Annotated in this window: 197 protein-coding genes, 1 tRNA gene, 1 other RNA gene and 39 pseudogenes (2 of these 238 cut by a window edge); 112 read left to right on the top strand and 126 right to left on the bottom strand. The window is 65.5% G+C overall.

Annotated elements, in window-relative coordinates; translation table 11 throughout:
• Nucleotides 1–96 carry the beginning of an NAD(P)-dependent oxidoreductase gene (locus tag M5I08_RS04910; RefSeq protein WP_249763130.1) on the bottom strand. 387 nt of this gene lie to the left of the window's left edge, so only the first 96 of its 483 coding nucleotides appear in the window; its start codon is at nt 94–96; the stop codon falls past the left edge of the window.
• Between the two features lie 220 nt (nt 97–316).
• Between M5I08_RS04910 and M5I08_RS04905 the strand changes: the two genes are divergently transcribed.
• The 6 genes and pseudogenes from M5I08_RS04905 to M5I08_RS04880 all read left to right on the top strand — a co-directional run bounded on the left by M5I08_RS04905 (nt 317) and on the right by M5I08_RS04880 (nt 5,499).
• Nucleotides 317–490: a CsbD family protein gene (locus M5I08_RS04905; protein ID WP_219066724.1), complete on the top strand. Its 174-nt coding sequence runs from the start codon at nt 317–319 to the stop codon at nt 488–490.
• A gap of 129 nt (nt 491–619) precedes the next feature.
• Nucleotides 620–1,267, top strand: a pseudogene (locus M5I08_RS04900) (polyphosphate kinase 2 family protein); the annotation flags it as partial.
• A gap of 61 nt (nt 1,268–1,328) precedes the next feature.
• A complete protein-coding gene (locus M5I08_RS04895) occupies nt 1,329–2,249 on the top strand; it encodes a cation diffusion facilitator family transporter (RefSeq protein WP_219066725.1) in 921 nt (306 codons plus the stop codon).
• 197 nt (nt 2,250–2,446) lie between these two features.
• Nucleotides 2,447–3,238 carry a phthiotriol/phenolphthiotriol dimycocerosates methyltransferase gene (locus M5I08_RS04890; RefSeq protein ID WP_219066726.1) on the top strand — a complete coding sequence of 264 codons (792 nt, stop codon included), beginning with the start codon at nt 2,447–2,449 and terminating at the stop codon, nt 3,236–3,238.
• Nucleotides 3,239–3,326: 88 nt separating this feature from the next.
• Nucleotides 3,327–4,763, top strand: a complete 1,437-nt coding sequence (locus tag M5I08_RS04885; RefSeq protein ID WP_219066727.1) for a cytochrome P450 — start codon at nt 3,327–3,329, stop codon at nt 4,761–4,763.
• A 4-nt stretch (nt 4,764–4,767) separates the two neighbouring features.
• The gene (locus tag M5I08_RS04880) at nt 4,768–5,499 is read left to right on the top strand and encodes a siderophore-interacting protein (RefSeq protein WP_219066728.1); all 732 of its coding nucleotides are present in this window, start codon (nt 4,768–4,770) and stop codon (nt 5,497–5,499) included.
• Here the strand turns inward: M5I08_RS04880 and M5I08_RS04875 are convergent, their stop codons facing one another.
• Nucleotides 5,500–6,852, bottom strand: coding sequence for a cytochrome P450 (locus M5I08_RS04875; protein ID WP_219066729.1), 1,353 nt, complete (start codon nt 6,850–6,852; stop codon nt 5,500–5,502). It lies immediately after the preceding gene.
• Between the two features lie 279 nt (nt 6,853–7,131).
• Between M5I08_RS04875 and M5I08_RS04870 the strand changes: the two genes are divergently transcribed.
• The 8 genes from M5I08_RS04870 (at nt 7,132) to M5I08_RS04835 (ending at nt 25,801) form a co-directional block, all read left to right on the top strand.
• Nucleotides 7,132–7,887 carry a thioesterase II family protein gene (locus M5I08_RS04870; protein WP_373368788.1) on the top strand — a complete coding sequence of 252 codons (756 nt, stop codon included), beginning with the start codon at nt 7,132–7,134 and terminating at the stop codon, nt 7,885–7,887.
• A gap of 410 nt (nt 7,888–8,297) precedes the next feature.
• Nucleotides 8,298–9,620, top strand: a complete 1,323-nt coding sequence (locus tag M5I08_RS04865) for a beta-ketoacyl [acyl carrier protein] synthase domain-containing protein (RefSeq protein ID WP_219066730.1) — start codon at nt 8,298–8,300, stop codon at nt 9,618–9,620.
• On the top strand, nt 9,620–12,733 hold the full coding sequence (gene mbtD / locus M5I08_RS04860; RefSeq protein ID WP_219066731.1) for a mycobactin polyketide synthase MbtD: 3,114 nt from the start codon (nt 9,620–9,622) through the stop codon (nt 12,731–12,733). Before M5I08_RS04865 ends, mbtD begins: the two co-directional genes overlap by 1 nt.
• On the top strand, nt 12,730–19,224 hold the full coding sequence (locus tag M5I08_RS04855) for a non-ribosomal peptide synthetase (protein WP_219066732.1): 6,495 nt from the start codon (nt 12,730–12,732) through the stop codon (nt 19,222–19,224). Before mbtD ends, M5I08_RS04855 begins: the two co-directional genes overlap by 4 nt.
• Complete coding sequence (locus M5I08_RS04850) at nt 19,221–23,639, top strand: non-ribosomal peptide synthetase (protein ID WP_219066733.1); 4,419 nt, start codon at nt 19,221–19,223, stop codon at nt 23,637–23,639. The genes M5I08_RS04855 and M5I08_RS04850 overlap by 4 nt, the downstream gene beginning before the upstream one ends.
• Entirely contained in the window at nt 23,636–24,919 is a 1,284-nt protein-coding gene (gene mbtG, locus M5I08_RS04845; RefSeq protein WP_219066734.1) for an NADPH-dependent L-lysine N(6)-monooxygenase MbtG, read from the top strand. Before M5I08_RS04850 ends, mbtG begins: the two co-directional genes overlap by 4 nt.
• Nucleotides 24,897–25,112, top strand: coding sequence for an MbtH family protein (locus tag M5I08_RS04840; protein WP_219066735.1), 216 nt, complete (start codon nt 24,897–24,899; stop codon nt 25,110–25,112). Before mbtG ends, M5I08_RS04840 begins: the two co-directional genes overlap by 23 nt.
• A 59-nt stretch (nt 25,113–25,171) precedes the next feature.
• Nucleotides 25,172–25,801 carry a GNAT family N-acetyltransferase gene (locus tag M5I08_RS04835; RefSeq protein ID WP_219066736.1) on the top strand — a complete coding sequence of 210 codons (630 nt, stop codon included), beginning with the start codon at nt 25,172–25,174 and terminating at the stop codon, nt 25,799–25,801.
• Between the two features lie 13 nt (nt 25,802–25,814).
• On the opposite strand, the gene M5I08_RS04830 is transcribed toward M5I08_RS04835, so the two are convergent.
• Entirely contained in the window at nt 25,815–28,415 is a 2,601-nt protein-coding gene (locus M5I08_RS04830) for an ATP-binding cassette domain-containing protein (protein WP_219066737.1), read from the bottom strand.
• 1,387 nt (nt 28,416–29,802) lie between these two features.
• Here M5I08_RS04830 and M5I08_RS04825 point away from each other — a divergent pair.
• Nucleotides 29,803–30,633, top strand: a pseudogene (locus tag M5I08_RS04825) (IS630 family transposase).
• Here the strand turns inward: M5I08_RS04825 and M5I08_RS04820 are convergent.
• Nucleotides 30,631–31,798 (bottom strand): annotated as a pseudogene (locus tag M5I08_RS04820) (DUF2232 domain-containing protein); the annotation flags it as partial. The pseudogenes M5I08_RS04825 and M5I08_RS04820 sit on opposite strands and share 3 nt — an antisense overlap.
• A 9-nt stretch (nt 31,799–31,807) precedes the next feature.
• Here M5I08_RS04820 and M5I08_RS04815 point away from each other — a divergent pair.
• A complete protein-coding gene (locus tag M5I08_RS04815) occupies nt 31,808–32,038 on the top strand; it encodes a hypothetical protein (protein ID WP_249763128.1) in 231 nt (76 codons plus the stop codon).
• Between the two features lie 40 nt (nt 32,039–32,078).
• On the opposite strand, the gene M5I08_RS04810 is transcribed toward M5I08_RS04815, so the two are convergent.
• The 4 genes from M5I08_RS04810 to M5I08_RS04795 are packed head-to-tail and all read right to left on the bottom strand — an operon-like array spanning nt 32,079 to nt 36,110.
• Entirely contained in the window at nt 32,079–32,465 is a 387-nt protein-coding gene (locus tag M5I08_RS04810; protein ID WP_249763127.1) for a hypothetical protein, read from the bottom strand.
• A 5-nt stretch (nt 32,466–32,470) separates the two neighbouring features.
• Complete coding sequence (locus tag M5I08_RS04805) at nt 32,471–33,979, bottom strand: glycoside hydrolase family 130 protein (RefSeq protein ID WP_370328575.1); 1,509 nt, start codon at nt 33,977–33,979, stop codon at nt 32,471–32,473.
• The gene (locus tag M5I08_RS04800) at nt 33,976–34,998 is read right to left on the bottom strand and encodes a glycosyltransferase (RefSeq protein WP_249763082.1); all 1,023 of its coding nucleotides are present in this window, start codon (nt 34,996–34,998) and stop codon (nt 33,976–33,978) included. Before M5I08_RS04800 ends, M5I08_RS04805 begins: the two co-directional genes overlap by 4 nt.
• Nucleotides 34,995–36,110, bottom strand: a complete 1,116-nt coding sequence (locus tag M5I08_RS04795) for a glycosyltransferase (protein WP_249763081.1) — start codon at nt 36,108–36,110, stop codon at nt 34,995–34,997. Before M5I08_RS04795 ends, M5I08_RS04800 begins: the two co-directional genes overlap by 4 nt.
• Before the next feature lie 224 nt (nt 36,111–36,334).
• Here M5I08_RS04795 and M5I08_RS04790 point away from each other — a divergent pair, with 224 nt between their 5' ends.
• Complete coding sequence (locus M5I08_RS04790; RefSeq protein ID WP_249762759.1) at nt 36,335–37,135, top strand: transposase family protein; 801 nt, start codon at nt 36,335–36,337, stop codon at nt 37,133–37,135.
• Nucleotides 37,136–37,548: 413 nt separating this feature from the next.
• Here the strand turns inward: M5I08_RS04790 and M5I08_RS04785 are convergent, their stop codons facing one another.
• From M5I08_RS04785 to M5I08_RS04765, 5 genes and pseudogenes are all read right to left on the bottom strand, one after another.
• Nucleotides 37,549–37,869, bottom strand: a complete 321-nt coding sequence (locus M5I08_RS04785) for a type II toxin-antitoxin system RelE/ParE family toxin (RefSeq protein WP_249763125.1) — start codon at nt 37,867–37,869, stop codon at nt 37,549–37,551.
• Nucleotides 37,866–38,093, bottom strand: a complete 228-nt coding sequence (locus M5I08_RS04780) for a ribbon-helix-helix domain-containing protein (protein ID WP_249763079.1) — start codon at nt 38,091–38,093, stop codon at nt 37,866–37,868. The genes M5I08_RS04785 and M5I08_RS04780 overlap by 4 nt, the downstream gene beginning before the upstream one ends.
• A gap of 154 nt (nt 38,094–38,247) precedes the next feature.
• Nucleotides 38,248–38,643 (bottom strand): hypothetical protein, encoded by a 396-nt coding sequence (locus tag M5I08_RS04775; RefSeq protein ID WP_249763078.1) that lies wholly within the window; start codon nt 38,641–38,643, stop codon nt 38,248–38,250.
• Between the two features lie 183 nt (nt 38,644–38,826).
• Complete coding sequence (locus M5I08_RS04770; protein WP_219069107.1) at nt 38,827–39,129, bottom strand: helix-turn-helix domain-containing protein; 303 nt, start codon at nt 39,127–39,129, stop codon at nt 38,827–38,829.
• Nucleotides 39,126–39,514, bottom strand: a pseudogene (locus M5I08_RS04765) (type II toxin-antitoxin system RelE/ParE family toxin). The gene M5I08_RS04770 and the pseudogene M5I08_RS04765 overlap by 4 nt, the downstream one beginning before the upstream one ends.
• Before the next feature lie 940 nt (nt 39,515–40,454).
• On the opposite strand from M5I08_RS04765, the gene M5I08_RS04760 reads away from it, so the two are divergent.
• Entirely contained in the window at nt 40,455–41,417 is a 963-nt protein-coding gene (locus M5I08_RS04760; protein ID WP_219069105.1) for a hypothetical protein, read from the top strand.
• Nucleotides 41,418–41,560: 143 nt separating this feature from the next.
• On the opposite strand, the gene M5I08_RS04755 is transcribed toward M5I08_RS04760, so the two are convergent.
• Nucleotides 41,561–42,046: a hypothetical protein gene (locus M5I08_RS04755; protein WP_219069103.1), complete on the bottom strand. Its 486-nt coding sequence runs from the start codon at nt 42,044–42,046 to the stop codon at nt 41,561–41,563.
• 249 nt (nt 42,047–42,295) lie between these two features.
• Here M5I08_RS04755 and M5I08_RS04745 point away from each other — a divergent pair, with 249 nt between their 5' ends.
• Nucleotides 42,296–43,114 carry an ExeA family protein gene (locus tag M5I08_RS04745; protein ID WP_370328616.1) on the top strand — a complete coding sequence of 273 codons (819 nt, stop codon included), beginning with the start codon at nt 42,296–42,298 and terminating at the stop codon, nt 43,112–43,114.
• A gap of 473 nt (nt 43,115–43,587) precedes the next feature.
• Here the strand turns inward: M5I08_RS04745 and M5I08_RS04740 are convergent.
• The 4 genes and pseudogenes from M5I08_RS04740 to pgm form a co-directional block, all read right to left on the bottom strand.
• Nucleotides 43,588–43,663: transfer RNA gene (locus tag M5I08_RS04740), tRNA-Ala, on the bottom strand.
• A 66-nt stretch (nt 43,664–43,729) separates the two neighbouring features.
• On the bottom strand, nt 43,730–44,965 hold the full coding sequence (locus M5I08_RS04735; RefSeq protein ID WP_219069102.1) for an NAD(P)/FAD-dependent oxidoreductase: 1,236 nt from the start codon (nt 44,963–44,965) through the stop codon (nt 43,730–43,732).
• 38 nt (nt 44,966–45,003) lie between these two features.
• Nucleotides 45,004–45,616: pseudogene (locus M5I08_RS04730) on the bottom strand (MFS transporter); the annotation flags it as partial.
• 92 nt (nt 45,617–45,708) lie between these two features.
• Complete coding sequence (pgm, locus tag M5I08_RS04725; protein WP_219069100.1) at nt 45,709–47,343, bottom strand: phosphoglucomutase (alpha-D-glucose-1,6-bisphosphate-dependent); 1,635 nt, start codon at nt 47,341–47,343, stop codon at nt 45,709–45,711.
• 38 nt (nt 47,344–47,381) lie between these two features.
• On the opposite strand from pgm, the pseudogene M5I08_RS04720 reads away from it, so the two are divergent.
• Nucleotides 47,382–47,596: pseudogene (locus M5I08_RS04720) on the top strand (CrcB family protein); the annotation flags it as partial.
• A 450-nt stretch (nt 47,597–48,046) separates the two neighbouring features.
• Here the strand turns inward: M5I08_RS04720 and M5I08_RS26295 are convergent.
• The 3 genes and pseudogenes from M5I08_RS26295 to M5I08_RS04700 form a co-directional block, all read right to left on the bottom strand.
• Nucleotides 48,047–48,247 carry a PIN domain-containing protein gene (locus M5I08_RS26295; protein WP_370328615.1) on the bottom strand — a complete coding sequence of 67 codons (201 nt, stop codon included), beginning with the start codon at nt 48,245–48,247 and terminating at the stop codon, nt 48,047–48,049.
• A gap of 213 nt (nt 48,248–48,460) precedes the next feature.
• Nucleotides 48,461–48,670: a type II toxin-antitoxin system VapB family antitoxin gene (locus tag M5I08_RS04705; protein WP_219069098.1), complete on the bottom strand. Its 210-nt coding sequence runs from the start codon at nt 48,668–48,670 to the stop codon at nt 48,461–48,463.
• Nucleotides 48,671–48,988: 318 nt separating this feature from the next.
• Nucleotides 48,989–49,998 (bottom strand): annotated as a pseudogene (locus M5I08_RS04700) (amidohydrolase family protein); the annotation flags it as partial.
• Between the two features lie 60 nt (nt 49,999–50,058).
• Here M5I08_RS04700 and M5I08_RS26120 point away from each other — a divergent pair.
• Nucleotides 50,059–51,331 (top strand): annotated as a pseudogene (locus tag M5I08_RS26120) (aromatic ring-hydroxylating oxygenase subunit alpha).
• Nucleotides 51,315–51,746 (top strand): TetR/AcrR family transcriptional regulator, encoded by a 432-nt coding sequence (locus M5I08_RS04685; protein WP_249763123.1) that lies wholly within the window; start codon nt 51,315–51,317, stop codon nt 51,744–51,746. The pseudogene M5I08_RS26120 and the gene M5I08_RS04685 overlap by 17 nt, the downstream one beginning before the upstream one ends.
• Before the next feature lie 38 nt (nt 51,747–51,784).
• Here M5I08_RS04685 and M5I08_RS04680 read toward each other — a convergent pair whose 3' ends face one another.
• Nucleotides 51,785–52,201 (bottom strand): DUF4267 domain-containing protein, encoded by a 417-nt coding sequence (locus tag M5I08_RS04680; protein ID WP_219069094.1) that lies wholly within the window; start codon nt 52,199–52,201, stop codon nt 51,785–51,787.
• A 118-nt stretch (nt 52,202–52,319) separates the two neighbouring features.
• Between M5I08_RS04680 and M5I08_RS04675 the strand changes: the two genes are divergently transcribed.
• The 7 genes and pseudogenes from M5I08_RS04675 (at nt 52,320) to M5I08_RS04645 (ending at nt 57,896) form a co-directional block, all read left to right on the top strand.
• Entirely contained in the window at nt 52,320–52,991 is a 672-nt protein-coding gene (locus tag M5I08_RS04675) for a hypothetical protein (RefSeq protein ID WP_219069092.1), read from the top strand.
• Complete coding sequence (locus tag M5I08_RS04670) at nt 52,988–54,172, top strand: PrsW family intramembrane metalloprotease (RefSeq protein WP_219069090.1); 1,185 nt, start codon at nt 52,988–52,990, stop codon at nt 54,170–54,172. Before M5I08_RS04675 ends, M5I08_RS04670 begins: the two co-directional genes overlap by 4 nt.
• A gap of 485 nt (nt 54,173–54,657) precedes the next feature.
• On the top strand, nt 54,658–55,143 hold the full coding sequence (locus M5I08_RS04665) for a peptidoglycan recognition protein family protein (RefSeq protein ID WP_249763122.1): 486 nt from the start codon (nt 54,658–54,660) through the stop codon (nt 55,141–55,143).
• Nucleotides 55,144–55,157: 14 nt separating this feature from the next.
• Nucleotides 55,158–56,462, top strand: a pseudogene (locus tag M5I08_RS04660) (cytochrome P450).
• Nucleotides 56,463–56,619: 157 nt separating this feature from the next.
• A complete protein-coding gene (locus M5I08_RS04655) occupies nt 56,620–56,817 on the top strand; it encodes a hypothetical protein (protein WP_219069112.1) in 198 nt (65 codons plus the stop codon).
• 118 nt (nt 56,818–56,935) lie between these two features.
• Nucleotides 56,936–57,373, top strand: coding sequence for a hypothetical protein (locus M5I08_RS04650; RefSeq protein WP_249763121.1), 438 nt, complete (start codon nt 56,936–56,938; stop codon nt 57,371–57,373).
• Nucleotides 57,360–57,896 carry a hypothetical protein gene (locus tag M5I08_RS04645; RefSeq protein ID WP_249763120.1) on the top strand — a complete coding sequence of 179 codons (537 nt, stop codon included), beginning with the start codon at nt 57,360–57,362 and terminating at the stop codon, nt 57,894–57,896. The genes M5I08_RS04650 and M5I08_RS04645 overlap by 14 nt, the downstream gene beginning before the upstream one ends.
• Nucleotides 57,897–58,016: 120 nt before the next feature.
• Here M5I08_RS04645 and M5I08_RS04640 read toward each other — a convergent pair whose 3' ends face one another.
• A complete protein-coding gene (locus M5I08_RS04640) occupies nt 58,017–58,166 on the bottom strand; it encodes a hypothetical protein (RefSeq protein ID WP_249763469.1) in 150 nt (49 codons plus the stop codon).
• On the opposite strand from M5I08_RS04640, the pseudogene M5I08_RS04635 reads away from it, so the two are divergent.
• Both M5I08_RS04635 and M5I08_RS04630 read left to right on the top strand, forming a co-directional pair.
• Nucleotides 58,144–58,963 (top strand): annotated as a pseudogene (locus M5I08_RS04635) (ATP-binding protein). The gene M5I08_RS04640 and the pseudogene M5I08_RS04635 overlap by 23 nt on opposite strands.
• A 95-nt stretch (nt 58,964–59,058) precedes the next feature.
• Entirely contained in the window at nt 59,059–59,934 is an 876-nt protein-coding gene (locus M5I08_RS04630) for an alpha/beta fold hydrolase (RefSeq protein WP_219069087.1), read from the top strand.
• 525 nt (nt 59,935–60,459) lie between these two features.
• On the opposite strand, the gene M5I08_RS04625 is transcribed toward M5I08_RS04630, so the two are convergent.
• The 4 genes from M5I08_RS04625 to M5I08_RS04610 all read right to left on the bottom strand — a co-directional run bounded on the left by M5I08_RS04625 (nt 60,460) and on the right by M5I08_RS04610 (nt 62,000).
• A complete protein-coding gene (locus M5I08_RS04625) occupies nt 60,460–60,768 on the bottom strand; it encodes a plasmid mobilization protein (RefSeq protein WP_219069085.1) in 309 nt (102 codons plus the stop codon).
• Entirely contained in the window at nt 60,765–61,070 is a 306-nt protein-coding gene (locus M5I08_RS04620; RefSeq protein WP_219069083.1) for a transposase, read from the bottom strand. The genes M5I08_RS04625 and M5I08_RS04620 overlap by 4 nt, the downstream gene beginning before the upstream one ends.
• Before the next feature lie 419 nt (nt 61,071–61,489).
• The gene (locus M5I08_RS04615; protein WP_219069081.1) at nt 61,490–61,750 is read right to left on the bottom strand and encodes a ribbon-helix-helix domain-containing protein; all 261 of its coding nucleotides are present in this window, start codon (nt 61,748–61,750) and stop codon (nt 61,490–61,492) included.
• Between the two features lies 1 nt (nt 61,751).
• Nucleotides 61,752–62,000, bottom strand: a complete 249-nt coding sequence (locus tag M5I08_RS04610; protein WP_219069079.1) for a hypothetical protein — start codon at nt 61,998–62,000, stop codon at nt 61,752–61,754.
• Nucleotides 62,001–62,362: 362 nt separating this feature from the next.
• On the opposite strand from M5I08_RS04610, the gene M5I08_RS04605 reads away from it, so the two are divergent.
• From M5I08_RS04605 to M5I08_RS04590, 4 genes are all read left to right on the top strand, one after another.
• Nucleotides 62,363–62,662 (top strand): PE family protein, encoded by a 300-nt coding sequence (locus M5I08_RS04605; protein ID WP_219069077.1) that lies wholly within the window; start codon nt 62,363–62,365, stop codon nt 62,660–62,662.
• 49 nt (nt 62,663–62,711) lie between these two features.
• Nucleotides 62,712–63,884 carry a PPE domain-containing protein gene (locus M5I08_RS04600; RefSeq protein ID WP_249763119.1) on the top strand — a complete coding sequence of 391 codons (1,173 nt, stop codon included), beginning with the start codon at nt 62,712–62,714 and terminating at the stop codon, nt 63,882–63,884.
• Between the two features lie 203 nt (nt 63,885–64,087).
• Complete coding sequence (locus M5I08_RS04595) at nt 64,088–64,588, top strand: hypothetical protein (RefSeq protein WP_219069073.1); 501 nt, start codon at nt 64,088–64,090, stop codon at nt 64,586–64,588.
• A gap of 8 nt (nt 64,589–64,596) precedes the next feature.
• A complete protein-coding gene (locus tag M5I08_RS04590; protein WP_249763118.1) occupies nt 64,597–65,187 on the top strand; it encodes a hypothetical protein in 591 nt (196 codons plus the stop codon).
• Between the two features lie 5 nt (nt 65,188–65,192).
• Here M5I08_RS04590 and M5I08_RS04585 read toward each other — a convergent pair whose 3' ends face one another.
• The 4 genes and pseudogenes from M5I08_RS04585 to M5I08_RS04570 all read right to left on the bottom strand — a co-directional run bounded on the left by M5I08_RS04585 (nt 65,193) and on the right by M5I08_RS04570 (nt 70,073).
• Nucleotides 65,193–65,564, bottom strand: a complete 372-nt coding sequence (locus tag M5I08_RS04585) for a hypothetical protein (RefSeq protein ID WP_219069069.1) — start codon at nt 65,562–65,564, stop codon at nt 65,193–65,195.
• 587 nt (nt 65,565–66,151) lie between these two features.
• Nucleotides 66,152–67,542: pseudogene (locus M5I08_RS04580) on the bottom strand (IS1380 family transposase).
• Nucleotides 67,543–67,552: 10 nt separating this feature from the next.
• The gene (locus tag M5I08_RS04575) at nt 67,553–68,353 is read right to left on the bottom strand and encodes a transposase family protein (RefSeq protein WP_249762759.1); all 801 of its coding nucleotides are present in this window, start codon (nt 68,351–68,353) and stop codon (nt 67,553–67,555) included.
• Between the two features lie 331 nt (nt 68,354–68,684).
• Nucleotides 68,685–70,073: an ISL3 family transposase gene (locus M5I08_RS04570; protein ID WP_249763296.1), complete on the bottom strand. Its 1,389-nt coding sequence runs from the start codon at nt 70,071–70,073 to the stop codon at nt 68,685–68,687.
• A 104-nt stretch (nt 70,074–70,177) separates the two neighbouring features.
• Between M5I08_RS04570 and M5I08_RS04565 the strand changes: the two are divergent.
• Nucleotides 70,178–71,080, top strand: a pseudogene (locus M5I08_RS04565) (cyclopropane mycolic acid synthase family methyltransferase).
• Between the two features lie 562 nt (nt 71,081–71,642).
• Here the strand turns inward: M5I08_RS04565 and M5I08_RS04560 are convergent.
• The 4 genes and pseudogenes from M5I08_RS04560 to M5I08_RS04550 form a co-directional block, all read right to left on the bottom strand.
• The gene (locus M5I08_RS04560) at nt 71,643–72,890 is read right to left on the bottom strand and encodes an ISL3 family transposase (RefSeq protein WP_249762939.1); all 1,248 of its coding nucleotides are present in this window, start codon (nt 72,888–72,890) and stop codon (nt 71,643–71,645) included.
• A 218-nt stretch (nt 72,891–73,108) separates the two neighbouring features.
• On the bottom strand, nt 73,109–73,480 hold the full coding sequence (locus tag M5I08_RS26115; RefSeq protein ID WP_440271475.1) for a transposase: 372 nt from the start codon (nt 73,478–73,480) through the stop codon (nt 73,109–73,111).
• A 94-nt stretch (nt 73,481–73,574) separates the two neighbouring features.
• Nucleotides 73,575–73,997: pseudogene (locus M5I08_RS27265) on the bottom strand (transposase); the annotation flags it as partial.
• 556 nt (nt 73,998–74,553) lie between these two features.
• Nucleotides 74,554–74,778: a transposase gene (locus M5I08_RS04550; RefSeq protein ID WP_219070866.1), complete on the bottom strand. Its 225-nt coding sequence runs from the start codon at nt 74,776–74,778 to the stop codon at nt 74,554–74,556.
• 739 nt (nt 74,779–75,517) lie between these two features.
• Here M5I08_RS04550 and M5I08_RS04540 point away from each other — a divergent pair.
• A protein-coding gene (locus M5I08_RS04540) for an IS3 family transposase (protein WP_370328484.1) occupies nt 75,518–76,953 on the top strand; the annotation gives its coding sequence in 2 pieces (ribosomal slippage) (nt 75,518–75,878 and nt 75,878–76,953; 1,437 coding nt in all).
• 40 nt (nt 76,954–76,993) lie between these two features.
• On the opposite strand, the gene ssrA is transcribed toward M5I08_RS04540, so the two are convergent.
• The 9 genes and pseudogenes from ssrA to prfB form a co-directional block, all read right to left on the bottom strand.
• Nucleotides 76,994–77,361: a transfer-messenger RNA gene (ssrA, locus tag M5I08_RS04535) on the bottom strand.
• Nucleotides 77,354–78,028, bottom strand: a pseudogene (locus M5I08_RS04530) (maleylpyruvate isomerase family mycothiol-dependent enzyme). The gene ssrA and the pseudogene M5I08_RS04530 overlap by 8 nt, the downstream one beginning before the upstream one ends.
• 21 nt (nt 78,029–78,049) lie before the next feature.
• Nucleotides 78,050–78,898 (bottom strand): EamA family transporter, encoded by an 849-nt coding sequence (locus M5I08_RS04525; RefSeq protein WP_219068366.1) that lies wholly within the window; start codon nt 78,896–78,898, stop codon nt 78,050–78,052.
• Nucleotides 78,895–79,371: an SsrA-binding protein SmpB gene (gene smpB, locus M5I08_RS04520; RefSeq protein ID WP_219068367.1), complete on the bottom strand. Its 477-nt coding sequence runs from the start codon at nt 79,369–79,371 to the stop codon at nt 78,895–78,897. The genes M5I08_RS04525 and smpB overlap by 4 nt, the downstream gene beginning before the upstream one ends.
• Nucleotides 79,372–79,374: 3 nt before the next feature.
• On the bottom strand, nt 79,375–80,268 hold the full coding sequence (gene ftsX, locus M5I08_RS04515; protein ID WP_219068368.1) for a permease-like cell division protein FtsX: 894 nt from the start codon (nt 80,266–80,268) through the stop codon (nt 79,375–79,377).
• Nucleotides 80,269–80,958: a cell division ATP-binding protein FtsE gene (gene ftsE, locus M5I08_RS04510; protein WP_219068369.1), complete on the bottom strand. Its 690-nt coding sequence runs from the start codon at nt 80,956–80,958 to the stop codon at nt 80,269–80,271.
• Between the two features lie 386 nt (nt 80,959–81,344).
• Nucleotides 81,345–81,845 (bottom strand): Rv3103c family proline-rich protein, encoded by a 501-nt coding sequence (locus tag M5I08_RS04505; RefSeq protein WP_219068370.1) that lies wholly within the window; start codon nt 81,843–81,845, stop codon nt 81,345–81,347.
• Nucleotides 81,842–82,807: a mechanosensitive ion channel family protein gene (locus M5I08_RS04500; protein ID WP_219068371.1), complete on the bottom strand. Its 966-nt coding sequence runs from the start codon at nt 82,805–82,807 to the stop codon at nt 81,842–81,844. Before M5I08_RS04500 ends, M5I08_RS04505 begins: the two co-directional genes overlap by 4 nt.
• Nucleotides 82,797–83,912: a peptide chain release factor 2 gene (prfB, locus tag M5I08_RS04495; RefSeq protein WP_219068372.1), complete on the bottom strand. Its 1,116-nt coding sequence runs from the start codon at nt 83,910–83,912 to the stop codon at nt 82,797–82,799. Before prfB ends, M5I08_RS04500 begins: the two co-directional genes overlap by 11 nt.
• A 75-nt stretch (nt 83,913–83,987) precedes the next feature.
• On the opposite strand from prfB, the gene M5I08_RS04490 reads away from it, so the two are divergent.
• On the top strand, nt 83,988–85,358 hold the full coding sequence (locus M5I08_RS04490; RefSeq protein WP_219068373.1) for an FAD-dependent oxidoreductase: 1,371 nt from the start codon (nt 83,988–83,990) through the stop codon (nt 85,356–85,358).
• On the opposite strand, the gene M5I08_RS04485 is transcribed toward M5I08_RS04490, so the two are convergent.
• On the bottom strand, nt 85,355–85,675 hold the full coding sequence (locus M5I08_RS04485; protein ID WP_219068406.1) for a hypothetical protein: 321 nt from the start codon (nt 85,673–85,675) through the stop codon (nt 85,355–85,357). The two genes, M5I08_RS04490 and M5I08_RS04485, sit on opposite strands and share 4 nt — an antisense overlap.
• A gap of 102 nt (nt 85,676–85,777) precedes the next feature.
• Nucleotides 85,778–86,935, bottom strand: coding sequence for an RNA-guided endonuclease InsQ/TnpB family protein (locus M5I08_RS04475; protein WP_440271472.1), 1,158 nt, complete (start codon nt 86,933–86,935; stop codon nt 85,778–85,780).
• A gap of 112 nt (nt 86,936–87,047) precedes the next feature.
• Here M5I08_RS04475 and hisN point away from each other — a divergent pair, with 112 nt between their 5' ends.
• The 3 genes from hisN (at nt 87,048) to M5I08_RS04460 (ending at nt 90,580) form a co-directional block, all read left to right on the top strand.
• Entirely contained in the window at nt 87,048–87,830 is a 783-nt protein-coding gene (hisN, locus tag M5I08_RS04470) for a histidinol-phosphatase (RefSeq protein ID WP_219068374.1), read from the top strand.
• An 89-nt stretch (nt 87,831–87,919) separates the two neighbouring features.
• Entirely contained in the window at nt 87,920–89,338 is a 1,419-nt protein-coding gene (locus M5I08_RS04465; protein ID WP_219068375.1) for an acyl-CoA dehydrogenase family protein, read from the top strand.
• Between the two features lie 33 nt (nt 89,339–89,371).
• Complete coding sequence (locus M5I08_RS04460; protein WP_219068376.1) at nt 89,372–90,580, top strand: acyl-CoA dehydrogenase family protein; 1,209 nt, start codon at nt 89,372–89,374, stop codon at nt 90,578–90,580.
• Nucleotides 90,581–90,661: 81 nt separating this feature from the next.
• Here the strand turns inward: M5I08_RS04460 and M5I08_RS04455 are convergent, their stop codons facing one another.
• On the bottom strand, nt 90,662–91,102 hold the full coding sequence (locus M5I08_RS04455) for a hypothetical protein (protein ID WP_219068377.1): 441 nt from the start codon (nt 91,100–91,102) through the stop codon (nt 90,662–90,664).
• Here M5I08_RS04455 and M5I08_RS04450 point away from each other — a divergent pair.
• The 4 genes and pseudogenes from M5I08_RS04450 to M5I08_RS04435 form a co-directional block, all read left to right on the top strand.
• Nucleotides 91,088–91,214: pseudogene (locus M5I08_RS04450) on the top strand (EVE domain-containing protein); the annotation flags it as partial. The gene M5I08_RS04455 and the pseudogene M5I08_RS04450 overlap by 15 nt on opposite strands.
• Nucleotides 91,215–91,257: 43 nt before the next feature.
• A complete protein-coding gene (locus M5I08_RS04445; RefSeq protein ID WP_219068378.1) occupies nt 91,258–91,464 on the top strand; it encodes a CopG family transcriptional regulator in 207 nt (68 codons plus the stop codon).
• Nucleotides 91,461–91,637 (top strand): annotated as a pseudogene (locus tag M5I08_RS04440) (type II toxin-antitoxin system death-on-curing family toxin); the annotation flags it as partial. The gene M5I08_RS04445 and the pseudogene M5I08_RS04440, both read left to right, overlap by 4 nt.
• Nucleotides 91,638–91,829: 192 nt before the next feature.
• Complete coding sequence (locus M5I08_RS04435) at nt 91,830–92,801, top strand: NADPH:quinone oxidoreductase family protein (RefSeq protein WP_219068379.1); 972 nt, start codon at nt 91,830–91,832, stop codon at nt 92,799–92,801.
• A gap of 18 nt (nt 92,802–92,819) precedes the next feature.
• Here the strand turns inward: M5I08_RS04435 and tnpC are convergent.
• Nucleotides 92,820–94,270: pseudogene (gene tnpC / locus M5I08_RS04430) on the bottom strand (IS66 family transposase).
• Nucleotides 94,271–94,391: 121 nt separating this feature from the next.
• Here tnpC and M5I08_RS04425 point away from each other — a divergent pair.
• The 7 genes and pseudogenes from M5I08_RS04425 (at nt 94,392) to M5I08_RS04395 (ending at nt 99,740) form a co-directional block, all read left to right on the top strand.
• Entirely contained in the window at nt 94,392–95,597 is a 1,206-nt protein-coding gene (locus M5I08_RS04425) for a CaiB/BaiF CoA transferase family protein (protein WP_219068380.1), read from the top strand.
• Entirely contained in the window at nt 95,594–96,487 is an 894-nt protein-coding gene (locus M5I08_RS04420; protein ID WP_219068381.1) for a hydroxymethylglutaryl-CoA lyase, read from the top strand. Before M5I08_RS04425 ends, M5I08_RS04420 begins: the two co-directional genes overlap by 4 nt.
• Nucleotides 96,487–97,101 carry a TetR/AcrR family transcriptional regulator gene (locus M5I08_RS04415; protein WP_219068382.1) on the top strand — a complete coding sequence of 205 codons (615 nt, stop codon included), beginning with the start codon at nt 96,487–96,489 and terminating at the stop codon, nt 97,099–97,101. Before M5I08_RS04420 ends, M5I08_RS04415 begins: the two co-directional genes overlap by 1 nt.
• A gap of 215 nt (nt 97,102–97,316) precedes the next feature.
• Nucleotides 97,317–97,532, top strand: a pseudogene (locus tag M5I08_RS26565) (acyl-CoA dehydrogenase family protein); the annotation flags it as partial.
• A complete protein-coding gene (locus M5I08_RS26560; protein ID WP_370328572.1) occupies nt 97,529–97,801 on the top strand; it encodes a hypothetical protein in 273 nt (90 codons plus the stop codon). The pseudogene M5I08_RS26565 and the gene M5I08_RS26560, both read left to right, overlap by 4 nt.
• A pseudogene (locus tag M5I08_RS26555) lies at nt 97,788–98,660 on the top strand (phosphotransferase); the annotation flags it as partial. The gene M5I08_RS26560 and the pseudogene M5I08_RS26555, both read left to right, overlap by 14 nt.
• 156 nt (nt 98,661–98,816) lie before the next feature.
• Nucleotides 98,817–99,740, top strand: a complete 924-nt coding sequence (locus M5I08_RS04395) for a DMT family transporter (RefSeq protein ID WP_219068383.1) — start codon at nt 98,817–98,819, stop codon at nt 99,738–99,740.
• A gap of 27 nt (nt 99,741–99,767) precedes the next feature.
• On the opposite strand, the pseudogene M5I08_RS04390 reads toward M5I08_RS04395, so the two are convergent.
• Nucleotides 99,768–102,068 (bottom strand): annotated as a pseudogene (locus tag M5I08_RS04390) (MMPL family transporter); the annotation flags it as partial.
• A gap of 208 nt (nt 102,069–102,276) precedes the next feature.
• Between M5I08_RS04390 and M5I08_RS04385 the strand changes: the two are divergent.
• The 17 genes from M5I08_RS04385 to nuoN all read left to right on the top strand — a co-directional run bounded on the left by M5I08_RS04385 (nt 102,277) and on the right by nuoN (nt 120,718).
• Nucleotides 102,277–103,515 (top strand): GNAT family N-acetyltransferase, encoded by a 1,239-nt coding sequence (locus tag M5I08_RS04385; protein WP_219068384.1) that lies wholly within the window; start codon nt 102,277–102,279, stop codon nt 103,513–103,515.
• 241 nt (nt 103,516–103,756) lie between these two features.
• Complete coding sequence (locus M5I08_RS04380; RefSeq protein WP_219068385.1) at nt 103,757–104,293, top strand: YceI family protein; 537 nt, start codon at nt 103,757–103,759, stop codon at nt 104,291–104,293.
• A 34-nt stretch (nt 104,294–104,327) separates the two neighbouring features.
• Nucleotides 104,328–104,726, top strand: coding sequence for an Rv3143 family two-component system response regulator (locus M5I08_RS04375; protein WP_219068386.1), 399 nt, complete (start codon nt 104,328–104,330; stop codon nt 104,724–104,726).
• A gap of 283 nt (nt 104,727–105,009) precedes the next feature.
• A complete protein-coding gene (locus tag M5I08_RS04370; RefSeq protein ID WP_219068387.1) occupies nt 105,010–105,387 on the top strand; it encodes an NADH-quinone oxidoreductase subunit A in 378 nt (125 codons plus the stop codon).
• Nucleotides 105,388–105,395: 8 nt separating this feature from the next.
• Entirely contained in the window at nt 105,396–105,950 is a 555-nt protein-coding gene (locus M5I08_RS04365; protein ID WP_219068388.1) for a NuoB/complex I 20 kDa subunit family protein, read from the top strand.
• On the top strand, nt 105,947–106,693 hold the full coding sequence (locus tag M5I08_RS04360; protein ID WP_219068389.1) for an NADH-quinone oxidoreductase subunit C: 747 nt from the start codon (nt 105,947–105,949) through the stop codon (nt 106,691–106,693). Before M5I08_RS04365 ends, M5I08_RS04360 begins: the two co-directional genes overlap by 4 nt.
• Nucleotides 106,693–108,021: an NADH dehydrogenase (quinone) subunit D gene (gene nuoD / locus M5I08_RS04355; RefSeq protein WP_219068390.1), complete on the top strand. Its 1,329-nt coding sequence runs from the start codon at nt 106,693–106,695 to the stop codon at nt 108,019–108,021. Before M5I08_RS04360 ends, nuoD begins: the two co-directional genes overlap by 1 nt.
• Nucleotides 108,018–108,803 (top strand): NADH-quinone oxidoreductase subunit NuoE, encoded by a 786-nt coding sequence (nuoE, locus tag M5I08_RS04350; protein WP_219068391.1) that lies wholly within the window; start codon nt 108,018–108,020, stop codon nt 108,801–108,803. Before nuoD ends, nuoE begins: the two co-directional genes overlap by 4 nt.
• A complete protein-coding gene (gene nuoF, locus M5I08_RS04345) occupies nt 108,803–110,128 on the top strand; it encodes an NADH-quinone oxidoreductase subunit NuoF (protein WP_219068392.1) in 1,326 nt (441 codons plus the stop codon). Before nuoE ends, nuoF begins: the two co-directional genes overlap by 1 nt.
• Nucleotides 110,129–110,234: 106 nt before the next feature.
• Complete coding sequence (locus tag M5I08_RS04340) at nt 110,235–112,643, top strand: NADH-quinone oxidoreductase subunit G (protein ID WP_219068393.1); 2,409 nt, start codon at nt 110,235–110,237, stop codon at nt 112,641–112,643.
• Between the two features lie 82 nt (nt 112,644–112,725).
• Nucleotides 112,726–113,970, top strand: coding sequence for an NADH-quinone oxidoreductase subunit NuoH (gene nuoH / locus M5I08_RS04335; RefSeq protein ID WP_219068407.1), 1,245 nt, complete (start codon nt 112,726–112,728; stop codon nt 113,968–113,970).
• Entirely contained in the window at nt 113,963–114,508 is a 546-nt protein-coding gene (gene nuoI / locus M5I08_RS04330; RefSeq protein ID WP_219068394.1) for an NADH-quinone oxidoreductase subunit NuoI, read from the top strand. The genes nuoH and nuoI overlap by 8 nt, the downstream gene beginning before the upstream one ends.
• The gene (locus M5I08_RS04325; RefSeq protein ID WP_219068395.1) at nt 114,505–115,326 is read left to right on the top strand and encodes an NADH-quinone oxidoreductase subunit J; all 822 of its coding nucleotides are present in this window, start codon (nt 114,505–114,507) and stop codon (nt 115,324–115,326) included. The genes nuoI and M5I08_RS04325 overlap by 4 nt, the downstream gene beginning before the upstream one ends.
• On the top strand, nt 115,323–115,622 hold the full coding sequence (gene nuoK / locus M5I08_RS04320; protein WP_219068396.1) for an NADH-quinone oxidoreductase subunit NuoK: 300 nt from the start codon (nt 115,323–115,325) through the stop codon (nt 115,620–115,622). The genes M5I08_RS04325 and nuoK overlap by 4 nt, the downstream gene beginning before the upstream one ends.
• A gap of 4 nt (nt 115,623–115,626) precedes the next feature.
• Nucleotides 115,627–117,510, top strand: coding sequence for an NADH-quinone oxidoreductase subunit L (nuoL, locus tag M5I08_RS04315; RefSeq protein WP_219068397.1), 1,884 nt, complete (start codon nt 115,627–115,629; stop codon nt 117,508–117,510).
• Entirely contained in the window at nt 117,504–119,117 is a 1,614-nt protein-coding gene (locus M5I08_RS04310) for an NADH-quinone oxidoreductase subunit M (RefSeq protein ID WP_219068398.1), read from the top strand. Before nuoL ends, M5I08_RS04310 begins: the two co-directional genes overlap by 7 nt.
• A complete protein-coding gene (gene nuoN / locus M5I08_RS04305) occupies nt 119,114–120,718 on the top strand; it encodes an NADH-quinone oxidoreductase subunit NuoN (RefSeq protein ID WP_219068399.1) in 1,605 nt (534 codons plus the stop codon). The genes M5I08_RS04310 and nuoN overlap by 4 nt, the downstream gene beginning before the upstream one ends.
• Before the next feature lie 88 nt (nt 120,719–120,806).
• Here nuoN and M5I08_RS04300 read toward each other — a convergent pair whose 3' ends face one another.
• The 7 genes and pseudogenes from M5I08_RS04300 to M5I08_RS04270 all read right to left on the bottom strand — a co-directional run bounded on the left by M5I08_RS04300 (nt 120,807) and on the right by M5I08_RS04270 (nt 125,892).
• Nucleotides 120,807–121,061 carry a three-helix bundle dimerization domain-containing protein gene (locus M5I08_RS04300; protein WP_219068400.1) on the bottom strand — a complete coding sequence of 85 codons (255 nt, stop codon included), beginning with the start codon at nt 121,059–121,061 and terminating at the stop codon, nt 120,807–120,809.
• A gap of 29 nt (nt 121,062–121,090) precedes the next feature.
• Complete coding sequence (locus M5I08_RS04295) at nt 121,091–121,621, bottom strand: hypothetical protein (RefSeq protein WP_249763116.1); 531 nt, start codon at nt 121,619–121,621, stop codon at nt 121,091–121,093.
• Nucleotides 121,618–122,874 (bottom strand): DUF58 domain-containing protein, encoded by a 1,257-nt coding sequence (locus tag M5I08_RS04290; RefSeq protein ID WP_219068401.1) that lies wholly within the window; start codon nt 122,872–122,874, stop codon nt 121,618–121,620. Before M5I08_RS04290 ends, M5I08_RS04295 begins: the two co-directional genes overlap by 4 nt.
• A 13-nt stretch (nt 122,875–122,887) precedes the next feature.
• Nucleotides 122,888–123,856: an AAA family ATPase gene (locus M5I08_RS04285; RefSeq protein WP_219068402.1), complete on the bottom strand. Its 969-nt coding sequence runs from the start codon at nt 123,854–123,856 to the stop codon at nt 122,888–122,890.
• A 31-nt stretch (nt 123,857–123,887) separates the two neighbouring features.
• Complete coding sequence (locus tag M5I08_RS04280; RefSeq protein WP_219068403.1) at nt 123,888–124,370, bottom strand: hypothetical protein; 483 nt, start codon at nt 124,368–124,370, stop codon at nt 123,888–123,890.
• The gene (locus M5I08_RS04275; protein WP_219068404.1) at nt 124,367–125,305 is read right to left on the bottom strand and encodes a DUF4129 domain-containing protein; all 939 of its coding nucleotides are present in this window, start codon (nt 125,303–125,305) and stop codon (nt 124,367–124,369) included. Before M5I08_RS04275 ends, M5I08_RS04280 begins: the two co-directional genes overlap by 4 nt.
• A gap of 116 nt (nt 125,306–125,421) precedes the next feature.
• A pseudogene (locus M5I08_RS04270) lies at nt 125,422–125,892 on the bottom strand (SRPBCC family protein).
• A gap of 37 nt (nt 125,893–125,929) precedes the next feature.
• On the opposite strand from M5I08_RS04270, the pseudogene M5I08_RS04265 reads away from it, so the two are divergent.
• From M5I08_RS04265 to M5I08_RS04255, 3 genes and pseudogenes are all read left to right on the top strand, one after another.
• A pseudogene (locus tag M5I08_RS04265) lies at nt 125,930–126,577 on the top strand (aminotransferase class I/II-fold pyridoxal phosphate-dependent enzyme); the annotation flags it as partial.
• Between the two features lie 130 nt (nt 126,578–126,707).
• Nucleotides 126,708–128,087 (top strand): 13E12 repeat family protein, encoded by a 1,380-nt coding sequence (locus tag M5I08_RS04260; RefSeq protein WP_249762994.1) that lies wholly within the window; start codon nt 126,708–126,710, stop codon nt 128,085–128,087.
• Between the two features lie 164 nt (nt 128,088–128,251).
• On the top strand, nt 128,252–128,854 hold the full coding sequence (locus M5I08_RS04255) for a class I SAM-dependent methyltransferase (RefSeq protein WP_219070400.1): 603 nt from the start codon (nt 128,252–128,254) through the stop codon (nt 128,852–128,854).
• 36 nt (nt 128,855–128,890) lie between these two features.
• Here the strand turns inward: M5I08_RS04255 and M5I08_RS04250 are convergent, their stop codons facing one another.
• The 3 genes and pseudogenes from M5I08_RS04250 to M5I08_RS04240 all read right to left on the bottom strand — a co-directional run bounded on the left by M5I08_RS04250 (nt 128,891) and on the right by M5I08_RS04240 (nt 130,442).
• On the bottom strand, nt 128,891–129,226 hold the full coding sequence (locus tag M5I08_RS04250; RefSeq protein ID WP_219070399.1) for a VOC family protein: 336 nt from the start codon (nt 129,224–129,226) through the stop codon (nt 128,891–128,893).
• A gap of 84 nt (nt 129,227–129,310) precedes the next feature.
• A pseudogene (locus M5I08_RS04245) lies at nt 129,311–129,574 on the bottom strand (oxidoreductase); the annotation flags it as partial.
• A gap of 157 nt (nt 129,575–129,731) precedes the next feature.
• A complete protein-coding gene (locus M5I08_RS04240) occupies nt 129,732–130,442 on the bottom strand; it encodes a transposase (RefSeq protein WP_249763115.1) in 711 nt (236 codons plus the stop codon).
• A 1-nt stretch (nt 130,443) separates the two neighbouring features.
• On the opposite strand from M5I08_RS04240, the pseudogene M5I08_RS04235 reads away from it, so the two are divergent.
• A pseudogene (locus M5I08_RS04235) lies at nt 130,444–130,650 on the top strand (FAD-dependent oxidoreductase); the annotation flags it as partial.
• On the opposite strand, the gene M5I08_RS04230 reads toward M5I08_RS04235, so the two are convergent.
• A complete protein-coding gene (locus M5I08_RS04230; protein WP_219070392.1) occupies nt 130,640–131,608 on the bottom strand; it encodes an alpha/beta fold hydrolase in 969 nt (322 codons plus the stop codon). The pseudogene M5I08_RS04235 and the gene M5I08_RS04230 sit on opposite strands and share 11 nt — an antisense overlap.
• A gap of 291 nt (nt 131,609–131,899) precedes the next feature.
• Here M5I08_RS04230 and aceA point away from each other — a divergent pair, with 291 nt between their 5' ends.
• A complete protein-coding gene (gene aceA / locus M5I08_RS04225) occupies nt 131,900–134,254 on the top strand; it encodes an isocitrate lyase ICL2 (protein WP_219070390.1) in 2,355 nt (784 codons plus the stop codon).
• Here aceA and M5I08_RS04220 read toward each other — a convergent pair.
• Together M5I08_RS04220 and M5I08_RS04215 are read right to left on the bottom strand one after the other, a co-directional pair.
• Nucleotides 134,251–134,955, bottom strand: a pseudogene (locus M5I08_RS04220) (NAD-dependent epimerase/dehydratase family protein). The gene aceA and the pseudogene M5I08_RS04220 sit on opposite strands and share 4 nt — an antisense overlap.
• 21 nt (nt 134,956–134,976) lie before the next feature.
• A complete protein-coding gene (locus M5I08_RS04215) occupies nt 134,977–136,716 on the bottom strand; it encodes an acyl-CoA dehydrogenase family protein (protein ID WP_219070388.1) in 1,740 nt (579 codons plus the stop codon).
• 129 nt (nt 136,717–136,845) lie between these two features.
• Between M5I08_RS04215 and M5I08_RS04210 the strand changes: the two genes are divergently transcribed.
• The 3 genes from M5I08_RS04210 (at nt 136,846) to M5I08_RS04200 (ending at nt 140,392) form a co-directional block, all read left to right on the top strand.
• Nucleotides 136,846–137,361, top strand: coding sequence for a hypothetical protein (locus tag M5I08_RS04210; RefSeq protein WP_219070386.1), 516 nt, complete (start codon nt 136,846–136,848; stop codon nt 137,359–137,361).
• 97 nt (nt 137,362–137,458) lie between these two features.
• Nucleotides 137,459–138,973 carry a transposase gene (locus tag M5I08_RS04205; protein WP_249762791.1) on the top strand — a complete coding sequence of 505 codons (1,515 nt, stop codon included), beginning with the start codon at nt 137,459–137,461 and terminating at the stop codon, nt 138,971–138,973.
• 414 nt (nt 138,974–139,387) lie between these two features.
• On the top strand, nt 139,388–140,392 hold the full coding sequence (locus M5I08_RS04200) for a glycoside hydrolase family 6 protein (RefSeq protein WP_219069694.1): 1,005 nt from the start codon (nt 139,388–139,390) through the stop codon (nt 140,390–140,392).
• Between the two features lie 152 nt (nt 140,393–140,544).
• Here M5I08_RS04200 and M5I08_RS04195 read toward each other — a convergent pair.
• A pseudogene (locus M5I08_RS04195) lies at nt 140,545–140,937 on the bottom strand (DUF5313 domain-containing protein).
• 283 nt (nt 140,938–141,220) lie between these two features.
• On the opposite strand from M5I08_RS04195, the pseudogene M5I08_RS04190 reads away from it, so the two are divergent.
• The 11 genes and pseudogenes from M5I08_RS04190 to M5I08_RS04140 all read left to right on the top strand — a co-directional run.
• Nucleotides 141,221–141,459, top strand: a pseudogene (locus M5I08_RS04190) (thiolase family protein); the annotation flags it as partial.
• A 265-nt stretch (nt 141,460–141,724) separates the two neighbouring features.
• The gene (locus M5I08_RS04185) at nt 141,725–142,072 is read left to right on the top strand and encodes an ArsR/SmtB family transcription factor (RefSeq protein WP_219069723.1); all 348 of its coding nucleotides are present in this window, start codon (nt 141,725–141,727) and stop codon (nt 142,070–142,072) included.
• A 4-nt stretch (nt 142,073–142,076) separates the two neighbouring features.
• Nucleotides 142,077–142,556, top strand: coding sequence for an NADH-quinone oxidoreductase subunit B family protein (locus M5I08_RS04180; RefSeq protein ID WP_219069725.1), 480 nt, complete (start codon nt 142,077–142,079; stop codon nt 142,554–142,556).
• On the top strand, nt 142,553–144,529 hold the full coding sequence (locus M5I08_RS04175) for a proton-conducting transporter transmembrane domain-containing protein (RefSeq protein WP_219069696.1): 1,977 nt from the start codon (nt 142,553–142,555) through the stop codon (nt 144,527–144,529). Before M5I08_RS04180 ends, M5I08_RS04175 begins: the two co-directional genes overlap by 4 nt.
• 5 nt (nt 144,530–144,534) lie before the next feature.
• Entirely contained in the window at nt 144,535–145,485 is a 951-nt protein-coding gene (locus tag M5I08_RS04170; protein WP_219069727.1) for a respiratory chain complex I subunit 1 family protein, read from the top strand.
• Between the two features lie 10 nt (nt 145,486–145,495).
• Nucleotides 145,496–146,158 (top strand): hypothetical protein, encoded by a 663-nt coding sequence (locus M5I08_RS04165; protein WP_219069698.1) that lies wholly within the window; start codon nt 145,496–145,498, stop codon nt 146,156–146,158.
• Entirely contained in the window at nt 146,158–147,609 is a 1,452-nt protein-coding gene (locus tag M5I08_RS04160; RefSeq protein ID WP_219069699.1) for a proton-conducting transporter transmembrane domain-containing protein, read from the top strand. Before M5I08_RS04165 ends, M5I08_RS04160 begins: the two co-directional genes overlap by 1 nt.
• The gene (locus M5I08_RS04155; protein ID WP_219069702.1) at nt 147,606–149,084 is read left to right on the top strand and encodes a hydrogenase large subunit; all 1,479 of its coding nucleotides are present in this window, start codon (nt 147,606–147,608) and stop codon (nt 149,082–149,084) included. Before M5I08_RS04160 ends, M5I08_RS04155 begins: the two co-directional genes overlap by 4 nt.
• An 83-nt stretch (nt 149,085–149,167) precedes the next feature.
• Nucleotides 149,168–149,524 (top strand): ArsR/SmtB family transcription factor, encoded by a 357-nt coding sequence (locus M5I08_RS04150; protein ID WP_219069729.1) that lies wholly within the window; start codon nt 149,168–149,170, stop codon nt 149,522–149,524.
• A gap of 186 nt (nt 149,525–149,710) precedes the next feature.
• Nucleotides 149,711–151,537 (top strand): phosphoenolpyruvate carboxykinase (GTP), encoded by a 1,827-nt coding sequence (locus M5I08_RS04145; RefSeq protein WP_219069703.1) that lies wholly within the window; start codon nt 149,711–149,713, stop codon nt 151,535–151,537.
• Nucleotides 151,538–151,874: 337 nt separating this feature from the next.
• Nucleotides 151,875–152,198 (top strand): annotated as a pseudogene (locus M5I08_RS04140) (Crp/Fnr family transcriptional regulator); the annotation flags it as partial.
• Between the two features lie 526 nt (nt 152,199–152,724).
• On the opposite strand, the pseudogene M5I08_RS26550 reads toward M5I08_RS04140, so the two are convergent.
• The 8 genes and pseudogenes from M5I08_RS26550 to M5I08_RS04100 form a co-directional block, all read right to left on the bottom strand.
• Nucleotides 152,725–152,831 (bottom strand): annotated as a pseudogene (locus M5I08_RS26550) (hypothetical protein); the annotation flags it as partial.
• 24 nt (nt 152,832–152,855) lie between these two features.
• The gene (locus tag M5I08_RS04130; RefSeq protein ID WP_219069709.1) at nt 152,856–153,068 is read right to left on the bottom strand and encodes a hypothetical protein; all 213 of its coding nucleotides are present in this window, start codon (nt 153,066–153,068) and stop codon (nt 152,856–152,858) included.
• A gap of 487 nt (nt 153,069–153,555) precedes the next feature.
• Entirely contained in the window at nt 153,556–153,969 is a 414-nt protein-coding gene (locus M5I08_RS04125; protein WP_249763113.1) for a methane monooxygenase, read from the bottom strand.
• A gap of 139 nt (nt 153,970–154,108) precedes the next feature.
• Nucleotides 154,109–155,152 (bottom strand): 2Fe-2S iron-sulfur cluster binding domain-containing protein, encoded by a 1,044-nt coding sequence (locus tag M5I08_RS04120; RefSeq protein WP_219069713.1) that lies wholly within the window; start codon nt 155,150–155,152, stop codon nt 154,109–154,111.
• Nucleotides 155,153–155,516: 364 nt separating this feature from the next.
• Complete coding sequence (locus tag M5I08_RS04115) at nt 155,517–155,996, bottom strand: MmoB/DmpM family protein (RefSeq protein ID WP_219069715.1); 480 nt, start codon at nt 155,994–155,996, stop codon at nt 155,517–155,519.
• Between the two features lie 77 nt (nt 155,997–156,073).
• Nucleotides 156,074–157,261 carry a ferritin family protein gene (locus tag M5I08_RS04110; protein ID WP_219069717.1) on the bottom strand — a complete coding sequence of 396 codons (1,188 nt, stop codon included), beginning with the start codon at nt 157,259–157,261 and terminating at the stop codon, nt 156,074–156,076.
• 141 nt (nt 157,262–157,402) lie between these two features.
• A complete protein-coding gene (locus M5I08_RS04105; protein ID WP_219069719.1) occupies nt 157,403–158,995 on the bottom strand; it encodes a ferritin family protein in 1,593 nt (530 codons plus the stop codon).
• A 399-nt stretch (nt 158,996–159,394) separates the two neighbouring features.
• On the bottom strand, nt 159,395–160,801 hold the full coding sequence (locus M5I08_RS04100) for a sigma-54-dependent transcriptional regulator family protein (RefSeq protein ID WP_249763112.1): 1,407 nt from the start codon (nt 160,799–160,801) through the stop codon (nt 159,395–159,397).
• Nucleotides 160,802–161,043: 242 nt separating this feature from the next.
• Between M5I08_RS04100 and M5I08_RS04095 the strand changes: the two genes are divergently transcribed.
• Nucleotides 161,044–162,987 carry a 3-oxoacyl-[acyl-carrier-protein] synthase III C-terminal domain-containing protein gene (locus tag M5I08_RS04095; RefSeq protein WP_370328571.1) on the top strand — a complete coding sequence of 648 codons (1,944 nt, stop codon included), beginning with the start codon at nt 161,044–161,046 and terminating at the stop codon, nt 162,985–162,987.
• Between the two features lie 19 nt (nt 162,988–163,006).
• On the opposite strand, the gene M5I08_RS04090 is transcribed toward M5I08_RS04095, so the two are convergent.
• Both M5I08_RS04090 and M5I08_RS04085 read right to left on the bottom strand, forming a co-directional pair.
• Nucleotides 163,007–163,738, bottom strand: a complete 732-nt coding sequence (locus M5I08_RS04090; RefSeq protein ID WP_219068554.1) for an alpha/beta fold hydrolase — start codon at nt 163,736–163,738, stop codon at nt 163,007–163,009.
• Nucleotides 163,735–165,462, bottom strand: coding sequence for a PHA/PHB synthase family protein (locus M5I08_RS04085; protein ID WP_219068552.1), 1,728 nt, complete (start codon nt 165,460–165,462; stop codon nt 163,735–163,737). The genes M5I08_RS04090 and M5I08_RS04085 overlap by 4 nt, the downstream gene beginning before the upstream one ends.
• 237 nt (nt 165,463–165,699) lie before the next feature.
• Here M5I08_RS04085 and M5I08_RS04080 point away from each other — a divergent pair, with 237 nt between their 5' ends.
• Nucleotides 165,700–171,201, top strand: coding sequence for an ATP-binding protein (locus tag M5I08_RS04080; RefSeq protein ID WP_249763110.1), 5,502 nt, complete (start codon nt 165,700–165,702; stop codon nt 171,199–171,201).
• Nucleotides 171,202–171,327: 126 nt separating this feature from the next.
• Here M5I08_RS04080 and mftF read toward each other — a convergent pair whose 3' ends face one another.
• The 7 genes from mftF to M5I08_RS04050 all read right to left on the bottom strand — a co-directional run bounded on the left by mftF (nt 171,328) and on the right by M5I08_RS04050 (nt 175,656).
• On the bottom strand, nt 171,328–172,686 hold the full coding sequence (gene mftF, locus M5I08_RS04075; protein WP_249763294.1) for a mycofactocin biosynthesis glycosyltransferase MftF: 1,359 nt from the start codon (nt 172,684–172,686) through the stop codon (nt 171,328–171,330).
• A 71-nt stretch (nt 172,687–172,757) separates the two neighbouring features.
• Nucleotides 172,758–173,885, bottom strand: coding sequence for a mycofactocin radical SAM maturase (mftC, locus tag M5I08_RS04070; RefSeq protein WP_219068548.1), 1,128 nt, complete (start codon nt 173,883–173,885; stop codon nt 172,758–172,760).
• Nucleotides 173,882–174,196, bottom strand: a complete 315-nt coding sequence (gene mftB / locus M5I08_RS04065; protein WP_219068546.1) for a mycofactocin biosynthesis chaperone MftB — start codon at nt 174,194–174,196, stop codon at nt 173,882–173,884. Before mftB ends, mftC begins: the two co-directional genes overlap by 4 nt.
• Nucleotides 174,197–174,333: 137 nt before the next feature.
• Nucleotides 174,334–174,546: a hypothetical protein gene (locus tag M5I08_RS04060; RefSeq protein ID WP_219068544.1), complete on the bottom strand. Its 213-nt coding sequence runs from the start codon at nt 174,544–174,546 to the stop codon at nt 174,334–174,336.
• A gap of 236 nt (nt 174,547–174,782) precedes the next feature.
• Complete coding sequence (gene brnA, locus M5I08_RS04055; RefSeq protein WP_219068542.1) at nt 174,783–175,019, bottom strand: type II toxin-antitoxin system BrnA family antitoxin; 237 nt, start codon at nt 175,017–175,019, stop codon at nt 174,783–174,785.
• A complete protein-coding gene (locus M5I08_RS26545; RefSeq protein ID WP_373368821.1) occupies nt 175,009–175,131 on the bottom strand; it encodes a BrnT family toxin in 123 nt (40 codons plus the stop codon). The genes brnA and M5I08_RS26545 overlap by 11 nt, the downstream gene beginning before the upstream one ends.
• A gap of 282 nt (nt 175,132–175,413) precedes the next feature.
• Nucleotides 175,414–175,656: a hypothetical protein gene (locus M5I08_RS04050; RefSeq protein WP_249763109.1), complete on the bottom strand. Its 243-nt coding sequence runs from the start codon at nt 175,654–175,656 to the stop codon at nt 175,414–175,416.
• A 64-nt stretch (nt 175,657–175,720) separates the two neighbouring features.
• Between M5I08_RS04050 and M5I08_RS04045 the strand changes: the two genes are divergently transcribed.
• The 4 genes and pseudogenes from M5I08_RS04045 to M5I08_RS04030 form a co-directional block, all read left to right on the top strand.
• Nucleotides 175,721–177,241, top strand: a complete 1,521-nt coding sequence (locus M5I08_RS04045) for a CoA-acylating methylmalonate-semialdehyde dehydrogenase (protein WP_219068540.1) — start codon at nt 175,721–175,723, stop codon at nt 177,239–177,241.
• A 7-nt stretch (nt 177,242–177,248) separates the two neighbouring features.
• Nucleotides 177,249–178,415 (top strand): acyl-CoA dehydrogenase family protein, encoded by a 1,167-nt coding sequence (locus tag M5I08_RS04040; protein ID WP_219068538.1) that lies wholly within the window; start codon nt 177,249–177,251, stop codon nt 178,413–178,415.
• Nucleotides 178,416–178,429: 14 nt separating this feature from the next.
• Nucleotides 178,430–179,302: a 3-hydroxyisobutyrate dehydrogenase gene (gene mmsB, locus M5I08_RS04035; RefSeq protein WP_219068536.1), complete on the top strand. Its 873-nt coding sequence runs from the start codon at nt 178,430–178,432 to the stop codon at nt 179,300–179,302.
• 111 nt (nt 179,303–179,413) lie between these two features.
• A pseudogene (locus M5I08_RS04030) lies at nt 179,414–179,668 on the top strand (IS1380 family transposase); the annotation flags it as partial.
• Nucleotides 179,669–179,881: 213 nt separating this feature from the next.
• On the opposite strand, the gene M5I08_RS04025 reads toward M5I08_RS04030, so the two are convergent.
• Nucleotides 179,882–180,601 (bottom strand): HAD family hydrolase, encoded by a 720-nt coding sequence (locus tag M5I08_RS04025; protein ID WP_249763107.1) that lies wholly within the window; start codon nt 180,599–180,601, stop codon nt 179,882–179,884.
• 141 nt (nt 180,602–180,742) lie between these two features.
• On the opposite strand from M5I08_RS04025, the gene M5I08_RS04020 reads away from it, so the two are divergent.
• A complete protein-coding gene (locus M5I08_RS04020) occupies nt 180,743–181,420 on the top strand; it encodes a response regulator (protein ID WP_219068534.1) in 678 nt (225 codons plus the stop codon).
• Nucleotides 181,417–182,661 (top strand): GAF domain-containing sensor histidine kinase, encoded by a 1,245-nt coding sequence (locus tag M5I08_RS04015; protein ID WP_370328569.1) that lies wholly within the window; start codon nt 181,417–181,419, stop codon nt 182,659–182,661. The genes M5I08_RS04020 and M5I08_RS04015 overlap by 4 nt, the downstream gene beginning before the upstream one ends.
• 77 nt (nt 182,662–182,738) lie before the next feature.
• Here the strand turns inward: M5I08_RS04015 and M5I08_RS04010 are convergent, their stop codons facing one another.
• Nucleotides 182,739–183,245 (bottom strand): MarR family transcriptional regulator, encoded by a 507-nt coding sequence (locus M5I08_RS04010; protein ID WP_219068532.1) that lies wholly within the window; start codon nt 183,243–183,245, stop codon nt 182,739–182,741.
• A 159-nt stretch (nt 183,246–183,404) separates the two neighbouring features.
• On the opposite strand from M5I08_RS04010, the gene M5I08_RS04005 reads away from it, so the two are divergent.
• Nucleotides 183,405–183,719 (top strand): hypothetical protein, encoded by a 315-nt coding sequence (locus M5I08_RS04005; protein WP_219068530.1) that lies wholly within the window; start codon nt 183,405–183,407, stop codon nt 183,717–183,719.
• 27 nt (nt 183,720–183,746) lie between these two features.
• On the opposite strand, the pseudogene M5I08_RS04000 reads toward M5I08_RS04005, so the two are convergent.
• The 4 genes and pseudogenes from M5I08_RS04000 to secY all read right to left on the bottom strand — a co-directional run bounded on the left by M5I08_RS04000 (nt 183,747) and on the right by secY (nt 186,909).
• Nucleotides 183,747–184,242: pseudogene (locus M5I08_RS04000) on the bottom strand (anti-sigma factor family protein).
• On the bottom strand, nt 184,239–185,039 hold the full coding sequence (gene map / locus M5I08_RS03995) for a type I methionyl aminopeptidase (protein ID WP_219068528.1): 801 nt from the start codon (nt 185,037–185,039) through the stop codon (nt 184,239–184,241). Before map ends, M5I08_RS04000 begins: the two are co-directional and overlap by 4 nt.
• 2 nt (nt 185,040–185,041) lie before the next feature.
• Nucleotides 185,042–185,587: an adenylate kinase gene (locus tag M5I08_RS03990; RefSeq protein WP_219068527.1), complete on the bottom strand. Its 546-nt coding sequence runs from the start codon at nt 185,585–185,587 to the stop codon at nt 185,042–185,044.
• Nucleotides 185,584–186,909 (bottom strand): preprotein translocase subunit SecY, encoded by a 1,326-nt coding sequence (gene secY / locus M5I08_RS03985; RefSeq protein ID WP_219068525.1) that lies wholly within the window; start codon nt 186,907–186,909, stop codon nt 185,584–185,586. The genes M5I08_RS03990 and secY overlap by 4 nt, the downstream gene beginning before the upstream one ends.
• A gap of 285 nt (nt 186,910–187,194) precedes the next feature.
• On the opposite strand from secY, the gene M5I08_RS03980 reads away from it, so the two are divergent.
• Nucleotides 187,195–188,106 carry a class I SAM-dependent methyltransferase gene (locus tag M5I08_RS03980; protein WP_219068523.1) on the top strand — a complete coding sequence of 304 codons (912 nt, stop codon included), beginning with the start codon at nt 187,195–187,197 and terminating at the stop codon, nt 188,104–188,106.
• 14 nt (nt 188,107–188,120) lie between these two features.
• Here M5I08_RS03980 and M5I08_RS03975 read toward each other — a convergent pair.
• From M5I08_RS03975 to M5I08_RS03960, 4 genes and pseudogenes are all read right to left on the bottom strand, one after another.
• A pseudogene (locus M5I08_RS03975) lies at nt 188,121–188,432 on the bottom strand (FGGY family carbohydrate kinase); the annotation flags it as partial.
• Nucleotides 188,433–188,487: 55 nt separating this feature from the next.
• Complete coding sequence (locus M5I08_RS03970) at nt 188,488–188,877, bottom strand: type II toxin-antitoxin system VapC family toxin (RefSeq protein ID WP_219068521.1); 390 nt, start codon at nt 188,875–188,877, stop codon at nt 188,488–188,490.
• Complete coding sequence (locus M5I08_RS03965) at nt 188,862–189,101, bottom strand: hypothetical protein (RefSeq protein WP_219068519.1); 240 nt, start codon at nt 189,099–189,101, stop codon at nt 188,862–188,864. Before M5I08_RS03965 ends, M5I08_RS03970 begins: the two co-directional genes overlap by 16 nt.
• A gap of 124 nt (nt 189,102–189,225) precedes the next feature.
• Entirely contained in the window at nt 189,226–189,378 is a 153-nt protein-coding gene (locus M5I08_RS03960) for a hypothetical protein (protein ID WP_249763106.1), read from the bottom strand.
• Between the two features lie 65 nt (nt 189,379–189,443).
• On the opposite strand from M5I08_RS03960, the gene M5I08_RS03955 reads away from it, so the two are divergent.
• The 3 genes and pseudogenes from M5I08_RS03955 to M5I08_RS03945 form a co-directional block, all read left to right on the top strand.
• Nucleotides 189,444–190,379: a class I SAM-dependent methyltransferase gene (locus M5I08_RS03955; RefSeq protein ID WP_219068517.1), complete on the top strand. Its 936-nt coding sequence runs from the start codon at nt 189,444–189,446 to the stop codon at nt 190,377–190,379.
• 10 nt (nt 190,380–190,389) lie between these two features.
• Entirely contained in the window at nt 190,390–191,307 is a 918-nt protein-coding gene (locus M5I08_RS03950; protein ID WP_219068515.1) for a class I SAM-dependent methyltransferase, read from the top strand.
• A gap of 7 nt (nt 191,308–191,314) precedes the next feature.
• A pseudogene (locus M5I08_RS03945) lies at nt 191,315–191,713 on the top strand (class I SAM-dependent methyltransferase); the annotation flags it as partial.
• 72 nt (nt 191,714–191,785) lie between these two features.
• On the opposite strand, the gene sppA reads toward M5I08_RS03945, so the two are convergent.
• Nucleotides 191,786–193,579, bottom strand: a complete 1,794-nt coding sequence (gene sppA, locus M5I08_RS03940) for a signal peptide peptidase SppA (protein WP_219068511.1) — start codon at nt 193,577–193,579, stop codon at nt 191,786–191,788.
• 65 nt (nt 193,580–193,644) lie between these two features.
• Here sppA and M5I08_RS03935 point away from each other — a divergent pair, with 65 nt between their 5' ends.
• Complete coding sequence (locus M5I08_RS03935; RefSeq protein WP_219068509.1) at nt 193,645–194,403, top strand: LLM class flavin-dependent oxidoreductase; 759 nt, start codon at nt 193,645–193,647, stop codon at nt 194,401–194,403.
• Nucleotides 194,404–194,605: 202 nt separating this feature from the next.
• On the opposite strand, the gene rplO is transcribed toward M5I08_RS03935, so the two are convergent.
• The 14 genes from rplO to M5I08_RS03860 all read right to left on the bottom strand — a co-directional run bounded on the left by rplO (nt 194,606) and on the right by M5I08_RS03860 (nt 205,808).
• A complete protein-coding gene (rplO, locus tag M5I08_RS03925; RefSeq protein WP_219068507.1) occupies nt 194,606–195,046 on the bottom strand; it encodes a 50S ribosomal protein L15 in 441 nt (146 codons plus the stop codon).
• Nucleotides 195,043–195,297 carry a 50S ribosomal protein L30 gene (gene rpmD / locus M5I08_RS03920; protein WP_219068506.1) on the bottom strand — a complete coding sequence of 85 codons (255 nt, stop codon included), beginning with the start codon at nt 195,295–195,297 and terminating at the stop codon, nt 195,043–195,045. Before rpmD ends, rplO begins: the two co-directional genes overlap by 4 nt.
• Nucleotides 195,297–195,995, bottom strand: coding sequence for a 30S ribosomal protein S5 (rpsE, locus tag M5I08_RS03915; RefSeq protein WP_219068505.1), 699 nt, complete (start codon nt 195,993–195,995; stop codon nt 195,297–195,299). Before rpsE ends, rpmD begins: the two co-directional genes overlap by 1 nt.
• 28 nt (nt 195,996–196,023) lie before the next feature.
• The gene (gene rplR, locus M5I08_RS03910; protein WP_219068504.1) at nt 196,024–196,431 is read right to left on the bottom strand and encodes a 50S ribosomal protein L18; all 408 of its coding nucleotides are present in this window, start codon (nt 196,429–196,431) and stop codon (nt 196,024–196,026) included.
• A 2-nt stretch (nt 196,432–196,433) separates the two neighbouring features.
• Nucleotides 196,434–196,973 carry a 50S ribosomal protein L6 gene (gene rplF, locus M5I08_RS03905; protein ID WP_219068503.1) on the bottom strand — a complete coding sequence of 180 codons (540 nt, stop codon included), beginning with the start codon at nt 196,971–196,973 and terminating at the stop codon, nt 196,434–196,436.
• A gap of 10 nt (nt 196,974–196,983) precedes the next feature.
• Nucleotides 196,984–197,382 (bottom strand): 30S ribosomal protein S8, encoded by a 399-nt coding sequence (rpsH, locus tag M5I08_RS03900; RefSeq protein ID WP_219068502.1) that lies wholly within the window; start codon nt 197,380–197,382, stop codon nt 196,984–196,986.
• A gap of 90 nt (nt 197,383–197,472) precedes the next feature.
• The gene (locus M5I08_RS03895; RefSeq protein WP_219068501.1) at nt 197,473–197,658 is read right to left on the bottom strand and encodes a type Z 30S ribosomal protein S14; all 186 of its coding nucleotides are present in this window, start codon (nt 197,656–197,658) and stop codon (nt 197,473–197,475) included.
• Between the two features lie 4 nt (nt 197,659–197,662).
• Complete coding sequence (gene rplE / locus M5I08_RS03890) at nt 197,663–198,226, bottom strand: 50S ribosomal protein L5 (protein ID WP_219068558.1); 564 nt, start codon at nt 198,224–198,226, stop codon at nt 197,663–197,665.
• Between the two features lie 12 nt (nt 198,227–198,238).
• Nucleotides 198,239–198,556 (bottom strand): 50S ribosomal protein L24, encoded by a 318-nt coding sequence (gene rplX / locus M5I08_RS03885; protein WP_219068500.1) that lies wholly within the window; start codon nt 198,554–198,556, stop codon nt 198,239–198,241.
• Nucleotides 198,557–198,925 (bottom strand): 50S ribosomal protein L14, encoded by a 369-nt coding sequence (gene rplN / locus M5I08_RS03880; protein WP_219068499.1) that lies wholly within the window; start codon nt 198,923–198,925, stop codon nt 198,557–198,559. It abuts the gene before it with no gap.
• Nucleotides 198,926–199,125: 200 nt separating this feature from the next.
• Nucleotides 199,126–200,295, bottom strand: a complete 1,170-nt coding sequence (locus M5I08_RS03875; RefSeq protein ID WP_219068498.1) for a Wadjet anti-phage system protein JetD domain-containing protein — start codon at nt 200,293–200,295, stop codon at nt 199,126–199,128.
• A 46-nt stretch (nt 200,296–200,341) separates the two neighbouring features.
• The gene (locus M5I08_RS03870) at nt 200,342–203,752 is read right to left on the bottom strand and encodes an ATP-binding protein (RefSeq protein ID WP_219068497.1); all 3,411 of its coding nucleotides are present in this window, start codon (nt 203,750–203,752) and stop codon (nt 200,342–200,344) included.
• Entirely contained in the window at nt 203,749–204,363 is a 615-nt protein-coding gene (locus M5I08_RS03865) for a DUF4194 domain-containing protein (protein ID WP_370328568.1), read from the bottom strand. The genes M5I08_RS03870 and M5I08_RS03865 overlap by 4 nt, the downstream gene beginning before the upstream one ends.
• Nucleotides 204,360–205,808, bottom strand: coding sequence for a DUF3375 domain-containing protein (locus M5I08_RS03860; RefSeq protein WP_219068495.1), 1,449 nt, complete (start codon nt 205,806–205,808; stop codon nt 204,360–204,362). Before M5I08_RS03860 ends, M5I08_RS03865 begins: the two co-directional genes overlap by 4 nt.
• A gap of 293 nt (nt 205,809–206,101) precedes the next feature.
• On the opposite strand from M5I08_RS03860, the gene M5I08_RS03855 reads away from it, so the two are divergent.
• Together M5I08_RS03855 and M5I08_RS03850 are read left to right on the top strand one after the other, a co-directional pair.
• Nucleotides 206,102–206,335 (top strand): hypothetical protein, encoded by a 234-nt coding sequence (locus tag M5I08_RS03855; protein WP_219068494.1) that lies wholly within the window; start codon nt 206,102–206,104, stop codon nt 206,333–206,335.
• The gene (locus tag M5I08_RS03850) at nt 206,325–206,732 is read left to right on the top strand and encodes a PIN domain-containing protein (RefSeq protein WP_219068493.1); all 408 of its coding nucleotides are present in this window, start codon (nt 206,325–206,327) and stop codon (nt 206,730–206,732) included. Before M5I08_RS03855 ends, M5I08_RS03850 begins: the two co-directional genes overlap by 11 nt.
• Nucleotides 206,733–206,980: 248 nt before the next feature.
• Here the strand turns inward: M5I08_RS03850 and M5I08_RS03845 are convergent.
• Together M5I08_RS03845 and M5I08_RS03840 are read right to left on the bottom strand one after the other, a co-directional pair.
• Nucleotides 206,981–207,304: pseudogene (locus M5I08_RS03845) on the bottom strand (SUMF1/EgtB/PvdO family nonheme iron enzyme); the annotation flags it as partial.
• A gap of 46 nt (nt 207,305–207,350) precedes the next feature.
• A pseudogene (locus M5I08_RS03840) lies at nt 207,351–208,304 on the bottom strand (LamG domain-containing protein); the annotation flags it as partial.
• Here M5I08_RS03840 and M5I08_RS26540 point away from each other — a divergent pair.
• Nucleotides 208,303–208,383, top strand: a pseudogene (locus M5I08_RS26540) (hypothetical protein); the annotation flags it as partial. The pseudogenes M5I08_RS03840 and M5I08_RS26540 sit on opposite strands and share 2 nt — an antisense overlap.
• Nucleotides 208,384–208,580: 197 nt before the next feature.
• On the opposite strand, the gene pstS (M5I08_RS03835) reads toward M5I08_RS26540, so the two are convergent.
• On the bottom strand, nt 208,581–209,672 hold the full coding sequence (pstS, locus tag M5I08_RS03835; protein ID WP_219070796.1) for a phosphate ABC transporter substrate-binding protein PstS: 1,092 nt from the start codon (nt 209,670–209,672) through the stop codon (nt 208,581–208,583).
• 396 nt (nt 209,673–210,068) lie between these two features.
• On the opposite strand from pstS (M5I08_RS03835), the gene M5I08_RS03830 reads away from it, so the two are divergent.
• Nucleotides 210,069–211,664, top strand: coding sequence for an MFS transporter (locus M5I08_RS03830; RefSeq protein WP_249763293.1), 1,596 nt, complete (start codon nt 210,069–210,071; stop codon nt 211,662–211,664).
• A gap of 31 nt (nt 211,665–211,695) precedes the next feature.
• Here M5I08_RS03830 and M5I08_RS03825 read toward each other — a convergent pair.
• Together M5I08_RS03825 and M5I08_RS03820 are read right to left on the bottom strand one after the other, a co-directional pair.
• A pseudogene (locus M5I08_RS03825) lies at nt 211,696–211,920 on the bottom strand (IS110 family RNA-guided transposase); the annotation flags it as partial.
• A 340-nt stretch (nt 211,921–212,260) separates the two neighbouring features.
• Entirely contained in the window at nt 212,261–213,508 is a 1,248-nt protein-coding gene (locus M5I08_RS03820; protein WP_249762939.1) for an ISL3 family transposase, read from the bottom strand.
• A 98-nt stretch (nt 213,509–213,606) separates the two neighbouring features.
• Between M5I08_RS03820 and M5I08_RS03815 the strand changes: the two are divergent.
• The 5 genes and pseudogenes from M5I08_RS03815 to M5I08_RS03795 all read left to right on the top strand — a co-directional run.
• Nucleotides 213,607–214,863, top strand: a pseudogene (locus M5I08_RS03815) (IS110 family RNA-guided transposase); the annotation flags it as partial.
• A 183-nt stretch (nt 214,864–215,046) separates the two neighbouring features.
• Complete coding sequence (locus tag M5I08_RS03810; RefSeq protein ID WP_219070816.1) at nt 215,047–215,409, top strand: DUF6431 domain-containing protein; 363 nt, start codon at nt 215,047–215,049, stop codon at nt 215,407–215,409.
• 67 nt (nt 215,410–215,476) lie between these two features.
• Nucleotides 215,477–215,647, top strand: coding sequence for a hypothetical protein (locus M5I08_RS03805; protein WP_219070817.1), 171 nt, complete (start codon nt 215,477–215,479; stop codon nt 215,645–215,647).
• A gap of 419 nt (nt 215,648–216,066) precedes the next feature.
• Nucleotides 216,067–216,619, top strand: a pseudogene (locus tag M5I08_RS03800) (transposase); the annotation flags it as partial.
• A 16-nt stretch (nt 216,620–216,635) separates the two neighbouring features.
• The gene (locus tag M5I08_RS03795; protein WP_219070818.1) at nt 216,636–217,175 is read left to right on the top strand and encodes an SgcJ/EcaC family oxidoreductase; all 540 of its coding nucleotides are present in this window, start codon (nt 216,636–216,638) and stop codon (nt 217,173–217,175) included.
• A 21-nt stretch (nt 217,176–217,196) separates the two neighbouring features.
• On the opposite strand, the gene M5I08_RS03790 is transcribed toward M5I08_RS03795, so the two are convergent.
• The 3 genes from M5I08_RS03790 to M5I08_RS03780 all read right to left on the bottom strand — a co-directional run bounded on the left by M5I08_RS03790 (nt 217,197) and on the right by M5I08_RS03780 (nt 220,055).
• Nucleotides 217,197–218,114, bottom strand: coding sequence for a transposase (locus M5I08_RS03790; protein WP_249763105.1), 918 nt, complete (start codon nt 218,112–218,114; stop codon nt 217,197–217,199).
• Between the two features lie 42 nt (nt 218,115–218,156).
• Complete coding sequence (locus M5I08_RS03785; protein ID WP_249763104.1) at nt 218,157–218,612, bottom strand: transposase domain-containing protein; 456 nt, start codon at nt 218,610–218,612, stop codon at nt 218,157–218,159.
• Nucleotides 218,613–219,137: 525 nt separating this feature from the next.
• Complete coding sequence (locus tag M5I08_RS03780) at nt 219,138–220,055, bottom strand: DUF4436 domain-containing protein (protein WP_219070830.1); 918 nt, start codon at nt 220,053–220,055, stop codon at nt 219,138–219,140.
• A gap of 290 nt (nt 220,056–220,345) precedes the next feature.
• Between M5I08_RS03780 and pstS (M5I08_RS03775) the strand changes: the two genes are divergently transcribed.
• Complete coding sequence (gene pstS / locus M5I08_RS03775) at nt 220,346–221,446, top strand: phosphate ABC transporter substrate-binding protein PstS (RefSeq protein WP_219070831.1); 1,101 nt, start codon at nt 220,346–220,348, stop codon at nt 221,444–221,446.
• Here pstS (M5I08_RS03775) and M5I08_RS03770 read toward each other — a convergent pair whose 3' ends face one another.
• The 13 genes from M5I08_RS03770 to rpsJ form a co-directional block, all read right to left on the bottom strand.
• Entirely contained in the window at nt 221,447–222,292 is an 846-nt protein-coding gene (locus M5I08_RS03770) for a formylglycine-generating enzyme family protein (protein WP_249763292.1), read from the bottom strand.
• Between the two features lie 46 nt (nt 222,293–222,338).
• The gene (locus tag M5I08_RS03765) at nt 222,339–224,684 is read right to left on the bottom strand and encodes an arylsulfatase (RefSeq protein ID WP_249763103.1); all 2,346 of its coding nucleotides are present in this window, start codon (nt 224,682–224,684) and stop codon (nt 222,339–222,341) included.
• A 171-nt stretch (nt 224,685–224,855) separates the two neighbouring features.
• Nucleotides 224,856–225,293: a 30S ribosomal protein S17 gene (gene rpsQ, locus M5I08_RS03760; RefSeq protein ID WP_219069261.1), complete on the bottom strand. Its 438-nt coding sequence runs from the start codon at nt 225,291–225,293 to the stop codon at nt 224,856–224,858.
• On the bottom strand, nt 225,293–225,535 hold the full coding sequence (rpmC, locus tag M5I08_RS03755; protein ID WP_219069259.1) for a 50S ribosomal protein L29: 243 nt from the start codon (nt 225,533–225,535) through the stop codon (nt 225,293–225,295). The genes rpsQ and rpmC overlap by 1 nt, the downstream gene beginning before the upstream one ends.
• Nucleotides 225,535–225,951, bottom strand: coding sequence for a 50S ribosomal protein L16 (gene rplP / locus M5I08_RS03750; protein ID WP_219069257.1), 417 nt, complete (start codon nt 225,949–225,951; stop codon nt 225,535–225,537). The genes rpmC and rplP overlap by 1 nt, the downstream gene beginning before the upstream one ends.
• Before the next feature lie 3 nt (nt 225,952–225,954).
• On the bottom strand, nt 225,955–226,800 hold the full coding sequence (gene rpsC, locus M5I08_RS03745; protein WP_219069255.1) for a 30S ribosomal protein S3: 846 nt from the start codon (nt 226,798–226,800) through the stop codon (nt 225,955–225,957).
• Nucleotides 226,800–227,342, bottom strand: coding sequence for a 50S ribosomal protein L22 (gene rplV / locus M5I08_RS03740; RefSeq protein ID WP_219069254.1), 543 nt, complete (start codon nt 227,340–227,342; stop codon nt 226,800–226,802). The genes rpsC and rplV overlap by 1 nt, the downstream gene beginning before the upstream one ends.
• A complete protein-coding gene (gene rpsS, locus M5I08_RS03735) occupies nt 227,339–227,620 on the bottom strand; it encodes a 30S ribosomal protein S19 (RefSeq protein ID WP_219069252.1) in 282 nt (93 codons plus the stop codon). Before rpsS ends, rplV begins: the two co-directional genes overlap by 4 nt.
• Nucleotides 227,621–227,649: 29 nt before the next feature.
• Entirely contained in the window at nt 227,650–228,492 is an 843-nt protein-coding gene (gene rplB / locus M5I08_RS03730; protein ID WP_219069250.1) for a 50S ribosomal protein L2, read from the bottom strand.
• Nucleotides 228,493–228,527: 35 nt separating this feature from the next.
• A complete protein-coding gene (rplW, locus tag M5I08_RS03725; RefSeq protein WP_219069248.1) occupies nt 228,528–228,830 on the bottom strand; it encodes a 50S ribosomal protein L23 in 303 nt (100 codons plus the stop codon).
• Nucleotides 228,830–229,516 carry a 50S ribosomal protein L4 gene (gene rplD / locus M5I08_RS03720; RefSeq protein WP_219069247.1) on the bottom strand — a complete coding sequence of 229 codons (687 nt, stop codon included), beginning with the start codon at nt 229,514–229,516 and terminating at the stop codon, nt 228,830–228,832. Before rplD ends, rplW begins: the two co-directional genes overlap by 1 nt.
• Complete coding sequence (gene rplC, locus M5I08_RS03715) at nt 229,516–230,169, bottom strand: 50S ribosomal protein L3 (protein WP_219069245.1); 654 nt, start codon at nt 230,167–230,169, stop codon at nt 229,516–229,518. The genes rplD and rplC overlap by 1 nt, the downstream gene beginning before the upstream one ends.
• Before the next feature lie 14 nt (nt 230,170–230,183).
• A protein-coding gene (rpsJ, locus tag M5I08_RS03710; protein ID WP_003873519.1) for a 30S ribosomal protein S10 crosses the window boundary here: on the bottom strand, nt 230,184–230,200 show its 3' end. The gene runs 289 nt beyond the window's last position; only the last 17 of its 306 coding nucleotides appear in the window; its start codon lies beyond the right edge, outside the window; the stop codon is at nt 230,184–230,186.

The following is a 230,200-nucleotide window of genomic DNA, read 5'->3' as shown; positions in this document are numbered from 1 at the left end:
GTCCATCCCGAACGCCGTCCCGACCCGCGCCACCCGGCTACCGATCCGCCCCAAGCCCAGCACACCCAGCACCGTCCCGCCCAATTGACTACCCAACGACCTCTGCCAGCCGCCGGCGCGCACCGACAAGTGATGTCGGCGCGCGCCGTCGCCCCCGACCAGTCGGCCATGCTCAACGCAACATTGTGGTAGTCGTCGAGGATCGCGACCTGCATCGTGCCAACGTCCCACATTTGGTTTGACGGGGCCCGGGGCCGGGTATTTATCCCGACGCGAAGCAGTCAATGACCACGGCAAAAAAGGGGAGCTGGAACGCATGGGAGCCCACGACAAGGCGAGCAACAAGATTGATGACTTCGCGGGCAAGGCGAAAGAAGCCGTCGGCAAGGTCACCGGTGATGAGGACACCCGGGCAGAGGGAAAGCTCGACCAGGTGAAGTCCAGCCTCAAAGATGCCGGCGAGAAGGTGAAGGACGCCTTCAAGAAGTAAGTCACGAACAAGCCAGCACGCAGGACGGCCACCGGACGACGCGATCCCGGTGGCCTTCCGCCGCCTAGAGCCGTCGCGGAACTACGACCCGCTGACTCCCCAATGCTCGCCCGAGACGTTACTTTCAGCGAATACGAGCGGTTGAAGCGGCGGCTGCAGATCGAGCTGCTGAAGCTGCAGAACCACACCAGGCGCACCGGCGAGCGACATGTGATCGTGTTCGAGGGTCGTGGCGCTGGAGAAACCGAGCGATCGCGAACGAACACAGTGGTATTTCCAGCGCTACATAAACCACCTGCCGGCCGCCGGCGAGATGGTGTTGTTCGACCGATCGTGGTACAACCGCGCCGGGGTGGAGAAGGTGATGGGTTTCTGCACCTCCGAGGAGCATGCCGAATTCCTGTACCAAGCACACTTTTCGAACAGATGCTGGTCAACGACGGCATCTACCTGACCAAGCTTTGGTTCTCGGTTTCGCCCGCCGAACAACGCACCCGGTTCGCCGCCCGGCTCGTCGACCCCGTCCGGCGGTGGAAGTTCTCGCCGACGGACATGGAGTCGCTGACCAGATGGCAGGACTACACCGTGGCGAAGGAAGAGATGTTCGACGAGACCGACACCGACGTCGCGCCGTGGATCGTCGTCAAGAGCAACGACAAGAAACGGGCCCGCATCAACGCCATGCGCCACGTGCTCGCCAAGTCCGAATACGACGACAAGGACCACGAGGTCGTGGGCGAGCCGGATCCATTAATCGTGGGCCGCGCGTTGGCCGACTCAGCTACGGGTGGCCAGAAGGGTCTTGGCTATCCGATCATGGGCAGGCATCCTTGCCGGTATGCATCTGATCAATGGGGTCCGTGACCCGGCGACAAGTTTCCCACTCGCCACTGTCATCGATGATGCGGGCGAACGTCGGCAGGCCAACCGCGCGATCGGGGTCAGCGCCGTCGGCCTGGCACTGACCGGGTTCATTGAACTGGCCATCGCGCTGGTATCGGGGTCGGTAGCGCTGCTTGGCGATGCGCTGCACAACTTGTCAGATGTCTCGACCAGCGCCTTGGTGTTCGTCGGATTTCGGGCATCGCGCCGCCTGCCCACCGAGCGATATCCCTATGGCTACGAGCGCGCCGAAGACCTGGCGGGAATCGGTGTCGCACTGGTGATTTGGGGCAGCGCGCTGGTTGCCGGCTTTGAAAGCGTCGGCAAGCTCCTCCGGCACGGCGGCACCGCCCACGTCGGCTGGGGCGTCGCCGCGGCGGCCGTCGGAGTTGCCGGCAACCAACTGGTGGCCCGCTACAAATTGGCAGTGGGCCGCCGGATTCGCTCGGCGACCATGGTGGCCGACGCCAAGCATTCGTGGCTAGACGCGTTGTCGTCGGCCGGCGCGATGCTCGGCCTGATCGGCGTGGCACTTGGCTGGGTGTGGGCCGACGCGGTCGCGGGCATCGTGGTTACCGGGTTCATCTGCCATGTCGGCTGGGAAGTGACTGTTGACATTGCGCACCGGCTGCTCGACGGCGTCGACCCGCAGATCATCATGACCGCCGAAACCACGGCCATCGCGGTGCCCGGTGTGCAGCATGCGCATGCCCGAGCCCGCTGGACCGGGCGGACGCTGCGTGTCGAAGTGGAAGGCTTCCTGAACCCGCACACTGCACTGGCTGCAGCCGATCAAATCGGTCGCGGCGTAGCCGCCGCCCTGGCGCTACAGATTCCGGATATGCACAGCTTCACGTGGACGGCGCGCGCCGGCTGACGGCCTGTTCGCTGAGGTGCCGAGACTGCGCTGGCGACGACGCCGAGGCGAAAAAGCTAGCGCTGAACGCAGGTTCGACGCCACCAGCGCAGACTAGGCGCCAGCGGCATCTGGCAACAACCCCCGACGAACTTACGGCGGGCCCTAAGCGTCACGGCTACGGTATTGCCTCGGCGCATTTTGGGAATACCTTCGCCATGAGCCTGACAAGCCGCGTCGTGGCCACCCCGGCCTGGAAAGTCTTCGCGAAGTACTACTACCCGTTCATCACCCGTCACGGCGCTGACGACGTGGTGTTCTTAAATCTGGGCTACGAGGAAGACCCGCCGATGGCCGTGCCGCTGGTGGCGTCCGACGAGCCAGACCGGTACTGCATCCAGCTCTACCATCGCACCGCAAGCCAGACGGACCTCACCGGCAAGCAGGCGCTGGAGATCAGCTGCGGTCATGGCGGCGGAGCGTCGTACCTGATGCGCACCATGCGTCCGGCCTCATACACGGGCCTGGACCTGAACCCGGCCGGCATCGAGGTTTGCCGAAGGACGCACAACGTGCCGGGCCTGGAGTTCGTGTGCGGCGATGCCCAAAACTTGCCTTTCGACGACCAATCCTTCGACGCGGTGGTCAATATCGAAGCGTCGCACTGCTATCCGTCGCTGCCCCGTTTCTTTGCCGAGGTGGCGCGAGTGCTGCGCCCGGCAGGCTGCCTGCTGTACGCCGATGTCCGCCGGTACGACCGTTTCGCGCAGTGGGAGGCCGCGCTAGCCGACGCACCGATGCGGATGGTCTCCAAACAGGTCATCAGTGAACAAGTGGTGCGTGGGCTGGAGAAGAATGTGCCGCGGTCGCAACAGATGTTTACGCGCCGTACGCCGCCGTTGTTGCGCGGCCTGGTGCGCGGTGCGGTCGCGGCGTCTCAGGCGAAGATCTGCCGCGGGCTGCAAAGCGGGGAGACCTCCTACCGGATGTATTGCTTCGTCAAGGATTGAAGCCGCGTCCCGGCCCCCTAGCATCGCCAGTAAGCAATGCCCGGTTTCGAGGGCTGCGGTAGCGGGGAGACTTCTTCTGAGGTGTTGGATGACGGCGTCACAAGATACGTTCTGGATAACTCGAAACCCCGTCGGCCGTGCCCGGGATGCGCTGCGGTCGCGGCGGCAAGGCGACGACGCGCCGCGCCCGCCAGGCCCGCGCGGGCGACCGTTCGTCGGCGTGCTTCCCGAGCTGAAGGCAGATCCATTCGCATACCTGCGGCACTTGGGCGGCGTCTACGGCGATGTCTTCCGGCTGCCGTTGCCGTTGTACGACGTGGTGATCGTGAACAATCCCGAACACGTGCGCCACATCATGAAGCACCGTAACGGCGAGTACAGCTTGGTCGGACCGGTCAGCTGGGCCAAATATGTGCTGGGTGCGTCGATGCAGCTGCTGGAAGGTGCCGACTTCCGTCAGCGGCGCAAGCTGCTGTCACCGATGATGGGTCGTGGGCAGCTCGCCAAAGTCGCCACCCCGATCGCCGACGAATTCGCCAACCGTCTGGCGAAATGGGCGCGGTTCGCTGACACCGGGGAACCGATCGACCTGCAGCACGAAATCAACGGTGTGGTCATCCCAGCGTTTATGCGGGCGATGTTTACCAAGCAGCCGTCCGACGACGTGCTCGAGCGACTCGACATCGACATCCGCACCCTGATGGCGAGTGCGTCGTCCCCGCTATTCCTCGGCCCGCCGCCGCGACTGCTCCCCGGAGACGGCAATCCCGTGCAGGCCTGGCTGCGGATGCGCAGGTGGGTGATGCAGCAGATCGAGGAACGGCTCACCGAGAGCACGTCCTACGACGACTTGCTGCAGGCGCTTCTCGACGCGCGCTACGAGGACGGCACGCCGATCAGCCGGCGCGACGCGATCACGGAGGCCATCATGCTGATCGGCGGCGGTTACGAAACCGTCGTCGCCGCGTTGGCGTGGACGCTGGCGTTTCTCCCGCAAAATCCTGAAGCGCAGCAACGGCTGTACGACGAGATCGACGCACTCGAGGCGGCGACGCCCAGCTACGACGATTTGGATCGATTGCAGTGGGCCAAGGCATGCTTCGACGAGGGCCAGCGGCTGCAGGGTCTGCTCTTACAACCACGATTTGCGATGATCGACGACACCATCGCCGGGTATCGCATCCGTCGCGGCAACCTGATCGGGATACCGATCTACAACCTGCAGCGTGACCCCCGGTGGTGGGGCCCCGACGCCGATCGCTACGAACCGATGCGGTTCTACGACAAGGAGATTGCCGCTGCAAGGCCGAACCTCGCCTACCTGCCTTTCGGCGCCGGACCGCACCGTTGCTTCGGTGCGGCGATGGGCTATTTGGAGGCGCAATTCCTACTGGCCCAGATTTTTCAGCGGTTCCGGATCCAACTCCCGCCCGGCTGGACCCCGCAGCACGATTCGGCTGTCGTCTGGCCGGTCAAGGGCGGGGTGCCCGCCGTCCTCACCAAAGTGCCGGCCCGAGCGAAATAACCGGATGAACGAACAGAAAGGATCACGGGGCTTGGGCGGCGCGCTGATGAAACTCCTGGGTGCGGCGGACTACCGCCTCACCGTCACGGGTCGACGGGAGATCAGCCCCCACTACGTCCGGTTGAGCTTCGAGGCCGGCAGGATGCTGAGCGCGCACCCGCCGCACCCCACGATGTGGGTTCGGCTGTGGTTCGCCGACGGGGACAAGCTGCACCAACGCGGGTACACGCTGGTTGACCCCGATCCCGCCGCCGACACCGTGGACATCGAATTCGCGCTGCACGGCGGTCTGGCATCGCAATGGGCGCAGACAGCGCAGCCGGGCGACGTCATCAAGGCGACTGTCCTGGGCAGCAAATTCACCCTTCCAGAGCCGCGCCCGGCCGGTTACATCATCGTTGGCGATACCGCCTCACTGCCGGCGATCAACTCGTTGCTCAACGCGATCGACGACGCGCCCGCTCAGGTCTTCCTAGAGGCGGGCTATGACGACGACAGAAACCTGCCGATCGCGCGCCATGAGGCCACCACCTGGGTTGACCGTGCCGACGACGGAAAAGCGTTGGTGGAAAAGGTTAAATCGGCGGCGTTCGACGCGCGCGGCCACTTCGGCTGGGTGGCCTGCGACAGCCGCACGACGCGGTCGTTGACCCGCGTTCTGCAGAACGACTTCCGCATCCCGCGCAAATCCATCGCGGCGCGCGCATATTGGATGGTCGGGCGCTCGATGGGATGATTATGGGGCTTGGCGCTTACGGACCGTGACCCGACCGCCGTCTTTCGGCAGGAAGCCCAGGCCGCCGGCCCGTAACTTCTCCCCCGGCGCCTGGGTGGTCTCGATGATCATGTTCCGCAGCACGGTCCGGATCAGCACGTTCATTTCCATCTTGGCGAACGCGGCTCCCGCGCAGCGTCGTGCTCCTCCGCCGAATGGGATCCACGCGAAAGGCGATGGCCTGCTTTCGATGTAGCGCTGCGGGTCGAATCGGCCAGGTTCCGGGAAAGCGTCGGGATTGGCGTGGCACTGCGAAATGCTGACGATGATCGAGTAGTCCCGCGGGAGCACCCACTCACCGAGCTCGAACGCGGGTGCCCGCACCCGGCGACCGGAAAAATCGATGACCGACCTGGTGCGTTGCACTTCGTAAATCGCCGCCTGGCGCAGTTCGGAGTCGTCGGCGTCCGCCTCCTGGGCCAACGCGGACAGCACCTGCGGGTGCCGGCTCAGCTGTTCGAAGACCCACGCCAACGTCGTCGCGGTGGTTTCATGTCCGGCAACCAGAAGGGTGAGCAGGTCGTCATGGATGTCCTGCCGTGACATGGGCGAACCGTCCTCATATGCGCTGCGCAGCAGCAGCGCCAGGATGTCGGCGCGGTCCGCCAAGCCAGGATCTGACAGCGCTTTACCGATCATCCGGTCGATGACGGTGTCGTATTTGCGCCGCCATTCGGCCAGCCGCCCCCACGGCGTGTAACGACCATAGGTCCGGGCCGGCATGGGCAGGACCGACAGTCGCGCGCCCAACCTGGCCCACGGCACGATAATGTCGCGCAGCTCGTCGAATTCAGCACCTTCGGCGCCGAAAACCGCCCGCAGAATTACGTTGAGCGTGACCCGCTTCATCGGCGGCAACGTGGCAAACGGCTCGGCCTCGGGCCACCCGGCGATCTCGCGAAGAGTCTCTTCTTCGACGATCCGCTCATAGTTCTGCATATTGCTGGCGTGAAACGGCTGGGCGAGCAGTTTCCGCCGGCGTCGGTGATCGGCGCCGTCCAGCCCGAACACCGAACCCGGCCCCAACAGCCGGCTCAGATTCGGCTTTATGGCCCCGAGATCGTCTGGTCTGCTCGTGAAGACTTGTTTGGCCAACTCCGGGTCGGCCACGACCACAAGCCGCCCGAACACCGGCGCATCCAGCCTGAAGGCCCCGCCATATCGGCGGGCCAGGCTTTCGGTGACTTGCCGCCGCGCCGCGAAGAAAGCGATACCTTGCACCGCTTTGGGGATGATCCGCGGCGCCCCCGGTGGCAACCTGACGGGCGGTGGCCACCGACCTGCCTGACTGTCGTGGATGATCGCGCTACCCATCACAAATCCTTAACGACTACACGTACCGGCTTGCGTCGTGTTGGTGTACCCAAATAGTTCGGGGCCTCAACTCCTAGAGCGGTTTGACCACACATATCTGGATCTTCGGCGGTGCTCGCACGCGGTGGTTACACCGCGGCGATGTGTAACTTGGATGGTCTGCCAGTGGGTCGCCCCGGCCTCTGGCCTTGTCTTTGGGCGTCCAATAGGTTGCGTAGCGGCTGCAGCAGCATTGGTCGCCTAGCGACTGAAACGCAGTCAGGACGGGAACAAATAAACATGGACAAAATGCACGCGCCAAGGAGCTTCGCACCTTGGATCAAGCACATGCCGGGGCCCGACCGGCGCCCCAACAGCGGCGCTATCGTGGTGTTCCCGCACGCGGGAGCGGCGGCTGTCAGCTACCGAAGGCTGGCAAAGGCCCTGGCCGCGGGGGGCGATACGTTTGTCGTGCAGTACCCGGGGCGGGCCGAGCGGCTCCACCACCCGGCGCCGGCAACCATCCATGACCTGGCGCGCGGATTATTCGAGGCTGGACCATGGCGCCAGGCCGCGCCGCTGCGGTTGTTCGGGCACAGCATGGGTGCGGTGGTCGCTTTCGAGTTCGCGCGGATCGCCGAACGATGCGGTGTCGCGGTGCACAAGCTCTGGGTGTCGGCCGCTCCGCCCCCATCCGCGGTTTCCGCGATGCCGCAGCTGCCGACGAGCACAGGGGAACTGCTCGCCGATATCGCAGAGATGGGCGGCACGGACCCTCGGCTTTTGGCCGACGAGGAGTTCGCCGAGCTGCTCGCCAACGCGACGCGCTGCGACTACCAGGCGCTCAACTGTTATGACTGCAGCGACGGAACACGCATTCGCGCCGATATCCACGCCATCGGTGGCCGACACGATCGGCGTGTAGACGCCGAGTTGCTGCACCGCTGGGCCAATCACACCTTGGGGTCCTTTACGTTGTCGCTTTTCGACGGTGGACACTTCTACATCAACGAGCACACCAACACGGTCCCGCGGCGAGTGATCACCGACGTTTAATGTTCGGCCAGCTGATTTGACGCTGGCGGAAGTTATGGCGCGGCCGGTCTTTTGGCGCCCTACGACCAAAGCGAATTCACAGCAAAATGGCGCGGTTTCCCAGTTTTATCCAACCGGCCTAGTCAATTTGGGCGCCGGTGGAAACGCAGCGACAACACCGCCGTGGTCAATGGCATGACGCGTTGTGCATGGGTGTTTACCGTCCCCGGCGGCGGGTATTTCTACCGTCGCGCATGTTTCATGCCTGTGCAGCGGGGGCCGTAGCGAAATCGGCGGGAGGGGGGTAGTGGTGATCGCGTCGAGCGGTGTGGCAGGGGGCAGGGCCGCGCGCAGCGCTCGGTGTGACGCTTGCGGGACCCGCCCAATCGGGGTCTGCAAGCACGACATCGGCGTGGCCAACCGAGTGACCGATGTCTGACCAGCCGGCAACCCCCGTCGTCGGCGATGATCCGGTGGTGATCGTCGGGATGGCGCTTGAGGCACCGGGCGGTGTCGACACCGCCGAGAGCTACTGGGAGCTGCTCTCACAGGGGCGAGAAGGACTTTCGCCGCTCCCGACGAACCGAGGCTGGCCAATCCGTGACCTGTTGACCGGCTCATGCCGGGACGGCTTCAAACGAATCAACGATTGCGGTGGCTTCTTAACCGGGGCAACGACGTTCGACCCTGGGTTCTTCGGGATCTCGCCGCGCGAAGCAACCGCGATGGACCCACAGCAGCGAGTCGCGCTGCGGCTGGCTTGGCGCGCACTGGAAAACAGCGACATCAACCCGGACGATCTGCAGGGCCACAACGTGGGTTGTTACGTCGGCGCATCGATGGCCGACTACGGGCCGAAAATGTCCGAGTTCTCCCGACACAGCGGCCATCTGCTCAGCGGAACCGCGCTCGGGGTTATCTCTGGGCGGATCGCCTACACGCTCGGCTTGGCTGGTCCGGCCCTGACCATCGACGCCTCGTGCGCGTCGGCACTGGCGGCACTGCATGTCGCGATCCAGTCGATGCGCGGCGGAGACTGCGATTTGGCACTGGCCGGGGGTGTCTGCGTGATGGGCTCACCAGGCTACTTGGTCGAGTTCTCAAAACAACAGGCGCTGTCCGACGACGGCCACTGCCGCGCCTACAGCGCACAGGCCAGCGGAACAGTGTGGGCAGAGGGCGCGGGAATCTTTGTGCTGCGGCGCAAATCACATGCGTTGCGCGACGGCCATCGTATTCTCGCGGAAATCCGCGCCAGCGCGGTCAATCAGGATGGTCGTAGCGCGGGGCTCAGCGCCCCCAGCGGGGAGGCGCAGAAGCGGCTCTTCCAACGCGCGATGAGCCAGGCGAGGGTACGCCCCGAAGACATCGCGATGGTCGAGGGGCATGGCACCGCCACACGCCTTGGCGACCGTACCGAGTTGCGGTCACTGGCAGAAACGTACGGCGCGACCGAACCCGGCGGCGGCGCACTGCTGGGATCGGTGAAGTCCAATGTGGGCCACGCGCAGGCCGCCGCGGGCGCGTTGGGTCTGGCCAAAGTTCTGGTATCCGCCGAACACGGCGCTGTGCCGCCGACCCTGCACGCCGCCGAAGCGAGTCGGGAAATCGACTGGGACAAGCAAGGCTTACGGCTCGCCCAGGCACTGACACCGTGGCCCGCCGTGGACGGGCAGCGCCTGGCGGCGGTTTCGGCATTCGGTGTGGGCGGCACCAACGGGCATGCGATTGTGTCGGTTCCGGAGGCGGTGTGATGGCTTCCTCCCGACTGCCGGACCGCCGTATCCCCGTGCTGCTCAGCGCGCACGAGCCGGACTTGATCGCCCAGGACGCCGCGGCGATTCTGGAGTTTCTCGCCCGCCAGACGAATGTGGCCAGCGTGTCGGCGGTGGCCTCCACACTGTTGCGACGACGCAGGCTGCGCCGCCACCGTGCGGTGATACGGGCCGCCGACGTCGCTGAACTGGTCACCGGCCTTGGGGCACTGGCTGGCGGCGACGAGCATCCCCTCGTCGCCAGGGCGTCGGCGAACGCCGTGGCCCGGACAGCCTTCGTGTTTCCCGGGCAGGGCAACCAGTGGTCGTCGATGGGCGCCGACGCCTACCGGCAGCTACCTGTTTACCGGGCCGACGCGGACCGCTGCGCCGAGGCGTTCGTTGCCGCGGGTATGCCCTCGCCGCTGCCCTATCTGCTGGACGACCCGGCCGAGCAGCGCTGGTCACAGGTCGAAATACAGGCTGCCCAGTTCACCCACTCCGTCGGGTTGGCGCAGGTTTGGCGGTCGTGCGGCGTTCTTCCCGATATCACGGTGGGACACAGTCTCGGTGAGGCGGCGGCCGCATATATCGCCGGCGCCGTGGCGCTTCCGGACGCCGTCGGTGTCGTCGGAGCCCGGGCCACCGTCGTGAGTCAGCTGCCGGGCAGCTACGGGATGGCGGTGCTGGGTGTCGATGCGGATGAGGCGGAGCAATTGATAGCGGCAGTGCCGGGCTGGCTGGAAGTCTCGGCCGTCAATAGCGCGTCGTCGACCGTGGTCTCCGGCGATTGTGACGCGGTGGACGGCGTCGTGCGTCTCGCGGAAGAGCGCGGAGTTTTCGCCCGGTCCATCGCCGTCGACTATCCGGGGCACACCAGCGCCCTGGAACCGTTGCGGCCCAGGTTCGAGGAGCTGCTGCCGGCGTCGGCGTTCAATGACGCGCCTGTGGAATTCGTCGGTTCCGCCTTGGGCGCAGTAGTCGGCGCCGGCGCCGATTTCACTGACTACTGGTATCGCAATCTACGCAACACCGTCCGATTCGACCGAGCGGTTGCAGCGGCAATCGAACGAGGCGTCAACGTATTCGTCGAACTGTCGGCGCACCCGTCGCTGCTGTACGTGCTGACTGACCTTGTCAATGAAGCGTCGACCGTGCTCGTCGGCTCCGGGGCCCGCGACGAGCCCATCATCGACCGGCTGTCGGCCAACATCGCTGCCGCCGCGCTGGCTGATTCCGGTTATCGGTGGGCCGACTTGACCGACTTCGATGCCCACCCACCGCTTTGGGCATTCCCCAATGCACCGATGCGTGCAGTGCATTTCTGGGCGAAACCCGAGCCCCTACCGCCGTTGCCCGGCAAAGCCATCGCAGTGGCGTACGAGCGGTGGGAACCCAATGAGGCCGCGAGCACGACGAGGAACGCAAGCAGGCGTGTTGCGGTGATCGAGCCCGGCGAAACCGCAGGCTCGTTAGCGCGGCGGCTGGTGGACGCCGTTGTGGCTCACGATGATTGCGAGTTGGCCAGCCCAGACGACGCCGACATCACCGTGATCATCGCACCGGCGTTCGAGCAACCCTGCCCGGCCGCCGCCGCCGAGGCCCTGATCGAAGCGGGCCCACCGGATTACCGTCGGCTTGTGGGTCCGCGCAGCCGCACGGTGTGGCTGGTCACCGTCTGCGGCGAGCAGGTGCAGGCCGGCGAGCCCGCCGGGTTGCCGGCACAGGCCGGGCTGGCCGCGCTGCATCGCAGCGTCGGCTTCGAATTCCCCGACAAGACATTCGGTCATCTCGACCTGCCCAGCCGCAACATCGCTGCGGAGGAGGCGCTCGACTGCGTCGATGTGCTGCTCGGCGACGTCGACGAAGTGGCGTTGCGCGAGGGTGAGAATTGGGACATACGGCGCTACATCCGCAGGCTGCGTGAAGTTAACGGATCCATGCCGCAGCGCGCACTCGAGGGCGCGGTGCTGGACAATGTCGTAATTACGGGCGGTAGTGGAACCATTGGCCTCGGGTATGCCCGACGCTGCATCGACCAGGGCGCCCGCCGCGTACTCTTTTTGAGCCGCAGGGGCATTGAGCAGGCCGACTTAGAGCGGCTGGCCGGTGGTCACGATGTCGACCTGCGCGCACCCGCGTGCGATATCACCGACGCCGATTCGGTGCGGCTGGCCGCGGCCGAGCATGCCGGTGATGGCGCGTCATTTCTGATCCACGCCGCCGGGACCGCCAATTTCGACCCGCACGATCGGCTCACCAGTACCGGCTTAGCAGACATGTTCGGCGCGAAAGTAACTGGAATGGTGCGGCTGTCCGAGGAGTGGCCGCTACGGCAAGATGTGCGGATCGTGTTGTGTTCATCGGTATCCGGGCTGTGGGGCGGTTACGGACATGGGGCTTATGCAGCGTCAAACCGGATGCTCGACGTGCTGGCCTCTCGGCTGCGGGCCAAGGGGCTGGATTGCGCATCGGTGCGGTGGGGACTGTGGCAGGGCACGAAAATCGCAAGTCCCGACGAGATTGCGCGCATCGAGCGCTCCGGACTGGTCGCGATGGACCCCGACGAGGCCATCACGGCCAGCCTTTGTCAGCATGACGGCGACCCGGTGATAATCGCCGCCGACTTCGACCGGCTACGCCTTTTCTTCGACAGCCAGGGGATTCCAACGCCTTTCGCCACCCCGCCTGCGGTACAGGAAACGGAGCCGGCCGGCGACGACGTCAAAGAGAGAGCCGTCGACCAGGTGGTGTGCACCGAAGTAGCCGCCTTGTTGGGAATCGGCAGCCCGGCGTCGGTCGACTTGGACGCGGCGTTGGTCGATCTGGGTCTGGACTCGCTACTGGCAGTCGATTTACGACAGCGGCTGATCCGAGCGATCGGACGCACCGCTTCCTTGGGGCGCCTGCTTGGCGGCATCACCGGTGCCGAACTGATCGATGTGCTGCAGTCAGCGCAGCCCGACGACGGCGGCTCGCCTGGCCCAGGCACGGCGGTGGCGCCTGAGGCGTCCGCGGGCGTGCCACCAGCCTCCGTGGACGACACCGTGCCTCCCGATGCGACAGGCGTCGCCGGCGGCTTAGGGACGGGGGACAGGGAGGAGCTCGCGTGACTGATTCCGTTGACAGCACGCTAAACGGACAGCGCCTGGAGCTGTTGCAGCGCGAGCTCATCGAACGCGGTCTGGCGCAGTCAACAGCACCGACGGACGGCGCGGCGCCGGAATTGACCGCCAGTCAGATCCGGATGTGGTTCGTGCAATCGATCGACCCCGATAGTGCGCTGCTCAATATCTGTGCGTCCTACCGCATCACAGGCGTCGTCGACCTCGCGCGACTGCACCGGGCCGTCGACGCGGTGGCCGTCCGGCACCCGGTGCTGCGCTCCACCTATCACACCACCGACGACGGGGAGCCACGTCTGGTCGTTCACGATGACCTGCGGCCGGGCTGGGCCGAATGCGACCTGTCGGCTCTCACGGAGCAGGCGCGGCGCCTGCGGCTCGAAGTGCTTGCACAACGCGAGTTTCGCCGGCCTTTTGATTTGACCGCCGATTCGCCGCTGCGGATCATGGCGGTGCGCCTCGGCGCCGATGAACTCACCTTGCTCCTGATTGCCCATTCCATCGCGTGGGATGACGGCTCATGGGCCCCGTTCTTCCGGGACCTCACGCACGCCTACGACGATCCCGAGGCCGTGGCGAGTTCCGAGATGGCGCCGGCCTCCACCGCCGACGCCGATACCCTCGACGAGGATTTGGATTACTGGCGAGCGCTGATGTCCGAACTCCCTGAGCCCCTGGAACTTCCGGGGGCCAACGGTTCGGTGGTGCCTAGCACCTGGCGATCGCAGCGCACCACGCTGCGACTGTCCGCGCAAACCGTAGAGCGCGCCGCTGCGCTGGCCCGCGAAAGTGGCGCCCGCCCATACATGGTGCTGTTGGCCGGCTTCGCCGCACTGGTGCACCGTTGCACCCATGCCACCGACTTCCTCATCGCGACGCCAGTGCTCGACCGCACCGCGGGAACGCAGGACGCGATCGGCTGTTACGGCGACCTCGTGATATTGCGGGCCCGGCCGCAGTCCAGGCAGACCTTCCGGGAGCTGCTCACCGACATCCGTGACACCGCGGTCGGAGCCTTCGCCCATCGGCGCGTCGACCTCGACTGGCTCGCGCGTGAATCCAACCCCGACCGTCGCCACGGCGTCGAGCGGATGACCCGGGTGGGCTTCGGCTTGCGGCCACCCGACGCCGGCGGCTTCGCTCCAGCGGGAGTGCGGTGCGAAAGCGGGGACCTGGGCGGTCAGTTCAGCCAGCTCCCGCTCAACTTCATGGTCGAACCATCCCCCGGCGGCGAGGCCGGGGCGCTCGTCGAGGCGGAGTATCTGGTCGAGGTTCTCGACCAGCCGTTGGCGCGGCAGCTACTGGAACACTATGCGGTGCTGCTCGACAGCGCGTTTTCCGACCCGGACGCGCAAATCGGGCGGCTGAAGCTGATGAGCGATGCCGACGTGCAGTGGCTGCGAACCGTCTCCGCCGGTCCGGAATTCAGCACCCCCGCCACCACCCTGCCGGCGTTGGTCACCCAACGTGCGGCCATGACCCCGAACGCCGTCGCCGTCGTCTACGAGGGCCGCCAGTACAGCTATCGGGAGATCAACGAGGAAGCAAACCGGCTGGCGCGCTGGCTGATCGAGCAGGAAGTCGGCACCGAGGACCGGGTCGCGGTGCTGCTCGACAAGTCACCGGAGCTGGTCATCGCCGCCCTGGGCATCCTGAAAGCCGGGGCCGTGTACCTACCGATCGACCCGACCTATCCCGAGGACCGGCTGACGTTCATCCTCGACGATGCGGACGCCAAAGTTGTTCTGCGGCAACCAGTCACCTGTCTGGCGCGCTATTCCTCCGCTGATCTGGCCGACGACGAGCTGATCCGGCCGCTGTACCCGAACAACACCGCCTACTTGATCTACACGTCGGGTTCGACCGGTCTGCCCAAAGGCGTCCCGGTGCCCCACGCGCCGATCGCCGAATACTTCGTCTGGTTCGGCGATGCCTACCAGGTTGACGAGACGGACCGTTTGCTGCAGGTGGCCTCGCCTGGGTTCGACGTGTCCATTGCCGAGATATTCGGGCTGCTGATCTGCGGCGGGCGCCTGGTGGTCCCGCGGTCTGACGGCTTGCGCGACATCGGTTATCTGACGGAGCTTTTGCGGCGCGAAGGCATCACGTCGATGCACTTTGTGCCGTCGCTGCTGGGATTGTTCCTGTCGTTGCCCGGGGTCAACGAGTGGCGCGCTCTGCGCCGTGTTCCGGTCGGCGGGGAGGCGCTGCCCGGCGAAATCGCCGACAAGTTCCACGCCACGTTCGACGCCTTGCTCTACAACTTCTACGGGCCCACCGAAACCGTCGTCAACGCGACCAGCTACCAGGTGGAGGGCACCCAAGGTACCCGGACTGTGCCGATCGGACGCCCCAAGATCAACACACAAGTGTATCTGCTCGACGCTTCCCTGCAGCCGGTTCCTCCCGGGGTGATCGGCGAAATTTATATCGGCGGAACGCATATGGCGCACGGCTACCACCGCCGGCCGGCCCTGACCGCCGAGCGCTTCATCGCCGACCCATTCACCTCGGGCGGCCGCTTGTACCGCTCGGGCGACCTGGCACGCCGCAACGCCGACGGGGATGTCGAATTCGTCGGGCGCGCCGACGAACAGGTGAAGATCCGCGGCTTCCGGATCGAGCTCGGCGAGATCGCCGCGGCGATCTCGGTTGATCCGAGCGTCGGGCAGGCCGTTGTCGTCGCGACCGAACTGCCGCAGCTGGGAAAGAGCCTGGTCGGGTATGTGACGCCCGCGGACCGCGGCACCGACACCGTCGACGTCGAGCGCATCCGCGCGCGAGTGGCCGCGGCGTTGCCGGATTACATGACGCCGGCCGCCTATGTCGTGCTCGACGAGATTCCGATCACCGCACACGGCAAGATCGATCCGGATGCTTTGCCGCAACCAGAAATCGGGCCGGCGACCGAATATCGCGAGCCGACGACGGCCACCGAGCGCACCATCGCGGGCCTGTTCTCGACGCTGCTGGGCCGCGAGCGCGTCGGCCTCGACGACTCGTTCTTCGACCTCGGCGGGCACTCCCTGGTGGCCACCAAGCTGGCGGCCGCCATCCGGTCGGAATGCGATGTCGAAATCGGTATCCGCGATGTCTTCGAGCTGGCGACGGTCGCGCGGCTTGCCGAACGGATCGACCAGATGGAATCGGGCGCGGCCAGCTTCAGTCGGCCAAAGCTGGTCCGCACGTCCCACGACCGACCCCAGCCGCTGTCCGCCTCGCAGCTGCGCAGCTGGTTCGCCTATCAGATCGAAGGGCCCACCGGCGTCGACAACATCCCATTCGCCGCGCGCCTGCGAGGACCGTGCGACACCGACGCGCTGGCCGCGGCCCTCGGCGACCTCGCGGCCCGGCACGAGATCCTGCGCACCACCTACACCGAGATCGACGGTGTCGCCTACCAAGTGGTCAATCCGGTCGGCGAGTTGCCCGTGCGGGAGGCCTCCGGCCAAGGTGAGCAGTGGCTGCACGAGCAGCTGGATTCCGAACGCCGGTCCTGCTTCGAGCTTGACCGTGAATGGCCGATCCGGGCCGCGCTGCTGCACACCGCCGATGCGCCCCAAGAGCACACCCTGTCGTTGGTGGTGCACCATATCGCCATCGACCACTGGTCGGGCGGCGTGCTGTTCGCCGACCTGCTGACCGCCTATCGCGCCCGCCGGGCCGGCCAGAAACCGTCCTGGGCGCCGTTACCGGTGCAGTACGCCGACTACGCGGCCTGGCAGGGCGCTTTGCTGGCCGAGCCCAATTCAGACGAGCCCAGCATCGCCGCCACGCAGCGTGACTACTGGAAGCGGCAGCTGGAGGGGTTGCCCGAGGACACCGGACTGCGGCCCGACTTTCCCCGGCCACCGGTACCCAGCGGCGCCGGTGACTCCGTCGAATTCCGCATCGACCCGCAGACCCGGGAAAAGCTCGCCGGGCTCAGCCGCGAACTGGGCATCACCGAATTCATGCTGCTGCAGGCCGCCGTCGCCGTGGTGCTGCACAAAGCCGGTGGCGGCGTAGACATTCCGTTGGGCACCCCGATCGCGGCGCGCGCCGAACCGGAGTTGGACCAACTCATCGGCTTCTTCATCAACATCTTGGTGTTGCGCAATGACCTTCACGGCAACCCGACGTTACGCGAGGTGCTGGGTCGCGCACGGGAGACGGCACTGGCCGCCTACGCCCATCAGGACCTGCCGTTCGACCGGGTCGTGGATGCCGTCAGTCCGGTCCGCACCCTGTCCCGCAATCCGCTGTTCCAGGTGGTCGTGCACGTCCGCGACTACTTGCCGGCCGCCGGGGTGATCGACTCCAGCCCGGCCGGCCAGACCACGTTCACCGCGGTGGAGCCGACGTTCGACGTCGCGCACGCCGATTTGAGCGTGAACTTCTTCGCCACCGACGCCGGATACCAGGGCAACATCCTCTACCGCACGGAACTGTATCGTCGAACCGCCATCGAGCGGTTGGTCGGCTGGCTGAGCCAGGTCGTCAAAGCCTTTGCCGGCAACGTCGATCGGACGTTGCGCGACGTGCAGTTGATCGATCCGCTGGAGCGACAGCGGATCCTCACCGAGTGGAGCCGCGGGCCCCGGCCTCCGGTCCAGCGGCCGCTCACCATCGCCGAACTGCTCGAGCCGAGCCGTAACTGGGGCACCGGTCGGATCGCACTGCGCTGCGACGGCGAGCAGATCGATTACCCGGCGCTGCACCGTCGTTCCGACAACTTCGCGCGGCTGCTCGCGTCTTACGGGGTGGGTCCCGGTTCGCTCGTGGGCCTGTCCACACGACGCAACATCGACATGGTCGTGGCATTCGTCGGCATCATGAAGGCCGGCGCCGGCTTTTTCCCGCTGGACCCCGACTATCCGCGGGCACGCAAACAGCTCATGCTCGGCGAGGTCGACCCCCGCGTCGTCGTGGTGACGGCCGAAGCTCTCGACACCATGCCCGAACACCCCGGTATGATGCTGATCTCCCTCGATGACCCGACAGTGTTTGAGGCACAACGTGATTGCACGCTGCCTGCTGCTCATCCGGACGACCCGATGTACCTGGTATTCACCTCGGGCTCCACCGGCAAGCCCAAGGGTGTGCTCGGTACTCACCGGGCTATGACCATCCGACTCAATTGGCAACTATGGAATTATCCCGTGCCTGGCAACGACATTCGGCTGGCGCAGGCCTCCTGGACATTCCTCGAAGGCTGCATGGAGACATTGGGCGGCTTGGCCGCCGGCGCCACCACGGTCCTGGCCAACGACGCCGAACACCGCGACCCCGAAGCGTTGGCGTCGCTGGTGCAGCGCCACTCGGTGGCACAGGTGACCGCGGTGCCCACCCTGGTGTCGGCGATCGTCGACTCATGGCCCGACGCATTCCGTTCCCTGACCCGGCTGGTGTGTGGCGCCGAGCCGTTGACAGCGTCGGTGCAGCAGCGGCTGCTCGCCACGTACGGCGGCGAAGACGGCCCCGAGCTGCTGAACAACTTCGGCGCCACGGAGACGTCCGGGGCGTTGGTCCGCGGGCCGCTGACGCCGCCCGTGCCGCTGCTGGGCACCCCGATGACCGACGCGCAGGTGTACCTGCTCGACGACGGTCTGAACCCGGTGCCGCCTGGCGTGGTTGGCGAATTGTATTACGCCGGTGGGCAGCTCGTGCGGGGTTACTGGAAGCGGCCGGGGCTGACGGCGTCCCGGTTCGTTCCGAACCCTTTCGCCGACGAAGCCGGCGCGCGGTTCTACCGCAGCGGCGACCGTGCCCGCTGGACCGAGGACGGCCGATTGGAGTTCGTCGGCCGCACGGATCACCAGGTGAAGGTCCGCGGTTTCCGCGTCGAGCTCGGCGAAGTCGATGAGGCCCTGAAGGCGGTTGACGGTGTGGCCGCAGCCGCGGCACGCGCATGGGAGGTAGCGGGCAGCACCGCGCTGGCCGGCTACGTGGTACCGCTGCGGCCGATCGCCGACGAAGCCGAGAGGTCGGCCGTCGCCGCCCGGGTGCGCGCCGAGGTCGCGCAGGTGCTGCCGGGATACATGATGCCGTCGTCGATCACGGTGCTCGACGCCATGCCGAAAACGGAGTCGGGCAAACTGAATCGGCCGGCGCTGCCGCGCCCGGCGGTCAGCACCACCGGCCGCGGCGAACCCCCGCGCACCGACACCGAGCGCGCGCTCGCGGAAGTGTTCGTCGATCTGCTTCCCATCACGGGGATCGGGCGCTTCGACGACTTCTTTGCACTCGGCGGTGACAGCATCATGTCGGTGCAAGTCGCGTCGCGTGCACGGGAGGCCGGCCTGCCGGTCAGCCCCCGAATGGTATTCGAAAACCCGACCCTGCAATTGCTGGCCGCCGCGGCGGAGGAAGCGCAAAACACTGCCGAGGCCGCCGACACGGACACCCGACACGCGCCGATGAGCACCTCGAGGCTTTCGGCCGAGGATCTGGCGGCGGTGACCCGATCGTGGACCGCGGCCCAGGACGGCAACGCATGACCGCCGCCAACACGGGTGCGCCGCCGGCCATCGAGGATGTGATGGCGCTCAGCCCCCTGCAAGAGGGCCTGTATTCCCACACTGTGCTGTCCGGCCTGACCGACGGCTCGGGCGACGGGCCGGTTGAGGACCCGTATCTGATCGGGATGACCGCCGACATCACCGGTCCGCTAGACGTGAAGCTGCTCAAGCAGTGCGCCGCAGCGATGTTGGTGCGCCACCCGAATCTGCGGGCCAGTTTCGTCAGCCGCGACATTCCCCGTCCGGTGCAGATCGTGCCGTCGCGCGTGGACCTGCCCTGGCGACAGGTTCGCGGCGAGCCCGAGGACATCGAAAAACTGGCGGCCGCGGAGCGCTCTCGACCGTTCGACTTCGAACGCACACCGGCGATCCGGTTCCTGCTCATCGAATTACCGCATGACCGCTGGCATTTGGTGATCACCGCCCATCACATCGTGATCGACGGCTGGTCGCTGCCGGTGTTCGCCGTCGAGATGATCGCGCTGTACGGGGCCGGTGGTGACCCGAACACCCTACCGGTGCAGCCGCGACCGTACCGCGACTACATCGGCTGGCTCAACGCCCGCGATAGCTCCGCCAGCGAAGAAGTTTGGCGAGAGCACCTTGCCGGTTTGCCGGGCCCGACACTGCTTTCAGCGGCGATGGCCACCGAGGCTTCTCACGCCGGGTTGCCGCGGCGCACCGAGCTGCGAGTCGACCGTGCGGCCACTGACCGGCTGAACGACGGTGCCCGCTCCCGGGGAATCACCGTCAACACCTTGATGCAGATGGCGTGGGCGTTGGTGTTGTCGCGGCTCACCGACCGCCACGATGTGGTGTTCGGCGTTACGGTGTCCGGTCGGCCCGCCGAACTATCCGGCGTCGAAACCATGATCGGCCTGTTCATCAACACCGTTCCGTTGCGGGTGCGGCTGGACCCGGACGCGGGCGTCGGCCCGCAATGCCTTGCGCTGCAACGCACTGCGGCGCTGCTACGGGAACACAGCTATCTCAGCCACGCGCAACTACGGGCGCTCGGTGGTGTCGGCGAGATGTTCGACACGCTGCTGGTCTATGAAAACTTTCCGACGGCGGGACTGGCCGAGCATGGCGAATTGACTGCCGGCGGTGTGACATTCCGGCCGGTGGAGCTGGAAAGCGTGTCGCATTTCCCGGTTGCGCTGGCCGCGCACATGGCCGAAGGCGAGCTGGTCGTGCTGGTGGAGGTGCTCGACGGGGCGCTGGGCGCGACGAGCGCTGAGCTGCTCGGCCACCGGGTGCTCGCGACCGCCGGGCGGCTGCTGTCGCTGTGGGAGCACCGGCTGCGCGAGGTCAGCGTGCTCTTCGACGACGAGACGCGGCCGCTGACCGCCGCCGCTAGGCCGCCGGCGCGCTCGTCAGCGGGGTTTCACACTCGGTTCGCCGCGATTGCGGAGGCCAATCCCGATGCCACGGCGCTGAGTTGGGCCGGCGGCACCATGACCTATGCCGGGTTGGACGCCGCCGCCAACCGGCTGGCGTCGGCGCTGACCGAAAGTGGAGTCGAGCCCGAAACGCCGGTGGCGATCAAGCTTGCCCGCGGCCACCAATACGTCGTTGCGATGCTCGCGGTGCTCAAGGCCGGCGCTATGTGCGTTCCGCTGGAACCCGAGATGCCCCCGGAGCGGGTCAAGTCGATCCTGCGTCAGACCGCCGCCGCGAACGTCATCGATGAGAGCGTAACGTCGTCCGCCGAGCATGCGCCCGCGGATTTCCTGCCCGTCGACGTGCACGCCGAACAAGCCGCCTACGTCGTGTTCACCTCCGGGACCACCGGAGAGCCCAAGGGAGTCATCGGAACTCATGGCGCGCTCGGCGCCTATGCCGACGATCACATCGGCGCGGTACTCCGCTCTGCCGCCGCCCGGTTGGGCCGCCGGCTGCGGATTGCACACGTATGGTCGTTTGCGTTCGACGCCGCCTGGCAACCGCTGGTTGCGTTGCTCGACGGACATGCCGTGCACATCGTTGACGAACACACCCAACGCGACGCCGAGGCGCTGCTGCGCACCATCGTCGAGCACCGCATCGACATGATCGACACCACCCCGTCGATGTTTGCTCAGCTGCGAGCATTCGGCTTGCTCACCGACGTGCCGTTGGCGGTGCTCGCGTTGGGCGGCGAAGCTACCGGTCCGCCGTCGTGGAATGCGGTCCGCGACGAGTGCTTTCGCAGCGGGATGGCGGCCTACAACTGCTACGGCCCCACCGAAACCACCGTCGAGGCAGTGGTGGCCACGATCTGCGACCACAAGGAGCCGTCAATCGGTTGTCCCACCGAGCAGACCCGCGGCTACGTCCTGGATTCCGCGCTGCGCCCGGTGCCTTACGGCGCGGCCGGCGAACTGTACCTCGCCGGCGCCCAGCTGGCTCGCGGTTACCTCGGGCGCACAGCAGAGACCGCCATTCGATTCACCGCCGACCCGTTCGCGTCCGGTGAGCGGATGTACCGCACGGGCGATGTGGTGCGCCGCCAGCCGGACGGCTCGCTGCAATACCTGGGCCGCGCCGACGCGCAGGTGAAAATCCGCGGGTACCGCGTCGAACCCGGCGAGATCGCCGCGGCGCTGCAGGAGCACCCGGGCGTGCGGCACGCCGACGTCATGGTGCGCGAGCATCGGGGCGGCGCCCGGCTAACGGCCTACGTCCTTCCCGTCAACGGCGCAACGCCCGCGCCCGCCGAGCTCCGCGGCATGCTCAGTGAACGGCTGCCCCGCTACATGGTGCCGCAACGGATCGTCCTCGTCGACGAGATCCCACTGACCGCCAACGGCAAGCTCGACGAGGCCGCGCTCGCCGACATCGACGCTGCCGAAACCACGGAGGCCGCGCCCGAAACGGACACCGAATCCGCGCTGGCGGAACTCCTTGCCGAATTCCTGGGCACACCGGACCCCACCCAGGTCGATGTGACCGCCGACTTCGCACAGGTGGGGCTGGACAGCATCATGGCCCTGTCGGTGGTGCAGGCAGCCCGCCGCCGCGGCATCCCGTTGCGCGCCCGGCTCATCCTCGAGTGCGGCAACATCCGCGAACTCGCCGCCGCCATCGACACCGAATCGGCCCCCGCCACCCGCCCCGCCGACGACAGCGATAAACCGATCCCGTTGCTGCCCAACGCTTTATGGCTCTACGAATACGGCGAGCCTCGACGGCTGGCGCAGACCGAGGCAATCCGGTTGCCCGAGAACGTTACCGGCGAGCAGCTGCGGACCGCGCTAACCGCCATCGTCGATGGCCGCGAAGTGCTGCATACCCGGCTCGACCGCACCAGCATGACCCTGATTTCCGCGCCGGCCACCGACGTCCTCGAGGAGGTGGCAGTAACCGGCGACCTTGGCGCAGCGGTCACCTCGCAGGCCAAGCAAGCCTTGGAGGGCCTCGATCCCGAAAAGGGTCGGCTGCTGGCGGCCAGCTGGCTGCGACCGCCCAGCGGAGGAAGCGTGCTGCTGCTGACCGCGCACGTCTTGGCGATGGATCCGGCGTCGTGGCGAGTGGTTGTCGGCGAGCTCGACACCGCCCTGCACGCAGTGGCCGCCGGGAACGAACCTCCACCGATCCGCGAGCACACCAGCTACCGGAGGTGGGCCAAAGCGCTCATTCAGCGTGCTGAAATCCTTGACACCGAGCGATTTTGGGTCTCGCAGCTCGACGGTGAAGATCCAGACTTAGGAGCTCGACGGGTGGACCCCGGACGCGACCGGGCCGGTGATCTACTGGTCCGATCGGCCGCGAGCGGCGCCGAGGTCTCCCGTCGACTAGTGGAGTCGGATGTCCCGATATTCGACCTGCTGGTCGCGGCGGCGGCGCGGACAGTCACCCGGTGGCGTCAGAGCCGCGGCCAGTCGGCTCCACCACCGCTGCTGGCGCTGGAAACGCACGGCCGCGCCGACGCCGTAGTCCAAGGCGCGGGCGACGACGCGATCGACACCACCGACACCGTTGGCCTGCTGAGCGCGATCTACCCGCTACGGGTGCAGTCCACAGACCCACACCGGGTAAGGGATCAGTTGGCCGCGATCCCAGGCGCCGGAATCGATTACGGGCTGCTGCGCTATCTGCGCGCCGACACCGCGCAACAACTCCGCAGGCGCCCGCAACCGCAGCTGCTGCTCAACTACCTCGGTCGGACCGACGTCGGCGACATCGGCACCGGACCGCGGCTCGACCGCGAGCTGCTTGCCGGATTGCCTCTGGTGCCCCAGCCCGGTCTGGCAGTCCGCCATGAACTGACCATCATGGCCGCCCTGGTCGGCGCCGCTGACCAGTACATCCTGTTGACCCAGTGGCGTGCGCTGCCCGACGTCCTCAGCGAAGCGGAACTGTCCGCACTGCAAGCACTCTGGCAGCAATCCCTGCAGGAGACGGTGCCGTGACCACACTCGCGGTGATCGGCGCGGGACCCAAAGCGGTGGCCGTCGCGGCTAAGGCGTCGGTGCTTGGCGACATGGGCATCGACACTCCCGAAGTCATTGCCGTCGAACGTACCGGGGTGGCGGCCAATTGGCAGGCCAGCGGAGGTTGGACCGATGGAGCGCAAAGTCTGGGCACCAGCCCAGAGAAGGATGTCGGATTCCCCTACCGCTCGTCGCTGGTCCCGCGCCGAAACGCCGAGCTCGACGAGCGGATGACGCGCTACACCTGGCAGGCGTATCTGATTGCCACCGGTCAGTTCGCTCACTGGATCGACCGCGGTCGCCCGGCGCCCACTCACCGCCGCTGGGGCCAATACTTGCGTTGGGTTGCCGACCGAATAAACATGAGCGTGGTGCACGGCGAGGTCGACCGGATCGGCGTCACCGGCCAGCGCTGGGCGCTACACACCCAGGACGACACCGTCTACGCCGATGCGCTGATGATCACCGGCCCGGGCCACGCCGAACGGACGCTGCTGCCAGGAAATCCGCGGGTGCTGTCGATTGCCCAGTTCTGGCACCGCGCGGCACAACACGACCGAATCACCGCCGAACGGGTCGCCATGATCGGCGGCGGAGAGACCGCTGCAGCGATGCTCAATGAGCTTCGCGGGCACGCGGTTTCGACGATTACGGTAATCTCGCCGGAAGTCACCTTGTTCACCCGCGGTGAAAGCTTTTTTGAGAATTCCCTGTTTTCCGACCCTACGCACTGGACTGCGCTGACGCTCGACGAACGTCGCAATGCGATCGCACGCACCGACCGGGGAGTGTTCTCGTCGAGCGTGCAGGAGCTGCTGATGGCCGACGACCGCATTCGGCACCTACGTGGACGGGTTGCTCACGCGGTCGGTCGCGACGAGCAGATCCGGCTCACGCTGAGCACCAACCGGGGCAGTGAGAACGTCGAAACCGTTCACGGCTTCGACCTTGTCATCGACGGGTCGGGAGTAGACGCGCTGTGGTTCACCACGCTGTTCAGCCAGGAGGCACTTGATCTGCTTGAACTCGGGCTCGGTGGACCGCTGAGCGGCGAACGCCTGCAAGAAGCGATCGGCTACGATCTCGCCGTCGACGGTGTTGCACCAAAGCTGTTTTTGCCCAACCTCGCCGGACTCAACCAGGGGCCGGGTTTTCCCAACTTGAGCTGCCTGGGACTGCTTTCCGATCGAGTGCTGGGCGCCGAGCTACCCGCCACGAACCCTGCCAGGAGAGACGATGAGCACCAACCCGTTCGATGACGAAACCGCTACCTTCGTCGTGGTGGTCAACGACGAAGAGCAGCACAGCCTGTGGCCAACGTTCGCCGAGATTCCGGCTGGCTGGCGCCAGGTGTACGGTGAAGCCAGCCGCGCCGACTGCCTGCAATACGTCGAGGAACACTGGACGGACATGCGGCCGAAAAGTCTTCGCGATGCGATGCATTCGCGCTAGCGTGCGCTGCGTTACAGATCTTGAGCCAGCTAGGCGAAGCGCATCTGAAAGGGCATGACGTGAGCGATCAGGAGGTGATCCTGCCGCGGGAACTGACCGATCTGCCCGACGAGATCCGCAGTGTCCCCTCGCCGCCTTCCAATCCCGAGGTGCCGACACCGTACGCGTTTCGGCTGGCCGATCCCGATGCCGACGCGGGGATGATGGCGGAATGGATGAGCCGGCCGCACCTGGCCGAAGCGTGGGAGTACGTCTGGCCTGCTGAGCGGTGGCACCGCTACCTACGCGCCCAACTCGAAGGCAGCTATTCGCGTCCATTCATCGCCAGCCTGGACGGCGAAGACCACGCCTACATTGAGTTGTACAGGGCAGCAAAGGATTCCATCGCCACACGTTACGATTTTGATCCCTACGATCTGGGCATACACGCCGGCATCGCGGATTTGGAAATCATGAACAAGGGCATCGCCCAATTCGTCCTGCCTTACTTTGTGGCCAGCGTGCTCAATGCCGAGCCGTTGTGCCGCCGGATCATGTTTGACCCGGACCACCGCAATAAGATGGCGCGGCGGTTCTGCGAGAGCAGCGGCTGCGTTTTTCTCGGGGAACACGACATGGCGAATCGTCGCATGGCGCTATATGCGTTGGCGCGCACGCCCGCCGATGTTCCCCGGCCCCGCGAGACCTGATCGGCGATGACTGTCAGCGGCGCTTGAGCCGGATCTTCCACCACGCGAAGCCGGTGTAGAAGACAGCCAGCATGCCGAGCATGCCCATGTCGAGTAGCCACGCACCCACCGTGTGCTTCCAGTGGCTGTCCTTCGGGCTGAACGGGCCGGGTTCCACGGTGTTCAAGTCGACGGTCGAGGCCGACCCCGCGAAACCCCAACGCGCCGGCGTCAGCCAGGACAGCTGATCAAGCCCGGCCCGGTCGGTCACCGGGATCATCCCGCTGGAGAACACCAACTGCGCCATGATCGCCACCACCAACAGGGGCAGGATCTGGTCGCTCGACCGCGCGAGCGCCGATAGGGCCAGTCCGATAATCGCCGACACGATACAAGTCGCCGCAACAGCGACGAACAGCTCAAAGCTGCTATTGCCGAGCAGCACAGCTCCATGGGTTGGCGCGCCTTTTCCGAGCACTGCAATCAGGGTGGCGATCGCCGCCTGGGCGACCGCAAACCCGGTGAACACAGCGATCTTGGCCATCAGGTAAGCGACGGTCGACAGCCCGAACGCCTGCTCCCGGTGGAAGATGGGACGCTCCCCGACCAGATCTCGGATCGTCAGCGCGGTCCCCATGAAGACGGCGCCTACATCGAGCAAGACCAGGATCTGCGCGGGTTCGGCGGGTGTCTTACCGTGCGGGTCGGCAAGGCCGAAGCCGGTCTTGCCGGGGACCGTCAAGGCAAGTACCCCCAAAATGAACGGCAACACCGCCAGGAACGCGGTGTACCAACGATCGGAGATCACCAGCCGAACCTGGCGGCGCGCGATGGTGCCGAACTGGCGCAGCGCGTCGACGTGCACCGGTTCTCCGAGTTCCCCGGGGGCTGCTGGACTCGGCACGTGCGACTCCGGCCGCTGCTGAGCGAAAAACCGACGTTTAGCTTCGTCGGGATCGGCGCCCACCTTGATAAAGATCTGGGCCCAGTTGGTGGTTCCCATGACCGAGCCGACCTCGTCGGGTGGTCCGAAGAACGCCGTCTTTCCACCCGGTGCCAGCAGCAGCAACTGATCGCAGAGGTCGAGGTAGGACACCGAGTGCGTCACCACCAGCACCGTGCGACCGGCGTCGGCCAACTTCCGCAGCATCATCATCACTTGCGAATCCAGCGCTGGGTCCAGACCGGTGGTCGGCTCGTCGAGGATCAGTAGCGACGGCCCGGTGAGCAGTTCCAGCGCCACCGAAGCGCGTTTTCGCTGCCCACCGGAGAGCTTGTCGACCCTGGTATCGGCCTGCTTGGTCAAGTCGAGTTCCTCGAGGACGTCCGCCACCACCTGAGCGCGGTCCGCTTTGCTGGTGTCGGGCGGCAACCGCAGCTCCGCCGCATAGCCGAGCTCCTGATTCACGGTCAACTGGCGGTGCACGATGTTGTCCTGCGGGACCATCCCGATCCTGGTGCGCAGCGATGCATACTCGCGGTGGATGTCGTGCCCTTCGAAGGTGACCGAGCCGGAGCTGGGGCGGGTGTACCCGGCGATCAACCGAGAAAGCGTGGTCTTACCGGCCCCAGACCCACCGATAATCGCGGTCAGGGTACCTGGCCGAGCAGTCAGCGAGATGTTGTCGAGTAGCTCCTTGCCGTCGATCCTGAAGTGCACCCCGTTGACCTCCAGGCCGCCGGTGCGGGTGCCGGCCTCGCTACGGCGAGTCAAGATTCCGCCGCTGAAGACGAGGTCGAAGTTGCCGATCGTGACCTCGTCGCCCTCGCTGAGCACCGCGGACCCGACGCGCACGCCGTTGACGAATGTTCCGTTGATGCTGTGCGCGTCCCGGATCTCGACACCGACCGGCGTCTCTACCAAGAACGCGTGATGGCGTGACGCCAAGATGTCGGGGACCACTATGTCGTTGTCCTCGGCGCGACCAATCGTCGCGCAACCGGCCGGGTTCTCCGATGCCTCCCTCTCAGGCCACAAAGCTCGGAGCACCTTCGTCGCCAGGTTCGACCCATCCCGCGGCCTATCGACGCCCTGAGCCATCTGGCTGAGTGGCCGCCAATCCCGGGGCGGTGCTGATTGACTCGAGCTCGCCCACGCTCGTGGTTGCTGCGCGCCGCTACTAGACGGATACATCGGTTGTTGGCGGCGGGGCGGGGCGGTATACGCAGGTGGGCCGGGACGCGGTCGCGGTGGCGGTGGCGTGGGCCTGGAGCCATGTTGCGGATGAGTACTGGTCGGTCGCACGGGCGGCGGGTGTGGTGGCCATCTCTCGGGCAGTTCAACGGCGCGTGCCGGTGCCGTTTGCGGGCAGCCTGCGATCTCGCCCTGCGGTTTAACCGCGAACGTCAGGCAGGGCCCATCGGGATCGCCGATGTTAATGCGCTGGCCGTCGTAGATCTCGATCACCTCGGCACGGCGACGCTCGACGAACGTGCCGTTCAGTGAACAATTGTCGATAGCCAGCCACCTGCCGCGATTGAAGCGCAGCAGCAGATGCGCACGAGAAATCAGGGGATGCGTAATGCGCAGGTCTGCGCGCAGGTCGCGCCCGATGACGACATCGTGACCTGCTGAGAAGCTACGCTCGGCTCCGCCCGCCCGGACGGTGAGCACGGGCGGTGCCGCAGTGCCCATCGCGACTAGGAATAGCCACCTGCGCTGGCTTCAAAACAGTGACTACGGGAAGTTACGTCGAGGTGATCGAGGCGGTGCTGACTGCGGAAACGGATCAGGCCTTGCCAACGCCGAGAGCGAACAAGGCAGGAGAACCACGCACGCCGAAGGGCCGAATTTGTTCGCTCTGTTGTGCCGTCCTCCATCTCTGCGAGCAACCGCACAAGACCGCGCTGGCTGGCTGCGTCAAGTCCCGCCAGTGGCTCGTCGCACTGGCGGACCTCCTGGGGCCAATTCGGACTGTCACGGGACCACGCCTCTGAGGAGGCGCTGGTGGAGCTTGAGGTCGGCGGCGTGATTGCATCCCGAATCAGCCCGGTTCTGCTCGAACCGCTGGTGCCGGTCGGCTGGCGCCCTGAACAAGGCCCGCAGCCCATGTCACCCGACTACGGCGTCCGGTTGCCGGAAGGTCTTGTGACCTTCGAGGTCACAGTTTGGCACTGGGAAGCTCACGCAGCCTGGCACCGAATGAACGAGACGATCCACACGGCCTTTATCCGCGCGGATGCGGCTACGCGGTGTCGCGGTGTCGCGCGAAACGTGCGGATTGAGCTGCCGCTCGGATCACTCCGGGAGGCCGTAGAACACTTGTGGAGCCAACAGTTTTGCGACCGGGTGTGTGACACGGAGTCCGGTATGGAGGTATCCTCCAACGGCCTCGTGCCTCGGCCCATCCGAGTGGGATGGCGTCCGATGCTTTACTTCCCCGACGCCGACAGGATCGACTGGGCAGCGGTGGCAGCGAACGGCGGGCCGCCATTCAGCGTGGGACGCAACATCGCGCAGACGTTCGGCTTCACCATCAACCCGTGTATCGACGAGGACGACCATGCCGCCGCGCTTGACTCACTTAGAAAGTCGATTGACTGCAAGAAGCGGCAATGCGATCGCAGCTGCCGCACTTCGTGGTCATCGGATCGACCTTCGCTCGGCTTGCCGTTGGCCCGAACAAATTTGAGAACACCTGGGACGTTTTCGGCCCTCTTATCGAGGAGCGGCTATGGCCAAACTCTCGTCACAATTGGTTGTCAGGAGTGTTGCACCACAGGACCAATCGAGTGGCCGCACCTGGCGATCTTGCCTACCGCCTGAATCACAACCCGAACCCAAATGCCACGTTCCCTGCGCCAGAGAGCCTGGTGCGAGCACTGACCGGCTAAGGCGAGTTTCATGCGACGTGGCAGCGCTCGAGGCGCGCCAGCGCAGCGCCACTGTCGGCGGACAACCCGTGACCCATCGGCCTATTCCCGCCTAGTGTCCTGCGCCGTTAATTCGTTACATAATTGTAATCGATGGGCTTTGGCGCCGTTCCACGACGAATCACGTTGGTGGATGGGATGATTCGTGTATGGCATCACGCGGGCGACCGACGGCGGAGTTGACGTTGACCGAGGAGGAGCGTCAGACTCTGGTTCGGTGGTCACGGCGGGCGAAGTCGTCGCAGGCATTAGCGTTGCGGTCGCGGATCATCCTGGCCTGCGGCGGGGGTTTGTCCAACAGGGCGGTGGCCGCGAAACTGGGCGTGTCGCAGCCCACGGTGGGCAAATGGCGTACCCGGTTTGTCGACAAGCGGCTCGATGGGCTGGTCGACGAGCCGCGGACCGGTCGCCCGCCGTCGATCCTGCTGGACAAGGTCGAAGAGGTGATCGTGACGACGCTGGAGCACACGCCGCCCGACGCGACACACTGGTCGCGGGCCTCGATGGCAAAACGTAGCGGCCTGTCGCGCTCGACGATCGGGCGGATCTGGCGCAAGTTCGAGCTGAAACCGCATTTGAGCGACGGGTTCAAGCTGTCCACCGACCCGCGTTTCGTCGACAAGGTCGTCGATGTTGTCGGGCTGTAGCACAATCCGCCGCAGGAGGCCGTCGTCCTGTGCGTCGACGAAAAGGCGTTGGATCGGTCCCAACCCGTGCTGCCGATGATGCCGGGCATGCCCGAGCGGCGGACCCGCGACTACGCCCGTCACGTCGTGATCGACCTGTTCGCGGCCCTCAACATCGCCGACGGCGCCGTGATTTCCCAGCTCCGCCCCCAACACCGGGTAGAGAAGGACATCAAGAATTGGATCAAGCACTGGAACGCCGGCCCCAAGCCGTTCGTCTGGAAGAAAACCGCCGAAGAGATCCTCGACTCACTCGCCAAATATATTCAACGAATTAACGGCGCGGGACACTAGCAACGCTTCTCGGCCCTGCTGGTCGACCATGCTGGTGACCTCGTCGGCGATGAGCAGCGCCGGCTCCCGCGCCAGCGCAGCGGCCACGGCCAGGCGCTGCAGTTCACCGCCGGACAGGTCGCCGGTGTCCCGTTCGGCCAGGCCGGCCAGCCCGACTTCGCTGAGGAGCCGCTCGACATCGGTGGTCTTGCCGGGAGGCAGCCCCCAGACCACGTCGTCGGCGACTCGCGTTCTCAGCACCTGGCTTTCCGGGTGCTGCATGATGACGGCGGTGCCGCCGAGTTGACCGAGACCCACCGCACCAAGGCGTTGGACCGTGCCGGAGGTTGGCTCGCGGCCGGCCAGGATCAGCATCAGCGTGGTCTTCCCGGAGCCGTTCGCACCGGTGATCGCGACGCGTTCGGCTGGCAGCACATCCAGGCTGACCGCACGCAGCGCGTCGCGGTCCCCGTGCGGCTGGAGGCGTACGTCCTCCAGCCGCACGGGGACCGGCTGGATTGCCCCGGCGCCGGCCAACGCATCCAATTTATGCACATCGGGAATGCCGCCCAGCCGCTTCAGCACGCGCGAGAGCGCCCACAAACCGACCAGCGATGCGCCCATGATTGCGATAACGGCAAATCCGAGGACGAGCAACTGCCAGTAATCCAATGCCTGGGTGAAGATTCGCTCGAGCTCCTGCGCGAGCGGGTGCAGGTGTGGCACCCGCTCCAGGACTTTCGCGATTCCGTCCACGGCGGCGGTGAACGCATGGAACATCACCTGCCGAAGCCGCGCCAGGACCGTCAGCCCGATGATCACTGCGGCACCGACGACGACGCCGGCGCCAAATGATGCCGCGGTCACGGTCGGCGTGCCGTGGCCGCGGCGTTTCACGATCCCAGCCAGACCACCCACGTAGGCGCAGAGCGCGACCGCGCCAAATCCGCTTAAGCCGACTACCAGGAAGCCGGATCACTCCAGCGGCGAACGTCGCGGTGAGCACAACGCGTAACCGATACCGACAGGCCAGCAGCCCCATCGGCACGGCGCCCAACAGACCCAGTCCTCCTGCATGCGGGAGGACGACCGCAATGATCGCGATCGCTGCGCACAGAGCACCCATCACCGATGCTTGCGCCAATTCGGTGGATCGTAGCGATCGAGCCTGACTAAAACCGCTCATCGTTAGTGGGTGACATTCGTCGACATCAACCTGATGATGCGCCGAAACGATTTGCCCTATTTGCCGCGTCACCTGATCAAGCCCGCAGCCCGTGTGCCCGGAAGGCGAAAGCAACCTGTAATAAACATGGGAGCGCCAGCGTACAAACGGGCCGCTGAGGAGTCGTTGAGAAAGTCGCTGACCTCCACGTCGGCCAAGCGCCACGCCATCTCTGAACTGCGGTTATTCCGGTGGGGCTAAGAGCACTCGAAGCCCTCCCCTGACCAGACAAATTACCCGCTTACCTGCAGCCCGGCTGGCGGATCGTGTTGTGCCCGAGCGTGCGATTGTGCATGGGTTCGCGCGCCGACTTCTGGTGTTCGAGCTGCCGGATCAACTCATGCTTGGCTTCGTGAAGGGCGCGGGTGATGTCGCGGTTGTCGGCGACGGCCACGAGCGGCGCGAGACCAGGCAAGGTCGTGCGCAACGTGACCCGCTGCTCCTTGCGACCGCGGTCCTGCAACGAAACTTCCAAGCTGACGTCAGACGGGTCCCACCAGCCCAGATGCGTCTCGAGCGTAGCCAATGCCTCCAGCACGTGCGCACGTTCTTTGGCGACGAATCCCGCACCCATGCGCAGGACGTACTCGCCGAGCGGATTGCACGTTCTGTCGCGGGACCTTCTCATCGTGCTCATCGTGACCTCATCTCGGGCGATCTGGTTTGCTGAACGATCATGGCCAGCAGCTGCGGAAGTGGCACGGTGGCGATGCCGATGGCGCCGTCGTTGATCCCGTAGGGGATCACCAGGGTGTCGGCGTGAACGAGCGCGCCGCAGGAGTAGACGACGTTGGGCACGTAGCCGTTCTGTTCGTCGCGGGCGGGGCTGAGCAGCGGGCGTCGCAGCTGGCCGAGCACCCGGGTCGGATCGTCGAGGTCAAGCAGAATCGCGCCGATGTTATACGTGCGCATGGGTCCGACGCCGTGGGTGAGCACCAGCCACCCTGCGTCGGTTTCGATTGGCGGGCCGCAATTTCCGAGTTGCAGCGCTTCCCATGCCTCGGCCGGCTGCTGGCAGGGCGAGGCGCTCGTCCAGACCGCCAGATGGTTGGCGAAGGCGATGGTGTTGGTCTCGCGGTCCGATCGCGACATGGCGGCGTAGCGACCGTGTATTCGTCGGGGGAACAAGGCCAAACCTTTGTTGGCCGCGGCCTTCCCAACGAGCGGGCCGGAGGTGAAAGACTGGAAGTCCTTGGTCTTGAGCAGTTGTTGGCTGATGTGGGATCCGCTGTAGGCCGTGTAGGTGGCGTAGTAGGTGACCGAGCCGTCGTCGTCGACGAACCGGACGAATCGGGCGTCCTCCATGCCGGCCTGCTCGGCCTGCATCGACGGCCACAGCACGCGCTCGGAAATCGATACGTCGCTGGGGAATTCGATGGCATAGGACCGCACGGCGATCGCGCGGATCAGGGCGGCCGTGCGCTCCCCGTGTGTGCGAGTGCTTAGGTGGGCCCGGAGGTTGTCGAGTCGCGCGTCGAGGTCGGATCGCGTGAAGCGGTCGCCGAGCGTATGTAAGACGTAGTCCGCGGCCTCGCCGGCATCGCCGATGCGGTCGAGTTCGCCGCGGAACACCGCGGCCTCGAGCGGCGCGCCCGACACGCTTCCGGTGGCGGCCAGGCGGGCCGGCTCATCGATCGTGGCCCGGCCCCCGGCGTCGACGACTCCGGTGCGGAACCCGATGGACGAGCGGTGTCCTTCCCCGATCCCCCGCACGCTCATCACGAATCGCAGGCTGCCTGCCGCCACATCTGTCTGGTCTGGGTGGGCCACAATGCTGGGGTTGCACAGCGCCGCCCCCTCGATGGCGTACTCCCTGGTAAAGGCCGCTCCCAGCAACAGTATTCGCGCGTCGCTGAGGCGGATGTGGGGATCCAAGCGGTCGGCGAGCTCGTGGGCGTGCCGACGGAACGTGCCCAGGAGGTCACGGTGCCGTCCGTCGAAGCGGGTGATGACGTCGTCCAGGGACGACCGAACGTCGTCGTCGGTCAGGGCGAGGATGCGCTTTAGCACCACTCCCGCTCGAGACTCCTGAGGCTCGAAGCCCTCCTGGCCGGGCACGAAGAGCTGGGTGATCACCCGCGCCAAATTGGCCGCGACCCGCTGAGGGTCGCGGGTGACAAGCCCGGTGCGCATCAAAGTCATTGTGAGACTAGCGAAAAGCGCTGCGCGTGTTGCAGGGTGGAGATCACCGCAAGGGTCGATTCCGCGCCCTGGTTGAGGTTGACGCACTCGGCGAGCAACCCGTCGAAACCACCACCGGTCTCCGTGTCCCACATGAGCAACCCGGAGTCGTTGGCGCCCTGGAACCAGGCGGCGCACGACCGGATCCCATCCGGCCAGAGCGCCCGCGGATCGGCGGCTGCGGCGCGTGCGCAGGCGTCGGCGAGGGTGGCCACCTCGATCGGCTGTTGATCGAAGGCGGGCCGGCTGTCCTGCCGTCCCCGGCCGCCCACCGGGGTTGGCGACAGGTGGCCGTCAATCGTGTCGTAATCGAGCAGCCACTCCAGCAGATCCAGGCCACGCTGTTTCAGGTCCGGGTCATCCAGCGCGACGCCGGCAGCGATCATCGCCTCAGGAAGAATCGCATTCGCGTAGGTGAGCCTTGGCTCGGGCCATGGCCAGTCGGACTTGGTCTTGGGTCTCGCGACGGTGACGGAGTAGTCGGCGAGGAGTCGCATCGCAGCGGAATTGCCGGGCTCGAAGGTGAGGAGTTCGGCGGCGCCGACGGCGGCGAACGCCATCGCCCGCGGCCACGGCGACCTGGCCTTCGCGGCGCGCTCGAACTGAATCACGGCGAGTCGGCGCACCAGACTGACGCCGCTGCGGGCGGCGGCGGTGCCGAGCCCCCAGATGCAGCGGCCCCAGTGGTCGTCCGTGGTGGGCTGGTCGGTCCAATGTCCGGCGGGGTCCATCCGGTTGCGGCAGGCGCCGTTGTAGGACTGGGCGTCGTTCAAGAACCGCAGGGCCTTGCCGGCAAGGCCCTTCACGGCACCCGGTGCGTCGGGCTCGCGGGTGGTGACGACGAGCACCCTGGCCATGTCGTCGGTGCAGTACCCGTGCTCACGGCGTGGCACGGTCATGCAGGCGTGCTCGAAGGTGGCGCGATGGTCCGTCATTCGCAACAGGTGCGCGAACACCGGATTGGGCGCGGCACCGCTCACGCCGGTGCCGATTGAGTGATCAACAGCCGTTGCGCCACGCCGACGTAGGCGTTGACGACGACGGGCCAGGCAATCGTCGGGGCCAGCCCGCGGGCTTCGGTGGCCATGGAGTCGGCGAGGTGCGGATCGGTCAACACCTGGCGCAGCGCTGCGACCAGTGCGTCGGGATCGTCGTGAGCAACGACGGTGCCCGCTCCGCTGCCGAGAAGCTCGACCGCGTGGGGGAAAGCGGTCGCGACGATCGGGCGGCCAGTCGCGAGGGAGTCGACCAGCACACCGGAGGTGACCTGGTCCTTCGAGTCATAGGGCAGGACGACGACGGTAGCCGTCTGGATGAGAGCGCTGAGCGCTTCCGGGGTGCGGTACACGGCGTCGAACAACACCGCCTCGGCGACGCCGAGGCGTTTCGCTTGCGCGACAAGTGCTTCGCGATACCTTTCCCCCTGCGCAACGAGGACTTTGGGGTGAGTGCGGCCGGCGATGATGTACCGCGGCGGGTTGGGCAGATTCTTGAGCGAAGCCATGGCGTCGATGACCCGCTCGATGCCCTTGCCCGGTCCCAGGAGGCCCCAGGTCAAGATGGTCGGCCGGTCGGGATGCTGCACGCCGTTGGTGCTGGGGAGTGCCGCGCCGTGCGGGATGGTGGTGACCTTGTGGCGGTCGACGGCGAAGCCTGCGCCTAGGCGTCGGCGGGCCACCTCCGACATCACAACCACTTGATCGGCCAATGCCATCACCGATTCGAGCACCGAACGTTGGTGTGGTGTCGGATGTTTGAGCACCGTGTGGACGACGACAATCGACGGGACGCGCAATCCGGCCATGATCTGGACGACTTCGTCTCCGTCAGGACCGCCATAAATGCCGTACTCGTGCTGGATGACGGCGACGTCGCTCTGGTTAAGGAGCTCGGAGGTTGCCTCTACGGACGAAGCCGAGCCGTTGACGAGCTCGCCGGCGACGTTCGGCTCCTCGGAGACGCCACCGTCGGCGATGCGCACGACGTTGACGTCGGCGCCTCTGGCTGTTAGCCCGACTGTCAGTGCCGCGCTAAAGGTCGCCAGACCGCATGGTGTCGGCGAGTAGGTGCTGAGGATGCCAAAGCTCGGCATGTACGAGAAGTGTTGCATCCCAAAGGGAGCAATCAACGGCTGAAACAACGATGGAGCATTCAAAATTATCCCGACTGAACGGTAAAACGATGAGGTTTTCTCACTTGGGGCTCGTGAGTCTGGTGTGACTGGAGTTTTCGGCGTGTCGTAGTGGCTGGGCGTGGGGTCCTTGCTCAAGGATTCGGTTTCGACGAGGAAACCCGCTCCGCTGCAAAGGACCCCACGTGTTCACCTACTCTGCCATCTGCGACGTGCCGGAGGAAACCCTGCTGCATGTGACCGCGCTGCTGCACGTTCACCGGCGCGAGATCAGAACGCGGGCCGGGCGGCGGTCGGGTACGGTGCGCACGCAGGCCAAGCTGGTGCTGCGGTGGTTCCGCGACGACGCCCCGATCCGGTTGTTGGCGATGGAGGCTGGGCTGCCGATCTCCACCAGCTACCGCTATCTGCACGAGGCGATCGACGTGATCGCCGAACAAGCTCCTGACCTGCACGAAGTGCTCGACCGGGCCAAGGCCGAACAGTGGTCGCACGTGACGCTGGACGGGACGCTGATCGCCATCGACCGGGTGGACGAGCGCAACGAGGCCGGCCATCACCGGTGGTATTCGGGCAAGCACAAAACCCAGGGCGGCAATGTGCAGATACTGGCCGACCCGGGCGGGTTCCCGGTGTGGTCGAGCGAGGTCGAGCCGGGCAGCGTGCACGACATCACCGCCGCCCGCGCGCACTGCCTGGGCGCGCTGTACAAGTCCGCGGCCGACGGGGTGCCGACGCTGGCCGACAAGGGCTACGAAGGAGCGGGGATCGGGGTGCACACTCCGGTCAAGGGCCGCGGCCTGGCCGTGGAGAATCAGAGCTACAACATGCTGCTCACCGCGGCGCGTGCCATCGGTGAACGCGCCAACGCCGAACTCAAACAGCGTTGGCGCTGCCTCCGTCGAATCCGCCTGTGTCCAACCAGGATTGGCGCAGTTGTTGCCGCCGCGATCGTACTATCGACTCTCCAACGCGGAAATTACTGAGAAAACGTCGATGTGTCCGGCGTGAGCGGATGCTCGGGCAGATCAGCGTCAGAAGCTGAGCCATTCCGGATCGGCTGGAAGTACCAACACCCCGACGCTACACCCTCACCGGTCGAAATGCGTGGTCGTAAGTGCGCCGAGGTCGAAGAAGCGTTCGTCGAGCGGGCTTCAGCAAGCGGGGCGCGCCTAGAGTTGTCGTCAAACGCGGCGCTTTCGAGGATGCGTCGAAGTGCCGTTTGCACTGGTGGAGCTAAGGGGACTCGAACCCCGCGCCGAACCTGGGGAAACAGGCTCTGAACTGCGGGTTCTGTCTTCCTGCGTCGTTAGGCCGGCCCTCCGTGCGCTGCGGATATGCCCTGGCGTGTTACGCGACGTAACAGTGCTGGACCCTCATTGATACGTGGCCGGGTCGGCTACTCCGAAGCACCCTCTGGATCACTCAGAATCGCCTCGTAGTCGCGCCCGCCGTAGAAGACGCCGATGATCGCAACGGTCTGGTCCAACACAGCGAATGCAATAACGACCCGTCGCCTGAAGCCGATTGTGCGCAGTCCAGACTTGATGTCGTCGCGCGCGCTGCCGCGATGCGGGAATGCGGCCAGCTCCTCGCAGTAAGCGACGATCGCCTCCGTGTAGCGCGCCGCGACTTCGGCCGACCCCGCGGCGGCGATATAGCGGTACAGCTCGGCGAGCTGATCTTCGGCCTCGGGCGTGAAGACGACGCTGGGACTCACACGCTCCCGGCCTGCTCGGCGGCCAGCCGCGCCCGCACCCTCTGCGCAGTGACGGCGCGCGAAGGGTCGGCGACCACGGCGTCGTACGCGGCGGCAACCTCGTCACGAAGCCAGGCTTCAATAGCCTGATCGCGGGCGAACAATGCCCGCAGGCCCTCGCGGATCACCTCACTTTCGCTGGCGTAGTCTCCTGAGCGCACCCGCTCGCGGAGCGCTTCAGCCATGTCGTTTGGGAGTGTGATGCTCAATTGCCGCGTCGTTCGCATGAGCGACCTCCATTGCTGAGTAGGACTGAATCCTACTCCCACCTGCGCGGCGCCGGCGCCTGGGTGCTCAGGCGCGCCGCGAAACACGGATATGGCTGTGATCCAGCGAGGATCACGACCGCGGTGTCGATTTTGCGACGGATGGCCACGACCGCGCCGCGGCGCGGGCGAACGCCACCGCTTGCGATGTGACACGCTCTGGCTTCGCGACTCGACTGTCCGGCGCCAGCAGCCGAAGCCGCCGCAGCACGTCTGTGGTGTTCCTCGTTATGTGCGCCGCCGACGACGTCGTGATCGGTGTACGGTCGCGGTGCTTCCAACCGATGGCGTCGAGCATGGCGGCGACGAACCCGTCGGGGTCGTTCTCGCCGGCCGCGACCGCGATGAGGAAGAGAAGCCCGGCCTGCTCTTCGCACAGATCCTTCGACGTGAGCGGCATACGTTCGGCGAGCTGGAACCACAGCGCCGGCGGGTCGCTGCGTGCGGCCTTGCCCCGCACGGTCACCATGAGGCGCCCACGGTGCTTTCGCAGCAGGCCCATTCGCTGTGCGGATTCCAGGTAACGGCGAACATGTGTTCGCGGCTTGTTGGCTCTCAGTTCCGCACTCGGCCCCCATAGGCCTAAATCGAAGTTGATGCGGTACGCCCCTGCCGTCTCTGCGGACTGCGTCGCGTGACCGTGGTTGTGCTCTTAGGCGATTTGGATGCGTTCGTCGCCGAGATCGACTTCGATGCGGAGCTGGCCGCCGAGGGCGTCGACGTAGCGGCGCAGGGTGTCGACCTGAGTGTGTCCGACCTCGCCGCGTTCCATGGCACTGACGCGGTTTTGGCTAACGCGCAACAGGCCGGCCAGTTGGGTCTGGGTGAGTCCTTGGGCCTCGCGCAGTTCGCGTAGGGCGTAGGCACGTAGTTCGCCGCGCATGCGGGCTTTATGGGCGTCGACGGCGTCGCGGTTGACCGGGCGCTTTTTGAGCCAGTCGTCGAGTGTGGTCATCGGCGTTTGCGTCCTTTCTGCTGCTTGGTGTGTTTCAGTTTGTTGAGGTGTGTGTCGAACAGGTCGTCGGCGATGGGGATGTTTTGGTCGTACCAGCGTTTCCATTGGCCTTGTTTGTTGCCGGCGACGAGCATGATCGCTGCTCGTTGCGAGTCGCAGGCGAACAGTGCGCGTAGCTCGGTTCGGCCTGCGCTGCCGGGTCGTAGTTCTTTCATGTTGTTGTGTCGCGAGCTGGTGACGGTGTCGACGAGGGGCCGTCCGAGCAGCGGTCCCCTTCGGCCAACAGTTCCAGGGCGGCGATCACAAGTTCGTGGCTGCGATCGTCGAGGCCGGCGAGCCAGTCGGTGATCAGTTCCACGTCGACCACCCAGCTCACCTTGACCATCGTACAACCTCGAGGTTGTACAACTCAAGGGTTTTAGAGCGGCTCGCGTTTCTGGGTCGTCATCACCGGCGCACGCAAGCCACTGAGGCACCATACGAGGGGTTTGCCCCAGGCTCGACCCCCCATTACCGCAGTAGCGACACATACCGCAAGACCCGGCAAGTTCCTGTCTCTGGTTGTGCCACAACGTGATGGATCTCTGAGGGTCCGGCAGCCGGACCATTCCGGTGATTCCTGATCGTTAACGTCGTCGAATCAACGATGAGCGATAGGCAGGCGTCCCGTGCCATTCGACCCTCTAGGTTATGACCTGGGCGCCAAGGGTTTTCGGGCGTTCGTGCAGTCTCAAATTCGAAGGTCAAAGGTGGTCGGTGTCTGGCGCGTTCCACCATATCCCACCGATATCGGCCGATTTCACCATGTTTTGTTCCCAAATTTGTTTCCCAAATGAGCCGGCTTGCGAACGGCAGCGACCGCCGGAATGACTAACCGGATTAACAGCCAGAGTCTTCGGCGTCAGGTCCATTCGTCGAGCGCGGTGCTCTGGCGCGACATGCTCGTGGTGCTCGCTCACAGTCACAGCCGGCCGACGTCGGGCGGTGCATGAGCTGCGTCGCGCGTCCGACGGGGCAGCGAAGTCCTAGGGTCAGCCCTGCACCGAGCGATGGGTGCCGGCAATTATCGGGCCCGCGGCTTGAGCATGAGCGGCCCCTTAAAGGTGCACGCCATTGGAGCGCGGGCACTCCAACGCTCGAGTAAGCCTCGGACTCGCGGGGCGCGGTTCCCGGAGCCCGTGAGGCAGCCTTTGGTCTTTTTCATTGAGTACTTCAACGAAACGCCAAGTTCAGCGCACGGTCTGCGTACCCTCAAGACATGCAGGCGCGTGCCGGGGATGCTGGGAGCGTTGGCACGTCGCAGCCATACATCCGAGGGGGCTTCGATGGCTGACTGGGTACCTGGCGATGCGATCGGGGATGATGCCGTCCGGCACCTCGCTTCCTACCAGAAGTGCGTCGGACGCATCCGTGCGGCTTGGCCGGATTTCGCCGAGCGCCGACATGAGCGACTCCAACAAGGCGGACTTTTTGGTCCGCCGGTTGAGAAGATCGCAGAGAACATCCTCGAGGACTTGTTCACGATCGTCCTCGACTGGCCTGTCGCCAACGTCAAGCCGCAGGTCGACCGGGCCGACATCGTCCTGACCAGATTGGGTCTCAAGTGGCTCGTACTAGAAGTAAAGAGGCCAGGTTCGCTGCTCGGGCATCGCGGGGCGATTGAGGCGGCCTTAAGGCAAGCCCGTCGCTATGCCGCGGATCAGCGTGTTAAGGCCGTGGCGGTTAGCGACGCGACCATGGTGTACGCGGCCGACGTCATCGGTGGGGGGCTACGCCATCGAGCGTGGTTGACCCTGGACACCGATCAAGCGCCGGACGATCTATGGTGGTTGTCGGTGCATGGTATTTACCGGCCCTGCCCGAACCTGGTGGTCGAGCTCGGCAGGCTGCCCGAGCGCGATGCCATTCCTAGTTGGGATGGCCACGTGCTTGCCGCCGATGACTTGCATCCGAAATACAAGCTGGCCATGCAGTGCTTCGCGTATGTCGGTGCCGCCAATGACGCGCATAGCTGGAAGCTGCCGTATTTGTTGGCAAACGGCATCACCCCAGACGCTAAGCGGCTGCCGAAGGCGATCCAATGCATCTTGAGCAACTACCGAGGTGCCCAGGTGGACATTCCCGAAGCCGACGTCGGTGATGTCATGGTGCGGCTCGGGATCGCGGCTAAGATGCTGGGCAAGATGCCATGTCAAAACAGATCGGCGGCTAACGCCTACCTCGAAGCCCACCGACTGCTGGAACAGCTGGATCGGCTGTCCGCCGTCGGTTGCTGCGGCAACGAGTAGGGGCTCTGAACGCATCGCCTGATGGCAAGGGACTAATAATCTTTCGATCTTGCAGTCCTGTTGCCGCCTTCTTTCATTGTGCGACAACTGGATTGGCTATCTCCGAGCCTGAGCGGAACCGAGCAATTCCGGTCAGTTCCCGGTCATTGGCGGTGAATAAACGGTGACCGCGGGCGCGCCTGTGTAACCGTTCCATGAAGACACCGCCCGCCACCGCCGCGCGACCTGATCCCGGCCGAAGGGATCTGTCTTAGTTGGGGCGCTTGCCCTGCGGCGGCGGGGTGCGGGATGCCCTCAGCGTTGCAGGTACCGGCGAAACACCGTTCGTCGGCTTCCGCCCAGCGGGATATCCGCCTTTCTTCTCGAAGCCGTCGCCACTGATGACGGCCCTTTCGACGCGCCGTCTCTCGCCGCTCCGGTCGGCGTTCTGTGCCATCGTCGCCGCTCCCGTCATCATCAGGTATGTCCACAAATTCTACGTAGTCGAGTTCGGACCAGCTGATTAAGAGGCCGAAGACCAGGTAGATCGGTTTTCCGTCCTCGTCGGACTGGACCGACCCGACGTCGTCGACCGCGATCTGCTCGGCGATGTATAGGTCCTGGTCTTCGCCGTAGGTGTTCGGGGGCATTCAGGGTGAGCGCATGGGGGTAGGGTTCCGGCGCTGACGGTGGGCAGCGTGTCGAGGTGCTGGACCCCGGTTTGTTGTTCGTGGTGCCGGGGCGGCACGGTGATCAAGTCATTGGTAGGCGACGGCCCTCCCGTCGTCTCTTGGCCGAGTGCTACGGGAGGGCCGCCTGTGTGCGCTTGGAGGCGCAGTGGTCACCGTAGAAGCAGTTGTCGATCAAGTCGAGTGCAGGCTGGCGGCCGGTGAGCTGAGCTGCCCGTCGTGTGGGGGTGTGCTGGCGGGTTGGGGGCGGGCTCGACAGCGGCAGTTGCGCGGCCCGGATGGGCCGGTGGGGCTGTGTCCGCGCCGGTCGCGGTGCACCGGGTGCGGGGTGACGCATGTGTTGTTGCCGGTGAGTGTGTTGCTACGCCGCGCCGGCACTGCGGCGGTGATCGTGTCGGCGACCTCGCCGAATTGAATCGGCTTTTCGCAGCCTGGGTGGAAACCGTCTATCTGCCCGACCCCACCATCGGCGTGCGGGGCATTCACCACCGCATCGTCGCCTCCCTGGGCGGACAACCCCTGACCCATCATGCAACTTTGGCTCCACAAGCCGCCGACGCGCTGGCCGCTGAACAAGCCGAGCGCGGTCGCACCCCCATTTTGGTCGTCGAGGAGGCACATCTTTTGGGCTATGACCAGTTAGAAGCGTTGCGGCTGTTGACAAATCACGACCTCGACTCGTCTAGCCCGTTCGCGTGCCTACTCGTGGGCCAACCCACCCTACGGCGGCGGATGAAACTCGGCGTGCTCGCCGCGCTCGACCAACGCATCGGACTCCGATATGCCATGCCGCCCATGACCGACACCGAGACCGCCAGCTACCTGCGCCACCACCTCAAGCTAGCCGGGCGCGACGACACGCTGTTCTCCGACGACGCCGCCGGGTTGATCCACCAGACCAGCCGCGGCTATCCGCGCGCCGTCAACAACCTTGCGCTGCAAGCTCTTGTCGCCGCGTTCGCCGCCGACAAGGCCATCGTCGACGAATCCTCAACCCGCACAGCAATCGCCGAAGTCACGGCAGACTGAACACCACCGCGACACCCTGAACACCACCGACCCCGCCGGACACCACCCGGCGGGGTCATTTCATAGCCGCACATCCTCACCGCCAATGCCGCCATCATGTTCATCCTGAATGCCGGTCAACAGTAGGCGCCGGCGTACGACGGCGCCTACCAGAGCCCGGCTTTCCAAGGTTGCCCGTCCGCGACTACTCGCGAGAGTTCGCCGCGCAGCGCGGCGCCGCCGGGCTTAAGGCCATCACACTTGACAAGCTGCGGCACTCCAACATCTCGCGCATGCGCGCGGCGGGCATCGCGGCCGATGTAGCCGCGGCTTGGCACGGCCACACCGAGCGCATGACGCAAGCGGTTTACGGGCGTGTGACTGACGGCCGCCGCGGGCGTGTTCTCGGCGACCGTAGGACAGAGTTAGGACAAAAGGGTCGTGATCAGATCCTGTTGGCAAAGAACGCCTGGCCACTGGCCAGGGGTTTCTCCTGGTGGAGCTAAGGGGACTCGAACCCCTGACCCCCACACTGCCAGTGTGGTGCGCTACCAGCTGCGCCATAGCCCCAGATGTTGTGCCAATCGAAGCTACACCACGGCCGGCCGGCCTTCAAAGTCGCTGATCACGACAGGTCTAGCGAAGCGGGTCGAATTCGCGCAGGCCCGGCGGCTGCTTGCCGGTAGCGATCTGCTCGGCCAGCAGCCGACCGGTCGCCGGGCCCTGCTTCATACCCCACATGCCGTGTCCACCCGCGACGAAGACGCGGTTCTCGAGCACCGATCCCACCAGCGGCCGCCCGTCGGGACTCAGCGGGCGCGGCCCAACCCATATCTCGTCACGTTCGGCCCACCGAACCCCGTCGAAGAACTGGGCCGCCGCATCGACAATTGCGTCAACCACCCCAGCCGACACCGGAGCGTCGGGACGACGTAGCTCCATCATGCTGGTGACTCGCAGCTTTCCATTCAGCGGCGTGCACGCCACCCGCACATCCGGCAGATAGATCGGCCCAAAGACTTTGCGCTCCACCGGCACCGTGAACGAGTAGCCGCGCCCGGCCTGCACCGGGACCCGGACCCAGCGCTTGACTAATCCCGGTAACCATGCGCCAGTCGCGATCACCGCCGCGTCGGCCATCAGCGCCGAGCCAGTATGGGGCGCTACAGCGACGCCGTCCCCGACGGTCCGCACATCGGCGACGTCCATGGTCTCCAGGGCCGCGCCCCGTTCGACGACCGACCGGCCCAACGCCTGCACAAACCGTGCAGGGTCGACGAACCGCTGACCGTTGATGCGGACGCCGACGGCGACTGCGCTCGACGCCAGCGGCACCTGCTCACGCAACGCTGCACCGGTCAACTCCGTGGTCGAGCTCGGCTGGCCTGCATCCTGTAAACGCCGCAGCTGTTCCAGCAGGTGTTCGGCGTCTAGCGAAGCGCGGAACAACGCGGTGATGGGCGCATCGGTAATCGGCGCGTCTACGCCGTGGGACACCAGCAGGTCATAAGCGGCCATGCAGTCGTGGTTGAGCGTCAGGTTCGCCCGCACTGCCCGCCGCCACGATGACTCTCGGCAGTTCAGCGCGAACCGCACCAAGAATCGCCACAGCGCCGGATCGATGCTCAGTGAAACCCGCACGGGTGCAGCGTGATTCGGCAATGACCGCAACGCGTATCGCAACGTTTGCGGGTCGTTGAGCGGAATGCTCAGCGCCGGAGCGATCCATCCGGCGTTCCCCCAGGAGGCACCCGCCGCGACGCCCGTGCGGTCGACCACCGTCACCGCAACGCCGCGCTCTTGCAGAAACCATGCCGTCGACAACCCGACGATGCCGGCGCCCACCACAATTGCCGATCGCGGTTGCCTCATCGAAAACCTCCCTCAGGCCAACTCCGGAGCAGCCAGACGGTCGCCAGGGCGCAGGCAAAGAGCCCGCCGACGAGCAGACCGCGCCGGCCGATCCGGTCCGACAAATGACCACTGGGCAGCACCACGACCAGGTTGCCGAGCGCGAAAACGCCTAGAACCAAACCCGTCGTCCGCGGCCCGCGGCCCAATACGTCCGAGACGAACAGCGGCACCACAGCCAGTCGCAGTCCGAACACCGCCCAGCCCGTCGCGAAGTTGGACATCGGCGACCGACCCGATCAGAAACGAGCTGGCGAACAGCCCGGCGACCCGCCCGCGAGCATCGGCCGGGCTGATCCGAATCATCAGACCCAGCACCGATATGAAAAACAACGTCGAGCCGATGCCGCCGATCGCGCGGAATAGCACCAACTGCCAATCGTTTCCGACGAATGCGGACGCCCCGGTGGACACCGCCGCAATCAGCAATCCGGCCAAGTAAACCCACTGTTCCCCCAGCCGCTGCACCAGCAGCCCGGTGGGTGGCGCAAAGCAAAGCCGCATTACCGAGAACACGATGATCGCGAACGTCACCGCGCCCATGCTGACTCCGAACGTGCGCGTAAACGCCGGCAACACAGGCGACACCACACCGTAGCCAAGCGCGGCCACCGCGTTAGCCGCGATCAGCACCCAGGCTTCGCGCGGCAAGCTTGTCGATTGGCGACTCCAGTCGGCGAAGCGAGCGCGTCGAGTGGCGAGAGTCACCCGATGACTTTATCCACAACCTCCTGGGCTGCGTGCTGGACCTCGGCTAAATGCTGCGCGCCCCGGAACGACTCGGCGTAGATCTTGTACACGTCTTCGGTGCCGGACGGCCGCGCGGCAAACCAGGCATTGGCTGTGGTCACCTTCAACCCGCCCAGCGGCGCGTCGTTGCCCGGAGCGGTGGTCAACTTTGCGGTAATTTGCTCGCCGGCCAACTCGGTGGCGCTGACTTGGTCTGCCGACAGATGGGCCAGCCGGGCCTTCTGCTCGCGGTTGGCGGGCGCGTCGATCCGCGCATAGGTCGGTGCGCCATAGTTCGCGGTCAGCTCCGCGTAGCGCTGTGAGGGTGTGGCGCCGGTGACGGCCAGGATCTCGGCGGCCAGCAACGCCGCAATGATGCCGTCCTTGTCGGTGGTCCAGACCGATCCGTCGCGCCGCAGGAACGACGCCCCCGCCGACTCTTCGCCGCCGAAACCGATGGTCCCGCTGATGAGGCCGTCGACGAACCATTTGAACCCGACCGGCACCTCGACGAGCTTGCGGCCAATGCCGGCGACGACGCGGTCGATGATCGACGAACTGACCGCCGTCTTGCCGACGGCGATGCCTTCCGGCCACGACGGCCGGTGGGTGTAGAGATAGTCGATCGCCACTGCCAGATAGTGATTCGGGTTCAGCAGCCCGGCGTCGGGAGTCACGATGCCGTGGCGGTCGGAGTCGGCGTCGTTGCCGGTGGCGATCTGATAGTGGTCGCGATTGGCGATTAATGACGCCATCGCGTCCGGCGAGCTGCAGTCCATCCGGATCTTGCCGTCATGGTCGAGCGTCATGAACCGCCATGTCGCGTCGACCAGCGGATTCACCACGGTCAAGTCGAGACCGTGCCGCTCGGCGATCACACCCCAGTAGTCGACACTGGCCCCACCCATCGGGTCGGCGCCGATACGCACCCCGGTGGCGCGAATCGCGTCGATGTCAACCACACTCGGCAGATCGTCCACATAAGCGTCGAGGTAGTCGTGTCGCCAGGTGGTCCGTAGCGCGCGGGCCAACGACACCCGCTTCACCGCCGACAGGCCATCACGCAGAATCTCGTTGGCACGCTTGGCGATTGCGTCCGTCGCGTCGGATTCGGCCGGGCCGCCGTTGGGCGGGTTGTACTTGAAGCCGCCGTCATATGGCGGGTTGTGCGACGGCGTCACCACGATCCCGTCGGCAAGACCGTCCGCGCGCTCGCGGTTGTAGCTGAGGATGGCGTAGCTGACAGCGGGCGTCGGCGTGTACCGGTCAGCGGAATCAATCATGGCGACGACGTCATTGGCGGCCAGCACCTCCAGCGCCGAAACCCAGGCTGGCTCTGACAGCCCGTGCGTGTCACGGCCGATGAACAGCGGCCCGGTGGTGCCCTGCGCCGCCCGGTGCTCGACGATGGCCTGGGTGATCGCCAGGATGTGCGCCTCGTTGAAAGCGCCGCTCAGCGCCGAGCCACGGTGCCCTGACGTGCCGAAAACCACTTGTTGAGCGACGTCTTCGGGATCCGGCTCGATCGAGTAGTAGGACGTGACTAGGTGAGGCAAATCGACAAGGTCTTCGGACTGCGCGGGCTGACCGGCGCGTGGGTTGGCCACCATGACGCCAATTCTGCCGATGCCATGCCGACGCTGCTTGAGTGCCCGGTCGTGACTCCCGCGAGTTGGCCGCCGTGTTCGCCGGTGGCGCGGTGGGCACTGCGGCGCGCGCCGGCGTGAGCAGCCTGATGGTCGCCGACCCGACGCGCTTGCCCTGGCCGACGTTCGGTCAACATCGTCGGCGCCTTCCTGGTGGGCTACTTCACGACCCGGTTACTGGAGCGACTGCCGCTGTCGAAGCTATCGCCGGCCGTTGTGGCAGAAGCTGATAGTCCACACCAGAGAGGCGACCGGTCACAGCGGTGTGCCGATGCACCGGGCGCTGGTGCACCGGCACCTGGACGCGGGAATGGCGCGCGGCGCGACGGTGTGCACCACATCCGTCTCCGGCAGGCGCCTCACACGACTAGTGTGCAACTCGTCCCGTTGCGACGTTCACTGGAACCCGCCCCGTCACAGTGGGGCCACCTCAAGTTGACATAGCCATGCTGTCGCTTGTGCAGCTTCAACACAGCCAGTCGACCTACCTCACATGTCGCAAACGACACCCATGGCCCTATCATGATCTCCACCAGTCGTTTTCGTCGCCGGTGACGCTAAAAAACGACCGAGACACCTGAGCTTGGTGAGGAGTCGGGAATCTGCCCCCTAGGTACCGCACCCCACCATCGAGCGGAGCGAGCACTGTGAGGAAGGCGGCTCTTCCCTAGTCGACGGTTCCTGGTGGTGCCACCCATTCCGTGGGCTGACCGGTGATCGTCGCTATCCGATCGAAGTCACGGTCGTAGTGCAGCACCACGAGCCGGGCTTCTTCAGCGGCGGCGGCGATGAGCAGATCGCCGAGCTTCACCGTGCGGTGTAGACCGTCCGCAGCGAGCGCCCCTTGCACCTCGAACGCACGGTCCATCACGTCCTGGTCGATCGTCGCCTGCGGCCAGGGTGACCGAGCGTGCAGGGTACGTTTCCAGTCCCGCCCGTTGCGCGGCGCTGACCCCGGCTTCGAGGTCGGTGATGGTGCAACGGGCCACCAGCCCGGCCTCGATCAGCGGGACGAGCCGCTGCGCCACGGCCGGCTTGGTCACACGAGCGACGGCGGAGGTGTCGCCGAGAAAATAGGCTCTCAAGCCCACGCGGACCTGCGCCGCTCGTCGACGCCCAACTCCGCGCTGCCCGCCACCACCTCAGGTTGTAGCAGAGCCTCACGGCGCGCGGCGAGCGCCAACACCTCCGCCAGGGCCTCGTTCACCGTCGCCTTGGCCGTCGACGTGCCGAGCAATAGCCGCACCTGATCAAGCTTGTCGTCATCCACATCAATGAGCCGTTTCGTCATCCGCCGAGTATATCCGATATAGTGGACATGGATATCCAGAAGTGAATGTCACCGGTGAGTTCTGGCGTTGGATTGCAACGAGGAGAACCGGGTGTCGACCGTTCGTGCCAGCAAGCGCGGCTTCATCAACGGATCGACTGAGCTGGCCAAACAAGCAGGCGCCGCCGACCCGCAAATCCCCGAGTGGAGCCGACGCACAATTTGCCCGGCTCCGAGCGACAACCTCAGGCGCGCAACGGATTTGTCGCGGAGAGGCGGGCACAACGAACATCCCAAAACCGCCGAGACTCGTGTGGCCGATGTGATAGCGCAGCGTTGCTAACGCGCGCCGCGCAGCAACCGGCCGTTGCGCGCGCCCGCGTCGGCGCCATCGCGGCGGGCAACGACGCCGTTGACGATTGTGGCGCTATGGCCTGACGAAAAGCCCGAATAGTTGCGCGGTGTCGCGTGACTACGTGCGGATCACATACTCCAGCGGCAGCTGCTCGCCGCGGTGGCGATCGCGCGCCCAGTGGGTCAGCAGGAAGGTGGGATACGACGCGTCACAGATCATGCTGCAGTGTGCACCGTCGGATAGCCCGGCCACACCCGCGGGATGTAAGAGCATCTCTCGGATCGCGTCATGGTTGCCGTAGCAGTAGTTGTAGAAGGGCGACATCAGCATCGACGTGGCGTCGGATTCGAGCATGAGGTCGCAGAGCATTGCCGGTGGATCCTCACCTCGCTCGGCGGCGATTTTCTCCACGGTGCGATCGTCGGTCGGCTCGTAATCGGGGGATCACCCAGCGCGTAAAGCCGGCCAAGCGAGTATTGGGCCAGGGCAAACATGTTGTCGAACAACCGGTTCGGGTCCGGCGCAAGGTCGTGCTCGGACACGATCGCGGCCTTGACGGGCGGGTCGGCCAGCCGCTTCCAGCTGCTCGCGCCAAAGATCCGGGGCGGCGTCACCTGGATCATGCCGAATGAGATCGCCCGGTCGGTCTCAGCCCCGAGGCGTTGCATCCACTCCGGTTCGTTCTTCGGCGCGATGATGTCCTCACCGGCCACTCCCTGCGGGGCCAGCTCGAAAACGGCCTGGCCGCCGGCCGCCATCGCCCGGCCGAGTCCGAACAGCCCTCCATCAGGCCGATCAGCCAGTCTTCTTGTCCCGGCCGCACGGACGCCAACCCGACGCCGCAGTTACCGGCAACAACAGTGGTCACGCCGTGACTGCTGGATGGTTCCAGCTTGTCGTCCCAGCTGATCTGCCCGTCAAAGTGGGTGTGGATGTCGACAAATCCGGGTGCGACGATCTTTCCGGCCGCGTCGGCCGTTTCGGCGACCTCACCTTGCCCAGCCGCTACAGTGGACCAATGTAACACCGTTACAGACGCGACGGGAGTGCCTCAATGACGACACAGGTCACCCCAGACACCCGACGCGAGGATGCGTTCGGCACGCCGCCGCAACGCCCGACCCTGGTGCCCGCGGACCGGTACTACTCCCCCGCATTTGCGCACTTGAGGTGCAGCGGATGCGGCCGAGGGTGTGGCAGGTCGCCTGCACGGTAGACCACGTCGCCGAGCCCGCCGATTATTTCGAATACCGCTGCGGCCCTTACTCGATACTCATCGTTCGCGGCGGCGACGGGATGCTTCGCGCGTTCCAGAACGTGTGCCGCCATCGCGGCAACTCGCTGTGCGCCGGCTCGGGTGCAGGCTTGCGCGAGCTGCGCTGCGGCTACCACGGCTGGACCTGGGATCTCTGCGGCATTCTCAAGCGAGTCCCCAACCGCAAGGGATTCGGGGCGCTTGCCTATGTGTGAGCTGCCACTGGTCGCGGCCCGCGTCGGCACGTGGGAAAGGCTGGTGTTCGTCAACCTTGACGTCGACACCGCTCCATTGGCCGGTTTCTTGGAGGCGGTGAAGTCGACGCGAATTGGAAGACGATGGCCGACGGGTTCAGCGAGACCTGTCACGTCCAGACCCTGCATCCCGAGTTGCACCGATGCATAGGCGCCGTCTATGCCCCGCAGGTGATTTGGGGGCGCGCCGGCAAGTCCGAGCAGCTCTACGGTATGCCGAGTCCGCATCTCAGGCACACACCCACCGACGCTGAGGTGTGGGATGCCTACGTCTGCACCCAGGGGGCCCCGATGGGCGCCGCGGAAGGCACGCCGTTCCCGGGTAACGCACACGGCGAGTCGGTCAAAGCCGTAATCGCCGAGCGCACAGGAGGGTTCGCCGCTTCGCGAGGCGTCGATTGAGCTGGGCCAGTAGCGATCAGGTGATGCGGCTGCACCAGTACAACGTCTTTCCCAACATGGCGCTGCTGGCCAACACTGATCACCTTACGGTGATGGCCGCACGTCCGGGACTCGATCCCGATCACGGCGAGTTTGTCATGTTTTTGTGGACGCGGATGCCGCCGGGCGCGCCGCGGATCAAGCCAGCCGACGCCCCGATGAGCGCGAATGAGGCCGAGCCGGGACTGGTGATGAGCCAGGACATTGACGTGTTCGCCGGACTTCAACGCGGTCTGCACCAGCCAGGCTTCGCGCACCTGACGCTGTCCAACGAGGAACGGCGGATGATCAACATGCACCGCAACCTCGAACGGTATCTCGATCTCCCCGAATCGGATCGGATCATCGGAGGTGAGACCGGTGGCGGAAACGGTTAGCCCTGAGACGATCCTCGACACCGCCCGTCTGACCGAGCTGCACGGCGTCGAGGCATTCACGATGCGGGGCCTCGCCGAGGAACTCGGGGGCGCGGCCACCTCGATCTACTGGCATGTCGGCGGCCGAGACAAGCTCTTCGACAGGCTAGTCGATCGATTGCTCAGCGAGATGGCGCATCTACCCATCGAGGGTGACACCGCCGTGGAACGCATTGCGTCACTGGCGCGTTCGCAGCGCAGGTTGCTGCCCGACCGACAACACCTGCTTGCCATTGCGCATGAACGCGATCGGACGCCGACGCTGTTTCTGCCGATTCGGCAGACGTTGGCAGCGCACCTGGCCGAGTTGGGCGTGACCGGAACGGACGCCGCACTGATCCTGCGAGCGATGCATACGGCCTCAACGCACTGCTGAGTCAAATCCCCTCGAGCGGCAGGTGTTGAGTCCCTGAGCTATTCGCCGGCTAGACAACCACGATCTGTCGGATCTTGTTCCGTCCGCGTTGTCGGGCGTAGCGCGCCCCCGAGTCCGACGCCTACGCCGATGACGGCGCCACCGAGGCCGACCAGCTGTTGCGAGCGCTTCATCCGGTGGTGCATGCTCGCGCCGCCGAGCAGGTCGGCGGCGTCGGCGCCGGCGGACGCGAGGAACCAGCCGCGAGTGTTTCTGCCACGCAGCGCGGCCGCAGCCAGCAAGCCACCGATCACGGCGTCGCGGTATCCCATCGACCGCAATAGCAGTTGCGCCGTCGGCGTCGGTTCGTCGGGATCACCCCAGAAGCGGTTGGCGCGCAGTGGATCGACGAGAAACCAGATGACCGAGGCAAGCCGGATGCTGCCTGCGGCAAGCCCAAAACGATCGATGACCATGGCCCGAAGCTTACGACTGAATCGACCTATTCTGATGTCGCGCCCCGTCGTCACCGTTACTCTCGAAGCCCGACCGATGAAGCGTTGCGGTGCGGCAGAAGGGTTGGTTGGACACGATATGCCCGATCCCGAAACCGACATGATCTCCCCGGCTCCACCACCAAGGTTCGAACCCGACGAACGCTGGGTACCTGCGGACGAGCGACGGTTTGGTCTGGATCGGCGGACCATCCGCCCGACGCTGGCGGTGTTCGCGCTGGCCCTCGTGATGTCGGTGGTGTTGCCCGTCGTCAACACGAGAGTGCCCTACCGCGACATCGTCAAAGCAGGCGATGCGTTGGAACTCCAAGGTGGCCTGACGTTCATTCCGGAGACCGGCTGGGGCATCACCTCGGGTGTCCGCGCCGGCCACCCGCCGTTGTCCGGTGACTATCCGGCAACCGCAACGGTCGAGGACGGGGCCATCAAATTCACTGTTCGCACCGGCCACTTTGACGGAGACGCCAACCAACTACTCGACCAAATCGAGACCACGTCGGAGGCCCTTAACCGTGGCCGCGGCGTCCACGTGACCGGTACACCGACCACCATCGTCACCGATCAGGGCAAACAGGGTGCGCGAGTACGGGTCACCGGACCGCACACCACCGGGATCATCGCCGCGTTCGTATTCGGGGTCCGTGGAGTTGAAACCGTCGCGACCGGACCGTCCGATGTCGGCGCAAAGGACACGGCCCCGGTTTTGCGGATGATCGGCAGCATCAGCCAACCCGGAGAGGGAAAGCGGTGAGGGCAACCACGCTTTCCCAGCTCGACCAGGCACGGGATATAGCGCTCGACCGCTCCGGCTGGGGCAGGCGGTTCGTCTTCTATCAGCCACGCAACTTTGCATTCTGGGGCTATCTGCTGCTGGTCGGCATCGGCTTCTTGACCTTCGTCTCGACGCTGGCCCGCGAGTACGACGCGTACGGCGAGGCGATTGGGCTGGCGGTGACGTCATTCGCCATCTATGCGGCCATCTTCTGGTGGTTCACCCAGCACATCGACCACTACGCCAAACTCCCCGCCAAACTCATGGGCGTCGCGTTTTTGTGGGGCGGCTTCGCTGCGACCGGTGCGATGGCGGCTAACGCCAACGACGCAATCCTCGCCTTATACGGCAAAACCTTTGGCCAAGTGTGGGCACTGAACTGGGGTCCCGAGCTGGCCGCCCCGTTCACCGAAGAATGGGCGAAAGGTTCGGGCCTGCTGCTGCTCATCGCGTTGGCGCAACGGCAGGTAAGAACCGCATTCGACGGATTCGTCCTCGGCGCGTTCATCGGTCTGGGGTTCCAAATCGTCGAGGACATCACGTATGCGTTGACATCCGCCGGCACGCAGTTTGGCGCGAATCAAGTCGGGGCGTCGATAGGCACCATCGTTATCCGAATGATCAGTGGCGTCGCCGCGCACATTCTTTACAGCGCGATCTTCGGCGCCGGTCTGGTGTATCTGCTTGGCCGGCCTGCCGAGCCACGCAAAGTCGGGCGCGGTTTGGTTCTGATCGCGATACCGATGCTGTTGCACGGGACGTGGGACTCGCTGGGCGCTGTCGCCGGCCCGAGTGCGTTGAAGTTGATCGGACTGCTCGGCGCGACAATCATTGTCGCGCTGGTAATCCTTGTGCGGGTCTACCAGCTGACCGTGAAACGGGAGCAGGACTTTGTCCGCGACGTGATGGCCCCAGAGCGGGCCCGCAGCGTCATCACCTCGGCCGAACTCGGCGCAATGGCCGGTAACCGCAAGGCCCGCAAGGCTTATCGCAAAGCGAGCCGCAAGCGTAGCCAGCGCAAACGCGCCCGCTACGTCCTCAATGCCGCGTATGCCCTCGCGCAGGAGTTGGCTGCCGCCCGCGGCGCCGACACCGACGGGGTGCGTTTCGCCCGGTCGGAGGTGGCCAGAATCCGTGCGGGCGTCCCGTCGCGATGGTGAGCCCGCGGCTACATGAGGCGCGAGACCGGAACGAGTTGTGGCATTGCGTCCATCACCTGCGGCTGCCGACACATACCGATATACCCAATGCGGAAGTGCCTCGGATGCTTTGCGTTCGATCGAGGCGAAGTGGAAGGGGTATCGGGTCGTTACTCCGTCGCAGCTGCCGCGACCGTGATCCGGCTGGGAACACTTTCCGATCCCCGGCGCTGACTGACCAAAACGTCTGCGCGACCCGCTACTCAGGCGGCGATTGCATCCGTATCGTGAGGGCCATGCGCGCGCCGTTCCTCAGCCGCCGGCAGATGATTCGGCTGGCCGGCAGCGTCGGCTTGGCGTCCGCGATTGGACCGACCGCCCCGGTCCTCGCGGCCCCGAGCATCGCTTCGGCACAGTTGCTATGCCGAGACGCCTGGGGCGCACGCCCTGCCCGCTCAGGAGGCAGACGCCACGCCATCACCCGCATGACCCTCCACCACGAGGCCGTGGTCCTCGGCGAAAACCGCAATGCCCCAGGGCATTTTCGCCAGGACCAGCGGTACCACCAAGACCAACATGGATGGATCGACATCGCATATCACGTCGGCGTCGACCGCAACGGCAACATCTACGAACTGCGCAGCACCGAGATTGCCGGCGATACCGCAACGGACTACGACACAACGGGTCATTTCCTGGTCCTCTGTGAAGGAGACTTCGATCAAGAGGCCGTATCGGAGGCGCAGCTTCACGCAGCCGCTATCGCCTTCGCATGGGTGTCGCAGAACTTTGGCGTCTCGAGCAACACATTGGCGGGTCATCGCGACCTGACGCAAACCTCGTGCCCGGGCGCGAACCTCTATGCCCATATCTCATCGGGTGACCTAAAGCGCCGCATTGACGATCTGCTTGCCACCGGCAGGGTGGATCTCCAACGCTTTTGCGGACCCGAGGCTTCCGCACGAGTCGCGGCTATCGAGGCGGGCAATTGAGCCAGGAGAGTTAGATGACACCAGCTGCCACCCGCAACTATCTGTTGTTTCAGGCCAAGCGTCGGCTTGTACCCACACTGAACAACATTGCAGGTATGGCCGCGGTCGAAAAGCACTTGGTCGCGCGTCAGCGGAAACCGCTGGTACTGGCTGAGCCACACCTCTGGCAGCGGGCTCAAGCCGATGGTGGGCGACTCGGGTCTACCCGTCCTCGACCATTTGATCGAACCCTTCCGCGAAGGGCCCGATTACGCCCTCTTCATGTATGAGACCCGCGGCCCGGTGACGTTCGCCGACTCACCAATTCTGCGCGCGGTCGCAGCGCAGGGACCGGACGCCACCCAGGCGGTCTTTGCGAATAAGAACAAGACTATTCGCAAAAGGGTTGGCACCCCGTCATCGGCCCATTCTTCAACCGCGGCCTGATGATGCCGGACTTTGACGAGCACCTGCATCACCGGCGGATCATGCAAGAGGCCTTCGCCCGCAGCCGTCTGGCCGGCTGCGTCGAACACATCGACCGGGTTGCGTCAGATGTGGTCGCCGACTGGCCACGCGACGATCCGCGCTTCCTGCTATATCCGGCCATGAAGAAACTCGCGCTTGACATTGCCTCAATGGTGTTCATGGGTCACGAGCCCGGCGCCGACAAGCCACTCGCCACCGCGGGTGGTCGCCGTGCACTCACGGTGACCACCCGCGCCGGCGGGGCGATCGTGCGCTATCCCGTCCCGCCCTTCAAATGGTGGCGCGTCCTACGCGAACGAAAGGTCTTGGAGGATTACTTCATCGAGCGCCTCGAGGAACGCCGCGACGCCAATGGCAGCGGCCTTCTGTCTGTGCTGTGCCACAGGACGGCAACCGATTCACCGATGAGGACGTCGTCAACCACATGATCTTTTTGATGATGGCGGCTCACGACACTTCCACCTCAACCACGACGACGATGGCGTATCACCTTGCAGCACATCCGCAATGGCAGGAGCGGGCCCGCGACGAGTCGGCGCGCCTCGGCGACGGCGCGCTGGACATCGAGGCACTGGAGAGACTCGAAACACTCGATCTGGTGATGAACGAGTCGCTGCGGCTTGTGACTCCACTGCCGCTGACCATGCGTCAGGCCGTGCATGATACCGATTTGCTGGGCTACTACCTGCCCGCGGGAACGAATGTCTCGACCGGGCCAGGCCGTCGTTCACCGCCTCCTGCGTAAGTACCGGCTTGAGCTGACCAGGCCGGATTACCAGACGCGCTGGGATTGCGGTGGCATGCCAGTGCCCGTCGATGGCATGCCAATCATGTTGCATCCGTTGGGTTAATGGTTAGGTAAGCGAGGCGCCGACCAGCGGTACGCGCAACCCACTCAGCCCGGCTCAGCGACTCATCCAGGGTGAGAGCGCCGGCGAGCACTCAGTGAGTGTACTGATCAACGCAGCGTTGAGGCCGAAACTCACATCCGGGATATGCTCCGGTGCAATGCCTTCGAGCAATCGGTCGAACATCGCGGCGCTCGGCATCGAGAAGGCCATGATCGGCGTCACCGAGGACTCCGCGACCTTGGCGCTCAAGACATTTCCCGATCGCTTCATGCGTGAGCCGCCTCAAGGTGGACGCCTGGGCCGCTCCCTGATCGTCGACCGCCACGGTGATGGGACCACCTTGACCAGGGTTTAGCCAGCCTCATTGGGCCACCCGTTTGCCAGTTATGGGACCACCGGCGTGTCGCGCCGGCGGCCGTTCGATTACTGGGTCGGATCGCTTCGTGTCGATCGATGTGGGGGAGGTCCGCTGAATGTATCGGGAGGTTTCGGTGATCGAGGTACGTGAGCTGTTGCGGGTGTGGATGTCGGGGGCCGGCTTGCGCCGGGTGGGTGCGTTGGCCGGGGCGGACCGCAAGACCGCACGCGACTATACCAACGCGGCGGTGTTGGCGGGGCTGGACCGGGGCGGTGATCTGGATCAGCTCACCGACGAGTTGATCGGCGCGGTGATCGAGGCGGTGCGTCCGGGCCGGCCAGATGGCCACGGTGAGAGGTGGGAAGTGTTGCGCGCCAACCATGATCAGATCGTCAAGTGGGTGGAAGAAGATCTGACGGTGGTCAAGGTCTGCGATTTGTTGGCGCGGCGTGGCATCGTGGTGCCGCAGCGGAACCCTGCACCGGTGCTGCACGCAGTGCACCGACTATCGGGGCCGCGGGGCTGCTGGCAGGGTGCCGGTGGCCGACGGTGAGCCCGGCGTGGAGTGCCAGATCGACTTCGGGAAGATGGGCAAGGTCTTCGACGCCGAATCGGGGCGTAACCGGGTGGTGCACGCGCTGATCTTCACCGCGGTCTACTCGCGGCACATGTTCGTGTGGCTGACGTTTAACCAGACGCTAGAAGCGATCATCGCCGGCTGCGAGGCGCGGGCATTCTTCGGCGTCTTCAAGGTGTTGATCCCCGACAGCATGACACCTATTGTGCCCAAGGCGGATTCGGCCGATCCGCAGTTCAGCGTGGGATGGACGGAGTACTCGCAAGCCCGCGGATTTTTCACCGGCCCGGCCAGGGCGCGCCCGTGCGGCAAGCCGCGGGTGAAGCGCATGGCGCAGTATGTGCGCGGCAACTTCTTCGCCGGTGAACACTTCACCGACCTGGCCGACGCCCAGGCCGGCAAGCTGATCAAAACCCATCCCCGCCAGCCCGCCGGCGGGCGATCCACCGACCCGGCCGATCTGCCCGCCGACAAGACCGGCTACGCGATGCGGATTTGACTCGGCTGATCACCACCGCCGCCGGCCACGGGACCGATATCGGCAGCTACGCCGAACGCCTGCTCGACCACCAGCCGCCCTGGACGCGGATGCGGCAGGTGTATCGGCTGTTGGGGCTGGTCAAACGCTACGGCCCGGCCCCGGCGAACACCGCAGCCCGGCCAGAAACAGACCGGACCCGATGGCCGTCATCGACGGCGGCGCCACCCCCGCCAGCGGCGGCGAGAGCCGGGGGCGGTGATTCAGCATGGCGACCAAACCCGTTGTCACCGGCCCGATCTCGACTGACCTTAAGCGTGTGATGCGCCAGCTCAAACTCGGGCGGATGCTCGACACCCTGCCCGAGCGGCTCACCCTGGCCCACCAGCAGCACCTGTCGCACGCGGCGTTTTTGGAGCTGGTCCTCGCCGATGAGGCTCACCGCCGGCGACACCAGCTCAGCCGCCCGCCGCGCCCGCGAAGCAGGCCTGGATGCGGCCATGCGCCCCGACTCCTGGGACGAGTCCGCCGCGGTGCGCTACGACCGCGCCCTGCGGACCGACCTGACCAGCCTGCGGTTTCTCGACGGCCCGCACGGCGCCCTGCCGCTCGGGCCGGTCAGGGTAGGAAAAACTCACCTGGCCACCACGCTCGGGCACATCGCCGCGCGCCGGCGCATCCCCACCCCGATGCTGCGCGCCGACGCACTGTTCAAGCAGCCCAAAGCATCCCGCCTTGACAACAGCACCGAAGCCCAGATGCGCCGACTGGCCCAAATCCGGCTGCTGATCATCGACGACTTCGCCCTGCAGCCCATAGACGCCACCGCGACCGCCGACTTCTACGAGCTTGTCGTAGCCCGCCACCAACGCGGCTCGACCGTGCTCACCTCCAACCGCAGCCCCGATAAATGGCTGGCCGTCATGACTGACCCGCTGCTCGCCCAATCGGCCATCGACAGGATTACCTCGACAGCGCACGAACCGATCATCGAGGGCCAGTCCTACCGGCGCCGCCAAAAGCCCTCAGTTGACACCAGCCCCAACGACCGCCGATCATCCCCAATAAGCCAAACAGGCGGTCCATAGTTGCTGGCCAACCGGTGGCCCCATCCTCATGGCAAATGACACCTGATAATCTACGGTTGCGTAAGTTACTAGCTGGTAACCGCAGGAGGGCTCACGTGAGTGATCTCAGGTATCTCGATCTACATGGTGAGCAAGTCGCGTATCAAGACGCAGGGCACGGTCCGGCAATCCTGCTGATCCATGGCATGGCCGGCAGCTCATCGACCTGGCGGGCGATGGTTCCGCATCTGTCGAAGCGCTATCGGGTGGTCGCGCCGGACCTGCTCGGGCACGGTCAGTCGGCGAAGCCACGCGGTGATTACTCACTCGGCGCATTCGCGGTGTGGCTGCGCGACCTTCTCGATGAGCTTGGTATCAGCCGGGTGACGGTGGTGGGTCAATCGCTCGGCGGCGGTGTGGCCATGCAGTTCGTCCATCAGCACCCCGATTACTGCGAACGGCTTGTGTTGATCAGCAGCGGCGGTCTGGGCCCCGAAGTGGGCTGGATGCTGCGCCTGTTGTCAGCACCGGGCGCCGAATTACTGCTTCCTGTTATCGCGCCACCTACTGTGGTCGCCTTCGGCGACCGGGTGTGGTCGTGGCTGGCACCGCTGGGCATCCCCAGTGCACGCGCCGCCGAGAGCTGGAGCGCCTATTCGTCGCTGTCGAACCGCGCTGCCAGGGCAGCATTCTTGCGCACCTTGCGCGCGGTCGTCGATCACCGCGGCCAGGCGGTCAGCGCGTTCAACCGGTTGGATTTCTCGTACGGGCTTCCCACCCAGTTGATTTGGGGTGACGACGACAACATCATCCCAGTCGCCCACGCTTACGCTGCCCATGACGCTCTCCCAGGCAGCCGATTACTGGTCCTTCCCGGCGTCGGGCACTATCCGCACCTCGAAGCTGTCGACGCCGTCGTTGACACGCTCAACGACTTCCTCGCCACTACCACGCCGTGGCAGCGAAGCCGACCCGCCGAACCGGCTTACTAACTCCGCCAAACAGTAAACGCGTAGCGGTCGACGTTCGTCATGACTCTGCCAGGTCGTACTCGATCAGCCGATCCGTCGTCGGCGCACTTCGTGCATGTCCCAAGCGTCGCGACTTCTGGACGGGAGGGTGGATGCAAAAGCGCCCCCGTCAGTGAAAACCCATCCTGACCGGGGGCGTTTACTTGTGGAGCTAACTGTCATATTCACGGAGTGTCTTCCGAATCTCGTCTTCGACTCTGACGGGCTGAGCTACGCCCAGGACGACGGACAAACATGACCTACCTCAGATGTCGCGAACGACACCCCAGGCCTATCATCGGACTCCTACCAGCCCTTTTGTTGCTGACAGTCGGGGCTGTCAAGCTAATCAGCATAGACACCTTACCTTGGAGAGGAATCCCTAATCTACCCCCATCAGGGCGCTATCGGCCGCGAGGGTAACGCCCGACAGGCGCGCCGCTTCTCGTGAAGAGCGATGCGATTACCGGCGCACTCTTGCCGGCTTTGGCTTGCACCCTGCGGTGTTTACGCGGGGCGCCTGAATACTTCGCGCTCGAGCCGCGCCAGGCGTTCGGCGACGGTTCCTGACTCCCCATGATCTTCGGCGTGGAGTCGATCAACGGCCCATACCCGGATAAGGGTCGACAGTGACAGTCCCGCTTTACGAGCAGCCTGGCTCAGCCGCTCATGCTCATCGGCGGCCAAGCGCACCGAAACCACAGCCTGCCGGCCAAGATTCGGACGGCTTGTCGTGACGTGCTCAGGCGCCGAGCCTCCCTGGTAGGCCTCCGCGCGTGCGCCTTCGTCGGCGAGCAAATCATCAATCCTGCTCATTCTTGCTGCTCCTCGCTGTAGAGGCTCTTATCGTGTTGATTCGATACCCAGGCATTGCTGCCCCAACAATCGCCATCCGGGCGCTCATCAGGGTCGGCATCGTTGGATATCAAGATCACAGTCAGTACCGTCCGCGCTGCCGGCGAATAGCCGATTACCCGAACCGACAGGCCCGACTGACTCGCGGGGTCGGGCGCTTGCCGGACGGCGTGACGGTCGTTGACCGCTTCACCCGCCCAGACCGAAGAGATGCCGTGCCGCTCCCCGATGTAGTCGGCCCGCTTGCTCCAGTCAACCCGCACACACCTACAATATACTACGAATAACTACGCGATCTGGTGTGCGTCCATGGCGCCTCAGTGCCTGTTCGCTGCCCCTGCACGGCTACCGGGAGCCGCCACTTCGGCTGGAACGCGCTGAGATCCGATTTGCAGAGCCAGCACTTGCCTCATGTACATCAGCCCCGCTCGCCAGCCCTGAAATCGACCGACTCATGCAGGACATCTCACATGTCTCAAACAACACCCCATACCCTCGCCCACACTTTTACCAGCCATTTTGTCGATTTCTACGGCCTGAAAAGGGGAAGCGATCTGAGGTTTGTGACGAATCGGGAATCTGCCCCCATTGACCGCGGCGCAACGGCAGTCCGCACGTTCGGGTTTCAGGCGGATGGACGCCCGTTCGGAAACCAGCGACGCCTTGACGGCGTAGCCGCCGATCAAGTGGTCAGGTACTCCACGAGCGCGCGCCGGATGGTCTCGCCCCGGCTCACGCCTTCGAGTTCTGCTCGGGTGTCCACCAACGTCACCAGGTCGTCGGGCAGGCGCACCGAGTAGGTGCTCGCGGCTTCATCCCCTATCGACGGTCGGCCCCGGCGGCGCAGTTTCTGCTCAGGGATGCCTGCTTCGGCCTCGGTGACGAGCCGGTCCACTCCTGCGTTGTCCAGCGGTGGGTGGGTCTGCTTCTGTGTGTGGGTCATATCATCGCCTGTCTCGTGCTCGGAGGGCTTTCTCCAGTTCTTTCGGACGGGCCTTCATGCGGTGGATGGCTCGCCCGCCGGGGGTGTCATGAAGGATGAGCAGCTCCGGCAGCGTCAGGTCGCGGGCGAAGCCGAAAACCCAGGTGCGCGGCGGGTCGTCATCCTCGATGTCATCCTCGATGTGCCGGTGTTCCAGTGCGGGAAGGATGTCGTCGCGCGTCCACTTTTCGCGTGAGCGCGGTGGGGCCAATCTCCACGCAAATATCGTAACACGTAAATATGCATCAGGGATGTCGCGCCCGGCGCCGGCGCCCTTGCAGGGACAGCGCGTTCGGCCAGCGGGTAGATTAGCGATGCTCGAAACCCTCGGATTTCTCCGCCGTAGTTCACCCAGCCTGACCAGCGAATTTCATCGTGCGGCACAAGCATCTGAGCTTGCTCGCAAGTCAGCAATCTACCCCGTATGGAGGCGGCACTCGGCCGCGAGTCGCGGGCCACCACCGGCGACGCGCTCAAGGTAGGTGAGGCCCAGTTGTTGTGTGAGCGGGGTGCGCGGGTGTCGGTTAGGATCGATGCGGTTGTGCCCGCGGGTGGGCGTTGAGGAGGTTGGTCGTGACGTTCGCGATGGTTCCCGAGGCAGTAGGGTTGTCGGCCTCGACCGAGGCTGCATTAGCGGCGGAAACCGGTGCTACCGCGGCGGCGGTGGCGCCGGTGTTGTTGAATCCGCTGCCGATGGGTACGGATGCGGATTCGGCGAAGTTCGCGGCGCTGGCCGCGGCAGCGGGCGCGGCTCACGTGGCTGTCGCTGAGCAACATGGCCTCATGCGGGGGTTGTACTCAGGCGCGCAGTCGTTGGCGATGGCCACGACGGTAGCTACTGAGGTGATGCGCGCGGCGGCGACGGCGATCTGAGAGCGCCGAGGGGTTGGTGGGGGTGTAGTTGGTGACGCACCCTTGGCCGATGTTTCCGCCGGAGGCGAATTATTACTCGATGGTGACCGGTGCTGGTCCTGCGCCGACGTTGGCGGCGGCGGAGGTGTTGGTCGCCCATCATGCGGCGATGACGGCAACCGCGGGGACGTCATCGGCGCTGGGGGCGGCGACGGCGGAGGCCTATAAGGGTGCGGGTGGAACCGCCTCAGAGGCGGCGCTGGTGGCGCATAACCATGAGCATTTGGTGTTCGCTGAGGAGACATTGGCGCGGGCCCAGATTTTGCATATGGCCGCTGCGGCGCATCCGTCGACGGTGGGTCAGATGGTGCCGGCTCCGCCGGCGCACGCCAACCGGTTGGAGGAAGCCACCGATGAGGCGATCAATCCGATGGTGTGGGGGGCGTTGACGCCGCGGATCGCGGATTTGAATCTGGAGTATTTCGGGTTCATGTGGCCCAACAACGCCGCCGCCGGCGTGCGCTATGGCGCGGTGCTCGAGGGGTTGGGAGCGGCGTTGATGACGCCGTCGTTGCCGGCGGTCTCGGGTGGATCGATCGCGGCGGTGGCGGTCGCGGCGGCCACCGTGGCTGAAGGTGCGGCGTTGAGTGGGATGCAGGCCGGGGTGGGGATGGTCAGCTCTGGTGTGAGTGCGGTGGCCGGGCCGGCGGCCGCGCTGCCCGCGGCCGCGATGAGCGCGGTGTCCTCCTCGGGATCGTCGGTGGCCAGTGCGCCGGCCGGCAGTGCGCCGGTGCAGCCGTTGGCTGGGGTCACCCATATCGCGCCGCCGGCCCCGGCGCAGACGCTGGCCCCAGCGCAGTCGTCGTCGGGGATGTTCGCCCCCGCGCCGAACGTGAACCTGATGACCCCGCCGCCCGTGCCGCCCACCACTGCGCCGTCGACGGCGCAGCCGATGATGCCGCGCCCCCCGGTCACCCCGCCGATGCCCGCCGCGGCGCCGGGGGTGACCAGTTTCGTGCCGCCCGCCGAACCGTTTTCCCCGCCCCCGCAGCCGCCCGCGGGACGGGCTAGCGGCCTCAAACCGGGCATGCTCAACGCCGCCGCACTACGCGGCCCGGTGTCGACCATGCCGCTGACCGCCACCGCCACCTCAACCCTGGCCACCGCCCAGCCCCTGGCCTACGTGCACCCCGAACCACCGCAACCCACCTGCCGCCCACCCCGCCACAGCAGCCGCCGCTGAACACCGGCGACACCGCTCACACCCTGACCACCCCACCCCCACCCCAACAGGCACCGCCACCGCCACCAGGCACCCCACCGCAGCCGCCTCAACAGCAGCAGCCCCAGCCCCAGCCGAATCCGAGTGTCGGTGCCGCACCGAATCAAGGTGTTCACAATCTGGTTGGCGATCTCAAAGACTCCCCGGGCGCGCAGGCGTTGTCGGTGCAAAACGCCCAAGATGTCCATAAGATTGTCGATCCGCTTCCACCCGGTGAGCACAAGGGCGTCCACGTGCTCCCGACGCCCCAGCAAATCGGGGATCTCTACGACCAGCTGACCGAGAATGCCACTCAAATCCCAAGTGGCAACTACGGCAAAGGTTTGGGCAAGTGGGCGGTTCTCGACGATGGAACAAAGATCGGACTTCGGCCGGACAGCAAGTGGGGCGGGCCGACGGTCGAAATTTGGGATCCGGGCGATAGGATTCCGAGTGTCTCCGTTCATCTGCCGGAGCGGTCGACACCAGAGCCGCAGCCCGCTCCAGAACCGGCGCCGCAGCCCCATCCCGTCCAGACACCGGCAACACAAACACCCGCGCACGACGACTCGGGACATCCTTCGATCCATGTAGACCCTCCGCCACCGGGCGCATGGGCGACAATTGTTGGCATACTTGGCGTCATAGGCGGAATCATCGGCGGCATCGGCGAATTCGCAGAATGACACCCGAAGTGAACGATCGACTTTCGACCGAACGGCGACTCGCTGCCTTGTCGTCGGTTGCCGGCGCGATCGCCAGCGAAGTCGGCGACATGATACTGCTTCGGGCTGAGAGAACACCCCGTTGGCTGACAAACCTGGGCGTTCCGCCAGGCTGGGAGATCAGGCATTTGGTGGACCGCACGGTCGAGCCGTCGCGAATCGCGGTGTGTGGTCGACGACCCGATGGCGGCTGGGATGGCAGCGAAACCATAAGCGTGTTTGGGTTCACCGGAATCCCGTCCGAGGGTGCGGTGCGTAACAACGCCGACTGCACACTGCGCGACCTCGCCGCCGTCGACATCGCCACCCAAGCCATCGACACGCCAGCGCTGCCCGCGGCGATAGCGATGCGCAGCAGTGGATACTTCGAAGTCGCCGGGCTGCGGCTATGGGCGCAGTACAGCACCTATGTCATCGGCTCCGAGATGCCGGGTGAAGGCCGGCTGATCGAGCACGCGGTGTTCATAGAGTCAGGGTCTCGGGCCCGACTGAGCGGCGACGTCGCCGAACTCACGCAAGCTGTTCACCAGGCGCTGGCCGCTACGGCGGCGAGAAACTGACTGTTTCACCTGTCCTGCGCCGAATCTTGGCTTGCTTCAATGGCTTCCGCGGCCTTCAATCCTTTTTCGGTGGCATCTAGCCAGCAAACAAACCACCACTCCGCCTCGTCGTCGAATTGGTTTACATACACGTCGCGGATCCGTTGAATGGACTCGTCGAGCGGAGCATCCCAGGCGCCAAAGCGGTGGTTTGGGGTGTCTAGATCGCCCAATTCGAACAGGCCGTCGGTCACCAGAGAGCGGATCAGGTCGAGGACCTTTTCCTGGATGACCGCTAACGGCTCGCCGGAGTTTTCCCGTTCAACGGCCCCGTGGACCGACGAGAGAGCTACCCAGTCGATGAGGCCGCGCAGCAGGACTTCGTCACGCGCGGACATCACAGCCTCGCCGTCTGAATTGACATCATCGATTAATCGTACCCAGATTGACGTGCGCGAGGCCGCCGAGTCAAAGACGGGGAATCTAGGTCCTCGGCTTTGATCAGCTGTCCTGTACCGAATCTTGATAGCAGTAAGGAAAGTTATGACAGCCCAGGTCACGGGTGTTTTTTGGCGGTGGTTGGCTTGGCTGACGGCGCGCCACCGGTAGTCCTGTCGGGAGCGCCCATCCTGTCGCGGTGTCGGTGGAGTGGTCTTGTTCGGCGTCATCGTGGACACGGCTGTTGTCGGCGGTCATCATTGTCGGCGGCGGACGGGGGCGAAGCGCAGCGACCGGCCCGGAAGGGAGCGCCAGCGCACGGAAGCGGAGGGAGCGCGCGCCCGCCCGCAGGTAGCCTGGGACTCCCCTGATTCCGTGGAGACTTCAGTTGTAGGGATCTTGTGGTGAAGTTGTTTGCTGCTGCCCCGGGCAGCTGCCGGGGGGTGGTGCCCGCAGCCGGTGTCAAGGCTGGCCGTAGGCCACCCGCAGGGCTTGGCCTTGACGCCGGCGAGGACACCTCTGGTTGGCGGGGCGGGTGGATGGTGGTTCAGGCGCTGGATTGGTAGCCGATGATGTTGTGCCACAGGGTGTTCCATGCCGGTTCCCAGGGCCAGTGGGTGGGTAGGTGCAGGATCGGTTTGCGTTGGGGGCGGGCCAGGCGGGCTGGGACGTTGACGAGGTGTCGGCGCAGGGTGGCTCCGCGGGCGGTGCGGTGACGGGCGCCGGCCAGGGTCGCTGCGGCGCGCAGCAGGTTGTGGGCGATCCCCGCGCAGACGGCCCCGGCACTGTTGGCGCCGAAGCGCCCGGAAGGGATGTGGGCCAGGGGGCCGTCGATGAGATCGGCGAAGGTGGTTTCGATGATGGCGTGGCGGCGGTGGGTGATATCGGCGCCGGCGGCCGATTCGGTGGAGTTGGTGAAAAACGGGTGATACCGCCAGATCGGGAACAGGCCGTCTTCGGGGTTGGGTGGCGTCTTTGACGCGGCGCACGATCAGGCGGGCGGTGACGGCCTGATAGGTGCCGGATTTGGCCATGGTGTAGGTGATTTCGGCGACCTCGGCATCAGAGATCCAGGCCCCGGTCTCGGGGTCACGGACGGCGCCGGGGTAGCGCACCGGGGTCCAGGCGTGCTCGTCGATGGCGCCGATGGCGCGTTGGACCGCCGCGTTGCGGGTCAGTGCCAGGGAGAACACCGCGCCGTAGCGGCGGCGCACCCGGATCACGGCCCGCGATCCGTAGGCGCTGTCACCACGGACGATGATCTGTCCGCCGACTCCGGGCGCGCGCGGTGCTCAGCGCTTGGGCCACCATGCGGGCCGCGCCTTTACCGGAGTTGGCTTTGCCGGCGCGTAGCCGGATGCCGGTGATCACCGGCGCGGCGGTGTCGGTGCTCAGCGTGGTGACCAGCGGGGACAGTCCTTTGCGGAGAACCTGCTTGCCGGCGATCTTGGTGTGCCCGTAGGAGGCGCCCTGTTTGGCGTGTCCATAGACCGGGCGTACCAGCGAATCGATGTCGACAAAGGCGCGCGCATCTGATCCGGGCAGCAGATTCACCCGCCCGCACAGGCCGGCCAGATGCTCGGCCAGTACCGAGTCAAGTTGGCGGGCGTGACCGAAGCTGAACTCGCGCAGCAGGGTTCCCACGGTGGAGGGCGCATACACCGGCCCGAAGAGGGTTTTCATCCCGCCGGCGCGGACCAGGTCGACATCATCGATGTAGTCCGCGCCGGTGCACATGCCCGCGATCAGGGTGGCCAATTTCGGGGCCGGGTTGGCCGCCCCGGACTTGACCCGCGTCGACTCGATGTGAATCTTGTTGTCCAACAACCGTGTCAGGCCTGCTTGCTCGGCCAGGGCCATCACCGGGACCAGGCCCGCGCACGACACGAGATTATCCTCATCGAACACAGCAGAATCAGGGCCGAACGTATGGGACACTGACGTTTTCTCAGTAATTTCCGCGTTGGAGAGTCGATAGTACGATCGCGGCGGCAACAACTGCGCCAATCCTGGTTGGACACAGGCGGATTCGACGGAGGCAGCGCCAACGCTGTTTGAGTTCGGCGTTGGCGCGTTCACCGATGGCACGCGCCGCGGTGAGCAGCATGTTGTAGCTCTGATTCTCCACGGCCAGGCCGCGGCCCTTGACCGGAGTGTGCACCCCGATCCCCGCTCCTTCGTAGCCCTTGTCGGCCAGCGTCGGCACCCCGTCGGCCGCGGACTTGTACAGCGCGCCCAGGCAGTGCGCGCGGGCGGCGGTGATGTCGTGCACGCTGCCCGGCTCGACCTCGCTCGACCACACCGGGAACCCGCCCGGGTCGGCCAGTATCTGCACATTGCCGCCCTGGGTTTTGTGCTTGCCCGAATACCACCGGTGATGGCCGGCCTCGTTGCGCTCGTCCACCCGGTCGATGGCGATCAGCGTCCCGTCCAGCGTCACGTGCGACCACTGTTCGGCCTTGGCCCGGTCGAGCACTTCGTGCAGGTCAGGAGCTTGTTCGGCGATCACGTCGATCGCCTCGTGCAGATAGCGGTAGCTGGTGGAGATCGGCAGCCCAGCCTCCATCGCCAACAACCGGATCGGGGCGTCGTCGCGGAACCACCGCAGCACCAGCTTGGCCTGCGTGCGCACCGTACCCGACCGCCGCCCGGCCCGCGTTCTGATCTCGCGCCGGTGAACGTGCAGCAGCGCGGTCACATGCAGCAGGGTTTCCTCCGGCACGTCGCAGATGGCAGAGTAGGTGAACACGTGGGGTCCTTTGCAGCGGAGCGGGTTTCCTCGTCGAAACCGAATCCTTGAGCAAGGACCCCACGCCCAGCCACTACGACACGCCGAAAACTCCAGTCACACCAGACTCACGAGCCCCAAGTGAGAAAACCTCACTTGCGCTGAAAGTGCCTTTCTCATGCTGGTCAAATTGTTGTGCGGAAACTCCAATTATCCCAGCTCAGAGGGCGCTTTCTTCATTCCGACACGCAAAACTCAAATCAATTCATCGGTGGAATCAGGCTAAGGAGCCGGCGACCCGGGTTGGTGCGCTACCGGGTCACAAGACGGCTCTTCGATTTTGACCGGGCAATCAGCATGAAGTCTGGGTTGCGGCCCGCTGTCTGCGGGTGCAGTGGAAGCGTATCCGGCGGGCCGAGTTTTCTGTGTTGCGGAATCCGCAGGCGGCCCGTTTGACCTGTTTGACCAGCCGGTTGTAGCCCTCGGTGGCCGCGTTGGTGATGCCGGTGGTGATGAAGGCGTTGATTTCGGACCACCAGGTGTCGACGGTGGTGGCCAGGGTGAGCAGTTCGGGGATTTGGGAGTCGATGCACCAACACAGGAAGCGGTGCAGCCGGTGCCGGGTCAGGTGCGGATCGCCGCCGACGCGCACGGTCGATAGCAGGGTGCGTAGTTCTTCTTTGGCGATCCACGCTGAGAGGATCTGGCCGGTGTTGTCCTCGGCGAGGATCGCGTTCCACATTTTGGCGAAGCTCTTGTCCGACAGGCGTTCCCGGGCACGCAGCAGGCGGCGCCGGTTGGCCCATTCGGGGTCGAGTGTGCGGCCGCGACGATCGCGTAGGTCCCAGGTGACGCGGCGGCGCACCTTGGTCAGCGCGTCGTTGCCGAGCTTGACCAAATGGAAATGGTCGACCACCAGCGTCGCATTGGGCAACAACCCCGGCGTGCGGATCGCCGCCGCGTAGACCGCCGCCGGGTCGATCGCCACGAACTCGATCCCGGCGCGGAACTCCTCGCTGCGTTCGCGCAGCCAGTCGATCACCGCGGCGCCGGTGCGGCCCTCGCGCTGCCCCAGCAGGCCCTGATCGCCGGCCACATCGACGAACCCGGTGTCCCACGGGTCGACCCGCACCCAGCGCCCCGTGGTGGCGCACCGCTGCCAGCGGGGCTTTCCGCGCCGTGTTTCGTCGATGCCGAGCACCCGGACCGGCTCGGGCTCGGCCAGCAGCGCCTCGGCGTGGGCGACGAAGGCGCGGTGGGCGGTCGGCCACGACACCTGATGGGCGGAAGCGACCTCGGCCACCGAGCGGGCCGCATCCCCGATCGCCTTACCGATCGCGGCGCGCAACCGCCCGGTGGTGCGCGCCCGCGGCGGCACCTGCGCGATGGCCTCGGTGAACGAGGACTTCTCGCAATAGTCTTCCCGGCAGCGCCACCGGGTCTTGTTCCAGCGCAGCATGATTCGGTCTTCGCCGTAGGGGATGTCACGCGGCGAGGCGCTCACCCGCTCCTTCACCGAGGTGGACACCACCCCGCACGACGGGCACGCCGCCGCGGTCTCGCTCGCGGTCACCACGTGCACCACCCGCGTCCCATCTGCCCAGCGCTCGACACGCTCAACCTGTACACCTGGCAGCCCAAACAACAATGTCGTACCGTCGATCACGGCCCTTGGCTTCCTTCCTTCGCCTGAGTAATTCGCAACTTCAGACTTCGGAAGGCCAAGGGCCTCCTTATGCAGCGACACGCTCTATGTGAGCGAAATCACAACCGCCCGTTTAAAATTGAAGAGCCCACAAGACGGGACCACCACAACCCGGTGGGTACTCGAAGGGATAACGACAGATGACTACGAGCACGTCGACCTCGACGAACATGCGACCACACTTCGAGGACGTTCAGGCCTATTACGACTTATCGGATGAGTTCTTCGGGCTGTTTCAAGACGCATCGCGGACCTATAGTTGCGCGTTCTTCGAGCGCGAGGACATGACGTTGCAGGAGGCCCAGATCGCGAAAAACGATCTCGCCCTGGGCAAGCTGGGCCTGCAGCCGGGAATGACGTTGCTCGACATCGGCTGCGGCTGGGGTTCGGCGATGACGCGGGCCATCGAGCGCTACGACGTCAACGTCATCGGGTTGACGCTGAGCAAAAACCAGTGTGCCTACGGCCAGCGGCTACTGGCCGAGATGGATGGGAGCCGGTCCCACCAGGTTTTGCTGCGCGGCTGGGAAGAGTTCGGCGACCCGGTTGACCGCATCATCAGCATCGAGGCGTTCGAGGCGTTCGAGGCGTTCGGCAAATCTCGGTATGCGGCGTTCTTCGACACCGCTTACCGTATTCTGCCCGGCGACGGCCGGATGGTTGTGGAAACAAATATTGGGTCACCGACCCAGCTACTATCCCACAAAAGGTATCCCGATCACGATCAGCGACCTGAAGTTCATGCAGTTCATTTCCCGAGAGATATTTCCGGGCGGTGAAATACCCTCAGCAGACGACGTGGTCGAATACTCGCAGGGAGCGGGCTTTTCGGTGGAACACATTCAACAATTCAACTGCTGAACCCGCATTATGTCCGAACACTCGATACGTGGGCGGCTAACCTTGCGGCCCGACGCACTGAGGCGATTGCCACCACCTCCGACGAGGTCTATCAGCAGTACATGCACTACCTGACTGGATGCGCTGACTTCTTCCGACGCGGCATCACCGAAGTAGCGCAGTTCACGCTCGCGAAGAGATAACTACGCCGCAGCCGACCCCTACCGGCAGGCGGTGCCCGACGCACAAGGTTCTTCAATTTCGAAGAGCACATTGTGATTTCGCGGTCCGAGGCCCAGGCCGTTCCGCTGCACGGGGCCGCTTTTAGCGTTGCGAAGTTCCGCGAGGCCGTGAGTACGTGGCAATCGTTCCGGTCGCGGCCTACGCGACGGTACTGCGCACGGAGGGTGGGCGTAGGAACGCGTTTTGTCCGACAAGCGTTTCGCCGTTGATGTGCAACGCCATCATCTCCGAGGCCGACACCAGCCGGATCCTGTCGGCATCGATCGTCGTCGATCGTCAAGGAAGGGGTTGCGCACCCTGCTGCCCATGGTGCGCGTTGGCGGGAATGCAGACTTGATTTCGCGACAGCCCCACCGAAATCACTCGCTGCGGTCCGGCACCCGTTTCTGCTTCCTGCCGCGCCGCGGTGGGCGATCAGAATGAACCAGCCGCTGCGCGACCTCAGCAAGCGGGATGTTGGATTCTTGGGAGAGCCGCTTGAGGAGTGCGAACGAATCTACTGACGTTTCCGTGGGCGGGGTTTCATGCTGCCCGTCCGGGTAGAGAGGGGCACAGGCCGCCTCGGGTGAGCAGCGCCATGGCGATGAGCGCGTCAGGGCTATGAAACCCGTAGGCACGTTTGGTCAGTGCTCGCAGGTGGGTATTGGTGGCTTCGGAGAGGGCATTCGAGAGCCCATGGTCAAGGGTGTTGGCGATCAGATCGCGGTAGCGGCGGATGGTGCGGGCCAGGGCGACGAACTCGGGGATGCGCGAGTGGCTTGCCCACGACAACCAGCCGGCCAGCAGTTGGTGTCCGGCGCGGCCTTTGACTCGAAACACTTCGCGGAGTTGCTCTTTGAGCAGATACGCCCGGTAGAGAGCGCGGTTGGTGTCGGCGATCGCTGCGAGGCTGCTGCGTTGCTCGCCGGTCAAATCGGCCGGGTTTTTGCGGGTTGCCCACATCGCGTGCCGGTCGCGGACACCGGCTTTGGTCATGGTCCGCGCCCGCACCTTGTCTAGCGCTTTGAGCGTCCAGGCCACTACATGGAATGGATCTAGGCAGATCAGCGCCTGCGGGGCACGCGCTCGCACCACGGCGTGGATCCATTCCGCACCGTCGCAGCTGACATGGCTCAACTGCGCGGCGCGTTGGGTTCCCAGCTGGTCAAAGAACGCCCCCAGGGTGTCCTGGTTGCGGCCCTCACGAGCCCACACCAGCCTGCCTGTCGTGTGGTCCACGATCACCGTTAAATAGCGGTGCCCCTTGCGGTACGAAATCTCGTCGATACCGATCCTGGTCAGCCCGACCAGCAGGTCGTTGGTGTCGCGACCGTCGGCGACCACCCGGGTCACGATCGCCGCCACGGTGCGCCACGCTATCCGCAACAGCACGGTCAGCACGCTGAGCGCGGTATGGGCGGCCAGCCATGCGCAGGTGTCCTCGAATGCCCAGGTGTGGCGGGCGCCGGCTCGCGCCCACGGCACATGAGCCACCACCACTCCATGCTCACTGCATTGCACCCGTGGTGCGGCGGCCTGCAGGTATGCCTTGGTGGCGCCCACGTCCAGGGTGCGCCACCGCCGCGAGCTCTCTCCGCCGTCATATCCGGGGCAGCGGCGGCGGCAGCGTGAACAGCGGCTAGTCTGCGAGGCCTTGGGACGCACCGAAAACACCAGCACTTCGCTGCTCACCGGCGTCTTGGCGCGTGAGGTCTCGACCTCTATCGATACGTCCTCGACCACCATGTCTTGGCCACCGAGAGCCCTCGCGAATACCCTGGAATTGCGCAACGCCGTACCCCTTCTTCGTCTTGAACCTCCAACAGTCCAAAACGTAAGCAGGACACGGCGTTGCGCCCAAACCCTTCAGGTCGCAGACCCACAACTATGTCAGAAGAGCCCTTCCGGCTCTACTGCCATGAATGTGGATGACCTTTCGTGTGGTATGGGAGTTCGAGGGTGACGGGTCGGCAGGCCAGGAGAATGAGCGCGAGGGCGGCCTCGGCGCTCTAGAAGCCGTAGGCGCGTCGGATGAGAAGCCGGACCTTGGTGTTGAGCCCTTCATGGCGGCCGTTCGAGAGCCCGCGCTCGATGGCGGCGTCGATGCCGGCGCGGTGTTTGCGGATGGTGCGCCCGGCCTTGACGAACTCGGGGATGCGACTTTGTTGGGCTCGGGCGCACCAACGATCGAGCAGTTCGGCGACGGTGGCCGCGTCAAGATCGCCGGCGAACACCTCACGCAGCGCTTCCTCGAGTTGATAGGCGCGCCAAAGGATTCCACCGCTGCGTTTCATCTTCCGCAGGGTTTGGGCCTGGGTGTCGGTGAGATCGGCGGGGTTTTTCAGCAACGCCCAGCGAGCACCCTTGAACGTCTTGGCGATGCGCTGATCGGGCAGCGTGCGCGCGGCCTGGCCGCACCTGGCGGCGCACCGCGCCGGGACCGTCGGTGGCGAGCTTTACGACATGGAAGGGATCGGAACAGATCACCGCTGCGGGCGCCCGTTCGCGCACGGCCTTGGCGTAGGCGGGTCCCATGTCCATCGACACCGCCTCGATGGATGCGCCGCCGTCGGGCAGCTCGTCGAAGAAGGCGTGCAGCGTGTCGACGTCCTTGCCGGGTTTGCCCCACACGATGGTGGCGCTGTCGTGATCGGAGACCAGCGTAAAATAGCGGCGGTGTTTGCGCCAGGAAATCTCGTCGACCCCGATGTCGGCCAGCCCCGACAGCCGGCCGGGGTCCGGCACGTCGGCGGCGACCCGCCCACAGATCGCGCCCACGGTGCGCCAGGCGATGCGCGCGAAGGCGCTGGCGGTGGTCCTGTCGGTTTTGGCGACCAGCCAGGCCGCCAGGTCCTCGAAGTCGCGGGTGCGGCGGGAGCCGGGGCGCGCGAACGGCATGCCCTCGGCCAGCACACCGCGGTCCGGGCAGCGCAGCCCTCGGCGCCGCAACAGGATTCGGCAGATCCGCCGAGCGGTGTCCAGATGCCGCCACGATGAGTCCGCCTCGCGGGTGTCGTAGCGGTGCCGGGCCGAAAACCGGCACTGCGGACACTCCAGCTGCCGCCGGCACAAGCTGGCCGTCACCCGTAGCTCGCCGTCCTCGACCGCGGCCTTGCCGACACGCGCGCCCGGCAGTTCGAAGAGGGCATTGAGTAGGGGTGACGCGCGCACGGACGGCTCCGGGATCGATTGGGGTTAGAGCCTTCGAACCTAGATCACCGTCCGTGCGCCCCCGCTCACCCTCCTCGCCCCATACCACACGCTCGGCGATCCACATCGACGTCAGGAGAGCCGAAAATTTCGCGCGGGTGCGTGCGCTCCCGCGGCGTCGTCCAGTGAAGCCTCCGCCCCACCGGCGACTCCGAAGGGCCAAACCTTCATCTCTTGCAGAACACCGATTCCTGAAAGTCTCACCTCCCTAACATCAAGACCTCCATTTCTCGTTCGTGGCGCACTAGCAGGAGTGGTTGATCAGCCGGGCGGCGGTGTGCAGCAGCCGGTGCCGCAGGGTGTCGGGTTCGGCCTTGGCCAGCGGCCCGTCGAGCAGCAGCAGCCTGATCCAGCACAGCGGGCCGATCGCGATCGCGGCGGCGGTGACCCAGGCGGTGCTGACCGCGAACGAGGACGACGGCCACCGGGCCAGGCCGGCGGGCTTCCCGTTGCGGATGAACCCTTCCACCGGGCGTGCACCCGGCGCCGCGCCTTCGGCCGCTGCACCTGCCCGCCGCGGGCGGCGGCCGCCGCCACCTGATACCGGTGCCCGCCCAGCTGCCCGAACAGTGAGAGCTGGGCGACCACGGTGATCTTCTCCCGGCGCGCCCGACCACATCGTCGCCGCGGACCTCGACACGAAGATTCTTCGGCCAATCCGTAGTACCGCGCATCTGTCAGGTGCGCTCCCCATCCCGGATACCGGAACGTCAGACAACCCGATTATCCTTGTGGCAGCGCATCTTTCACGTTAACGACACTCGATGCCAGTCAATTAAATTAGGTGAAAGGTCGAGGCCAACGGTGGCGACGACCGTGAGGCCCAGCGGCTAAAGTCGCCGGTCTCCTATCCCCTCATCAGCCACCATGTCACGACGGGCGAGACCGCGCTGAGCGGGTGCCAAGCTCGCCCAGCTGAGGCGCGGGACAGCCTGAGCAGCAGCACAACTGGCATCAGCGGTGTAAGGCGAACAGGTAATCCCAAGCCGTCGTGGCGGCGGCGGTCACAGCATCATCGGTTTCCTGGTCATGTCGCGTGACGTCAGTCCACCAGCGCTCGAGCCAACTTCAAGACGCCGACTTTTGCGTGTCGGCAAGGAGGTTGAGCATATGAAGTTATCTGTGCCCTGTGTGACAGGGTTAGGTGAGACAGCAGCAGTAGCCGATCATCGCTACAGGGCGAGACAGGATCACCATTCTCCGTGACTATGACGATCGCATCCCTGCAGGGGTGCGCCGATACTGACCAAGTGGACAGCACGCCGGATCCGGGTGCTCGGGCTCGGCGACGCACGTTCACCGCCGAGTACAAGGCCCGCATCCTCGACGAGTACGACGCCCTGCCGGCCGGCTCGTGCGAGCGTGGTGCGTTGCTGCGCCGCGAAGGCCTGTACAGCTCGCACATCGCCGAATGGCGCAAGGCCCGTGATGCCGGTGCCCGTGCCGGGCTGACGCCCAAGGGCAAGTCGAAACGCACCGCTGAGCAGGTGGAGCTGGACAAGCTGCGGCGGCGCACCAAGCAATTGCAGGCCGAGCTGGACCGGACCAAGCTAGCCCTGGAGATCACGGGAAAAGCACACGCGCTCTTGGAGATGCTCTGCGAGAGCGCGGATTTCGAGCCGAAGTCGAAGCCGTGATCGGCGAGCACCTGCCCGCCCTGGAGTCGGCGACGTCCACCAAGCGGGCGTGTGAATTGCTGGGTGCATCACGGGCCACGCTCTATCGGCGCCGCAACCCAGCACCGCGGCCGGCGCCGCGGAGGCGGCCCGAGCCGCCGAACAAGCTCACCGAGGCCGAACGCCAGCAGATCCTGACGGTGCTGCGATCGGCCGAGTACTGCGACCTGGCGCCGGCGCAGGTGTGGGCGCGCCTGCTCGACGACGGCATCTACTTGTGCTCGATTCGCACCATGTACCGGCTTTTGGCCATTGCTGGGGAGAACCGGGAGCGGCGCCGTCAGCGCACCCACCCGGCGCGCAAGAAACCCGAGTTGATCGCCACCGCGCCGAACCAGGTTTGGTCGTGGGATATAACGAAACTGCAAGGGCCACAACGTGGTATCTTCTATCAGCTGTATGTGATCATCGACATCTTCTCGCGCTACGTCGTCGGTTGGACCCTCGCTGCCAGCGAGACAGGCGAGCTGGCCAAGCAGTTCATCGACGACACCTTGGCCCACCACGGCATCGAACCCGGTCAACTGGCTCTACATGCTGATCGCGGCACCTCGATGACCTCCAAGCCGGTCGCCCAACTGCTGATCGACCTGGGTGTGGACCGCAGCCACAGCCGCCCGCACGTGTCCAACGACAACCCCTACTCGGAGGCCAATTTCAAGACCCTCAAGTACTGCCCGGCGTTCCCGGGCCGGTTCGGCTCGATCGAAGACGCCCGCGCCTTCTGCAGCGCATTCTTCGATTACTACAACCATGAACATCGTCACAGCGGCGTCGCGCTACACACCGCGGCCTCGGTGCACTACGGCACCGCAACCCAGGTACAGGCCCAACGCGCCGCCACACTCGACGCGGCCTATGCCGCCAACCCCGCCAGGTTCCGGCATCGCCGGCCCACCCCGCCGAAACTGCCCACCATCGCCTGGATCAACCAGCCAACCCCCGAAGCACTCATCAAATCCGCGTAAGAAACTGTCTCACCGGCCTTGACATGTTCCGGTGTGCTACCGGTGGAGCTGCCGGGAATCGAACCCGGGTCCTACGGCATTCCCTCAAGGCTTCTCCGTGCGCAGTCCGCTATGCCTCTACTCGGATCTCCCGGTCACGCGAACTAGCCGAGATGACGATCCCAGTCGCTGTGAGTGTCCCGATGAGTCCCGCGACCGAACTCATCGGTTGATCCCTCTAGCTGACGCCAGGGTCCGGGCCGAGGGCGTTCCCGGTCTGACGGACTAGCTGTCGCTTAGGCAGCGAGAGCGTAGTCGCGCTGTGTTGACACGGCGCTTATATGGTTGCAACGACGCTTACGGTGGTCTCTTGCCTGCACCGGCACGCTTCCCTTGATTCGATACGCGAAGTCGAAACCGTTCAGCCCCTCGCATCCCCGCCGACTTTCGGCAGGACTGTCAATGGTACGCGATCTGCAACAACATGCCGGCTAGTATTCATTCCGGCAGCCGGTTTGCCGACCACGAAGCCCATGCTGGTAGCCATCTCGCCGAGCACAAGTCGCGGCGCCGAGCCTGCCGGTTCCGCGTCCGAATCCGGTCGGCTCAGCGCAACACGGATGTCGTGCTCGTGCATCCAGCAGTCGAACACCCGCACCCGTATGAAGCGTCCATAGCTATCCGGGCCGACCGGGGTCACGGTCGGCGCATTCCAGTCGTCAACCGACATGTCGGTCAGCGTCTTGCGGCGATCGGCCGTCGCCTCGCGGAGCCGCTGCTACAGGTCATTACCGGATTCTGCGCTCAGATGACGGACCTAGCATTCGTTGGCCACGCCGACGTCGTTGCGCACATGGGCCAACGTCGAGACATCGATATCGACCTCCGGTGTGCTGATTCCCTGCAGCGCTGATTCGGTGCCGATGATGTGAGCGACCACGTTGTGCACCGACCAGCCGGGCAGTGGTGTCGGCGTCTGCCACTGCCGCTCGGACAGTCCGGTAAGCAATCGATCAATGTTGTGCCAGGCGTCGAAAAGGCCCGACAGCACGTCGGCCCTGTCGAGTTCGGTGACCGGACGCGACGGGCTGCTCATCAGCCTGATGTTAGACGGGTGTCAGCTGGCCGCGATCATGCTCACCGATGCTCCCGCCAGGATCATGCCAACCGCCTGCCAGCGGGTCAGCCGCTCACGCAGCACGATGACGGCCAGGACCACGGTGGTCGCCGGGTATAGCGAGATCAAGATGCTGGCCAACGACAGCATCCATTTTTGAATCGCCAGCAGCATGGTGATGTTGGCCAAGGTATCCAGCAGCGCCGCGGCAACCGCTAGCCGCAGCGGAGACCTGGACGGAAGCTGAAAATTGTTGCTCATCCCCGCGACAGCGAACACCAGCACGGTGGCCGCCGCCCGAGCAAAAAACAGCGGCCACAGCCGGCACGCCGCCGGGGCCTGATACAGCAGGACGAAGTCCAAACCGAATGCCACCCCGGAGCCGACCGTCAGCCAGGCCACTTTGCTGGTGAACCTGTGGGTGCGAATATTCTCGTCGGCGGGCGATTCCCGGCTGACCAGGATCACCGCAAGCATTGCCAGCAGCACGCCCATTGAGGCCGTCTTCCCCGGTCGTTCGCCGAGCGCCACGCCGACGGCGACGGGGACGGCGGCGTTGAGTACCGCCGCCAGCGGTGAGACCACCGAGATCGGTCCGGCGCTCACCGCCGCGTAGAACCAATACACCCCGACGGCCTGACTCACCCCGTACAGCGAGCCCCACACCAGGGCACCGGGGCGCACCGGGCCACCTGCGGCGGCGGCCAGTACACCAAGCAGCACCGTCGCAATCGGATAGGTCACCAACATGACGCGGAGCGCAGCCACCCGCCGGCAAGCGACACCCCCGACAAAGTCGCTGACGCCGTAGCTGACTGCGGACAGCTGGGCGTATGCGGCGCCGATCACTCGATGCCCTTGGCTCGCCTACCTAAAGCGCGGACCACTTCCCGCTGAGCGTCGCGGCGTGCGATGTCCTGACGCTTGTCGTGCGCGCGCTTCCCGCGCGCCAATGCAACCTCCACCTTGACTTTTCCTTCAGAGAAGTAGAGGGACAACGGAACCAGCGCGAGGTTACCATCACGTATCTTGCCGATGAGTACATCGATTTGGCGCCTGTGGAGCAACAGTTTTCGCGTGCGACGCGGCTCGTGGTTGGTCCAGCTGCCGTGGTGATACTCCGGAATGTGCAAGTTGCGCAACCACACTTCGCCGTCGTCAACCGTTGCGTAAGCATCAGCCAGCGACGCCTTGCCCGCCCTGAGGCTTTTTACTTCAGTGCCGAGCAAAACCACTCCGGCCTCGAACACTTCGAGAATCGAGTAGTTGTGCCGTGCCTTGCGGTTAGAGGCCACGACCTGTCGTCCGGGCTTTTTGACCACCGGCTACCGCCGCACGTACAGACGCAACGTCGCGTATGCGGTGACCCCAGACATCGCGACACCCACCAACAGCAGTAGCGGCGAAATATAAACGATGTCAGCGTAGTCGACGGGCGCGACCAGATGCGCTTGATAGAACTGGCTCAGCGCGTTGTCCAGGAACAGCGCCCGCACCATGATCAGGCCGCCGATGGCGATGATGACGCCGGCAGTGGCGGCCACCATAGCCTCGACCAGGAAGGGCAATTGGGTGTACCAGCGGGTGGCGCCGACCAACCGCATGATGCTGACCTCGGTGCGGCGCGTATAGGCAGCGACTTGAACCATATTGGCGATCAACAGAACCGCCCCGATTGCCTGCACCAAGGCCACGGCGAAGGCAGCGTTGCTCAGGCCGTCCAACACCGCGAACAGCCGATCGATGAGATCCTTTTGATTGAGCACATGGTCCACCCCGGGCTGCCCTAGCATCGCGGCGTCGAAGTCGGTGTGCTGCTCGGGGTTTTCGAGCTTGACGATGAACGACGCCGGGAACGCGTCCTTACTCGCCAAATCCTTGAACTGCGGGATCTTGCGAATAGCGTCGTCGTAGGCGTCTTGGCGGTTGAGAAATCGCACCGACTTGACGTCGTTACGCGCCTCGATCTTCTGCCGCAACGCCTTGCACGGCGGGCTCCCACAGGTCGGATCGTTGGCCGAGATGTCGTCGTTGAGGAAGACCTGCGTCTCGACCCGATCGAGATAGATGGCACGCGAGTGCTCGGCCAACCGCACCACCAGCAGACCACCGCCGAACAGCCCGATCGAGATCGCGGTCGTCAGAATCATCGCGACGGTCATCGTCACATTGCGACGAAGACCGGTCAGGACCTCGTTGAACAGAAAGCTGAAGCGCACCTAGCGGTCCATCCCATAAACACCGCGCTGCTCGTCTCGCACCAATCGGCCCAACGACAGCTCCACCACGCGCTGACGCATCGAGTCGACGATGAGGTGGTCGTGCGTTGCCATCAGCACAGTGGTCCCGGTGCGGTTGATCCGCTCCAACAGATCCATGATGTCGTTGCTGGTCTCCGGATCGAGATTGCCCGTCGGCTCGTCGGCCAGCAATACCAGCGGTCGGTTCACAAAAGCCCGGGCGATGGCCACCCGCTGCTGCTCGCCCCCGGACAATTCGTGCGGCAGCCGGTTGGCCTTACCGGATAGCCCGACCATCTCGAGCACGTCGGGGACCACCCGGTTGATCACGTCGGGGCGCTTGCCGATGACCTCCAGCGCGAACGCAACGTTGTCGAACACCGTCTTCTGCTGCAGCAGCCGGAAATCCTGAAAGACGCAGCCAAGCACCTGACGCAGTTTCGGGATGTGGCGTCCGGGCAGCGTGTTGACGTGAAACTTGGAAACCCGGACATCACCGGTGGTTGGCGTATCGGCGCCAAGCAGCAGCCGCATGAACGTCGATTTGCCCGAGCCGGACGGACCGATCAGGAAGACAAACTCACCCTTGTCGATCTTGACGTTCACGTTGTCCAACGCTGGACGCGCCGAGGACTTGTACTGCTTAGTGACATGGTCAAGGGTGATCATCACGGATGGCCAGTGTAACGGTCATGGACCCTGCCCCGAAGCGGACGGGTTTACGGCCTGTCCCTCGCGGTTTCGAGCCTGCCATTAGGCGTGCTGCTGCCGCCCCAGCTGGCTGTTAGGGTGGGCGCCGCGTATGGGCGCATGACGTCGCCCCCACGCTCGACACCGCAGCTAGCCGATGTTGATCTGCATTGTTGTCGGCGTGCCCGCGAAGCCGCACCGGCCAGACTCATCGATCCGGGTGGTCCGCAGTTTCCGGCGTTGATATTGGCTCGCAACACGGCTGCGACGCCAGCCGATCAGCGGCCAAATCGGGGCGGTCTGCGGCGCCCGAGCCGCTCGAACGGAATCAGCATCCCAGGGCCGCCGATTCGCATTTCAGACACTCAGGGCGGCGGCGGGCCCGGCGGGGCCCAGGGCGGCGGCGGGCCCGGCGGGGCCCAGGGCGGCGGCGGGCCGGGCGGTGGTGGTGGAGGCGTCGTGACGGGCGGACCGAACGGCGGCGGCAAAATGATGGGCGGCAACAGCGGCGCCGGCGTGGTGGTGGTCGTCGTGGTCGTTGTCGTTGTGGGCGGCGACGGTGTGGTCGTCGGCGTCTGCGTGACGGTCACGGTCTCCGGTGGCTGCTGCAGTCGACTACGCGGCACCCAGGTGTAGTTCGGGTCGGGCATGAAGCCCGGCGGCACCACTTGAGTCGCAGGCACCTGCGTGGATTTCGAGGATTGGGCCGCGTGCCGGTGCGCGTCGTAAAGCCACCACAGCGCCAAGAACGCGACAATCAGCGCCACCGTCGAGGTCCGCACACGACCGCCGAGCAGATAGCCCGGCCAGCCGTGCTCCGCGTTATCGCCGACTCTTCTCAGGCTGTCCAGGTTGAAGGACCTCAACGGACCGCGCCTTGGCTTTCGTCCTCGGCGCCCACGGCTGTTGCGGGGTGCACGATGGCCCCGACCGACGTGTCGGCTTTGGTGACAACGCCGGCACGGCCCAGCGCTCTGATCACCAGCACCCGCAACTGCCGACCCGCTTCGAACTGCTTGCCCGGTAGGGTACGAGCCACCAATCGCAACGTGACGGTGTCTACTTCGATGCTTTCCACGCCCATGACCGTCGGCGCATCCAGTAGCAGCTCCCCGAGCACCTCGTCGTCCAGAGCATGCTCACACTCCTGACGCAAAACGTCGTTCACCAGGTTGAGGTCGGCGGTGTTCTGCACGGGGATGTCGACGACGGCGCGGGCCCAGTCCTTCGACAGGTTGATCGACTTGACGACCCGGCCGTTGGGCACGGTGAACACCTCGCCGTCCGGCGAGCGCAGCCTGGTCACCCGCAACGTGACATTCTCGACGGTTCCCGCCGCATCGTTGGTGGAGCCCCCGATGGTGAGCTGAACCAGATCGCCGAAGCCGTACTGCTTCTCGACGATGATGAAGAACCCGGCCAGCATGTCCTTGACCAGTTGCTGAGCGCCAAAGCCGAGCGCAGCTCCGATAACGGTCGCGGGCGCCACTAAGCCTTTGACCGAAATATTGAGAATGTCAGCCAGCTGGACGGCAACCACGATCGCGATCAGCACGACCGACACCCAGGAGATCACCGAGGCCACCGCCTGCCGGTGCTTGGTGGCCTCCGAGCGCACCAACGCATCGCTCTCGGCGAAACCGACGTCAAGGCGCTCGCTCACCTTTTGCGCCACCCAGGTGACGAAGCGGGCCGCGAGCACTGCGCCGATCAGCAGCAGGGCGATGTGAATGCCGCTAGTGAGCAACCATCCGCGAAAACCGCTGGTCCAGAAATCACGCCATGGCTGAGCCGTGGCTACTAAGAAACCGGCCTTATCAGTCGTCATCTCTTCTGTTGCGCCACCGGATACCCGCCTCCAGGAACCCGTCGATGTCCCCGTCGAGAACAGCGGCCGGGTTGCCCACCTCGTAATCCGTACGCAGATCCTTGACCATCTGATACGGGTGCAATACGTATGACCGCATCTGGTTACCCCAGGAGCTGCCGCCGTCACCCTTCAAGGCGTCGAGCTCGGCCCGCTCTTCTAACCGCTTGCGTTCCAACAACTTTGCCTGCAGAACCCGCATTGCCGCCACTTTGTTCTGCAGCTGCGATTTTTCGTTCTGACAAGTCACGACGATACCCGTTGGGATGTGAGTGAGGCGAACCGCGGAGTCCGTGGTGTTCACTGACTGGCCGCCGGGACCGCTGGACCGGTACACGTCGACGCGTACATCGCCCTCGGGGATGTCGATGTGATCAGTGGTGTCCACCACCGGCAGCACTTCGACCTCGGCGAAGGATGTCTGGCGTCGACTCTGGTTGTCGAACGGACTGATCCGCACCAGCCGGTGCGTGCCCTGTTCGACAGACAGGGTGCCGTAGCCGAACGGGGCGTGCACGGCGAAGGTCGCGCTCTTGATCCCGGCTTCTTCCGCGTACGACGTGTCGAACACTTCAACGGTGTACTTGTGCTGCTCAGCCCACCGGATATACATCCGCATCAGCATCTCGGCCCAGTCGGCGGCATCCACACCCCCCGCGCCCGAGCGGATGGTGACCAGCGCCTCCCGCTCGTCGTACTCGCCGGACAGCAGGGTACGGACCTCCATGGCCTCGATGTCGCCGCTCAGCGCCTTGAGTTCCGCGTCGGCTTCGGCCCGTGCCTCGACCGCGGCGGCGCCGGCCTCTTCGGCCGCCAGCTCGTAGAGCACCGGCAGATCGTCGAGGCGGCGCCGCAGATCCTCGACGCGGCGCAACTCGACCTGAGTGTGGGAAAGCTCGCTGGTCACCTGCTGCGCCCGGGCCTGGTCATCCCACAGGTTGGGATCGGACGCCTCGTGCTCGAGTTTATCGATACGGCTGCGCAGACCCTGGACATCGAGCACCCGCTCCACCGTGGTCAGGGTGGAGTCAAGGGCGGCGATGTCAGCCTGGCGGTCAGGGTCCACAGCTAGTCACGTTACCGGCAGCGGTTGGGCGTGCGACCAGCGTCGGCTTGGCCGGGGCATTTAGCATCGAGAATTATGCGTCCTTACCACGTCGCGGTCGTCGGTTCTGGTCCATCCGGGTTCTTCGCGGCAGCCTCGCTGTTGAAAGCCGCCGACGAGTCCAAGGACGCTGGGAGCTTTGATATCCGCGTCGACATGCTGGAAATGCTGCCGACTCCATGGGGCCTGGTGCGCTCCGGCGTCGCACCCGACCACCCTAAGATCAAGTCGATCAGCAAACAGTTCGAGAAGACGGCCGAAGACCCGCGCTTCCGCTTCTTCGGCAACATCGCTGTTGGCGACCACGTCGCAGCCGCTGAACTTGCCGAACGCTACGCCGCGGTGATCTATGCGATCGGCACCCAGTCGGATCGGTCCTTGAACATTCCCGGCGAAGACCTCCAGGGCAGCGTCGCCGCGGTCGACTTCGTCGGTTGGTACAACGCCCACCCCCGTTTTGAGCACGCGACGCCTGACCTGTCCGGCGCGCGCGCCGTGGTCGTCGGCAACGGCAATGTCGCACTCGACGTCGCGCGCATTCTCATCACCGACCCCGAGGTGCTGGCGGCCACCGATATCGCCGACCACGCCCTGGACTCGCTGCGCCCCTGCGGCGTGGAGGAAGTAGTGATCATCGGTCGTCGTGGCCCGCTGCAATCCGCCTTCACGACGTTGGAGCTGCGAGAACTGGCGGACCGCGAAGGCGTCGACGTGATTGTGGATCCCGCCGACCTGGAAGGCATTACCGACGAAGACCTCGAGGCGGCGGGCAAGACGCCCAAGCAGAACATCAAGGCGTTGCGCGGTTACGCCGGGCGCGAACCGCGTGCGGGGCACCGACGGATGGTGTTTCGGTTCCTGACTTCGCCGATCGAGATCAAGGGCGACGGCAAGGTCGAGAGCATCGCGCTCGGGCGCAACGAGCTGGTCACCGACGAAAACGGACGGGTCGCGGCCAAAGACACCGGCGACCGCGAAGAACTGCCGGCCCAGCTGGTCGTGCGGTCGGTCGGGTATCGCGGGGTGCCCACTCCGGGTCTGCCGTTCGGCGAGAAAAGCGCGACCATCCCCCATGACCGCGGCCGGGTGCAGGGCCGTCGCAACGAATATGTCGTCGGCTGGATCAAGCGCGGGCCGAGCGGTGTGATCGGCACGAACAAAAAGGACTCCCAGGACACCGTCGACACGCTGATCGCGGATTTGACCGGCGCGACACCGCTCGCGGACTTCCCTGACGACCATGCCCACAGGCTCGCCGAGTGGCTGGCCTCCCGGCAGCCGAAGCTGGTGACCGACGCGCACTGGAAGCTGATCGACGAGCATGAGCGAGCGGCCGGGTTACCGCACGGGAGACCGCGGGTGAGGCTGCCCAGCATCGACAAATTGCTGCGCGTCAGCCACGGCTAGCTGTCGTGTGCCGCGAAAGCCCAATTGTCGGGATTGCGCTGCGAATACACCACCGGCTTCAACTCGCCCACGGTCGGCCAGTTGTCGACGTCGACGGCCATCCGTTGATAGACGGTGTACTCGTTGATGGTTGGTCCGTCGATGACGCCGGTGATCGTGACGTACTGCTCGCCGGTGGCATCGGGCCGCGGGCTGACACCGGTGATCAGCAGCGTGCCGCTGAGCGCGTCGCCGCGGGGGGCGCGACGCATCAACCGCGGAGCCAAGAACACCACGAGAATCGCGACGAGCAACAGCAGCGTGAGGAATTCCCACATCACCCAATGGTAGGACTGCACTCTTGACGTCCTCCCCAGACTCAAGTTTGGGGATTCCAACCCGCTCATACCTACCAGGCAGTAGGAGAGCTGAGCTGAGGTTCACAGTTCGCAGACCGCCCGACGGCGAGGTCTCCCTGTGCTGGTGCCGCCCGTCCGGCGGCGATGTTGCGGGCAGCGTTGACATCGGCGTTGCACGGCCCCGCCTTGCAGGCGACGCACGCGAATACCGCTTGGCTCTTGCGGTTTTCGGGCGCGACGTGCCCGCAGCCGGCGCATCGGCTGCGAGGTGTACGCAGCCGGGACTCGTTCAAGTCGGCCCGCAGCTTTGTAGTCGAGCCGGACGACTATCCGACCCCAGGCTTGTTGATTAATTGCGCGGTTGAGACCTCGCTTTTGCGCAACCTGAACGCCGGGTTTGTCCACCGTGCCGCGCGCGGAGCGCGTCATCGCCCGCACGTCGAACTGCTCCACTCGAATTGTGTCGAATCGACGCGCCAGATCAGTTGTCACTTTTTCGGCCCAATCATTCCGACGGTCACCTTCACGTGCTTTGAGTTTGGCGATCGCCAGCTCGACGCGTCCTCGGCGATTAGAGCCGCGCTTGGCTCGCGCGAGGTGTTGCTGCAGCCGGCGCAAACGGATCTCCTCACCGGGAGTCAAACTTGGGGCATGCAACAGCTCCCCGGTCGAGAGCGCTGCAGAGACCGCCACTCCACGATCGACACCGACCACGGTGCCGTCCATTGGTCCCGGGATCGACTGGGGGATCTGGGTGAAGGCGACATGCCAGCGGCCGGACCGATCGTGAGTGATGCGATAAGACTTGACATCCGCGGGCACGGCTCGCGTCCCGCGGAAACGGATCCATCCGATCCTTGGCACCCACACCAGTCCATAACGCTTATTGAGCTTCCTAACATGATGCGGTCTCAGCCCGACCTGTCGAAAACCTTCGTGAACGCCGGCCTTGCGCCAGGTCGGGTGGCGATTGACTCCGGCGAAGAAGCTCTGCATAGCTCGAGCGAAGTCGCGCAGAGCCTGCTGCTGCACCGTCTGCGATCCAACCGCGAGCCACGCATATTCGGCGCGGATCGCCGTCAACTGCGCGCACTGCTCGTTGTCACCAGGAGCGTGAAGTCCTGGTTGCCAAAATCCGTGCTGCTCCACCGCGAGATTCCACACAAATCGGGCATGCCGACAATGCTCCAACAACACCATCTGCTGAGCCAACGTCGGCGACAATCTGAATCGCGGCATACCCGCAAGCTAGCCGCCGCCACCGACAGCAGCGTTCCACTCCCGCGCTGTGCATGTCGAGACCGGCTTCCCTGCCTCGACAAAGAGCTCCGTGCCCGACCGAAGGAGATAGATGACTCAGGACGACCTCGCAGTGGCGCTGGCCCTGGCCGACCAGGCCGACGCGGTGACGCTGGCCCGCTTCGGGGCGCTGGACCTGCAGGTCGACACTAAACCCGACCTGACGCCGGTGACCGATGCGGATCGCGCGGTCGAAACTGGCCTGCGCGAGACGCTCGCGCGAGTCCGGCCCGACGACAGCATTCTTGGTGAGGAGTTCGGCGGGTCAACCTCTTTGGCCGGCCGCCAATGGATCATCGACCCGATCGACGGCACCAAGAATTTCGTGCGCGGCGTGCCGGTGTGGGCGAGTCTGATCGCGTTGTTCGACGACGGCGTGCCGTGTGTCGGTGTGATCAGCGCGCCTGCCCTGCAGCGCCGGTGGTGGGCCGCCAGCGGCGCAGGCGCGTTCGCAGCCCTCGGCAATACCCCGGCTCGTCGGCTCTCGGTTTCCTCAGTGGCGCAACTGAATTCGGCCAGCTTGTCGTTCTCCAGCCTCTCTGGCTGGGCCGAGCTGGGCTTGAGGGAACGCTTTGTCGAGCTGACCGATGCGGTGTGGCGGGTGCGCGCCTACGGCGACTTCTGGTCCTACTGCCTGCTGGCCGAGGGAGCCGTCGACATTGCCGCCGAACCGGAAGTGTCGGTGTGGGATCTGGCGGCGCTGGACATCCTGGTTCACGAGGCCGGCGGGACGTTCACCAGCCTCGACGGCACCGCTGGGCCGCACGGCGGCAGCGCGATCGCGACGAACGGGTTGCTGCACAACGAGATATTGAGCAGGCTTTCCGCCGAGTAGCCGGTGTGAAGTAGGTAACAGGCGTACCTACCTTACTCAGGAGTAAGATAGGTGTTATTCGCGTTGCCCCACCGATGGAGGCTGCCCCAATGACTAACACTGTCGCCCCGACAAACGGCGACGGAAATGGCTCGAAGCCGCGCCCCAGGCGGGCCGGTCGAAAGACGGCCGTCGGCGAGTACAAGCACAAGAGAACCGGCATCGACGTCGCATTGGGCCTGCTGATGCCCATCATCGGCCAGGAATTCCTGGACAAGTACAACCTGCGCGATCCGCTCAACCGGACGCTGCGCTACGGCGTCAAGACGATGTTCTCCACCGCCGGGGCCACCACCCGTCAGTTCAAGCGGGTTCAGAGCCTTCGCGGCGGGCCGACCCGGCTGAAGACCAGCGGCGCAAAAGGCAGCGACTACTACGACCTGACCCCCGACGACGACCAGAAGCTCATCGTCGCGACCGTGGAGCAATTCGCCGAGGAGATCTTGCGCCCGGCGGCCCATGACGCCGACGAAGCAGCGGCCTATCCCCCAGACCTGGTCGTCAAGGCGGCGGAGTTGGGGATCACCGCGGTCAACGTTCCCGAGGATTTCGATGGCATCGCCGAACACCGCTCCAGCGTGACCAACGTCCTGGTCGCCGAGGCGCTGGCCTACGGCGACATGGGGCTGGCGCTGCCGATCCTGGCCCCGGCAGGCGTCGCCGCGGCGCTGACCCATTGGGGTAGCGGCGACCAGCAGGCCACCTACCTCAAGGAATTCGCGGGCGAGAACGTTCCGCAAGCCTGCGTGGCGATTACCGAACCGCAGCCCCTGTTCGACCCCACGGCGCTGAAGACCACAGCGGTGCGCACCCCAAGCGGCTACCGGCTCGACGGGGTAAAGTCACTGGTCCCGGCTGCCGCCGACGCCGAATTGTTCGTCATCGCGGCCCAGCTCAACGGCAAGCCCGCATTGTTCGTCGTCGAGTCCTCGAGTACCGGCCTGACCGTCAAACCCGACCCGAGCATGGGCATCCGCGCCGCGGCGCTGGGCCGGGTAGAGCTGGACAACGTGTCGGCGCCGGTGAGCGCGCGGCTGGGCGAGGATGGTGCCAGCGCCGCGGACTATTCCGAGGCCATCGCGCTGTCGCGGCTGGGCTGGGCTGCACTGGCGGTCGGGACGTCGCACGCGGTGCTCGACTACGTCGTGCCCTATGTCAAGGAGCGCGAAGCATTCGGCGAGCCGATCGCGCGCCGCCAGTCGGTCGCGTTCATGTGCGCCAACATCGCTATCGAACTCGACGGGCTGCGACTGATCACCTGGCGCGGAGCGGCCCGCGCCGAACAAGGCCTCCCGTTTGCCCGCGAGGCCGCACTGGCCAAGCGGCTGGGCGCTGACAAGAGCATGCAGATCGGCCTGGACGGCGTGCAGCTGCTCGGCGGCCACGGCTACACGAAGGAGCACCCCGTCGAGCGCTGGTACCGCGATTTGCGGGCCATCGGTGTCGCCGAGGGCGTTGTCGTTATTTAAGTCGATATTGGGCTCGCAACCGAAAGACCAATCATGGCAATCAATTTGGAACTGCCCCGCAAGATGCACGCGGTGATCGACAAGGCGCACCAGGGCGCCGCGGAGATGATGCGACCGATCGCCCGCAAATACGACCTCAAAGAGCACTCCTACCCGGTCGAGCTCGACACCTTGGCCAATCTGTTCGCCGGAGCCGCCGAATCCAACGCGTTGGATATGACCGGAGCAGCCGAGCTTCGCAGCAGTGGAAGCGATGAGGCAAACCGCAACGGCGCCAACATGGCAGCGGTGCTGCAGTCCATGGAGGCGAGTTGGGGTGATGCGGCGATGTTGCTGTCGATCCCCTACCAAGGGCTGGGTAACGCGGCGATCTCCGCGGTGGCCAGCGACGAGCAGTTAAAGCGTTTGGACAAAGTCTGGGCGGCGATGGCGATCACCGAACCGGGCTTCGGGTCCGATTCGGCGGCGGTGTCCACTACCGCCAAGCTGGACGGCGACGAATACGTGATCAACGGCGAAAAGATTTTCGTCACCGCGGGCTCGCGCGCCACGCACATCGTGGTGTGGGCGACGCTGGACAAGTCCAAGGGCCGCCCGGCGATCAAGTCGTTCATCGTGCCGCGCGAACACCCGGGTGTCACCGTGGAGCGGCTCGAGAACAAGCTCGGCATCAAGGGCTCCGACACAGCCGTGATCCGGTTCGACAATGTCCGTATCCCCAAAGGCAACCTGCTGGGTAATCCCGAGATCGAACCGGGCAAGGGCTTTGCCGGGGTGATGGAGACCTTCGACAACACCCGCCCGGTCGTCGCGGGCATGGCCGTTGGAATTGCGCGCGCAGCACTGGAAGAGCTGCGCAAAATCCTGGTCAATGCCGGGGTGGAGATCTCCTACGACAAACCGTCGCACGTGCAAAGCGCCGCCGCGGCGGAGTTCCTGCGGATGGAGTCCGACTGGGAGGCCAGCTATCAGCTGACGCTGCGCGCGGCGTGGCAGGCCGACAACGAGATTCCCAACTCCAAAGAGGCGTCGATGGCCAAGGCCAAGGCCGGCCGGGTGGGCAGCGACATCACCCTCAAAGCCGTCGAATTAGCCGGCACTGCAGGCTATTCCGAGCAAGCGCTGCTGGAGAAGTGGGCCCGCGACTCGAAGATCATGGACATCTTCGAAGGGACGCAGCAGATTCAGCAACTGGTGGTGGCCCGCCGCCTGCTGGGTCTGTCGTCGTCCGAACTCAAGTAAGCCCGACGAGGATGGCGTCAGCTGCGTAGATGTCGTGCTGATAAATGGGAACTCCCTGGGCGGCTGAAGCATTAGCGAGCGTTAGTTCCTCTCTTCAGTTCGTGTCGGCGTGTCGACAGCCATCAAGAATCGTGGTACTGCGTCGCACAGCGGTCCCAGGCGCCGCCCGGTTTGCATCACGGTGCGATCTGGCCGGATGATGGCTGCGGCAACGTGACCCCGACCCAGCCAACGCGCAAGTTCGGTTCCGCGCTGCGCTGTGACGACTTTGGCGCCCCATCGGGCAAGCTGCTCGCTTTGCTCGGGGTTCAGCGGTTGAGTGGTGATGAGCCCAAACCCGTTACCGAGAATGGTGTCCAGCCGCGCGCCGTCGGCGAGAACAGGGTTGGGACACAAACTTCCGGCCAGCTGCCATGGTCGCCATGACTTGATGATCAGCGAAGAACGGCACAACGCCGGTGTGCTGCTGTTCACCAGTCGCGTGCGGATGCCGGGAATGAAGTGCAGCCGCCCATCGACCAACTCGACTTCATCGAGGACAAGGCGCGGTGGGGGTACAAGTTCAGATTTCGTCGTGTTCAAGATCAACGAACACGACCTGGACGTGATCCGCTCCCCGACGACCAGACCATAAATTGCAGACCCAGCTCGTGGTATCAAACAGGTTTCGTTCGGTCATGGGAATGACTCTGCGCACCAATGATCAGCAGACAGCAGCCCTGCGCCGGCAGGCCGCCCTCGAAGGGCGGTCGATGCAGGCGGTCGCGCTGTCGCCCGTCGACGAGTACATCGCACGGCGCATCCACAAGTCCAAGGTTGCTGCGGCGCTAGAGCGCGTGATGCAGGAGGAAGCCGGGGTCTTGGAGCGTCTTAAAGACGCGTGACCGACTATCTCGATCTCGAAGACCTGCTTGAGATCGCCCGCACCGCAGTTGGCGGCGATCCCGCGGTCCGGGATTATGGCTTGCTCGAATCCGTGCTGGCGCGGTCCCGTACGCCAGTGTTCGGCGCGGATGCCTACTCAGATCTGCACCTCAAGGCCGCCGCGTTGTCGCACTGCGACGCCGGCCCGCTACACGTTGGCTTTCGCGATCTAGTTCGCCGGCGCCAGCGGTGATCTCGACGGCTCTTTGCGCCCGCGGCATCTCGACACGATCACCACCGACGTCGACGTCAAAGACGTGGTCGCTGTGGTGCGCGTGGCCGGCGGACGCTGAGCGGGCTGGGTCCGCCAGTAGGCTGTTCGGCTATGCGCGCGGCACAGCTGACTGCACTTGATGGTCCGGACGCGGTCGAGGTTGGCGAAATCGACGAACCGACCGGCGACGGCGTCGTCGTCGAGGTGCATGCAGCGGGAGCCGCATTCCCGGACGCGCTACTTACCCGCGGCCTCTACCAGTACAAGCCCGATCCGCCGTTCGTGCTGGGCGCCGAGATCGCCGGCGTGGTCCGATCGGCACCCGACGACGCCCATGTCCGCCCCGGCGACCGGGTTGTCGGGCTCACCATGCTCACCGGCGGGATGGCCGAAGTCGCGGTTCTGGCGCCCGACCGGGTGTTCAGGCTGCCGGACAATGTGAGCTTCACGGCGGGTGCCGGGCTGCTGTTCAACGACCTGACGATGTACTTCGCGCTGACTGTTCGTGGCCGGCTGCAGTCCGGTGAGACGGTGCTGGTGCACGGGGCGGCCGGCGGCATCGGCACGTCCACGCTGCGGCTGGCGCCGGCGCTCGGGGCGTCCCGGGTCATCGCGGTGGTCAGCACGCAAGACAAGGCCGAGATCGCGACGGCAGCGGGCGCGACTGACGTCGTGCTGGCCGACGGATTCAAGGACGCGACAAAAGAATTGACGAACGGCCGGGGAGTCGACATGGTGGTCGATCCGGTCGGTGGCGACCGGTTCACCGACTCTCTGCGCTCGCTTGCTCCGGGAGGCCGGCTGCTGGTGATCGGTTTCACCGGCGGGGAGATACCCACGGTGAAGGTAAATCGGCTGCTGCTCAACAACCTTGACGTGGTCGGTGTCGGCTGGGGCGCCTGGGCGGGCAGCCACCCCGGTGCATTTGCCGAGCAGTGGGCCAGACTCGAGCAGCTGCTTGCCTCGGGTCGGCTGGCTCCCCCGCAGCCGGTGGTCTACCCGCTCGACGAGGCCGCCGCTGCCATCGCATCGCTGGAAAATCGCACCGCCAAAGGAAAAGTCGTCCTACGCGTACGGGACTAGCCCGCCAACCGTAGCTATTTAGCTGGGGGCCAGCGCTGGGGGTAGCCAGGTGCCAGTGGTGAAGAGTTGTCGGAGGGCGTGGAGTTTGTCGATGCCCCATTTGTTGGCGGTGTCGAGGTAGGAATGCGCGATGGCGAAGTCGGCGGGGCCTTGCAGGGTGCGCGGGCAGCCGGCGGAGCTGCGTTGCCGGATTTTGGCTGGGCGCAGGGCGCGTTCGGCGTCGTTGTTGGTGAACGGCACCGACAGGTCGGTGGCCAAGCGCAGGATCATGTCCTCATAGCGGCGGAACCGGGTGATCAGGGTGGCGGCCTTGGCGGCGAGTTCGGTGTGCTGGCGACGGTTTTCGTCGCTGCCGTGGGCCAGCGCGCCCAGGTAGTGGTTGCGGATGGCCGCGAGTACGGGCCGGGTCGAGGGCTTCGGCGCCAGCGGCGCGGGCGGCGGTGGCGGCGTGGTGGGCGTCGAGCAGCACGCCGGCCAGGGCCAGTGCCCATTGCTGGTGGTCGGGGTCGGCGTCGGAGATCGAGCGCAGGTCGCGCAGCAGATGCGCGGCGCACCAGGCGTGGATCGCGGGCAGGCGGGTGTGGCCGGCGTAGCCGTCGCGGACCAGCACCCCGCTGTATTCGGCGAGCACGCCGCCCTCGCCGATGGTGGCGGCCCAGCGGTGCCCGGTGTGCATCACGGTGAGGTATTCGGTGCAGGCGACGTGCCCGCAGGACAGGGCGCCGGCGGCGCGCCCGGGTGTTTCGCCGGCGTGCAGCACCGGCGCGGCGGCGAGCAGTTTCTGCACGTGGCCGAGGAAACTTGCGCTCCAGCCGGCGGGCCGCGGGCCCGCGCACCCCGGCCAAAAACCCGGTCGAGACATCGATCGCGGTCAACGCCTCCAACAGCTGTTGGGCCCGGCCCACCGGCAGGTAGTGCGCGCACGCCAACAGGGCGGCGCGCGCGCACACCTCGGGTCCGATCCGCACCGGCGGGCCGGCCGCCGCGAGGGTCTCGGCATGGGCGGCCGGCACCGCCTGGCCGTCCCAGCCCGCGGCGGTGACCGTCCCGCAGCGTCGGCAGATCTTCGAGATCCGCTGGTACTCGGTGATTTCTAGCGGTGGCGGCTCGGGGGCGTCGATGCCCTGGCGGCGCTCGCAGCCGCGCATCCCGGCAGCGGTCCGCGCCGCGCCGCAGCCGGCGCAGTGCGCCGGCTCGATCAGCACCGTCTGGTCCGGGTCGTCGCTCAGGCTGCGCGAGATCCCCGGCGCGCCCGGCTGCGTACCCGGTTTGCGGCCCGAGCGGGTCCGCGACGAGCGCTTCCGCGCCGGCTTATTCCACGGCGCGTCCGACGACGGCGGCCGCGACGAGTTCGACGAATCCATCCCCAGGCGGCGCTCCAACTCCGCGACCCGTTCCACCAACACCGCCACCAACCCCTCTTCAATAGCTACCGTCGGTGCACGACACCTAAACGTCAGCGAGGACACGCCGGGATATTGCGCAATGGTTTAAGTCTCGGCGGACTCTGGGTCCGCCACGACTTCGCCGGAGCGCAACGACACCCCCGCCGGCGATGATGCAGAGCGCAACGATGAGCAGGAGCGGCGCATGACTATAGCCGGAGCGCTGGACGGCGTCCGGGTGCTCGAACTGGGCACGCTGATCGCCGGACCGTTCGCCGGCCGGCTGCTGGGCGACATGGGCGCCGAGGTCATCAAGGTGGAGCCGCCCGGTGCACCGGATCCGTTGCGGACCTGGGGCCAGGCCGAAGTCGACGGGCACCACGTCTTTTGGACCGTGCATGCGCGCAACAAGAAGGCCGTCACGTTGGACCTGCGCCGCCCGCGTGGCCGCGCATTGTTCCTCGATCTGGTCGAGAAATCCGACATCGTGGTGGAAAACTTCCGCCCGGGCACGCTGGAGAAGTGGAACCTGGGTTACGACGTGCTGCGCCAACGCAACTCGGGCATCATCCTGGTTCGGGTCTCTGGTTACGGGCAGACCGGCCCCGACGCGCACAAGGCCGGCTACGCCTCGGTGGCCGAGGCGGCCAGCGGGCTGCGGCACCTCAACGGCTTCCCGGGGGGGCCGCCGCCCCGGCTGGCGCTGTCGCTGGGCGACACCCTGGCCGGTATGTTCGGCGCGCAGGGTGCGCTGGCTGCGCTGTACCGCCGTGGCGTCACCGGGCATGGCCAGGTAGTCGACGTTGCCCTGAACGAATCATGCCTGGCAGTGCAGGAATCCACCATTCCCGATTACGACGCGGGCGGGGTGGTGCGCGGTCCGTCGGGAACTCGTCTGGAGGGCGTCGCGCCGTCGAACATCTACCGAAGCGCCGACGGTTCCTGGGTGGTGATCGCCGCCAACCAGGACACCGTGTTCGCCCGGCTGTGCCAGGCAATGGACCGCCCGGAGCTGACCGCCGACGACCGGTTCACCAGCCACGGTGCACGCGGACGCAACCAAGACGAGCTCGACAAAATCATCGGCGCGTGGGCCGCCCAGCGGCAGCCCGGCGAAATCATCGAAACCCTGTCCGCCGCGGGCGTGATCGCCGGCCCCATCAATACCGTCGCCGACGTGGTCAACGACCCGCAACTGCGGGCGCGCAACATGCTGGTCGAGCATTACGACGAACGACTCGGGCGGCCTGTTTTGGGACCGGGAGTCGTGCCGGTGCTGTCGGAGTCTCCAGGCAGTGTTCGCACTGCCGGCCCGGCGCGGCCCGGACAACACAACGACGACGTCTACATCGGTTTGCTCGGCAAGACCGTTGAAGAGGTCGAAGAGCTAAAGGCCGAGGAGGTGGTATGAAGCACGTCGCCATTCGCGAGGTGTCGCTGCGCGACGGCCTGCAGATCGAAAAACCAATCCCGTTGTCGGCCAAGCTCGAACTGCTGGCAGCGGTGGCCGCGACCGGGGTGTGCGAGGTGGAGGCATGCGCGTTCGTCTCCCCCTCCAAAGTCCCGTCGATGGCCGACGCCGCCGAGCTTGCCGCGCAATTACATAACTACCCCGACATCGACTTCTCTGCGCTGGTCGCCAGCGCAGGAGGCGCCAGGCGGGCTGTGGCCGCCGGGCTGCGTTCGATCGAATACGTGGTGTCGCCCAGCGACGCATTCAGTCAGGCCAACGTCGGGCGCAGCAGCAAGGAGGCCACCGAGCAGATCGACGAGATCGTCGCGATCGCCCACGACAGCGACGTCACCGTCGAGGTCATCGTCGCCACGGCATGGGACTGCCCGTTCGCGGGGCCCACGCCGCCTCGGCGCGTCCTCGACATCGCCGCCACAGCGCGCGATCGGGGCGTCGACCGGTTTTCGGTTGCCGACACTATCGGAACCACTACCCCGGGGCGGGTGAGTTCGCTGATCGCGCAATTGCGTCCGGTGATCGGCGACCTTCCCCTGGGCGGACATTTCCACAACACCCGCGGCGCCGGGCTGGCCAGCGCCTACGCCGCAGTCAGCGCCGGAGTCACCCGGCTGGACGCGTCGGTCGGCGGGCTGGGCGGCTGTCCGTTCGCTCCGGGCGCCACCGGCAACATCGCCACCGAGGACCTGGTGTACCTGCTACGGGACAGCGACATCCACGTCGACATCGACCTGCAGGCCGCCATCACCGCCGCCCACGTTGCGAGATCGGTTGTCGGCCATGACTTGCCAGGAGCACTACTGCGAGCCGGTGACCGGATCAGGACCTGATGCCGACTGAAGCCCCGACCGCCAAGGGCCACCAGACCCGGGCAGCCCTCGAGCAGGCCGCCCGTAAGCTCTTCGCGGAGCGAGGCTTTCACGGCACGACGCTGGCCGACATCACATCGGCGGCCGGCAAGTCAGCCGCGGTCTTCTACCGGTATTTCGCCGACAAAGAAGACCTGCTGGCCACCTTGGCCGACTCTTTTCTGCACGACGTCGTAACACCGTCCGCATTGAGCCTGCACCTGCCGGACTCGCCCCGTGACGACGACGCGTTCTTCACATCCGTAGTCACGGGCTACTGGAACATGTTCAAGCAGAACATCGGAATCATGATCGCAGTTGCGCAATTGGCAGCGACCCAGCAGCGTTTTGCCACCGTCCAAAAGCAATTCCGGCGGTTCGGCATGGACGTCGTCGCGGCCTCGGTACTACGCGCTCAGCAGCAGGGGTACGCATCCGACCTCAATCCCGAGCACATCGCAGCCGCGATCGCATTGCTGTTCGAAAACTTCACCACCGTGATCGTCGGCCCGTCTGAACTTTCAGTGCAGATCACCGACGAAGACGCGGTCGCCACATTGTCGACGATCTGGAAGAAGACCTTGTACGGCGGGTAAGGAGCCAAAATGGATTTCACTTTGCCAGAACAGCTTCCGGGGCTGGTCGCCGAGATGGACGCGTTCGTCGAGCGTGAGATCGCCCCACTGCAAGCCGAGCACATGCAGTACTTCGGCCAGCGTCGCGAGCATGCCCGCACCGCCGCACCGATTGGGACAACGACGGCATCCCGACCCGAGAGCGGGAGGATCTGCTCGCCGAAATGCGCTGACGAGCCGACAAAGTGTCGATGGCCAACTACCGCGCGAACCGGCTGGTGTGCGACGCCGCCGACCGTGCCATGCAGGTCTTCGGCGACCTGGGTTACAGCCGTCACGAGCCGTTCGAGCACGTCTACCGTCACCATCGCCGGTATCCAATCACCGAGGGCGCCGAGGAAATCCAGATCCGCCGGGTGGCGCAGCGGCTGTTCAATTTCGGTAGGAAGTGACGCTACAAGACAGCTTGCCCGCGGTGCTGGGCCCGATATTGGGGACCAACGTGACCGTCGAGAATCTGCGCGCGCTGACCGGTGGTGCCAGCCGAACCACCTCGGCATTCGACGCCGTGACCGGCGAGGCACACCGCTCGCTGATCCTGCGCATCGGTCCGCCCGACGACGTGCACGCCGGAATGGAGCTGGAAGCTCGCGCCCAGGCCCGCCGGCGCGCCGGTCCCCCGTGTTTTGGTTGCCGACGATTCGCCTGTGGCACTGGGTAATCCGTTTTTAATCTGCGGCGAGACCAAGGGCGAGACCATCGTCCGGCGCATCCGGCGGCAGCTCGACAACGCGGGCCGGACGCGACTGTTAGGCCAATGCGCTCAGGCGCTGGCCGCCATCCACCGCGCTAACCCGAATGACCCTGGTCTGATTCGCGAGGACCAACCCGACGAATGGCGTGGGCGCCTCGATGCCATGACCGACACCACGGCCACCTTCGAGTGGGCTTTTCGCTGGCTCGCCGCCAACCGGCCGGCGCCGTCACCACCGCGGCTGATGCACGGCGACTATCGGATGGGCAACCTCATCGCCGGTGGATCCGAGCTGGCGGCCGTGTTGGACTGGGAGCTGGTGCACATCGGTGAGGTCTACGAAGACCTGGCCTGGTTCTGCATCAGGGCCTGGCGGTTCGGCTCCCCGGCCGACCGCGCCGCCGGCGGCCTGGGCAGCGTCGAGGATTTTCTTGCCGCCTACGAACATGCCGGCGGCGCCGCGATCGACCTGCCGCCGCGGGCAGCGGCGGAAAAGAGCGCGGACTTTTTGACCGAAGAACTCGACGCGCGCCTCGCGTCAGAACCGGTCCGATTCTCCTACCAAGTCCAGGTCGCGGCCGACGGCGATTCGACCGTCGATCCGTCCAAGCCCTGGCACAGCACACAGACCGTCACCGTCGGCACCGTCGAGATCACCGGCGCCGACACCGAACGCGAGCACGGCGGTGACATCGTCGTGTTCGATCCCGTGCGGGTCACCGACGGCATCAAGCCCTCGAATGATCCGGTGCTGCGATTTCGCTCACTCGTTTACTCAGCATCGATGAAGCTGCGCATCGGTGTGGATCGCGGTCCCGAGGCGCCGGCTCTGCGCGCGTTGGTGCGTCGTCGTCTTGCGGTCGCCCACCCCGGTTACGACCGCCAGGACCAGTTCTAACCCCTCGTCGCTGCGAAAAGCCTTATGCTGCAACACATTCGCAGCGAGACGGTTCTGCTTACGGAAAAGGGGTAACTAGACGCCATGGCCAAGACGGAGATTTCGGCTCTGCTGGCGTTGAGCTCGGCTTTGTGCATTGCGATGGGCGACGTGCTGCAGCAACGAGCGGCACACCGCATCGCTGACAGGTCGGTCGGTCACATCGGATTGTTCCTCAGCCTGCTCGGCAATCAGCGCTGGTGGTACGGGGCACTGCTGCTCGCCACCAGCATTGCGTTGCAGGCGGCCGCGTTGGGCCAGGGTTCGGTGCTGCTGGTGCAGGCGCTCCTTACGCTTTCGCTGCTTTTTGCACTGCCGCTCAACGCCAGGTTGTCGCACCGCACAATTAGCAGCGGTGAGTGGATCTGGGCCAGCTTGCTGACGGCTGCGGTGATCGTCGTCGTCGTCGTCGGCAGTCCGCAGGCGGGTCGTTCCAGCGCGTCGCTGCACACCTGGGCAGCGGTGGCCATCGTCCTTGGGCCGCTGTTGGTCGCCTGCGTCGTGGCTGGCGAAATCCGGGGCGGGGCAGTTGCCGCGGTGCTGTTCGCCTTCGTCTCAGGCTCGCTGTGGGGGGTCTTTGCGGTACTGACCAAGGAAGTCGTGGCGCGGCTCGGCGGTGGCTGGTCGGCGGTGATGCAAAGCCCCGAACTCTATGCCTGCGTGCTGGCCGCGGTGGGCGGTGTGGTGTGGAGCCAGTCGGCATTTCGCGCGGGGCCGTTGACCGCGTCATTGCCCGCCCTGCAGATGTCACAACCGGTTGTGGCGGTGGTGCTGGGTGTCGTCGTTCTGGGCGAGACGCTGAACACGAGCCGCGCCGGGATGATCGCGTTGGAAGCGGCCGTGGTGGTGATGGCGGCGGCGGTCTTCCAGCTCGCCCGCGTCGATGCTCTCACCACACGAGACAGGGTTCGACGGAAGCTGCGAGGCGTGGGAAAGCAGCGTGCCTTGCGTCCGTCGCAGACCCCGTAGTCCATCTCCGATCCGGGTGGGCCGCGGGCCGTGCCCGTCGACGGACCAGCGCCGCCGCCCCACCGCAACCGCGGCCTGCTCACCCATCTCGGACCGCTGCCGCAGCCTGGTCAACCACTCGGGCGCCCACCACGCCCACCGGCCAAGCAGATGCAGGAACGCCGGCACCAGCACCATTCGGACCAGGGTGGCGTCCGCCAGCACGGCAAGTGTCAGGCCGACGCCAAGCATCCGCATGAATGACACCTGCGCAGGGATCAACGCCGCAAAGGAAATCGACATCACCAGCGCGGCAGTGGTGACCACTCGGCCGATTCCGGCTATACCCAGCGCGGTGCTCTCATCGTTGACGGCGCGCAGCGCGGCCGCACTCGGAAGTATTTCCCGGCTGACTTCCGCGGCTTGCCAGTACTCGTGGATTCGCGCGACCAAAAACACCTCGTAATCCATGGCCAGCCCGAAGGCGATGCAGAACAGCAACACCGGAATGTTGGCATTCAACGTCCCGTTGGGAGTGGTTCCCAGTGCGCCGAGATGGCCGTCCTGGAAGACCCAGACCATCGCGCCGAACGCCGCCGTCAATGACAACACGTTGCACACCAGCGCTTGCACCGGCAGCACCGCACTACCGGTGAGCAGGAAAAGCAACGCGAAGGTGATGACGGCGACCAGCCCGAGCACCGCCGGCAGCCGCTTGGTGATCGCATCGACGCTGTCGCGGTTGATCTGCGCCAGCCCGGTAATCTCGACTGTCCGCCCCGCCGGTGCGGCCGTGTCGTGCAATCGGTCGAGCTGGGCGTTCGAAGCTTGCGAATACAGCGGCGCGGTGCTGGCCACGGTCAGGAACGCGCTGCCCTGCGACCATCCGGTCGGCGCAGCGGGGGGTCCCACCAGGGCGCCGGCCGCGAACGTTCCGGTTGGGGCGGTGACCGCGGACACCTGCGGTAGGCGCGACAGCTCCGCGGCATACCGGCTCAGGTCGCTGAGCTTGGTACCGCGGGTGTCCGGGATGACGACCGACAACGAATTGCCCAGGCCGTTGCCGAAATCGTTGTCCAGCATGTCGGCGACCTGGCGTGCCGATGCCGATCGCGGCAGCACGCGCTCATCCGGAAAGCCCCACTTGACGCCGAGGAACGGAACGCCCAACAGCAGCAGCAGCGCAACGACACACAGACCGACCGGCACGGCGTGCCGCAAGACGAACCTGGTCGATCGGTACCAGAACTGCAAGTGAACCGGCTTGTGCGCATGATCGCGCCACCACTTCGCATGCGGCAGCATCCGACGCGCTAACTGGCGGGCGTCCAACGCGTCCAGCCGAGGCCCCAGTAGTGCGATCGCCGCCGGAGTGACCACGATGGCCGCAACCGCGACAATTACCGCGGTGGCCACGATGGTGTAGGCGGACGATTTCAAGAAATACATCGGGAACAGCGCCATTACCGCCATCGACAGCCCGACTGTGGTGGCAGAGAACAACACCGTCCGACCCGCGGTAGCCATGGTCGCCAACAGCGCCTGGTCTGGGTCGTCAGCCCGGGCCAGCTCTTCGCGATAGCGGCTGACGATCAGCAAGTTATAGTCGATCGCCAGGGCCAGGCCCATCGCGATGCTCAGGTCTAGTGCATACGTCGACAGTTCGGTGGTGAAGCTGATCAGCCGCAACACCGACATTGTGCCGACGATGGCAAGTACGCCCACCGCAATTGGCAGCGCTGCGGCCACCGCACCGCCCAACACCCAGACCAGTACCGCAAAGCTCAGCGGAATCGCGACGGACTCCATCAACAGCAGATCGCGCTGGTTTAGGTCGTTGATTTCGGCATATGCCACGGCCATACCACCGGCGCGCACGGTGACACCGCCGCGGTCATGCACGAGTTCGCCAGTGAGCGTGCTGGCGTACTTCTGCGCGTCGTTCTCCCCCCCTTTCAGGCTGGCCACGATCATCCCCGACTTCTGATCTTTGCTGACCAGCCCAGCGGCAACTTGCGGCGGCGACGTCCAGGCGGAGGACACTTTCAAGACCCACGGGGATCGTTTCAGGTGGTCGACGATGTCCGCGCCGACGCTGCGCGCCGGAGCGCTCTTTGCGCCGGCCGGGGCGGTCACCACGATCAGCATCTGCTGGTCGGTTTGGTCGAATTTGTCCCGAAGTACTTCATTCGCGCGGGACGACTCCGATGTCGGGTCTTGGAAGCCACCCCCTGAGAGGCTGTTAATCACCGGAATGCCGAAGACGGCGGCGCCCACAAGCGCCAACACGGCGATCGTGACGATCCGTCGTGGCGCGGCAATCGCAAGTCGGGTGATTGCTTGCAGCATCTCGGCCTCCTCTCCGGTGTCAGCCCCCTGCAGCGCTATACCCGATCGAGACTGCATGACACCGCCAACGCCTCCCATGATTGCTCCCAGCACTGGGTGGGTACGTGACACGGAAGCCGCAGCATCGCTAAACGCAACCAACCAGCTGCGGCAGATCTCGGTGCCCAAAAGCGCCCGTTCGGCCGAGCTACAAGCGAATTGGATATCGATGACCACGACGGACGACGCCCTCAGCATCAGACATCCAACCGAAGAGGACTTGCCGGATGTCTACGAAAACCAGGCACGCGCTTTCGGGGACCCGGTGGACACTGCCAGTGTCGAGGCGTGGAAACGCCGAGTCGAACTCGACGACATCTTGGTTGCCGAGGATGTCTCCGACCCGCAGCAGCCATTTGTGGTCGGCACGTCGATCATCTACCAAACCCGGCTAACAGTGCCGGGTGGCGCGAGCCTGCGAGCCGCGTGGCTGACGATGATCGCGGTCGCGTCCACGCATCAGCGGCAGGGAGTATGGGCGCAACTGTCCGCCAAAGGGCTTGGGATACTTATGGGTCGGGGTTATCCGGTTGTCTGCGGCGTCCCGACCCAGACCGCGATTTACGACGGTTTCGGTGCCGGCGTGGCCAGCTACAGCCAGAACTACTGTCTTGACCGCCGCTTCGCGAAGTTGCGAAACAAGCCGACCACGAACCGGGCGCGTGAAGTCAACGCTGCCGAAGCAAGGCGGCATGTGCCGGAGATTTACCAGCGCTGGTGCGCCGCGACCAGTGGCGCGGTGCAGCGCAACAGTGCTTGGTGGAACGACGCCTTAGAAGACAGGCCGACACAGCGAGGCAACGGATCTGAGCTGAACTGCACAATCCATCCGGACGGCTTCCTGACATATCGAGTCATGGGCGCGGGCAAACACGCATTCCGGCCACCGTTCGGCACCGCGGTGGTCGAGGACTTCTGCCCCATTACCGATGAAGCTCATACGGAATTGCTGCAGACGTTGCTGGCGTTGCAGATGTTCGACGATGTGAAGATCGACGTGTCGGTGGACGATCCGCTTCCGCTCAAGCTGACCGATCTGCGCGCCGCTGAAATCAACGGCCAGAGCGACTGGCTCTGGGTGCGGATCAACGATATTCCCGAGGTGCTCGGCGCCCGCGCGTACACCGCCGACGTCGATCTCGTACTCGAAGTCAACGACCCGCTCGGTCTTGGCGGGGGACGATTTTTACTTCAGACTCGCGATGGCGTCGGGAAATGCGCGCCGCATGAGGGCTCTCCGGACGTCGAGCTCGGGCTGGCGGAACTGGCAACGATTTATACGGGTGCGCATCGAGCGCCGGAGCTATTCCGGGCCAATCGCATCGCCGAACGGCGCGACGGCGGATTACGCGAGCTGGATGCGGCTTTTCGGGTAGCACAGGCACCTTTCTGCGGCACGCTGTTTTGAGCCGACGGGTACCGTCATGCCATGCCAGCTGTCGAGGCCGTCACGATCAACGAGGTGGCTGATCAACTGTTTGCTGCGATCGATCGCGCTGCGGGTCTGCATCGTGATTAAGTTGGGTGTCTCCGCTAGTTCTCCAGCCCTGATCAGCCGTATTGATGAGTACTTCGATCCAGCCGAACTCGCCCCGCTGCTGAGCTAGCCGAGCAATGGAGGTGCTGATGAGACACGACGACGAGCGCGCATGAATACCGTGGAGACGCTGCTGAACGATCCCGACACCCCGGGGGTGTGGAACCTCGTTCCCGATCGATCGACGATCAGCTTCAAGATCAAGAACATGTGGGGTCTGATCAGCGTCAAAGGCCGGTTCACCGACTTCAACGCCGACGGGCAGATCACCGGCAAGGGTGCCATCTTCGGCCGCCTCGATATCCAGGCGGCGTCGTTGCGTACCGGAATCGGTAAACGCGACGAGCATCTGCGGTCGGCGGACTTCTTCGACGTCGAGCGGTTTCCGGAGATCAGCGTGGTGGTTACGGCGGTGCAGCCGACAACCGGTAATGCCGCCCATTTGCAGACGACCTTCAGCATCAAGGGGGTCACCGCGCCGGTGCCGCTGCCGGTCCGGATCATCCTGCTCGACGACGGCTCGGTGCGGCTATCTGCGAAAACGGAGGTCGACCGGGCCCAGTTCAACCTTGACTGGAACCGGCTCGGCGTGATCGCCGAGACCGCGACAGCGTCGGCCGACGTGTGCTTCGTACGGGCGCCGCGGTAAGCCCGCACCGTCGCCGGGCAGTACCATCTGCACCGTGTCTGCGACCAGCCCGCTGCGGATCCTCGTCTACAGCGACAACGCCGAGACCCGGCAAGACGTCATGCTGGCGTTGGGCAAACGGATACACCCGGATCTGCCCGAGCTGAGCTACGTCGAAGTGGCCACCGGCCCGGTCGTCATCCAACAGGTGGACGCCGGAGGCATCGATCTGGCCATTCTGGACGGCGAGGCGACCCCGGAGGGCGGCATGGGCATCGCCAAGCAGCTGAAAGACGAGATCACCCAGGGGCCGCCGATCGTGGTGCTCACCGGCCGGCGCGACGACGCCTGGCTAGCCAGCTGGTCACGCGCCGAGGCGTCGGTGCCGCAGCCGATCGACCCGATTCGGCTCAGCCGAACGGTGCTCGAGCTGCTGCGCCCCGCGGTGCATTAGCTGACTCTGGGAACCCTGAGCCCACCCGAACAGCCTCCCGGGCGCAGCTCGACGACTCCTGCGGGCTCCGGTTCCCGTCGCCCATCGACCAGCGAAACATGTTCGCGCCCTTAGTGTTTCTTGAACAAGCTCTACCCGCATGGGTTGACTGTCCGACTACCCACCCTGCTGTGGTTGAGGTCACGTCTAGACTGCTGAGCGCGGGACCACGCGCGATCGCTAGGCTGTAGTTCAGCTCACAGTCAGCCCAAATCGATGAACAGTGAGGGAGCGTCTTCGCGGCATGAATCTGTACCTACCCATCCTGGTGCTTGGGGGGATCGCCGCTGCTTTTGCCCTCGGCTCGGTTGCGCTCGCGCAAATCATCGGCCCGTCGCGCTACAACAGGGCGAAGCTCGAAGCGTACGAATGCGGGATCGAGCCCAGCGATCAGCCGGCCAACGCGCCGCACGCGGGCAGCGGGCAGCGGTTCCCGGTGAAGTACTACCTGACCGCGATGCTGTTCATCGTCTTCGACATCGAAATCGTGTTCCTGTACCCGTGGGCGGTCAGCTACGACAAGCTTGGGGTATTCGCGCTGGTCGAGATGGTGGTGTTCGTGCTCACGGTCTTTGTGGCCTACGCATACGTATGGCGCCGCGGCGGCCTGACCTGGGATTGAGGTAACACGTGGGCCTAGAAGAGAAACTGCCGAGCGGTTTCTTGCTGACGACCGTCGAAACGCTGGCGGGCTACTTCCGCAAGAACTCGTTGTGGCCGGCGACGTTCGGATTGGCGTGCTGCGCGATTGAGATGATGGCCACCGCCGGTCCCCGGTTCGACATCGCGCGTTTTGGCATGGAGAGGTTTTCGGCGACGCCCCGGCAGGCCGACCTGATGATCGTGGCCGGTCGTGTGAGCCAGAAGATGGCCCCGGTGCTGCGCCAGATCTACGACCAGATGGCCGAGCCGAAATGGGTGCTGGCGATGGGCGTATGCGCGTCGTCGGGCGGGATGTTCAACAACTACGCGATCGTCCAGGGCGTGGATCACGTCGTGCCGGTTGACATCTACCTACCCGGGTGCCCGCCTCGCCCGGAGATGCTGTTGTACGCAATCCTCAAGCTGCACGACAAGATCGCCGAAATGCCCTTAGGCGTCAACCGCGAACTGGCCATCGCCGAAGCCGAACAAGCAGCGCTGGCAGCCAGGCCGACGATCGAGATGCGCGGACTGTTGAGATGAGTTCACCTGAGCAGGACCCAAAACGAGCAGCCAGCGAGGTGGGTGGACCACCCGTTGCCGCCGGCCAGTCCGATAAAGAGGTGATCGACGTTCGCCGAGGCATGTTCGGCGTCCGCGGCACCGGTGACACGTCGGGATACGGACGGCTGCTACGCCAGGTCACGATCGATGCCGGCAGTCCACGGCCCTACGGCGGATACTTCGACGAGGTTGTCGACCGGCTGGCCGCGGCGTTGAAAGGTGACGGCACAGAAGGCATAGCATTCGACGACGCCGTCGAGAAAGTCGTGGTCTACCGCGACGAGCTGACTCTGCACGTGCGCCGCGAGCTGCTGCCGCAGGTGGCCGGTCGACTGCGCGACGACGCGGGGCTGCGCTTCGAATTGTGTCTGGGCGTCAACGGCGTGCACTACCCGCACGAAACCGGAAGCGAGCTGCACGCGGTATATCCGCTCAAGTCGATCACGCACGGCCGTAGTGTTCGGCTGGAAGTGTCTGCGCCGGACAGTGATCCGCATATCCCGTCGTTGTTCGCCATCTACCCGACCAACGACTGGCACGAGCGTGAGACCTACGACTTCTTCGGCATCATCTTCGACGGGCACCCGTCGTTGACGCGAATCCAAATGCCCGACGACTGGCACGGGCATCCGCAGCGCAAGGACTATCCACTCGGCGGCGTCCCGGTGGAGTACAAGGGTGCGAACATTCCCCCGCCCGATGAGCGGAGGGCCTACAACTGATGAGCGAGACCACTACCCCCAACGACAAGAGCAGCGGCGGAGAAACCCTGGTCGCGGTCGTGGGCCAGGATTGGGAACAGATCGTCGAGGCGGCACGCAAAGGCGAACCCGGTGAACGCATCGTCGTCAACATGGGACCGCAACACCCGTCCACGCACGGTGTCCTGCGGCTGATCCTGGAGATCGAAGGTGAGACGGTCACCGACGCCCGGTGCGGAATCGGCTACCTGCACACCGGGATCGAGAAGAATCTGGAGTACCGGTACTGGACCCAGGGCGTGACGTTCGTAACCCGAATGGATTATCTCTCACCGTTTTTCAACGAGACCGCCTACTGCCTTGGAGTGGAGAAGCTGCTCGGGATCACCGAGGAGATCCCGGAACGAGTCAACGTCATCCGGGTGATGATGATGGAGTTCAACCGGATCTCGTCGCATCTGGTCGCCTTGGCGACCGGCGGCATGGAACTGGGTGCGATGACGGCGATGTTCCTCGGCTTCCGGGAACGCGAGCTGATCCTGAACCTGTTCGAAATGGTCACCGGCTTGCGGATGAACCACGCCTACATCCGGCCCGGTGGACTCGCCCAGGATCTGCCTGCCGACGCGCTGCGCGAGATCCCGGAGCTGGTCAAGCTGCTGGGCCGTCGGCTGAATGACATGGAAAACCTGCTCAACGACAACTACATCTGGAAAGCCCGGACCCAGGGAGTCGGCTATCTGGACCTGACCGGGTGTATGGCGCTGGGAGTCACCGGGCCGTGCCTGCGGGCGACCGGATTGCCCTACGACCTGCGCAAGAGCGACCCGTACTGCGGGTATGAAAACTACGAGTTCGACGTGATCACCGATGACACGTGTGATGCCTACGCGCGCTACATCATTCGGGTCAAAGAGATGAGAGAGTCGCTGAAGATCGTCGAACAGTGCCTGGACAAGCTGCGGCCCGGCCCGATCATGGTGGAGAACCGCAAGATCGCCTGGCCGGCCGACCTAAAAGTCGGCCCGGACGGGCTGGGCAACTCGCCGGAGCACATCGCCAAGATCATGGGCACCTCGATGGAAGCGCTGATTCACCACTTCAAACTGGTCACCGAAGGCATCCGGGTGCCGGCCGGCCAGGTGTACGTCGCGGTCGAGTCGCCGCGCGGCGAGTTGGGCGTGCACATGGTGTCCGACGGCGGCACCCGGCCCTACCGGGTGCACTACCGGGACCCGTCGTTCACCAATCTGCAGGCCGTTGCCGCGATGTGCGAGGGCGGCATGGTCGCCGACGTGATCGCCGCGGTGGCCAGCATCGATCCGGTCATGGGCGGGGTGGACCGGTGAGGGCGGCGCAAACTCCCGGCGCCGGCGCCGACGGCGAGCGGGTGTTCGTCCGCCTCGGCCCGCCGCCCGAAGAGCCAGGCCAATTCGTCGTCGAGGGCGCACCGCAGTCGTATCCGCCGGAGGTAGCGGCCCGGCTGGAAGTCGACGCCAAGGAGATCATCGGCCGCTACCCCAGCCCGCGCTCGGCGCTGCTGCCGCTGCTGCACCTGGTGCAATCCGAGGACGGCTACGTGACACCGGCGGGTTTGGAATTCTGCGGCGAACAGCTCGGCCTGACCGGCGCCGAAGTGGCGGCGGTGGCGAGTTTCTACACCATGTACCGCCGCGGGCCCACCGGCGACTACCTCGTCGGTGTCTGCACGAATACGCTGTGCGCCGTCATGGGCGGCGACGCCATTTTCGCCTCGCTCAAAGAGCACCTCGGTATCGGCAACGACGAGACCACTGCCGACGGCTCGATCACCTTGCAGCACATCGAATGCAATGCGGCGTGCGACTTCGCGCCGGTGGTGATGGTCAACTGGGAGTTCTTCGACAATCAGACGTGCGCGTCGGCACGCGAACTGGTCGACGGGGTGCGGACGGGCAATCCCCCCGCACCCACTCGCGGCGCTGCGTTGTGTAAGTTCCGCCAGACCGAGCGGATCCTGGCCGGTTTCCCGGACTCGCGTCCCGACGAAGGCCAAGGCGGTGCCGGTGAAGCGACCTTGGCGGGGTTGCGAATTGCCAAGGAACACCACATGACGCCACCGGAGGCCGACCGCGCAGGGGACGACCGGTAATGGCGCCCCAGACACCGCTGGCTCCGGTGCTGAGCCGCTACTGGGACGATCCGGAGTCCTGGACGCTGGACACCTATCGCCGCAACGACGGCTACCAGGCTTTGCGAAAAGCCCTGAAGATGGCGCCGGACGACGTGATCACCGTCGTCAAGGATTCCGGGCTGCGCGGGCGCGGCGGGGCGGGTTTCGCGACCGGCACGAAGTGGTCGTTCATCCCGCAGGGCGACAGTGGCCCGGTCGCCAAGCCGCACTACCTGGTGGTCAACGCCGACGAGTCGGAACCCGGCACGTGCAAGGACATTCCGCTGATGCTGGCCACCCCGCACGTCCTGGTCGAAGGGGTGATCATCGCGTCGTACGCGATCCGGGCCAGCCACGCGTTCATCTACGTCCGCGGTGAGGTGTTGCCGGTGCTGCGGCGCCTGCAGAACGCGGTCGCCGAGGCCTACGCCGCAGGCTTTCTGGGCCGCGACATCGCCGGCTCGGGCTACGACCTGGAGCTGGTGGTGCACGCCGGCGCCGGCGCCTACATCTGCGGCGAGGAGACGGCGTTGCTCGACTCGCTGGAGGGCCGCCGCGGCCAGCCGCGGCTACGTCCGCCGTTCCCCGCGGTTGCCGGTCTGTACGGCTGCCCGACGGTGATCAACAACGTCGAGACCATCGCCAGCGTCCCGCCGATCATCCTGGGCGGCGTCGACTGGTTCCGGTCGATGGGCACCGAGAAATCACCTGGCTTCACGCTGTATTCGCTGTCCGGGCATGTGACCCGGCCGGGCCAGTACGAAGCGCCGCTGGGCATCACGTTGCGGGAATTGCTCGACTACGCCGGTGGCGTGCGGGCCGGGCACAAGCTGAAGTTCTGGACGCCCGGTGGGTCGTCTACTCCGCTTCTCACCGATGAGCACCTCGACGTGCCACTGGATTACGAAGGCGTGGGCGCGGCCGGTTCGATGTTGGGCACCAAGGCGTTGGAGATTTTCGACGAGACGACGTGTGTGGTGCGCGCGGTGGCGCGCTGGACTGATTTCTACCGACACGAATCGTGCGGCAAATGCACGCCGTGCCGTGAGGGCACCTTCTGGCTCAGCCAGATCTACGAGCGCCTGGAAACCGGCAAGGGCACCACGGAGGATCTGGACAAACTGCTCGACATCTCCGACGCCATCCTCGGTAAGTCGTTCTGCGCGTTGGGCGATGGCGCGGCCAGCCCGGTGATGTCGTCGATCCGGTATTTCCGCGACGAATATGTCGCCCATGTCGACGGCGGCGGATGCCCGTTCGACCCCAAGCTGTCCATGCTCGCGCCGGACGGAGACCACGCGTGACTCGCGCGGGCTTCCGGCGCGAGTGCGCGTGCTTGCACCGCGACACGCCGCCCTGGCCGGCATTCTGCGCACGCGCGCGGACTAGTTGGGGGAAGGAGCGGCACGCGTGACCCAAACGGTAGACACCGCAGCGAAGGTTTCCCAGCCGGAGCTGGTGACGTTGACCATTGACGGCGCCGAAATCAGCGTTCCTAAAGGCACTTTGGTGATCCGGGCCGCCGAGTTGATCGGCGTTCAGATCCCCCGGTTCTGCGACCACCCGCTGCTGGACCCGGTCGGCGCCTGCCGCCAATGCCTGGTCGAGATCGAGGGCGAGCGCAAACCGATGGCGTCGTGCACCATCCCGGTGACCGACGACATGGTGGTACGCACCCAGTTCAGCTCCGAAGCGGCCGACAAGGCCCAGCACGGGGTGATGGAGCTGCTGCTGATCAACCACCCGCTGGACTGCCCCATGTGCGACAAGGGCGGTGAGTGCCCGCTGCAAAACCAGGCGATGTCCAACGGCCGTGCCGATTCCCGCTTCAACGATGTCAAGCGCACGTTTGCCAAGCCGATCAACATCTCCTCGCAAGTACTGCTGGACCGCGAACGCTGCATTTTGTGCGCGCGGTGCACCCGGTTCTCCGAGCAGATCGCCGGTGACATCTTCATCGACATGCTCGAGCGCGGCGCCCTGCAGCAGGTCGGCATTTACGCGAACGAGCCCTTCGAGTCGTACTTTTCCGGCAACACTGTGCAGATATGCCCGGTCGGCGCGCTGACCGGAACCGCCTACCGGTTTCGGGCCCGCCCCTATGACCTGGTCTCCAGCCCGAGTGTCTGCGAGCACTGCGCGTCAGGATGTGCCCAGCGCACTGACGATCGCCGCGGCAAGGTGCTGCGCCGGTTGGCCGGCGACGAGCCTGAGGTCAACGAGGAGTGGAACTGCGACAAAGGCCGATGGGCATTCACTTACGCCACCCAGCCCGACCGGGTCACCACTCCCATGGTGCGCGGTGCGGACGGCCTGCTGGCGCCCGCCTCGTGGCCGCACGCGGTGGCAACCGCTGTCGACGGGCTCACCGCGGCGACGGGCGGCACAGGCGTGCTGCTCGGTGGCCGGCTGACCCTCGAGGACGCCTACGCATATTCCAAGTTCGCTCGAATCGCCTTGGGCACCAACGACATCGACTTTCGCGCCCGCCCGCATTCGGCGGAGGAGACACAATTTTTGGCGGCCCGGGTCGCCGGCAGGTCGCTGGGCATCAGCTACTCCGACCTGGAATCGGCATCGGTGGTCCTGCTGGCCGGCTTCGAGCCCGAGGAAGAGTCGCCGATCGTATTCCTGCGGCTGCGCAAGGCCGCCCGCAAACGCGGACTGCCGGTATACGCCATTGCCCCATTCGCCAGCAGCGGGTTGAAGAAGTTGTCCGGCAAGCTGATTCAGACGGTGCCTGGCGCCGAGGCCAGCGTGTTGGACGGGCTGGCCACCGGCGAGCTCGCTGACCTGCCGCCTCTTTTCTCTAAACCGGGAGCGATCATCGTCGTCGGCGAACGGCTAGCCGGTGTCCCCGGCGGACTGTCGGCCGCGACCCGGCTCTCCGACACCACCGGGGCGCGACTGGCGTGGGTGCCTCGCCGCGCCGGAGAACGCGGAGCGCTGGAGGCCGGGGCGTTGCCGGGTCTGCTGCCCGGCGGCCGTCCGCTGGGTGATGAGACGGCCCGCTCGCAAGTGCGCGAGGCCTGGCATGTCTCTGGATTGCCTGTCGCCGACGGCCGCGACGCCGACGGGATCCTGGCCGCGGTCGCCGACGGCACGCTGGGCGCCCTGCTCGTCGGCGGCGTTGAACCCTACGACTTCGCCGATCCCGACGGCGTGCTGGCCGCCCTGGACGCGGCGGGCTTCGTGGTGAGCCTGGAGCTGCGGCACAGCGCTGTGACCGACCGCGCCGACGTGGTTTTCCCGATCGCGCCTGTGGCGGAAAAGTCGGGCACCTACGTCAACTGGGAGGGCCGGCGCCGCAGCTTCCCGGCCGCCCTGCCCGCCGCGGCCACACCGGACCTGCGAGTGCTCGACACCCTGGCCGACGAAATGGGCATCGATTTGGGGCTGCCCACCGTCGAGGCCGCGCGCGCCGAGCTGGATGCGCTGGGTGTCTGGGCCGGCACGCGCGGCGCCGTGCCGAACGTCGCCGCGGCCGCGGCGCCCAAACCCGCTGCCGGCCAAGCGGTTCTGGCCGGATGGCGAATGCTGCTCGACGCGGGCCGGTTGCAAGACGGCGAACCCCACCTGGCCGGCACCGCGCGCACGCCGGTGGTGCGGCTGTCGGCCAAAACGGCGGACGCCATAGGCGCGGCTGACGGCGCCGAGGTCACCGTCAGCACCGACCGCGGCGCGATCACGTTGCCGCTGACCATCACCGAGATGGCCGACAACGTGGTGTGGCTGCCGCTGAACTCACCGGGCTCGGCGGTGCACCGGACGTTGGGTGTAACAGCCGGCGCCGTGGTGCAGATTGGGGTTGGGTCATGACGCGCCGCGACGATGCAGTGGGGGCACCCCCAGCCGCGCAGCGGCGAGGGGGACGAAGCGATGAGGAGAAGCGGCGACAATGATCTCCGGTTTCGGGCATGACACCTGGTGGCTGATCCTGGCCAAAGCGCTTGCCGTCTTTGTCTTCCTGGTGCTGACGGTGCTGGTCGCGATCTTGGCCGAACGCAAGATCCTGGGCCGGATGCAGATGCGGTGGGGGCCCAACCGGGTCGGCCCGCGGGGATATCTACAGAGCCTGGCCGACGGCGTCAAGCTGGCGCTCAAGGAGCCCATCACCCCGTTCGGCGTCGAGAAGCCGATTTTCATACTGGCACCGGCGATCTCCACGATTCCCGCGATCACCGCCTTCGCGTTCATCCCCTTCGGGCCGCAGGTGTCGGTCTTCGGCCACTGGACCGCGCTGCAGGTGACCGACCTGCCGGTGGCGGTGCTGTTCATCCTGGCGCTGTCGTCGATCGGCGTCTACGGCATCGTGCTGGCGGGCTGGTCGTCGGGCTCGACCTATCCGCTGCTGGGCGGGGTGCGCTCCACCGCGCAGGTGATCTCCTACGAGGTGGCGATGGGGTTGTCGTTCGCGACGGTGTTCCTGTTCGCCGGGACGATGTCGACCTCGCAGATCGTGTCGGCCCAGGACCGGGTCTGGTACGTCTTTCTGCTGCTGCCGTCGTTCGCGGTGTACCTGGTGTCGATGGTCGGTGAGACCAATCGCGCGCCGTTCGACCTGCCCGAGGCCGAGGGCGAACTGGTCGCCGGCTTCCACACCGAGTACTCGTCGCTGAGCTTCGCGATGTTCTATCTGGCGGAGTACATCAACATGACCACGGTGTCGGCGTTGGCCGCCACGCTGTTCCTCGGCGGCTGGCATGCGCCGTGGCCGCTGGACATGTGGGCCGGCGCCAACTCCGGCTGGTGGCCGGTGCTGTGGTTCACCGCCAAGGTGTGGCTGTTCCTTTTCGCCTACTTCTGGTTGCGAGCCACCCTGCCGCGACTGCGCTACGACCAATTCATGGCGCTGGGCTGGAAGATCCTCATCCCGGTGTCGCTGGCGTGGGCGCTGATCGCCGCGACGATCCGCACGCTGCGCGACGAAGGTTATTCGCACTGGACGCCGGCGCTGGCGATCGCCAGCCTCGTCGTCACCGCGTTGCTGCTGGCGCTGTTGCGAAAACCGTTCGGCAGCAAGCGAAGCCAAAAGAAGCGCCACGAATTGCCGGTGGCGGTACAGCGCTCCGAGCCGGCGTTCCCCACGCCGCCACTGCCGGGCCGGCCGCTGGCACCGGCGACCAAGGAGGCTGTCAATGGCTAAATTCCTCAGCTCCCTCGCCGGATTCGGCGTCACGTTCGGGACGATGTTCAAAAGGCCGGTCACCGAGGAGTATCCGGAGAAACCCGGCCCGGTGGCACCGCGCTATCACGGTCGCCATCAGCTCAACCGGTACCCGGACGGCTTGGAGAAGTGCATCGGCTGCGAGCTGTGCGCCTGGGCCTGCCCGGCCGACGCCATCTACGTCGAGGGCGCCGACAACACCGAGGAGCAGCGGTTCTCCCCCGGCGAGCGCTACGGACGCGTCTACCAGATCAACTACTTGCGGTGCATCGGCTGCGGACTGTGCGTCGAAGCGTGCCCAACCCGCGCGTTGACGATGACCAACCACTACGAGATGGCCGACGACAACCGCGCCGACCTGATCTATGAAAAGGACCGGCTGCTGGCGCCGCTGGAGCCCGGGATGACGCCGGCGCCGCACCCGAGGGCCGACGGTGCGACGGACGCCGACTACTACCGCGGCAACGTGACGTCAGAAGGCCTGCGGGACAAGCACAGTTCGGATGCCGCATTATGACCGGCCCGGGAACTACGCTGCTGGCCGGCCACTTTGCCGCTGACGCAATTACCCGCACCTCCACCGGCGAGGCGGTGACGTTCTTCGCGCTGGGCGCGCTGGCGCTGATCGGGGCGGCAGGCGTGGTGATGGCCGCCAACGCCGTCTATTCCGCGATGTTTCTGGCGATGACCATGATCATCCTGGCGGTCTTCTACATGATCGAGGACGCGCTATTCCTCGGCGTGGTCCAGATCGTCGTCTACACCGGCGCCGTGATGATGCTGTTTTTGTTCGTGCTGATGCTGATCGGCGTTGACTCGGCCGAGTCTCTGGTCGAGACGCTGCGGGGACAGCGGGTGGCCGCCGTGGTCGCCGGTGTCGGATTCGGCGCGGTGCTCATCGCCGGCATCGGCCGGGTGACCGCCGGCGGTTTCACCGGATTGACCAAAGCCAACGCCGGCGGCAACGTCCAGGGTCTGGCGGCGCTGATCTTCTCCCGCTACCTGTGGGCGTTCGAGCTGACCAGCGCACTGCTGATCACCGCCGCCGTGGGCGCGATGATTTTGGCGCACCGCGAGCGCTTTGAGCGCCGAAAGACTCAGCGGGAGCAGTCAATCGAACGGTTCTACCCGGGTGGTCACCCGACGCCGCTGCCCGGTCCGGGTGTCTATGCCCGGCATAACGCGGTCGACATGGCCGCGCGGCTGCCGGACGGCTCCTACTCCCGGTTGTCGGTGCCGCAGGTATTGGAACAGCGAACGGCCGAGGAGCTGGAATCCCATGCCCGAGGTGGCGCCAATGGACCTGGCGGCATCACCGGAAAGGGTGCGCGATGAACCCGCAGAACTACCTTTATCTTTCGGCGCTGCTGTTCACCATCGGGGCGGCCGGTGTGTTGTTGCGCCGCAACGCCATCGTGATGTTCATGTGCGTGGAGCTGATGCTCAACGCGGTCAACCTCGCGTTCGTCACGTTCGCCCGGATGCACGGTCAACTCGACGGCCAGATGGTGGCGTTTTTCACCATGGTCGTCGCCGCCTGCGAAGTCGTGGTGGGCCTGGCCATCATCATGACGATTTTCCGTGCCCGCAAATCGGCTTCGGTCGACGACGCCAACCTGCTCAAGGGCTGACCGGATGACGCATTTGACGTGGCTGGTCGTAGCTCTGCCCGCGGCCGGCGCCGCGATTCTGCTGCTCGGCGGCAGACGCACCGACGCGTGGGGCCACCTGCTCGGCTGCGCGACCGCGCTGGGCGCGTTCGGCATCGGTCTGGCGCTGCTGGCCGACTTGCTCGGCCGGCACGGCGACGCCCGGACCATCAGCCAGCACCTGTTCAGCTGGATCCCCGTCGGCGGTCTGCACGTCGATTTGGGTCTGCAGATCGACCAGTTGTCGATCTGCTTCGTGTTGCTGATCACCGGCGTCGGATCGCTGATCCACATCTACTCGGTCGGCTACATGGCGCAAGACCCCGACCGCCGCAGGTTTTTCGCTTACCTCAACCTGTTCTTGGCGGCGATGCTGTTGCTGGTGGCGGCCGACAACTACCTGGTGCTCTACACCGGCTGGGAAGGCGTGGGCCTGGCGTCGTACCTGTTGATCGGTTTCTGGTATCAGCGGCCGACCGCGGCCACCGCGGCCAAGAAGGCGTTCGTGATGAACCGGGTTGGGGACGCCGGACTGGCGCTGGCGATCTTCGTGATCTTCGCTAACTTCGGGACGCTGTCGTACGCGCAAGTGTTCGGCCAAGCGCCGGGAGCCGGCCGCGGCGCGCTCACCGCGATCGGGTTGCTGCTGCTGTTGGGGGCTTGCGCCAAATCCGCGCAGGTTCCGCTGCAGGCCTGGCTCGGGGACGCGATGGAGGGTCCCACCCCGGTGTCCGCGCTGATCCACGCCGCCACGATGGTGACTGCCGGGGTGTATCTGATTGTGCGATCCAATCCGCTCTACGACCTGGCGCCGGACGCACGGCTCGGCGTCATCGTCGTCGGCACGGTGACGTTGCTGTTCGGGGCGATCATCGGCTGCGCCAAGGACGACATCAAACGCGCGCTGGCGGCGTCGACCATGAGTCAGATCGGCTACATGGTGCTGGCCGCGGGGCTGGGCCCGGCCGGCTACGTCTTTGCGATCATGCATCTGCTCACCCACGGTTTCTTCAAAGCCGGCCTGTTCCTTGGCTCCGGCGCGGTCATCCACGCGATGGACGGGGCACAGGACATGCGCCGCTACGGCGGGCTGCGTGCGGCGCTGCCGATCACCTTCGTGACGTTCGGGCTGGGCTATCTGGCGATCATCGGAGTGCCGCCGTTCGCCGGCTACTTCTCCAAGGACGCGATCATCGAAGCCGCGCTGGACGCCGGCGGAGTCCGCGGCTATCTGTTGGGCGGGGCAGCGCTGCTGGGCGCCGGGATCACCGCGTTTTACATGACTCGGGTGATGCTGATGACGTTCTTCGGTGAAAAGCGTTGGGCCGCAGAAACACGTCCGCATGAGGCGCCCGCGGTGATGACCTGGCCGATGAGCCTGCTCGCGGTCGGGTCGGTGTTCTCCGGCGGACTGCTGGCCATCGGCGGCACGCTGCGGCACTGGCTGGAACCGGTAGTCAGCTTCGAGGAAAGCTCGCCCGTCTTGCCGACGTGGGCGTTCACCATCGTCACGGTCGGCATCGTCGTGGTCGGCATCGGCGTGGCCGTCCTGCTCTACGGCCTGCGCAGGGTCCCCGACACCGCACCCGCCGAGGTGTCGGTGCTGACGACGGCCGCGCGCCGCGATCTCTACGGCGACGCCTTCAACGAGGAGGTGTTCATGCGACCCAGTGGGCAACTAACCCACGCGCTGGTCGAATTCGACAACCAGGGCGTGGACGGCTCGGTCAACGCCCTGGCCGCGTTGGTCAGCCGGACCTCGGACCGGTTGCGCGGATTGCAGACCGGGTTCGCCCGCAACTACGCGTTGTCGATGTTTGTGGGCGCGGCGCTGGTCGCCGCGGCGATTTTGGCGGTGCGACTGTGGTGACCTTCCCCTGGCTGTCCGTGCTGTGGATGGCGCCGTTGGCCGGCGCCATCGCCGTCATCCTGATGCCGGCCGGATGGCGGCAATTCGCGAAATGGGCCGGCCTGGCCGTTTCGGTGGCCGTGCTGGTGGTGTCCATCCTGATCGCGGTCGAATTCAAGACCGGCGGCCAGACTTACCAATTCGTTGAAACCCACCGCTGGATACCGGCATTCGGCGCCGGCTACACCCTCGGTGTCGACGGAATTGCGCTGGTGTTGGTGCTGCTGACCACCGTCCTGGTACCGCTGCTGCTGGTGGCGGGCTGGAACGACAGTGCCGATGCTGACGACCCGCTGCGCTGGCGGTCGTCAGGTGGCGAGCGCTCGCGCGGTCCCCAGGCCTACGTCGCGCTGGCGCTGACGGTCGAGTCGATGGTGCTGGTCTCGGTGGTCTCGCTGGACGTGTTGCTGTTCTACGTGTTCTTCGAGGCGATGCTCGTCCCGATGTATTTCCTCATCGGCGGCTTCGGCGGCGCCCACCGGTCCCGCGCTGCGGTGAAGTTCTTGTTGTACAACCTGTTCGGCGGCCTGATCATGCTGGCCGCCGTGATCGGGTTGTACGTGGTGACCGCTGAACATGGTTCGGGCACCTTCGATTTCCGCCAGATCGTCGCCGCCGTCTCGTCGGGATCATTCGGCGCCTCGTCGGCGGTGCTCAAAGCGCTGTTCTTGGGCTTCATGTTCGCGTTCGCGATCAAGGCGCCGCTGTGGCCGTTCCACCGGTGGCTACCCGACGCCGTGGTGGAGTCCACACCGGCCACGGCGGCGCTGATCACCGCGGTGATGGACAAGGTCGGCACCTTCGGCATGCTGCGCTATTGCCTACAGTTGTTCCCTGACGCGTCAACATATTTCCGGCCGGCCATCGTGGTGTTGGCGGTCATCGGCGTCATCTACGGCGCGATCGTGGCCATCGGCCAGACCGACATCATGCGGCTGATCGCCTACACATCGATCTCGCACTTCGGCTTCATCATCCTGGGTATCTTTGTGATGACCACCCAGGGCCAGAGCGGCTCGACGCTGTACATGTTCAACCACGGCATCTCCACCGCCGCAGTGTTTTTGATCGCCGGATTCCTGATCTCGCGCCGCGGCAGCCGGTCGATCGCCGCCTACGGCGGTGTGCAGAAGGTGGCGCCGGTGCTGGCCGGCACGTTCCTGGTCGCAGGTCTGGCCACGTTGTCGCTGCCCGGGCTGGCGCCGTTCATCAGCGAGTTCCTGGTGCTGATCGGCGCGTATAGCCGCTACTGGCTCGCGGCGGCGTTCGGGGTCACCGCGCTGGTGCTCTCGTCGATCTACATTCTGTGGCTTTACCAACGGGCGATGACGGGCCCGCTCGCCGCGGGCAACGAGCGGATCCGTGACCTGGTGCCGCGCGAAATCGTCGTTGTCGCATCGCTCATCGCGCTGCTGTTGGTGCTCGGCGTGTACCCGAAACCGGTGCTGGACATCATCAACCCGGCGGTGGCCAACACCATGACCGCCATCGGCCAGCACGACCCCGCACCGATCGTGCGGGCGGGTGTCACGCGCGTACCGGGAACGGCGGAAGGACCGCGCCGATGACGTCTGTTTCTGTGCCCGCTCCCAGCGTCGAATACGGCCTGCTCTCACCGATGCTCATCGTCTTCGGCGTCGCTGTGGTCGGGGTTCTGGTGGAGGCGTTCCTGCCGCGGCGGGCCCGCTACGGCGCCCAGGTTGTCCTTGCGGTCAGCGGGCTGATCGCCGCCTTCGTCGCGGTCGTCGTCGTCGGCCGACAGCTGCCGCAGACCGGCCGCACAGCGGTGCTGCAGGCGCTGGCTATCGACCGACCCACTCTGCTGTTGCAGGCCACCATCCTGCTGGTGGGCGTGCTGGCAGTGATCTTCATCGCCGAACGGCGTGATGAGAAGGGCGCCGCCACCGGACCGGGCGCGGCGACCGCCACCGCCCACATCGCTGCCGGGCTGGATTCTTTTACCCCGCAAGCCTCTGCGGTGCCCGACAGCGCGGCTGAGCATCAGGCTATCCGCGCCGGGGTGAGACAGACCGAGCTCTTCCCGCTGACCATGCTGGCCGTCGGCGGCATGCTGGTGTTCCCCGCGGCCAACGACCTGCTGACGATGTTCGTCGCGCTGGAAGTCTTATCGCTGCCGCTGTACTTGTTGTGCGGGCTGGCCCGTCACCGCCGCTTGCTGTCTCAGGAGGCATCGGTGAAATACTTTCTGCTGGGCGCATTCTCGTCGTCCTTCTTCCTCTACGGCGTTGCGTTGCTCTACGGCGCGACGGGCACGCTGTCGCTGCCCGGCATCGCCGAAAAGCTGCGCGGCGGCGCAGGCGGATCGATGGCGTTGATCGGCGTCGCATTGTTGGCCGTCGGCCTGTTGTTCAAGGCCGGCGCGGCCCCGTTCCATTCGTGGATTCCCGACGTCTACCAGGGTGCACCAACGCCGATCACCGGGTTCATGGCCGCGGCTACCAAGGTCGCGGCGTTCGGCGCGCTGCTGCGCGTCGTCTACGTGGCGCTTCCGCCGCTACATGACCAATGGCGGCCTGTGCTGTGGGCGATCTCGATCCTGACCATGGTGGTCGGCACCGTCACCGCAGTGAACCAAACCGACGTGAAACGGCTGCTGGCGTACTCGTCGATCGCACACGTGGGTTTCATCCTCACCGGTGTCATCGCAGACAATCCGGCCGGCCTGGCGTCGACCATGTTTTACCTGGTCGCCTACAGCTTCAGCACCGTGGGCGCATTCGCCGTCGTCGGCTTGGTCCGCAACGCCCGCGGCGACGAAGATGCCACCATGTCGCATTGGGCCGGCTTCGGCCAGCGTTATCCCGGTGTGGGACTGCTATTTTCGATGTTCCTGCTCGCCTTCGCGGGTATCCCGTTGACCAGCGGATTCGTCAGCAAGCTCGCGGTTTTCCAGGCGGCGGCCGAGGGCGGTGCGGTGCCGTTGGTGATCATCGGTGTGATCGCCAGCGGGGTCGCGGCCTACTTCTACGTGCGGGTGATCGTGCTGATGTTCTTCACTGAGCCGCCCGCCGATCAGCTGCACGTCGTGATGCCCAGCTTCTGGAGTAAAGCCGCGATGGCGGTGTGCGCAGCGGTGACCATCGGCCTGGGTGTCTTCCCGCAGCCGCTGCTCGATCTCGCCAACCAGGCCGCGCAATTCGTGAGATGACAGATCCGCTGGTTCTCAGCGACTTCGACGGCACTGCCGGCCCGCTGGCAATGGTTGAGATGCCGGCGCCGAAGGGTTCGCGACGGCGCTAGGCGTTGCCCGCCATGGTGAGATCGCGCAAGGCAAGCGCGGCCAGATCCGGTCGCAAGACGCTTAGTTCCTCGAGTTCCTCGTCGGCGCGCCGCTCCACTAGCAAAGGAATGAAACCACGCACCCGGCTACTTTGGAACTGTGCATAAGCATGCCGCACGACGGCGGCGATGTGATCCTCGGGAAGAGCCGTGTATTTCTTGGCCAGCCGACGCTCAACGTCGCCGATAAGCGCCCGCTCTTCGTGAGGCATGCCGACATTTTAACCCATCCCCACGGCGGTCAAGGTGGGTTTCGTAACCGCCGTGTAGGATAAATCTCCTGCAAAACGCCTTTGCTCCCGACGGCTTCGGAGCTCTGCAGGAATGGCCGGGTGGCTAACAGGTACACGGTGAAGACGGCCAGCGGGGCCAGCAACGGCAACCAGGGCAGCTGCAGCGGAAACGCCGTCGCGACCAGGCCGGCGAACGCGAATCCGAGGGCTCCGGCCACGCTTGCCCCGCTAACACCGTCCAGCCCCGCGCCGCCACCGGCCGCATGCCGCAGCACCAAGTAGACTGCCGCGGACAATCCGGATACCGCGGCCAGCGCGGCCGCCGGATCCGACAGCGCGATCACCCCCACGGTGAGCAGCACCGCCAGCGTCGCGACCGGGCGAAACAGGACACCGGCCACCAGCGCGACCAGCGCGGCCGTCACCGCGATCAGGGCCGGACCCTGCGCGCCGACCCCTACGGCCGCCACCATCGAGAAGCCGAAGGCCGCTGACAAGGCGGCCAAAAAGCTCGCCACCAACTGCCCGCCCTGCCTCATCGTCGGCGTCCCGTGACCGGCCGCCGACGATCGGGCGCCAGACGCATCGATTGGTCCAGGCTGCGGTCCGCCTGCCAGCCGACCACGTCGACGCCGACGGTTGCCATGTCGCGATACATCGCCGATCGTTGCAACGTCCACAGCCGGTCCACCAAGGGATCCTGCTGGGCGGCGAACGGTGAGCCCTGCAGAACATCGACTGCCACCACGACGTGTCCGCGTCGGCGCAGGTCGATCAGTGACAGCGCGAACTCGGTGTCCAGCAGGGTGGAGAACGCGACCACGATCGCACCCGGCGGAATAGCTGCGCGCGGCGCCAAAGTCCCAGTGGTGGTTTCGAATTCGTCACCCGCCGCAAGCACGGTGTCGAGCACTCGATAGAACTGACGCTGGCCGATGTCGGCGCCCAGCCAGCGGGGCCGGCGACCGCCGAGCGCGACGATGCCGGCCCGATCACCGCTGCGCAGCGCGGTCTGCACCACCTGTGCGGCACCGCGCACCGTCCGCTCGGTCGAGGCCGTCGCCGGACCGGCCGGCTGCGGATAGCCGTCGATGAGCACCACCACATCGGCGGACCGGTCGGTCAACCGCTGCGTCACATGCAGGCGGCCGCGGCGGGCGCTCACCGGCCAGTTGATGGTGCGCAGCTGGTCACCGGGCACATAGCTGCGAACGTCGGCGTACTCGACGCCGCGGCCGATGTGCCGGGTCAGGTGGGTGCCGAGCCGATCGAGCAGCTCGGTCGGCGGCAGTGCGGTCGGTTGCGGCGGCGTCATCGGAAACACCGTCACCTTGGCCGCGTCGACGGTGCCTGTCCCGGTCAGCAGCCCGCCGTGCGCGACGACCTCGACCGTGGCCCGGATGGGGTAACGGCCCCAGCGTTGCGCTGTAGTGGCCACCGTCTGCCGCTGTCGCGATGTTCGGTCTAAAACCTCCAGTCGCATCCCGTCGGCCACTGACACCGTCAGTTTTACTGCGGCGCCACAGGTTTGGGTGGTGGCCCAGACGTTTAGCTGCACCTGCTCGGTTTCAAAGCACCGCTGTGAACCGGGTTCTGCATGCACATTGACCCTCGGCAATGGTCGCTGCCAGCTGATGGAACACAACACACCGAGCAGCGGCGCCACGAACGCAATCAACTGCCATCGCGATCCGATCACCGCGACGGCCAGCGCCAGTCCGGCACAGGTTGCGATTGCCCGCGTCAACGCCGATGCCCGCCAGCGCAATTGGACTTCCCGAATCTCGGTCACGTCGTCGTGTCGCTTACCGCGGAGCGCCGCCCGTTCGGGGAACCGGCAGCCGCCGTAGCAGTTCCTCGACGATGTCGGAGCCTTGAATCTTTCGTACCCACATCTCCGGCCGCAAGGTGATCCGATGCGCGATAGCGGGGGTGGCCAGCGCCTTGATGTCTTCGGGTACGACGTAATCGCGGCCAAGCAGTAGGGCACGGGCGCGGGCCAGCTGGACCAGGTCGATTTCCGCACGTGGGCTGGCGCCCACCGCGACTTGGGGGTGGTGACGGGTCGCCGCGGCAAGCGAGACGACGTAGTGCAACACATCTTCGTGGACACTCACCTGCTCGACCGACTCGCGCATAGCCAGCAGATCGTGAGCGTCGACAACTTGGCTGACGGTCGGCTCCGCCGAGCCGCGATCGAGGCGGCGGCGCAGCATCGAGGCCTCGTCGCGCTCGGAGAGGTAGCGCAGTTCGAGCCGAACCGCGAAGCGGTCCAGCTGCGCTTCGGGCAACGGGTAGGTGCCTTCGTATTCGATCGGGTTGTCGGTGGCCAAAACGATGAACGGTTTGGGCAGCGGGTGCGTTACGCCGTCGATGCTGACCTGGCCCTCGGCCATCGCCTCCAGCAAGGCCGCTTGGGTCTTGGGCGGCGTCCGGTTGATTTCGTCGGCAAGCAGCAGGTTGGTGAAGATCGGTCCCGGACGAAAGTCGAAGCGCCCGGACTGCATGTCGTAGACCGTCGAGCCGAGCAGGTCAGCAGGGAGCAGGTCGGGGGTGAACTGCACGCGGGTGAAATCCAGCCCGAGCGCGGCAGCGAAAGACCGGGCGATCAGCGTCTTGCCGAGGCCGGGCAGATCTTCGATCAGTACGTGCCCGCGGGCGAGCACGGTGGTGAGGATGAGGCTGAGCGCGGCACGCTTTCCCACCACGACGCGCTCGATTTCGTCGAGCACAGCCACCGCGTGGGCCGTCGTTATAGGTGCCGGCGTGGTCATTTTCGAGTCATCTCTTCACCCGCACCCTTCGTCATAGCTGTTCCAACCGTTCCAGGATTTCGGCGAGCGTCGCCCGGCCCGGCCCGCGTTCGCGCTCACCGGTTTGCGCGACGTTGTTGGGATTCACCCACGCCCACAGCTGCGGGCCGAAAAGCGTTCGGCCAGTGGCGTCGAACGCCGCCGGGTCCTTGGCTTGGCTTTGGCCGGTGGTAATGGCGAACCGTCGGGCCAGCATCGGACGCAGGTGGCGGTCCCAGTCGGCTCGGGTGGATTCCGAACGGTGAATCAGCGTCTCAGTCCGCGATAGCCAACCACGCAGCGATTCCTCAAGGACGTTCGGGGCTGCGAGCGGCGGCGATTCGCCCCCGTAGCCGAGGACCTGTCGCACATTGGCCAACGCGAACAGCGCCGCGATTCCGGCTGCCCAGAGCACAAGCCGACGATCTTGCAGCAACAGCGTCGCCAGCTCTGCGGTCAATATGATCGAAACACCCAGCGCGATAACCTTTTTCATACCAGGCTCCGCAATTCAGCCAGAACCAGCTGCAGCACACGCAGTGCGCTTTCCCGATGCGCCTCGCTCATCACATGCGGACTGAATCGTGCCTCTTCGAACAAGTTCACCAGCTCGCTAGCGTTATCAACATGCAGCACACAGTTTTCGACGGCCCGGGCCAGCACCTCAGTGGGGGTGTCGAAGTCCTGGGGGGCGGCCCCCGGAACATACGCCAGCTCGCGTTCCATCGCCGCATAACAAGCGATAATCGCCTCCCGCGGTTCGCGGCTGCGGTCCCCGATTTCGGCCAGTCCGAGTTCGGCGGCCCGCTCCAGCGACCCGGAGGCGCCCATGGGCATGGCTGGTGGGGGCGGCGGTTCGGCAGCGACCATGAGCGCCTCCCCGCCCCGTCGCCGGCGCGCGGCGACTACCGCGCCCGCCACGACCAGCGCCAGCAGTGCCACCGCGGTCGTGATCAGGTAGCGCAGCATGTCCCGATCGCCGCCGGTGTCCCGGGGCTGTTGCGGCGGAGGGACGCTCTTGGCGGGCGCGGGGGCGTTTGATGCCGGCGCGGTGGGGGTCTGACCGACGGTATGCACCACGATGAACCGCGAAAGCAGCCAGACGGTCAGCAGCCATGCGACGAGCACCGCGGCGCCGATCACCAACACTTGCCAAGCCGGTCGGCTCCGCCCGCCGGAAAACCGTTGCGGCAGCGCGCCGGCGCTCGCTCCCGCCCTACGCGGATTACGCAGCCGGAGGATGATCGCCACGGCCAAGATAATTACCGACACGCTGAGCATGGCGATCACATACACCAGCGACGAGCCGCTGTCCGGTGGCCTTTTCGGTGCGGCACGCTCGACACCTGGAAGATAGCCGCGCAACGACGCGGCAATCACGATCAACAGCACGATCACGGCGACCACGCGGCCTGTCGCCTTGTCAAACATTGGCACACCGCTCGACTGGTTGCCTGCCGCTGGTGCGGCATCGGAGTCTGTTCATCCTGGCACGGAGGCCACCTGCGCTGCCAGCGATCGGTGCAGTTGCGCCGATTGGAGGCCGGCTAGCCGTCGCGCTCGGCGATCTCGGCGAGCCGGTCGAGGGATGCCCGAAGCCGCTCCGGCGTCGTTTGGGGCGCGCGTGGCAGCCGGTTCTTGTCGGTCAATCGGGACCAGTCGTAAGTGTGGGCGACCCGTGTGCGGGTGTCGCTCAGCGGTTCCAGCTCCCAGCGCTACAGACGCCCCGGCGGTCGCCGACCCGATTCCGATGGGAACCAGGCGATGCGACGGCCTTCTTCGAACTCGACGACGTGATTCTCCCGGATGCTGCCCATGGTGAGGGTCATGACGAAAACATCTCCGACGCCGCTAATACGTTGTCCTGATTCAGCTTTCGCGAGATTGTCATTGCCATCCCACAGCGGCTGCTGCGAAGGGTCGGCGATCAGTTCGAAAATTCGACCGGCGCCCGCGGCGACCTCGCGGTTCGCGCTCACCACTCGGGGGACATCGGTGTCCTGCTCGTCGTCGACCAGTCCCCCGTCGCGCACCTTGGCGGAGACTTCGACCAGGTCAAGGGCGCAGAACCCGACCGGCGCCGCCGTCTCCGCCGCGCGTGCGGCCGAGCTGCGCCAGCTGCTGGCTGATCACGCCGACGTGCTGGTCATCGAAGACGACCACAGCGCGGGCATCGCCGGCGCTGCCCTGCATACCGTGGTCGGCACGACTCGGCACTGGGCGTTCGTGCGGTCGGCGGCCAAGGCATACGGCCCAGACCTGAGCCTGGCGCTGCTCGCCGGCGACCACCGCACGGTTGAGCGGGTGCACGGGAGGCTGCGCCTGGGACCCGGTTGGGTCAGTTACCTGCTGCAGGACGTTGCCGTCAGCTTGTGGAGCGACAAGCAGGCAACACGCTTGGTGCACAAGGCCGAAGCCGTCTACACCCGCAACCGCTCCCTGCTGCGCGACGCGCTGGCCTTGCGCAGTGTGACGTCGCATGGCCGATCCGGCCTGAACGTCTGGGTTCCGGTGCCCGACGAGACCGTGGCGATCACCCGGTTACTCGGCGCGGGCTGGGCCGCGGCGCCGGGAACACGGTTCAGGATCGGCACGCCGCCGGGAATGCGGATCACTATCTCAAGTCTCGACGCCACCGAGATCGACGCGCTCGCCGACGCGGTCGGCGAGGCAGTGCACGCAGTCGGACGCGCCAGCGTGTGAGTCAGGCCGTGCAGGAAGCCGCCCCCGACACGCGGATGCTGAGTTGTCCACAGTTGCGGGTTTATCCACAGATTGGGGTGTGCGGCGTTGGTTGGGGCGGATGTGTCGGGCTGGTCCGTAGCGTCGGGGTATGGCCCCAGCGATCGGCGTCGAGCAGGCGCGGGAGCGGATCAACACCGCTCTGGATGCGATCGACGCTGCCCATGACGTGTTGCGGGAGACGTCGTCGGATCTGCTGGGCAATGGCTTTCGCGTCGACGTCGCTGAGCGGTTGGAAACCCAGGAGCGCGCCAACCGCGGGCTGATGTATCGATTTTTCGGCGAGATCGCCGACCCGCCCGACGAGTCCGGGACGATCGCAGCGATGCGATCCGCATTGTGGGCGCGGCTGCGCATCACTCCCAACGAGATCACCCGCCGGGTCACACTCGCCGCCCGGATTCGGCCGCGCCGGTCGCTGACCGGCCCGCCGGTGGCACCGGAGTTGCCGGCGTTGGCGGCCGCGGTCGAGGCCGGCGCCATCGGCGACGAGCACATCCGCGCGGTATGCCGAGCAGTCGACGTGCTCCCGGCCAGCGTCTCGCCCACCGACGTGAGCGCCGCCGAGCGCACCCTCGTCGACCACGCAACCAAAGTCGATGCCGGCGTCGTCGTCAAACTTGGCCAGCGCATCGCCGACTACCTCAATCCCGACGGCTTGTTCAGCGACGAGGACCGGGCACGGCGCCGCGGCCTGTACCTCGGCCCACAGGGTCCTGACGATATGTCCCGGCTCTCCGGCTGGCTCGACCCCGAGGCCCGTGCCTACTTCGAGGCCATCGAAGCCGCGGTGCGGCCCGGCCGCCATCGTCTCGACGGACAACCAGAGGCGCGCGATGATCGCACGCCCGCTCAACGCCGCCACGACGCGCTCAAACTCGGCCTGCAAACCGCGATCGCCTCCGGCGGGCTCGGTGTGCACCGCGGGCACCCGGTCACCGTGGTCGCCACCACCACCTTGGCCGAACTAGAGCGGGCCGCCCACGCCGCCGTCGATTCGTCGGTCCCGATGCCCGCCCCCGCGCTCACCGGCGGCGGCTCGCGGCTGCCGATGCGCGATCTCATCGCCATGGCCGCCACCGGCATCCACTATCTGGCGGTGTTCGACGACCACACCAAACGCCCCCTATATTTGGGCCGCCAGAAACGCGTGGCCACCGCCGACCAACGGCTGATCTGCTACGCCCGCGACCGCGGCTGCACCCGCCCCCACTGCCTGGTACCCGGCTACTACTGCGAGGTGCACCACTCACCGGACTTCGCCCGCGGCGGCCGCACCGACGCCGACAAACTGTTCTTCGGGTGCGGCGGCGACCACGGCATGGCAACCCGCGGCGAACTGCGCACCCAGACCACCGCCAGCGGCCGCCTCGGATGGACCGACGGCGCCGGCCCGCCCCAAATCAACCACGCCCACCACCCCGAAGAACTCCTTCGCGGCGACCCCGACCCACCCGAAAACGAGAAGTGAGCCGGTTAACCGCTAACGTGTAGTTCGATGATCGCCGAGCGTTGGAATGTGACGGACCACGAGGTCGCCGGGCAACTGCTCATCATCAGACGCCTCGCCGGACCAACCCGGCCGGTGGCTTTCTAGCGACAAAGGGTCGTTAGCGACAAAGGGTCGCTAGGTCAGTGCCGCCGTATCGGAACGTCGCTGAGTTCAACGATCAGGCCGCGAGCTACGACCGCGGCTGGCGGGGTCGCCTCCGTCACGAGATCGCCGAGCGCACCGCCACCCTCGCAGTGGCAACCGTTGCAGCACCGAGTCGGGTGCTCGATTTGGGCTGCGGAACCGGTTACCTGCTGCGCGCGCTGGCCGACCGCTATCCCGACGCCGAACAGCTCGTCGGCATCGACGCCGCGCCCGCGATGGTGAAGACGGCCACTGCTCTTACCTGCGACGACCGGTTGACGTTCACCGTCGGCGTCGCCGAACAGATCGGCTGCGCCGACGACAGCTTCGACCTGGTCGTCAGCACGACCTCATTCGATCACTGGTCCGACCAGCAATCCGGACTGCGCGCGTGCGTCCGCGTGCTGCGTCCCGGCGGCCGACTGGTGCTCGTCGACCAGTTCTCCCGGATGCTGCTGCCGACGATGCCCACCAGCCGCCGCGGCAAGGCCCGCACCCGGCAGCGCGCCACCTGTCTGCTGCGCGCCGGGTTCTGCTCGCTGCGCTGGCACCGGCTGCACGCGGTGATCATCAACGCCGTCACCGCGACCAAGCCGGCTTGAGATCCTGCCGACTCCTGGTCGGTCTACCTCAGGCAGTTAGGTTTTGGGTCGCCATACCCCAAACCGGTTGCCCTGCGGGTCTTGTAGATGAGCGAATTCGAGCGGGCCGTTGTCGGTCAATGGCACCAGCACTTTCGCGCCAAGTCCGGTCGCCTTCTCGATGGTGGCCGCAACGTTGTCGACCTGGACGTAGAAGATCGCATACGACCCGCCGCCCATGGCCGAGGTGTCCCAAACCCCGCCCTTGTCGCCGTCGATCATGCGATAGTCGCCGGTCGCACCAACCTGCCACTCGAACAATCCGCCGTAGAACGCCCTGGTGGCCCCGGCATCGGGTGTGCCGATCTCGAAATAGTTCACGACATTGGCCATGCTCGCCATCCCTTCATTGAGGATCGGATCAGCAACCGCAGTATTGCGCGGTGGTCCGACAACCTCCGTCAGGCCGGCTCAGGCCTAGGCCGACGGCTGGAAGCTGCCGTCGAGCACCTGCAGATGACCGATCGTTCGCCCCGCCACCGCCTCGGGGTCAACCAGCGCCAACTCCACTGTCGCCTGGGCGAATTCCCCCGCCCGCGCCACGTCGTCGAATTCGGGGGCATAATACGAAAGTCCCAGCGTCATAATCGGTTCGGATGGTGATAGAGCGTTGACCGCGATGCCATGACCCTGCCGATCGTAGGCCGCACACGACGTCAGGTGCTCCAGCGCGGCCTTGGAGGCCTCTGAACAAGGAAACGTGGTAGGGCGGGAAGAACGCCGACAAGGCCGTTTCTTCGGCAGTGAGTCAGACCTGATTGGTCGATAACGTGGTCGTTCTTCCCGCCGTTTCTAGTGTGCTCGGCGGGTATCGACAGGGCAAGGGTGGGCCTGGCCGTTAAGCCAGCGCCCACGTCCCGTCCCGCCGGGTCAGGCCGGTGTTGATGAGCGTTCGGAGATTGATTGCAGCGCAACGGGTTCGGAACCAGGCGTGGTTCTTATCGACACCGAGGTAGCGCAGTTTGATCCGCCGTCCACGGTTGGTGGCGGTCCAGGCGACGATCCGCTCGACCGTCGAACGGGTGGGGTAGGCCTGCTGGAATTCGGGGGTGCGGGCTTGGGCTCGCGCGGCGCGCAGCAGCTGCCCATGCGGGTGGATACTCATCAAGCGGCCCTCTTTGGCTGTGGTGCAGCGCGACCGCAGCGGGCAGGCGGCGCACACCGCGCCGAAGGTCACCGTCCGCTTGGCGGTCATGGTGCAGGTATGCCCGCCCCGGCAGGTGACGGTCCCGGCCGATTCGTCGATGGCGAAGTCGTCAAGGGCGAACCCACCCGCCACCGCGGGCACCAGCGGCTTGGGCTTGATCACCATGTCGTGCCCACCGCGCTGGTAGGCCGCACGCGCGGCCCCGGTGCCATACGCCGAATCGCCATACACCTCAAGACCAGTACTGCTGGTGGTGTCGGGCTGGCCAGCATCGATCGTCGCCGCGGCGACCGTGGCGACGGCGGCGGCCATGACGGCGGCGGCGACAACCGCGTCGACCGCCACGGCCACGCCAGACGCGGCGCTGGTGGTAGCGGCGTGGTGGGATTCGTCCGCGTGCACCGCTGTGTCGCTATCGGTTTGGGCCGGCCATGATCGGCGGCGAGCGCACCCAGCTCTGGCTCGGCAACGGTTACGCCGCCCGGTCGGGCCGATTCATTGGGCCGGCGCCGAGACCGCCGACGAGTGGACCGGTTTCCTCGATGGCGCGGTGCGTTCCGGGCAGCGGGCAGCCGCCGACGTCGCTGCGCGGCTACCAGCTACGAGGTGATGCGCCGGCTGTCGGTGAACAACTCGGCGAGCGCGCGCAGTTCCCGGTTGACCTCGACCGGGCGTTCCAGCATCGAGCAGTGCCCACCCGGCAGCACGACGAGGTCAACCAGGTTGGGTGCGGCCTCGGCGATCCGACGGGATTGGACCAGCGGTGTCAGCCGGTCGCGTTCGCTGCCGATCACCAGCGTCGGGACCGTCAGGCCGGCGAGGTCGATGTGCCGACGCTGCAGCGCGTCGACCAGCGCCTTGCCGCAGCCGCCGCGTCCTAACGGCGACGTGGCGTCGAACAGCTCGTAGATCAGCGACCCGACCTCGGGCTCGGCGTCGGCCCCGACCGCCAGGATCGAGATCATTTCGTGGGTGGCGCGCCGTACCGCGGGCGGCACCGTGAACGAACCGAAGATGTTGACCAGCGCACGCCCACCCATTACGCGGACCGGCGCCAAGGGCGCCGGAAACGGCAACAGCTTCACCTCGCGCAGCAGATCACCGGTGGTGGTGTTGATCAGCGCGACGGCATCGGCGCGCGCACCGACCTTATGACGGTACCGCTCCGACCAAGCGGCAATCGCCATGCCGCCCATCGAATGTCCGGCGATCACGGCACGCTCGCCCGGTGCGAGCGTGGCCTCGAGCACCGCGTCGACGTCCGAGGCAAGGTGAGCAAGGCTGTACCCGCCGCGTCGGGGGACACCGCTGCGGCCATGGCCGCGATGGTCGAACGCAATGACCCGGTGATCGGTGGCCAGCTCGGCGATTTGGTAGGCCCACACCCGGATGGCGCAGGTGACGCCGTGCGAAAGCACGATCGGATAGCCGTCCTCGGGCCCAAATACCTCGGTGTGCAGGCGGGTGCCATCCGGGGCGCGGACGGCGACGGCGCGGCTCGGCGGCAGTTCAACCTGCGAAACCCTCGGTGAGGCGCCCAGCGTGCGGGCCGCTCGTCGAGAACTCATCGCAGCTCCCCTCAGATGTGGCGCCGTCGCCGCGTGGCGGTAGTGTATACGACTTGCATACCCCAAAGCTGCCGAAACGTTGTCGCCGCTAATCATTTGTGCCGCCGCGCGTGAATCTTGTCGGCGCCCGGGGGTTTAGCCGCGCCCGGTTGGCGGCATCCTCGATGCGGCTGTGTGCTGCAGACGGCAGTCGGCCGAGATCTTCGAATTGAAACGTCATGCTGCCTATGCCCTGCAGCCCATAGACTTTCCTCATCGGGGCAATCGGGCTGGAACAGGAGTGAAACGATCATGGCAATTGACGCGGACACCGAGGCCCGCACATCCCTCGACGACAACTTCCACAGTGACGTCGAGAAAGACGTCGAGAAAGACGTCGAGAAAGACGTCGAGAAAGACGTCGAGAAAGATATAGCCGCTACCCAGCGGTACTTCGACGGCCCGCGATTCGACGGAATCACTCGCCTCTACACCGCACGCCAAGTCGTAGAACAGCGCGGCACCATCCCCAGCGATTACATCGTTGCCCGAAAAGCGGCCGAGGCGTTCTACCCTCGGCTGCGTGAGCTGTTCGGCCAGCGCAAGAGCATCACGACCTTCGGCCCATACTCGCCCGGGCAGGCAGTGACGATGAAGCGGACGGGCATCGAGGGCATCTACCTCGGCGGGTGGGCGACCTCGGCTAAGGGCTCGATCCACGAAGACCCCGGACCCGACCTGGCCAGCTATCCGCTGAGCCAGGTGCCCGACGAGGCCGCCGCCCTGGTGCGCGCCCTGCTCACCGCCGACCGCAATCAGCAATACCTGCGGTTGCGGATGACCGACGAGCAACGGGAATGGACGCCGGCGGTCGACTTCCGGCCGTTCATCATCGCCGACGCCGACACCGGCCACGGCGGCGATCCGCATGTGCGCAACCTGATCAAACGGTTCGTCGAGGCGGGGGTGCCGGGATACCACATCGAGGACCAACGCCCAGGCACCAAGAAGTGTGGGCATCAGGGCGGCAAGGTTCTGGTGCCGTCCGACGAACAGATCAAACGTCTCAACACCGCCCGCTTCCAGCTCGACATCATGCGAGTTCCCGGCATCATCGTCGCGCGCACTGATGCCGAGGCGGCCAACCTGCTGGACAGCCGGGCCGACGAGCGCGATCAGCCATTCCTTCTCGGCACTACGAACCTGGAGATCCCGTCCTACAAGGCGTGCTTCCTTGCGATGGTGCGGCGCTTCTACGACGCGGGGTTCACAGAACTCAACGGTCATCTGCTCTATGCCCTTCCCGACGGCGAGTACGCCGCTGCCGATGCCTGGTTGGAGCGTCATGGGATCGCCGACTTGATCGCCAAAGCCGCCGCCGCCCCGGACCACGCGCAGGAGTCGATCGACGCCCTCTTCGACGAGGTCGAGTCGAAGTTCGTCGACGTCTGGCAGAACGACGCCGGACTCATGACCTACGGCGAAGCCGTTGCGGACTTGCTCGAGTTCGCCGAAAGTGAGGGCGAACCGCGCGATATGAGTGTCGCCGAATGGCGCCAGTTCGCCGAGCGGGCGTCGCTGTATGCCGCCCGCGAGAAGGCCAGGGAATTGGGCACGGACCCAGGATGGGACTGCGAGCGGGCCAAAACGCCCGAGGGCTATTACCAGATACGCGGCGGCATCCCGTATGCGATCGCCAAATCGCTTGCCGCAGCGCCGTTCGCCGACCTGCTGTGGATGGAAACCAAAACAGCGGATCTGGTCGTTGCTCGTCAGTTCGCCGACGCGATCCACGCCGTGTACCCCGACAAAATGCTTGCCTACAACCTGTCGCCGTCGTTCAACTGGGACACCACCGGGATGAGCGACGACGAGATGCGGGCGTTCCCCGAGCAACTCGGCAAGATGGGCTTCGTTTTCAACTTCATCACCTACGGCGGACATCAGGTCGACGGCGTCGCCGCCGAGGAATTCGCCAGCGCACTACGGCAAGACGGCATGCTGGCGCTGGCTCGCCTGCAGCGCAAGATGCGCCTTGTCGAATCGCCTTACCGCACACCGCAAACCCTCGTCGGCGGACCGCGCAGTGACGCCGCGCTGGCCGCGTCCTCGGGCCGGACGGCGACCACCAAGGCCATGGGCGAGGGCTCCACTCAGCACCAGCACCTCGTGCAGACCGAGGTGCCCAAGAAACTGCTTGAGGACTGGCTGGCGCTGTGGAGCGAGCATTACCAGCTCAGCGAGAAGCTCCGCGTGACGCTGCGGCCACGGCGCGCCGGCTCGGACGTGCTCGAACTCGGTATCTACGGCGAGGATGAGGAACAGCTGGCGAACGCGGTCGTCGACCCGATCAAGGACCGCCATGGACGCAACATCCTCACGGTGCGTGACCAGAACACGTTCACCGAGAAACTGCGCAAGAAGAGGCTGATGGACATCATCCACCTGTGGCTGATCCATCGGTTCAAGTCGGAGATCGTGTACTACGTGACACCGACCGAGGACAACATCTATCAGACCGAAAAGATGAAATCCCACGGCATCTTCAGCAACGTGTATCAGGAGGTTGGCGAGATCATCGTCGCCGACGTGAACCAGCCGCGCATCGACGAGCTGCTGGCGCCCGATCGCGAGGCGCTGAAGCGGCTGATCGCCAAGCAGGACTAGCCGCTGCCAGAGCCGACGAGGTCCGGACGGAACGCGGCTACCATCCGGCGCATCACGTCACGCCAGTCGACCGTGGTGGCGCCCACGAGCTCACGCATCCGAGTCGAGTCGGTGGGATTGCCGCGCAAACGCCCGCCCGCTTTCGGAGAAGACCGGCTCCTTGCCGACCAGCGAGCCAAGGTAGCCGCACCACTCCTGCAGACTAACTATCTGCTCGCCGCACCAATTGAGCGTGGTCGCCGGAACCGACGCCCCCTCAAGCAATTTCGGGGTGGTCGCGATGACGTCGTCCTGGTGGGTCGGGTTGTAGCGGGCTGGGCCGCCGGCCGGGACGGGGATCGGGATGCCGGCCAGCATCATCTCCATGTGATAGAACGGCCAGCCGCCGTTGTCGCCGAACGGGACGTTGAGCCGGGCGATGGTGGTAGGCACGCCGAGCACGCGGGCCAGCGTGTCCCAGTTCCGCTCTTGGCCACCGCCACGTTGAGGACGTAATCAAAATCGGACGGGACCCCGCTGAAGTCCCCCGCGGCCAGGTTCACCGTTTCGCACCGCACCCCGAACTTCTCCAGCGCCTCGCGCGCCGCCGCGTTGGTGAACCGGGCGATACCCCAGACTTCGTTCTCGGCCACCAAGGCCTGGGCAATGGGACTGGCGACTTGTCCGGTTGGGCCGGTGATCAGGATCTTCAGTCCACGCATCCGCCGACCTTAGACCCGGCGCTACGGCCGCATTTCGTAGGCGCCGTCGTATGCCTTGACCTGCTGCCAGACCCGCTCGAAGCGGTCCTTATCGGCGACCGGCTTGCGTACCGCCGACATCACCCAGTCTTGTTGCGCTGACGTCGAACTCGGCTTGCCATGCAATGCGACGGCATGCTGGGAAAAATCGCGGATCTGGATGCTGAAGATCTGGTCGAGCAAATCCGCATCGAGCCCGATCAGACCGGCTCGTTCCAGGATCAGCTGGCCATAGACCACCAGCGTGAACAAGTGCCCAACGACGAGCAGGAAGTCGAGATCGCGCATTTGGTCGGCGTCCGGCGCGGCGGTGGCCAGCAGCTCTTTGAGCGCAAGGGTCTGTTCATAGAACAGCGCCACATTCGGTATTTCCAGGTGCTTTTCGTAGACCGTTGTCCAGTCGGCGAATTGGACCTTAGAGGCGCCGCGAGCCGGGCCCTGCGCCCAGAAGAAGGCGTCATCGGCCGGGTCGGTGCGAGTGCCGATTTCCGGGTACGCCTTCGGGTTGAACATGTAGCTGGGCATGAACTTCAGGATCTGGGCGACGTTGACGTGCACGGTGCCTTCTAGCCGCGGCAAGGCGCCGATCAGCCGCGCCACTTGCGAGAAGTAGGCGTTCTTCTCAAAGCCTTTGGCGGCCAATACATCCCATAACAGAGTGATGACCGTCTCGCCCTCGGAGGTGACTTTGGCCTTGGTCACCGGGTTGAACAGCAGGTATCGACGGTCATCGAGGCTGGCGCTGCGGAAGTAGTCGATCGCGCGGTCGCTGACCAGTTTCATCGCGACCAACCTGGCGTAGGCCTCGACGAAGCTGGCGCGGACGTGAGGGAAGTCGGTGACCGGATTTCCGTACAGAATACGGTTATTGGCGTGGGTGATCGCCTCGTAGAAGGCGTGCTCGCACATCCCGATCGAGCCGCTGCACAAGTTGAACTTGCCGACATTGACGGTGTTGAGTGCGGCCGAGAACGCCTCCGGCCCGGTGCACAGAATGTCCTCCTCGTGCACCGGATAGTGGTTGAGTCGGAAGTTGCTGACATACATCTGGCCGTGCACGACGTTGCCGATCAGCTCGTAGTTCGCATGGCCGCTGTCGGCGACGAACCACACGTAGCCGTCCGGGCCGTCGACGTCGGTGCGGCGCGAGAACACCGACACCATGCCCGCCACGTTCCCGTTGCCGATGTAGTACTTCTCCCCTGACGCGCGAAAGACGGGTCTTTCCGCGCCCTCGGCGCCATTGTCGCGAGCGGGTGTCAGCAGCATGTCGGTGTTGTAGATGTCTGCGCCGTGCTCGCGCTCGGAGAGCCCGAACGCCATCACGCCGCCGGCCTCGAGTTGCCGGGCCGCGCGTTCCTTGGCCTTGGTGTTGTCGCTCTGCCAGATCGGTCCGAGGCCCAGGATCGTCACCTGCTCGGCGTACCAGTAGGACAACCCGTAGAAGCCGAAGATCTCGCTCAGCGCGGCATTGCGGGAGGTGTCCCACCGCTTGTTCGGGTCGCCGCCGCCGTATTCCGAAGGGGTGAGGAAGGTCGCGAAGATCCGCGCTTGCTTGATGAATTCGAGGAAGTCCGACACCCACCTTGCCTCGAGATCTTCTCGGAGCAGCCGCGCCTTGCCGCGTCGTTCGAACCAGTCGATCACCGCGCGGAGTTGACGCCGCGTCATGGCGTCGAACTGAACTGGGTCGTAAGCATTCGGATTGAACAGCAGTCCCATGGCTTACCCTTTCATCGGCGCGGTTCGCCGCCAACGAATCTAGCTGGCGTATCGGGGAGCTAACGATTTGGTAGTCTTCCGGCGCGAATGCGCGCACCAACCGGTTGGGCGTGTTGTGGTGGAGTCCTGATGCCGTCGTCCCGGACCCACATCCGCCACGCCACCGCCGCCGCGGCGGCGGGTTGGGCGCTGTTCACGCTCGGCCTGCCATTGGCGGTGGCCGACCCCTCGACCGACGCCCTGGGTTTCGTCGACTCCACAGCACGTTGCGCGGCGCCGGACACCGCGGTGGTTTTCGGCAGCACGGCCACCTCGCGGGTGGCGATCTGCAAAACCCAGAGCGGCAAGTACGAGTACCGCGGCGTGCGGATAAGCGACGGCGCCAAACTGGTTGTGCCGGCGTCGGCGTCCGCCGCCGGCGGATACGTCGCCGAAAGCGATGGCGTCACATACACGGTGACGTCGAGTTCTCTGGTCGTCACCAAGGGCAACCAGGTGATCCACCAAGAACCGATGGCATATTTCCACGGGCCGAAAACCCCTGCAGCACCCCCGACTGGCTCGGCGCCTGCCGCGCCGCCACCGACACCCACCAAGCCGTTGCCGCCGCCGTTACCCGCCGAAGTCGGTGGCAGCCCCCACTAGGTGGCTGGTGTTTTTCGCGTGGCGTTGACCGGGTAACTGGGCGCGGTCAGCGAGAATGGTTGGGTGAGTTTGGGTTTGACGCCGAAGCAGGCGGATTTTGTGGCGGACGACGGTGGACTTCTGCGAGGGCCGGGTGGCGCCGGACTCGATTTACGGCGTGCTGCATCGGGAGTGCTTGAGCTTGTTCGGCGATGAGATGTTCGCTGACATGTTCACTGATGTGGGCCGGCGCAGTGTGCCGCCGACGATTGTGGCGGTGGTGATGGTGCTGCAGCGCATCGAGGGCCTCTCGGATCGGGAGGCGGTGCAGCGGTTCGCCTTCGACGCGCGCTGGAAGTATGCCGCCGGCGGGCTGGACTTCGATTATCCGGGGTTTGTGCACACGGTGCTGGTGGACATGCGCGCCCGGCTGGCCCGCTCGGATCGGCCGGACCGGATCTTCGAGGTGACGTTGCAGGCCGCCAAGGCCGCCGGGCTGGCCGGACGCAAGCGGGCGCTGGATTCGACCCCGCTGTATGACGCGGTGGCCACGATGGACACGGTCACGCTGATCCGCTCGGCGATCCGGGGGCTGTTGGCGGTGGCCGGCGCGGAGCTGCGCGCGCGGCTGCGCGCGCGGCTGTCCCGCGACGACGATTACGCGCGGGCGGGAAAACCGGTGTGTGACTACGACGATGCGGAGGCGCGCGAGGAGCTGGTGGACGCGCTGGCCCGCCACGGGCACAAGACCTCCGCGCGGGGTTTCGACGGATACAAGGGCCACATCGCGATCGACCCCGGCGCCGAGATCATCACCGCCGCCGAAGTCACCGCGGGCAGCGCCGGCGACGCCGAACCCGCCACCGACCTGCTGGCCGGCGACCTGCCCGCCCCGCCAACCGGCGACACCAACACCGCCGACGGCGATTGCGTTGATTCCCAGGACGACTCAAGCCTCGGTAGAAGTGCTGGCACGACGACCGCGGCCGGCGCGGCCGGACACGCTCACGGCGACGGTGACGGTGACGGGAGCGCCCCCAGCGTGCGCGGCGCCCAAGACCAGCCCGGGCCGGCGGTCTACGGCGACGCCGCCTACGGTGCGGGCAAGCTGCTGGCCGTGCTGGAAACCGCGGGCGCCGACATCGTCGCCAAGGTGCAGCCACCGACCGCGCCGGGCGGCCGCTACGCCAAGGACCGCTTCGCCATCGACCTGGCCGCGGGCACGGTCACCTGCCCGGGCGCGGTGGCCGTGCCGATCCGCCCGGCCACCGCCGGTGGCGGGACCGCGGTGTTCGGCCCGGCTTGCGCCTCCTGCCCACTGGCGGCCCAGTGCACCAGCTCGACCGCCGGGCGCACCATCGCGATCAGCCGCTACGAGGCCGAACTCACCCGCGCCCGCACCGCCCAAGCAGATCCGGCCTGGGTCGCCAACTACAAGGCCACCCGCCCGAAAGTGGAACGCAAGATCGGCCACCTGATGCGCCGCCGCCACGGCGGCCGCCGTGCGCGCATGCGCGGCACCACCAAGGCCGCCGCCGACTTCTCCCTACTGGCCGCCGCGATCAACCTCGCACGCCTGGGTGTGCTCGGAATACACCGGGAAGGCGCAAACTGGGCCGCAGCCGCGACCTGAGGCCGGCGGCGATGCCAACCGGCCCACCAGGACCGCCTCTAGACCGGCCAAGCAACGGAATCACCAATCCCGACAACCGAATTCACCCGAGCTAGGCCACTCACGATCACGCGAGCACTACCCGATAGCCCGACCGGTCAACCAGCGCCCCCACAATGGCCGTTCGACACCAGCCACCTAGCGCAAACCCAGCATCGAAGCAGCGTGTCGCCAAATCCATCACCGCAGGTCACACAGCTGGAAGTCAACAACGCCGGAACCCTGATAACGACACCAGAGGGGCCGTTTGGGGCGCACGCACAGTGAAGGGGCGCTCGAAACACCTAAACGGCCCCCGGAAACAAGCGCAGATCGCGCCATCACCTGCCGTCGGCCGATTGGCGCCCGCGGCGCCGGAGCACTAATTTTCCTTGGGTGACGTTCTCAGCTGCTGGTGCAGCCGCGCAGTGGATCGCCCGCTTCCTAACAGTTGCCGCACTCGCCGGCATGGGTTCTTTCGCCGACCCGGTGCAGCTCGGTCCCGCCCCAGCGGTGCGCTTAGCCGACGAGGCCAACCCGTTGGCCGGCATGCCCTTCTACGTCAATCCCACCTCGGTGGCCATGCGCGCCGCGCAGCATGCCGATCCGCCGAGCCCCGAGTTGACCGCCATCGCCAACACGCCACAGGCGTATTGGATCGTTCCGGGCTCCTCGGCAGGCACGGTCGGCAAGTACACCGGCGAAGCGCAAGCTGCCGGCGCCATCCCCATTCTGGCGATCTATGGAATCCCCCACCGCGACTGTGGCGGCTTTGCCGCGGGTGGCTTGGCGACCGCCGACGACTACCGCGCGTGGATCGACCTCATCGCATCCGGCCTGGGCACTTCGCGAGCGGCTATCATCCTCGAACCCGATGCACTCGCCATGGCCGACTGCCTGTCAGCTGACCAGCGCCAAGAACGCTACGACTTGATTAGTTACGCCGTCGACACGCTGACGCGCAATCCGGCCACGGCCGTGTACGTCGACGGTGGTCACTTGCGCTGGCATAGCCCCGAAGACATGGCCGCCAGACTCAGCAAGGTCGATCTCGCCCGTGCGCGGGGTTTCAGCCTCAACACTGCGAACTTCTTCACCACCAATGACGAAATCGGCTACGGCGAGGCGATATCGGAGCTCACCAACGGTTCACACTACGTAATCGACACGTCGCGCAACGGCGTCGGACCAGCGCCCGATTCCGGCCTCAACTGGTGCAACCCCAACGGCCGAGCACTGGGCACTGCGCCTACCGCGACTACCGCAGGCGCGCACGCCGACGCCTTCTTGTGGATCAAACGACCCGGCGAATCCGACGGAACATGCAATAAAGGAAATCCGCCGGCAGGCACCTTTGTGAATCAGTACGCCATCGATCTGGCACACAATGCGATCCATTAGGACATGCCAATGAAACGGCCCCCACACCAGGGATTTTGCCGCCGCCCCTGAGGGTCAAATGTGCAGGTAACAAGGGTGGCACTGCTCACTTGCCGCGCCGTGTCGCACCGATTTGAGACGGTTTCACCGCGTTTTGTTCCCAGAATTCCGTCCTATGGCCGGGGGCCGTAGCGCTCGATGTAGGCGCGGTGGATGTGAGCATCGCGCTTACGGGCCAGCTCGTCGACGAGGTCGGGGTCGAGGCCGTGCTGCGCGAGGCGGTGCCGACGCCACACTTTGTTGAGTGCGTGCGAGAAAAGGATAAACGGCAGGAAGATCGGCAGGGTCATGCTGGCGTGGACGTACAGCGTTGTCGGGATCAGCCAGAACGGGGCGAGCACTAGAAAGGCCGGAATGATGACTCACATCATCGTTCGCGCAGTGGCGCCTTTGCCTGCGAGGTCGTTACGTACCCAGTCGCGCATCGAGGCGGGCAGGATCCGTCCGTAGCTGTAGGCGATGTATTGGACGGCGGTCGGTCGACTGCGTTGTGGGTCGTTGTTCATCGGGGCTCCTGGCTGGGGTGTGCCTCTGTCGGGCGGGGCCGAGTTCCACCGCCATCGGTTGGTCGATTAATTGCGAATGTTAGCAATTACAAATATAGCCGACTCACCGGAGCCCGTCCCTCGCGGCGTTCCCCAGAAGTCGGGCGGGAATCCGCAGTGTTGGTCTTGACCAGGCACTTGCTTGGCTTCGCGTGTAGGTAGCTGCGTTCACCGGACCTCAGCGACTCCTGTGCTGCAAGGTGGCGGCCCGAGCCAGTTTCCCGTCGATGGAGGAGGGTGTTCGATGCCGGAGGCGTACATCGTTGACGCCGTTCGCACCGCGGTGGGCAAGAAGGGGGCGCGCTCTGCGGGGTGCACCCCGCCGACCTCGGTGCCGGGGTGATCACGCAGCTGCTCGAGCACAATCAATTAGGCCCGACGAAGATCGACGATGTCATTTTCGGCTGCGTCGACGCGATCGGCCCGCAGGCCGGCAACATCGCCCGCACTGCCTGGCTGGCAGCCGGCTTCCCGGAGCAGGTCGCCTCAACCGAGTTGCTCTGCTGCTGGGCGCATGGCGTGAGACCCCGATGATCCCCACCGACGGCGGGCTGGGAACCCGGCCTCTCCACGTTCCGATGGATCGGGATGCGGCGTCATCGGCGTTTTCCCAGGCCATCCACGTCATTCTAACAAGATGCTTAATTGCTTATAATCGCAATTGAGGATGTCTGGCTCTAGCGTATTCACTATTTGATAGTTTATTAAACTAGGTGGATCGGTGGAAATCGAACTGGTCGGGAGATGCGTGGTGTCGGAGCCGTTGTACGAGCTGAAAGCGGAGTTCTTCAAGACTCTGGCGCATCCGGCACGGATCAGGATCCTGGAGTTGCTGTCGGTGCGGGACTGGTCGGTGGGTGAACTGGTGCCCCAGGTGGGCCTGGAATCATCGAATCTGTCTCAGCAGCTGGGGGTGCTACGAAGGGCGGGTATGGTCGTGGCGAGCAAGGACGGTAACTCGGTGATTTATTCGATCGCGTCGCCCGACATCGCGGAGTTGCTGTCGGTCGGGCGCAAGGTGTTGACCGGGATGCTCAGCGACCGGGTCGCGGTGCTGGAGCACCTGCGCGCTGCCGGCTCTGCGGTTGGCCGGTAGCGGTATGGGCTGGATGAGCAAGATCGTGCGCGTCGGCCGTGTCGTCGAGCGGGCTCATAATGCGCCGGAGTCGGTGATGGAACCGCCTGCGGGAGTGCGGGGTTCACTGCAGGTTCGTCATGTCGATGCCGGCTCGTGCAACGGTTGTGAGGTTGAGATATCCGGTGCGTTCGGGCCGGTGTATGACGCGGAACGGTTCGGGGCGCGGTTGGTCGCATCTCCCCGGCATGCGGACGCGTTGTTGGTGACCGGGGTCGTGACCCGGAATATGGTTGAGCCGCTTCGTAATACGCTCGCGGCGACGCCACAGCCGCGTGCGGTGATCGCGTGCGGTGATTGTGCAATCAACCGTGGTGTGTTCAAGGATGGGTATGGCGTGGCCGGCGCGGTGGGTGAGATTGTGCCCGTCGATGTCGAGATCGCGGGTTGCCCACCGACCCCCTCGCAGATCGTGGACGCTCTGCGCTCGGTAACAGGGAAATGACGGCGACACTCACGGGCGCTGCGTTGGAAGCGCCAAAAGCGTCGCGCCGCAACGTCATCGATTCACGTCTGGCCGGCTTGACCGCGTCGGGCCTCGGAATTGGCGGGGCGGTGTGCGGGATCGCGGCGGTGTTCGGCGCGCAGCAACAGGTGCATATCGGCTGGCTGCTTCCGTTGTCCGGGGTGCAGCTTGACCTCGATCCGGTCGGTGGGTTCTTCATGGCGTTGACCGGCGCGGTCGCGGTTCCGGTCGGCTTCTATTTCATCGGCTATGCCCGGCGTGAGCATCTGGGCCGAGTTTCGCTGGCGGTGTTGCCGCTGTTCGTTGCGGCGATGCCGTTGGTGCCCGCCGCCGGCTCGGTCACCACGTTTCTGTTCGGGTGGGAGTTGATGGCGATCGCCTCCCTGGTGCTGGTGCTGGCCGAACACACCCGGCCAGAGGTTCGCTCGGCGGGCCTGTTCTATGCGGTGATGACCCAGCTCGGCTTCGTCGCGATCCTGATCGGGTTGATGGTGTTGTCGGCGGCGGGCGGCGGCGGGCGCTTCGCGGACCTGACGCGGGTGAGCGGCGGTGCACGGACCGCGGTGTTCGTCCTGACGATAGCCGGGTTCGGCTCGAAGGCGGGTCTGTTGCCGTTGCATGCGTGGCTGCCGCGGGCGCACCCGGAGGCGCCGAGTCCGGTGTCGGCGTTGATGAGCGCGGCGATGGTCAACCTGGGCGTCTACGGCATTGTCCGGTTCGATCTGCAGCTGCTCGGCCCAGGTCCGCGCTGGTGGGGCATCACGCTGCTGGTCGCAGGAGGCGTGTCCGCGGTGTACGGAGTGCTGCAGGCGTCGGTGGCGACGGATCTCAAACGGCTGCTTGCCTATTCGACCACCGAGAACATGGGGCTGATCACCCTCGCACTGGGGGCGGCAACGCTGCTCGCGGATTCGGGCGCCCGCTCGGCGGCGACGATCGCGATGACCGCGGCGCTGCTGCACCTGATCGGGCACGCGGCCTTCAAGAGCCTGGGATTCCTCACGGCCGGATCAGTGCTGGCCGCGACCGGGTTGCGCGATCTGGACCGACTCGGGGGGCTGGCTCGGCGGATGCCCGCGACCACGGCCCTGTTCGGGGTGGCCGCGCTCGGCGCATCCGGGTTGCCGCTGGGCGCAGGTTTCGTCAGCGAGTGGCTGCTAGTCCAGTCGTTGATTCACGCCGCACCGCGGCACAACACGGTCGTGGCCTTGGCGGCGCCGCTGGCGGTTGGGGCGGTCGCGCTCACCGCAGGACTCGGCGTGGCGGCGATGGTGAAAGCGTTCGGCATCGGGTTCCTGGCCCGCCCGCGCTCGCAGCCGGCTGCCGATGCGCGGGAGGCGCCGGCCAGCATGCTCGCCGGGATGGCGCTCGCGGCGACCGGCTGCGTCGTGGTGGCGGTGGCGCCGCTGGTCGTCGGGTCCACGTTGCGGCGGGTGCTCACGGAGCTGCCCGCGTCCCGCGCAGTGGTGTTCACTGACTTTGGCGCTGTGCTGCGGCTGCCAGGGGTGCACGGCTCGATCGCGCCGGGCGTGATCGCCGCGGCCCTGGCTGCCGCCGTGCTGGCCGCGGTCGGCCTGGCGCGTTGGCAGTCGCGGCGGCGCCCGGATTCGGTGACGTTGCCGTTGTGGGCATGTGGCGCAGCCGAACTCACCCCACGGATGCAATACACCGCAACGTCGTTCGCCGAACCGCTGCAGCGCGTGTTCGATGACGTGCTGCGCCCGGACACCGACATCGAAGTCACCCATCTCACCGAATCGCGGTACCTGGCCGAGGCCGTCACCTACCGGACCCGGATCGCCGACGCGATCGAGGAACGGCTCTACGCCCCGGTCGTCGGGGCGGTAGCCGCGGCCGCTGCGCTGGTAAGGCGCGCCCACACCGGCAGCGTGCACCTCTATCTCGCCTACGGCATGCTGGTCGTGCTGGTCGTGCTGGTGGTGGCCCGGTGAATGTGATGTCCTACGTCGCGGGGGCCGCGCAGATCGGCGCGGTGATGGCCGGCGCGCCGTTGGTGATCGGCGCGATGCGCCAAGTGCGGGCACGGCTGGAGGGGCGCGCCGGCGGTGGTGTGCTGCAACCTTGGCGCGATCTGCGTAAACAGCTCGGTAAACAGCAAATCACCCCGCGGGGCACCACGGTGGTGTTCGCCGCCGCGCCGGCGATTGTCGCCGGGACGACGCTGCTCATCGTCGCGGTCGCGCCGATCGTCGCGACCGGGTCCCCGCTGGATGCTGCTGCCGACCTGTTCGCCGTCGTCGGCCTGCTGTTTGTGGGCACCGTCGCGTTGACCCTCGCTGGCATCGACACCGGTACCTCGTTCGGCGGCATGGGCGCCAGCCGCGAGATCACCATCGCGGCACTGGTCGAGCCGACGATCCTGCTCGCCGTGTTCGCATTGTCCATTCCCGCCGGCTCGGCGAATCTCGGTGCACTGGTGACCAACACCGTCGATCACCCCGGGCAGGTGGTGTCGCTGACCGGCTTGCTGGCGTTCGTCGCGTTGGTGATCGTGATCATCGCCGAGACCGGCCGGCTACCCGTCGACAACCCGGCCACGCACCTGGAGTTGACGATGGTGCACGAGGCGATGGTCCTCGAGTACGCCGGTCCGCGCCTGGCGCTGGTCGAATGGGCATCGGGGATGCGGCTCGCGGTGCTGCTGGCACTGCTGGCCAATCTGTTCCTCCCATGGGGGATCGCCGGCGGCCATCCGAGCGCGCTTGACATCGTGATCGGGCTCTTGGCGATCACCGCCAAGGTAACCGTGCCGGCGGTGACGCTGGCCGGCGCCGAGGTGTTCATCGCCAAGCTCCGGCTGTTCCGCGTGCCCGAGCTGCTCGCCGGGTCGTTTCTGCTTGCCCTGCTCGCGGTGACGGTGGCCAACTTCTTCACCACGCGGGCCTAAAGGGACAGCGATGAGCGACGCGAAGTTTGCGATCCTGATCGATTTCGCCGCGGGCGGCCTCGTGCTGGCGGCGGTGCTGATCGTGTGGCGGCGCGACCTACCGGCCATGTTTGGGCTTCTTGCCTGGCAAGGCGTTGCGCTCGCCGCAATTCCGCTCGTTCGTGGTGTGCACGACGACGACGCCGCGTTGATGGTCGTGGGCACCGCCGTACTCGTGCTGCGCGCCATTGTTTTGCCGCGGCTGCTGGCCCGCGCTGTGGGCGCCCAGCAACGCGACCAACGCGACGCGACACCGCTGATCAACACGGCTACCTCGCTGCTGATCGCCGCGGCGCTGACCGTCGTCGCGTTCGCGGTCAGCCAGCCGATAGCGAACCTAGAACCCAGCGCCACCACCAACGCGGTCCCGGCCGGGCTCGGGGTCATTCTCGTCGCCCTGTTCGTGATGACGACCCGCCGGCACGCCGTGTCTCAGGCGGCGGGATTTCTGATGCTCGACAACAGGATCGCCGCGACGGCGTTTCTGCTGACCGCCGGTGTGCCGCTGATCGTCGAACTCGGGGCGTCGCTGGACGTGCTGTTCGCGGTGATCGTCATCGGAGTGCTCACCGGCCGGCTGCGACGCACCTTCGGCGGCGCCGACCTGGACCAACTACAGGAGCTACGCGACTGATGACAGGACTGTTACTGGCCGCGGTGCTCGCGCCGCTGGCCGCGGCGGGCGCCGCGTCGGCGCTCGGGTGGCGCCGCCTCACCAGCTCAGTGACCGTGCTCTCGGCGACCACGGTGCTCGGCTGCGGTGCAGCGCTCGGGTTCACCGTCGGGTCGCGCCAGTACTTCGCGCTGGGTGGCCTGCTGCGGGTCGACGCCCTGTCGGTCACCATGCTCATTGTCATCGGGGTTGTCGGCACGCTGGCCACCTGGGCCAGCATCGGCTACATCGATGCCGAATGCGCCCACGGCCACACCGACGCCGCCGGCGCCAGGCTGTACGGGACATTGACACCAGCGTTCCTCGCCGCGATGGTCCTGGCGGTGTGTGCCAACAACATCGGCGTGATCTGGGTGGCCATCGAGGCCACCACGGTCATCACCGCCTTCCTGGTCGGGCACCGCCGCACCCGCACCGCGCTGGAAGCGACCTGGAAATACGTCATCATCTGCTCGGTCGGCATCGCGATCGCCTTCCTGGGCACCGTGCTGCTGTACTTCGCCGCACGCCACGCCGGCGCGCCGACCGCGCACGCACTGAACCTCGACGTACTCACCGCCTACGCACACACCCTCGATCCGGCGGTCACCCGGCTCGCGTGCGGTCTGCTGCTGATCGGCTACGGCGCCAAGGCCGGGCTGGCGCCCTTTCACACCTGGCTGGCCGACGCGCACAGCCAGGCGCCAGCCCCGGTCTCGGCGCTGATGAGCGGGGTGTTGCTGTCGGTGGCGATGTCGGTGCTGATCCGCATCAAACCGATCATCGACGCCGCCGCCGGCCCCACATTTCTGCGCGCCGGGCTGCTCACGGTCGGGTTGGCCACGCTGCTGGTCGCTGCGCTCATGCTGACCGTGACCGGCGATGTTAAACGGATGCTGGCGTACTCGTCGATGGAGAACATGGGGTTGATCGCAATCGCGGCGGCGGCCGGGACCACGCTGGCGATCGCGGCGCTGCTGCTGCACGTCCTGGCGCACGGCATCGGCAAGACGGTGCTGTTCCTGGCCGGCGGACAACTGCAGTCCGCACACGGCTCCACCGCCATCGCCGACATCACCGGCGTCGTGCAACGCTCACGCCTGATCGGCGGGTCGTTCGCCGTCGGGCTGATCGTCCTGCTGGGCCTGCCGCCGTTCGCGATGTTTGCCAGCGAGCTGGCCATCGCCCGCGCGCTGGCTGATGCCCGGCTGGCCTGGGTCCTTGGCGCCGCGATGCTGCTGATCGCCATCGCTTTCACCGCGCTGGTGCGCAACGCTGGCCGTCTGCTGCTCGGCCCTGCGGCCGCCGCGGCGCCCCCCATCACCGCGGCCCTGCTCGTCGGCGTCGCCGCCTCGATCGTCCTCGGTGTCACCGCCGGCCCGTTCACCGACCTGTTCAGCGCCGCCGCAAGCCAGATCGGAGCCCTGCGATGACGTCGGAATGGTCGCGGCAGCGGGTGTCGGCCGACGAACTGCCCGACAGGGCCGAAGAACTCACGGCCAGCGGTTTCCGGCTGGCACTGGTCGCAGCCCACGATGACGGAGACAGGTTGCGGGTCGTCTATCTGTTCCTCGCCGGCTGGCCCGACCGCCGTGTCGAGCTCGAACGCGTTCTCCCCGCCGATGATCCGTCGCTACCGTCGCTGGCGTATCTGTCGTTCCCGGCCGGCCGCTTCGAGCGCGAAATGCTCGACCTGTACGGCATCCGCCCGATCGGTCATCCCCGGCCGCGCCGCCTGGTCCGCCACGCGCACTGGCCCGAAGGCTGGCATCCCATGCGTATCGACGCGGGCCCGGCGCCCGAATTCGCGGCGACCGGTCACTTCCCGTTCCTCACCGTCGAGGGCGCCGGGGTGTATGAGATCCCGGTCGGCCCGGTGCACGCCGGGCTGATCGAATCCGGCCACTTTCGGTTCTCCGTCGTCGGCGAAACCGTGCTGCGGGTCAAGGCACGGTTGTGGTTCGTGCACCGCGGTCTCGAGCGACTTTTTCACGGCCGCATCGCCGGCGGCGCAGTCGATCTCGCCGAACGGGTCAGCGGTGACACCTCCGCCGCGCACGCTCTTGCGCACAGCCTCGCCGTCGAAGACGCCCTCGGAATCGAGGTGCCCGACCATGTGCACCGGCTGCGGGCCCTGCTGGTCGAACTCGAACGGCTCTACAACCACGCCACCGATCTCGGCGCCCTTGCCAACGACGTGGGATTCGCCCTGGCCAACGCGCACGCCCAACGCATCCGCGAACAACTACTGCGCGTCAACGCCGCTGTCACCGGGCACCGGCTGCTGCGCGGGGCCATCCGCCCGGGCGGCGTCACGCTGCATACGCTCCCCGACGCGGGGCAGCTGCGCTCCATCGCCGCCGACCTCGCCGAGGTTGCCGAGCTGACACTGGGTAACAGCGTCGTTTACGACCGCTTCACCGGCACCGCCGTCCTGCGCAACGACGACGCCTGTGCCATGGGCTGCCTGGGATATGTCGCCCGGGCAAGCGGCATTCGCACCGACGCCCGACTCGAGCACCCCTTCGTCGCGCTGCCCGTCACCGAGATCACCCAGTCGGCGGGCGACGTGCTGGCCCGCTACACGGTCCGGCGCGACGAATTCGCCGCCTCCGCCGCGTTGGCCGGCCACCTGGTCGAATCGCACACCGGCGCCACCGAACACAGCACACCGACACCGGCGGTTGGTGGCCCGCGCAGCGGTGTCGGCATCGTCGAAGGCTGGCGCGGCACCATCGTGCACCGCGTCGAGGTCGCCGCAGATTCGCGTATCACCCGCGCTAAGATCGTTGACCCGTCCTGGTTCAACTGGCCGGCGCTGCCGGTCGCGATGGCCGATACGATCGTCCCCGATTTCCCGTTGACCAACAAGAGCTTCAACCTGTCCTACGCCGGCAACGACCTGTGAACAGCGACACCATTCCAATTGACGTAGTTATTTGCTAAAATTCGCAAGTAACAAACATAGTGTTTGTTGTCAGTTGGGAGGGCATCGTGGCCAAGTCGCGCCAGCCGCTGTATCAGATGAAGGCGGACTTTTTCAAAACGCTTGGCCATCCCGCTCGCATCCGCATACTCGAGCTGCTCAGCGACCGTGAATACGCGGTGTCGGAGATGCTGCCCGAGGTCGGTGTCGAGCCCGCCAACCTGTCACAACAGTTGGCTGTGCTACGGCGCGCCGGTTTGGTGACCGCCCGGCGGGAAGGGCTGTCGGTGTCCTACACGCTGACCTCGCCACGGGTCGCCGAACTGCTGGCTGTGGCGCGGGCCATCCTCACCGGAGTCGTCGCCGGCCAGGCGGAACTCCTCGAAGACCTGCCCGCGGTGATCGCCGAAGCCACCGGCTGATGTCGGCCGAAACGACGGCGGCAGGCGCTTCTGCTGCTACTTGCATAATTTCTAAATTCAATGCATCAGGTGGGTCTGGGGTCACCCGCCTCGACGGAGCCGAATGGCCCGCGGCTGGCCAGCGCCATCGCCCACCACGTATCGCAAACCCTCACCGATAACACCGATAACACCGGAGGAGATTTCATGACAGCCACCGTGAGCGCGCACGCCAGCGCCCCAACAACCAACCCCGCGGTCATCGACTGGGTCCACACCGTGGCCGACCTGACCACACCCGACGCGGTGGTGTGGTGTGACGGCAGCGACGACGAATGGCGGCGTCTGACAACACTTCTGGTGGATAAGGGCACCTTCGTGCGGCTACCACGCAAGCCCAACTCGTTCTGGTGCACGTCGGACCCCGAGGATGTGGCGCGTGTCGAAGACCGCACCTTCATCTGCTCGCAGCAGGAGTCCGACGCCGGGCCCACCAACAACTGGATGGACCCGGTCGACATGAAAACCGTGATGACCGAGGAGTATCGCGGCGCGATGACCGGGCGCACCATGTATGTGATCGCATTCTGCATGGGACCGCTGGATGCCGCCGAACCCAAGTACGGGGTGCAGGTCACCGATTCGGAATACGTGGCGGTCTCCATGCAGATCATGACGCGCTCGGGCACCCCGGTGTGGGAGCAACTCGCCGACGCCGAGTTTGTCCGCTGCCTGCACTCGGTAGGCGCGCCGCTGCATCCCGGGCAGGCCGACGTGGCGTGGCCGTGCGACCACACCAAGTACATCTCCCACTTTCCCGACGAACGCACGATCTGGAGCTACGGCTCCGGCTACGGCGGCAACGCCCTGCTGGGCAAGAAATGCTACTCGCTGCGCATCGCCTCGAAGATGGCCCGCGACGAGGGCTGGCTGGCCGAGCACATGCTCATCCTCAAACTCACCAACCCGCAGCGCGAGGTGCACTACATCGCCGCCGCCTTCCCCTCCTCGTGCGGCAAGACCAACCTCGCGATGCTGCATCCCACCCTCGACGGGTGGACCGCGCAAACCATCGGCGACGACATCGCCTGGATGCGATTCGGCGACGACGGCCGGCTGTATGCCACCAACCCCGAAGCCGGATTTTTCGGCGTCGCCCCCGGCACCAGCGCGCGCACCAACCCGCACGCGATGGCCACCATCGAACGCGGGAACTCGATCTTCACCAACGTCGCCCTCACCGACGACGGCGACATCTGGTGGGAAGGCATGACCGAAGACCCACCCCGTCATCTCACCGACTGGAAACGGCGCGACTGGACCCCGGACTCGGGCGAGCCCGCCGCGCATCCCAACTCCCGCTACTGCACCCCGATCCAGCAATGCCCCACTGTGGCGCCCGAATGGAATGATCCGGCCGGCGTACCAATCTCGGCGATCTTCTTCGGCGGTCGGCGCGCCAGCACCATCCCGCTGGTCACCCAAGCCTTCAACTGGCAACACGGGGTGTTCCTGGCCTCCACCCTGTCCTCGGAAACCACCGCCGCCACCACCGGCACGGTCGGCGTCGTACGCCGCGACCCGATGGCGATGCTGCCGTTCATCGGCTACCACGTCGGCGACTATTTTCAGCACTGGCTCGACATCGGCGCGAACGCCAACCCGGACTTATTGCCGAAAATCTTCTACGTCAACTGGTTCCGCCGCGGCGACGACGGCTCGTTCCTGTGGCCAGGCTTCGGCGAAAACACCCGGATACTCAAATGGGCACTGCAACGCATCGACGGCGGCGTCGACGCTCTCCGGACGCCGATCGGCGACATCCCTTACTTCGACGACCTCGACCTCGACGGATTCGACAGCGCCGCATACGACGACACGAAAGTCCTTGCCGCGCTTAAGGTCGACCCGACCGAGTGGGCAACCGAGATCGAATCGATCGATACGTGGTACGCAACCATCGGTGGCAACAAACTTCCCGACGCCCTACGACGGGAGCTGGGCAACCTCAAACAACGACTCGCCGCCGGTTAGCTGGCGATGCAGCGTCGCGCCCACAATGTGGTCCGGCGCCGAATTCGCTCCCGCGCACATGGCCGCGGACAGGTCTCTTCAGACCTATCGATGACCCTAAGTCAGTAAGGAATCGTAATGTTCACTCTCCCAGTGCCTTTGCGATCCCGCTCACATTCGTCTGTGGCTTACAAAGCGACGTCGGTTGTGATGGCCGCGACGTTAGCACCGGATCGCCGACCGCTGATTGCGGCGGCTTAGCTTAGTGGTTGCTGCGCCGAGTTGCCCAGCGGGCAACGTAGACGCAATTCTGGCCCGGTCTGCGATTTTTCAGGGAGTCGAGCCCAGCGCGCTACCCGTGTCGATCTTCGACCCAGGGCCGCGCGCGACCGGTGCGACCACGATCAGCGAGGTTCGCGCGGTGTCGATGGACCGCGACGCGCTGCGCGCCTGGATCGCCAAGCAGCTGCTGCAGCTCGCGCGGCGGTTCGGCAGCCAGGAGGGCGGCGCGCTGCGCGTCACCCACGAGCTGACCCAAGACAAGATCGCCCAGCTGGTCGGGGCATCGCGGCAGAGCGTGAACAAGGCGCTGGCCGCCTTCGCCCACCGCGGCTGGATCCGGTTGGAGAGCAAGAGCGTACTCGTCACGGACTCCGAATCCGTGGCGCGCCTGGCGCGTTAGGGATCCCGCAACCCGACAATCCCGTCACAGGAGCCGGACGATCGACAACACCAAGTGGAGCCCGCGCCGAATCGGTGGCTACTCAAAGGCCTTGTCCAATGTGGTGTTTGCCCTGCGCCGACGTGACGCGGCACCAGCGGAGTTGCTGCGCCTGGCATCGAAGTTTGATGTGGCGGGACCGGTCCGCCGTGCGCTCGACGTGGCCGCTGCAAAAAGAGCCGTCCGACGCGCAGTACTGCGGCCGGACGCGCCTACCCGGATCTGGCAGCGCCGTGCCCGTGCCGAGGGCCGTCCTACCCAAGAGTGGCTTATACTGCTGTTGTCTCACCTAACCCTGTCACACAGGGCATCGCGTCGGGGTGCTCTCTCCGGCGTTATCGGTCAGGCGGGGCACCGTCGATGTCCAAGGCGAGGAGCAGCAGAAACTCGACGGCATCGCCAACGATATTTTCTTGCGCACCAACGAGTTTGGCGGCAGACAGCGCACCATCGCCTCGGGTGACTGGCGGCGACGGCGACTGCGCCATTTGTCGACGATCTTGACCTGGTCGGACTCGCCGGTGCTGAAGCTGTTCCAGAACGGAACCCGGCGCGCTGCGGGGGATGCGACGCTCCGAACAGCAGGACGCGCACGGCACCTTGCTATCGCCCAGTGACCTAACTGCGGTCCTCGGCGGACAGGCGCCAAATCTGCGGAGTCGTCACCCGGGCCTCCCCCAAGTCTTTGCGTACTCGGGGCTGGTCGGGATCCCCCAGTAGCTGTTGTCTCGATTCCGTCGACCAAGACCACGACCCGGTCGCCGATTCGGCGCGCAAGCCGGTGTTGCCGGCGGCCGCGGCGTCGTCGGCGTCGGTGGCCGACAGGTCCAAGCCCGAGTTCGCCAGCCAGTTTCTTCAGCTGCCCCGTGCACCAGATCACCGGTGGTGCAGCCGGCGCGAGTCCGCAGTTGGACGTGTGGGCGGGTCATAATCTCAGCGTGCCGAGGGGGGCGCTGGGGGTTCGCGGTTCGAGGTGACGAACGAAGGGGCGGGGATGCCCGCCCAAAGCCCTCTCGCGGGCCATCTACGGCGTATTTTGGAAACAACGACCGGGGGGGTAGACACCTCAGAAGGCTTGCGCGGTAGCCAAATCCCACCGAGAGCGGCCTGTGGCCCGTGCCACCGAACCCGGGGAAGCTCTTCGAGCCCAACGGCTGTTCCCCGGTGTGCAGGCCAGTGTCGCCCAACGAGACGCATCGCCGGCAAGGCGTGGCTCAATCAAGTTGGCCTCGACGGGCCTCGCGCTGTTACGCGACGACCCGCCGAGGCCAACCTCATGAAGCACCACCAAATCGATTATCGAACCTCTGTTCGTCGATTAACCCGACTGGACTACGACACCGCGCATCGCGCGAAACTCGGCTTCCGTCATCGCGCTGAAGTCGATCATGCGGTTTTTCTGCAGCAGTTCGGCGATTTTTCGCTCGGTCGGCATGAACAGGTTCGTCGGCATCATCGGCGGCTTGTACTTCTTGCGGAACTCGTCGTTGACGCGTTCGATCTCCTTGAAGTCCGAACCGGCGGCAGTGGCCCGCTTCAGCGCGTCCGCGCACACCGCGGCTGCATCCTCGCCGAAAAGGGTCCGCGTGCGAAACTCATCGTCCGACATCGACGCCAACCTCAGGACCGCGACACGCTTTTCCAGACGGTTCTCGACCCAAAGCGCGTCCTGGTCGTAGAAACCCCAGTGGTCGGCCCGCCATTTAGCGAGCACCTTCACCGCGTCGCCCAAGTCCGACAACCGGTCGGCCTGTTCCGCCCACTTGTTGCGCAACTCGGTGTCGCCGTACATTGTCTGTTCCGTCCGCCACGCGGCACCCTCCGGCACCGCCTCGGCCCGCGCGCGCCTCCGCCCGCTCGTTTTTCTCAATTCAGCCATTGCTTTCCTCCAATTTACTGGGCACGAAGTCTTCGTGGTGGCGCAGTTCGCGGGCCACCCCTGCCGCTTCGAGCATTTCGGTTGTTGCTTCGATCATTTTCGGCGGCCCACAATAGTAGTACTCGAACTGCGACCGATCAGTCGCCGAAATGAATCTTTCGGCGACTGCTGTTGCGGTGCCGACGTCGCCAGTCCACGATTCGTCGGGATTGATCACGCCGTAGAGCACCTTGAGGTTGGGCAGTTGCTTACCCAGCCCCTCGAGTAGCTCCACGCCGAACACGTCACCGACATTGGTGTTGCCGAATATCAACACCGCATGCCGGTCGGGCTGGTTAGCAGCCATATCGCGCAGCATCGCCAGCACCGGCGCCAGACCAGTGCCGCCGACAATGAACACCGGAGTGTGATCGTTGCCGCGAAGGATGAACGACCCCAGGGGCCCGTGCACGTTGATGGCTTCGCCCACACATGCGTCGCGACTGATATAACTGGAGAACTTCCCGTCTGGATAGACTCGAATATAGAACTCCAGCTGCCTCGAGTCGTCACACACGTTGGCCATCGAAAAGTCCCGGCTCACACCGTTTTCTAGCGTCAGCCGAACGAACTGCCCGGGCAGGTAGCGCAGCACGTCTTGGGCTCCCATCGTCTGAACGACGACCCTGGCGACCGTCTCCGACACCATCGCGACCTCTAAAAGCCTGCCGCGCCGTTCGGTCTCCACGTACTGCTGCACCATCGTGAACGGGTAGTCGAACTCGAGCTCCAGATCCGAGGTGGGACGAAGCCGACAGCCCAGCACAAATCCCTCTTCCTCGTCGCTGGGTGTCAGCGCGTACACCGAATGCGGCAACAAGGCGCCGTATTCGCCGTCCGCGAGGAAGCATTTGCAGGTAGCGCACACCCCCTCCCGGCATTCGCTCATCAAAATCAGACCTTGACGCAACGCGGCGGTGATGATGTCCTCGTCCGCCTCGCAGGTGATCTCGGCCTCGTGGTCATCGTCGAAAAACAGTTTCACGTTATAACTCATAGCACCTCCCTTCCCGCGAGCCCTTCGCTGTCCGGCAATATGGTCACAACCGACCTCGCAGGTAGCGAAATATGGCCATAGACGACGAACATGCCGATTGTTCGGAAATAGAGCAACCGCTATACACTTCGTCGTCGCCGCAATATATGGTCCACACCCAGAATGGCTCGTCTTCGACCACGACCACGACGTAGTCTCCGTCTTCGAGAACGATGCGTTCAATACCGTCCACGAGCGACCCCTCTCTCGCCGCTAGGAGTGGCGGGGGAGCCTGTAGCTCCCGCACCACTCCCAGCAGCCGACCTACCGATCACAGCTGCGCGCCGGAATCCTTCACGTGACGCAAATTCACTGCTGCAACGCGCTAGTTCGGCTTTGCAGCGTAAGCGCTTCCATCGTCGCGGTACCGCGGCAGCGGTTTGTCGAGGCCCATCAGCTCCGTGGTGATGATGAACGTGTTGCCGTCGTTGTAGGCACGACCGACCGTGGTCGAAACATTGACCATCAGATCGAAGACATCGTAGTGGTGGCCGATAAGCGGCTCCATCACTTCCGTGTCGATCTCGATACTGCCCGAGTTTTCGAGCCGATAGTACGGGCCTACGTCTTCCACGATGAATGTGTCGACGTCAGCGTATTCCTCCAAGAGTTCCTCAACCACGGTCGTAGTTTCGAAAGTCTTCATCAAGGCCAGCACCACCCGATCGGACGCGACCACCGGCTTATCGGCACCGGACCCGATCATCCTGTCTTGCAGCCCTTTCGGGTCTTTCTGCCTCGCCGCGCGTTCCGCTGACGTGTATGTTTGGGCACCTGTGTGCTTGCCCACAGTTGTCGATGCCATGCTTTTTTACCTCCAGAGAAGAGAATTGATCGATAGTCCAGTGATTCGATGCTCGCCTGAAGTCGGCAGCCGCTCCGTCACTTCGAGTTCCGGTACCCTGCGCGAACGCTTTTGACGAGCTTGTCGACGTCCACCTCCAGCTCGAACAACGGTGCGTACTTGCGTGCCCAGTCGCCGATAACGGAGTACGCGGCTTCCTCCGCTGCGCCCGCACCACCGGCTCCGTGCAATATATGGGTGCGGCCGAACATCGGAGCGAAATCGCGCATAGCGGCCACCGACTGGGCCAGCCAATCGCGGGCCCACAGTCGCATCAGCTTGCGGTTGTAGTCACCGTACTTGGGATCCTGACCCAAGCAGCGGCCGAACAACTCTATGGCCCATTTGCCGTCCATCTCTATCGCGACGATATTGCTCCACAGAATCGCCGGCGTTATCTGGTCGCCGTGAAGCGGCGCGAGCCGGTGAAAGAACTGTTGGCGGCTGAAACGGCCGAAAAGCGGTTCATGGATCATCAAAAGCGCGAAAATCGTCTCGATATTGTCCCAGGTGTCGCCCCACAGTCGTTCGACGACAGCGCGGTCCGTGCGGTATACCGGATCAGACATCCAGCACTGCTTCGCCGGCGCCACGTCTGCCTCGAACCCTTGGATGTTCTTCGACAAAAACACCTTTTCGGCTTGAATCGTTTCGGCGTTGTCCAGGTGGTCGAAGGCGCAGAGGATGACGGCGCCACGAAGCATGTCGGCGAGCACGTCGCGCGCCGGCGCAATCAGCGAACCGAAAACCCCATACTGGTCATGCGCCAAGGCACCGAAATAGGTGGGCAGAATTTCCAACGCCCACTCCAGGTCCATGTCCTTGTACATGCCCTGGTTGGCGTAGGCCGCCATAGTGTTGATGGCGGCCTCGTTCTCCTGAGCTTTTTGCGCCGCGAATTCCGGAGTGTTGCGCCCGTTCGGGTCGCGAAATGCGAACCAGTCAATGGTTTTCGCTTCGGTGCCGTAGTTCTCCCACATCTGGCGGCCACCGGAGTAGTTGTTGCAGAACCCGCCCGTGTTCAGGCCACCGGAAATCCAGTCCGGACCCGGCTGTGAATACAGCATCAACATTTCGTACTCGGAAATCCGCTTGCGGAACGGGTTCGCGTAATACTGGTTGGTCCGTTGCGTATCGATCGGCGCCCGATCGATGTCGTAGGCAGGGTTCAGAAATGGCCGGACGTTACGCAGATGTTCGGTGCCTGCTGTCTCGGTGGTTGTCATTTGTCCTCGCTAACTAGTTTCGTGTTGACGCTGCGCTTGTCGCAGAAGGCGTAGCGCAGCTGTTCCGGTGAGATGATCACGGCTGCCCACAGTGAGCGGCCTGCCCCAAAAAACGGGGCAGGCCGACCCACCTGCGTCTCGTTAAACCGTTTCGAGCCACTTACCGGCTGTGAGCGGGTCACGGATCACGGCGTTGCAGGCCCGCAGATCGTCGATCGTCCACATCCGGTCACTGTTGAGGTGCGGCTGCGCAGTCAGCGTCTTGCCGTCAGCACGCACCGCCCCCGCCGCCAGCACTACATCGGCGACGTTCCAACCATCGAACTTCTCGAAGAGGTTTTGGCCCTGGAAGCGTTCGGGCTCCCGGAGGTACATCCGCTCGCACCACTTGGAGCACAGCGCGTGCTTGTGACCGTTGTACTCGAGGATACGAGTCTCCTTGATCCCCTCCTCAAGCGTGGGCAGCACGCACGGCACCTGGCAGACCCGGCAGAAGTACACGTTCTTGCCGCTGTCACTGAGTACCTGTCCGGGCAACTTGTGGCTCGAAGGGTCAGCCAGACCCATGTCACGCCACGACTCCCACATGGTGCCGATCTTGTTGTGCCATCCTGGGTAGTTCTCTTCATGCCAGTCCATGTCGCGGGCATTGGGCGGGTCCATCCGGAAGCCCATCAGCGGCCAGATCGCGTAGCCCGCAGCGAAGACGGAGTGATGGCCCCAGTAGGCCTGCCGCTTGGCTTCGCCGAGGTTGGCCGGCGAGTTCAGGCCGAACTTCTCCATCCGACCCATCCAAATGCCGCCCCAGTCTTCATACACCCAGCGGTCCCACACCTTGGCCCACGGCTCAAGCTTGTTCACCGAACCGTACTCGAAGCCAAGCCCGACGACCGGCGAAATGAACCGGTGCTGCAGCCAGAACGCGTCCTCCAGGTCCTGCTGCATGTACTTCCTGTTGTTGTCGTCGTGAGCCAGCGACACCACGGTCTGGTACCCGTTGGCCATGTGACGCAACTCGTCGGACTGCACCGAGAGGTAGATCGTCGGGGTGATCTCGTCGCCGTTGGCAGCGCCCCACTCGGTGACCGCCACGATCATCGGGTTGGTGAAGCAGGCCTCACCCACCAGCTGCAGGTTCAGTGAGCAATACACCGGGTCGCCGGCGGCGAAGCTCTCGCCGAATCCCTGCGCACCAGCCTGATACAGCGGGCTGATGTACCGGTTCTTCCGCATGTCGGTGAACCCGGCCGGGTCGTAGTACTGACCGGCGTAATACTTGGCCAAGTAGTGAGTTTGAATGGTGTGGCGGACCTCGTCCTCAACCTGGTTGAGATAGCCGTTGCGCAGCTCCGGCGAGCGGGTGGTGTCCGCCAAGATAGCCGAACCGGCGATCGCGGTGTACTCGCCGAGCTCGAGCGTCACCGAGAGCATCTTCATCATCTCCGCCCAGCGCGGCTCCACCCGCGTCGGCGCATTCAACCTCGACAGGCTGTCCAGCAGGCTGCCGTACTGGCGACCGTCTTTCTCCGCCTCCATCCGGGCATAGTCACGCACGATGAGCTTGTACTGCTCGTGCGCTTTCGGATCATACGTGTACTTCGACGGGTATTTGCCGCGAAGCTTGTCTTCGTCCCAGCCCAGGTCCATCAACCACGAATGCACCTCTTGGCCGTTCACTTTAGCCTGAGGCGCGTCGGGCCGTCCGGTTACCTTTCCGGGTAACACCGCTGTCATAGGGATTCCTTTCTTGGGTGTTGCGTTTCTATCTTGGGTGTTGCGTTTCTATATTGTTGGCTTGCCTTATTCTTTTAGTAATTCTGTTGTGCAGTGCCAGCCCTAGCTGCGGGCGTAGGCCACAGTGCTGGCGTGCTGCCCCTGGCGCGAAATTCCACTAGAACCAAGTCCCGTTCGCGATTATGGCGCAAGTCACATTTCGTGCCGACTCATGTAACATATCACGTTGCCGCGATTAGTCAACACCTGCCCTCAGCACCGGTTCCGCCGTAACTCATCAGGCCCTTGCTCCCATGTGAATGTGGCCGCGGCCACGTTGCACCCATTGGTGTGACCAGCATGACTCATGATGGTTGGTGGAACGTTGGTTATGGCGATTGCGATTTGGAGACCACGCCGCTAGCCTTCCGCCGCGCGCAGCCGGCCGATAACCAGGTGTCGGCGACTGTCACTCGGCGCGAGCAGCCGCAACGCATGCTCGTGGAGCTCGCAGTCATAGCGCTTGGCCGCACTCAACGCCAAGGCGGCCGCCGACGAATCGCTGCCGAGGACCGCATCGCGGACCGCGACGTCCAGCTGGTCGCGCGCCTCGAGGATCCCGGGCGCCTCAGATTCGGGCAACAACGGGCCCCCGTAGCGTTCGGCCGCGCCTACTACATCACCGCGAGACAATGCCTCGAAAACATTGACAGCATCGCACCTGACCGGCTCGAGCAGCGCGTACCTGCGCCTGCCCAACTGGCCGCCGAGGACTCGACGCACGTGGCTGACTTCACTTTTCAACGTCGCCGGAGCCACACGTCGGTCGCCGTAGATTTCGGCCGCGAGCTCGCCCGGCGACAACCCGGCAGGGCGCAATGCCAGCAGGGCAAGAATCTCAAATTGCCGCAGCGTGGCATGGACCGGCGATCCCTCGACCAGCAGCTCCGCTCGGCCCAGGCACGACAATCTCACTCGGGCCGCTGCGTCCTGGGCGCCGTTGCAGGTGTCGCGAAGCCGGGCCTCGATCGCCGAGGCCAACAGGCGCGCCGCGGCGAGCCCTAATCCGGTGGCGCGGTCCCACGTGCTGGACAGGTCGACGGCCCCGAGCTGTCGCCCGCACGGATCGTGGATTGGCGCGCTGTAGCACACCCAGTCGTGCAGGCCCTCCACCGTGTGCTCGGCCGAAAACACTGTCGACGGTCGATCGGTGCGCAACGCCATGCCGAGCGCGTTGGTGCCGATCGCGTGCTCAGCCCAGTCGCCGCCGGGCTCGAAGTTCATGCGTTCGGCGCGGCGCCGCATCGCCCGGCAACCGCTGGTCCACAAGATCGTCGCAGATTCGTCGGTCACCGCGACGACGAATTCCCCGTCGTCGGTGATCCGCTGCAACTCGTCGGCGATATCCGCCACGGGTTGGCGCAGCCGGGAGTCGCACCACCTCGTCGAGACGTCGACGTCCGGCCGAGTCGGCGCGCTTCTAATCCCGGGATCGACACGCGCCAGCGACCACGACTCAGCCACCTCCGGCCGTACAGAACGAGCAACGTCTGGCACGGGCCCCGATCCCACATTGCGGAAGAAACGTTCCCAGACCGACTCAAGATCCTTGCGGGCCTTTAGCAGTCCCTGCTCCATCGCCAACCTCGTGATCACCGCCGCCTTGTAGAGGTTCTTGTTGAGTATGCCACGTGGGCTGTTGCGGAAGACCCGTATCGGTGATAATGGCGCGCTGCTGTCCGATAAGTCGTCGGCGAACGCCCGGCCGCGCAGTTTGTCGCCAGTGACCCTCCGCGCGGCGTCTTGTCCGGGGTTCACGGCGGTCATTGGAAATCACCTCGCACCGCTTTCTCAAGCCGCGGTTTTTTCATCGCGCCGACGCTCGGCGCCGCTTTGGCACGGGCAACACCAGCGGTGGTCTCGTGGCCGGCCGCCTATAGGGTGCAGGTATGGCCAATCGAAGGCGGTATGCACATCTGTCTTCTGCAGCAGCGCCTCCGCGCCGCCCGCCGGCTTTCCGGTAATAACGATTTCACCCGTTGCTGAGGAGGCGAGCGACAATGCGTGACATGGAAGTAAACCGGCACGGTAAAATCGTCTTTCCCGCCAATTGCTTTCCAGAGCTTGACTTTTCGACGCTCAACACCTTGCAGCAGCTGGACGGCGTCGTCGAGCGCGACTTCGGCGCCAAGGCGCCGACGGGGACCGACATCTTCGATCGCATCGCGGCCGGGCGGTACCGGACCAAGTTCGGGTTGATGCGCGACATGGCGCTGAACCTGTTCTGGGCCAACAGGTTCGTCATCACCATGTACGAGGTCCAACCGACCCGGTGGGCCGACCTGCCGCGTCGTCGCGACGACGTGTTCGTGCCGATACAGACACCTTGGCGGGACCGGGAGACCAAGGTTTCGGCGGTGCGGGACACCTATCCCAAACTGGCCGCGCGGTGGGACGCGGAGACCGAGGACCGAATCTATAAAATTCTCTTCGACGTGTTCAGCCATCGTCGCAGCCACGCCACCAAACTGTCGGCCGTCATTCCCACGGTCGCCGAGTTGTGTTCTGACCGGGCCAATCAGACGCTACGGCTGCAGGAATACGATCCCGACTTCCCCCGCTTCAGCTACGCCGAGATCATCGACTGCTACGAGGAGATCCCCGAATTGGAGGCGCTGCACCGCTGGTCGATGGTGCTGCACAACCAGTACCCGTGGCACCGCGAGCACGCCACCTTGACACCGGTCAGCGAGCTGCGTGACGACGATTACGTCGTCGTCTTCCGCCCGCGCGACTCCGATGTCGCCCGGTTCGTGTCGCGCGTCAGGTCGGGGACGGCGCCGAAGGCGAGGCCGACGACCGCGGCCCCGCAGCCGATCGCGCCCGCCCGGCCGTACGAGGCCATCAAAGTCCGCGACTTGGCGGTCCAGCCGCAGATCACGGCGATCGCCGCGGTGCACGGCGAGCTGGTGTGCACCAACGACGACCTCATTCGCAACAGCGGCTACAACTGGTCGTCGATGACGGCGCAGGAGATCAGCGACAAGACGGGTATCGAGCAACGCTGCTACACCCAGGACAGCCTCGAAGACATCTCGCTGCGCGCCGCCCGGGCCGCGCTGGCGCACGCCGGTGTCGGTCCCGCCGACGTCGGCGCGGTCATCGTCTGCACCTGCACCAGCAGCCGGCTCATCCCGTCCATAGCGTGCTGGGTTTCCGGGCAGTTGGGTATCCAGCAGACGCACTGCTCGTTCGATCTGGTCGCCGCGTGCGCCGGTTTGAGCTACGGGCTGGCCGAAGCGACACGAGTGCTGCAAACCGTCAAGCGGCCGGTGCTGTTGCTGTGCGCGGAGAAGTTCTCGGACAAGATCGGCAACGTGCGCCCCTCCCGGATGATCTTCGGTGACGGAGCGTCGGCGATCGTGCTGGCCCCCAAACCGCAAGGCGCGCCGCCCGACATCGAATACATGCAAACCTATGCCAGCGGCCCGCTCAGCCAGGTGGAGTCCATTTTGTGGCCGAATCCCGCGTTCGCCAACCACATCACGGTCTTCGGGCCCGAGGTCAAGGCGCTGGCGGGCCGGTATCTGCGCCAGATGCTCGACGATATCAGCGCATTGCCCGACCCCGACGGCGTCGCGAAATCGCTGCTGGCCAGCGTCGATCTGATCGTCCCGCATCAGGCGAACAAGACCATGGTGATCGACCTGGCTGCGGCCGCCGGCATCGGCGCCGACCGCCTTTACTTCAACATCGAGCGTGTCGGGAACGCGTCGTCGGCCAGCATTCCGCTGGCTATCCACGATGCGGTCGTCGACGCCACGATCACCCGGCCGACCAGGGTGTTCGCTCCCGGCTTTGGCGCCGGTGCGGTCGCCGGTTACTCGATTCTTCGGATCGATCCCGCCGTCATCGCGCCCAGCGAAGCGGTCGCGGTCGCGATCGAATCGGTCGGCGAGCGCGGCCTGGCGCCTACGCCGGCCGGCGACGACGTGGCACTGGCCTTCGGCTGAGTCGCATTCGCGACGAAGATCAGCTCGCCGCCGCCGGCGCCGGCCGGTCGAGGAATTCGCCGACCAGCCGGGCGACAACTGCTGCCGGGCCGGGTTTTTGCAGATCGTGGCCACCGCGGACGGTGATCAGCCGGGCGTCGGAGATCCGCGACGCCAATACCCGGCTGTTCGCCGGGGGGACGGGCTTATCGGCGTCGCCGCAAAGGACCAACGTAGGCGCCTTGATGCGGCCGAGACCCGGGATACTGGTCCAGCTTGAGATCGCCGCGATCTGCCAGAGCAGGCCCAGCCATTTCGGCGCAGGTTTCCATTGCCGGCAAAGAAGCCCGATCCGCGGCACGCCGGGAACTGCCCCGACCCCGCATGCCGAGGCGAGCAGCACCAGCCGGTTCACCCGGCCGGGGTGGCCGAGCGCGAGCTGTTGGGCGACGGCCCCGCCGAACGAGAACCCGACGACATCCGCTGCGCCAACTCCGAATTCGTCGAGAACCCGCACCGCGACGTCCGCCAGCATCGGCATCGAGAAGGGAATCAGCGGCGTCTGGCTCGCACCCACACCCGGACTGTCGTAGCTGATGACCGTTCGCCCGGGAAAGGCCTCAAGAAACGGCGTCCAGCTCTGCATCGGGCGGGACAAGCCGTTGAGCAACAGCACCGGATCACCGGAGCCGGTGATCGAGGCCGCGATGCGCACGCCCCGAACCGACAGCACCGTCGTGCCGGATTCGGCGCCCCCCCAGTGGTGGATCACGCGGTCGGCCGGACGTAGCTTCCCGGCGCCGGTTGGATCGGCGGGTGGTCCCTGCTGCCCAACTGCTCGGGGGCCGCGGCCCGTTCGCCGCCCCGCTCACCGATCCAGGCCGTCCAATCCTGCCACCACGTGCCGTCAACCAGTTGTGCGTTGGCCTTCCACTCCTGCGGGTCGGCCGGAAGGCTGTCATTGACCCAGTGTTTGGCCTTCGGGTTGGGCGGGTTGACGATTCCGGCGATGTGGCCCGAGGTGCTCAGCACGAACCTGTTCTTGCCCCCCAGCAGTTGCGTGGTCTTGTAGGCCGAAGTCCACGGGACGATGTGGTCGTCGACCGCCGACAAGACGTAGGCGTCGACGTCGACCCGGCCGGGATCCAGCCGGGTGCCGTCGACCTCGAACTGGCCGCGGGCGAACTCGTTGTGCAGGTAACACGAGCGCAAATACTCCGAATGCATCCGGGCCGGCATGCGGGTCGAGTCCGCGTTCCACGCCAACAGGTCGAACGACGGCGGCTTCTTGCCGAGCAACCAGTTGTTCGCCACATACTGGAACACCAAGTCGTCGGGGCGCAAGGCGCTGAAGGTTCGCGCCATGTTCGAGGAGTCCAGGTAGCCGGTCTTTCGCATGTGCTTTTCCAGCTTGTTCACCGTCGCCTCGTCGGTGAACACGCCGAGCAGACCCGGCTCGGTGAAGTCGGTGTGGGTGTTGAGGAACGTCGCGGAGTTGACGCTGTCGTCGCCGACGGCCGCGTTGTGCGCGAGTCCCAGCGCGGTGAGCGTTCCGCCGAGGCACACCGACACCGTATTGACCGACGGCGTACCGGTGATCTCGCGGACGACCCGCAGCGCGTCCAGCGGGCCGCCGAACAAGTAGTCACGAAATCCTAGATCGCTCATGGACTTATCGGGGTTCCGGTAGCTGATCGCAAAACAGGTGTGGCCGTGCTGGACCGCCCATTCGATGAGGCTCTTTCCCGGCGCGAGGTCCATGATGTAGTACTTGTTGATCCACGGCGGGCAAAACAGCAGGGGAACGGCGTAGACGTCCGGGGTCTGTGGCGAATACTGGATCAGCTCGATGAGATCGCTGCGGTAGACGACGCTGCCGGGGGTGGCGGCCATGTTGACGCCCACCTCGAATCCGGTTCTGTCGACCTGCGACGGCCAGCCGCCGTTGTGGCGAAGGTCGTGCAGCAGGTTCGCCAGGCCCCGCACGACGCTCTTGCCGCCGGTGTCGAAGGCCGCGCGCACGGCGGCCGGATTGCCGAGCAGGGTGTTCGTCGGGGCGAGCGCGCTGAGAAGGAAGTTGGCCGCGAAGCGGGCCTTGGCTGCTCGCTTGCCGGTGACCCCCGCGCTGTCGAGCAGTTCGGTGACGAGCTGGCCGAACAGCAGGTATTGCTGCGCCAGCAGGAAGTAGGCGGGGTTCTCCTGAAACGCCGGATCGGCGAAGCGCCGGTCACCGCGAGGGGCGGCGATCGGTCCCTTGCCCGGGCCGCGGCCCACAGCCAACTCGGCCGCCGCTGCGAGGGCTCCTGCGGAGCCCCAGAGGAGCCGGACGTTCGCCGCGAAGATTCCGGCCGGGTTCCTCAGCGACATCGCACCGGTGACCAGCAGCTCCCGCAGCAGATCGGCCGAGTCGGCGCGATAGCCGAAATCCTCGGCGACCCCCATCAGATCGGAAGCCGAACGCGGCAGTTTGTGTCCGACCGCTTCTGGCGACGACATTGCTCTCCTCGATCTGTGGGCACCGCCGATTCTAAGCTCAGATCCGAACCAGTGCGGCGAGGCAGATGGTATGCCCGTCGTGGGGCAAAAATCAGCCGTTGAAGATGTACCGCACGTCTGCCGACTTTGGGAACCCAGCGGGTCCCGGCCATCCGGCACGTCTGCCGCCGAACCGGGCGGGCCGCGTAGCAGCCGATTCCGGTCTCGGCCGGCGCCGCCAGACATACACTGAGCGGTGTGCTGGACGCCGGTCAGTTGCCCCTCAATTTCCCCAAGCAAATTGCGGTGGTGAACCGCGGCGAGGCAGCGGTTCGCCTCATCCGGGCTGTACGTGAGGTGAACGCCCAATATGGTTGCGGCATAACCACAATCGCTATGCATACCGAGGCCGAGCGCCGTGCGATGTTCGTCAGGCAAGCGGACGGCGCCGTGACGCTGCAGCCGACGTCGAACGGCATTGCCTATCTCGACCACGCCGCGCTGGAACGCGCCCTGGTCGAATCCGAGGCCGACGCGGTCTGGGTGGGCTGGGGATTTGTGGCCGAGGACATCGCGTTCGCGGAGCTCTGCGAACGACTGAAGCTCACGTTCATCGGACCACCCTCCGCGGCGATGCGCGCCCTGGGCGACAAGATCGAAGCCAAACTGCTGGCCGAGCGGGTCGGGGTGCCACTGGCGCCATGGAGCGGCGGTCCGGTCACCACCATCGCCGATGCGCGCCGCCACGCCGACGCCATCGGCTACCCATTGATCATCAAGGCCCGCAGCGGAGGCGGCGGCCGCGGCATCCGCAAGGTCTACTCTCCCGACGAACTCGAGATCGCTTTGCAGCGCACCCGAGGTGAGGCCGAACGCGCGTTCGGCGACCCGGTGGTGTTTCTCGAACGGCTTGTCGGCGACGCGCGCCACGTGGAAGTGCAGATCATCGCCGACAACTATGGCAATGTCTGGGCGCCGGGAGTTCGCGACTGCTCGATCCAGCGACGAAATCAGAAGGTGATCGAGGAGTCCAGCTCCCCCGCCATGTCCGAGGAGCAGGCTGATCACCTGCGCTCGGCGTCGGCCGGCCTGGCCGCGGCGGCCGGTTATCGCGGCGCCGGCACCGTCGAGTACCTCTTCCAGCCCGACCAGCAGACGTTCACGTTTCTCGAAGTCAACACCCGGCTGCAGGTCGAGCATCCCATCACCGAAGTGACCACCGGCCTGGACCTGGTGAAGCTGCAGATATTCGTGGCCGGCGGCGGAGAGTTGGTCGGTGATTGTCCGTCCGAATTCGGCCACGCCGTGGAGGCCCGCCTCAACGCCGAGGACCCCGACAACGGTTTTGCGCCCGCGCCGGGCAGTGTGCGGCTGCTGAAACTGCCTCTCGGTCCCGGCCTGCGGGTCGACACCGGCATCGCGCAGGGCGACGTCGTCCCGCCCGAGTACGACTCGATGGTGGCCAAGATCATCGCGTGGGGCCGCGACCGCGATGAGGCCCTGGCGCGCCTGCGCGCGGGAATACGCGAGACGACCGTGGTCATCGACGGCGGCACCACCAATAAGTCCTTTCTTCTGGACCTGCTCGACCGCGAGGAGTTCATCTCCGCCGCCGCCGACACCGGCTGGCTCGACCGCACCGGCATCGGAACGGCCGGCGGACCCACGCCGACCGCCGACATCGCGCTCGTCGCGGCCGCCGTCGACGCCTACGAAGCCGAGGAACGCCTCGAACGAGCCGGTTTTCTGGCGTCCGCGCGCGGCGGTCGGCCGCGCGCTACGCCGACGATCGGCCGGAGCGTCGAGCTTAACTACCAGGGCCAGTCCTACTCGCTGGCGGTCGGCCAGATCGGTCCGCGCCGCTACCGCGTCGAAGGGGACAGCGGCGCACTCGTCGTCGACGTCGAGCGGCTCAGCGAATACGAGCGCCACCTCACCCTGGGGCGCCAACGCTTCCAGGTCGTTACGAGCGCCGGCCCCACCGGGTTCCGCGTCGAGGTGAACGGGTTCAGTCACCGCATCACCCAGGACGAAGCCGGTCTGATCCGCGCCCTGGCGCCCGCCGTCGTCGTCGCCGTGCCCGTCGCCGTCGGCGACGAGGTCGAACCCGGGGCAACGCTGGCGGTGCTGGAGAGCATGAAGATGGAAACCGCCCTGCGCGCGCCCACCGCGGGACGGGTTCGGGAGATCTTCGCGATCGTCAACAGCCAAGTCGACGCCGGCGCGGCGCTGCTGCGTCTCGAGCAGGCCGGCCATGATCAGGCCCTGCCGGGCTTGCCGCGAGTGAAGTTCCGCAGTCAGCCGAAAGATCCCGAGCCCAACCCGCGTACCGAGGCCCTGGCGCGGCTCGCCGAATTGCGCGGGCTGATCACCGGCTACGACGTGAGCGCCGATCGCGCCCGGGTCCTCCTCGCGGAGTATGAGGCGCTGTGCGCCGGCCGGCCCCGGGACGGCGCAGACCTCGTCGAGGCCGAACTCACGCTTTTAGACACCTTCGCCGACATCTGCGAACTGTCCCGCAATCGTCCCACGCTCGACGAAGAGGGCGCCGACGAGCGCGTGCACAGCCCGCGCGAGTATTTTCATTCGTTCCTGCATTCGCTCGACGCCGAGCTGGAAGGGCTGCCGGCGAGCTTCTGCGCCAAAATCACTCGTGCCCTTGGTAATTACGATGTCGCGACGCTGGACCCGGGACCTGAGCTCGAAGAGGCGGTCTACCGGCTGTTTTTGGCGTTGCAGCGGATGGAGAACCAGGTGGCGGTGATCACGGCGCTGCTCGGCCGGTGGCGCACCGACAACGATGTCTCGTCCGCACTCAGCGCAGCGGTGGGCGAGATGCTGGACCGGCTGATCGTCGCCACCCAGGTGCGCTACCCGGTGATCGGCGACATCGCGCGCAATCTCGTGTTCCGTCTCTTCGACGAGCCGCATATCCGCACGGCGCGTGAAGCACTCGACGACCGCGTTCGAGAGGAAGTGCGATTCCTGCGGGCGCATCCGGACGCACCGGACTACGGCTCGCGCGTCGAAGCCCTGGTTGCCACCCCGCAGCTGTTGATCGGCCTTCTGGCGCAGCATATTTCGCATCCAGGCCCGTTGCTGGAGATCGTCACGCGGCAGTATTACGAGATCCGCGCACTTCAAGACGTCAAAACCTTCCAGCGGGCGGGTGGCGAGTTCGTCACCGGCAGTTATGAGTTGGCCGGGGATCGGCTTCGCCTTTTTTCGGTGGTCACCGACCGTGAGCGATGGACGGCGACCCTGCACGGCGTCGACCACATCGCCGGAGCTGGGGCCGAGAACCTCGTCGTCGACGTTTACCTGTCCTGGCCGGACGCCCCGGTCGACACCGATGAGCTCTCGTCGGCGGTGCGGGGGCTGCTCGACGGCCACCCGAGCGCGACGCGGTGGCGCCGGGCCACCGCCACCGTGGTGGGACGCGAACTTCACCAGCTGACGTTTCGCCCGGCCGCCGACGGCGTACTGGTCGAAGACCTCACGGTCAGGGATATGCATCCCCTCACCGGGCAACGCCTGGAGCTGTGGCGGTTCAAGAACTTCGACGGGACTCGTCTGCCGGCCGCCGACGACACCTACCTGTTCCACCTCATCGCCAAAGACAACCCGTCCGACCAGCGGCTGGCGGCGCTGGCCGAGGTCCGCGACGCCACACCGCACCTCGACGAGTCCGGCGAGGTCGTCGGGTTCCCGGCCATCGAACACACTCTCGCGGCGTGCCTCGACGGCATCCGCCGGGCGCGGACCGGGCGGGGCGCGCGACGTCTGGAGAACAACCGGGTCGCGCTCTACGTCTGGCCCGTGCTGGATTTTCCAATCGACCGCGCCCCTGCCGTTGTGCGGCGAATCGCGCCGCTGACGATCGGTGCCGGGCTGGAGGAAGTCACCGTCTTGGCACGGCTGGCAGACAACGAGACGCAGCAGCACAGGCCAGTGGCGCTCCGCTTCACCAACACCCCCGGCGGCGGTGTGGCCGCCGCGATCGCCGAGCCCCCGACCGAACCGTTGCGCCCGCTCGACGACTACGCGCAGAAGGTGCAGCGCTCGCAGGCTCGCGGACTGGTCTACCCATACGAGCTGATCGGGCTTCTCACCGGCGACGAGGGCAGCTTCGTCGAGTACGACCTCGACGAGTCGGGCGCTTTCGGGCCGGTCGAGCGGCCCTACGGGCGCAACACCGCCGGGCTCATCGTCGGTGCGGTCAGCCGCCCTACCGAGCGGTATCCGGAGGGCATGACCCGCGTCGCGCTGTTCGGCGATCCGACGAAAGCCCTCGGCACGGTCGCCGAAGCCGAGTGCGCCCGGATCGTCGCCGCCTTGGACCTGGCCGAGCGGCTCGGTGCGCCCGTCGAGTGGTTTGCGCTGTCCTCGGGGGCGACCATTTCGATGCAGAGCGGCACCGAAAACATGGACTGGGTGTCGCGTGCGCTGCGGCGCATCATCACGTTCACCCAGAGCGGCGGCGAGATCGACGTCGTCGTCGCGGGCATCAACGTGGGGGCGCAGCCCTACTGGAACGCCGAGGCGACCATGCTCATGCACACCAAGGGCATTCTGGTGATGACACCGGACAGCGCGATGGTGCTGACGGGCAAGCAATCCCTGGATTACTCGGGCGGGGTCTCCGCCGAGGACAACTTCGGCATCGGGGGTTACGACCGGGTGATGGGACCCAACGGCCAGGCCCAGTACTGGGCGCCCAACCTGCAGGCAGCGTGCGGCATCCTGTTCGCCCACTACGACCACGCCTACCTTGCTCCCGGAGAACGATTTCCCCGCCGCGCACAGACCGGCGACCCCGTCGACCGCGACGTCCGCGACTACCCGCACCATCACCCATCGAGCGGATTCACCACGGTCGGCGAGATTTTCGCCGATGCCACCAACAAGGACCGCAAGAAGCCGTTTGACATTCGCACGGTCATGCGGGCGGTGGCCGACCAGGACCATCCGGTCCTCGAGCGGTGGGCCGACATGGCCGACTCCGACACTTCGGTGGTTTTCGACGCCCACGTCGGCGGCATTCCGGTGTGCATGATCGGCATCGAATCCCGGATGATCCCGCGGAAGGGATGGGTGCCCGCCGACGGGCCAGACCAATGGACGTCGGGAACTCTGTTCCCGCAGTCGTCGAAGAAGACCGCGCGCGCGGTCAACGCCGCGAGCGGCAACCGCCCTCTGGTGATGCTGGCGAACCTGTCGGGCTTCGACGGGTCTCCGGAGTCGCTGCGCAATCTCCAACTCGAGTACGGCGCCGAGATCGGCCGCGCGATCGTCAACTTCGACGGGCCGATCGTGTTCTGCGTGATCTCCCGCTACCACGGCGGCGCCTTCGTGGTGTTTTCCAACGCCCTGAACGAGAATATGGAAGTCCTCGCGGTGGAAGGGTCCTTCGCGTCGGTCATCGGCGGCGCACCCGCAGCGGCGGTGGTGTTCACCCGGGAAGTGAACTCCCGCACGGCGGCAGATCCGGCGGTGCGGGAACTGGAGGCGCAACTTGCCGCCAGCACGGACGACGCGGCGGCGAATCTGCGCGTCAAACTCGCTGCCACCCGCTTGGCGGTCAGGTCGGACAAGCTCGGCGAGATCGCCGGGGAGTTCGAAGCAGTACACGACATCGAGAGGGCCCGCGCGGTCGGCTCGGTGCATGCGATCATCCCGGCGGCCGAACTGCGTCCGCGCATCGTCGCGTCACTCGAGCGCGGGATGGCCCGACTAACCGGCGGCGCCGAGAGGCGTTGACCCCCAACCGGCGACCGTCTGCTGTTTAACGACGAAATCCAGGCCTTCGGTGGTACCGCGGTGGCAAGTCATGAGACGTGACTTTTCCGGGATCCTGGGCTGCAACCGTTTCGAACCACCCCTTAGTCATGATCGATGTCCCTTTCGTCGAATCGTGAAACGTTCCCTACCACGGACAAACCACTTCGGCATGACGATTTTCGGGCGAGCCGGAATTATGGTCTGGTGCCGCAGACAGCCGGCCCAGACCCCGGCTCCGTACATCACGTTGTCTGCCAGGTGCCCAATCAGGAACCGGATCGGATCCGGTCGCACCTCCCCGCTTAGAGCTGCCCTCAGCGGGGATGCGAACAGAAGCGATGCGATCGCCAATCTTCGGCGTCGCCGCCAGAGCGCAAGCAAAAGCAGTGGACCGCCGAACTGGGTGCAGTACCGCCCTACCGCGCAATATGTTTGGAGTATCGCGCCGAAAGCGATTCTTCCAGACACCGAAAGCGGAACCCCTGCGCGGCGCCAATTTCTTATCGCCGGCAATGCGGATATCGAAACGATGAGCGCCGCAATCACGGGCCGCCGCATGACAAGGCACGAAAGTACGGCTGAGGGCCACGGATACAAGACCAGCGGAGCGATTGCCTCGGGATGCCGACTCGCCAACGGCGCCGCAGATGTGCCGTACTGGAAGCGCCGCACCCATCGGCTTGGCCAGCCATCGGGTTCGGCGTGGAGTACCCGGACATGAGGCTGGTAGCGAATCAGCTTGCCGGTCTGATGCAGCCGCCAGACCAGATCCACGTCTTCCCCAAAGCGCAGACGTTCGTCGAATGCACCGATCTCTTCGACAACCTGACGGCGTACCAGGAGTGCGGCGGTTGGAACGTAAGGAACAGCAGCACCGGGCATCACGCGACACTCGCGGCCACCCATATCCAGGGCTCCGGCACTCGATGCATATCGACCGGCCGACATCGATGACGATAACGCCATTATCCGGGGCGCCACCGCGGCGACCCGTGGATCGGCAAAATGGACGGCCAGGCGGTCGATCCAGTCATCGACGCAGACACAGTCGCTGTCTAAGAAGGCGACCAATTCCGTGTGAACTGCCGCCAGGCCGGTGTTGCGAGCGGCAGCCGGACCGCCACACACATGACGGCGGAGAATCTGCGCCCCAAAATCATTCGCCACTTCGGCGATGGCAGCCTCCTGGATGGAGGCGTCATCGACGACCACTATCGGACGGCCGGGCTTCAACGAGGCGAGGCAGCGTTTCAACATCTGCGGGCGATCGCGCACCGGGATGACCACCGTCACCTCCGGCGGCGCGGACAGCGCCGGCGGCCGCGGATGAGCCGCGCTCACGTCAGTGAGCTGCCGTGCGAGCAGGCGGGCATCGACAGAATTGGCTGGTCCCTGCAACAGCTCGGACCAGGCTTTGCATCCGGCGTCAGTGAACCGCAGAATCCTTGGCGGTGATCCCCCCACCAGCGTTCGCGCGTTCACAAGCCTTGTTTCCGAATCGATGGCAACCGAAAAGCCCTCCGGCAGGGGGTAATTCACAGCGACGTGCCTCGCCGTGCGGGCTGAAAACCGGCCAACGGGCTTTCATCGCACAGATGGTCGGGCGGGCGGGCCGTCGGCCCCCAGCCCAGTGACAGCGCCACTGTGCTTCGCTTGCGGTGAGAATGGTCCTGGGAGGGCAGCGGCCGATCGGCCGCGCTGACCTCGTCCAATGCCGCGGTACCGAATCCCTTGACGCATTCGGGGTCTGGTCCGTCCAACGGGAGCCCGGTGAAGAATTTCGCGGCCATGCACCCGCCCCGGCAGGAATCGAACGCGCCGCACGATGCGCACGCCCCACCGCTTTGAGGTCGACGCAGGTCGCCGAACAGCTCGGAGTTTTTCCAAACCGCCGCAAACCCTCCGGGGCCTCGAACATTGCCTGCCAGGAAGTCCCGGTGGATGGCGAACGGGCAGGCGTACACGTCGCCGGTCAAGACCCGCTCTCCGTTCGCCATCAACCACGAGTACAGCTTTCGCTGCTGGTCTGCGGTGGGGTGCAGTTGTTCCCACACTTCCGCGCCGCGGCCCGACGGCCGCAGTCGGGTGATTCGGAGAACGGCGCCAAAGCGGTCGGCCAGCTCGTTGAACTGATCCAGCTGGGTGACGTTCTGTCGCGTCATCACCACCGAGATTTTGAAGCCTCGGAATCCGGCATCTGCCAGGTTGCTCATCGCCCGCAACGCCATGTCGAAGGAACCGACGCCGCGAACGGCATCGTTCACCTCGGCCGTCGCACCGTCCAGTGAAACCTGAACGTCGACGTAGTCACTGCCCGCCAAGCGTCCAGCCACCTGCCGGGTGAGCTTCACGCCATTGGTGGAGAATTTGACGCCGACGTGGTGCGCCACCGAGTACTCGACGACCTCCCAAAAGTCGGGGCGCACCGTCGGTTCACCGCCGCCGATGTTGACATGGAACACCTGCATCGCCTCGAGTTCGTCGATCACGGCCCGACATTCATCGGTGCTCAATTCAGTCGGGCCGCGGCGACCGGAGCTCGACAGGCAATGGACGCACGCCAAGTTACAGGCGTAGGTCAGTTCCCACGTCAGACAGATCGGCGCCGCTAGGCCCGATTGGAATTGGTCGGCCAGCCCCGCGGAGACGTCGGCACTGCTCATCGGGATTCGCCTTTCTCTGGTCGACGACAGATCATCGACGACGTCGCGAGGGCACTCAGTGCCGCGCGGTAGCTTTGGCGCAGCTCGGAGAGGACGCCGGCCGCGGTCAGCGCGACGCGAGCTGTCGGTTGCTGGTCAAGCGCCCTGACGACGCGGGTAAGGGCGGCGGTCTTGAGGAAGGTGAGCCGCCGGGTTTCGCGAAGTGATACCGCATTCGCGCCGAATGGTTCAGGGCGAATGACCACGCGAGGATGCGGTTGCCGCGGGGCGTCGATGTCGAACGCTTGGCGCACCGCCGAGGCGCCCGCCACCTCGTCCCCGGATGTCGGGCCGAACTGCGCGTCGGCGCCGGGGTTGGATCTGCCGCATCTGCCCGGACCATCTACTACTCCGTCCGTTGTTGGCCGGCGGTTTCTTGTGCAACACCAACACGTCGGGCCGCTCCCGTTCAGAAAGGCGAACCGATCAGCGATTTAACCGCGTGAGCGAATCCCGGCGAAGCGCTGTTCCCGACTTCGCTCACCTTCCCCTCGAAGGTCCAGTAAACCTCGCACATACCGTCGATGGAGACATCGTCCAAAAGGGTAACGGTCGAAATGAGCTGGTCCTCACCGTCGTGCGGATCGTCGTCGACCTGTGGGGCGCCGATGTCCTCTGGCAACTTAGTCTCCTTAGTCTCCCTTCTTAGGGCGACGGCTGGTCGCCACTGTGATGGTAGACCATGGACGCTACGCCCAGAGGTGCGTTTTACCCGCCGGGCAAAAGATTGAAATGCACCCTAGCCAGGTGAGTTAGGCCTCAAAATTTCACGCGGGTGCGTGCGCTCCCGCGGCGTCGTGCAGTGACGGTGCGGGTTCGGTGAATTCGGAGCACCTGCGGTCAGACAGACCCAGCGGGTCAGGCTGCGGTGTGACCGCCGTGGTCGAGTTTCTCCGCGATCCAGACCTTGATGAGTGATTGTCGGGTGACTCCGAGCCGGGTTGCTTCACGGTCGAGTTCGGCGATCATCCAGACCGGGAAGTCGACATTGACGCGCCGGTGTTGTTCCCCGGGGCGGCGTGCTCGCGCGGTATCGAGCGCGGCTGACATGTCCTGGCCGTTGTCGAACCGTTCGTCGAATTCGTTAGCTTTCATAGATCGCTGCCTCTCCTTCGCGCGAGCGACGTACTGAGATGATTCGAACCTGGTCGTCTCGGTAGGTCACTACTGCCGACCAGCATCGGCCGTCGATCTGACCGATCACCATCCACCTCGGCTCATCCGTCGTGCGTGCCGGCACCTCGATGCGGCGCGGATCCGACCAATGGACTGTGCGGCATCGAAGTCGATGCCATGCTTGGCCAGGTTTGCCGCGCTCTTCGCGGGGTCAAACTCGAAGTCAAGCATGTGTAAAAATTATACTGTAATGCCTCAGACTCCGTGTGGATCCACGCCTGCTGCAACTGACTCGTGGGAGCGAGTGCAGGTAGATTCCCGACTTGTCACCAACCTCAAGGTAGCTTGGCCTGTGATGCAGCCGCGTGTTACATCAGATCCGCGTGGAGTCTCCAGCAGCCAACTCGTCGCCGCTGAAGTAGCGCGAATGGGTTTGCTTCAAGGTGTCCAGGGATTTGCTGACAAGCGCGGCAATCTCGACGTTCCTGTCGGTGCGCTCGGCTTCGAGCTTGAGCCGGTACTCCATCGCCTCGCGCGAGGTCACAAATTCTGCGATGCGACGCTCGTGGGTGCGCCGGTTGTATTCGACGACGTAACCAAACACCGGACTTGCCACCGGGTGGAACCAGTTACTAGGATGTCCTAGTAACCTACATTTCTTCGTGCATCCGAGGGCATCCATGACCGCACAGATCACCCACTTCCTCGATGGCAAACGCAGCACCGGACAGTCCGGTCGCACCGCCGAGGCGTTCGACCCCAACACCGGCCGGGTGCAGTCGCTGGTACCGATGGCCAGCAAGAGCGAGGTCGATGCGGCGGTGGTCTCGGCGGCCCGGGCGCAAAAAGAGTGGGCGGCGTTCAATCCGCAGCGCCGCGCGCGGGTGATGATGCGGTTTGTCGAGTTGGTCGACAAGCATGCCGATGAAATCGCCGAGCTCCTGTCGCTGGAGCATGGCAAGACACTGGCGGACTCCCGCGGTGACATTCAGCGCGGCATCGACGTGATCGAGTTTTGCATCGGCATCCCGCAGCTACTCAAGGGTGAATACAGCGAGAGCGCCGGCCCGGGCATCGATGTGTACTCGTTGCGTCAGCCGCTGGGCGTGGTCGCCGGCATCACCCCGTTCAACTTCCCCGCGATGATCCCGCTGTGGAAGGCGGGCCCCGCCCTGGCTTGCGGAAATGCGCTTGTGCTCAAGCCTTCTGAACGCGACCCGTCAGTGCCGGTGCGGCTGGCCGAGCTGTTCCTCGAGGCCGGTCTGCCACCCGGTGCATTCCAGGTGGTGCATGGCGACAAGGAAGCCGTCGACGCGATCCTGAAACACCCCGATATCGCCGCGGTTGGGTTTGTCGGTAGTTCCGACATCGCCCAGTACATCTATTCGACGGCGACGGGCGCCGGCAAGCGCGCGCAGTGCTTCGGCGGGGCGAAAAACCACATGATCGTGATGCCCGACGCCGACCTGGATCAGGCCGTCGACGCGGTGATCGGCGCCGGCTACGGCAGCGCCGGGGAGCGATGCATGGCGATTTCCGTCGCGGTGCCGGTCGGCGAGCAGACCGCGGATCGGTTGCGCGCCCGGCTTGTCGAACGGATCAACAGCCTGCGGGTCGGCCACAGCCTGGACCCCAAAGCCGACTATGGCCCGTTGGTCACCGAGGCCGCTCTGGCCCGGGTGCGTGACTACATCGGTCAGGGTGTGGCCGCCGGCGCGGAGATCGTCGTCGACGGCCGCGAACGCACCAGCGACGAACTGTCGTTTGGTGATGCCAGCCTGCAGGACGGATTCTTCATCGGGCCGACGCTTTTCGACCACGTCACCCCCGACATGTCGATCTACACCGACGAGATCTTCGGTCCGGTGGTGTGCATCGTGCGCGCTCACGACTATGACGAGGCGCTGAGCCTGCCCTCTGAGCATGAGTACGGCAACGGGGTGGCGATCTTCACCCGCGACGGGGACACCGCCCGCGACTTCACGTCCAGGGTGCAGGTCGGCATGGTCGGCGTCAACGTGCCCATCCCGGTGCCGGTGGCATACCACACCTTTGGCGGCTGGAAGCGGTCCGGTTTCGGTGATCTCAACCAGTGTGGTCCGGCGTCAATTCAGTTCTACACCAAGGTGAAGACCGTGACGTCGCGCTGGCCATCGGGCATCAAGGGCGGCGCCGAATTCGTCATCCCGACGATGAAGTAGCACTTCGATGCAATTCTTCTCCCTTGATGACGACGAGCGGGTGATCACCGAGACGGCGGCCGCATTCGCTGCCAAACGCATCGCCCCGCACGCCCTCGAATGGGATGCAGCGCATCACTTTCCAACCGATGAGCTGCGCGAGGCGGCCGGGCTCGGGATGGCGGCGATCTACTGCCGCGACGACGTGGACGGCAGTGCGTTGCGCCGACTGGACGGCGTGCGGATCTTCGAGCAGCTGGCGATGGCCTGTCCGGCCAGCGCAGCGTTTTTGTCCATCCACAACATGTGCGCCTGGATGATAGACGCATTCGGCATGGAAGAGCAGCGCAAGACCTGGGTGCCACGGCTGGCCTCGATGGATGCCATTGCCAGCTACTGCCTGACCGAGCCGGGTGCGGGCTCAGATGCCAGCGCGTTGAGTACCCGCGCGGTCAAGCAGGGCGGCGACTACGTGCTAAGCGGCGTCAAACAGTTCATCTCCGGGGCGGGAGCCTCGGATGTCTATGTGGTGATGGCTCGCACCGGCGGTGAAGGGCCACGCGGAATATCGGCCTTCATCGTCGAAAAAAGCACCCCGGGGCTGAGTTTCGGCGCGCACGAGAAGAAGATGGGCTGGAACGCCCAGCCGACGGCGCAGGTGATTTTCGAGGATGTACGGGTGCCCGCCGAAGCGATGCTGGGTGGCGCGGACGGTGAAGGCGCCGGCTTTGGCATCGCGATGAACGGCCTCAACGGCGGTCGGATCAACATCGCGGCGTGCTCACTCGGTGGGGCGCAGGCCGCGTTCGACAAGTCGGCCGAATATCTTTCCCACCGGCAGGCGTTCGGCGCCGCGTTGCTCGATGAGCCCACCATCCGGTTCACGTTGGCCGACATGGCCACCGCGCTGGAATCCTCGCGAATGTTGTTGTGGCGAGCGGCCAGTGCACTCGACGACGACTCTGACGACAAAGTCGAGCTATGCGCGATGGCGAAGCGCTACGTCACCGACGCGTGTTATGACGTCGCCGACAAGGCCCTGCAGTTACACGGCGGCTACGGATACCTGCGCGAGTACGGTTTGGAGAAGATCGTCCGCGATCTGCGGGTACACCGCATCCTGGAGGGAACCAACGAAATCATGCGGGTGGTCATCGGCCGAGCCGAGGCCGCCCGGGTCCGCGCCAGCGCGTAGGAAAGCAAGGCCGAATGTCTACAGTCGCGTTTTTGGGATTAGGCCACATGGGCGGTCCGATGGCGGCCAATCTGGCTGCCGCCGGCCATACCGTGCACGGCTATGACCCGGTGCCGACCGCGGCTGCCGGCGCCGACAACGGTGTGGTGTTGTCCGAAAGCGGGCCCGCAGCGGTGGCCGGCGCCGACGTCGTCATCACGATGCTGCCGCACGGCGAGGCGGTCAAGCGGTGCTATGCCGAAATCCTGCCGGCTTCCGAGCAAGGCGCGCTGTTCATCGACAGCTCAACGATTTCCGTCGCTGACGCCCGTGAGGTCCATGCATCGGCGGTGTCGCACGGATTGGCCCAGCTCGACGCGCCGGTTTCCGGCGGGGTCAAAGGCGCGATCGCGGGCACCCTGGCATTCATGGTGGGCGGCGACGAGGAGGCACTGCAGCGAGCACGTCCGGTGCTGGAACCGATGGCGGGCAAGATCATTCACTGCGGAACGGCCGGCGCCGGCCAAGCCGCCAAGGTGTGCAACAACATGGTGCTTGCGGTGCAGCAGATCGCGATCGGTGAGGCGTTCGTGCTCGCTGAGAAGCTTGGCCTGTCGGCGCAGTCGTTGTTCGACGTCATCACTGGCGCGACCGGTAACTGCTGGGCGGTGCACACCAACTGCCCAGTGCCGGGCCCGGTGCCGACCTCCCCCGCCAACCACGACTTCGCACCCGGTTTCGCGACCGCGCTGATGAACAAGGACCTGGGTTTGGCGATGGACGCCGTCAGCTCAACCGGTTCGGTGGCGCCGCTGGGCAGTCACGCCGCAGAGATCTACGCCAAATTCGCAGCGGCCAACGGCGACAAGGATTTCAGCGCCGTCATCGAGCTGCTGCGCGGCAGCTAAGCCTGAATCCACCGGCGGAGTTGTTGCTGTGAGGGTGTCGTAACAGCAAGAAGTGCCATTTCACCTGGGAGGATCGGAGTTGTTGATGCTTCGACCAGTCCCGAGGAAAGGGCCACGCTGGGGTCGTTTCTGCGTGCGTTCAACCACGGCAATGTGCGCCAGTTGTCCGCAGTGCACCGGCGGGTGCTGGCCGAGTTGGCGGCGCGCACCCAGCTGCTGCCCGGTGGGGAGCAGCTGGCGCTCATCGACGTGGATTCGACGCAGAAGCGGGTGTTCGGAGCGGACAAGCAGGGCGCGGCGTTCGGGCATGCCAAGATCGCGTCCAAATCGCTGACGGTGCGTGGGCTCAACGCTTTTCACGCCACCCACCGCGGACCCCCGGCGCTGGCTGCCTGACATATCCACCGCGCTCCGACATTTCCCGCCCTGGCCGAACCGCCCCACTTCAGGGGCCAACCCCAACTGGACAAGCTGGCAGACGAGGCCCGCGGCTCAAACGCGCCGGCATCCAGCGCCCCGGACTCAACACTCGACAATCCAGTCGCAAATCGTCACACCAATTACATCGGTGGATTCAGGCTAAGCGGCTCGGGAACGCTGCTGAGTAATCCACCATCGTCGGTGTGCCAGCTGGCAGCTGGGTGCGAGCAGTGGATCCGCGCCGGCGTAGCTGGGACGAACTTCCGCGGCGCCGTATAACTGCTCGTCGGCGGTGTAGCCGGTGGTGATAACCACCGCAGCCAAGTCGGCAGCCCGCGCAGCGCGCAAGCCGGGCCGTGAGCCTGCGATGGCGAGCGCGCCGCGCGGAGTTATCCCTAACTCCGACAACACAAGCCGGTACAGTTCGGCGTTGCACCGGGGCCCCGTGTTAAGTAGGTCATCGACAGTCACGATCGTCTCGACGAGGCCATCACCCACTAACTGCCGTACCAGCGCCTCGACCCACGCCCGGCGCCGAGTACTCACCACGCCGACCCAGATTTCCGCGACGAACAGGCTCATCACCAAGTCGACCAGACCAGCCCTGGCCACGATGTCGCCGTCGAGCACGCAGTCACCGAACACCGCGGCCTTGGTTCGATAGATCCGTCCCGCAAGCACATCGGCAGTGGCGCCGAAGCCTGGTGCCCGCAAATCTGCGGCGACACGTCGCGGTCCTTCCGGGATCGCCAACAACCGTCCGTAGTCTTCGACGCGCCAGTTGATGTCGACGCCGTGTTCGGCGAACGCCGCATTGAACACCACCCGGTGACCATCGCGCTCGATGTCCGCCAGCGCGGAATCGGCATCGAAAATCACCGCACACAGGGTATCGACTTCGACCGGAGGTTCCCGATCCCACCAAAAAGTCCGGGCTGGACGAGTCTGACCGATGGCTCGCACGCCCACATGGTTGCCTGGAAGCCACGCCCTCAACCTCCCCCATTAGGGGGACTTGGTATGACGAATTACGGTGATACCACGACGGCTGCGGTGCGTCTTGTCCTGCTCGATGATCACGAGATGGTTATCGAGGGGCTCAAGGCGATGCTGGCGGCGTTCAAGGACCGGGTGCAGGTAGTCGGGCATGCAGTGGGCGCCGACCGGGCGGTCGGCGTGGTCGACGAGCTGCAGCCCGACGTCGTGCTGTGCGATGTGCGGATGAAGGGCGTCAGCGGACTCGACCTGTGCAAGGTGCTGCGGGAACACGACCCCGCCCGCAAGGTCGTGATGTTGTCGGTCTACGACGACGAGCAGTATTTGTTCCAAGCCCTGCGAGTGGGCGCGAGCGGCTATCTGCTGAAAAGCATCAACAGCGACGACTTGGTGCGCCTGCTGGAACTGGTGCACGACGGCGAAACCGTGATCGACCCTGGCCTGGCGGCGCGGGCGGCCGACACCGCGGCACGCATGCAACGGGACGAATTCTGGCCGGGCGCCCGGCAGGGGTTGACGCAACGCGAAAGCGAAATCCTGTCCTACATGGTCACCGGGTTCTCCAACCGCGGCATCGCCCGCAAACTCGTCATCGGTGAGGAGACGGTCAAGACCCATCTGCGGTCGGTCTACCGCAAGCTCGGGGTCAGCGACCGTACCGGCGCGGTGGCGACTGCACTGCGGGAAGGCATTTATCAGTGACGGCACGGCAACCGCCGGCACCCGGCGGCAGCGCCCGCGGCTCGAACGCCGTGCGCGATCTTGTCGACAGCGACCGTGAGCTGGCGCTGCTGCGGGAGCTCATCCAGGCTGCGTCGACCGGCCCCGGGGTGGAGCCGCTGGCGGCTGCGGCAGCGCGGATGATCACCGCGGCCACCGGAACCGATGTGTGCTTCGTGCATGTGCTCGACGACACCGACCGCTCGCTGACGCTGGCCGGCGCGACGCCGCCTTTCGACGGACAAGTGGGAAAGATTCGGCTGCCGTTGGGGTCCGGCATTTCCGGCTGGGTGGCCAAGCACCGTGAGCCGGTCGTCATCATCCACGACAAGGAAGCCGATCCGCGCTACTTGCCGATCCAGTCGCTGCGCGGACGTGACTTCACCTCGATGGTGTCGATGCCGATGGAAACCGACCCCGGCGGACTGGTCGGCGTGCTCAACGTGCACACGGTTTCGCGCCGCGAGTTCACCGAGGGGGATGTCGAACTGTTGCGGGTCATCGGCCGGCTGATTGCCGGGGCCATGCACCAGGCCCGGCTGCACCGGCAGCTGGTCGCCAGGGAGCGGTCGCACGAGCTGTTCGTCGAGCAGGTGATCGAGGCCCAGGAAATCGAGCGCCGTCGGGTGGCCGGCGATATCCACGACGGCATCTCGCAGCGCCTGATCACCCTGTCCTACCGGCTCGACGCGGCGGCGCGAGCTGTCGGCGGCGATCCCACTGAAGCGTCCCGTCAGCTCGGCGAGGCACGCGAGCTGGTCGTCCTGACGTTGGGCGAAGCGCGCGCGGCGATCAGCGGACTGCGCCCGCCGGTTCTCGACGATTTGGGCTTGGCGGGCGGGCTGGCCAGCCTGGCCCGGTCTCTACCGCACCTGGACACCGAACTCAAGCTGGCCGACGTCCGGCTGCCCGAGCACATCGAAGTCGCGCTCTACCGTATCGCGCAAGAGGGCCTGCAAAATATCGTCAAACATGCCAACGCGTCGGTGGCCCGGCTGCGTTTCGCGGTGGACGACCAGACGGCGCGGCTTGAAATCGTCGACAATGGAATAGGTTTCGACACTTCCAAGAATCCACTGGGGAGCGACGAGATGGGCGGTTACGGTGTGCTGTCGATGGCCGAACGCGCCGAGCTGGTCGGGGGACGGTTGAACATCCGGTCGCGGCCCGGCACCGGGACAGCGGTCACCGCCACGATTCCGGTGCCATCGATTCTGGACTAGCCGCGCACTAGCCGCGCGAGCAGACGCAGAATCGCATTGCACGGCCGGTCCGGGTGCGATTCTCCGTCTGCTCGCGGTCAAAAGTCCCCGGCGCGCCGCCGCAGCGTTTCGATCGACGACACCAGCGCCTGCGCTTCGCCGTCGGACATCCCGATATCGCAGAACACCTGCTCGTTGAGCGTGACAGTGGCGTCCTCGACGGTCGAGCGGCCCAGGTCGGTGATCTGCACCAGCGTCGTCCGCCCATCGGTCGGGTGCGGGACGCGCTGCACCAGGCCGTTGGCTTCCAGTCGGCGGATGGCATGGGTGACGCTGGTAACGTGTACCTGCAGTCGGTCGGACGCTTTGGTGATCGGCAACGCGCCGCTACGGCTGAACGCCAGCAGCCGCAGCAGTTCGAACCGGGAGAAGCTGAGATCGTAAGGACGCAAGGCATTCTCGACGCGGGCCAGCAGGATCTGGTGAGCTCGCATCACCGATGTCACCGCGACCATCCCCTGCGCGACCTCAGCCCACCCGGCGCGTTCCCAGTTGGCCCGCGCGGCGGCGATCGGATCGCGGTTGTCGGAGTGTGAGGTGGCCACGCCTTTTTCTACCGCACTTTTGCTATGCGATCGCGGCAACTCGGGGTCTAGGCCAGCGACTTTTCCACCGCGGAAAGTGATCGACCGCGCGAGCGTCAGCCGTCCGTATACGCCGACGACGAACGCTACCGCGATTGGGCCCCGTCGAATATGGCGGCAATGTCGCAGCGAGCAACCAGCGTCCGCGGTCCGACCTTCGGCGACGAGTCATCGTTCGTCCGTCACCTTGGACCATACGCGGTCATCTGGGATCTGCCGACCGAAAGATTCACTCCGGGAACCGGTTTCATGTACTCGCATCCGGGCGGCACTGTCCTCGTCGAATGCCCGCCCAATGCGCGCTGTGCACGGGCGTTCCCGGCCTTCGTCCACCCGGCACCGGGCAGCGCGAACCGTCACGACACCGACGAGATCTTTCGCGCTGCGATCGGCCACCGATCTGGCGCTATCGAGCCAGGATTTCACTCCGTGTGATCCTGAATCTTGTTGCGGCGCTGACGGTTACAGCGAGCGTTCGAGCAGCACCTTGCCGTGATCGGCGGAAGCCGCTTGCATCGCTGCGATCTATCGGCCGGCGTCGAGATGCTGCCGGCGGGGGTCGCGGTATGGCCCGGTTCGGCTATCCAGGTCGCCAGCCGGGTGTGCGTGCCGTCGCGGTTCACCACCACCATCGCCAGCCTGTCGTGGTGGGCATACACCGGCGCCAGGCAGACGCACCGCAGGTCGATGACGGCGCCCCAGTGTTGGCTGCTGAAACGACGGCAGCAGGTCGGGAACGGCCGGCGCCTCTTCCGGTGTGGCCGCCCTCGTTGACCGCGGCCGCCGTGTCGCTATCGAGCTTGGATAGCAGGGCCGGCGTGCCGCTGAGTTCGGCGACGGCCTGCCTGCACGACGGGCACACGCTCAGGTGCGCCTCGAACTCCCGGCGGTGGGCCGGTGACAGCGATCCCACCACAGATATCAACCGACCAGCTCGCCGGCCGGCCGGTCGGTTCACCCGAGCGTCAGAATGCGTGGCCCGTCGTCAGTCGCCGCCACGGTGTGCTCCCAGTGTGCAGCGCGCGAGCCGTCGGCGGTAGTGACTGTCCACTGATCGTCGAGGACAACGGTCTCGCCGGTGCCCAGCGTCAGCATCGGCTCGATGGCCAGCACTGATCCGTGAGCCAGCAGTGGCCCGCGCCCCGGAGCCCCCTCGTTGGGTAAAAACGGATCCATGTGCATCTGCCTGCCGATGCCGTGTCCGCCGTAGCCCTCGACGATGCCGAATTCCCGCCCGTAGCGGGCTTCGGCCGCGTGGGTGGCGGTTTCGATGGCGTGCGATACGTCGGTCAACCGGTTGCCGGGAACCATGGCGGCGATTCCGGCCTCCATCGACTCCTTGGTCGCCTGCGACAGCAGTTCGTCGGCGGGGATGAGCGGTCCGACGCCGAATGTGATCGCGGCGTCACCGTGCCAACCGTGCAGAATTGCGCCGCAGTCCACCGACACCAGGTCACCGGGGGCAAGTGTCTCGCCGGCCGACGGGATGCCATGCACCACACGGTCGTTGACCGATGAGCAGATCGACGCCGGGTAGCCGTGGTAGCCGAGGAACGACGGCGTGGCGCCGGCGTCGCGGATCACCGATTCGGCGATCGCGTCGAGGTCGTTCGTCGACGCCCCGGGGACTGCGGCCGCACGCACCGCCGCCAGCGCGGCGGCGACCACGGCGCCCGCAGCGGCCATCGCGTCGAGTTCGCCGGCGCTGCGCTGCGGCACCAGCCTGCGGCTGCGCAGCCCGCCCAGGGCGATCACGATTACCGTCCCAGCGCCCGTAGCGTGCGAGCGAACACCTCGTCGACCGTGCCCACAGCGTCGACGGTTTGCAACTCGTGGCTGTAGTACTCGATGAGCGGCGCGGTTTCGTCGCGGTAGACGTTCATCCGGTTCAGGATGACCTCCTCGGTGTCGTCGTCGCGGCCGCGCGCTTTGAGCCGCTCCAGCAGAACCTCCTCCGACACCCGAAACTCCAGCACCGCGTCGAGCTGGGTTCCCCGCCGCTCGAGCATGTCGTGCAGTGCTTTGGCTTGTCCGAGCGAGCGCGGGTAGCCGTCCAGGATGAAACCGTTATTGGTGTCCGGCTTGGTCAGCCGGTCGTCGACGAGTTCGTTGGTCAGTTCGGACGGCACCAGATCGCCGGCGTCCAGGTAGCGCTTGGCCTCCAGGCCGAGCTTGGTGCCGTTGTTGATGTTGTCCCGAAACAGCTGCCCGGTGGACAGGTGCGGGATTTCGAGTTTCTCTGCCAGCTTGTCGGCCTGCGTGCCCTTACCCGCTCCGGGCGGACCAAGCAACACAACTCTCACTTGAGGAACCCTTCGTAGTTGCGTTGCATGAGCTGGCTTTCGATCTGCTTCACGGTATCCAGGCCGACGCCGATCATGATCAGCACCGCTGTGCCGCCGAACGGCAGGTTCTGCACCGTCCCGGTGTTGCCGATCTGGAGGAACAGGTTAGGCAGCACCGCGATGACGCCGAGGTAGATCGAGCCGGGCAGCGTGATCCTGCTGAGCACATAACGCAGGTAGTCAGCGGTCGGCTTGCCGGGCCGGATACCGGGAATGAAACCACCGAACTTCTTCATCTCGTCGGCGCGTTCGTCGGGGTTGAACGTGACCGAGACATAGAAATACGTGAAGAAGATGATCAGCCCGAAATAGACGCCGACGTAGACCGGGCTCGACGGGTTCGACAGGTAATTGGCGACGAACTTGTCCCACCAGCTGTTGCCGACACCACCGGTGCCGCTGTGGATCAGCTGGGTGACCAGCCGAGGGATATAGATGAGCGACGAGGCGAAGATAACCGGGATAACACCGGCCTGGTTGACCTTCAGCGGCAGATACGTCGAGGTGCCGCCGTACATCCGCCGGCCCACCATCCGTTTGGCGTACTGCACCGGGATCCGGCGCTGACCCTGCTCGACGAAAACCACGCCGACAACGATGATCAGCGCCGCCACGCAGACCGCCGTGAACACGGGCCCGCCGCGGCTGTCCAGGATGCTTTTGCCTTCACCGGGAATCCGGGCGGCGATACCGGCGAAAATCAGCAGCGACATGCCGTTGCCGATGCCACGCTCGGTGATCATCTCGCCCATCCACATCACCAGCGCCGCGCCCGCGGTCATCACCAGCACGATCACGACCAGGGTGAAAATGCTCTGGTTGGCGATGATGTCCAGGCTGCAGCCCTGCAACAACCCGCCGTTGGCGGCCAGCGCCACGATGCTGGTGGCCTGCAGAATGGCCAGCGCGATCGCCAGATAACGGGTGTACTGCGTCATCTTGACCTGGCCGGACTGGCCTTCTTTGCGCAGTTCCTCAAACCGCGGGATGACCACGGTGAGCAGCTGCACGATGATGCTCGCGGTGATGTAGGGCATCACCCCGACCGCGAACACGGTCAGCTGCAGCAGCGCACCGCCGGAGAACAGGTTGATCAGCGAATAGATCTGGGCCGCTTCCCCGCCGCTGACTTGCGCGATGCACTTTTGTACATTCGGGTAGTTCACCCCTGGCGACGGCACCGACGCGCCCACCCGGTAAAGGATCACAATGCCCAGCGTGAACAGGATCTTCCGTCTCAGGTCGACCGTTCGCAGCGATGAGATGAAAGCCGAAAGCACTCTTCCTCCTGCGCAGCCGGTCTCTGATCGCGGCATGCCAATGGGGCTGGTGTGACCAGCATTGAAAAAATCCAGCGGTCCTGCGTCACGCGCCAAGCACTCGCAGGCCAGGAGGTGTCCAGCGCGCGTCAGACAGTCTACGAGACTAACAGCGGTGGTCGCGCCTCCCCGCAAACGGGTGGGCTTGGGTGCAGCACTTCACGCCGCCGACAAGGCGTAAAGTTGCAGCCGGCTCTTTACCTTGGCTAAGTATCAAGGTGGTTTGGGGGAGACTCGGGAGGAACTATGACACGCAGCGACCGCGACACCTGGGACTTGGCATCCAGCGTCGGGGCCACCGCGACGATGGTCGCCGCCGCCCGGGCGCTGGCCACCCAGGACGCCGACCCGATCATCAACGATCCGTTCGCCGCCGCACTGGTGCGGGCGGTAGGGATGGACTTCTTCATCCGCGTGGTCGACGGCCAGATCACGCCGACCGACACCGGCGAATCGGGCGAGGTCGAACTGCAAACCGAAACCGATTCGCTCGCGGTGCGCACCCGGTTTTTCGACGACTTCTTCACCGGTGCGACCGCGGCAGGGATCGGTCAGGCGGTGATTCTGGCCGCCGGTCTGGATGCCAGGGCTTACCGGCTGACGTGGCCGCCCGGCACCGTCGTTTACGAAGTCGACCAGCCCACGGTCATCGACTTCAAAACCGAGACCATGGCGAGTCTGGGCGCCGAGCCGACGACCGACCGCCGCACAGTCAGCATCGACTTGCGCGAAGATTGGCCCACTGCGCTGCGCGAAACCGGTTTCGACGACGCCAAACCGAGCGCCTGGAGCGCCGAGGGGCTGTTGATGTACCTGCCGCCGGAAGCCCAGGATCGGCTCTTCGACCACATCACCGCGCTCAGCGCACCCGGCAGTCAACTGGCCACCGAATACCACCCGGATAGCGGTCCGACGATGGCCGAGCGCGGCAAGGCGATGAACGCACGATGGGCCAAGCTGGGCTGCGACGTCGATTTGTCCGGGCTGTTCTACGACGGCCAGCGCAACAACGTGGCCGAGTACCTCAGCGCTCGGGGCTGGCAAGTGGCCAGCCGCGCTCGACGGAAACTGTTCGCTGACTACGGTCGCGCCTACCCCACCGACGAAGCACTGGCCGCCTTCCGCAACATCATCGCCGTAATCGCAACCCGCAGCTAACCGAAGGCCTTGGACGGCCGGCCGGCCGGTTCGAGAAACCGGCCATAGCGTTGCTCCATCGGATCCGCCCAGACGGGATCGGGGGACGGCACCATCGCCGAAACGGCGACCGCTGCCGCGTCCGGGCGCGCCAGTTGCTCGAGCGCCGCCAGCGGCCCGAGCCGCCATGCCTCGTCGGCGTTGTGTTCCAACCGGTCTGGCGCGGGCACGCGCAGCTCGCGCGGGATGCGTGTCCGCGCGAGCACCCGGCCATCGGAGTCGGCGGCCACCGCTGTGACGGCGGTGGTTCCGATATCGATGCCGATTGTCGCCTCTTCGCGTGACACGGGCGTCACCATCTGCGGGCAAACCCGATGTAGAGCGACTGCTCGCCCGGATACCTCAGGCGACGTCGAACAACCGCAAACCGTCCACCCGATCGAAGCGGCTGCGGTTGCGCGTAGCAAATGCCAAGTCCAAGTTCAAACAGATGCCCGCCTGCAAGCAATCCGCCATGCCGATGTCTTGGCCGGCTGCCCGCAGCACCGCAGCGACTTCCCCGGCGCGTAGCGCACTAGCCGGATCCAGCGGGAAAGTGCGTGAACGCACAAGGCGGACAATGTCATCGCGGCGAGTCAAGAAATCCGTGCCGACGCGCAATTCGAACGCAGTTATCGCGGTGACCCGCAGGCGGTGGCGGGCGACCAACTCGCGCACCATGGGCACTCCGGGTCCCTTACCGCGGAGAAAGTCGATTACCAGGTCAGTATCGACAACTACGAGGCCCGCCATCTGGCCCTTGCGTCATTGATGCGCCTTTGCACCTCGCGTGCCTCGGAGTCGTTGAGCGTGCCTTCAAGCCCTAGCAGAAGGTCTACTTCGTCGGCGTTCAGACTCGCAAGGTAGGTATCCAGCGCCTCCTGGACCAGCGCGGAGAAGCCGCGTACCCCGCGACGCTGAGCAATCGCACTCAGCGCGCGATGCTGCTCATCGGTTATCTCCACCGTCGTTCGCATGCATGCATGCTAACGCATGCAAAGGTGCGGCGCCGCGAGGCACCTCGCGCCGGTACGTCGAACTCCCTTCCACGTTCGGGACACACCCCACGATTCACACTCGTTTCCATGCACAGCGCCGCATCTAGCGCTGATCGAAGGCCACCCTCGCCGCGCTGCATTCACCATGGCTGGCGATGGCCAGGAATGCATCCCGCCACCGATCAACCCGGAAGATGCGAGTCAGCTTGGGGGGCAGATCAATTCGGCCGTCGACAACCAGATCGAGGTAGGCCATTCGGCGGCGTGGTAAGCTCGTTATATCGGCTAAGTATCAACCCGGCTTCGCGTAGAGGGGTAGCGATGGCACGCACCGACAACGACACCTGGGATCTGGCATCAAGTGTCGGCGTGACCGCCACCATGGTCGCCGCGTCGCGGGCGCTGGCCAGCAAGTCCGAGCGGCCGCTGATCAACGATCCGTTCGCTGAGCCACTGGTTCGGGCCGTGGGCGTGGACTTGTTCGTCCGGCTGGTCAGCGGCGAGTTGAAACCCGCCGACCTCCAGGACGAAAACGACCGTTCGTCTACGAGTTTGCCGCAGATGACCGACAACGTGGCGGTCCGCACCAAGTTCTATGACGAGTTCTTCGTCGACGCGACCGGCGCGGGCATCCGGCAGGTGGTGATCCTGGCGTCCGGATTGGATTCCCGCGCCTACCGGCTGTCCTGGCCCGACGGCACCACGGTGTACGAAATCGACCAGCCGCAAGTCATCGAGTTCAAATCCCGCACCCTGGCCGAAATGGGCGCGCAGCCCACCGCACACCGGCGCACGGTTGCCATCGATTTGCGCGACGACTGGCCGGCTGCACTGCGTGCGGCTGGTTTCCACGCGGGCCAGCCGACCGCGTGGAGCGCCGAGGGCCTACTGGGATACCTGCCACCTGAGGCGCAGGACCGGTTGCTCGACACCGTCACCACGCTCAGCGCGCCGGGCAGCCGGATCGCAACCGAAAGCATGCCCAGGCGAGATGACACCCTCCGCGAGCGTCTCAAGGAACACATGCGAACCGTCTCAGAGCGCTGGCGCAAACACGGCCTCGATCTCGACATGACCGAGCTGCTCTACTTCGGTGACCGCAACGAGGCGGCGCCGTATCTGTCCGGTCGCGGCTGGCAGATCAGCGCCAGCAGCACTCGGGAGTTGTTCGCGGCCAACGGTCTTCCACCCCTCGACGACGACTTCCCATTCGCCGATCGCCTCTACGTCATCGGCACGCTGACCGACAAAAAGTAGGAGTCATCACATGGCAAACGCCTTATCCAAAAGATTCGACGGTGACAGCTGGGACCCGGCATCCAGCGTGGGAGCAACCGCGACGATGGTTGCCGCCTCGCGCGCGCTGGCCTCGCAAGGGCCCGACCCGCTGCTCAACGATCCGCTGGCTGAGCCGCTGGTTCGTGCGGTGGGCTTGGCCCCGTTCATTCGTCTTATCGACGGAGAGGTCACGCTGGACGACGACCCGGTGCTCAACCGGCGCGCGCGAAGTGAGCAAATGGCCGTGCGCACGAGGTTTTTCGATGACTTCTTCATCGCCGCCACGGACAGCGGAATTCGGCAGGCGGTAATTCTCGCCTCCGGCCTCGACACCCGGGCCTACCGGCTGCCATGGCCCGCGGGAACCGTGGTCTATGAGATCGACCAGCCGCAGGTGATCGATTTCAAGACCACAACCTTGGCTGATCTCGGCGCCGAACCGACCGCGCAGCGCCATGCTGTGAGCATCGATCTTCGCGACGATTGGCCAACCGCGTTGCGGGAAGCAGGATTCGACGTGAACCAGCCAACGGCCTGGAGCGCAGAGGGGTTATTGCCCTACTTGCCGCCCGAAGCCCAGGACCGACTGTTCGATAACATCACCGCGCTCAGCGCGCCGGGAAGTCAACTCGCCACCGAGCACGTCTCCAACCCGGATGCCTTCTCCGCAGAAAGCGTGCAGCGCATCGGCGAACATTGGCGCCGCGCCGGTTTCGACCTCAACCCAGGCGACCTGTTCTATCAAGGCGAACGCAGTGTGGTGGTCGACTACCTGACCGGCCACGGCTGGCAGGTGACCGCCCATCCCGCCCTGGAGCTGTACCAGCGCAACGGATTCGCGTTTCCGGACGACGAGTCGATGGCTCTGTTCCGGGACATGAGCTACGTCGCCGCCGCCCTCGCATAGGGCGGCCATGGCGCGAACTCATGACGACAGCTGGGATCTGGCCTCCAGTGTGGGTGCGACTGCGACCATGGTCGCCACCGGCCGCGCGCTGGCGACCAAGGAGCCCCACGCGCTGATCAACGACCCGTTCGCCGATCCGCTGGTCCGTGCGGCCGGGCTGGATTTCTTCGTGAAGATGGTCGACGGCTCGGTCGACTTACCCACCACCGAGAACGCATCGCCGACCCGGGTCCAGACCACGGTCAACGGAGTCGCGGTGCGCACCAAGTACTTTGACTCCTACCTGCTGGCGGCCGTGGCCGCCGGTGTGCGCCAGGTCGTGATCCTGGCGTCAGGCTTGGACTCCCGGGCCTACCGGCTGGAGTGGCCGGTCGGAACCGTGGTCTACGAGCTCGATCAGCCACGGACTCGAGCTTCCTACCCCCGAAGATGACGAGCCGCTGGGCGAAATCATCTACGTCAGCGGAACACTCGCGAACTAGAAGCGAGATTCCCCCAGCCACAGCACGCTGGCGCCGCTCAATGTCCGCTCGGCCTGGTCAAAGATTGCGGCCACCGACTGGGCGATCAGTGCGCCCAAGGCATCCGGCAATGAAGCGGCCGCCGGTTGCGACGATGGGCGTGGCCACAGGAAGTCCCGCAGCGACGAGCTCGGATAGCCGATAAGGCGAACGTTGGCGTCTTCGTCGAAGCCCGCAAGCACCTTTGCCCGTCGCACCGCGGTTCTCAAGCCCCCGAGTTCGTCGACCAAGCTGTGCTCGAGGGCATCCGCGCCGGTCCAGATACGGCCACGGGCGATCGCGTCCACCGCTTCAACGCTGAGATTGCGGCCCTCGGCAACCCGGTGGACGAAGTCCGTGTAGCACAGGTCCGCCTCGGCCTCGACCTGGGCGTGCTGCTCGCGGGTGAACGGCGCGTTGATCGACCACGCGTCGGCGTTGGCGTTGGTGCGCACCGCATCCGACCTGACACCCAAGCGGTCCTTCAAATCCCGGGCGATCAGCTTACCGGTGATCACACCGATCGAACCGGTGATCGTGCCCGGGTTGGCCACGATCGCGTCGGCGCCCATCGAAACGTAATAGCCGCCGGACGCGGCGACCGCGCCCATCGAGGCCACCACCGGCTTGCCCCGGTCGCGCGCCTTGCGCACCTCGCGCCAGATGGTTTCCGACGCATTGACCGATCCGCCTGGTGAGTCGACCCGCAACACGATCGCTGACACCGCGTCATCGGCGGCCGCCTCCCGCAGGCCCGCCGCGATGGTGTCGGCGCCTGCGCTGGGGGCGCGAAACGGCAACACCCGCGGGCCGCCGCGGCCGCTGACGATCGGACCCGCAAGGGTGACGACGGCGATGGTCGCCTTGGGTCTGCGCCCGGGCACCGACGGCAACGAGGGTCCGCCCGGCCCGGTAGCTCGGGCATAACGGCTCAGATACAGCCGAGGCGGTGCGTCGTCGGCGTCGGCATCGGCGGTCTCGGGCGAATATCCTTCGGCACCAACGAGTTCAGCGATGCGCGCATAAGCCTCGTCACGGAAGCCGATACGGTCGATCAGGCCTGACGTCAGCGCGTCTTCGCGGAGCAGCGGCGCGCGGTCGGCCAGCGCGTCGATGCAGTCGTGGCCGATCCCGCGCGAGGCGGCGACTGCCTGCCAGACCTGGGCGCGCAGGCTTTCCAGCAGCCGGGTGTCGGCTTCGCGATGCGCGTCGGTGTAGCGGTCTTGGGTGAAAAGGTTTGCCGCCGACTTGTATTCACCGCGCGCGATGAACTGCGCTTCGATGCCGGCCTTCTCCAGCGCGTCACGCAAGAACAGCGCATTGGTGGCGAAGCCGATCAGCCCGACAGTTCCCGACGGCTGCATCCACACTTCGCCGAACGCCGACGCCAGATAGTAGGACAGCGTTCCCGGGTACGTCTCGGCCCACGCCAGCGACGGTTTGACCGCGGTGAACGCGGCGACGGCTTCCCGCAGTTCCTGAACCGGCCCGGGCGCGGCGGCGGGTAGCTGCACCCGCGCGATCAGGCCGACGACCCGCGAGTCGTCGGCGGCCCGGTGCAGCGCGGAGACAGCCTCGCGCAGCACCAATGGGCGGGCGCCGCCGCTGATGATCGCCAGCGGGTCAAAGCCACCGGTCTCGGGCGGCGCGGCGCGCAGATCCAGTTCGAGCACGCAGTCTTTGGGTACGCCGTGGTGGCGGGCGGTGTCGACCCGTCGAACCAGTGCGCGGACCTCGTCAACGCCGGGCGGGTCGGGCAGGAAAGCAAACATATGTCGAGCCTACCGACGGCCGGCGCCTCGGCCACGGCGGCGGAGCGGGACCGTACGGTGGTGGGGTGCGATTCTCCATCTCGATCCACCAATTCGATGTCGCCGGCTTCGACGCGGCGGGTCAGCGCGACTATCTGGCCCGGGCCGAGGAGCTAGGGTTCGAGGGCGGCTGGGTGCTCGAACAGATCGTCGGGGAGGCGCCCGGCGGCGGCTTCCGTCAGTTCAGCGCGTTCGGGGTGGACAAAGCCGCCTTTATCAGCAGCTTCACCGAGGGCTTGGCGTTGATGAAGGCGGCATGGTCCGACGAGCCGCGGGTGACGTTTGACGGCCGGTTCCGTCAGGTCGACGACGTGCCGATCCAGCCAAAACCCGTGCAGCGGCCGCATCCGCCGATCTGGTTCGGCGGCCAGGCGCCCAAGGCGCTGGCCCGGGCGGTGCGCCACGGCGACGCGTTCCTGGGTGCGGGCTCGTCGAGCACCGCGAAGTTCAGTGAGGCCGCGAAAACCGTGCGCCGCGAGTTGGCCGAACAGGGCAAGGATCCGGCCCGGTTCAGCATCGGCAAGCGGGTTTATCTGATGCTCGACGACAACCCGGCCCGAGCCCGTGAACGGGTGCTCGCCGGATTACACCGCATCTACGGCGCGATGCCGGGCATCGAGGCAGTACCGGTGTCCGGCACGTCCGATGAGGTTGCAGCCGGATTGCACGAAGTCGTCGACGCCGGCGCCGAGATGATCCTGCTCAACCCGGTTGGCCGCTATCTCGCCGAAGATCGCGAACAGATGGAACGCCTTGCCGCAAAAGTGGTTCCACAGCTGAGCTGAGCCACACCAACCACAGCAGTAACTCACCGAGCCGATGCCCAATTTGCGCGCCTCGCAGTGATTCTGAGCCCGTCGAATTCGCTCGGAGGCGGGCAACATCACGGCATCCTGCCGCGTCGGGAGGTCGGCGCCGCGATCGCTGTCTATCGCAACGGCGCCAAGGTGGTCGACCGGTGGGGCGGCTACCGCAACGGAATCAGATCTAGATCTCGGTCGCCGATCCTCCGGCGGCGGTGATTTTCTCTCGCGCGCTGCCGCTGAACTTGTGTGCGGTGACATCCACCTTGGCGGTCAGCTTGCCGTCGCCAAGGACTTTGACGAGCGAATTCTTGCGCACCGCTCCCTTGGCCACCAGCTCGTCGACACCGACCGAACCGCCTTGAGGGAACAACCGATTGAGGTCACCGACGTTGACGACTTCGTATTCGGTGCGGAACCGGTTGCGGAAGCCCTTGAGCTTGGGCAGCCGCATGTGAATCGGCATCTGCCCGCCCTCGAAGGTCACCGGCACGTTCTTGCGGGCCTTGGTGCCCTTGGTGCCACGGCCGGCGGTCTTGCCCTTGGAGCCCTCACCACGACCGACGCGGGTGCGCTTGGTTTTCGACCCTGGGGCCGGCTTCAAGTCGTGCAGTTTGATCGTCATTTGGCGCTACCTTCCGTCGCCGAGTCGGCCGGCTCCACCTCGACGAGGTGACGCACGGCCGCGATCAGTCCGCGGGTCTGCGCGTTGTCTTCCCGGATGACCGAATGGCGAATTCGCCGAAGTCCCAACGTGCGCAGACTCTCCCGCTGCTTCCAGCGGGCACCGACCTTGCCGCGGACCTGAGTGATCTTCAGCTGACTCTGTGATGCTGCTTTTTCCGGGGCTTTTTCGGAGGCTTTTTCGGAGGCCATTATGCCGTTCCTTCACGTGCGGTGTTCGCAGTGGCGGCCAGTCGGTCGCTTTCCCGCCGGGCGCGCAGCATGCCGGCCGGGGCGACATCCTCGATCGGCAGTCCACGCCGGGCGGCCACCTCCTCGGGCCGCTGCAAAAGCTTGAGCGCGGCCACCGTGGCGTGCACCACGTTGATCGCGTTGTCGCTGCCCAGTGACTTGGCCAGAATGTCGCGCACGCCAGCACATTCCAGCACCGCACGGACCGCACCGCCGGCGATCACACCGGTACCGGGGCTGGCCGGACGCAGCAGCACAACGCCGGCGGCGGCCTCGCCCTGCACCGGGTGGGTGATGGTGCCGCCGATCAGCGACACCCGGAAGAAGCTTTTGCGCGCCTCCTCAACGCCTTTGGCGATCGCGGCCGGGACTTCCTTGGCCTTGCCGTAGCCGACACCGACCATCCCGTTGCCGTCGCCGACGATCACCAAAGCGGTGAAGCTGAACCGCCGACCACCCTTGACCACCTTTGAAACGCGGTTGATCGCGACGACGCGCTCCAGGTAGTTACTCTTGTCCCCGTCGCGGTCGCGACCGCCGCGGCGGTCATCGCGGCGGCCTCGGCTCTCGCGCGTGTCGCGGCCGGCGGCTCGAGTGTCACCGGTGCCCGCAGCGGGCCCGGTCGCCTGGCTGGCTGCACCAGCCGGTTGCTCCGCCATTATGCGGTCCTTCCACGATTGTTTGCCATCAGAACTTCAACCCGCTTTCACGCGCGGCATCGGCCAGCGCAGCAATCCGCCCGCCGTAGGTGTAGCCGCCGCGGTCGAACACCACGGTTTCGATTCCGGCCGCTTTTGCCCGCTCGGCGATCAACTGGCCGACCCGCACACTGTGGGCCTTCTTGTCGCCGTCCACGCCCCGCACATCGGCTTCGATCGACGAGGCCGCGGCCAGTGTGGCGCCGTTGAGGTCGTCGACCAGCTGCACGTGGATGTGCCGCGACGAGCGGTGCACCACCAGCCGCGGACGCTGCGGGGTGCCCGAGACCTTCTTGCGCAGCCGCGCGTGCCGTCGCAGCCGGGCCCTCCGCCGCTCCGCGGATACGTTCTGTCCCGCCGACTTCCGCGCGGCGGTCTCAGCTTTTGCTTGCGCCATGGCTACTTACCTGTCTTTCCGACCTTGCGGCGGATCTGCTCACCCTCGTAGCGCACGCCCTTGCCCTTGTACGGGTCAGAGCGGCGCAGGCGACGGATGTTCGCCGCGACCTGGCCGACCTTCTGCTTGTCAATCCCCGAGATCGAGAACTTCGTCGCCGACTCGACCGCGAAGGTGACCCCTTCCGGCGGCTCGATCACCACGGGATGGCTGTATCCCAGCGCGAACTCGAGGTTGGAACCTTTGAGCTGCACGCGGTAGCCGACACCGAAGATCTCCATCTTGGTCGTGTAGCCCTGCGTCACGCCGGTCACCAAGTTGGACACCAGCGTGCGCGACAACCCGTGCAGCGAACGGTTGTGTCGCTCGTCGTCGGGACGGGAGACCACGATGGCGCCGTCTTCGTTGCGGGCCACGACGATCGGCTCGGCGACCCGCATGTCCAAGGCGCCCTTGGGGCCCTTGACCGAGACGTGCTGGCCGTCGATCGTCACCTCGACCCCGGAGGGAACTGAAACCGGTTGCTTACCAATGCGCGACATGGTTATCCCCTCACCACACGTACGCGAGGACTTCGCCGCCCACGCCCTGTCTGGCTGCCTGACGGTCGGTGAGCAGGCCCGAGGAGGTCGAGATGATCGCCACTCCCAGGCCGCCGAGTACCCGCGGCAGGCTGGTGGACTTGGCGTACACCCGCAACCCAGGCTTGGAGATCCGCCGCAGACCGGCGATGCTGCGCCCCCGGCTCGGCCCGTACTTGAGCTGAACAACCAGCGCCTTGCCGACGCGGGCGTCCTCGGTGCGGTAGTCGCTGATGTAACCCTCCCGCTTGAGAATCTCGGCGATGTTGGCCTTGAGCTTCGAGTGCGGCAGCGTCACCTCGTCGTGATACGCCGAATTGGCGTTGCGCAGACGTGTCAAAAAGTCTGCGATCGGATCGGTCATCGTCATCGAGCGGTCTTGCCTTCCTCGCAGTGGTTCCCGGCCCGGGCCTGCTGCGCACCTGTTCTCGGATTTGGTCTCGTCGGGTAGTGGCCGGTGTTACCAGCTGCTCTTCTGCACGCCGGGCAGCTCACCCGCGTGCGCCATCTCACGCAGGCAAATCCTGCATAGTCCGAATTTGCGGAACACCGCACGCGGACGGCCGCACCTGCTGCATCGGGTGTAGCCTCGCACCGCGAACTTGGGCTTGCGCGCGGCCTTGTTAACTAGTGCCTTTTTCGCCATCTGGTCAGTTCTCCTTGAACGGAAAGCCGAGGGCCCGCAACAGCGCTCGCCCTTCGTCGTCGGTCGTCGCTGAGGTGACGACGGTGATGTCCATGCCCCGGACCCGGTCGATCTTGTCCACGTCGATCTCGTGGAACACCGACTGCTCGGATAACCCGAAGGTGTAGTTGCCGGAGCCGTCGAACTGCTTGGGCGAAAGCCCGCGGAAGTCCCGGATACGCGGCAACGCAATCGATGTGAGCCGATCAAGGAACTCCCACATCCGGTCGCTGCGCAGGGTCACCCGTGCACCGATCGGCATGCCCTCACGCAACTTGAACTGCGCAATCGACTTGCGCGCCTTGCGAATCTCGGGCCGCTGCCCGGTGATCGCCGCCAAGTCGCTGACGGCGCCGTTGATCAGTTTGGCGTCGCGGGCGGCGTCACCCACACCCATGTTGACGACAACCTTGACCACGCACGGGATTTGCATGACGTTGGCGTACTTGAACTCCTTGAGGAGCGAATCACGGATTTCATTGCGGTATCGCGCTTTGAGCCGTGGCTGAACTTTTTCTGCGCTTTCCAGGGTTGTCATGCCTTAGATGTCCTTGCCGTTGCGCTTGGAGATGCGAACCCGCTTGCCGGTCTCCTCGTCGAGGCGATAGCCGATCCGGCCCGGCTTGCCGTCGGAGTCGACCACCATCACGTTGGAGACGTGAATCGGGGCTTCCTGCGTGACGATCCCGCCGGAGCGCGCTCCGCGCTGGTTGGTCGAGATCGGGGTGTGCTTCTTAATCCGGTTGACGCCCTCGACGAGCACCTTGTTGCGAGTCGGATAGGCCTGCAGCACCTTGCCCTTGGCGCCCCTGTCCTTGCCCGAGATGACCAGGACGGTGTCACCCTTGTGGATTTTCACCTACAACACCTCCGGGGCCAGCGAGACGATCTTCATGAAGCGCTTCTCCCGCAGTTCGCGGCCGACCGGCCCGAAGATGCGGGTTCCACGCGGGTCGTTGTCGGGTTTGATGATCACGGCCGCGTTCTCGTCGAACTTGATGTAGCTGCCGTCGGCGCGGCGGCGCTCCTTGACGGTCCGCACCACCACGGCCTTGACTACCTCACCGCGTTTCACATTGCCACCGGGGATGGCGTCTTTGACCGTCGCCACGATGACGTCGCCGATACCGGCGTACCGCCGGCCCGAGCCGCCGAGTACGCGGATGCACAAGATCTCCTTGGCGCCGGTGTTGTCGGCCACCTTCAGCCGCGATTCCTGCTGAATCACTAGATCTCCTGACCTGGTTCACGTATGCACGCCCACGCGCTGCCGTCCCGGCATAGCACTGCCCGCCGGAGACCCGTCATGCATGGTCTTCGTCGCCGAAGAGCACGCGGGACCGACTGACTAATGCTTGCGCACACCGGCCGAGGTCTGCCCACGGCAACCCCTAGAGTCTAGGTGAAGACCTGGTCAGCACCAAATGGCTACGACAGAGCCCTGGCCGTGGATTCGGCAACCGGGTAGCTGATGCGCTCCTGTTCAAGTCGCACGGCCGGGCCTAAGACCTCCTCGACCAAGTCGCGGTACAGCGCGGCCTCGTCGGGCCTCAGGTGCGGCAGGTGGGTGTTAACCGGGGCCGGCTCGCGGTCCCAATGCTGTTCGTGGGCGATCAGGGTGCCACGGTCCATCAGCATCGACCGCACTTCGGGGAAGCTCGACCGCAACCCGTTGAGAATTCGAAAGCCGTGGGTGTCGATGTCACCCCAGTAGTACAGCGGCACGCCGCGCAACCAGTCCAGCTGAGCAACGCGTGACACGGCATACCCGCCGCCGAAGATCAGCAGCGATCGCGGAACCGCCGGAAACGCCAGACACGTCACCTCGTTCTCGACCAGGAACACGCGATCGACGTCGAACAGGCCGGGCCGGGTCTCGTCGACCCGCAACTCGATGTCGCTGACACCCGCCGGCAACACCGACGCCGTCGGGTCCAGGATCCGGATCCGCACTCGGGACGGCTTGCCGCGAAAGCCGTAGCGCACTGCGAAATCGCGGGCGCGCCCGTCGGCGGGTTCGTCGATCACCAGGTCGGCGAGCTCGGACAGGATCGCGTGGTGGTGCTCGACGAACTTGGTGTCGACGCCGGGCACATCGATCTGGCGCAAGTAGCGGTCCCGGTCGCTGTTGTCGACCAGCCAGCCCACACATGCCAGCAGCCGATCGAATTCCGCCCCATGGGCCAGCGCCCGCATCGGCTTCTCGACGACCCACGAATAGATCTGGGGCGCAAGGTCTTTGGCTAGTGCGGCCAGTTGGAGGTGGCGGCGCGCTTGGGCGGTAGTGCCGAGGAAGCCGACGAGGCCGTCATAGCTGTCGATCCGAATCCGATCCGGGATCTCGTTGGCTCCGACGCGCCGTGAGCCCAACACCTTCGTCGTCACGGTGTAGTCGGGAGACGGCGGTGCCCATTGCCGCGCCCAGTCGACCACCTCGGCGTAGCGGGCGCCCAGCTCAGAGGCGGTCGGGCCGCGAATTGGCAGGTCGATCGGCGCGAACGCGTCGCCGCGCGCCCGGGCGGTCAGCGCCGCCCCGGTGTCCCACCGCCGGCGCAGCCGGGCGCGGATGCTCTGCGGCGTCGACCACTCGCGTGTCAAGCGCCGCTCCACCTCATTGCTTGGCCTCGCATCGTCGCCAGCGCGGTCACGACACAGCGACACCGACGTCGCGACCGTCCCCGCTGACCATGCCGTGCAGGCGCTTGCGGCGACGATATTCCTCGATGGTCAGGCACTGCAGCGCCGAGGAGTTGCCGTGCTTGTTTTCCACATAGCCGACCGACGTCACGAACGGTTCGATGACGTGGATCTTCTGCAGCGGTGTGACGATCAGCAGTTGCAGGCCCAACTTTCGAAACAGCGTCAGCGCGAAGCGGGTCGACTCGTCGGATCCCCGCCCGAATGCCTCGTCGATCACGACGAACCGGAAATCCTTCGAGCGTTTGACCCCCCACTTCAGGTTGAATTGGTAGGCCAGCGACGCTGCGAGGATGGTGTAGGCCAACTTCTCCTTCTGCCCACCGGACTTTCCGCCGGAGCCGGTGTAGTTCTCGTGTTCGGTGTCGTCGGCGCGCCACCGTTCGGAGGCCGCGAACGTACACCAGTTGCGCACGTCGGTGACCCGCCTGACCCAGTTGCGGTCCGCCTCTGTTTGTCCCTCGCGACCGCGGAATTTCTCGATCAGGTTCTTCACCCGCACAAACCGCTCTTCGGAGTACCGGTCGGTGTCGTCCGCGCCGATCGATGAGTCGCTGCACTGGCGTAGCTCGTCGCGGAACGCGCGGATCTCCTGGTTGGGTGTCGGCGCCTCCTCCAGCCTGATGTAGCGGCCCTCGTTGTAGTCGATGCCGACCAGCGACTCGTTGATGGTGTCGATGCGCGACGAGATCCGCTCCACCTGCTTGTTGAGTTCGGAGTGGAATCCGGCGATGTCGCGAATCGTGTTGGTGTTCAGGTAGTCCTTGAACGCCGCCTCGAATCGGGGCAGATCGTCGTCGAGTAGGCGGGCGCGCAGCGCCCGGTACTCGCCGGCGGCCGCAACACTGTCATCCATGTCCGCGGTGTCCACGGGATACTTGCGGCGAAACTCGGTCATCCTGGCCACGATCCGGCGGGTCAGCTGGGCGGCCTTGTCCCCCGCCGCCTCCGCCTCGGTGGTGAGCTCGCCGTAGAGACGGTGCTCCTCGTCCGCGCAGGCCTCAGCGGTTGGCGGCGTCTCCGGCAGTCGCGCGGACAACGCGTCGTAGTGGTTCGACGCCGCTGCGGCCCCTGGCTCGGCGACGATCGCCGCCGCCTGCTGCGCGCCGTGCTGCGCGCGTTCGCGGTCCTCGGTCAGCCTTCCGATTTCGCGCTGAATCTCGCCGCGCGCGGTCTCGGCGTCGCCGATCGCGGACTCGGTGCGCTCAATCTCGGCACCGATCCGGGCGAGTTCATCGGAGGCGGCCTCCAGTTCGTGCTTGCGGTGGACCAGCCGGGAGATTTCCGCGATCATCGACTCCCAATCGATCGCGTCATACGATGACGCCAGCACTGACAGCTTGTCCAGCGCGGATTTGCGCGCGGTAGCGGCCTCCCGCCCGGCGGCCAGACTCCTCAGCGTGGCATCGACCCGAAGCAGCTCGGCCTGCACCCGTTGCGCGTCGGCAAGCAGTGCGTCAATCTTCTGCTCGTTGCTCCAGCCCAGCACGTAGAACTTGCGATCGTCGATGCGGCGCGAGTCGTCCTTCTCGTGGCGGCCGCCAGGAGCCTTGATTTGACCGGCCCGGGTCAGAGCGAACTCGTGGCGACGGAACTCGTCCATCGTGTCCACGCACACATGCGGCGCCCGCCTGCACAATTCGCGTTCCAGCCAGTAGTAGAACGGGCTGTCCTTGATGTGCAGTTTGTGCATCAGGGCGGCGGCGGGCGGTTTGTCGGCGCCCTGCAGCGAAATGGTGGCGGGCACACGGTAGTAGACCAGCTTCCCGCCGAGGTGGTTGGCGTCCACCCAGTCGGACACCTGCGGGTAGTGGGCCTGCGGCACCAGCAGCGAAAGCCCGAAGCCGCGCAGCACCCTTTCGGCCGCGCCTTCCCACTCGGCCGCATCAGTCGCGACTTGGATCAGCTCGCCGGCGAACGGAATCGCCGACTGCTCGACCCGCAGTGCCAAACACAGCCGTTCGCGGATCCGCATGTTGCGGTCCGGGATATTGCTGCGACGTTGACGCAGGCTGGCCAGCTCGGTCGCGAGCTCGTTCGATTCCGTTTGCAACCCCCGCCTGGTAACCTCGGCGTCGGTGCTCTTGTTGTCCAGGTCGGCCAGCGTGGTTAGCAGTTCGGCGGCGCCCGAGGCGATTTCGAACCTGCGTTGGGCAAACTGCCCGGCGTCTGGCACCGGTTCCAGCGCTGCTTGGACCAGGCAGTCGTCGAACTGGCTGCGCCGATCCCTGCGTTCGTCGCGGCGCGACGCGCAGTCGCTGATCCGTCGTTCGATCTCGGCGATCTCGGTGCCCCCGTGGCCGGCCTGCTCGAGCTGCAGGCTCGTCAGCTCGGCGCGCAGCGACGCCAACGTGGATTCGGTTTTGGCCAGCCGCCGCTCCACGTCGGCGAGCATCGCTGTCAGGATTTCCACGCGCCGGGTCTGGACGCGCTGGCGAAGCCCGGCGAAGTAGTAGCGCAGCGCGTCGCGCTGACTGTGCAGGTCGTCTAGGCGGGTCTGTAGCCGATCGAAGGCGTCGCAATCCTCTGCCAGGGGACCCAATTCGGCGAGCTGGCTGCGGGCCTTGACCACCGCGTCATGGGCTCGGGTCAGGTCCTCGAAGTGGGCGATGAGTTTGTCTACCCAGGCGGCGGCGTCAAACGGCTCGAGCATATGCTCGCGGACGAAGTCGTTGAGGTCACCGACCGACTTCATCGACACGGTCTGATGGAACAGGTCCATCGCCTGTTCGGACGCGATCGCCAGCTTGCGCCGGAAATCGCGGCTGTACTCCGGAAAGTGGTCGTACACGGCGGCCCCGCTTTTGCGTAACCGCTTGCGCAGGTTAGGCAGCTCCGAGCCGAAGTCGCTGAAGTGTTCGGCGATGGTCAGCTCGGAATCGGCGGTCACATAGAAGCGGTCCGGTTGACCGTTCTGCCCTTCCTTCATCGAAAACACCTGCGCCAGCGTCACATCGGAGTTGAATCCGGAGTTGCGGAAGTAGCCGAGCACCACCGAATAGGTGCCGGCGCCGCGCAGCCCGACCGGCCGCGAACTCCCGGCGGCCTCGTTGCGCTCGGACTTGTAGAACCCGAGCACATACGAGCGCAGGTCCCGCTCCCGAGTCTGCGCACCAGCCGCCTTGTTGTAGGCGATCCGGTGGGCGGGCAGCAGCAACGTGGTCAGGGCGTCGACCAGGGTTGACTTCCCCGACCCGATGTCGCCGGTGAGCAGCGCGTTGCGGCCGTGCAGATGCAGTTGCCATACCCGCCGGTCAAAGGTGCCCCAGTTGAGCACCTCGAGGCGGTGCAGCCGGAATCCGGTGACGGCGCCGACGTCGGGGTCGTCGAGGTCGGTCGGCGGGAACAACGCCGTCATTGGCTCTCTCCCAGTTCGGCAGCGTATTCGGCCAGCCGAGTGTCGAAGTCGGACAGCCACTGCCCGTCGACAAATGCTTTGAGCACCCGGCGCACTTCGAATTGGTTGTCTTGCTTGGGCATTCGCCGCAGGAAGCCAAGCTCGACCACCTTGGAGATGGTGCGGTCGATGATGTCGACGATCCGCGCTTCGTTGGTCGACGTCGACATGAACACCACCATCATGTCCACGATCTGGTCGCGGTCGAGGATCAGCCGGAAGCTGTCGTCGGCGGCGTCGGACTCGGCGAGTTTCTTGCGGAGCAACGCCAGCATGAGGCTGGTGTGAAACGACAGCGCATGGCGGGCGATCAGGCGCGGTATCGGGGGCGCCCCGGAAGCACGGTCGTCGGGGTCCTCCGGCTTGGAGCGCAGGAACGCATAACCTTCGGATTCGTCGAGCACCACGACCAGCCCGATGGTGGCGACGTAGTCGCTGACCTGGGGAACAAGCTGGACAAGGTGCTGCCACACCTGGTCGTGCGTGTCGCGGTAGACCACACCTTTCATCAGGTGGGTCACCACCAGCGGCAAGCTCAGCTCGGTGCGGGGAATGGCTCTGGTCATACTCATCTCGATTCCGCTGCGGTGCGGGCGTAGATGACGCGCGGCAGCCTCGCGGTTCGTACCACCCCGCGGTCGTCGGTCCACGAGACGCTGGCACGCCCGGTCTCGTCGAACACGGTCGCAAAGCCCTCGTCGTCGAGGGACAGGTACGTCACCAATTCGGAAAGCCCTTGCGTGATCGGGTTTTCCGCGACCACCTCGGACAGTTCGATTTGCGCGCAACGCTGCAGCGCCTTGCGCACCGACCGGATCAGCGGCGCCGGGTCGACGTAGGTCTGCTCGAACAGTGCCGCCGAGTCGCCGTCGAAACGACCCTCCTCGACCGTGGAGCTGTCCACGGCGGCGCTGGGCGTCTTGGTGTAGAGCGGACGTTCCACCGGCAACCGTATCGTCGGTGCGCAGGCGTCGATTTCATGGACGAAGTCGCTGCGGACCGTATCCCGCAGCGCCAGCGCCCTCGACTCGATGCTGCGCAGTAGCTCCATGACGCGGCGGTTCTCCAGCCACACCTGGTCGTCGAGGAATCGGCGAAGCTGCTCGGAGAGTTGGCGCACGGTGCTTTGGGCGCGCTCGCTGGCGTCGAGCCAGTCGTGGTGGATATAGCGCAGCCTGGGATCGGCATGGTCGGCCAGATCGAGCTGGTGCACCCGATCAAGCATCCCAGTGAGTTCGCGCTGGCGCACCGGCGAGAGCAGCAGGTCGTAGAAGGCCTGAAAGCTGCGGCCCTGATCGGATTCGGTGATGTGGCTGCGGTTGCCGACGACCTCGTCGAGCAGCTGCCCCCTGGAGCCGTCCCAGGTGGCGATCCGCTCGCGCAGCTCTCGGTCGAGCCGGCGGAAGTTGGCCTCCACCTCGCGGAAGTCGGAGAGGAGGGTCCGGGCTGTTTCGGCAAGCTGCTGGTAGCGGTCCCGCCGGGCGGCCGGGTCGAGGACGGCGAACTCCCCCGCTGCCACGGCATCGATCTCCCGGTCGATCTCCCGGCGCCGGCGGTGCAGGTCGTCGAGCCGCGCGCCCGCGTCGGTTTCCGAGCCGAACACCAGCTGGCGAAGCAACTCGAACACGGTGTTCAGGCGCGATTCGGTGCCGACGAAGGTGCGGTCCCGCAGCGCGTACACCCATGCCACGGCCTTTTCGACGGCCGGGGTGGCGTCGTAGTGCGGCTCGTCGGAACCGGGCGGATAGAACTTGCGCAGCCACCCCGACTCGGGCGAGGACCAGTCGTCGAGATAGGCCTTCGCCGATTTCGGATAGGCGCCCTCGCCGAGGCGTTCGTTGAGCGCGAACAGTTCGTCATCGAGCAGGCCGACCAGCTGGGTGGCCGCCATGTCGCGGACGTTGTCGTCGACGAACAACCGGCCCAGGAAGGACAGGATCAGCGGGGCATTGTCGGCGCGCAACAGCCGCCAGGCGGGACTGCCGGCCCGCAGTGCGGCGATCTCCTCGTGCTGCACCGCCCAACCGTATCGCCGGGCACCGACATCGTCCCCGCACCCGCTCGGCGTTGCGCGTCGGGTGAGCTCAATGATCCGGATTGGTCTGGGTGGGCGATCGGCGGATGCTCGTCACCGGCGATACGCCCGGCAGGGCACGAGCACCACATCGGTTGCCGGGACACGGGCGGGATGGCGAAGACCGCCGCACGCACGGCGTCCGCCGGCCCGCCGATAAGCCGGACTGCATCTTGATGGTGACCTCCTGGATCCGTGCTACACTGATTACGTGCTACACGGCTAACGGGAGTGCTATGGCTAATCTGACGCTCAGCGTCGACGACGAGCTGCTGCACCGGGCACGTATGCGCGCCCTCGAACTGCACACGACCGTCAACGCACTGGTTCGCGACTACCTGGCGAGTTTCGCCGGCGAGAACCCCGCCGAGCGGGCGGTCACCGAGTTCCTGGCCACCGCCGATACGGTGCATGCCTCCAGCGGCCCCGATGGCCGCACCTGGAAACGCGAAGACCTCTATGACAGGTAGGACCTTCCTCGACAGCAACATATTGGTCTACACCGTCGACGACGCTTCCCCGGCCAAGAAGAAGACCGCCCGGGCCCTATTGGCCAGATCAGCCAACGTCGTCCTGTCCGCGCAGGTCCTCAGCGAGTTCTACGTGACCATCACCCGCAAACTCCAGCCCGTCGTCGCGCCCGAAACGGCCGCAGCACTGGTGCGTAACCTTGCTCGTCTTCCGTGCGTGGCCATTGACGCGCACCTGGTTCAGCGGGCACTGGAGGCAGGGCAACGCTGGCAGCTTTCCCACTGGGACGCGCTGGTTATCGAAGCGGCTCGGCAAGCCGGATGCACCCGAGTCCTCACCGAAGACCTCGCCGCCGGCGCGAACTACCACGGCCTGACGGTCGAAAACCCGTTCTGATGGAACCTCGCTGCACGGGTCCGGGCCCCCGCGGCGAGTCGAGCAGTTGTCGACCTCAGATCAACACCCCGGCAAGCCGCAAGTCGAGACGTCCGGTACGCATCGGCGCCCACTCCGCGGCCCTGCAAGCCACGCTCGGCCCCGGCCAGATCGACCTGGACAAGCACGGCTACATCCGCTGCCGCTGCCGCCTGACTTTCAATCACGAGTCTCCGGCGCAGTCGACGCCATCAGCTGATCAGGCGGGCAGATCGCTCGGCAATGTCGCTGTCTGGCCCGAACGGACGGCGCCAGCTTGCGCCGGGCGCCCAGACCCACCATTGCCGCCAGTCGCGCAGGTCGACCGGACCTGGCGTCGGACGAAACACCATAGCGCCCGCGCGAAGTTCACTTGGGTCGGCACCCGGGTAGAGCGCGGGATCGATGGGTTGCTCGGCGACCGTCACATACCCTGTCGCGGAGACGAATTCGGCAAACTGAGCATTGGTCACCGGATGCCGTTCCGCAGCGAAGGCCGGCACACTCACCGTGTGGATCGGCGCTTCCTCGGGATAGAAGCTCGTCGACCCCATCCGGAATAATCCGCACGGCAGTTCGACCAGCTCGGTGAGATGAATCTCAGTCACGCGAAAAGGCCAGCGCCAGTTCCTTTTCCAGATCCTGGTACGGCCGCCCAGTTAGATCGATAGTGACCCGGGCGATGGCGCCGCCGGTAAACGTGAACGGCGCCTTGTAGCGGCTGGACACCGCCGAACCGCCGTTGCGCCCGACCGAGATGCCGGCGCCCGCCAATCCGAACGTTCCCGGGTGTGCCATCACATCTGCGAGCGCGCCCACCAGCGTGCCATCGATGAACAGCGTGACCTCACCGAGCGGCGTGTGGCTGTTCTGCACGGTTGCGGTCCGCGAATAGCGAACGCCGAGAAGGTGTCTGCCCAGCAGCAGGGGATCCGACGACGAAATCAGTTGCTGGCGCTCACCGAGGAAGTTGTAGACGTAGTGCAATCGTCCGTCTTGGACGAACAGCACGTGGCCGCCGTGGCCGCCGCCCTGCTTGAACAGCACGCCTTCGGCGCCGGCGGTATCCACGCTCACATCGGCCAGCACCGCGAACGAGCGGCCTCTAATCTCGGCGGCGGCGCCGACGCCGACGTCCGCGCAGTCGGGATAGTAGGTGTAGCTGGGCCTTTCGCCGACCAGGTAAGGCCGGGAGCGTCCCAGCGTTTCAAGGATGTTCAGATCCGACAGCGGCAGGCCGTTGTATTTGCCCGCCTCGGAAAACCACAGCGCCTTCAGCTCTTCCAGCTTCTCGGGGTGCGCGGCAGCCAGGTCGTGGCACTGGCTGCGGTCGGCGTCGATGTGGAAGAGCTCCCATCGATCGGCATCGAAGTGGCCCCAGCCCGCCGGCGTGGCCGCGTGGACAGTGTTGGCAAACCAGCCCTGATGCCAGATGCCGCGGGTGCCGAGCATGGTGTAGAACTGGGTCTGCTTGCCGGTATCGGCAGTCGGATCGGCAAGTGCCGCTTTGAAACTCACGCCGTCCAACGGTTTCTGCGGGATACCCTTGACGGTGTCCGTGATCAAAAAGATCCACGAGGATCACAAGGGCCGTTTGGGTGTCGATCGGCTGGTCGCCAAGCTGGGTCGGCGGCACTCGCCCAGGCGTGTCCGCCGCCTCGCCCGCGCCGCAGGCCTGGCCTGCGTACATCCAAATGGCCGCAACGGCATAATTCAAGTGTCTACGAAAGTGGGGGTACTCCAGTCCTGCCGGTCGGATCATTCGAGCAGCACGGCCGGCCCGACCCCATTTTCACGCCCGCAAGGCGTCCCCCGGAAGGGATATGGAGCTCAACTGATGTTGTTGACGGCGGCGGCAACCCTGGCCTGGAAGTCGACCGGCAATGGGATGTATCCGAGCGGGGTGAGGCCTTGCTGTCCTTCGGTGATGGTGGACTGCATGAACGCCTTCACCGCCTTGCCGACCTCGGCCTCGGGGTATTTCGAACAGACGACTTCGTAGCTGGCCAACAGGATCGGGTAGGCGCCGGGCGTCGTGGTGGTGTAGACCTTCGAGAGGTCGAGCACAAGGTCGTTCCCCTTGCCTTTGACTGTGACGTCCGAGATGGTCTTGCCGATCCAGTCATTGCCGATGTGGACGACTCCGCCCGCCGTCTTGATTCCCGCCACATCGACGTGGTGCTTCATGGCGTACGACCAGTCGTTGTACGTAATCGCGCCCTCGGTGTTTTTGACGGCGTTTGACGTGCCCTCGTTTCCTTGGGCGGACGTCCCCACGCCGCCGTTGAACGTTTTGCCGGCGCCCTTGGTCCAGACGCCGCCAGAGGCAGCCTGGAGGTACTGCTGGAAGTTGTCGCTGGTTCCGGAAGCATCGCTGCGGTAGATGACGTGGATGTCCTCGGCGGGCATGCTTCCGTTCAGCGCGGTGACGGCCGGGTCGTCCCAGCGCGTGATGGCGCCGCTGAAGATCTTGGCGAGCGTGGGTGCGTCGAGGGTGAGGACGTCGGTCGTTTTGACGTTGAAGGTGATCCCTATCGGACCGAAGACGACCGGCAGGTTCCACGCGTCGGCCCCGCCGCAGCGCCGCTTCGCGGCGGCATACTCGTCACCGCTCAGCGGTGAGTCCGAGCCGCCGAAATCGGTCTTGGCGGCAAGAAAGTCCGCCACGCCGGCTCCCGAACCGCTGGCCGTGTAGGCGAGCTGCTTGCCTGAGCATGTTTCCTCGTAGCCCGTGATGAAGTGGTCCATCGCATTGGCTTGAGCGGTCGAACCACTGCCCGTGAGGTCCTGCTTGCCCCCGCAGTCGACCTTGACTCCCTTAGCGTACTTCGGAGGTGTGTCGAGCTGCGCGCATGCCGAGAATACGAGACCGCCCGCCATGAGCAGGCCGTTGGCAACCCGGAATCCGTTGCGCTGCTTCATGTTTGTCTCCTCAAAACAACTTGTCAGCCGCACATCGGCTGCCCGTTTATCGGGCCGGAAATGCCAACGTTGGGGCGCGCTTTGACGCCGCTCGTCGGTTCGAGCATGTCATCGAGCATCAAACGTCACAAAAATATGGACATCTTATCGATCCGAAAGCGAACAACAGGTGAAGCTATCGTCGGGGCTGCTGAATTTGCTATCCGTGTTGGCATCGGTATCCCCGTCTCGGGTCGCTCAATGGCGCTGCAGATCCTGATATCGCTTCGAATTGCGCGAGCTGACGCCGGTGGTCTTCCTCCCTGGCTGTGAATGGAGATCACCACGTCCGCCGAATTCATCCGACCGTCAGCGCCCGTTCAATTAGTCGGGTTAGCGTCTGCGCAGTTGACGCTGGTGAGCGGGGTTGTGCATGCCAGCGAAGCTGCGCACGTGCAGCGTCCGGTGGGCGAGGTCGGTGGCGACGACGACTCTGGGAGAGGTGCCTTAGTGACCGGCGCGCTCAACGAACCGCAGGCGCCGAAGATCAGCGGAAAGACGGTCCAGGAATACATCGACGAGCGGCCCACCTGGTCTGACGGCACGATGTTGCCGACGGCGCCAATGACCGCCATGCAGTTCCGGATCTGGGCGCTGGCCTGCGCGGGCAAGTTTTTCGAGGGCATGGTTGTGTTCATGACCGGAGTGGCCTTGCCGCTGATCTCGATCCAGTTCCACCTGAACGCCGCCGACAAAGGCCTGGTCACCGCGGCCTCTCTGGCGGGCATCCTGGTCGGCGCCTCGGCCCTCGGTGGTTTGGCGGACAGCTATGGACGCAGGTCGATGTTCATCGCGGAGATGATCATCTTCTCCGTCTTCTTGGTGGCGCTGACGTTCGCCCCCAACTTCATCGCGCTGGTCATCTGCCTGTTTGGGGCCGGAACCGCACTGGGCTGTGACTACCCGACCGCGCATATGGTGATCTCGGAGAGCATCGCGACTTCGATGCGGGGACGGCTGGTGCTGAGTGCCTTCGCGTTCCAGGCCGTCGGAGCGTTCTTCGGCACAGCGTTGGGCTTCGGCATCCTGTATGCGAATCCGGACTTGGGCGCATGGCGGATGATGTACGCGGCGGCGATCGTGCCGGCGATCCTTGTCGTCGTCGGGCGCTTGTACATCACGGAGAGTCCCCACTGGCTGGTGTCGAAGGGCCGAACCGAAGACGGTGAGAAGGCCACTTACAGACTGCTCAGGCGCAGCCCGCAGTACCCCAAGGACGTGTCCCTCGGACACTTGGTCCATACGGCCGCGTTCGGCGCGGCTAGCGGCAGCTACCTAGCGCTGTTCAAGAAGAGGAACCGTCGCGCGACGATCCTGGCCTCGGTTCCGTGGTTCCTGCAGGACCTGGGGGTCTACGGCATCGGCATCTTCACACCGACGATTCTGGCCGCCGTCATCGGCAAAGAGTCGAAGTCGCACGCGCTGGCGGACACCATCCACAACGACATCCTGGGCGCCAAGGGCTCGGCCATGATGGACGTGTTATTCGTCTTGGGCGTTATCGTCGCCATTTTCCTGGTGGACAGAGTCGGGCGTATCAAACTGCAGATCGTCGGCTTCATCGGCTGCGCGGTCGGTCTGCTCTTGTCCGGGCTGTCCATCCGTCCGGACGGCAGCAACATCATGTGGTTGCTCTTCCTCGGTTTCACGCTGTTCTACTTCATGGCCAACTTCGGGCCGAACGCCATGACCTATTTGCTTGCGGGCGAAGTCTTTCCCACCGAGGTCCGGGGCAAGGGCGCCGGCTTCGCCGCATCCTTCGCCAAGGTCGGCGCCGTACTGACGGCGTTCCTGTTTCCGATCCTGCTCAAGACCATCGGCACAACGGCGCTGCTATGGGGGCTGGTCGTGTGCTTCCTACTGGGGGCTGTCGTGACCTACCTGTTCCGGATCGAAACCGCGGGAGTGAACCTGGAGGACGTCGGGCGGGAGGACGACCCGGCTCGAACTTGACTTCCCGGAGGCCAGCATCGCATCGAAACGCATCGTAGGCCAGCTGCAACCCCGGGGCATCGAACCGTTGGCCGCGCAACCACAGCTCGTGTTTGCCGGTCCAGGCGGCACCGCCGTAGTCGACGATCCCGTGGCGCAACAGCAACTTCGACAACCGATGCCGGGCGCTCATCAGATCCCCACGACAGTCTTCGCGTGCCTGCACCAAATCCCGCGCCGTCTCCTGCTCGGTGCTGGGGATCGCCACGGCCACAACGGCATTCGGTCAGGGTCTGTAAGTTAAACGGTGTAACGCCTGAGGAAGAAGGAGAGCACGGGAAAATGGGGCCGCGGTCGTCCGGGACGCCGGATTTCCTGTGATGCCCTGAGCTCGTCGGTCAGCATGGTGTTGGGAGCCACCGACAGGAACTGTCGATTGTTGCTATGAGCACGCGGACCAGATTCTTTAAGCCCTGCGGTTCCTCCGGACGGTCGTACCTGGTTGGAAGTTGTTGTGTCCGGAAGGAATTCGAGGAATTGCTGCATGAGCGCTGCGCTGCGCTGGATATCGGCAAGAAGGACCTCAAGAATCTACTGACGTTTCCGTGGGCGGGGTTTCATGCTGCCCGTCCGGGTAGAGAGGGGCACAGGCCGCCTCGGGTGAGCAGCGCCATGGCGATGAGCGCGTCAGGGCTATGAAACCCGTAGGCACGTTTGGTCAGTGCTCGCAGGTGGGTATTGGTGGCTTCGGAGAGGGCATTCGAGAGCCCATGGTCAAGGGTGTTGGCGATCAGATCGCGGTAGCGGCGGATGGTGCGGGCCAGGGCGACGAACTCGGGGATGCGCGAGTGGCTTGCCCACGACAACCAGCCGGCCAGCAGTTGGTGTCCGGCGCGGCCTTTGACTCGAAACACTTCGCGGAGTTGCTCTTTGAGCAGATACGCCCGGTAGAGAGCGCGGTTGGTGTCGGCGATCGCTGCGAGGCTGCTGCGTTGCTCGCCGGTCAAATCGGCCGGGTTTTTGCGGGTTGCCCACATCGCGTGCCGGTCGCGGACACCGGCTTTGGTCATGGTCCGCGCCCGCACCTTGTCTAGCGCTTTGAGCGTCCAGGCCACTACATGGAATGGATCTAGGCAGATCAGCGCCTGCGGGGCACGCGCTCGCACCACGGCGTGGATCCATTCCGCACCGTCGCAGCTGACATGGCTCAACTGCGCGGCGCGTTGGGTTCCCAGCTGGTCAAAGAACGCCCCCAGGGTGTCCTGGTTGCGGCCCTCACGAGCCCACACCAGCCTGCCTGTCGTGTGGTCCACGATCACCGTTAAATAGCGGTGCCCCTTGCGGTACGAAATCTCGTCGATACCGATCCTGGTCAGCCCGACCAGCAGGTCGTTGGTGTCGCGACCGTCGGCGACCACCCGGGTCACGATCGCCGCCACGGTGCGCCACGCTATCCGCAACAGCACGGTCAGCACGCTGAGCGCGGTATGGGCGGCCAGCCATGCGCAGGTGTCCTCGAATGCCCAGGTGTGGCGGGCGCCGGCTCGCGCCCACGGCACATGAGCCACCACCACTCCATGCTCACTGCATTGCACCCGTGGTGCGGCGGCCTGCAGGTATGCCTTGGTGGCGCCCACGTCCAGGGTGCGCCACCGCCGCGAGCTCTCTCCGCCGTCATATCCGGGGCAGCGGCGGCGGCAGCGTGAACAGCGGCTAGTCTGCGAGGCCTTGGGACGCACCGAAAACACCAGCACTTCGCTGCTCACCGGCGTCTTGGCGCGTGAGGTCTCGACCTCTATCGATACGTCCTCGACCACCATGTCTTGGCCACCGAGAGCCCTCGCGAATACCCTGGAATTGCGCAACGCCGTACCCCTTCTTCGTCTTGAACCTCCAACAGTCCAAAACGTAAGCAGGACACGGCGTTGCGCCCAAACCCTTCAGGTCGCAGACCCACAACTATGTCAGAAGAGCCGACCTCAAGGCGTGCGTGCGCGCACCTGGCCCCAAGGGCAAGCGGTCTCGCCGCCAGGAGATCCGCGCCTATGCCACCACCACCAACGCGTTGCTGGAGCTACGGGACTGGCTGATCGCCGAGCGGGTGTCTTTGGTGGTGCTAGAGGCCACTGGCGATGACTGGCGCGGTGCGTTCTACCTGCTGGAGGACGACCTGAACGTGATCCTGCTCAACGCCGCGCACGTCAAAGGGTTGCCTGGGCGCAAAACCGATGTTTGTGATGCTGCTTGGTTGTGTCAGTTGGGTCAGTGTGGGCTGTTGCGGGCCTCGTTCGCGCCGCCCGAGCCGATCCGGCAGCTGCGGGATTTGACCCGCTACCGCACCACGCCGACCGCTGAGCGCAGCCGGAAGGCCCAACGGTTGGAAAAGGAGCTCGAAGACGCCGGGATCAAGCTCTCGTCGGTGGCCACCGACATTCTGGGCGTCTCCGGGCGGGCGATGTTAGCCGCGCTGATCGACGGCCAACGAGACCCGCGGGCGCTGGCCGAGCTGGCCAAGGCTCGGATGCGGCCCAAGATCCCGCCGTTGGTGCAGGCGTTGAACGGCAACTTCGGTGACCATCATGCCTTCCTGTGCCGGCTACACCTGCGACGCATCGACCAGCTCACAGCGGCCATCGGGGAACTATCGGAGCGCGTCGAGGAGCAGATGCACCCTTTCGCCCGCCAGCTTGAGCAGTTGGCGACGATCCCGGGCGTGGGCCAGTGCGTCGCTGAGGTCATCATCGCTGAGACCGGCGCCGACATGAGCCGCTTTCGCACCGCCGCGCACCTGGCGTCGTGGGCCGGGGTGTGCCCGGGCCATCACGAGTCGGCCCGCAAACGCCGATCCGGCAAGACCCGTCACGGCAACCGATGGCTTACCGGAGCGCTGGGCACCGCTGCGATGGCCGCAGCCCGCGCCAAAGACACCACCTACCTCGGGGCCCGATATCAGCGCCTAGCGCCCCGCCTGGGTAAGACGAAAGCCATTGTCGCCATCCAACACTCAATCCTGACCGCGGTCTGGCACATGCTCACCGACGACGTCGACTACGCCGATCTCGGCGGTGACTACTTCGCACGGCTGGATCCCGAACGCGCCATGCGCCGCATCGTCGGCCAAGCCAACGCGCTCGGGTTCACCGTCCTCTTCGAGCCGATCCCGGTGTTGAGCGTCACGGTGTATGACGACCACGGAGGGGTTTGGCGTCAGTGTTCTTGATCAGCTCTGGTGGTCATGGTGTCGCGGTGACTGGGTCGGACCAGGGGCGATTCCGGTAGGGGGCACGCGGTGTGCCGGTGGTTGCGCTGACCCGAGGTGGTTTGCAAGCCTGCAACACCGATCGCCCCTTGTCGATGTCAGCGGGCGAGGAGACTGTGGAATCTATGCCAGGAGCCCATCGCGGTGATCGTCGTTGCCGACCCTCACGAGACCCAGGCGGGGCTGCGCGAAGGGCGAGTGGTGTGCCCGGGCTGTGGTGGGCGGTTCCGCAAGCATGGATTTGCGCGGTCGCGGTCGGTGCGTACCCGCGGCGGTGCACGCCGTCAGTTGCGTCCGGCCCGGGTGCGCTGTATCAACCCGGCCTGCGGCCGCACGCAGGTGCTCCTGCCGGCCTGGTGCGTGCCCGGCCGGGCCGACGACGCCGACACCATCGGATCGGCACTGCTGGCCGCCGCCGCCGGCCAGGGGCATCGATCGATCGCCGAGCGGTTGGGGTGTGCCCGCCGATACGGTGCGTGGCTGGCTGCGCGCGGCACGTACCGGTAGTCCATGGCTTTGCCAGCGCGCCGCCGAGGTGCACAGCCGGGTCAACCTGGCCCGTGAAGACCCCGTCTTGCCTGTAGCGGACCGAACACCGTTGGCGTACGCGGTCGATGCACTGGGTGCTGCCGCGGCGGCCGTCCGGCGCTTCTTCGGCGCCGTTCTGGAGGCCTCGGGATGGCAGCTGATCGTGCTCATCACAGGTGGCCGTCTGCTGCGGCCACCGCCCGACCGGTCCGGCTGAATCCACGGCACCGAAAAATTGGTGAAGTCTGTGTTGTTCACCACACCACCCGGCCTCCCGGGCGCATATTCGCCGACGGCTGGGCGTGTCCCATCGTCAAGCTGACGCCCCAAACCGCACGAAACCGTGTGCACCGTCAGTGTCGCAACCATCCTCAAAATCAGCGTCGCGCAACACCAGGCCGCCTGAGCACCCACACGACTCAATAGAGCGCGACAAGCGCCACATCACCCCGGGAGCCGCGACTCACCGGTTATTTTCGAACCAGGCACCTCGTTCCCGGTCGAATTCGGATACCGTTGCTGGTGACGGAGCCGGAATAACCCGCCTCGCTTGCCCGTGCTGACGCGGGTCGCGTCCGCGCCCTGCGCGCCAGGGTGGTGCTGACCATCGTGTTCGTCGTGCCCGGGACGTCGTGCGCCCGGGCATTATCGGCCGCGGTGCGCAAGGTATTCGACACCAAGGCGCTGATCCAAGATGCACCCTGCATAAGCGCCGCAACCTAGCGGAGCATCTGCCCGACACGGAAGACTAGGTAGATGCCAAGCTAGCCAAGGAATTTGGTCATCCAGACCCCGACCAAGGGCCGCGCAACGCCAAAGCCCTTGCCGCGCAACTTGACAAAAGCTATCCCAGCGCGGCGGCGTCACTGCGCGAAGGGCTGGAGGAGATGTTCACCGTCTCTCTGGGCATCGACGGCCGGCTCGCCAAGCCGCTCACCAGGAGTAACCCTGTCGAATCAATGATTTCGATCGCCCGGACCACCAACCCCGACGTCACCCGCTGGCGCGACGGGCAGATGGTGCTGCCGAACGATCCTTCCGCCGCATCAAGGGCTACAAGCAGATGGCCCAGCTCGTCGAGGCCCTGCGCCGACACGCCCATCCCCAGTCGACACAGCCGCCTAGAGTTCACCATGGATCGTCACCCAAATTCCACGAGACTCGGGACATGCCCTCGTACAACTCCTGAAAGAAAGCGTGAAGCCATGCGTAATAGGATCCATGCGCTAGCGGCTGGATTGACGGTGCTGGTAGCGCTGGCGACACCCGGGTGCTCAGCGAATCAGGCGTCACCCACCCCGCCACAACAACCGCCCGCCATCACACAGCCGCTTGCTTCGCCACCCGCACTACCCAGCCAAGACGAGATCGCCGCGCTGTTCGATCAATGGAACGCCGCGTTGGCTACCGGCGATCCAGAGAAGGTGGCCGACCTGTATGCTCCGAACGCGGTGTTGCTGCCCACGATGTCCAACCAGATCCGTACCACCCGTGCTGAAATCGTGGACTACTTCACGCATTTTCTGGAGAGCAAACCGCGGGGCAGCATCGACCGCGCGGTCATCACCGTGATCGATCCGCAGACCGCGATCAACACCGGCATCTATACATTCGAGTTGATCCGGGATGGTCAGCTACAAAACATCCAGGCGCGCTACACCTTCGCCTACCAGAAGCAGAATGGCAAGTGGTTGATCGTCAACCACCACTCGTCGACGATGCCCGAGCCGGTCCCCGCCCGCTAGGTTAGGCTCAATGCCAGGAAGTTAAGGCCCGAGGGCTCTGGTCAAGCATTTCGGTTGGCGTGTCGCGGCTTTCGGTTCGGGGTCGTTGATGGCGACGGTGAGGCTGGTGATCGGGGTGCTGCGTTCGGGCCGGTAGGGGTCCTTCTTGTGGTATTTCGAGAGCGGGGATTTGACCTTGCGGACGCTGGTGCGGGGCCGTCGGGGCGAGAGCGGGTCGTCGAGGACGGCGCGGCCGATGTCACCGACGAGGTCGACGTCGTCGGGGATGATGTTTCCGGCGGTGACGAGCTGGTCTTTGGCTGTTTCCAGGGCGGTGGTGAAGCTGGCCCGGTCGGGGTCGGCGCCGGGGACGGATTCGATCGCGTCCAGCATGGCGATGCGCAGCGCCTGGTAGAGCGCGGGCAGGCCCCACATCTCCTGGGTCAGCCCGCCCGGGTCGCCGGATCGCAGCACCCGGTGTTGGCAGAGGGTGTGCCGCAGCGCCAGGTAGGCGATCTCGTGTTCCCACCGTTGGTGATAGAGCGCGATCAGCGCCGCGGCGGGATACCGGCGCGGATCGAGCAGGGTGGCGGCCGGCCGGTAGGTCGCGGTGTAGCGGGTGCCGTCGGCGCAGGTGACGGTGACCTCGGCGGTGATGATCCGCACCGTCAGTGTCTTCGATGCGGCGATTGTGGACAGGTAGGAGCCGTCGCGGAGGCGAGTCAGCACCGGCAGGCGGCGGGTGGCGCACAGCCGGGTCAGGAACGCGGCGCCGGCGCCGGTCACCTCGGTGAGGAAGTCGCCAGCGTCAAAGCCGCGGTCGCACAGCACCAGCATGGTGTCGTCGAGCAGGTGCAGCAGCCTGCGCGCGTAGTCGGTCTCCCCGGTCGCGGGCGGCCCGAACACCGCGCCGAGCAGGGCGCGGGTGCCGGTCTCGACCAGCGTCATCAGCTCCGCCACCGGATACCCGGTGACCCCGCGCGCAGCGTTCAGCTTGCCCAGCTAAGGACCGGTTCGCCGCGGTGTCGGGGACTTTGGCCGAGACACAGCCGTCGAAGGCCACCGTTCGGCCAGCACCTCGAACAGCGCCTGCACCGGCGCCGGGCCGAGGCGGCGCCGCAGGGCGCGCAGCGCCGTGGCCGAGGGCGCCGCCGATCCCGGATCCAGGGCGCAGGTCAGCTTGTCCCACACCTTGCGGTATCCCAGCCCGGGGTATAGGCCCAGCGCCAGATCGAAATACACCCCCACCCGCGACGGCAGCTCCCGCAACCGCCGCTCGGCGGCCCGGGCCTGCTCCAACACCGAATCCACCAACTCGAACGGCGCCTGCCGGGTCAGCTCACCCAGGTGCCCGGGCGCGAACACGCCAGCCGCGACGGTGACCGTCCTGGTCACGGTCTCGACAACCCGCCTCAACGCGGCGCGGGCATCACGCCCGGCCCCGGGCTCGACGGGCATGGCACAATCCCGGCATCGCGGCTCCTCGGTAGAACGTGATCTTGGCGATCGTTCTTCTACCAGGAGCCGCACCTATCTCACCGCAACAGCCCCAAATGCCCCGCATGTCGCGCTTGACGCAACAGTCACACCCTTAACTTCCTGGCATTGAGGCTAAGCTGCCTCGACAGAAGGCTCAACGACGCTCACGAGTGCGGAATCTGGGTGCACACGCGGACTGCCAATCGGTATACATGCGCGTTTGCTGCGGCGGCTAACGTTGGCGCGTTCGGCGTATCGAGTCCGACTATGTCGATAGGGTTTGTCGCGCTAGCCTGCGCTGGACGGGTCCGGAAGCGCTGCGGTATCGACTGCGGCATTTGGCGGCCATCGCCATCCCCGGGCGATGCGGCCGCGTCCCGCCGGCATGCAGATGTCCCCGCCTCTATCGGGTGCAACAGGCGAGCCACGCGGCCGGCACGGCGACCTGCCCGCGGACTCGTCGGATCCCGGTGAAACACCTGCCACGGTTCATAAGGCGCGGCGTCAGTCCCCGTGCCGGACCCAGGAGTAGACGTACAAGGCCGTCGCCGTCGCCAAGGCGAGCAGTACCCACTGCACCAGGGCCTGGTCGATCATGGAACCGGCCGGTGGGGCGCCGGGAAGGATGTTGCGCAGCGGAACGATGGCGAACAGGTTCGCGGCATACCAGGTGGCGAACGGCGGCACGAACTTTCTTCGGCCCATTGCCATCGGAATGGCCACCAACAACGCCAACGTCGGCAGGGTCACCAGGACCATGATGATGCCCAAGTCGAAGATCAGCGGGCCCTTGGCCCGCTGCAGGGTGATCACCACGCTGCTGTTGTTGTGGCCGCCGGTTTCGCTTTTATCGGTATTGCGCTTGACTGCCGCGTCCCAGCCGTCCATCGATCCGGTCACCTGGACAACGGCGGGCATCCGTTCGCGCTCAGCGCCAGTCCCGACGAACACATCGGCCGACTGTGGCTCGGTGCGGTAGGAGTCGAACGGCCAGCTGCCTGGATTGCCGTGCGCCTCGATCGTGGTGTTGACCTGTGCCGGCGCTTTGCCTTTCGGGAATTGCAGGTCTCCCAAGTCGTTAGCTGGGTACAGCCGCACGGCGATGTCGGTGCTCAACTCGTCGAAACGCTTGTCGTACAGCGAGTCACCCGGATAGATGAGCACGTTCACCGTGAGGCGATTCGTCGTGGGCTTCAGCTCTTGAAGGCGTATCTGCACCACGGTCTCGTCCGGCCCGGCCTGGCTCAGGTCGAGCGGCGGGAGCGGGCCCTCTGACCGTTGTAATGCGCGGAAGCCGAGCAGCGATAGGCCGTAGGCGGCGAAGAAAGTCAGCAGGATCGCCAGACCGATCACGATGCCGCGTCGCGACTGCTTCTCCGTCCGCGGCGACGGTGGCGCTGTGGGTGGAGCGTCGACGCTCATAGATCGCTACCGTAAAGTCGCGGCAGTCGGCGTAGCACGGGGTCAGGTTAGCGAATACCGATGCCCGCCGCGCGGTCGAGTAACTTTGCCCGGCAAGACTCTGGAAACCTGTCACTCGTTGGTCGCCAATCGGTAACTCGCAGTTCAAGATCGCTGGGGCTAGCGAAATTTCGACGCCGAAACCACGGGGTGGGACGGGCCTTGACCTGTTAATCTGATGTTTGTTTGCAGGCAGGTTCGGCTGGCTACAATTGTCGACACGTATCGACTTACGGGGTGAGGCACACACCATGAAGGGCAAGCCACTAGTCGCCGCCGCGAGTTTGCTGGCTGCGGGCAGCATCGTGCTGTCGGGGTGCGAGGTTCCGCACACCAGCATGGCCTCCGCCAACGAGGTCGTGACCTGCGGCGGCAAGGCGGCGATCAACGCCAGCGGGTCGACGGCGCAAGCCAACGCGATGAACTCATTCGTCAGTGCTTACAGCAGGTCCTGCCCCGGACGCACGCTGAACTACACTCCGAACGGATCGGGCAACGGAGTCAGCGATTTCCTCGCGGGCAAGAGCGATTTCGCCGGATCGGACATTCCGCTGGCCGAAGACCAGTACGCCTCCGCCAAACGGCGATGCGGCGGCGCCGACGCCTGGAACCTGCCGGTGGTGTTCAGCCCGCTGGCCATCACCTACAACCTGTACAACGTCGACTTCTTGGTGCTCGACGCGCACACGCTGGCCGGGATCTTCAACGGCAGCATCACGCGGTGGGACGACCCGGCCATCATCGCGCTGAACGCGTCGACGCCCCCGGAGGACATCAAGGTCGTCTACCGCAGCGATAAATCCGGCAGCACCGCCAACTTCCAGGCCTACCTTCAGTCAGCAGCCACCAAAACCTGGACCCAGGGCGGCGGCGAGGAGTTCAAAGGCGGCGTGGGCACCGGCGCCAAAGGCAACGACGGCACCTCGGCGATGGTGAAGAACACCAAGGGCGCGGTCACGTATAACGAGCTTTCCTTCGCGATGAACGAGGGACTTTCCGCCGCCGAGATCAAAACCCCGGGAAGCCGCAAGTCGAGACGCCCGGTGCGCATCGGCACTGACTCGGTCGGCAAGACCATCACCGAGGCCAAGTTCGTCGGCAAAGGCAACAACCTGGTGCTCGACCTGTCGTCGTCTTATAACACCACCCAAGATGACGTGTACCCGATCACGATGGTCACCTACGAAGTCGTCTGCTCCAAGTACCCCGACCCCGCGACCGGGCAAGCGGTCAAAGCGGCACTGCAGGCGACGCTGGGCCCCGGCCAGATCGACCTGGACAAGCACGGCTACATCCCGCTGCCGCCTGACTTTCAATCACGAGTCTCCGGCGCAGTCGACGCCATCAGCTGATCAGGCGGGCAGATCGCTCACGCATCGGAACCCGATGTGGGTGGTGGCGGTGTCCTGCGACTGCGGTGACCGCGCGGCAGGCCGATACCGGTGGCAGTACTCCGGCGCGCACAGGTGCGAGCCGCCCTTGAGCGTCTGCGCGATGGCCGGATTCGCGGGCCCCGACGGCGCACAGCAAGCGTTCGGCGGCCGATCCAGTCGGTGATGGGCCGAGAATTCGGTGGCCGTCCATTCCCAAACATTGCCGATCATGTCGACAAGGCCGAACTTGTTCGGTGCAAACGCACCGACGGGCGAGGTCCCGGCCCAGCCGAGTGCACCGTCATTGCGGTAAGGGAACCTGCCCTGCCAGGTGTTGGCCATCAACTTTCCGCCGGGCTTTTCCTGGTCGCCCCACGCATACGTGGTGCTGGCTCCACCGCGAGCGGCGTACTCCCACTCGGCTTCGGTCGGCAGCCGCCGGCCGGCCCAGCGCGCATATGCCGCGGCATCGGGGTAGGCCACCTGCACGACGGGATGGTCGGGCCGGTCGGCAATGTCGCTGTCTGGCCCGAACGGATGGCGCCAGCTTGCGCCGGGCGCCCAGACCCACCATTGCCGCCAGTCGCGCAGGTCGACCGGACCTGGCGTCGGACGAAACACCATAGCGCCCGCGCGAAGCTCGCTTGGGTCGGCACCCGGGTAGAGCGCGGGATCGATGGGTTGCTCGGCGACCGTCACATACCCTGTCGCGGAGACGAATTCGGCAAACTGAGCATTGGTCACCGGATGCCGTTCCGCAGCGAAGGCCGGCACACTCACCGTGTGGATCGGCGCTTCCTCGGGATAGAAGCTCGTCGACCCCATCCGGAATAATCCGCACGGCAGTTCGACCAGCTCGGTGAGATGAATCTCAGTCACGCGAAAAGGCCAGCGCCAGTTCCTTTTCCAGATCCTGGTACGGCCGCCCAGTTAGATCGATAGTGACCCGGGCGATGGCGCCGCCGGTGAACGGCGCCTTGTAGCGGCTGGACACCGCCGAACCGCCGTTGCGCCCGACCGAGATGCCGGCGCCCGCCAATCCGAACGTTCCCGGGTGTGCCATCACATCTGCGAGCGTGCCCACCAGCGTGTCATCGATGAACAGCGTGACCTCACCGAGCGGCGTGTGGCTGTTCTGCACGGTTGCGGTCCGCGAATAGCGAACGCCGAGAAGGTGTCTGCCCAGCAGCAGGGGATCCGACGACGAAATCAGTTGCTGGCGCTCACCGAGGAAGTTGTAGACGTAGTGCAATCGTCCGTCTTGGACGAACAGCACGTGGCCGCCGTGGCCGCCGCCCTGCTTGAACAGCACGCCTTCGGCGCCGGCGGTATCCACGCTCACATCGGCCAGCACCGCGAACGAGCGGCCTCTAATCTCGGCGGCGGCGCCGACGCCGACGTCCGCGCAGTCGGGATAGTAGGTGTAGCTGGGCCTTTCGCCGACCAGGTAAGGCCGGGAGCGTCCCAGCGTTTCAAGGATGTTCAGATCCGACAGCGGCAGGCCGTTGTATTTGCCCGCCTCGGAAAACCACAGCGCCTTCAGCTCTTCCAGCTTCTCGGGGTGCGCGGCAGCCAGGTCGTGGCACTGGCTGCGGTCGGCGTCGATGTGGAAGAGCTCCCATCGATCGGCATCGAAGTGGCCCCAGCCCGCCGGCGTGGCCGCGTGGACAGTGTTGGCAAACCAGCCCTGATGCCAGATGCCGCGGGTGCCGAGCATGGTGTAGAACTGGGTCTGCTTGCCGGTATCGGCAGTCGGATCGGCAAGTGCCGCTTTGAAACTCACGCCGTCCAACGGTTTCTGCGGGATACCCTTGACGGTGTCCGGTGGGGTGAGCCCCAGCAGCTCGTAGACGGTCGGGGTGATATCGCAAACACTGACATAGTTGTCCCGGACCTCGCCGTGTGCGGCAATGCCGTTAGGCCAGGAGATGATCGCCGTATCGGCGATACCGCCCTCGTGCGAGGCGTAGCGTTTGTACAGCTTGTAGGGCGTGTTGAAGGCCATCGCCCATCCGATCGGGTAATGGTTGTAGGTCTGCGGCCCACCGAGGTGGTCGAACAGCTTCATGCTTTCTTCGACGGTGTCGATGTAGCCGTTGAAGAACTTGCCCTCGTTCACCGATCCATTCGGACCGCCCTCACCGCTGGCGCCGTTGTCGGAGATCACCACGATGATCGTGTTGTCCAGCTGGCCCGATTCCTCGAGATAGTCCAGGATTCGGCCGATCTGGGCATCGGTGTAGCTCAAAAAGCCGGCGAACACTTCGGCCATCCGGCTGAACAGCATCTTCTCGTCGTCGTTCAACGACTCCCATGGCCGTACCGTGTCTTGCAGCGGCCATGGCTGGCCGTCCGGTCCCTTGACGTCGAGGTAGGGGTTCATTTCAGACAGCTCGGTGTCCTGCGGCACGATCCCAAGAGATTTCTGCTTTTCCAGCACAATCTCGCGGTAGCGCTCGTAGCCCATGTCGAACTTGCCGGCGTAGCGGTCCGCCCACTCTTTGAAGACGTGATGCGGGGCATGCCCGGCGCCGGGGCAAACATAGCTGAACCACGGTTTGTCGGGCGCGATCACCTTGGCGTCCCGGATGAACTCAATCGTCTTGTCGGCGATGTCCTTCGACAGGTGGTAGCCGTCCTCGGGCCCCCCGGGCGGCAGCACCGGATGGTTGTCATAGACCAGGTCGGGATACCACTGGTCGGTCTCGCCGCCCATGAAGCCGTAGAACCGCTCGAAGCCACGTGACGTCGGCCAGTGTCGCTTGGTGGCAGCGAGATTCGATTCCTCAAGTGGCGTCAGGTGCCACTTGCCGACGCAGTAAGTGTTGTAGCCCTGTTCGGCCAAGACCTCTGACAGCAAGGCCGTTTCAACCGGTATCCGACCGTTGGAATTGGGGAAGCCCTCGGTGAACTCTTCGATCATGGCCATGCCGACGGTGGTGGCGTTGCGGCCGGTCAGCAACGCCGCCCGCGTCGGTGAGCACAGTGCCGTGGTGTGAAATTGCGACAGGCGCACTCCGCGCTCGGCGATGCGCGTCATCGCCGGCATCTCGACCAGGCCGCCAAAGCAGTCCCACGTCGCGATGCCGGTGTCGTCCCACACCAGATACAGGATGTTGGGAGCGTCCTGCGGCGCGGTGGGCGCGGCGAACGGACCCCAATCCGGCTCGGAATCACGGATGTCGAGTTCGATCTTGCCGTTGAACTCGGTCGCCATCGCTGGGGCCTCACTCTCGTAGTGCACCTCCGAGACGTGCGGATGCGACTATACCCCGCCGCCCTGGAGGTACCACCCCCTTGCGGGGGAACGCAAAAATCCCCGGAACACCCAGGTTTTGGGGGCTTTTGTGACTGGTGGCCGGTTAGGCCCGGCAAACACCGCTGGAGGTTACTTGGCTTTCTCGAGGATGTCGACGAGCCGCCAGCGCTTCGTCGCCGACAGTGGACGCGTCTCCATCAGCGAGACGCGGTCGCCGATGCCGGCTATGCCATTCTCGTCGTGTGCCTTGACCTTCTTGGTGGTCCGGATGATCTTGCCGTACAGCGGGTGACGTACCCGGTCTTCCAGCTCGACGACGATGGTCTTGTGCATCTTGTCGCTCACCACGTAACCGATGCGGGTCTTACGCTGACCGCGCGGCTTCGGGGTGCGCGGTGTGTGCTTGGGGCCTCGAGCATGGCCCGGCCTCTCAGCGGGCCGCTGACGGCCCGCATCGTCGCCGGGCGTACCGCCCTCGGTGCCTTGCATTGCGGCAGCCTTCTCCGGGGCGGCTTCCGCTGATGCCTTCTTCGCCGCAGACTCCTGCGGGGTGTTCGCCTCTGCCATTACGATTCCTCACTCGCTGCGCCATCGGGGCCCGACGCCAGGCCGAGTTCACGCTCCCGTAGCACGGTGTAGATGCGCGCAATCTGCTGGCGCACGACGCGGAGTCGACGATTGTTGTTGAGCTGGCCGGTCGCCATCTGGAAACGCAGGTTGAACAGCTCTTCCTTGGATTCGCGTAGCCGCTCGACCAGCTCGTCGTCAGTAAGCTCGCGCAGTTCGCCAGGGGAAACTCCCACTGCCATCAGAACTGCTCCTCTCGGGTGATGATGCGCGCCTTGATCGGCAGCTTGTGGATTGCTCGAGTCAGTGCGGCCCGCGCGACCGATTCGTTCGGGTAACTCAGCTCGAAGAGCACGCGGCCCGGCTTGACGTTGGCGATCCACCACTCCGGAGAGCCCTTACCGGAACCCATCCGGGTCTCTGCCGGCTTTTTGGTCAGCGGGCGGTCCGGGAAGATGTTGATCCACACCTTGCCGCCACGTTTGATGTGCCGGTTGATGGCGATACGCGCGGCCTCGATCTGGCGGTTGGTGACGTACGCATGCTCCAGCGCCTGGATCCCGTAGTCGCCGAAACTCACCTGCGTGCCGCCGCTGGCGATCCCGCGCTGCCGCGGATGGTGCTGTTTACGGTGCTTGACCTTGCGGGGAATCAACATGGTTCAGCTCTCCGTGCTCTGCGTCTCGAGGGTAGCCTCGTCAGCCGGCGGCGCGGCCTGTGAGATCGAAGCTTCCTCAGCGCCCGACGCGGCGCGTCCGGCCTCGGTGCTGGTCGCCGTCGTGCCAGCGGCGCCACTACGGCGCGGACGGGTGCCCGACGGCCGCTCACGGCGGGGACGCTCGGCACCGGCGACCGACGGAGCGACCAGTTCGCGTTTGCCGCCAACGATGTCGCCCTTGTAGATCCACACCTTCACGCCGATGCGGCCGAAGGTGGTCCTGGCCTCATACAGCCCGTAGTCGATGTCGGCGCGCAACGTGTGCAGCGGCACGCGGCCTTCGCGGTAGAACTCCGAGCGGCTCATCTCCGCTCCGCCGAGCCGGCCCGAGCACTGCACCCGGATGCCCTTGACGCCTGCCTGACGCATGGCCGACTGAATGGCTTTGCGCATCGCGCGCCGGAAAGCCACCCGGTTGCTCAACTGCTCTGCGACACCCTGTGCGACTAGTTGTGCTTGCGACTCAGGGTTTTTCACTTCCAGGATGTTGAGCTGAACCTGCTTTTTGGTCAGCTTTTCCAGGTCGGCACGGATACGGTCGGCCTCGGTGCCGCGGCGGCCGATGACGATACCCGGCCGCGCGGTGTGGATGTCCACTCGAACCCGGTCCCGGGTTCGTTCGATCTCGACGTCGGCAATCCCGGCGCGTTCCAAACCGGTGGACAGCAGCCGACGGATGGCCACGTCCTCCTTGACGTATTCGGCGTACTGCTTGTCCGCATACCACCGCGACTTCCAGTCGGTGGTGATGCCGAGACGGAATCCGTGCGGATTGATCTTCTGGCCCACTACTGCGAGCCTCCCTTCGTTTCCGACGTCGTTTCGGTCCCAGCGGACTTCGCGGCGGACGTCTTCTTTGCCGGCGCCTTCTCGGCGGTTGCCTTCTTGCCCGGTGCGCTCCCCGCAGCAGCCTTGCTGGCCTGAGCGCGGCGGGCGCGGGCCGCGCTCGCAGATTGCGAACCGCGCGCGTCCTTGGTCGGCCGGCTTTCCACCACCACAGTGATGTGGCTGGTACGCCTGCGAATTCGGAACGCGCGGCCCTGAGCGCGCGGACGAATCCGTTTGGCAGTCGGACCGTCGTCGGCGTAGACGGAGGCCACCACCAGAGTCGCCGGGTCCAAGCCGTCGTTGTTCTGGGCGTTGGCGGCGGCGCTCGCGATGACCTTGGCCACCGGCAGGCTGGCCGCCTGCGGCGCCCAGCGCAGAATGTCCAGCGCCTCCGCTACCGACTTGCCGCGCACCAGGTTGATCACCCGGCGCGCCTTGCTCGGCGATACGCGCACGAACCGTGCCTTGGCTACCGCAGATGGGAATTCAGTCGGGGCGCTCATCGCCGCTTGGCCTTCCGGTCGTCCTTGATGTGTCCCTTGAAGGTGCGTGTCGCCGCGAACTCGCCCAGCTTGTGGCCCACCATCGACTCGGTAATGAACACCGGCACGTGCTTGCGGCCGTCGTGGACCGCGAACGTGTGTCCGATGAAGTCGGGAATGATGGTCGACCGGCGCGACCAGGTCTTGATGACCTGCTTGGTGTTCTTCTCGTTCTGAACGTCGACCTTCTTCAACAGATGGTCGTCGACGAACGGACCCTTCTTAAGGCTGCGTGGCATTTACTGGCTCCTGGCTATTTCCGAATTTCCTAGCGCCCGTGCTTCTTGCCGGTGCGCCGGCGTCGGACGATGAGCTTGTCGCTGGGCTTGTGGCTCTTGCGGGTACGCCCCTCGGGCTTACCCCACGGGCTGACCGGGTGACGACCACCGGAGGTCTTGCCCTCACCACCGCCGTGCGGATGGTCCACCGGGTTCATCACCACACCACGCACCGACGGCCGCTTGCCCTTCCAGCGCATCCGCCCGGCCTTGCCCCAGTTGATGTTGGCCTGCTCGGCGTTACCCACCTCGCCGACGGTGGCGCGACAGCGCACGTCGACACGACGGATCTCACCGCTGGGCATCCGTAGGGAAGCGTAAGTCCCTTCCTTGCCGAGCAATTGAATGCTCGACCCAGCCGAGCGAGCGAGCTTGGCACCGCCGCCCGGCCGAAGCTCCACGGCGTGGATCAAGGTACCGGCCGGAATATTGCGCAGTGGCAGGCTGTTGCCGGGCTTGATATCAGCGTTGGCACCGGACTCGACTACGTCGCCCTGCGAAAGTCCTTGCGGGGCAATGATGTAGCGCTTTTCGCCGTCCAGGTAGTGCAGCAGCGCGATGTTCGCGGTGCGGTTGGGGTCGTACTCGATGTGCGCGACCTTCGCGTTGACGCCGTCCTTGTCGTTGCGACGAAAGTCAACCACCCGGTAAGCCCGCTTATGTCCGCCGCCCTTGTGCCGGGTGGTGATGCGGCCGTGCGCATTGCGACCGCCGCGACCGTGCAATGGGCGGACCAACGACTTCTCTGGGGTGGATCGAGTGATCTCGGCGAAATCGGAGACGCTGGCACCGCGGCGGCCCGGAGTCGTCGGCTTGTACTTGCGAATTCCCATGTCTGTTAAGTCTCTCTATCCTCGCCTTTTCCTGGCTACGCGGTCGCGCCGAACAGGTCGATCGGCTTGCTGCCGGGCGCCAGTGTGACGATGGCGCGCTTGGTGCTCTTCCGCTTGCCGTACCCCGTCCTGGTGCGCTTGCGCTTGCCCTGGCGGTTGGCGGTGTTCACCGCCGCCACCTTGACCGAGAAGATCTTCTCGATCGCGATCTTGATCTGAGTCTTGTTCGAGTCTGAGTGGACAAGGAACGTGTATACGTTGTCGTCGATCAGCCCGTAGGACTTCTCGGAGATGACCGGGGCCAGGATGATGTCGCGGGGGTCCGTAATGGTTGCCATCAGGTGCAAACCCCCTCATCATCTTTTCGCGCGACTTCGCGCCAGGCACTGATGTAGGCGTTCAGCGCCTCGACGGAAAACACCACGTCGTCGGCGCGCAGCACGTCATAGGTGTTGAGCTGGTCCGGCGTCAGGATGTGCACACCAGGCAGGTTTCGCACGCTCTTGGCTCCGGTCTCGTCGCTGCGTCCGATGACCACCAGCACCTGCTTGCGGTCGGACAACGTGCCCAGAAAAACCTTGGCGCTCTTGGTCGACGGCGTCTGGCCGGACACCAGTTCGGTGACCGCATGGATGCGACCATTGCGGGCCCGGTCCGACAACGCGCCGCGTAGCGCAGCGAGGATCATCTTCTTCGGTGTCCGTTGGCTGTAGTCACGGGGCTGAGGACCGTGCACGACGCCGCCGCCGGTGAACTGGGGAGCGCGAGTCGAGCCCTGACGAGCATGACCAGTGCCCTTCTGCCGGTACGGCTTTCGGCCACCGCCGCGAACCTCGCCGCGGGTCTTGGTCGAGTGCGTGCCCTGGCGGGCGGTGGCCCGCTGCGCGGTCACCACCTGGTGCAGCAACGCGATATTCGCGGGTGCGTCGAACAGCTCAGCGGGCAGCTCAACCGAGCCTTCGGTCTTGCCGTCCGGAGTCTTGACGTCAATCGTGCACGCTTTCGTGGCCTTTTCGGCAGTCATCACTTCTCACCTCGTTTGATCGCGCTACGGACCATGACCAGTCCGCCCGTACGACCGGGCACAGCACCCTTGATCAGCAGCACGCCGTTCTCGGCATCGACCTTGTGCACCAAGAGGTTTTGCGTAGTCACCCGGTCATTACCCATCCGGCCGGCCATCCGAGTGCCCTTGAACACCCGCGCCGGAGTGGCGCAACCGCCGATGGAACCGGGACGGCGGTGGACCGCCTGCGCGCCGTGGCTGGCGCCCTGCCCCCGGAAACCGTGCCGCTTCATAGTTCCGGCGAAACCTTTGCCCTTCGAGGTGCCGGTCACATCGACATAGCTTCCGGCAGAGAAGATCTCGGCCGTCAGTTCCTGGCCCACCTGGTAATCGGCTACCGCCTCGGCATCGTCCAGACGGAATTCAGCCAGGTGTCGACGCGGGTTTACACCGGCGGCAGCGTACTGACCGCCCAGCGGCTTGTTGACCTTGCGAGGACTGATCTCCCCGTAGGCCAGCTGCACCGCGCTATAGCCGTCAACCTCAGGCGTACGGATTCGGGTGACCACGTTCGGCCCCGCTTTGACCACCGTCACCGGCACGACATGGTTGTTCTCGTCGAACACCTGCGTCATCCCCAGCTTGGTGCCCAGAATGCCCCTTCTCGCCATTGCTCGCAGATCTCCTACTGGATGTTGACGT

The organism is Candidatus Mycobacterium methanotrophicum, from assembly GCF_023515995.1.
In the GTDB taxonomy this organism is placed as follows: Bacteria; Actinomycetota; Actinomycetes; order Mycobacteriales; family Mycobacteriaceae; genus Mycobacterium; species Mycobacterium methanotrophicum.
The sequence above is the reverse complement of the archived record's forward strand: the minus strand, read 5'-3'. Positions and strand labels throughout refer to the sequence as shown.

What these genes read in the sequence shown, in the direction of transcription:
- M5I08_RS04780 (WP_249763079.1), bottom strand. Translation starts at nt 38,093, where the DNA reads ATGGCTGAAGCGCTCCGCGAGCGGGTGCGCTCAGGAGACTACGCCAGC.
- M5I08_RS03895 (WP_219068501.1), bottom strand. Translation starts at nt 197,658, where the DNA reads ATGGCGAAAAAGGCACTAGTTAACAAGGCCGCGCGCAAGCCCAAGTTC.
- rpmD (WP_219068506.1), bottom strand. Translation starts at nt 195,297, where the DNA reads ATGGCCTCCGAAAAAGCCTCCGAAAAAGCCCCGGAAAAAGCAGCATCA.
- M5I08_RS04165 (WP_219069698.1), top strand. Translation starts at nt 145,496, where the DNA reads ATGAGCGACGCGAAGTTTGCGATCCTGATCGATTTCGCCGCGGGCGGC.
- M5I08_RS04180 (WP_219069725.1), top strand. Translation starts at nt 142,077, where the DNA reads ATGGGCTGGATGAGCAAGATCGTGCGCGTCGGCCGTGTCGTCGAGCGG.
- rplR (WP_219068504.1), bottom strand. Translation starts at nt 196,431, where the DNA reads ATGGCGCAAGCAAAAGCTGAGACCGCCGCGCGGAAGTCGGCGGGACAG.
- M5I08_RS04325 (WP_219068395.1), top strand. Translation starts at nt 114,505, where the DNA reads ATGACCGGCCCGGGAACTACGCTGCTGGCCGGCCACTTTGCCGCTGAC.
- M5I08_RS04755 (WP_219069103.1), bottom strand. Translation starts at nt 42,046, where the DNA reads ATGCCCCCGAACACCTACGGCGAAGACCAGGACCTATACATCGCCGAG.
- aceA (WP_219070390.1), top strand. Translation starts at nt 131,900, where the DNA reads ATGGCAATTGACGCGGACACCGAGGCCCGCACATCCCTCGACGACAAC.
- M5I08_RS04040 (WP_219068538.1), top strand. Translation starts at nt 177,249, where the DNA reads ATGCAATTCTTCTCCCTTGATGACGACGAGCGGGTGATCACCGAGACG.
- M5I08_RS04770 (WP_219069107.1), bottom strand. Translation starts at nt 39,129, where the DNA reads ATGACCACACTCGACGACTGGCTCAAAAAGCGCCCGGTCAACCGCGAC.
- M5I08_RS26545 (WP_373368821.1), bottom strand. Translation starts at nt 175,131, where the DNA reads ATGGTGATCGGTCAGATCGACGGCCGATGCTGGTCGGCAGTAGTGACC.
- M5I08_RS03960 (WP_249763106.1), bottom strand. Translation starts at nt 189,378, where the DNA reads ATGGCCTACCTCGATCTGGTTGTCGACGGCCGAATTGATCTGCCCCCC.
- M5I08_RS04250 (WP_219070399.1), bottom strand. Translation starts at nt 129,226, where the DNA reads ATGGCCAATGTCGTGAACTATTTCGAGATCGGCACACCCGATGCCGGG.
- M5I08_RS04585 (WP_219069069.1), bottom strand. Translation starts at nt 65,564, where the DNA reads ATGTCCGCGCGTGACGAAGTCCTGCTGCGCGGCCTCATCGACTGGGTA.
- ftsE (WP_219068369.1), bottom strand. Translation starts at nt 80,958, where the DNA reads ATGATCACCCTTGACCATGTCACTAAGCAGTACAAGTCCTCGGCGCGT.
- M5I08_RS04890 (WP_219066726.1), top strand. Translation starts at nt 2,447, where the DNA reads ATGAGCCTGACAAGCCGCGTCGTGGCCACCCCGGCCTGGAAAGTCTTC.
- M5I08_RS04295 (WP_249763116.1), bottom strand. Translation starts at nt 121,621, where the DNA reads ATGAGGCAGGGCGGGCAGTTGGTGGCGAGCTTTTTGGCCGCCTTGTCA.
- mbtD (WP_219066731.1), top strand. Translation starts at nt 9,620, where the DNA reads ATGGCTTCCTCCCGACTGCCGGACCGCCGTATCCCCGTGCTGCTCAGC.
- M5I08_RS04100 (WP_249763112.1), bottom strand. Translation starts at nt 160,801, where the DNA reads ATGACCGCCGTGAACCCCGGACAAGACGCCGCGCGGAGGGTCACTGGC.
- M5I08_RS04045 (WP_219068540.1), top strand. Translation starts at nt 175,721, where the DNA reads ATGACCGCACAGATCACCCACTTCCTCGATGGCAAACGCAGCACCGGA.
- M5I08_RS04300 (WP_219068400.1), bottom strand. Translation starts at nt 121,061, where the DNA reads ATGCCTCACGAAGAGCGGGCGCTTATCGGCGACGTTGAGCGTCGGCTG.
- brnA (WP_219068542.1), bottom strand. Translation starts at nt 175,019, where the DNA reads ATGAAAGCTAACGAATTCGACGAACGGTTCGACAACGGCCAGGACATG.
- M5I08_RS04115 (WP_219069715.1), bottom strand. Translation starts at nt 155,996, where the DNA reads ATGGCATCGACAACTGTGGGCAAGCACACAGGTGCCCAAACATACACG.
- M5I08_RS04465 (WP_219068375.1), top strand. Translation starts at nt 87,920, where the DNA reads ATGACTAACACTGTCGCCCCGACAAACGGCGACGGAAATGGCTCGAAG.
- sppA (WP_219068511.1), bottom strand. Translation starts at nt 193,579, where the DNA reads ATGTTTGCTTTCCTGCCCGACCCGCCCGGCGTTGACGAGGTCCGCGCA.
- M5I08_RS03950 (WP_219068515.1), top strand. Translation starts at nt 190,390, where the DNA reads ATGGCAAACGCCTTATCCAAAAGATTCGACGGTGACAGCTGGGACCCG.
- M5I08_RS04735 (WP_219069102.1), bottom strand. Translation starts at nt 44,965, where the DNA reads ATGAGGCAACCGCGATCGGCAATTGTGGTGGGCGCCGGCATCGTCGGG.
- M5I08_RS04500 (WP_219068371.1), bottom strand. Translation starts at nt 82,807, where the DNA reads ATGACGACTGATAAGGCCGGTTTCTTAGTAGCCACGGCTCAGCCATGG.
- M5I08_RS04285 (WP_219068402.1), bottom strand. Translation starts at nt 123,856, where the DNA reads ATGACCACGCCGGCACCTATAACGACGGCCCACGCGGTGGCTGTGCTC.
- M5I08_RS04830 (WP_219066737.1), bottom strand. Translation starts at nt 28,415, where the DNA reads ATGGGCACTGCGGCACCGCCCGTGCTCACCGTCCGGGCGGGCGGAGCC.
- M5I08_RS04600 (WP_249763119.1), top strand. Translation starts at nt 62,712, where the DNA reads ATGTTTCCGCCGGAGGCGAATTATTACTCGATGGTGACCGGTGCTGGT.
- pstS (WP_219070796.1), bottom strand. Translation starts at nt 209,672, where the DNA reads ATGAAGCAGCGCAACGGATTCCGGGTTGCCAACGGCCTGCTCATGGCG.
- rplW (WP_219069248.1), bottom strand. Translation starts at nt 228,830, where the DNA reads ATGGCAACCATTACGGACCCCCGCGACATCATCCTGGCCCCGGTCATC.
- rplF (WP_219068503.1), bottom strand. Translation starts at nt 196,973, where the DNA reads ATGTCGCGCATTGGTAAGCAACCGGTTTCAGTTCCCTCCGGGGTCGAG.
- M5I08_RS04095 (WP_370328571.1), top strand. Translation starts at nt 161,044, where the DNA reads ATGGAAGTAAACCGGCACGGTAAAATCGTCTTTCCCGCCAATTGCTTT.
- M5I08_RS04905 (WP_219066724.1), top strand. Translation starts at nt 317, where the DNA reads ATGGGAGCCCACGACAAGGCGAGCAACAAGATTGATGACTTCGCGGGC.
- M5I08_RS26295 (WP_370328615.1), bottom strand. Translation starts at nt 48,247, where the DNA reads ATGGACCGTGCGTTCGAGGTGCAAGGGGCGCTCGCTGCGGACGGTCTA.
- M5I08_RS04460 (WP_219068376.1), top strand. Translation starts at nt 89,372, where the DNA reads ATGGCAATCAATTTGGAACTGCCCCGCAAGATGCACGCGGTGATCGAC.
- M5I08_RS04675 (WP_219069092.1), top strand. Translation starts at nt 52,320, where the DNA reads ATGCCCGATCCCGAAACCGACATGATCTCCCCGGCTCCACCACCAAGG.
- M5I08_RS04760 (WP_219069105.1), top strand. Translation starts at nt 40,455, where the DNA reads ATGGCTGACTGGGTACCTGGCGATGCGATCGGGGATGATGCCGTCCGG.
- rplD (WP_219069247.1), bottom strand. Translation starts at nt 229,516, where the DNA reads ATGACTGCCGAAAAGGCCACGAAAGCGTGCACGATTGACGTCAAGACT.
- pstS (WP_219070831.1), top strand. Translation starts at nt 220,346, where the DNA reads ATGAAGGGCAAGCCACTAGTCGCCGCCGCGAGTTTGCTGGCTGCGGGC.
- M5I08_RS04380 (WP_219068385.1), top strand. Translation starts at nt 103,757, where the DNA reads ATGAATACCGTGGAGACGCTGCTGAACGATCCCGACACCCCGGGGGTG.
- M5I08_RS04705 (WP_219069098.1), bottom strand. Translation starts at nt 48,670, where the DNA reads ATGACGAAACGGCTCATTGATGTGGATGACGACAAGCTTGATCAGGTG.
- M5I08_RS03765 (WP_249763103.1), bottom strand. Translation starts at nt 224,684, where the DNA reads ATGGCGACCGAGTTCAACGGCAAGATCGAACTCGACATCCGTGATTCC.
- M5I08_RS04805 (WP_370328575.1), bottom strand. Translation starts at nt 33,979, where the DNA reads ATGACTTTGATGCGCACCGGGCTTGTCACCCGCGACCCTCAGCGGGTC.
- M5I08_RS04445 (WP_219068378.1), top strand. Translation starts at nt 91,258, where the DNA reads ATGGGAATGACTCTGCGCACCAATGATCAGCAGACAGCAGCCCTGCGC.
- rplO (WP_219068507.1), bottom strand. Translation starts at nt 195,046, where the DNA reads ATGACGATCAAACTGCACGACTTGAAGCCGGCCCCAGGGTCGAAAACC.
- M5I08_RS03955 (WP_219068517.1), top strand. Translation starts at nt 189,444, where the DNA reads ATGGCACGCACCGACAACGACACCTGGGATCTGGCATCAAGTGTCGGC.
- M5I08_RS04415 (WP_219068382.1), top strand. Translation starts at nt 96,487, where the DNA reads ATGCCGACTGAAGCCCCGACCGCCAAGGGCCACCAGACCCGGGCAGCC.
- M5I08_RS03780 (WP_219070830.1), bottom strand. Translation starts at nt 220,055, where the DNA reads ATGAGCGTCGACGCTCCACCCACAGCGCCACCGTCGCCGCGGACGGAG.
- M5I08_RS04840 (WP_219066735.1), top strand. Translation starts at nt 24,897, where the DNA reads ATGAGCACCAACCCGTTCGATGACGAAACCGCTACCTTCGTCGTGGTG.
- rpsQ (WP_219069261.1), bottom strand. Translation starts at nt 225,293, where the DNA reads ATGGCAGAGGCGAACACCCCGCAGGAGTCTGCGGCGAAGAAGGCATCA.
- M5I08_RS04485 (WP_219068406.1), bottom strand. Translation starts at nt 85,675, where the DNA reads ATGTGGGAATTCCTCACGCTGCTGTTGCTCGTCGCGATTCTCGTGGTG.
- M5I08_RS03865 (WP_370328568.1), bottom strand. Translation starts at nt 204,363, where the DNA reads ATGAGTATGACCAGAGCCATTCCCCGCACCGAGCTGAGCTTGCCGCTG.
- M5I08_RS04615 (WP_219069081.1), bottom strand. Translation starts at nt 61,750, where the DNA reads ATGACCCACACACAGAAGCAGACCCACCCACCGCTGGACAACGCAGGA.
- M5I08_RS04155 (WP_219069702.1), top strand. Translation starts at nt 147,606, where the DNA reads ATGACGTCGGAATGGTCGCGGCAGCGGGTGTCGGCCGACGAACTGCCC.
- M5I08_RS04020 (WP_219068534.1), top strand. Translation starts at nt 180,743, where the DNA reads ATGACGAATTACGGTGATACCACGACGGCTGCGGTGCGTCTTGTCCTG.
- M5I08_RS04810 (WP_249763127.1), bottom strand. Translation starts at nt 32,465, where the DNA reads ATGAGAAGGTCCCGCGACAGAACGTGCAATCCGCTCGGCGAGTACGTC.
- M5I08_RS04425 (WP_219068380.1), top strand. Translation starts at nt 94,392, where the DNA reads ATGACTATAGCCGGAGCGCTGGACGGCGTCCGGGTGCTCGAACTGGGC.
- rplV (WP_219069254.1), bottom strand. Translation starts at nt 227,342, where the DNA reads ATGAGCGCCCCGACTGAATTCCCATCTGCGGTAGCCAAGGCACGGTTC.
- M5I08_RS04865 (WP_219066730.1), top strand. Translation starts at nt 8,298, where the DNA reads ATGTCTGACCAGCCGGCAACCCCCGTCGTCGGCGATGATCCGGTGGTG.
- hisN (WP_219068374.1), top strand. Translation starts at nt 87,048, where the DNA reads ATGACTCAGGACGACCTCGCAGTGGCGCTGGCCCTGGCCGACCAGGCC.
- rplB (WP_219069250.1), bottom strand. Translation starts at nt 228,492, where the DNA reads ATGGGAATTCGCAAGTACAAGCCGACGACTCCGGGCCGCCGCGGTGCC.
- M5I08_RS04145 (WP_219069703.1), top strand. Translation starts at nt 149,711, where the DNA reads ATGACAGCCACCGTGAGCGCGCACGCCAGCGCCCCAACAACCAACCCC.
- nuoI (WP_219068394.1), top strand. Translation starts at nt 113,963, where the DNA reads ATGGCTAAATTCCTCAGCTCCCTCGCCGGATTCGGCGTCACGTTCGGG.
- M5I08_RS04215 (WP_219070388.1), bottom strand. Translation starts at nt 136,716, where the DNA reads ATGGGACTGCTGTTCAATCCGAATGCTTACGACCCAGTTCAGTTCGAC.
- M5I08_RS04160 (WP_219069699.1), top strand. Translation starts at nt 146,158, where the DNA reads ATGACAGGACTGTTACTGGCCGCGGTGCTCGCGCCGCTGGCCGCGGCG.
- M5I08_RS04850 (WP_219066733.1), top strand. Translation starts at nt 19,221, where the DNA reads ATGACCGCCGCCAACACGGGTGCGCCGCCGGCCATCGAGGATGTGATG.
- M5I08_RS04395 (WP_219068383.1), top strand. Translation starts at nt 98,817, where the DNA reads ATGGCCAAGACGGAGATTTCGGCTCTGCTGGCGTTGAGCTCGGCTTTG.
- M5I08_RS04170 (WP_219069727.1), top strand. Translation starts at nt 144,535, where the DNA reads ATGTCCTACGTCGCGGGGGCCGCGCAGATCGGCGCGGTGATGGCCGGC.
- M5I08_RS03855 (WP_219068494.1), top strand. Translation starts at nt 206,102, where the DNA reads ATGGCTAATCTGACGCTCAGCGTCGACGACGAGCTGCTGCACCGGGCA.
- M5I08_RS04280 (WP_219068403.1), bottom strand. Translation starts at nt 124,370, where the DNA reads ATGAAAAAGGTTATCGCGCTGGGTGTTTCGATCATATTGACCGCAGAG.
- nuoD (WP_219068390.1), top strand. Translation starts at nt 106,693, where the DNA reads ATGAGCGAGACCACTACCCCCAACGACAAGAGCAGCGGCGGAGAAACC.
- pgm (WP_219069100.1), bottom strand. Translation starts at nt 47,343, where the DNA reads ATGGTGGCCAACCCACGCGCCGGTCAGCCCGCGCAGTCCGAAGACCTT.
- rplC (WP_219069245.1), bottom strand. Translation starts at nt 230,169, where the DNA reads ATGGCGAGAAGGGGCATTCTGGGCACCAAGCTGGGGATGACGCAGGTG.
- M5I08_RS04885 (WP_219066727.1), top strand. Translation starts at nt 3,327, where the DNA reads ATGACGGCGTCACAAGATACGTTCTGGATAACTCGAAACCCCGTCGGC.
- M5I08_RS04870 (WP_373368788.1), top strand. Translation starts at nt 7,132, where the DNA reads ATGGACAAAATGCACGCGCCAAGGAGCTTCGCACCTTGGATCAAGCAC.
- M5I08_RS04085 (WP_219068552.1), bottom strand. Translation starts at nt 165,462, where the DNA reads ATGTCGTCGCCAGAAGCGGTCGGACACAAACTGCCGCGTTCGGCTTCC.
- M5I08_RS04110 (WP_219069717.1), bottom strand. Translation starts at nt 157,261, where the DNA reads ATGACAACCACCGAGACAGCAGGCACCGAACATCTGCGTAACGTCCGG.
- M5I08_RS04385 (WP_219068384.1), top strand. Translation starts at nt 102,277, where the DNA reads ATGACCACGACGGACGACGCCCTCAGCATCAGACATCCAACCGAAGAG.
- M5I08_RS03850 (WP_219068493.1), top strand. Translation starts at nt 206,325, where the DNA reads ATGACAGGTAGGACCTTCCTCGACAGCAACATATTGGTCTACACCGTC.
- M5I08_RS04490 (WP_219068373.1), top strand. Translation starts at nt 83,988, where the DNA reads ATGCGTCCTTACCACGTCGCGGTCGTCGGTTCTGGTCCATCCGGGTTC.
- M5I08_RS04420 (WP_219068381.1), top strand. Translation starts at nt 95,594, where the DNA reads ATGAAGCACGTCGCCATTCGCGAGGTGTCGCTGCGCGACGGCCTGCAG.
- M5I08_RS04370 (WP_219068387.1), top strand. Translation starts at nt 105,010, where the DNA reads ATGAATCTGTACCTACCCATCCTGGTGCTTGGGGGGATCGCCGCTGCT.
- M5I08_RS03795 (WP_219070818.1), top strand. Translation starts at nt 216,636, where the DNA reads ATGCGTAATAGGATCCATGCGCTAGCGGCTGGATTGACGGTGCTGGTA.
- M5I08_RS04680 (WP_219069094.1), bottom strand. Translation starts at nt 52,201, where the DNA reads ATGGTCATCGATCGTTTTGGGCTTGCCGCAGGCAGCATCCGGCTTGCC.
- M5I08_RS03970 (WP_219068521.1), bottom strand. Translation starts at nt 188,877, where the DNA reads ATGGCGGGCCTCGTAGTTGTCGATACTGACCTGGTAATCGACTTTCTC.
- rpsH (WP_219068502.1), bottom strand. Translation starts at nt 197,382, where the DNA reads ATGACGATGACCGATCCGATCGCAGACTTTTTGACACGTCTGCGCAAC.
- rpmC (WP_219069259.1), bottom strand. Translation starts at nt 225,535, where the DNA reads ATGGCAGTGGGAGTTTCCCCTGGCGAACTGCGCGAGCTTACTGACGAC.
- M5I08_RS04175 (WP_219069696.1), top strand. Translation starts at nt 142,553, where the DNA reads ATGACGGCGACACTCACGGGCGCTGCGTTGGAAGCGCCAAAAGCGTCG.
- M5I08_RS04230 (WP_219070392.1), bottom strand. Translation starts at nt 131,608, where the DNA reads ATGAGTTCTCGACGAGCGGCCCGCACGCTGGGCGCCTCACCGAGGGTT.
- nuoN (WP_219068399.1), top strand. Translation starts at nt 119,114, where the DNA reads ATGACGTCTGTTTCTGTGCCCGCTCCCAGCGTCGAATACGGCCTGCTC.
- mmsB (WP_219068536.1), top strand. Translation starts at nt 178,430, where the DNA reads ATGTCTACAGTCGCGTTTTTGGGATTAGGCCACATGGGCGGTCCGATG.
- M5I08_RS04360 (WP_219068389.1), top strand. Translation starts at nt 105,947, where the DNA reads ATGAGTTCACCTGAGCAGGACCCAAAACGAGCAGCCAGCGAGGTGGGT.
- M5I08_RS04475 (WP_440271472.1), bottom strand. Translation starts at nt 86,935, where the DNA reads ATGCCGCGATTCAGATTGTCGCCGACGTTGGCTCAGCAGATGGTGTTG.
- rplP (WP_219069257.1), bottom strand. Translation starts at nt 225,951, where the DNA reads ATGTTGATTCCCCGCAAGGTCAAGCACCGTAAACAGCACCATCCGCGG.
- M5I08_RS04880 (WP_219066728.1), top strand. Translation starts at nt 4,768, where the DNA reads ATGAACGAACAGAAAGGATCACGGGGCTTGGGCGGCGCGCTGATGAAA.
- rpsS (WP_219069252.1), bottom strand. Translation starts at nt 227,620, where the DNA reads ATGCCACGCAGCCTTAAGAAGGGTCCGTTCGTCGACGACCATCTGTTG.
- M5I08_RS04795 (WP_249763081.1), bottom strand. Translation starts at nt 36,110, where the DNA reads ATGCCGAGCTTTGGCATCCTCAGCACCTACTCGCCGACACCATGCGGT.
- M5I08_RS04895 (WP_219066725.1), top strand. Translation starts at nt 1,329, where the DNA reads ATGCATCTGATCAATGGGGTCCGTGACCCGGCGACAAGTTTCCCACTC.
- M5I08_RS03965 (WP_219068519.1), bottom strand. Translation starts at nt 189,101, where the DNA reads ATGCGAACGACGGTGGAGATAACCGATGAGCAGCATCGCGCGCTGAGT.
- M5I08_RS04260 (WP_249762994.1), top strand. Translation starts at nt 126,708, where the DNA reads ATGGCCCCAGCGATCGGCGTCGAGCAGGCGCGGGAGCGGATCAACACC.
- M5I08_RS04005 (WP_219068530.1), top strand. Translation starts at nt 183,405, where the DNA reads ATGTCGCAGCGAGCAACCAGCGTCCGCGGTCCGACCTTCGGCGACGAG.
- M5I08_RS04625 (WP_219069085.1), bottom strand. Translation starts at nt 60,768, where the DNA reads ATGAGCAGGATTGATGATTTGCTCGCCGACGAAGGCGCACGCGCGGAG.
- nuoK (WP_219068396.1), top strand. Translation starts at nt 115,323, where the DNA reads ATGAACCCGCAGAACTACCTTTATCTTTCGGCGCTGCTGTTCACCATC.
- M5I08_RS04650 (WP_249763121.1), top strand. Translation starts at nt 56,936, where the DNA reads ATGTATCGGGAGGTTTCGGTGATCGAGGTACGTGAGCTGTTGCGGGTG.
- M5I08_RS04775 (WP_249763078.1), bottom strand. Translation starts at nt 38,643, where the DNA reads ATGGTGACCGTGCGGGGCAAGGCCGCACGCAGCGACCCGCCGGCGCTG.
- M5I08_RS04120 (WP_219069713.1), bottom strand. Translation starts at nt 155,152, where the DNA reads ATGAGTTATAACGTGAAACTGTTTTTCGACGATGACCACGAGGCCGAG.
- M5I08_RS03785 (WP_249763104.1), bottom strand. Translation starts at nt 218,612, where the DNA reads ATGCCCGTCGAGCCCGGGGCCGGGCGTGATGCCCGCGCCGCGTTGAGG.
- mftC (WP_219068548.1), bottom strand. Translation starts at nt 173,885, where the DNA reads ATGAGCAGTGCCGACGTCTCCGCGGGGCTGGCCGACCAATTCCAATCG.
- M5I08_RS04875 (WP_219066729.1), bottom strand. Translation starts at nt 6,852, where the DNA reads ATGGGTAGCGCGATCATCCACGACAGTCAGGCAGGTCGGTGGCCACCG.
- M5I08_RS04105 (WP_219069719.1), bottom strand. Translation starts at nt 158,995, where the DNA reads ATGACAGCGGTGTTACCCGGAAAGGTAACCGGACGGCCCGACGCGCCT.
- rpsE (WP_219068505.1), bottom strand. Translation starts at nt 195,995, where the DNA reads ATGGCGGAGCAACCGGCTGGTGCAGCCAGCCAGGCGACCGGGCCCGCT.
- M5I08_RS04275 (WP_219068404.1), bottom strand. Translation starts at nt 125,305, where the DNA reads ATGTTTGACAAGGCGACAGGCCGCGTGGTCGCCGTGATCGTGCTGTTG.
- M5I08_RS04210 (WP_219070386.1), top strand. Translation starts at nt 136,846, where the DNA reads ATGCCGTCGTCCCGGACCCACATCCGCCACGCCACCGCCGCCGCGGCG.
- M5I08_RS03870 (WP_219068497.1), bottom strand. Translation starts at nt 203,752, where the DNA reads ATGACGGCGTTGTTCCCGCCGACCGACCTCGACGACCCCGACGTCGGC.
- M5I08_RS04655 (WP_219069112.1), top strand. Translation starts at nt 56,620, where the DNA reads ATGCCTTCGAGCAATCGGTCGAACATCGCGGCGCTCGGCATCGAGAAG.
- nuoL (WP_219068397.1), top strand. Translation starts at nt 115,627, where the DNA reads ATGACGCATTTGACGTGGCTGGTCGTAGCTCTGCCCGCGGCCGGCGCC.
- M5I08_RS03980 (WP_219068523.1), top strand. Translation starts at nt 187,195, where the DNA reads ATGACACGCAGCGACCGCGACACCTGGGACTTGGCATCCAGCGTCGGG.
- M5I08_RS04435 (WP_219068379.1), top strand. Translation starts at nt 91,830, where the DNA reads ATGCGCGCGGCACAGCTGACTGCACTTGATGGTCCGGACGCGGTCGAG.
- nuoF (WP_219068392.1), top strand. Translation starts at nt 108,803, where the DNA reads ATGGCGCCCCAGACACCGCTGGCTCCGGTGCTGAGCCGCTACTGGGAC.
- M5I08_RS03770 (WP_249763292.1), bottom strand. Translation starts at nt 222,292, where the DNA reads ATGGGGTCGACGAGCTTCTATCCCGAGGAAGCGCCGATCCACACGGTG.